This window comes from Metabacillus sp. GQ13 (assembly GCF_059758525.1).
Window position 1 is genome coordinate 1 of sequence record NZ_JCAXET010000005.1, and the last position, 230686, is coordinate 230686.

The 230686-nt window shown below is 35.3% G+C and carries 230 protein-coding genes, 1 other RNA gene, 1 pseudogene and 2 riboswitches (1 of these 234 cut by a window edge); of the genes and pseudogenes, 41 read left to right on the top strand and 191 right to left on the bottom strand.

Annotated features, from left to right (window positions below; translation table 11 throughout):
• Nucleotides 1–3: 3 nt before the first annotated feature.
• Both AC6CHR_RS07000 and AC6CHR_RS07005 read right to left on the bottom strand, forming a co-directional pair.
• Complete coding sequence (locus AC6CHR_RS07000) at nt 4–366, bottom strand: DUF1798 family protein (protein ID WP_498247847.1); 363 nt, start codon at nt 364–366, stop codon at nt 4–6.
• Nucleotides 367–496: 130 nt separating this feature from the next.
• A complete protein-coding gene (locus AC6CHR_RS07005) occupies nt 497–760 on the bottom strand; it encodes a hypothetical protein (protein ID WP_498247848.1) in 264 nt (87 codons plus the stop codon).
• A gap of 177 nt (nt 761–937) precedes the next feature.
• Between AC6CHR_RS07005 and AC6CHR_RS07010 the strand changes: the two genes are divergently transcribed.
• Nucleotides 938–1036, top strand: a complete 99-nt coding sequence (locus AC6CHR_RS07010; RefSeq protein ID WP_498247849.1) for an acid-soluble spore protein SspM — start codon at nt 938–940, stop codon at nt 1034–1036.
• A 69-nt stretch (nt 1037–1105) separates the two neighbouring features.
• On the opposite strand, the gene AC6CHR_RS07015 is transcribed toward AC6CHR_RS07010, so the two are convergent.
• Nucleotides 1106–2125 carry a DUF2515 family protein gene (locus AC6CHR_RS07015; protein ID WP_498247850.1) on the bottom strand — a complete coding sequence of 340 codons (1020 nt, stop codon included), beginning with the start codon at nt 2123–2125 and terminating at the stop codon, nt 1106–1108.
• A gap of 151 nt (nt 2126–2276) precedes the next feature.
• On the opposite strand from AC6CHR_RS07015, the gene recU reads away from it, so the two are divergent.
• Both recU and AC6CHR_RS07025 read left to right on the top strand, forming a co-directional pair.
• Nucleotides 2277–2873: a Holliday junction resolvase RecU gene (gene recU, locus AC6CHR_RS07020; protein WP_498247851.1), complete on the top strand. Its 597-nt coding sequence runs from the start codon at nt 2277–2279 to the stop codon at nt 2871–2873.
• 160 nt (nt 2874–3033) lie between these two features.
• Nucleotides 3034–5697, top strand: a complete 2664-nt coding sequence (locus AC6CHR_RS07025; protein ID WP_498247853.1) for a PBP1A family penicillin-binding protein — start codon at nt 3034–3036, stop codon at nt 5695–5697.
• A gap of 71 nt (nt 5698–5768) precedes the next feature.
• On the opposite strand, the gene AC6CHR_RS07030 is transcribed toward AC6CHR_RS07025, so the two are convergent.
• The 17 genes from AC6CHR_RS07030 to AC6CHR_RS07110 form a co-directional block, all read right to left on the bottom strand.
• Nucleotides 5769–6305: a YpoC family protein gene (locus AC6CHR_RS07030; protein WP_498247854.1), complete on the bottom strand. Its 537-nt coding sequence runs from the start codon at nt 6303–6305 to the stop codon at nt 5769–5771.
• A complete protein-coding gene (nth, locus tag AC6CHR_RS07035; RefSeq protein ID WP_498247855.1) occupies nt 6295–6960 on the bottom strand; it encodes an endonuclease III in 666 nt (221 codons plus the stop codon). Before nth ends, AC6CHR_RS07030 begins: the two co-directional genes overlap by 11 nt.
• 82 nt (nt 6961–7042) lie before the next feature.
• Nucleotides 7043–7747: a DnaD domain protein gene (locus AC6CHR_RS07040; protein WP_498247856.1), complete on the bottom strand. Its 705-nt coding sequence runs from the start codon at nt 7745–7747 to the stop codon at nt 7043–7045.
• 227 nt (nt 7748–7974) lie between these two features.
• On the bottom strand, nt 7975–9267 hold the full coding sequence (gene asnS, locus AC6CHR_RS07045) for an asparagine--tRNA ligase (protein ID WP_498247858.1): 1293 nt from the start codon (nt 9265–9267) through the stop codon (nt 7975–7977).
• Nucleotides 9268–9396: 129 nt separating this feature from the next.
• A complete protein-coding gene (locus tag AC6CHR_RS07050; protein WP_498247860.1) occupies nt 9397–9903 on the bottom strand; it encodes a cell wall elongation regulator TseB-like domain-containing protein in 507 nt (168 codons plus the stop codon).
• 15 nt (nt 9904–9918) lie between these two features.
• Nucleotides 9919–10089, bottom strand: coding sequence for a YpmA family protein (locus AC6CHR_RS07055; RefSeq protein WP_498247861.1), 171 nt, complete (start codon nt 10087–10089; stop codon nt 9919–9921).
• Nucleotides 10090–10281: 192 nt separating this feature from the next.
• The gene (gene dinG, locus AC6CHR_RS07060; RefSeq protein ID WP_498247863.1) at nt 10282–13104 is read right to left on the bottom strand and encodes an ATP-dependent DNA helicase DinG; all 2823 of its coding nucleotides are present in this window, start codon (nt 13102–13104) and stop codon (nt 10282–10284) included.
• 203 nt (nt 13105–13307) lie between these two features.
• A complete protein-coding gene (panD, locus tag AC6CHR_RS07065) occupies nt 13308–13709 on the bottom strand; it encodes an aspartate 1-decarboxylase (protein WP_498247864.1) in 402 nt (133 codons plus the stop codon).
• 57 nt (nt 13710–13766) lie between these two features.
• Complete coding sequence (panC, locus tag AC6CHR_RS07070) at nt 13767–14615, bottom strand: pantoate--beta-alanine ligase (RefSeq protein WP_498247865.1); 849 nt, start codon at nt 14613–14615, stop codon at nt 13767–13769.
• Nucleotides 14612–15451, bottom strand: coding sequence for a 3-methyl-2-oxobutanoate hydroxymethyltransferase (gene panB, locus AC6CHR_RS07075; RefSeq protein WP_498247866.1), 840 nt, complete (start codon nt 15449–15451; stop codon nt 14612–14614). Before panB ends, panC begins: the two co-directional genes overlap by 4 nt.
• 387 nt (nt 15452–15838) lie before the next feature.
• On the bottom strand, nt 15839–16819 hold the full coding sequence (locus AC6CHR_RS07080) for a biotin--[acetyl-CoA-carboxylase] ligase (protein WP_498247867.1): 981 nt from the start codon (nt 16817–16819) through the stop codon (nt 15839–15841).
• Nucleotides 16789–18003, bottom strand: coding sequence for a CCA tRNA nucleotidyltransferase (locus AC6CHR_RS07085; protein WP_498247868.1), 1215 nt, complete (start codon nt 18001–18003; stop codon nt 16789–16791). The genes AC6CHR_RS07080 and AC6CHR_RS07085 overlap by 31 nt, the downstream gene beginning before the upstream one ends.
• Nucleotides 18004–18105: 102 nt before the next feature.
• Nucleotides 18106–19239 (bottom strand): N-acetyl-alpha-D-glucosaminyl L-malate synthase BshA, encoded by a 1134-nt coding sequence (gene bshA, locus AC6CHR_RS07090; RefSeq protein WP_498247869.1) that lies wholly within the window; start codon nt 19237–19239, stop codon nt 18106–18108.
• Nucleotides 19239–19949, bottom strand: a complete 711-nt coding sequence (gene bshB1 / locus AC6CHR_RS07095; RefSeq protein ID WP_498247870.1) for a bacillithiol biosynthesis deacetylase BshB1 — start codon at nt 19947–19949, stop codon at nt 19239–19241. Before bshB1 ends, bshA begins: the two co-directional genes overlap by 1 nt.
• 119 nt (nt 19950–20068) lie before the next feature.
• Nucleotides 20069–20470: a methylglyoxal synthase gene (gene mgsA / locus AC6CHR_RS07100; RefSeq protein WP_498247871.1), complete on the bottom strand. Its 402-nt coding sequence runs from the start codon at nt 20468–20470 to the stop codon at nt 20069–20071.
• 14 nt (nt 20471–20484) lie between these two features.
• Nucleotides 20485–21282 (bottom strand): 4-hydroxy-tetrahydrodipicolinate reductase, encoded by a 798-nt coding sequence (gene dapB / locus AC6CHR_RS07105; RefSeq protein WP_498247872.1) that lies wholly within the window; start codon nt 21280–21282, stop codon nt 20485–20487.
• Between the two features lie 103 nt (nt 21283–21385).
• Nucleotides 21386–21712: a nucleotide pyrophosphohydrolase gene (locus AC6CHR_RS07110; protein ID WP_498247873.1), complete on the bottom strand. Its 327-nt coding sequence runs from the start codon at nt 21710–21712 to the stop codon at nt 21386–21388.
• A 151-nt stretch (nt 21713–21863) separates the two neighbouring features.
• Here AC6CHR_RS07110 and AC6CHR_RS07115 point away from each other — a divergent pair, with 151 nt between their 5' ends.
• Nucleotides 21864–22736, top strand: coding sequence for a YitT family protein (locus AC6CHR_RS07115; RefSeq protein ID WP_498247874.1), 873 nt, complete (start codon nt 21864–21866; stop codon nt 22734–22736).
• A gap of 184 nt (nt 22737–22920) precedes the next feature.
• On the opposite strand, the gene ypjB is transcribed toward AC6CHR_RS07115, so the two are convergent.
• The 37 genes from ypjB to AC6CHR_RS07300 form a co-directional block, all read right to left on the bottom strand.
• Nucleotides 22921–23715, bottom strand: a complete 795-nt coding sequence (gene ypjB, locus AC6CHR_RS07120; RefSeq protein ID WP_498247875.1) for a sporulation protein YpjB — start codon at nt 23713–23715, stop codon at nt 22921–22923.
• Nucleotides 23716–24165: 450 nt separating this feature from the next.
• Nucleotides 24166–24771 carry a lipoprotein heptaprenylglyceryl N-acetyltransferase LhaT gene (gene lhaT / locus AC6CHR_RS07125; RefSeq protein WP_498247877.1) on the bottom strand — a complete coding sequence of 202 codons (606 nt, stop codon included), beginning with the start codon at nt 24769–24771 and terminating at the stop codon, nt 24166–24168.
• Between the two features lie 167 nt (nt 24772–24938).
• The gene (locus AC6CHR_RS07130) at nt 24939–25706 is read right to left on the bottom strand and encodes a c-type cytochrome (RefSeq protein WP_498247878.1); all 768 of its coding nucleotides are present in this window, start codon (nt 25704–25706) and stop codon (nt 24939–24941) included.
• Between the two features lie 81 nt (nt 25707–25787).
• Nucleotides 25788–26462 (bottom strand): menaquinol-cytochrome c reductase cytochrome b subunit, encoded by a 675-nt coding sequence (gene qcrB / locus AC6CHR_RS07135; RefSeq protein WP_498247879.1) that lies wholly within the window; start codon nt 26460–26462, stop codon nt 25788–25790.
• Nucleotides 26463–26466: 4 nt separating this feature from the next.
• Entirely contained in the window at nt 26467–26973 is a 507-nt protein-coding gene (locus AC6CHR_RS07140; protein WP_498247880.1) for a Rieske (2Fe-2S) protein, read from the bottom strand.
• Between the two features lie 146 nt (nt 26974–27119).
• Nucleotides 27120–27572, bottom strand: coding sequence for a YpiF family protein (locus tag AC6CHR_RS07145; RefSeq protein WP_498247881.1), 453 nt, complete (start codon nt 27570–27572; stop codon nt 27120–27122).
• A 240-nt stretch (nt 27573–27812) separates the two neighbouring features.
• Nucleotides 27813–28367: a ReoY family proteolytic degradation factor gene (locus AC6CHR_RS07150; protein ID WP_498247882.1), complete on the bottom strand. Its 555-nt coding sequence runs from the start codon at nt 28365–28367 to the stop codon at nt 27813–27815.
• Nucleotides 28368–28592: 225 nt separating this feature from the next.
• Nucleotides 28593–29861, bottom strand: coding sequence for a tetratricopeptide repeat protein (locus tag AC6CHR_RS07155; protein ID WP_498247884.1), 1269 nt, complete (start codon nt 29859–29861; stop codon nt 28593–28595).
• A 157-nt stretch (nt 29862–30018) separates the two neighbouring features.
• Nucleotides 30019–30936: a hypothetical protein gene (locus tag AC6CHR_RS07160; protein WP_498247885.1), complete on the bottom strand. Its 918-nt coding sequence runs from the start codon at nt 30934–30936 to the stop codon at nt 30019–30021.
• A gap of 192 nt (nt 30937–31128) precedes the next feature.
• Nucleotides 31129–32415 carry a 3-phosphoshikimate 1-carboxyvinyltransferase gene (gene aroA, locus AC6CHR_RS07165; protein ID WP_498248195.1) on the bottom strand — a complete coding sequence of 429 codons (1287 nt, stop codon included), beginning with the start codon at nt 32413–32415 and terminating at the stop codon, nt 31129–31131.
• Nucleotides 32416–32558: 143 nt separating this feature from the next.
• The gene (locus AC6CHR_RS07170; RefSeq protein ID WP_498247886.1) at nt 32559–33662 is read right to left on the bottom strand and encodes a prephenate dehydrogenase; all 1104 of its coding nucleotides are present in this window, start codon (nt 33660–33662) and stop codon (nt 32559–32561) included.
• Between the two features lie 255 nt (nt 33663–33917).
• Nucleotides 33918–35000 (bottom strand): histidinol-phosphate transaminase, encoded by a 1083-nt coding sequence (gene hisC, locus AC6CHR_RS07175; RefSeq protein ID WP_498247888.1) that lies wholly within the window; start codon nt 34998–35000, stop codon nt 33918–33920.
• 87 nt (nt 35001–35087) lie between these two features.
• Nucleotides 35088–35894 (bottom strand): tryptophan synthase subunit alpha, encoded by an 807-nt coding sequence (gene trpA, locus AC6CHR_RS07180; RefSeq protein ID WP_498247889.1) that lies wholly within the window; start codon nt 35892–35894, stop codon nt 35088–35090.
• Entirely contained in the window at nt 35878–37086 is a 1209-nt protein-coding gene (trpB, locus tag AC6CHR_RS07185) for a tryptophan synthase subunit beta (protein WP_498247890.1), read from the bottom strand. Before trpB ends, trpA begins: the two co-directional genes overlap by 17 nt.
• Nucleotides 37070–37723, bottom strand: a complete 654-nt coding sequence (locus AC6CHR_RS07190; RefSeq protein ID WP_498247891.1) for a phosphoribosylanthranilate isomerase — start codon at nt 37721–37723, stop codon at nt 37070–37072. Before AC6CHR_RS07190 ends, trpB begins: the two co-directional genes overlap by 17 nt.
• Nucleotides 37716–38480, bottom strand: a complete 765-nt coding sequence (gene trpC, locus AC6CHR_RS07195) for an indole-3-glycerol phosphate synthase TrpC (RefSeq protein WP_498247892.1) — start codon at nt 38478–38480, stop codon at nt 37716–37718. Before trpC ends, AC6CHR_RS07190 begins: the two co-directional genes overlap by 8 nt.
• Nucleotides 38473–39492 (bottom strand): anthranilate phosphoribosyltransferase, encoded by a 1020-nt coding sequence (trpD, locus tag AC6CHR_RS07200; protein ID WP_498247893.1) that lies wholly within the window; start codon nt 39490–39492, stop codon nt 38473–38475. The genes trpC and trpD overlap by 8 nt, the downstream gene beginning before the upstream one ends.
• Complete coding sequence (gene trpE, locus AC6CHR_RS07205) at nt 39461–41002, bottom strand: anthranilate synthase component I (protein ID WP_498247894.1); 1542 nt, start codon at nt 41000–41002, stop codon at nt 39461–39463. The genes trpD and trpE overlap by 32 nt, the downstream gene beginning before the upstream one ends.
• Nucleotides 41003–41339: 337 nt before the next feature.
• Nucleotides 41340–41705 carry a chorismate mutase gene (gene aroH, locus AC6CHR_RS07210; RefSeq protein WP_498247895.1) on the bottom strand — a complete coding sequence of 122 codons (366 nt, stop codon included), beginning with the start codon at nt 41703–41705 and terminating at the stop codon, nt 41340–41342.
• Complete coding sequence (gene aroB / locus AC6CHR_RS07215; protein ID WP_498247896.1) at nt 41698–42795, bottom strand: 3-dehydroquinate synthase; 1098 nt, start codon at nt 42793–42795, stop codon at nt 41698–41700. Before aroB ends, aroH begins: the two co-directional genes overlap by 8 nt.
• Nucleotides 42795–43967 carry a chorismate synthase gene (aroC, locus tag AC6CHR_RS07220; RefSeq protein WP_498247897.1) on the bottom strand — a complete coding sequence of 391 codons (1173 nt, stop codon included), beginning with the start codon at nt 43965–43967 and terminating at the stop codon, nt 42795–42797. Before aroC ends, aroB begins: the two co-directional genes overlap by 1 nt.
• A 77-nt stretch (nt 43968–44044) precedes the next feature.
• Nucleotides 44045–44821 (bottom strand): CheR family methyltransferase, encoded by a 777-nt coding sequence (locus AC6CHR_RS07225; RefSeq protein WP_498247898.1) that lies wholly within the window; start codon nt 44819–44821, stop codon nt 44045–44047.
• A 530-nt stretch (nt 44822–45351) separates the two neighbouring features.
• Complete coding sequence (gene ndk / locus AC6CHR_RS07230) at nt 45352–45798, bottom strand: nucleoside-diphosphate kinase (protein WP_498247899.1); 447 nt, start codon at nt 45796–45798, stop codon at nt 45352–45354.
• A gap of 110 nt (nt 45799–45908) precedes the next feature.
• Complete coding sequence (gene hepT, locus AC6CHR_RS07235) at nt 45909–46871, bottom strand: heptaprenyl diphosphate synthase component II (protein WP_498247900.1); 963 nt, start codon at nt 46869–46871, stop codon at nt 45909–45911.
• Nucleotides 46872–47089: 218 nt separating this feature from the next.
• Complete coding sequence (locus tag AC6CHR_RS07240) at nt 47090–47800, bottom strand: demethylmenaquinone methyltransferase (RefSeq protein WP_498247901.1); 711 nt, start codon at nt 47798–47800, stop codon at nt 47090–47092.
• Nucleotides 47801–47802: 2 nt separating this feature from the next.
• Nucleotides 47803–48588 (bottom strand): heptaprenyl diphosphate synthase component 1, encoded by a 786-nt coding sequence (locus tag AC6CHR_RS07245; protein ID WP_498247902.1) that lies wholly within the window; start codon nt 48586–48588, stop codon nt 47803–47805.
• 637 nt (nt 48589–49225) lie between these two features.
• Complete coding sequence (mtrB, locus tag AC6CHR_RS07250; protein ID WP_498247904.1) at nt 49226–49450, bottom strand: trp RNA-binding attenuation protein MtrB; 225 nt, start codon at nt 49448–49450, stop codon at nt 49226–49228.
• A gap of 463 nt (nt 49451–49913) precedes the next feature.
• The gene (gene folE / locus AC6CHR_RS07255) at nt 49914–50480 is read right to left on the bottom strand and encodes a GTP cyclohydrolase I FolE (RefSeq protein ID WP_498247905.1); all 567 of its coding nucleotides are present in this window, start codon (nt 50478–50480) and stop codon (nt 49914–49916) included.
• Between the two features lie 193 nt (nt 50481–50673).
• Entirely contained in the window at nt 50674–50952 is a 279-nt protein-coding gene (gene hbs / locus AC6CHR_RS07260) for a non-specific DNA-binding protein Hbs (protein WP_498247906.1), read from the bottom strand.
• A 658-nt stretch (nt 50953–51610) separates the two neighbouring features.
• Nucleotides 51611–53089, bottom strand: a complete 1479-nt coding sequence (gene spoIVA / locus AC6CHR_RS07265) for a stage IV sporulation protein A (protein WP_498247907.1) — start codon at nt 53087–53089, stop codon at nt 51611–51613.
• 264 nt (nt 53090–53353) lie between these two features.
• Nucleotides 53354–54076: a YphF family lipoprotein gene (locus AC6CHR_RS07270; protein ID WP_498247908.1), complete on the bottom strand. Its 723-nt coding sequence runs from the start codon at nt 54074–54076 to the stop codon at nt 53354–53356.
• Between the two features lie 26 nt (nt 54077–54102).
• Nucleotides 54103–54303, bottom strand: a complete 201-nt coding sequence (locus tag AC6CHR_RS07275) for a DUF2768 domain-containing protein (RefSeq protein WP_498247909.1) — start codon at nt 54301–54303, stop codon at nt 54103–54105.
• 699 nt (nt 54304–55002) lie between these two features.
• Nucleotides 55003–56034 (bottom strand): NAD(P)H-dependent glycerol-3-phosphate dehydrogenase, encoded by a 1032-nt coding sequence (locus AC6CHR_RS07280; protein WP_498247910.1) that lies wholly within the window; start codon nt 56032–56034, stop codon nt 55003–55005.
• A gap of 165 nt (nt 56035–56199) precedes the next feature.
• Complete coding sequence (gene der / locus AC6CHR_RS07285; RefSeq protein ID WP_498247911.1) at nt 56200–57510, bottom strand: ribosome biogenesis GTPase Der; 1311 nt, start codon at nt 57508–57510, stop codon at nt 56200–56202.
• A 418-nt stretch (nt 57511–57928) separates the two neighbouring features.
• A complete protein-coding gene (locus AC6CHR_RS07290) occupies nt 57929–58120 on the bottom strand; it encodes a capping complex subunit for YIEGIA (protein ID WP_498247913.1) in 192 nt (63 codons plus the stop codon).
• Nucleotides 58117–59010 (bottom strand): YIEGIA family protein, encoded by an 894-nt coding sequence (locus tag AC6CHR_RS07295; RefSeq protein WP_498247915.1) that lies wholly within the window; start codon nt 59008–59010, stop codon nt 58117–58119. Before AC6CHR_RS07295 ends, AC6CHR_RS07290 begins: the two co-directional genes overlap by 4 nt.
• Before the next feature lies 1 nt (nt 59011).
• Nucleotides 59012–59611: a YphA family membrane protein gene (locus AC6CHR_RS07300; protein ID WP_498247916.1), complete on the bottom strand. Its 600-nt coding sequence runs from the start codon at nt 59609–59611 to the stop codon at nt 59012–59014.
• A 130-nt stretch (nt 59612–59741) separates the two neighbouring features.
• On the opposite strand from AC6CHR_RS07300, the gene AC6CHR_RS07305 reads away from it, so the two are divergent.
• Nucleotides 59742–59873 carry a YpzI family protein gene (locus tag AC6CHR_RS07305; RefSeq protein ID WP_498247917.1) on the top strand — a complete coding sequence of 44 codons (132 nt, stop codon included), beginning with the start codon at nt 59742–59744 and terminating at the stop codon, nt 59871–59873.
• A gap of 63 nt (nt 59874–59936) precedes the next feature.
• On the opposite strand, the gene fni is transcribed toward AC6CHR_RS07305, so the two are convergent.
• The 9 genes from fni to prsW form a co-directional block, all read right to left on the bottom strand.
• Nucleotides 59937–60995: a type 2 isopentenyl-diphosphate Delta-isomerase gene (gene fni / locus AC6CHR_RS07310; protein ID WP_498247918.1), complete on the bottom strand. Its 1059-nt coding sequence runs from the start codon at nt 60993–60995 to the stop codon at nt 59937–59939.
• An 11-nt stretch (nt 60996–61006) separates the two neighbouring features.
• Nucleotides 61007–62155 carry a 30S ribosomal protein S1 gene (gene rpsA, locus AC6CHR_RS07315; RefSeq protein ID WP_498247919.1) on the bottom strand — a complete coding sequence of 383 codons (1149 nt, stop codon included), beginning with the start codon at nt 62153–62155 and terminating at the stop codon, nt 61007–61009.
• A 338-nt stretch (nt 62156–62493) separates the two neighbouring features.
• On the bottom strand, nt 62494–63084 hold the full coding sequence (locus AC6CHR_RS07320; protein WP_498247920.1) for a lysophospholipid acyltransferase family protein: 591 nt from the start codon (nt 63082–63084) through the stop codon (nt 62494–62496).
• 4 nt (nt 63085–63088) lie between these two features.
• A complete protein-coding gene (gene cmk / locus AC6CHR_RS07325) occupies nt 63089–63763 on the bottom strand; it encodes a (d)CMP kinase (RefSeq protein ID WP_498247921.1) in 675 nt (224 codons plus the stop codon).
• 134 nt (nt 63764–63897) lie between these two features.
• Nucleotides 63898–64104, bottom strand: a complete 207-nt coding sequence (locus tag AC6CHR_RS07330) for a YpfB family protein (RefSeq protein ID WP_498247922.1) — start codon at nt 64102–64104, stop codon at nt 63898–63900.
• Nucleotides 64105–64170: 66 nt separating this feature from the next.
• Nucleotides 64171–64893 carry a flagellar brake protein gene (locus AC6CHR_RS07335; RefSeq protein WP_498247923.1) on the bottom strand — a complete coding sequence of 241 codons (723 nt, stop codon included), beginning with the start codon at nt 64891–64893 and terminating at the stop codon, nt 64171–64173.
• Nucleotides 64894–65190: 297 nt separating this feature from the next.
• Nucleotides 65191–66537, bottom strand: coding sequence for a germination protein YpeB (gene ypeB, locus AC6CHR_RS07340; protein ID WP_498247924.1), 1347 nt, complete (start codon nt 66535–66537; stop codon nt 65191–65193).
• A gap of 15 nt (nt 66538–66552) precedes the next feature.
• Nucleotides 66553–67734: a spore cortex-lytic enzyme gene (sleB, locus tag AC6CHR_RS07345; protein ID WP_498248196.1), complete on the bottom strand. Its 1182-nt coding sequence runs from the start codon at nt 67732–67734 to the stop codon at nt 66553–66555.
• Nucleotides 67735–68102: 368 nt separating this feature from the next.
• Nucleotides 68103–68765 carry a glutamic-type intramembrane protease PrsW gene (prsW, locus tag AC6CHR_RS07350; RefSeq protein WP_498247925.1) on the bottom strand — a complete coding sequence of 221 codons (663 nt, stop codon included), beginning with the start codon at nt 68763–68765 and terminating at the stop codon, nt 68103–68105.
• A 136-nt stretch (nt 68766–68901) separates the two neighbouring features.
• On the opposite strand from prsW, the gene AC6CHR_RS07355 reads away from it, so the two are divergent.
• On the top strand, nt 68902–69867 hold the full coding sequence (locus AC6CHR_RS07355) for an asparaginase (protein WP_498247926.1): 966 nt from the start codon (nt 68902–68904) through the stop codon (nt 69865–69867).
• A 122-nt stretch (nt 69868–69989) separates the two neighbouring features.
• On the opposite strand, the gene AC6CHR_RS07360 is transcribed toward AC6CHR_RS07355, so the two are convergent.
• The 10 genes from AC6CHR_RS07360 to AC6CHR_RS07405 form a co-directional block, all read right to left on the bottom strand.
• Nucleotides 69990–70946 (bottom strand): YpdA family putative bacillithiol disulfide reductase, encoded by a 957-nt coding sequence (locus AC6CHR_RS07360; RefSeq protein WP_498247927.1) that lies wholly within the window; start codon nt 70944–70946, stop codon nt 69990–69992.
• A gap of 123 nt (nt 70947–71069) precedes the next feature.
• Nucleotides 71070–72341, bottom strand: coding sequence for a Glu/Leu/Phe/Val family dehydrogenase (locus AC6CHR_RS07365; protein WP_498247928.1), 1272 nt, complete (start codon nt 72339–72341; stop codon nt 71070–71072).
• A 457-nt stretch (nt 72342–72798) separates the two neighbouring features.
• Nucleotides 72799–73401, bottom strand: coding sequence for a genetic competence negative regulator (locus AC6CHR_RS07370; RefSeq protein ID WP_498247929.1), 603 nt, complete (start codon nt 73399–73401; stop codon nt 72799–72801).
• Between the two features lie 124 nt (nt 73402–73525).
• Nucleotides 73526–74431, bottom strand: a complete 906-nt coding sequence (locus tag AC6CHR_RS07375) for a MerR family transcriptional regulator (protein WP_498247930.1) — start codon at nt 74429–74431, stop codon at nt 73526–73528.
• Between the two features lie 117 nt (nt 74432–74548).
• Entirely contained in the window at nt 74549–75331 is a 783-nt protein-coding gene (locus AC6CHR_RS07380) for a metallophosphoesterase (RefSeq protein WP_498248198.1), read from the bottom strand.
• Nucleotides 75332–75470: 139 nt separating this feature from the next.
• Nucleotides 75471–75938: a DUF2663 family protein gene (locus AC6CHR_RS07385; RefSeq protein WP_498247931.1), complete on the bottom strand. Its 468-nt coding sequence runs from the start codon at nt 75936–75938 to the stop codon at nt 75471–75473.
• 117 nt (nt 75939–76055) lie between these two features.
• Nucleotides 76056–76766, bottom strand: coding sequence for a LysM peptidoglycan-binding domain-containing protein (locus AC6CHR_RS07390; protein WP_498247932.1), 711 nt, complete (start codon nt 76764–76766; stop codon nt 76056–76058).
• Entirely contained in the window at nt 76750–77352 is a 603-nt protein-coding gene (locus AC6CHR_RS07395; RefSeq protein ID WP_498247933.1) for a CPBP family intramembrane glutamic endopeptidase, read from the bottom strand. Before AC6CHR_RS07395 ends, AC6CHR_RS07390 begins: the two co-directional genes overlap by 17 nt.
• A gap of 3 nt (nt 77353–77355) precedes the next feature.
• Entirely contained in the window at nt 77356–78861 is a 1506-nt protein-coding gene (locus AC6CHR_RS07400; RefSeq protein ID WP_498247934.1) for a RecQ family ATP-dependent DNA helicase, read from the bottom strand.
• Nucleotides 78858–79919, bottom strand: a complete 1062-nt coding sequence (locus AC6CHR_RS07405) for a YpbB family protein (protein WP_498247935.1) — start codon at nt 79917–79919, stop codon at nt 78858–78860. Before AC6CHR_RS07405 ends, AC6CHR_RS07400 begins: the two co-directional genes overlap by 4 nt.
• Before the next feature lie 308 nt (nt 79920–80227).
• On the opposite strand from AC6CHR_RS07405, the gene AC6CHR_RS07410 reads away from it, so the two are divergent.
• Complete coding sequence (locus AC6CHR_RS07410; RefSeq protein ID WP_498247936.1) at nt 80228–80476, top strand: ferredoxin; 249 nt, start codon at nt 80228–80230, stop codon at nt 80474–80476.
• Between the two features lie 544 nt (nt 80477–81020).
• On the opposite strand, the gene AC6CHR_RS07415 is transcribed toward AC6CHR_RS07410, so the two are convergent.
• The 15 genes from AC6CHR_RS07415 to AC6CHR_RS07485 form a co-directional block, all read right to left on the bottom strand.
• Nucleotides 81021–81977: a M23 family metallopeptidase gene (locus tag AC6CHR_RS07415; RefSeq protein ID WP_498247937.1), complete on the bottom strand. Its 957-nt coding sequence runs from the start codon at nt 81975–81977 to the stop codon at nt 81021–81023.
• Nucleotides 81978–82518: 541 nt separating this feature from the next.
• A complete protein-coding gene (locus tag AC6CHR_RS07420; protein ID WP_498247938.1) occupies nt 82519–83712 on the bottom strand; it encodes an RsiX family anti-sigma factor in 1194 nt (397 codons plus the stop codon).
• Nucleotides 83690–84238 (bottom strand): RNA polymerase sigma factor SigX, encoded by a 549-nt coding sequence (gene sigX / locus AC6CHR_RS07425; RefSeq protein ID WP_498247939.1) that lies wholly within the window; start codon nt 84236–84238, stop codon nt 83690–83692. The genes AC6CHR_RS07420 and sigX overlap by 23 nt, the downstream gene beginning before the upstream one ends.
• A 389-nt stretch (nt 84239–84627) precedes the next feature.
• Nucleotides 84628–85215 (bottom strand): cob(I)yrinic acid a,c-diamide adenosyltransferase, encoded by a 588-nt coding sequence (locus AC6CHR_RS07430; RefSeq protein ID WP_498247941.1) that lies wholly within the window; start codon nt 85213–85215, stop codon nt 84628–84630.
• 256 nt (nt 85216–85471) lie between these two features.
• The gene (locus tag AC6CHR_RS07435; protein ID WP_498247942.1) at nt 85472–87274 is read right to left on the bottom strand and encodes an ATP-binding protein; all 1803 of its coding nucleotides are present in this window, start codon (nt 87272–87274) and stop codon (nt 85472–85474) included.
• Complete coding sequence (locus AC6CHR_RS07440) at nt 87271–87993, bottom strand: response regulator transcription factor (RefSeq protein WP_498247943.1); 723 nt, start codon at nt 87991–87993, stop codon at nt 87271–87273. The genes AC6CHR_RS07435 and AC6CHR_RS07440 overlap by 4 nt, the downstream gene beginning before the upstream one ends.
• A 200-nt stretch (nt 87994–88193) precedes the next feature.
• Entirely contained in the window at nt 88194–89369 is a 1176-nt protein-coding gene (gene ccsB / locus AC6CHR_RS07445; protein ID WP_498247945.1) for a c-type cytochrome biogenesis protein CcsB, read from the bottom strand.
• Nucleotide 89370: 1 nt separating this feature from the next.
• Entirely contained in the window at nt 89371–91008 is a 1638-nt protein-coding gene (gene resB, locus AC6CHR_RS07450) for a cytochrome c biogenesis protein ResB (RefSeq protein ID WP_498247946.1), read from the bottom strand.
• 14 nt (nt 91009–91022) lie between these two features.
• Nucleotides 91023–91544 carry a thiol-disulfide oxidoreductase ResA gene (gene resA / locus AC6CHR_RS07455; protein ID WP_498247947.1) on the bottom strand — a complete coding sequence of 174 codons (522 nt, stop codon included), beginning with the start codon at nt 91542–91544 and terminating at the stop codon, nt 91023–91025.
• A gap of 186 nt (nt 91545–91730) precedes the next feature.
• Entirely contained in the window at nt 91731–92474 is a 744-nt protein-coding gene (gene rluB / locus AC6CHR_RS07460) for a 23S rRNA pseudouridine(2605) synthase RluB (protein ID WP_498247948.1), read from the bottom strand.
• Between the two features lie 253 nt (nt 92475–92727).
• Nucleotides 92728–93258 (bottom strand): spore maturation protein, encoded by a 531-nt coding sequence (locus AC6CHR_RS07465; protein ID WP_498247949.1) that lies wholly within the window; start codon nt 93256–93258, stop codon nt 92728–92730.
• A gap of 6 nt (nt 93259–93264) precedes the next feature.
• On the bottom strand, nt 93265–93852 hold the full coding sequence (locus AC6CHR_RS07470) for a nucleoside recognition domain-containing protein (protein WP_498247950.1): 588 nt from the start codon (nt 93850–93852) through the stop codon (nt 93265–93267).
• Nucleotides 93845–94996 (bottom strand): D-alanyl-D-alanine carboxypeptidase family protein, encoded by a 1152-nt coding sequence (locus AC6CHR_RS07475; protein ID WP_498247951.1) that lies wholly within the window; start codon nt 94994–94996, stop codon nt 93845–93847. The genes AC6CHR_RS07470 and AC6CHR_RS07475 overlap by 8 nt, the downstream gene beginning before the upstream one ends.
• 227 nt (nt 94997–95223) lie before the next feature.
• Nucleotides 95224–95817: an SMC-Scp complex subunit ScpB gene (scpB, locus tag AC6CHR_RS07480; protein WP_498247952.1), complete on the bottom strand. Its 594-nt coding sequence runs from the start codon at nt 95815–95817 to the stop codon at nt 95224–95226.
• 4 nt (nt 95818–95821) lie between these two features.
• Nucleotides 95822–96580 (bottom strand): segregation/condensation protein A, encoded by a 759-nt coding sequence (locus AC6CHR_RS07485; protein WP_498247953.1) that lies wholly within the window; start codon nt 96578–96580, stop codon nt 95822–95824.
• 335 nt (nt 96581–96915) lie between these two features.
• On the opposite strand from AC6CHR_RS07485, the gene AC6CHR_RS07490 reads away from it, so the two are divergent.
• Both AC6CHR_RS07490 and AC6CHR_RS07495 read left to right on the top strand, forming a co-directional pair.
• Nucleotides 96916–97008 (top strand): YjcZ family sporulation protein, encoded by a 93-nt coding sequence (locus AC6CHR_RS07490; protein WP_498247954.1) that lies wholly within the window; start codon nt 96916–96918, stop codon nt 97006–97008.
• Nucleotides 97009–97210: 202 nt separating this feature from the next.
• The gene (locus AC6CHR_RS07495) at nt 97211–97738 is read left to right on the top strand and encodes a DUF309 domain-containing protein (RefSeq protein ID WP_498247955.1); all 528 of its coding nucleotides are present in this window, start codon (nt 97211–97213) and stop codon (nt 97736–97738) included.
• Nucleotides 97739–97944: 206 nt separating this feature from the next.
• On the opposite strand, the gene AC6CHR_RS07500 is transcribed toward AC6CHR_RS07495, so the two are convergent.
• The 5 genes from AC6CHR_RS07500 to AC6CHR_RS07520 form a co-directional block, all read right to left on the bottom strand.
• Complete coding sequence (locus AC6CHR_RS07500; RefSeq protein WP_498247956.1) at nt 97945–98310, bottom strand: GNAT family N-acetyltransferase; 366 nt, start codon at nt 98308–98310, stop codon at nt 97945–97947.
• Between the two features lie 164 nt (nt 98311–98474).
• Nucleotides 98475–98939 carry a 6,7-dimethyl-8-ribityllumazine synthase gene (gene ribH, locus AC6CHR_RS07505; protein WP_498247958.1) on the bottom strand — a complete coding sequence of 155 codons (465 nt, stop codon included), beginning with the start codon at nt 98937–98939 and terminating at the stop codon, nt 98475–98477.
• Nucleotides 98940–99220: 281 nt separating this feature from the next.
• Nucleotides 99221–100414, bottom strand: coding sequence for a bifunctional 3,4-dihydroxy-2-butanone-4-phosphate synthase/GTP cyclohydrolase II (locus AC6CHR_RS07510; protein ID WP_498247959.1), 1194 nt, complete (start codon nt 100412–100414; stop codon nt 99221–99223).
• Nucleotides 100415–100455: 41 nt separating this feature from the next.
• Nucleotides 100456–101103, bottom strand: a complete 648-nt coding sequence (gene ribE, locus AC6CHR_RS07515) for a riboflavin synthase (RefSeq protein ID WP_498247960.1) — start codon at nt 101101–101103, stop codon at nt 100456–100458.
• A 302-nt stretch (nt 101104–101405) separates the two neighbouring features.
• A riboswitch (FMN riboswitch) is annotated at nt 101406–101551 on the bottom strand.
• A 228-nt stretch (nt 101552–101779) separates the two neighbouring features.
• Nucleotides 101780–102214: a peptidylprolyl isomerase gene (locus AC6CHR_RS07520; protein ID WP_498247961.1), complete on the bottom strand. Its 435-nt coding sequence runs from the start codon at nt 102212–102214 to the stop codon at nt 101780–101782.
• A gap of 350 nt (nt 102215–102564) precedes the next feature.
• Here AC6CHR_RS07520 and AC6CHR_RS07525 point away from each other — a divergent pair, with 350 nt between their 5' ends.
• Nucleotides 102565–103458: a DUF1002 domain-containing protein gene (locus tag AC6CHR_RS07525; protein WP_498247962.1), complete on the top strand. Its 894-nt coding sequence runs from the start codon at nt 102565–102567 to the stop codon at nt 103456–103458.
• A 101-nt stretch (nt 103459–103559) separates the two neighbouring features.
• Here AC6CHR_RS07525 and lysA read toward each other — a convergent pair whose 3' ends face one another.
• From lysA to spoIIM, 20 genes are all read right to left on the bottom strand, one after another.
• Nucleotides 103560–104879, bottom strand: a complete 1320-nt coding sequence (gene lysA / locus AC6CHR_RS07530) for a diaminopimelate decarboxylase (protein WP_498247963.1) — start codon at nt 104877–104879, stop codon at nt 103560–103562.
• Nucleotides 104880–105144: 265 nt separating this feature from the next.
• Entirely contained in the window at nt 105145–106617 is a 1473-nt protein-coding gene (locus AC6CHR_RS07535; protein WP_498247965.1) for a spore germination protein, read from the bottom strand.
• Nucleotides 106601–107176: a stage V sporulation protein SpoVABEA gene (spoVAEA, locus tag AC6CHR_RS07540; protein WP_498247966.1), complete on the bottom strand. Its 576-nt coding sequence runs from the start codon at nt 107174–107176 to the stop codon at nt 106601–106603. The genes AC6CHR_RS07535 and spoVAEA overlap by 17 nt, the downstream gene beginning before the upstream one ends.
• A gap of 9 nt (nt 107177–107185) precedes the next feature.
• A complete protein-coding gene (gene spoVAE / locus AC6CHR_RS07545; protein ID WP_498247967.1) occupies nt 107186–107536 on the bottom strand; it encodes a stage V sporulation protein AE in 351 nt (116 codons plus the stop codon).
• Nucleotides 107536–108558: a stage V sporulation protein AD gene (gene spoVAD / locus AC6CHR_RS07550; RefSeq protein ID WP_498247968.1), complete on the bottom strand. Its 1023-nt coding sequence runs from the start codon at nt 108556–108558 to the stop codon at nt 107536–107538. The genes spoVAE and spoVAD overlap by 1 nt, the downstream gene beginning before the upstream one ends.
• 15 nt (nt 108559–108573) lie before the next feature.
• Complete coding sequence (spoVAC, locus tag AC6CHR_RS07555) at nt 108574–109029, bottom strand: stage V sporulation protein AC (RefSeq protein WP_498247969.1); 456 nt, start codon at nt 109027–109029, stop codon at nt 108574–108576.
• A gap of 18 nt (nt 109030–109047) precedes the next feature.
• Complete coding sequence (locus AC6CHR_RS07560) at nt 109048–109470, bottom strand: stage V sporulation protein AB (protein ID WP_498247970.1); 423 nt, start codon at nt 109468–109470, stop codon at nt 109048–109050.
• The gene (locus tag AC6CHR_RS07565; RefSeq protein ID WP_498247971.1) at nt 109460–110086 is read right to left on the bottom strand and encodes a stage V sporulation protein AA; all 627 of its coding nucleotides are present in this window, start codon (nt 110084–110086) and stop codon (nt 109460–109462) included. The genes AC6CHR_RS07560 and AC6CHR_RS07565 overlap by 11 nt, the downstream gene beginning before the upstream one ends.
• A 197-nt stretch (nt 110087–110283) precedes the next feature.
• The gene (gene sigF / locus AC6CHR_RS07570; RefSeq protein WP_498247972.1) at nt 110284–111042 is read right to left on the bottom strand and encodes an RNA polymerase sporulation sigma factor SigF; all 759 of its coding nucleotides are present in this window, start codon (nt 111040–111042) and stop codon (nt 110284–110286) included.
• Between the two features lie 13 nt (nt 111043–111055).
• Nucleotides 111056–111496, bottom strand: a complete 441-nt coding sequence (spoIIAB, locus tag AC6CHR_RS07575; RefSeq protein ID WP_498247973.1) for an anti-sigma F factor — start codon at nt 111494–111496, stop codon at nt 111056–111058.
• Nucleotides 111493–111846 (bottom strand): anti-sigma F factor antagonist, encoded by a 354-nt coding sequence (gene spoIIAA, locus AC6CHR_RS07580; RefSeq protein WP_498247975.1) that lies wholly within the window; start codon nt 111844–111846, stop codon nt 111493–111495. The genes spoIIAB and spoIIAA overlap by 4 nt, the downstream gene beginning before the upstream one ends.
• A gap of 95 nt (nt 111847–111941) precedes the next feature.
• Nucleotides 111942–113105 carry a D-alanyl-D-alanine carboxypeptidase family protein gene (locus tag AC6CHR_RS07585; RefSeq protein WP_498247976.1) on the bottom strand — a complete coding sequence of 388 codons (1164 nt, stop codon included), beginning with the start codon at nt 113103–113105 and terminating at the stop codon, nt 111942–111944.
• Between the two features lie 19 nt (nt 113106–113124).
• Nucleotides 113125–113955: a nuclease-related domain-containing protein gene (locus tag AC6CHR_RS07590; protein WP_498247978.1), complete on the bottom strand. Its 831-nt coding sequence runs from the start codon at nt 113953–113955 to the stop codon at nt 113125–113127.
• Between the two features lie 136 nt (nt 113956–114091).
• Nucleotides 114092–115393, bottom strand: a complete 1302-nt coding sequence (locus AC6CHR_RS07595; RefSeq protein ID WP_498247979.1) for a pyrimidine-nucleoside phosphorylase — start codon at nt 115391–115393, stop codon at nt 114092–114094.
• Between the two features lie 20 nt (nt 115394–115413).
• Nucleotides 115414–116241, bottom strand: a complete 828-nt coding sequence (locus AC6CHR_RS07600; protein WP_498247980.1) for a purine-nucleoside phosphorylase — start codon at nt 116239–116241, stop codon at nt 115414–115416.
• Between the two features lie 11 nt (nt 116242–116252).
• Nucleotides 116253–117437 (bottom strand): phosphopentomutase, encoded by a 1185-nt coding sequence (gene deoB / locus AC6CHR_RS07605; RefSeq protein ID WP_498247981.1) that lies wholly within the window; start codon nt 117435–117437, stop codon nt 116253–116255.
• Between the two features lie 375 nt (nt 117438–117812).
• Nucleotides 117813–118706 carry a site-specific tyrosine recombinase XerD gene (xerD, locus tag AC6CHR_RS07610; protein WP_498247982.1) on the bottom strand — a complete coding sequence of 298 codons (894 nt, stop codon included), beginning with the start codon at nt 118704–118706 and terminating at the stop codon, nt 117813–117815.
• Nucleotides 118707–118712: 6 nt separating this feature from the next.
• Nucleotides 118713–118940 carry a YqzK family protein gene (locus AC6CHR_RS07615; RefSeq protein ID WP_498247983.1) on the bottom strand — a complete coding sequence of 76 codons (228 nt, stop codon included), beginning with the start codon at nt 118938–118940 and terminating at the stop codon, nt 118713–118715.
• A gap of 240 nt (nt 118941–119180) precedes the next feature.
• Complete coding sequence (gene fur, locus AC6CHR_RS07620) at nt 119181–119654, bottom strand: ferric iron uptake transcriptional regulator (RefSeq protein ID WP_498247984.1); 474 nt, start codon at nt 119652–119654, stop codon at nt 119181–119183.
• A gap of 118 nt (nt 119655–119772) precedes the next feature.
• The gene (gene spoIIM / locus AC6CHR_RS07625; RefSeq protein ID WP_498247985.1) at nt 119773–120426 is read right to left on the bottom strand and encodes a stage II sporulation protein M; all 654 of its coding nucleotides are present in this window, start codon (nt 120424–120426) and stop codon (nt 119773–119775) included.
• Nucleotides 120427–120554: 128 nt separating this feature from the next.
• Here spoIIM and AC6CHR_RS07630 point away from each other — a divergent pair, with 128 nt between their 5' ends.
• Complete coding sequence (locus AC6CHR_RS07630) at nt 120555–121133, top strand: GNAT family N-acetyltransferase (protein WP_498247986.1); 579 nt, start codon at nt 120555–120557, stop codon at nt 121131–121133.
• 184 nt (nt 121134–121317) lie between these two features.
• On the opposite strand, the gene AC6CHR_RS07635 is transcribed toward AC6CHR_RS07630, so the two are convergent.
• Together AC6CHR_RS07635 and AC6CHR_RS07640 are read right to left on the bottom strand one after the other, a co-directional pair.
• Nucleotides 121318–122484: a TIGR00375 family protein gene (locus tag AC6CHR_RS07635; protein ID WP_498247987.1), complete on the bottom strand. Its 1167-nt coding sequence runs from the start codon at nt 122482–122484 to the stop codon at nt 121318–121320.
• Between the two features lie 74 nt (nt 122485–122558).
• On the bottom strand, nt 122559–123110 hold the full coding sequence (locus AC6CHR_RS07640; RefSeq protein WP_498247988.1) for an NUDIX hydrolase: 552 nt from the start codon (nt 123108–123110) through the stop codon (nt 122559–122561).
• Nucleotides 123111–123194: 84 nt separating this feature from the next.
• Between AC6CHR_RS07640 and mciZ the strand changes: the two genes are divergently transcribed.
• Nucleotides 123195–123350, top strand: coding sequence for a Z-ring formation inhibitor MciZ (gene mciZ, locus AC6CHR_RS07645; protein ID WP_498247989.1), 156 nt, complete (start codon nt 123195–123197; stop codon nt 123348–123350).
• A 193-nt stretch (nt 123351–123543) separates the two neighbouring features.
• Nucleotides 123544–124452, top strand: coding sequence for an aldo/keto reductase (locus tag AC6CHR_RS07650; RefSeq protein ID WP_498247991.1), 909 nt, complete (start codon nt 123544–123546; stop codon nt 124450–124452).
• A gap of 57 nt (nt 124453–124509) precedes the next feature.
• Here the strand turns inward: AC6CHR_RS07650 and AC6CHR_RS07655 are convergent, their stop codons facing one another.
• Nucleotides 124510–124743: a YqkE family protein gene (locus tag AC6CHR_RS07655; protein ID WP_498247992.1), complete on the bottom strand. Its 234-nt coding sequence runs from the start codon at nt 124741–124743 to the stop codon at nt 124510–124512.
• 381 nt (nt 124744–125124) lie between these two features.
• Between AC6CHR_RS07655 and AC6CHR_RS07660 the strand changes: the two genes are divergently transcribed.
• Complete coding sequence (locus AC6CHR_RS07660) at nt 125125–126048, top strand: alpha/beta hydrolase (RefSeq protein ID WP_498247993.1); 924 nt, start codon at nt 125125–125127, stop codon at nt 126046–126048.
• 148 nt (nt 126049–126196) lie between these two features.
• Here AC6CHR_RS07660 and AC6CHR_RS07665 read toward each other — a convergent pair whose 3' ends face one another.
• From AC6CHR_RS07665 to AC6CHR_RS07680, 4 genes are all read right to left on the bottom strand, one after another.
• Nucleotides 126197–126439: a DUF2552 family protein gene (locus AC6CHR_RS07665; protein WP_498247994.1), complete on the bottom strand. Its 243-nt coding sequence runs from the start codon at nt 126437–126439 to the stop codon at nt 126197–126199.
• A gap of 10 nt (nt 126440–126449) precedes the next feature.
• Entirely contained in the window at nt 126450–126773 is a 324-nt protein-coding gene (locus AC6CHR_RS07670) for an iron-sulfur cluster biosynthesis family protein (protein WP_498247995.1), read from the bottom strand.
• Nucleotides 126774–126908: 135 nt separating this feature from the next.
• A complete protein-coding gene (locus tag AC6CHR_RS07675; RefSeq protein WP_498247996.1) occupies nt 126909–127241 on the bottom strand; it encodes a YolD-like family protein in 333 nt (110 codons plus the stop codon).
• A 304-nt stretch (nt 127242–127545) separates the two neighbouring features.
• Complete coding sequence (locus AC6CHR_RS07680; protein WP_498247997.1) at nt 127546–128808, bottom strand: Y-family DNA polymerase; 1263 nt, start codon at nt 128806–128808, stop codon at nt 127546–127548.
• Nucleotides 128809–129054: 246 nt separating this feature from the next.
• Between AC6CHR_RS07680 and AC6CHR_RS07685 the strand changes: the two genes are divergently transcribed.
• Nucleotides 129055–129249 carry a YqzH family protein gene (locus AC6CHR_RS07685; RefSeq protein ID WP_498247998.1) on the top strand — a complete coding sequence of 65 codons (195 nt, stop codon included), beginning with the start codon at nt 129055–129057 and terminating at the stop codon, nt 129247–129249.
• Nucleotides 129250–129339: 90 nt separating this feature from the next.
• On the opposite strand, the gene AC6CHR_RS07690 is transcribed toward AC6CHR_RS07685, so the two are convergent.
• A complete protein-coding gene (locus AC6CHR_RS07690) occupies nt 129340–130134 on the bottom strand; it encodes an SDR family NAD(P)-dependent oxidoreductase (protein ID WP_498247999.1) in 795 nt (264 codons plus the stop codon).
• A gap of 702 nt (nt 130135–130836) precedes the next feature.
• Here AC6CHR_RS07690 and proC point away from each other — a divergent pair.
• Nucleotides 130837–131673 (top strand): pyrroline-5-carboxylate reductase, encoded by an 837-nt coding sequence (gene proC, locus AC6CHR_RS07695; protein WP_498248000.1) that lies wholly within the window; start codon nt 130837–130839, stop codon nt 131671–131673.
• Nucleotides 131674–131952: 279 nt separating this feature from the next.
• Nucleotides 131953–132225: a hypothetical protein gene (locus AC6CHR_RS07700; protein WP_498248001.1), complete on the top strand. Its 273-nt coding sequence runs from the start codon at nt 131953–131955 to the stop codon at nt 132223–132225.
• A 10-nt stretch (nt 132226–132235) separates the two neighbouring features.
• Here the strand turns inward: AC6CHR_RS07700 and AC6CHR_RS07705 are convergent, their stop codons facing one another.
• Nucleotides 132236–133864: a M20/M25/M40 family metallo-hydrolase gene (locus tag AC6CHR_RS07705; protein ID WP_498248002.1), complete on the bottom strand. Its 1629-nt coding sequence runs from the start codon at nt 133862–133864 to the stop codon at nt 132236–132238.
• Nucleotides 133865–134024: 160 nt separating this feature from the next.
• Between AC6CHR_RS07705 and namA the strand changes: the two genes are divergently transcribed.
• A complete protein-coding gene (gene namA / locus AC6CHR_RS07710) occupies nt 134025–135041 on the top strand; it encodes an NADPH dehydrogenase NamA (RefSeq protein ID WP_498248003.1) in 1017 nt (338 codons plus the stop codon).
• Nucleotides 135042–135185: 144 nt separating this feature from the next.
• On the opposite strand, the gene rnz is transcribed toward namA, so the two are convergent.
• Nucleotides 135186–136118, bottom strand: coding sequence for a ribonuclease Z (rnz, locus tag AC6CHR_RS07715; RefSeq protein WP_498248004.1), 933 nt, complete (start codon nt 136116–136118; stop codon nt 135186–135188).
• A gap of 380 nt (nt 136119–136498) precedes the next feature.
• Here rnz and zwf point away from each other — a divergent pair, with 380 nt between their 5' ends.
• From zwf to AC6CHR_RS07730, 3 genes are all read left to right on the top strand, one after another.
• Complete coding sequence (gene zwf / locus AC6CHR_RS07720; protein ID WP_498248005.1) at nt 136499–137977, top strand: glucose-6-phosphate dehydrogenase; 1479 nt, start codon at nt 136499–136501, stop codon at nt 137975–137977.
• Nucleotides 137978–138713: 736 nt separating this feature from the next.
• Nucleotides 138714–138854: a hypothetical protein gene (locus AC6CHR_RS07725; RefSeq protein WP_498248006.1), complete on the top strand. Its 141-nt coding sequence runs from the start codon at nt 138714–138716 to the stop codon at nt 138852–138854.
• Between the two features lie 91 nt (nt 138855–138945).
• Nucleotides 138946–139398 carry a hypothetical protein gene (locus tag AC6CHR_RS07730; protein WP_498248007.1) on the top strand — a complete coding sequence of 151 codons (453 nt, stop codon included), beginning with the start codon at nt 138946–138948 and terminating at the stop codon, nt 139396–139398.
• 120 nt (nt 139399–139518) lie between these two features.
• Here the strand turns inward: AC6CHR_RS07730 and gnd are convergent, their stop codons facing one another.
• The 3 genes from gnd to AC6CHR_RS07745 all read right to left on the bottom strand — a co-directional run bounded on the left by gnd (nt 139519) and on the right by AC6CHR_RS07745 (nt 143051).
• Complete coding sequence (gnd, locus tag AC6CHR_RS07735; RefSeq protein ID WP_498248008.1) at nt 139519–140931, bottom strand: NADP-dependent phosphogluconate dehydrogenase; 1413 nt, start codon at nt 140929–140931, stop codon at nt 139519–139521.
• Nucleotides 140932–141100: 169 nt separating this feature from the next.
• Nucleotides 141101–142336, bottom strand: coding sequence for a DNA polymerase IV (locus tag AC6CHR_RS07740; RefSeq protein WP_498248009.1), 1236 nt, complete (start codon nt 142334–142336; stop codon nt 141101–141103).
• A gap of 250 nt (nt 142337–142586) precedes the next feature.
• Nucleotides 142587–143051, bottom strand: a complete 465-nt coding sequence (locus AC6CHR_RS07745; protein WP_498248010.1) for a chemotaxis protein CheW — start codon at nt 143049–143051, stop codon at nt 142587–142589.
• A 278-nt stretch (nt 143052–143329) separates the two neighbouring features.
• Nucleotides 143330–143430: riboswitch (purine riboswitch) on the top strand.
• Between the two features lie 247 nt (nt 143431–143677).
• Between AC6CHR_RS07745 and AC6CHR_RS07750 the strand changes: the two genes are divergently transcribed.
• Nucleotides 143678–144970, top strand: a complete 1293-nt coding sequence (locus AC6CHR_RS07750) for an NCS2 family permease (protein ID WP_498248011.1) — start codon at nt 143678–143680, stop codon at nt 144968–144970.
• A gap of 316 nt (nt 144971–145286) precedes the next feature.
• Complete coding sequence (locus AC6CHR_RS07755) at nt 145287–146972, top strand: hypothetical protein (protein ID WP_498248012.1); 1686 nt, start codon at nt 145287–145289, stop codon at nt 146970–146972.
• A gap of 214 nt (nt 146973–147186) precedes the next feature.
• On the opposite strand, the gene AC6CHR_RS07760 is transcribed toward AC6CHR_RS07755, so the two are convergent.
• From AC6CHR_RS07760 to mce, 5 genes are all read right to left on the bottom strand, one after another.
• Nucleotides 147187–148356: an FtsW/RodA/SpoVE family cell cycle protein gene (locus AC6CHR_RS07760; RefSeq protein WP_498248014.1), complete on the bottom strand. Its 1170-nt coding sequence runs from the start codon at nt 148354–148356 to the stop codon at nt 147187–147189.
• Nucleotides 148357–148771: 415 nt separating this feature from the next.
• A complete protein-coding gene (locus AC6CHR_RS07765) occupies nt 148772–149803 on the bottom strand; it encodes a CAP domain-containing protein (RefSeq protein ID WP_498248015.1) in 1032 nt (343 codons plus the stop codon).
• Nucleotides 149804–150035: 232 nt separating this feature from the next.
• Complete coding sequence (locus AC6CHR_RS07770) at nt 150036–151160, bottom strand: tripeptidase T (RefSeq protein ID WP_498248016.1); 1125 nt, start codon at nt 151158–151160, stop codon at nt 150036–150038.
• Nucleotides 151161–151180: 20 nt separating this feature from the next.
• Nucleotides 151181–152734, bottom strand: coding sequence for an acyl-CoA carboxylase subunit beta (locus AC6CHR_RS07775; RefSeq protein ID WP_498248017.1), 1554 nt, complete (start codon nt 152732–152734; stop codon nt 151181–151183).
• Nucleotides 152724–153152: a methylmalonyl-CoA epimerase gene (gene mce / locus AC6CHR_RS07780; RefSeq protein WP_498248018.1), complete on the bottom strand. Its 429-nt coding sequence runs from the start codon at nt 153150–153152 to the stop codon at nt 152724–152726. Before mce ends, AC6CHR_RS07775 begins: the two co-directional genes overlap by 11 nt.
• 168 nt (nt 153153–153320) lie before the next feature.
• Between mce and prli42 the strand changes: the two genes are divergently transcribed.
• The 5 genes and pseudogenes from prli42 to AC6CHR_RS07805 all read left to right on the top strand — a co-directional run bounded on the left by prli42 (nt 153321) and on the right by AC6CHR_RS07805 (nt 154964).
• Nucleotides 153321–153413: a stressosome-associated protein Prli42 gene (gene prli42, locus AC6CHR_RS07785; protein ID WP_498248019.1), complete on the top strand. Its 93-nt coding sequence runs from the start codon at nt 153321–153323 to the stop codon at nt 153411–153413.
• 169 nt (nt 153414–153582) lie between these two features.
• On the top strand, nt 153583–153741 hold the full coding sequence (locus AC6CHR_RS07790; protein WP_498248021.1) for a transposase: 159 nt from the start codon (nt 153583–153585) through the stop codon (nt 153739–153741).
• Nucleotides 153742–153799: 58 nt separating this feature from the next.
• Entirely contained in the window at nt 153800–154144 is a 345-nt protein-coding gene (locus tag AC6CHR_RS07795; RefSeq protein WP_498248022.1) for a helix-turn-helix domain-containing protein, read from the top strand.
• Nucleotides 154108–154617, top strand: coding sequence for an IS3 family transposase (locus tag AC6CHR_RS07800; protein ID WP_498248024.1), 510 nt, complete (start codon nt 154108–154110; stop codon nt 154615–154617). The genes AC6CHR_RS07795 and AC6CHR_RS07800 overlap by 37 nt, the downstream gene beginning before the upstream one ends.
• Before the next feature lie 161 nt (nt 154618–154778).
• Nucleotides 154779–154964, top strand: a pseudogene (locus AC6CHR_RS07805) (IS3 family transposase).
• Between the two features lie 458 nt (nt 154965–155422).
• On the opposite strand, the gene AC6CHR_RS07810 reads toward AC6CHR_RS07805, so the two are convergent.
• The 16 genes from AC6CHR_RS07810 to AC6CHR_RS07885 all read right to left on the bottom strand — a co-directional run bounded on the left by AC6CHR_RS07810 (nt 155423) and on the right by AC6CHR_RS07885 (nt 176112).
• Nucleotides 155423–156376 (bottom strand): aromatic acid exporter family protein, encoded by a 954-nt coding sequence (locus AC6CHR_RS07810; protein ID WP_498248025.1) that lies wholly within the window; start codon nt 156374–156376, stop codon nt 155423–155425.
• Nucleotides 156377–156619: 243 nt separating this feature from the next.
• Complete coding sequence (locus tag AC6CHR_RS07815) at nt 156620–157342, bottom strand: amino acid ABC transporter ATP-binding protein (RefSeq protein WP_498248027.1); 723 nt, start codon at nt 157340–157342, stop codon at nt 156620–156622.
• Nucleotides 157335–157997 (bottom strand): amino acid ABC transporter permease, encoded by a 663-nt coding sequence (locus tag AC6CHR_RS07820; protein WP_498248028.1) that lies wholly within the window; start codon nt 157995–157997, stop codon nt 157335–157337. The genes AC6CHR_RS07815 and AC6CHR_RS07820 overlap by 8 nt, the downstream gene beginning before the upstream one ends.
• A 313-nt stretch (nt 157998–158310) precedes the next feature.
• A complete protein-coding gene (locus AC6CHR_RS07825; RefSeq protein ID WP_498248029.1) occupies nt 158311–159105 on the bottom strand; it encodes a transporter substrate-binding domain-containing protein in 795 nt (264 codons plus the stop codon).
• A gap of 451 nt (nt 159106–159556) precedes the next feature.
• Entirely contained in the window at nt 159557–159994 is a 438-nt protein-coding gene (locus tag AC6CHR_RS07830; RefSeq protein ID WP_498248030.1) for a BrxA/BrxB family bacilliredoxin, read from the bottom strand.
• Between the two features lie 72 nt (nt 159995–160066).
• Nucleotides 160067–161077 (bottom strand): methylmalonyl Co-A mutase-associated GTPase MeaB, encoded by a 1011-nt coding sequence (gene meaB, locus AC6CHR_RS07835; protein WP_498248031.1) that lies wholly within the window; start codon nt 161075–161077, stop codon nt 160067–160069.
• Nucleotides 161077–163221 carry a methylmalonyl-CoA mutase gene (scpA, locus tag AC6CHR_RS07840; RefSeq protein ID WP_498248032.1) on the bottom strand — a complete coding sequence of 715 codons (2145 nt, stop codon included), beginning with the start codon at nt 163219–163221 and terminating at the stop codon, nt 161077–161079. The genes meaB and scpA overlap by 1 nt, the downstream gene beginning before the upstream one ends.
• Complete coding sequence (locus AC6CHR_RS07845) at nt 163218–165116, bottom strand: methylmalonyl-CoA mutase family protein (protein ID WP_498248033.1); 1899 nt, start codon at nt 165114–165116, stop codon at nt 163218–163220. The genes scpA and AC6CHR_RS07845 overlap by 4 nt, the downstream gene beginning before the upstream one ends.
• Before the next feature lie 311 nt (nt 165117–165427).
• Complete coding sequence (locus AC6CHR_RS07850; protein ID WP_498248034.1) at nt 165428–166726, bottom strand: dihydrolipoamide acetyltransferase family protein; 1299 nt, start codon at nt 166724–166726, stop codon at nt 165428–165430.
• A 211-nt stretch (nt 166727–166937) separates the two neighbouring features.
• A complete protein-coding gene (locus AC6CHR_RS07855) occupies nt 166938–167921 on the bottom strand; it encodes an alpha-ketoacid dehydrogenase subunit beta (protein WP_498248035.1) in 984 nt (327 codons plus the stop codon).
• A gap of 12 nt (nt 167922–167933) precedes the next feature.
• On the bottom strand, nt 167934–168926 hold the full coding sequence (locus AC6CHR_RS07860; protein ID WP_498248036.1) for a thiamine pyrophosphate-dependent dehydrogenase E1 component subunit alpha: 993 nt from the start codon (nt 168924–168926) through the stop codon (nt 167934–167936).
• 171 nt (nt 168927–169097) lie between these two features.
• Nucleotides 169098–170519, bottom strand: a complete 1422-nt coding sequence (gene lpdA / locus AC6CHR_RS07865; RefSeq protein ID WP_498248038.1) for a dihydrolipoyl dehydrogenase — start codon at nt 170517–170519, stop codon at nt 169098–169100.
• A 98-nt stretch (nt 170520–170617) separates the two neighbouring features.
• Nucleotides 170618–171730 (bottom strand): butyrate kinase, encoded by a 1113-nt coding sequence (buk, locus tag AC6CHR_RS07870; protein WP_498248039.1) that lies wholly within the window; start codon nt 171728–171730, stop codon nt 170618–170620.
• Nucleotides 171731–171796: 66 nt separating this feature from the next.
• Nucleotides 171797–172900 carry a branched-chain amino acid dehydrogenase gene (gene bcd, locus AC6CHR_RS07875; RefSeq protein ID WP_498248040.1) on the bottom strand — a complete coding sequence of 368 codons (1104 nt, stop codon included), beginning with the start codon at nt 172898–172900 and terminating at the stop codon, nt 171797–171799.
• Nucleotides 172901–172920: 20 nt separating this feature from the next.
• Nucleotides 172921–173817, bottom strand: a complete 897-nt coding sequence (gene yqiS, locus AC6CHR_RS07880) for a phosphate butyryltransferase (RefSeq protein ID WP_498248041.1) — start codon at nt 173815–173817, stop codon at nt 172921–172923.
• 225 nt (nt 173818–174042) lie between these two features.
• Complete coding sequence (locus tag AC6CHR_RS07885) at nt 174043–176112, bottom strand: sigma-54 interaction domain-containing protein (RefSeq protein WP_498248042.1); 2070 nt, start codon at nt 176110–176112, stop codon at nt 174043–174045.
• A gap of 202 nt (nt 176113–176314) precedes the next feature.
• Here AC6CHR_RS07885 and AC6CHR_RS07890 point away from each other — a divergent pair, with 202 nt between their 5' ends.
• Both AC6CHR_RS07890 and AC6CHR_RS07895 read left to right on the top strand, forming a co-directional pair.
• Nucleotides 176315–176551, top strand: coding sequence for a DUF2627 domain-containing protein (locus AC6CHR_RS07890; RefSeq protein WP_498248199.1), 237 nt, complete (start codon nt 176315–176317; stop codon nt 176549–176551).
• A gap of 201 nt (nt 176552–176752) precedes the next feature.
• Nucleotides 176753–176875, top strand: coding sequence for a biofilm-forming protein (locus AC6CHR_RS07895; protein ID WP_498248044.1), 123 nt, complete (start codon nt 176753–176755; stop codon nt 176873–176875).
• Nucleotides 176876–177093: 218 nt separating this feature from the next.
• Here AC6CHR_RS07895 and AC6CHR_RS07900 read toward each other — a convergent pair whose 3' ends face one another.
• Both AC6CHR_RS07900 and AC6CHR_RS07905 read right to left on the bottom strand, forming a co-directional pair.
• Nucleotides 177094–177519 (bottom strand): VOC family protein, encoded by a 426-nt coding sequence (locus AC6CHR_RS07900; RefSeq protein WP_498248045.1) that lies wholly within the window; start codon nt 177517–177519, stop codon nt 177094–177096.
• Between the two features lie 475 nt (nt 177520–177994).
• A complete protein-coding gene (locus tag AC6CHR_RS07905) occupies nt 177995–178720 on the bottom strand; it encodes a glycerophosphodiester phosphodiesterase (RefSeq protein ID WP_498248046.1) in 726 nt (241 codons plus the stop codon).
• A gap of 50 nt (nt 178721–178770) precedes the next feature.
• Here AC6CHR_RS07905 and AC6CHR_RS07910 point away from each other — a divergent pair, with 50 nt between their 5' ends.
• From AC6CHR_RS07910 to AC6CHR_RS07925, 4 genes are all read left to right on the top strand, one after another.
• Entirely contained in the window at nt 178771–178923 is a 153-nt protein-coding gene (locus tag AC6CHR_RS07910) for a YycC family protein (RefSeq protein ID WP_498248048.1), read from the top strand.
• A gap of 600 nt (nt 178924–179523) precedes the next feature.
• Complete coding sequence (locus tag AC6CHR_RS07915) at nt 179524–180498, top strand: ketoacyl-ACP synthase III (RefSeq protein ID WP_498248050.1); 975 nt, start codon at nt 179524–179526, stop codon at nt 180496–180498.
• A gap of 568 nt (nt 180499–181066) precedes the next feature.
• Nucleotides 181067–183298: an alpha-galactosidase gene (locus tag AC6CHR_RS07920; protein WP_498248051.1), complete on the top strand. Its 2232-nt coding sequence runs from the start codon at nt 181067–181069 to the stop codon at nt 183296–183298.
• Between the two features lie 374 nt (nt 183299–183672).
• Nucleotides 183673–184254 carry a YitT family protein gene (locus AC6CHR_RS07925; RefSeq protein WP_498248052.1) on the top strand — a complete coding sequence of 194 codons (582 nt, stop codon included), beginning with the start codon at nt 183673–183675 and terminating at the stop codon, nt 184252–184254.
• 142 nt (nt 184255–184396) lie between these two features.
• Here AC6CHR_RS07925 and AC6CHR_RS07930 read toward each other — a convergent pair whose 3' ends face one another.
• Nucleotides 184397–184561, bottom strand: coding sequence for a hypothetical protein (locus tag AC6CHR_RS07930; RefSeq protein ID WP_498248053.1), 165 nt, complete (start codon nt 184559–184561; stop codon nt 184397–184399).
• A 195-nt stretch (nt 184562–184756) separates the two neighbouring features.
• A non-coding RNA gene (gene ssrS, locus AC6CHR_RS07935) (6S RNA) lies at nt 184757–184945 on the bottom strand.
• A gap of 314 nt (nt 184946–185259) precedes the next feature.
• Between ssrS and AC6CHR_RS07940 the strand changes: the two genes are divergently transcribed.
• The gene (locus AC6CHR_RS07940) at nt 185260–185649 is read left to right on the top strand and encodes a hypothetical protein (RefSeq protein ID WP_498248054.1); all 390 of its coding nucleotides are present in this window, start codon (nt 185260–185262) and stop codon (nt 185647–185649) included.
• Nucleotides 185650–186277: 628 nt separating this feature from the next.
• Here the strand turns inward: AC6CHR_RS07940 and spo0A are convergent.
• From spo0A to AC6CHR_RS08075, 27 genes are all read right to left on the bottom strand, one after another.
• Nucleotides 186278–187069: a sporulation transcription factor Spo0A gene (spo0A, locus tag AC6CHR_RS07945; RefSeq protein ID WP_498248055.1), complete on the bottom strand. Its 792-nt coding sequence runs from the start codon at nt 187067–187069 to the stop codon at nt 186278–186280.
• 309 nt (nt 187070–187378) lie between these two features.
• The gene (gene spoIVB / locus AC6CHR_RS07950) at nt 187379–188617 is read right to left on the bottom strand and encodes a SpoIVB peptidase (protein WP_498248201.1); all 1239 of its coding nucleotides are present in this window, start codon (nt 188615–188617) and stop codon (nt 187379–187381) included.
• Nucleotides 188618–188993: 376 nt separating this feature from the next.
• The gene (recN, locus tag AC6CHR_RS07955) at nt 188994–190694 is read right to left on the bottom strand and encodes a DNA repair protein RecN (RefSeq protein ID WP_498248056.1); all 1701 of its coding nucleotides are present in this window, start codon (nt 190692–190694) and stop codon (nt 188994–188996) included.
• A 170-nt stretch (nt 190695–190864) separates the two neighbouring features.
• Nucleotides 190865–191314, bottom strand: a complete 450-nt coding sequence (gene ahrC / locus AC6CHR_RS07960) for a transcriptional regulator AhrC/ArgR (protein WP_498248057.1) — start codon at nt 191312–191314, stop codon at nt 190865–190867.
• A gap of 273 nt (nt 191315–191587) precedes the next feature.
• Nucleotides 191588–192439, bottom strand: a complete 852-nt coding sequence (locus AC6CHR_RS07965) for a TlyA family RNA methyltransferase (RefSeq protein ID WP_498248058.1) — start codon at nt 192437–192439, stop codon at nt 191588–191590.
• The gene (gene dxs / locus AC6CHR_RS07970) at nt 192436–194337 is read right to left on the bottom strand and encodes a 1-deoxy-D-xylulose-5-phosphate synthase (protein WP_498248059.1); all 1902 of its coding nucleotides are present in this window, start codon (nt 194335–194337) and stop codon (nt 192436–192438) included. The genes AC6CHR_RS07965 and dxs overlap by 4 nt, the downstream gene beginning before the upstream one ends.
• A 376-nt stretch (nt 194338–194713) precedes the next feature.
• Nucleotides 194714–195598 carry a polyprenyl synthetase family protein gene (locus AC6CHR_RS07975; protein ID WP_498248060.1) on the bottom strand — a complete coding sequence of 295 codons (885 nt, stop codon included), beginning with the start codon at nt 195596–195598 and terminating at the stop codon, nt 194714–194716.
• A complete protein-coding gene (locus AC6CHR_RS07980; RefSeq protein ID WP_498248062.1) occupies nt 195595–195840 on the bottom strand; it encodes an exodeoxyribonuclease VII small subunit in 246 nt (81 codons plus the stop codon). Before AC6CHR_RS07980 ends, AC6CHR_RS07975 begins: the two co-directional genes overlap by 4 nt.
• A complete protein-coding gene (xseA, locus tag AC6CHR_RS07985) occupies nt 195833–197185 on the bottom strand; it encodes an exodeoxyribonuclease VII large subunit (protein WP_498248063.1) in 1353 nt (450 codons plus the stop codon). Before xseA ends, AC6CHR_RS07980 begins: the two co-directional genes overlap by 8 nt.
• A 228-nt stretch (nt 197186–197413) precedes the next feature.
• Nucleotides 197414–198286 (bottom strand): bifunctional 5,10-methylenetetrahydrofolate dehydrogenase/5,10-methenyltetrahydrofolate cyclohydrolase, encoded by an 873-nt coding sequence (locus AC6CHR_RS07990; RefSeq protein ID WP_498248064.1) that lies wholly within the window; start codon nt 198284–198286, stop codon nt 197414–197416.
• 20 nt (nt 198287–198306) lie between these two features.
• Nucleotides 198307–198699: a transcription antitermination factor NusB gene (gene nusB, locus AC6CHR_RS07995; RefSeq protein ID WP_498248065.1), complete on the bottom strand. Its 393-nt coding sequence runs from the start codon at nt 198697–198699 to the stop codon at nt 198307–198309.
• Between the two features lie 543 nt (nt 198700–199242).
• Complete coding sequence (locus AC6CHR_RS08000; RefSeq protein ID WP_498248202.1) at nt 199243–199626, bottom strand: Asp23/Gls24 family envelope stress response protein; 384 nt, start codon at nt 199624–199626, stop codon at nt 199243–199245.
• A 49-nt stretch (nt 199627–199675) separates the two neighbouring features.
• Nucleotides 199676–201028: an acetyl-CoA carboxylase biotin carboxylase subunit gene (gene accC / locus AC6CHR_RS08005; RefSeq protein ID WP_498248066.1), complete on the bottom strand. Its 1353-nt coding sequence runs from the start codon at nt 201026–201028 to the stop codon at nt 199676–199678.
• A gap of 12 nt (nt 201029–201040) precedes the next feature.
• Nucleotides 201041–201520, bottom strand: coding sequence for an acetyl-CoA carboxylase biotin carboxyl carrier protein (accB, locus tag AC6CHR_RS08010; RefSeq protein WP_498248067.1), 480 nt, complete (start codon nt 201518–201520; stop codon nt 201041–201043).
• 287 nt (nt 201521–201807) lie between these two features.
• Complete coding sequence (locus AC6CHR_RS08015) at nt 201808–202518, bottom strand: SpoIIIAH-like family protein (RefSeq protein WP_498248203.1); 711 nt, start codon at nt 202516–202518, stop codon at nt 201808–201810.
• Nucleotides 202519–202521: 3 nt separating this feature from the next.
• Complete coding sequence (gene spoIIIAG, locus AC6CHR_RS08020; RefSeq protein WP_498248068.1) at nt 202522–203175, bottom strand: stage III sporulation protein AG; 654 nt, start codon at nt 203173–203175, stop codon at nt 202522–202524.
• Nucleotides 203168–203818 (bottom strand): stage III sporulation protein AF, encoded by a 651-nt coding sequence (spoIIIAF, locus tag AC6CHR_RS08025; protein WP_498248069.1) that lies wholly within the window; start codon nt 203816–203818, stop codon nt 203168–203170. Before spoIIIAF ends, spoIIIAG begins: the two co-directional genes overlap by 8 nt.
• Before the next feature lie 10 nt (nt 203819–203828).
• Nucleotides 203829–205031 (bottom strand): stage III sporulation protein AE, encoded by a 1203-nt coding sequence (spoIIIAE, locus tag AC6CHR_RS08030; protein WP_498248070.1) that lies wholly within the window; start codon nt 205029–205031, stop codon nt 203829–203831.
• 112 nt (nt 205032–205143) lie between these two features.
• Nucleotides 205144–205533, bottom strand: coding sequence for a stage III sporulation protein AD (gene spoIIIAD / locus AC6CHR_RS08035; RefSeq protein ID WP_498248204.1), 390 nt, complete (start codon nt 205531–205533; stop codon nt 205144–205146).
• Nucleotides 205534–205545: 12 nt separating this feature from the next.
• Entirely contained in the window at nt 205546–205752 is a 207-nt protein-coding gene (gene spoIIIAC / locus AC6CHR_RS08040; RefSeq protein ID WP_498248071.1) for a stage III sporulation protein AC, read from the bottom strand.
• 21 nt (nt 205753–205773) lie between these two features.
• Nucleotides 205774–206289, bottom strand: coding sequence for a stage III sporulation protein SpoIIIAB (spoIIIAB, locus tag AC6CHR_RS08045; RefSeq protein ID WP_498248072.1), 516 nt, complete (start codon nt 206287–206289; stop codon nt 205774–205776).
• The gene (gene spoIIIAA / locus AC6CHR_RS08050; RefSeq protein WP_498248073.1) at nt 206290–207207 is read right to left on the bottom strand and encodes a stage III sporulation protein AA; all 918 of its coding nucleotides are present in this window, start codon (nt 207205–207207) and stop codon (nt 206290–206292) included.
• Nucleotides 207208–207351: 144 nt separating this feature from the next.
• Nucleotides 207352–207633, bottom strand: a complete 282-nt coding sequence (locus AC6CHR_RS08055) for a YqhV family protein (RefSeq protein ID WP_498248074.1) — start codon at nt 207631–207633, stop codon at nt 207352–207354.
• Nucleotides 207634–207946: 313 nt separating this feature from the next.
• Nucleotides 207947–208504 carry an elongation factor P gene (gene efp, locus AC6CHR_RS08060; RefSeq protein WP_498248075.1) on the bottom strand — a complete coding sequence of 186 codons (558 nt, stop codon included), beginning with the start codon at nt 208502–208504 and terminating at the stop codon, nt 207947–207949.
• Between the two features lie 70 nt (nt 208505–208574).
• Nucleotides 208575–209639 (bottom strand): M24 family metallopeptidase, encoded by a 1065-nt coding sequence (locus tag AC6CHR_RS08065; RefSeq protein ID WP_498248076.1) that lies wholly within the window; start codon nt 209637–209639, stop codon nt 208575–208577.
• Entirely contained in the window at nt 209636–210076 is a 441-nt protein-coding gene (gene aroQ, locus AC6CHR_RS08070; RefSeq protein ID WP_498248077.1) for a type II 3-dehydroquinate dehydratase, read from the bottom strand. Before aroQ ends, AC6CHR_RS08065 begins: the two co-directional genes overlap by 4 nt.
• A 180-nt stretch (nt 210077–210256) precedes the next feature.
• Nucleotides 210257–210787 (bottom strand): YqhR family membrane protein, encoded by a 531-nt coding sequence (locus AC6CHR_RS08075; protein WP_498248078.1) that lies wholly within the window; start codon nt 210785–210787, stop codon nt 210257–210259.
• Nucleotides 210788–211362: 575 nt separating this feature from the next.
• Between AC6CHR_RS08075 and AC6CHR_RS08080 the strand changes: the two genes are divergently transcribed.
• Both AC6CHR_RS08080 and AC6CHR_RS08085 read left to right on the top strand, forming a co-directional pair.
• Nucleotides 211363–212313 carry a DUF1385 domain-containing protein gene (locus tag AC6CHR_RS08080; RefSeq protein WP_498248079.1) on the top strand — a complete coding sequence of 317 codons (951 nt, stop codon included), beginning with the start codon at nt 211363–211365 and terminating at the stop codon, nt 212311–212313.
• Between the two features lie 191 nt (nt 212314–212504).
• A complete protein-coding gene (locus AC6CHR_RS08085) occupies nt 212505–212888 on the top strand; it encodes an SA1362 family protein (protein WP_498248080.1) in 384 nt (127 codons plus the stop codon).
• A gap of 60 nt (nt 212889–212948) precedes the next feature.
• Here AC6CHR_RS08085 and AC6CHR_RS08090 read toward each other — a convergent pair whose 3' ends face one another.
• From AC6CHR_RS08090 to AC6CHR_RS08130, 9 genes are all read right to left on the bottom strand, one after another.
• On the bottom strand, nt 212949–213836 hold the full coding sequence (locus AC6CHR_RS08090; RefSeq protein ID WP_498248081.1) for a patatin-like phospholipase family protein: 888 nt from the start codon (nt 213834–213836) through the stop codon (nt 212949–212951).
• A 249-nt stretch (nt 213837–214085) separates the two neighbouring features.
• On the bottom strand, nt 214086–214982 hold the full coding sequence (gene nikC / locus AC6CHR_RS08095) for a nickel transporter permease (protein ID WP_498248082.1): 897 nt from the start codon (nt 214980–214982) through the stop codon (nt 214086–214088).
• Nucleotides 214983–215004: 22 nt separating this feature from the next.
• Nucleotides 215005–216012 carry an ABC transporter permease gene (locus AC6CHR_RS08100; protein WP_498248083.1) on the bottom strand — a complete coding sequence of 336 codons (1008 nt, stop codon included), beginning with the start codon at nt 216010–216012 and terminating at the stop codon, nt 215005–215007.
• Between the two features lie 138 nt (nt 216013–216150).
• Nucleotides 216151–217764, bottom strand: a complete 1614-nt coding sequence (locus AC6CHR_RS08105) for an ABC transporter substrate-binding protein (RefSeq protein ID WP_498248084.1) — start codon at nt 217762–217764, stop codon at nt 216151–216153.
• Nucleotides 217765–217809: 45 nt separating this feature from the next.
• Nucleotides 217810–218778: an ABC transporter ATP-binding protein gene (locus AC6CHR_RS08110; RefSeq protein ID WP_498248085.1), complete on the bottom strand. Its 969-nt coding sequence runs from the start codon at nt 218776–218778 to the stop codon at nt 217810–217812.
• Complete coding sequence (locus AC6CHR_RS08115; protein WP_498248086.1) at nt 218759–219769, bottom strand: ABC transporter ATP-binding protein; 1011 nt, start codon at nt 219767–219769, stop codon at nt 218759–218761. Before AC6CHR_RS08115 ends, AC6CHR_RS08110 begins: the two co-directional genes overlap by 20 nt.
• A 389-nt stretch (nt 219770–220158) precedes the next feature.
• Nucleotides 220159–220581, bottom strand: a complete 423-nt coding sequence (gene mntR / locus AC6CHR_RS08120; protein WP_498248087.1) for a transcriptional regulator MntR — start codon at nt 220579–220581, stop codon at nt 220159–220161.
• Between the two features lie 322 nt (nt 220582–220903).
• Nucleotides 220904–223465: a vitamin B12-dependent ribonucleotide reductase gene (locus AC6CHR_RS08125; RefSeq protein WP_498248088.1), complete on the bottom strand. Its 2562-nt coding sequence runs from the start codon at nt 223463–223465 to the stop codon at nt 220904–220906.
• A gap of 408 nt (nt 223466–223873) precedes the next feature.
• The gene (locus AC6CHR_RS08130; RefSeq protein WP_498248089.1) at nt 223874–224710 is read right to left on the bottom strand and encodes a lipoate--protein ligase family protein; all 837 of its coding nucleotides are present in this window, start codon (nt 224708–224710) and stop codon (nt 223874–223876) included.
• A 483-nt stretch (nt 224711–225193) separates the two neighbouring features.
• Here AC6CHR_RS08130 and AC6CHR_RS08135 point away from each other — a divergent pair, with 483 nt between their 5' ends.
• The gene (locus tag AC6CHR_RS08135) at nt 225194–225580 is read left to right on the top strand and encodes a rhodanese-like domain-containing protein (RefSeq protein ID WP_498248090.1); all 387 of its coding nucleotides are present in this window, start codon (nt 225194–225196) and stop codon (nt 225578–225580) included.
• A gap of 196 nt (nt 225581–225776) precedes the next feature.
• Complete coding sequence (locus AC6CHR_RS08140) at nt 225777–227021, top strand: hemolysin family protein (protein WP_498248091.1); 1245 nt, start codon at nt 225777–225779, stop codon at nt 227019–227021.
• 71 nt (nt 227022–227092) lie between these two features.
• Here AC6CHR_RS08140 and AC6CHR_RS08145 read toward each other — a convergent pair whose 3' ends face one another.
• Nucleotides 227093–227776 (bottom strand): helix-turn-helix domain-containing protein, encoded by a 684-nt coding sequence (locus AC6CHR_RS08145; RefSeq protein ID WP_498248092.1) that lies wholly within the window; start codon nt 227774–227776, stop codon nt 227093–227095.
• Nucleotides 227777–228523: 747 nt separating this feature from the next.
• On the opposite strand from AC6CHR_RS08145, the gene AC6CHR_RS08150 reads away from it, so the two are divergent.
• Nucleotides 228524–230209, top strand: coding sequence for a DEAD/DEAH box helicase (locus tag AC6CHR_RS08150; RefSeq protein ID WP_498248093.1), 1686 nt, complete (start codon nt 228524–228526; stop codon nt 230207–230209).
• A 43-nt stretch (nt 230210–230252) separates the two neighbouring features.
• Nucleotides 230253–230686, top strand: partial view of a YqhG family protein gene (locus tag AC6CHR_RS08155; RefSeq protein ID WP_498248094.1) — the 5' portion only. The gene runs 364 nt beyond the window's last position; 434 of the gene's 798 nt are visible here — the first part of the coding sequence; its start codon is at nt 230253–230255; the stop codon falls past the right edge of the window.

Sequence of the window (230686 nt, forward strand, 5' to 3'; positions counted from 1 at the left end):
AAGTCAGTCCCTTTCCTTTATCGCAACAAGAATACTTGTAATTATATATTCAATAGAGTGGTGTAAATTATGAAATCTTTGATTATTTACATCTTTATAAAAAGATTGCAAAACAACCTGTTCAATATTTTCGATGGTTGATTCTACTTGTGCCTTATGAATATACTTTGGATTATTTTCAACCAGCCAGGCTTCAGCTAAAGGTTGCCAAGACTTTGCAAGATTCATAACTGTTTCAAACGTAGGTCTTACTTCATTATAAAACAAACTTTCGGTCTTTTCAGGCTTCTCATTTCTGCCCTCAAACCTAACTTTACAATCATTCATTATCTCTAAGAGTTGTTTTGAAGATATGATTAATTCCATTAAAGGCTCACCTCTACAACTTATCATACCAAATTACTACCTAAACCGCTTGTAAAACCCCCTGGTTATTACTTAGAAATTTCCATTCCTTGATCATTAATTATAGTAAATGCTAAAAATCTACGCTATTCTATACATTTGATGCAATATAAGGGAAGCAAGAAGCATGGGACGTACGATAGCGATCATTCTGCAGATGAGTTTGTCTTTCTGTATCTAGACAAGACATAATTTCTGTTAATTGTTGTTCAATATGATTAGCATCATCAATTAATTGATATTTTATTTTATTAGGTGAAAGCTTCTCATTAAATGCATTCTCAAGTGCTAAGAGTTCTGATTCTAACTCCGCTAACTTTCCTTCGATTATAGTTTTATCAATGATATTTTTCATTCGTTCTCCCTCCTCTTTTAGCTATAATTCGTCTGAATCCATTGATCCTCCTTCACACTTGACAAAACTAGTTTCTATTCGCTAAAGAAAGTGAAAAGAAACACCCTTCGACATCTCTGTTCGACTTGTATGGAAATAAATAAGATTGTAAACAATAAAAAGTAGGAGGTGCTAACAATGGCAAAAAAACCTAAAGGAAACCAACAGACTACTGAAGAAAAAGCGCGTATTACAGGAGATAAAAAATTAGATGGACCAAATCGTCCTTCCACTTAATAATTTTATTAGTGATTGCTTTAATTGCTAATTTCGTACAAAAAAAGCAGGGACTTTTGTCCTTGCTTTTTAGCTATTTCTCCAATATTCATGAAGCAAATTCAGCATATGCATCTGATCTTCCTTATGTTTAAACCACTCTGTTATTTCATACTTTTTTGGGATTTTTGGATGTCTAAACCATCTTTTTGTATGTTGCCCTTGAAACCAATCTCCTCTTTTTACGTCTATTGTATGTGAAACAATAGGATAGATGGTTCGTAATAATGGTGTTTCTCTTCTTCTTTTTTCGGGAAAATACTGTTCATAATCATATCGTGATCCTGTATGTAGGACAGTATGTGAAAAAGTTAAGAATTGTTCGAAGAATCCAGAATAAAAAAGTAACCAAGCTAATTGCTTACCCAGCTCTATCCTATTTGTCAACTTAGTGAAATTTGATACTGAGAAACCATAAAGGTTCCCATTTAAATGAGGAAATACAACAGTACTAAAATGGAACATATCTTGAAATTTATATGGGAATGTATTAAACACATGACTGTTATACAGTTTATTTTTTATCACAGGTGTCTGGATAACATTCTGTTCATTAATAATCAGTGCTGTCATCAATCGATTTGTTTGTTTCTCATTCCAAAATTTATTCCATTCAATCTCCATAAAATGGGATACTCGGAAAAATTTAAGTAAATGAAATAATGGCCTGTTAACCCTTTTCGACCATTGATAAAGTAAGAGCTGTGGATAAGCATCATGAAAGATCAACCAATTTGCTCGTTCATATGTCATAAAGAGTAGACTTCTTTGTTCCGTTTTTAACGCTTTTCTATACCATTTACCTTGTAGATCTGTCATGCTCCATCCAGCATTTCTCGAAACCATGCTTGCAAGGTATGACCATTTAATTTCAGGATGAACAGCATAAAATTTCTCATAGGCAATTGTTCTTGAAATATTGTCATAATTTTTTAATCTTGTCGTATTAACTATAGATGTAATGATCTCTTTATCGGTTTTCCCAAGTTCCTGTTTAGTTTTAATCACTGTTTCACCTCTTAAAAGAGTAAGACGAATAGCCCAGAACATGATAAGAAAGCGCAGATCCAGCCATTCCTTATTATAATTATCGTATCCTAAACAGTTAAATTGTACACATTAACAAATTTGAAACTTTTTTATCATTTCTTTGATGATATTTTTGGTATGATAGGTAGTAGTTTTAATGAGGAGGTAGCATATGAATTTTCGTTATCCCAACGGAAAACCTTATCAACCAAAGGAACACAGACCAACACCAAAACAACAATCTTCCATTACATATAGTAATCGCGGTATGACATTAGAAGAAGATTTAAATGAAACGAATAAATATTATCTTGAGACCCAGCTAGCGGTAATTCATAAAAAGCCAACACCTATTCAAATAGTAAATGTCGATTATCCTAGGCGAAGTGGGGCTGTGATTAGGGAGGCATACTTTAAACAAAGCTCCACAACCGATTATAACGGGATATACAAAGGTAAATACATTGATTTTGAAGCAAAAGAAACAAAGAGTAAAACATCGTTTCCATTACAAAATTTTCATGCCCATCAAATTGAACATATGAAGAGTGTTTTAGATCAAGGTGGAGTTTGCTTTGTTATTTTATCAGCATTTAATCTTTTTTATTTTCTAGAAGCAGAACAACTTTTACTATTCTGGAATCGTCAAGAAACAGGTGGTAGGAAATCAATAACTATTGATGAACTCAATGAAAAGGGATATAATATTCCGTTAGGCTACCAAGCTAGGATTGACTATTTAAAAATTATCGATAAACTATATTTTTAAGAATCCTTTAAAATAGATATCCTATCTATATTGATGCTTATATCAATTAAATTGACATCACAGGAACCATTAGTTAATGACTCTAGTTAGAATTTTGCGAATACATGATACAAGTAAAGAAAGAACCTTAATAAGGTTTATTAGAAAGGTTGGTCTTACAATGTCTGAACAATATAAAAGTCGTGAAGAACGAAAACGACAACAGACTCAAAAAAAATCACCAAATACAAATAAGAAAAAACAGAAAAAATCTACATCTGTTTGGAAAAAAATTCTTTTAAGCATGCTAGTGATTGGAATTATTGGCATGGTTGCAGGAGGAATAACCTTTGCAGTTATTGTTGCTGGGGCCCCACCGCTAGATGATAAAAAACTGAAGGATTCTTTCTCCTCAATCATTTATGATATGGATGGGAAAGAAATCACAGAATTCGGACAAGTGAAGCGCACATACGTGCCTTACAAAGACATACCAAAACATCTTGAAGAAGCTGTTCTTGCAACGGAAGATGCTCGATTCTATGACCATAATGGAGTTGACGTTATTCGTTTAGGTGGAGCGTTAGTAGCTAATTTTCAAGAAGGCTTTGGTGCTGAAGGTGGTAGTACGATTACGCAACAGGTCATTAAAAATTCCCTGTTGACTCCTGATAAAACAATAACTAGAAAAGTACAAGAATTATGGCTAGCTTTCCAACTAGAGCAAAAGTATTCCAAACAAGAAATTATTGAAATGTACTTAAATAAAATATACTTCCCCGGGAATGTATATGGTGTAGCACAAGCAGCTGAATCTTTTTATGATAAGCCATTAAGCGAATTAGAGCTACATGAAGCTGCAATGATTGCTGGAATGCCACAAAGTCCTAATAATTATAACCCAAGGACGAATCCAGAAAGTGCAGAAAAACGTCGTAATATCGTACTAACTTTGATGGCAAAGCATGGATATATTACGGAAGCTGCAGCAGATGAAGCAAAGAAAATAGATGTTCAATCTACTGTAGTTGAACCAACAGAAAAGGCAAATCCTTATCACGCTTTTGTCGAAGAAGTGATTGAGGAAGTGAAAGAGAAAACGGATATTGATGCCGGATCCGCAGGATTAAAAATATATACTACTTTAGATTCAAAAGCTCAAGATACTGTTGAAAATGTATTAAATGGCGATGTTATGAATTTCCCTGACGACCAGTTGCAAGCTGGTATAACTTTGATTGATACAAAAACAGGAGAAATACGTGCAATTGGTGGTGGTCGTAATCAACCTGTTGGTGGTTTCAATTATGCAACAGATGCTAAACGTCAACCAGGTTCTACAATTAAACCTGTTTTGGATTATGGACCTGCAATTGAACATTTAAAATGGTCGACTAATAAACCAATTGTCGATGAGGCTTACACATATAGTGATGGTAAAACACCTATTAATAACTGGGACCGTAAATACAAGGGCCAAATGTCGATACGTCAAGCATTAGCTCAATCACGAAATGTTCCTGCATTAAAAGCATTACAAGAAGTCGGCTTAGAAAAAGCACAAGATTTTGCACAAGGTCTAGGTATTCCTCTTGAGGAAATTTATGAGCCTTATGCAATTGGCGGATTTAGTCATGGTGTTTCCCCTCTTCAAATGGCTGGTGCTTTTAGTGCTTTTGGTAATAATGGTATCTATATTGAGCCACATGCAGTAAAAAAGGTCGTTTTAAGTGACGGAACGGAAATTAGCTTAGAGCCTGAACCAGAAGCTGCAATGAGCGATTATACTGCCTTTATGGTGACTGATATGATGAAATCTGTTGTTCAATATGGAACAGGTACTGCGGCAAAAATAAGTAATGTTAATGTAGCAGGTAAAACAGGTACTACGAACTTCGATGAAGATGACAAAGCAAAATACAATGTTCCATCTGGTGCTGCCAAAGATGCTTGGTTTGTAGGTTATAATCCAAATTACACAGCTGCTGTCTGGACAGGATATAATATAAGTAAGGATCTCGACAAAGTTTACTTAAATCATGAAGACCAACAGCTAGCTAAAGCAATGTTTAAAGAAGTCTTTACCGCTGTTGCAAAAGGAGACACATCAGACTTTAAACAGCCAAATAGTGTCGTTAAAAAGGCAGTAGAAAAAGGCTCTATGGAGGAAGTTTTAGCAAGTGATTATACCCCATCTTCTAAGATTGCATATGAATACTATGTAAAAGGCACAGAACCTACTAAGGTATCAAAGAAATATGATAAGCTTGATAAACCATCTAATTTAACGATCAATTATGATCAAGAATCAAATTCAATAAGTATTGGTTGGGACTATAAAAAATCTGATGTATCCTTTGAAGTTAGTCAATCAGTTGATGAAGGCTCCTATCAAGTTGTTAATAATTCACAGGGTACTAGCTACCAGATCTCTAATGTTATTCCAGGTGCTATCTATTCCTTCCAGGTTGTCGCAGTAAGCAATAATGATAATAACAACCGCAGTAATGCTGCAGCGACCAAAATTCAAGTACCTGAGCCTGACATAGATGTCCCTGAACTTCCAGAAGAAACAGATGAAGTTCCTGATGATGAAAAGAATAAAGATAAAGATAAGGATAAAGAAAACGGAAATAACAACGGGAATGGTAACCAAAATGGAAATGATGGCAATGAGGACGGAAACGGAAATGTGAACACGGATCCTAAAGAGGATGAAAAAGAAACGGGTGACCCTGAAGATCAAGAAACAGATGAGGATACTGGTCAAACACCACCTTCAACTGAGGTCACTACCCCTCCTCAAGAAAATGCAACAAGAAAAAACGATGAGGATGAAGAATAAGCCAAATATATATAATCTTCTAACTAAAAACAGTAAAAAGGGATTACCTTATTGGTAATCCCTTTTTACTATTACAATCGTTTTAAAGCCACTGTTTTATAAAAGATCTTTTCATGTTCTTTAAACATTTGATCTAATTGAATAAATGAATGATACTGACTCGGTTTATTAATGATAAACAATAACCGTTCCACACAATTGATTGGCTTACATTTTAATTCAGCTATCATCATCTCTCTTACTTCTAAGCTCTTAACAGATTTTTCATTAGTCCAAAATAAACAGATAATAAATAATGATATTCCATGAATAGATAGTGCTTCGTTTTTGATACTGAACGTTTTTTTTGCAAAGTTTTCTTGTAGCTGTAACTTTGTTTTTTTCCAATGGCTAATCACCAGTGGTACTGATTGCACCCTATTATTCCATGGCCTTTCATTTCCTGTTATCTTTATGAGTTCAAGCATATCAAAATAAAATGGTTCTATCTTTAATATCTCATCTAATGGTACATGATTGAAAAACCTAATCCTTTTCTGTTCATTATAAAACGGCTCAATTAAGAATGACTCAGGGACTGAAAATACGCTTTTGTTGTTAAGTTGCATTTTTTACGATTTCCTTTTTCAAACGCTTTTGTCCTTCTCTACACAAATGTAATAGTGGACATACTTGGCATTTAGGTGACTGTGCCTTACAATGATAACGTCCAAAGAAGATCAACCTATGATGTGTATCTGACCATTCTTCTCTTGGTATTTTACGCATAAGTGTTTTTTCAACCTCTAAAACTGAATCCTTCCAACGACAAATACCTAGCCGCTTACTGACCCTTTCAACATGAGTATCAACAGCGATTGCAGGTACACCATATGCTACAGACATAACTACATTAGCTGTTTTACGACCTACACCTGCTAATGTAACTAGTTCTTCGTGTTTATCTGGAACGACACCACCATATTGTTCTAACAATGTTTTACAAAGGCTTTGGATATTTTTGGCCTTGTTTCTAAATAATCCAATTGATTTTATATCTAATTGCAGTTCCTCAATCGATACCGCTAAATAATCCTCTGGTGTTTTATACTTTTGAAACAAATTTTTTGTTACTTTATTTACTAATGCATCCGTACATTGTGCTGATAATGCTACAGCTATGACTAATTCAAATGGATTTTCATGTACGAGTTCACAATGCGCTTCAGGAAACATTGTTTCAAACGTGTCTAGACATTCTCGAATTTGGATTTTTGTTAACAACCTACTCACCTTCTTAGCTTGTACTTATTGAATGGTTTTTAATTACCTGATCTTATTTTAACACTAAAAAGAGAGCTATTTACTAGCTCTCAAGCCAATTATAAAATGGAACTTTTCGTTTATATTCTTCATTACTTTCTTGCTTTATCGGAGAGTTACTTTGATTTTGACGGAATTTTTTAGAATGATTACGTGCTTGATCAATTGTTCGGATACCATTCTTTTTCCATTCAAAGAGAATACGATCAATATAGCGAAAGTTTAACTTAGCTGACATGACCGCTTCCCTCAAAGCTGCTTTTATTATAACTGGATCATAATCCTCTTGGTCAATCCAAATTGCCAATGTTTCACACTCGAAAGGCGATAATGGTCTACCGAATTCATTTTCAAAAATCGTATATAAATTTTCATCAGCCTGTTTGTTTTCTTCTAGTTCCTTTTTACTCTTCTCTTGCATTAAATAAGAAAATAACTTGTCCCAAAGTGGCTTTAAGGAATAGTTTTCAAAAAGAATTGTATTCTCTTCACATTCTTCAATTGTTAAAAAACCTCTTTGAATTAAACTCCTAAGTATGGAGGTACATGATGAGGTTGTAATAGACATTTGTTCAGATAGTTCGTTAGGCGTTGGAAATTGATTGCCATTTTGTTTAAATTTTTTCACTTGTAAAATCATCATAAAGTCTTCTTCATTTAAACCTAAATTTGCGTAATTATTAAATAAAATCACAGGTATTGATATACTCCCTGACTCTTGCATATGGATAAATTGTTCTTTATTCATCAAACACACCTCACAACTAGTATAACATGACACCTACTATCCATCTATAAAATAAGTCCGGTTGTTATTGCCAATAAATCGCAAACCTACATTGTAAAAGTCTGATTTCGAGATGATTATTCTGTTAATACATAACGTTACCTTTCATAAAACAATTTCCTTCATTAACCTAATAAAAAACCGACTTCATTAGTTTTTAACACTAATAAAGTCAGTCAAAGATATTATTAAGGATATAATCGATTCAACAATCGAGGAAAAGGTATCGTTTCACGTACATGCTCAACCCCGCTGATCCATGCCACGGTTCGTTCAAGACCTAATCCAAAGCCGGAATGAGGGACAGAACCATACTCTCTAAGCTGTAAATACCATTTATAAGCTTCTTTATCTAGTTTATGTTCATCTAAACGCAGTTTGAGGAGCTCAGCATCATGGACACGTTCAGAACCTCCGATAATTTCACCGTAGCCTTCTGGTGCAATTAAGTCAGCACACAATACAACATCTTCTCTCTTGGCATCAGGCTGCATATAAAAAGGCTTAAGGCTAGTCGGATAATGAGTAATAAAAACTGGCTTTTCATATTCATCTGCAATAGCTGTTTCATGTGGAGCTCCGAAATCATCTCCCCATTTTAGATCTGTAAATCCTTTGTTATGCAGAAAATTAATGGCTTCATCATAAGTAATTCGTGGGAAAGGTGCTTTGATTTTCTCTAACTTAGATAGATCTCTTCCTAATGTATTTAATTCCAATGAACAATTTTCAATGACACTTTGTACAATGAACGATACATATGTCTCTTGGACAACTAAATTATCTTCGAATTCATAAAAAGCCATCTCTGGTTCAATCATCCAGAATTCAATGAGGTGACGGCGTGTTTTAGATTTCTCTGCTCTAAAGGTAGGGCCAAAAGAAAACACCTTACCTAATGCCATAGCTGCCGCCTCCATATAGAGCTGACCGCTCTGCGAGAGATATGCATCCTCATCAAAATATTTCGTATGGAAGAGCTCAGATGTTCCTTCAGGAGCACTACCAGTTAAAATCGGAGGGTCTACCTTTACAAATCCTTCTTTATTAAAAAATTCATATGTGGCACGAATAATTTCATTTCTAATTTTCATGACCGCATGCTGACGTTTCGAACGAAGCCATAAATGTCGATGGTCCATTAAAAACTCAGTACCGTGTTCTTTAGGTGTAATTGGGTAATCAATTGACTCAGCAATCACACGAACATTTGTAACTCCCAGTTCATATCCAATCGGTGATCGATTATCTTCACGCACGACCCCTGTTATATATAAAGACGTTTCCTGAGTAATCGATTTTGCTGCTTGAAAAACATCCTCAGCAACTTCAGCTTTTACTACAACGCCCTGGATAAATCCAGTTCCATCTCTCAATTGTAAAAATGCAATTTTTCCACTAGATCGCTTATTTGCAAGCCAAGCTCCAATTGTTACTTCTTGTCCAACATATTTCCCTACTTCTGCTATCGTTGTTTTCACTAAAATTCCCTCCAAAGAGCTACGATGTCTACTAACTATGTACTAACCTTATAACATTATACTTATTTTGATTCGTTGTCGCAATGAACACGAGTAAAAAGCTTTAATAATGGTCATTCGAATTTTTCATTACATACCCTTAATGTTTTTAATAGCCATATGTTTAACGATTGTTCCGTCAGAAAATCTCACATAATCAAATGTATAACGATTCGACTTATCCCGATACTTGACTTCCCAAATTGGAATACCTTCATCCATACCTAGATTTACAACAATTAGTTCTACAAGATCATTCTCTTTGCTTACTTTGTTTATAGCCTCTTCCTTAGTAATACCAGAAGATTGATTTTCAACAATGACTTCCTCACTTTTTTCCTTCTGTGGAACCCAGGCATAAACTTTTTCGTCCTTATTGTTTTTACCTGATAAGACATGATATTTCAATTGTCCATAGAATGTATCAATTGAATCAACTGAAGATAGTTTTCCTACCTCTAGAGCTAGTTCCTTCGATTTTTCATGGTTTTGACTGTATTGTTCTCTAGCACTACTATATGTCGTTGAAAAAACCCAAATGGAAAGACATAAAATAATACTTAGTATGCAAATTGTAATGATTGTTTTTTTTTCCATCACATATCAACTTCCTTAAGTACGATAAATTGTAAATATACACTTATTTTTACTTTCCTGGTCAAGTGCTAATCCAAACATTAAGTCTTCCCTTTTTAACGTCCTGTTTAGCAGATCAACTACTTTATATAAATCATCAGAATGATCCACCTTTACAGTTGATATTATTTCTATTTTGCTTTCCATGACATCTTCCTCCTAAGGCAAACAAATTTTGTTACTAATATGTCTTTATCGTCTGGACACAATAACATTACAACAATCAATGTTGTACCATGATTTCATTAACAATCTAATTACTTTAGCATGATAATAAATTATCTCCTAACTCACACCATTTAGGCTGATTCATCTAGATAGAATCAGCCGCTTTTTCAATTAGTTTATCCAATCTTCTATTGAGTGGGTTAACAAATGCATTGGCTTTCTTTCAATATCAATATCAGGAATAGAGGCAAGGAAATCTTTTCCGTACTTTGTTGAAACAATTCGGTTGTCTAACACAAATAAAATTCCACGATCCTCTTCCTTACGTATTAACCGTCCAAATCCTTGTTTAAATCGTAAAATTGCTTCTGGTAGTGAAAATTCATAAAATGCATTTTTACCTTCTTTTTCTAATTGATTACTAATTCCTGCTACCAGTGGTTCGTCAGGTGCTGCAAAAGGCAAACGGACAATCATTAAAGCGGTCAATTGATCTCCAGGGAAATCTACACCTTCCCAAAAACTATTTGTACCAAGTAGTATTGCTTTTTCAAATTGTCTGAAGTTTTTCGTTAACCTCGAACGACTACCACTACCAGTTCCTTGTCCAAGTATCATAAAATCTTCAAGTGTTTCATCCTCTTTTAACAATTGATACGTTTTTTTCAGCATTTCATACGATGTAAACAAAACCAATACCTTTCCATCAGTAATTTGTGCAACACTGCCAATATTGGCTGCAATGGCTTCTGAATATTCATCAAGAGAAACTTCATTAACTAATGGCATATCACTTGGAATAAACATTTTAACTTGATCTTTATAATTAAACGGTGATGCTAAAAGTTGTTGTTTCGGATAAAAATCCGTTAATCCTACAGCATCAATCATGTATGAAAAAGACTGTTTTATCGATAAAGTTGCCGAAGTTAATATAGCAGATTGTTTATTCGCAAAAAATTTATCTGCTAAGTACTCCGATACCTTTAATGGTTGAGCATAAATATAAACAGCATTTCTTGCTCCTTTTGCATCAATTTCAATCCAGGTAACAATCGAGTCGTCAACAGTAAAAAACAAATACTCTATTTTGTTTTTATACTCTTTAAACATAGAAAGAATATGTTTAAATTCCTCCAAAATAATTTTATGTTTAATGAGAAGACTTTCTTCCTTTATATCTTGTATATCATAAAGTGACTTCTCCATTAAGACAATTACATCAATCATTTCGAACATAACCCTTTGTGCTAGCTCTAAAAGTGCATCCCAGGCACGATTATTTTCTTCTTCTGTCTTATATTTATAGGATATACGATTTAAATGAGCTTCCTTCCTCCGCTTTAACACATAGGAATGAATACCCGAGAATAGCTGATGACATTCCTCCTGTAGATTCGGAAGAACATCACCCATTTCCTTTAGTTCTTCATGCTTTTTATTACCTGTTATTTCTCTTACTTGTATAAATTTACTAATTATCCCTTTTGTTTGAAAGGTACCTAAACGATTTATTAAGCTGTGAACGTCAAGATAGGATACCCTCACACCAAGCTGTTGACTAGCAACTCGATTAAAATGATGTGCTTCGTCAATAACTACTTCTTGATATGACGGTAATAGCTTCTCCTCACGGTTCATATCTGACAATAGCATTGCATGATTGGTAATGATAATATTTGCCTTTAATGCATTAACCTTTGCACGTTGATAGTAACAATATGGTAAAAACGGGTTTCCTTTTAATGATGATCCGTCTACATGTAGCTGGTTCCATAAGACACCCCCACCAGATGGAATATTTAATTCATCAACATCTCCTGATTCTGTTTCCGTTAACCAGATGAGTATCTGGGCCTTAGTTAAAATAAAATCATAATTGTCGTCTTGTTCTTTTAGCAACTGTTCGAATTTTTGCAAACATAAATAATGACGTTGCCCTTTTAAAATGGTTGTCGAAAAGTCAAATGGTACTATATTTTCGAGTAGAGGTATATCACGCTCAAGTATTTGTGATTGTAGGTTTGTTGTAAACGTACTTACTATTACTGGCCTATTTGTTTTCTTTGATTGATATAATGCAGGAACTAAATAGGCAATTGTTTTTCCACTTCCTGTTGCTGCCTCAAAGAAACCGTGCTGATGTGTGTCAAAAGCATCAAAAATTTCATTCATCATGAGTAATTGTTCTGTTCTTACTTTATAATCTGGTAAAATCTCACTTAGCAAGCCCTCTTTATTTTGAAAAATCTCAATAAGTTCGCCAGGGTTGATATGTTCTATATTTGTGCTTTGATTCTCCTCTTTTGAGGGAATAATATTTTTAATGGCCAATGACCTAATAATTAATAATTCCTTACGAATTTGCTGTTGCTTAATAGTGATTAATTTTTTTGAAATTAGCTCTTCAATTATTTCCTCAATATCACTTATAAAGGATCTTGTGAGTTTTGATAATTGTTGAAGAGTACTAATTGGTAATGCTTCTATTTTTTCAAATATCCGCAGTAAAAGAAGAGCTGTCACTTCAGCATCACTATCAGCACGATGCGGATTTACATGGAGTATCTCAAATTCAACACTTAAATCAGATAATTTATAACTTTTTTCTGTGGGAAACGCAACTCTTGCCAATTCAACTGTATCTAATATTGGACCAGAAAATTGAAATCCACAATTACTTAATTCCTCTTGTAAAAAGGATAAGTCAAAATAGACATTATGTGCGACAAAGGTAGCGTCCTTTAGCAACGATATCAGCTTTTCAGCTATATCTTCAAAGGTCGGGGCACCCACAACCATATCGTTTGTGATTCCCGTTAATTTTTCAATAAATACTGGGATTTTTTGCATAGGATTTAAAAAGCTCATATATCTATCTACGATCTGCCCTTGTTCGATAACAACAGCAGCAATTTGAATAATCCTATCACCCTTTTTAGGTGCATTACCCGTGGTTTCTAAGTCAATTACAACATATCGTTGCTCATTCATTCGTGACACCTCTATCATTGTACAAAGCTGTATCTTTACTATATCATATTTCAAATAAAAAAAAGGACTGACTCATTACAAAATCCTGAACTCATAAACAAACTTAGTCTGAAGGGGTCAGTATTTAATAATGGTTGTCCTATTTATTATCCTACTTTTAGTTAAAAGCTAGTATTTTAGTTGTTAAAGGTAGGGAAAGCTTATCAATATCCTCTGCCTTCACCAATAATGGTTGATTGGGGTTCATGACCAATTATATCTAAAATATTATTATTTTCATCCATGATTGCGATTTTAGGTTTATGATCTGATAGCATATCTTCTGATAGTAAGGTATAGGTAAGAATGATGATCACATCACCTTCCTGTACTAATCTTGCAGCTGCTCCATTTAAACAAACGACCCCACTACCTCTTTCCCCTGCTATAATATATGTTTCAAGTCTAGCGCCATTATTATTGTTAACGATTTGTACTTTTTCATTTGGAATCATACCTACAGCATCAATAATATTTTCATCTATTGTAATACTACCTATATAATTCAAATTAGCTTCTGTCACACGAGCACGATGTATCTTTGCGTTTAACATGGTACGAAACATATTGTTCTCCTCCGAATAGAAAATCTATTTATCAGCAAATACGAATAGTCTAGTTCTTTAGCCGAGATCAATCGTAATATTATCAATTAACCTTGCTTTAGTAAATTTGACCGCTATCGCGATAATGATTTTTCCTTTAATCATTTCCATATCTTCCAACTCAGGATAGGAAAGAATTTCGATATAATCTATTGCACCTATTGTCTTTTGTGAAATGATTGATGAGACAAGTGATCTAACTTTCTCAATGTCTTGTTCACCTTTTAACAATTCACTTTTTGCTGTTAGTAAACTATTGTATATAGATGGTGCCTGACTTCGTTCTTTTTCACTTAAATAAACATTTCTTGAGCTTTTAGCAAGTCCATCCTTTTCCCTAATTGTTTCAACTGCTATTAATTCAATCGGAAAATTAAATTCCTTTATTAATCCATCTATTACTGCAACCTGCTGAGCATCCTTCATGCCAAAATACGCACGATTCGGTTTTATTAAATTAAATAACTTTGTTACAATAGTCGCTACTCCATCAAAATGACCTTCTCTAGATCTACCACATAAAGCATCCACTCTCGACTTTACAGAAACAGTATATGAAGGACTAGTTGGATACATCTCGTTCACATTAGGTAAGAAAACTAAATCTACTCCTGCATGCTTGGCAGTTTCTTCATCTTTTAGAGTATCTCTAGGGTATGCATCGTAATCTTCGTTTGGACCAAATTGCAATGGGTTCACAAAGATACTTAATACGACCTTATCATTTGCCTTTTTAGCCTCAGTAAGTAGTTTAATATGACCTTCATGTAAATACCCCATCGTTGGGACAAATCCGATTGTATTATTTTCTGCTGTATATTGATTTACTATTTCTGTTAATTCCTTAATTGTCTTCACAACAATCATTTTTTGACACCGCCATATAAACCAACTAGTTCGTCTTGTTTAATATTAAACGAATGTTTTTCTTCTGGAAAAGATCTATCCTTTACTTCTTTAATATATTGACCAATTGCCGATTCAATTGTATCAGCTACCTGAGAAAATTGCTTAACGAATTTTGGTGTTTTCCCTGATCCATAACCAATTAAGTCATGATAGACCAAAACTTGACCATCCGTTTGATTACCTGCACCAATTCCTATCGTTGGTACCTTTAATTGATTTGTTAGATGGTCTGCAATTTGTTGTGGTACACACTCTAGGACAATTGCAATCGCACCAGCACTTTGACATTTATTAGCATCTTCAATTAATTTTTTAGCTGATTCAGTACTTTTGGCTTGAACTCTATAACCACCAAGTACATTTACAGTTTGGGGAGTTAGACCAAGGTGCGATATAACAGGGATCCCTCCAAGCGTTAACGCTTCGATTAGATCAATAATTCCATCAGCCCCTTCCACCTTTACAGCATCTGCACCACCCTCTTGCATTAACCTTGTAGCATTTTTTAATGACTCCTCTTTTGATAAATGATAAGACATAAAAGGCATATCAGTCACGACAAACGTATCTTTTACACCCCGTTTTACTGCCTTGGTATGATGAATCATATCATTAATTGTAACCGGGATCGTACTATCATAACCTAGCACTACCATACCTAAAGAATCACCAACAAGAATCATATCAACACCTGCTAGTTCAGCTTGTTGTGCACTTGGGTAATCATATGCTGTTATCATCGTAATCGGTTCTTTTGTTTGCTTCATCTTCATAAAATCATGTCTCGTCTTCATTTAATCCACTCCTAATTATAGAGATATGGATATAATCTACTTAAACTACCCTTCGGAATCCATTCGAAGCCATCCCTGTTATTCTATAAAAACTGTTGAATATCCCACATTTACGCCAATTTCATATTCCTCAGTAAAACAAATTAGGCAATTACTTTTATGGGGTAACCTAACAAAAAAATCCCTCTTTCGACAGTGAAAGAAGGATTTTTGAACATACTAAATATCATTTTTCATCCCTCTGTCCCAGTCCATATGGATCAAGGCAGAATTTGTTAACGTTATAAGTTTGGATTCACTTCTTAAGGTGTAGTTCTAAAAGATACTACCCAAGTCGAAGTATAGCAGAAATAGTAACTAATTACTATCGTAGCAAGAAGGACGATTTTAACTAATTTCAATATCTGCAGAGTATATCCGCTCTACCACGTTTGAATTTGTCTCTATTAATAAAGCTCCATCATCATCGATTCCAATGGCTTTCCCTTCGACAGTACCTTTAAGGGTTTTAGCCTTAATCAATTTATTGAAACTAATTGCATACCCTTCCCAAAGCAACTTAATTGGTTTGAACCCTTTTGATAGAAATAAACCGTAAAGACCCTCAAATTTCAATAAAATCATTTGAATAAATTTAGCCCTTTCCCATCTTTCTCCTGTTTCTATAAGAAAAGAAGTTGCAACTTCTTGCAGTTCCTCTGGAAAGTCATCTTTTTTCTGATTAACATTAATCCCTGTACCAATGATTACTGAATGAACTTGATCTGCCTCAGCTTGAAGCTCTGTTAGAATACCTACAATCTTTTTCCCATTAATCATAATGTCATTTGGCCATTTAATATCTGGTTTAAGGGGTGTTAGCTCCTCAATAGCTTGGACAATAGCAACAGCCGTAAGAAGAGTTAGTTGGGGAGTCGTATTTATTGGAATCTTTGGACGAACTATCATCGTCATCCAGATACCCGTTCCACTTGGAGAATACCACTCTCTTGACATACGCCCCCGTCCATTGGTTTGCTGATCAGCAACAACAATAGTTCCTTCGGGTACACCGTCACTCGCTAAATTTTGTGCTAATTTCTGTGTAGAGGTTACGATTTCTTCAAAGTGTATATTTCTTCCCATTATTTTGGTTGCTAAGCCAAGTTGAATTTCATTGCTACTTATCTTATCTGGTTTCTTAGTGATCCGATACCCTCGTCTTCGAACCGCTTCAAGTTCATAACCTTCTTTTCTTAATTCTTCAATATGCTTCCAAACCGCTGTCCTTGAACAACCTATATGCTCACTAATTTTTTGACCAGATATAAATTCACCATCTGCTTTTGAGAAGGTCTCTAGTAATTTTGCTCGAAGTCCCGTTTGCATCTTATGAGCCACTCCTTAATTGCAGAACTGTTATTTGCTAGCTTTTTCGTAACAACCTTTTTCTCAATTTCATTTAAAACCTCTGATACCCACGGACCTGGTGCTTTATCAATATACTGTATAATGTCGTGTCCTGTTATGGCAAGTTGATCTCTACTTTTTATAGGTAAGCACTGTATGGAATACTCTATCCCTCTTATGCGTTCATTAAGATTTTCGGAATCAGCTAAGATCAATCGAATTTTTTCAACGGATATAGCTGTTGAATACCCAGCTTCGTAGAGGTGAAGATCAGACCATGATTCCCTTTCTAGTATAGAAAGATAGTGAATATTCTTATTAACAGTTTTGATTAGTTTTACAGGTAACTTCCAATTCCTCAAGAAAGAGTTAATGGACGACGGGGCGATACAATATGTAAAGAACGTCCATAACTCTTCTCTTGAATTGAATATTTGTAAATGATAAGAAGCGAGCTTAATTAATTCATTTCTTTTATTCTCTAAACCCGGTAAAAATTGATGGATATTCGTTTCAACTACTACTTCTAAAGCTAATTTTTTATTTAAACCTTTTAACATTTTTTCGATTTCGACAGTTTTGCGCTCTACTGAAATAGCTTGTAATAGATGAGCATGCTCTTTTATAGCTTCCTTTGTTATAGGACAAAGTGAAAATTGCAATTGACTAACGAACCTAACCGCTCTTAACATTCTCAAGGCATCTTCCTTAAAACGATTTGCAGGCAGGCCAACTGTTTGAATAATTTTTTTGCTTAAATCTGTTTTTCCGTTAAAATAATCTAAGATTACTCCATGAACATCCATCGCCATCGCATTAATCGTAAAATCTCTTCGTTTTAAATCCTCTTTCAAGGATGATATATATGTAACCTTTTTTGGTCTACGATAATCTTCATAGTCAGATTCAGTACGATATGTTGTTACCTCATAAGGAATACGTTGGAGTAAAACGATGATTGTTCCATGTTCTGCTCCTACATCAATCGTATGATCAAAAAGATGTTGTACCTCATTTGGTTTTGCGGATGTTGCAATATCAACATCCCCTATCTCTCTATTTAAAAGGAAGTCACGGACTGCTCCGCCAACATAATAGGCTTCATAACCTACACGATGTAAACTTTCTAATATAGGTTTTGCATGATCAAATGGCGTACTCATGATTACACTCCTTCTTAATACGGGGATGTGATACATTCATTTCATGGATTAAGGTGCATAGAGATCCAATTTTTTAAACCTACTCTTCAGGACAAGGTTAGTCTATTTTGAGAGCAAATTATAATAGATTGACTCATATTGTGAAACAATCTTCTCTGAATGAAATTCATCTTTAGCTACAAAAATAGCTTGCTCTGAAAGTTTTTTATGAAGTGTATCATCAGACAATATTTGTATCGCCCGATGAGATATCGATTCAATATCTCCAACTTCACATATAAATCCGGTTTCACCTTCATAGATAACCTCAGGTATTCCCCCTGTATTTGTTCCAATACACGGTACTCCACATCCCATAGCTTCTAGTAAAACTAGCCCAAAGCTTTCTTTTTCTGATAGTAACAACATAAGGTCACTTAAGGAATATAATTCTTCTAGATTATCCTGTTTCCCCAGAAAGAGAACCTTATCTGTAAGGCCTAGTTCTCGAACAAGTTTACTTACAAAGGTCATTTCGGGGCCATCACCGACTAATAGAAGTTTCGCATTTATCTGTCTTTGGATTAATTGAAAAGCGTAAATTACATCTTGGACTCGTTTTACTTTTCGAAAATTAGAAACGTGGATGATTACTCGTTCCTTTTCTTTAATGCCATATTGGCTTTTCAGATGTGATGCATCCCTTTTTTGATATATACGATCATCAATAAAATTATAAACGGTTTCGATATCGCGATTTGGTTGAATCAACTCATGGGTTTGAGCCGCTAATGAATTTGATACAGCCGTTACTATATCTGAAGATTCAATGCCAAATCGAACTAAATCCGCCATTGATTGATCATATCCAAGTACAGTAATATCTGTGCCGTGAAGGGTTGTTACAATTTTAAGATCTTTATTCACCATGCTTTTTGCTAAATATGCACAAATTGCATGAGGGATCGCATAATGGACATGTAATAGATCCAAGTTCTCCCGTTTAGCTACCTCAGCCATTTTGCTTGCTAGTGCTAAATCATATGGTGGATACTTAAATACAGAGTATTGATTTACCTCAACTTCATGGAATGTTATATTACAATAAACCTTATTTAAGCGAAAAGGTAAACTAGAGGTTATAAAATGAATTTCATGTCCACGTTCGGCAAGGAGTTTCCCTAGTTCTGTTGCAACTACACCAGAACCTCCTACAGAAGGATAGCAAGTTATCCCAATTTTTAATTTTTCTCTCATTATGCTTCACCTAATAAATCATTTGATAGTAAAATTGGTTTACTTGTTTTGAAGCCTTCTGCAAACTTAACTCCTACTTCCCGTCCATACAATCTCTCTCTACTCTCAACTGCTTCAATATATCCATTCGTTAGTGGGGTATCTGTAGAAAGTGTCGATTTTACAAATTGACTTTCATATGCTTGTAAACTCTTTACCTTCTGCTTAATGTTATCTGATATGTCAATGACAAAATCAGGTTTATGAAACCCATTGATCATATAATAATAGCTAGACTGAACTCGATGAGGAGGCTGCTGCAAATGATCTTTATATTTACCTATACCAGCTGAGAATACCGCTTCTCCTACTAGTCTCGAGCAATGACCATGATCTGGATGTCGATCTTCATAATATGGAACAAACACGATTTTAGGACGATACTCTCTTATAATTGCTACGATTGAATTTATTCCTTCTTCGCTTATGTAAAGACCTCTATCGGGTAATGACAATTGAATTCTCTTTGTTATGCCAAGTATTTCCCCAGCATGCTTGGCTTCTTCCTGTCGAATAGAAACTGTACCGTTAGAGGATAACTCTGCCATTGTTAAATCGCAAATCGCTACTTGGTAGCCCATTTGGGCATACTTTGCTAATGATCCACCCATCCCAATTTCAACATCATCTGGATGAGCTCCAAATGCTAGAATATCTATAATTTTCCCCATTTTCCTCTCCTTGTTGAATTGAATGATAGATCGGAGATAACAAAACAGCTTATTACTCCGAACTTGAATTATCTATTAATCACTATTATTCTTCATTTCTGATGAGCTTTGTAGCCATCCTATTTTTTCTCAATTACGTCTCTCCAACGCAAATCCCCACGTTCAAGACCTCGAATTAATATTTCAGCTGTTCCCATATTCGTTGCTAGTGGTATGGAATAAACGTCACATAAACGAATAAGTGCTGTTATATCAGGCTCATGAGGTTGTGCTGTTAAAGGATCTCTAAAGAAAATAACCATATCCATATCATTTTTTGCTATACGAGCACCGATTTCCTGATCACCTCCAAGTGGACCTGATTGAAAACAGTGAATATTTAAACCAGTAGCTTCTTCAATACGTAAACCAGTTGTACCTGTTGCAAAAAGCTCATGTTCTTTAATTATTGGTTGGTAAGCCAATACAAACTGAACAAGATCAGCTTTTTTCTTATCGTGGGCTATTAATGCAATTTTCATTTAAAAATTCCCCTTTATTCAATAATATTTTCTAATCCATACACTAATAAATCAATATTCATCACATTTTCTACAGCTAATTTTACACCTGACATAAAAGATGCCCGATTATAAGAATCATGACGAATCTTTAATGTTTGGCCATCACCACCAAATAGGACCTCTTGGTGAGCAATTAAGCCTGGTAAACGTACACTATGTAGTCGAATACCATTAAAATCGGCACCACGTGCTCCAGCTACAATTTCTTTTTCATTTGGATGACCTTGTTTCTTTTCATCCCTAACAGCAGATATCATTTCAGCCGTTTTTAATCCTGTCCCAGAGGGCGCATCCAGCTTCTGATCATGATGTTGTTCAATAATCTCGACATCTTGAAAATACTTGGCAGCCATCTGTGAAAATTTCATCATTAAAATTGCTCCGATTGCGAAGTTTGGTGCAATTATTGCTCCAATTCCTTTCTCGGTTGTTAGTAGTGTAAGTTCATTTAAGTCCTCTTCAGAAAATCCAGTAGTACCTACTACTGGTCTTACTCCATTTAATAATGCCTTTTTAGTATGGATCTTTCCAATTTCAGGTGTTGTTAAGTCAATTAATACGTCTGGGCTTGTTTCAAAAAAACATTTATCAATATCATTATAAATGGGTACATCAACATCAAATCCATCAACCTCTTTTAAACTTTGTCCATCATATTTATGGTCAACAACAGCTACTAACGTAAAGTGTTGTGTGTCCTCAACTAACTTAACTGCCTCACTACCCATTCTGCCTCGTGCACCAGCAATAACAATTTTGATTTGATTCATATTTTCTATCTCCCTTTATATATAGTAATGTCTTTAGCATCGTATTTTCTTACTGCAAAACTTGAGGATTTATGTAAGAAAAGTCCACCTTTTAGACAGTGGCTTAATCATTAGTAGTCCATCGATCTTTATCTCTAGTTTTAAACTTATTTAAGACAAGATCATGTGATTTTTCTAAGTTTATTTCTAATGAATTGGCTAGGCATATTAGAACAAATAACACATCACCTAACTCCTCTTCTATTTCCTTATTTTGTTCTGAAGTCTTTTTAGGTTTTTCACCGTAATAATGATTTATTTCTCTAGCAAGTTCGCCAACTTCCTCAGTCATTCTAGCCATCATTGCCAAGGGAGAAAAGTAACCTTCTTTAAAACCGCTTATGTATTCATCTACTTCCGATTGAAGTTCATTCATTGTCTTTTTATCCATTTGCTCACCTCATTCACAACTTTTCTACTCAATGGTAGCTAATTCAATGGCGTTTTACAATTATAACGTCACCATTTTTTCAAAATTTGCACCTTGACATTCTATCTATTATAATGTTTAAGCTGTAACATTTACTTATCGGAGGTGTCAGATGTTAGGGGAATTACGCTTTAAAAACATACTATTTATCTTAATTGGATCAGCTATATTCGGATTTGGTCTTGTACATTTTAATATGCAAAACAATTTAGCAGAGGGTGGTTTTACCGGGATAACACTTATGCTATTCTTCCTTTTCAAATTTGACCCTTCAATATCCAATTTACTATTAAATATACCATTATTTTTTATTGGATGGCGCGTATTAGGAAGAACCTCATTTTATTATACATTGATAGGTACGATTAGTTTGTCTATATACTTATGGATTTTCCAACGTTACCAAATTAGCATGCCACTAAATGATGATTTAACGCTTGCAGCTCTCTTTGCTGGGGTATCTATTGGTATTGGGTTAGGAATTATCTTCAGGTATGGTGGCACAACAGGTGGCGTTGATATTATTGCAAGATTAGCCCATCGTTATATTGGCTGGAGTATGGGTAAAACAATGTTTTTATTTGACTTATGTGTTATTACATTGTCTTTGATCACATATTTATCCTATCGAGAAGCGATGTATACGCTTGTGGCTGTATTCGTAGGAGCACGAGTAATCGATTTTATGCAGGAAGGGGCATATTCTGCAAAAGGGGCAACTATTATCTCTGTGAAGTCTGAAGAGATTTCAAGTCGTATTATGAAAGAAATGGATCGAGGTGTGACAGTCTTGAAAGGTCAGGGGTCATTTTCTAAAGAAAATCGAGATGTATTATATTGCGTTGTTGGAAAAAATGAAATTGTTCGATTGAAAAGCGTCATCACCTCAATTGATCCTCATGCATTTGTAGCTGTTAGTGATGTCCACGACGTTTCAGGTGAAGGATTTACCTTAGATGAAAATAAAAAACCCATACAGCGATAATTTTAACCTTCATATTAGACGAACTTTGGATAAAACACCATATTCCTAGATTGAAATACTAGTTGGTTATTAAAAATAGTCAAGAAAAACCCTCCCCGTTCCGTATAGGCGGATGTGACCGTTCTCCACAGTATTAGAATTTTATATTTTTCTACACACAAAAAAAGAGGTCAACCCTCTTTTTTTATTGTTGCTCATGTTTTTCTCGTTTTGCTTTCTTTTCTTTTTCTCCACGGTATTTTCTCCACCCTGCGTATATTAGTGACATGATAATGACACTACCAGTTGAAATCATTACCCATAATAAAGAGGGATCTGCTTCATCTTCTTTGGCTCTTTCAAAAAGAGCCTTTAATTCTTCTTCCATCAAGGTAAGTTGTTTTACACGGCTTGTTACAGGTATTTCTTGAAATAATCGGTCCTCTACTACTGATATATATGTGTCCATTTGTTTGACACGTTGCATGTCTAAATCGACCTGAATACTAGGATAGATCATCTCATATAACGCGAGAAATTGATTCCAATCATGTTGGAAGGACTGCTTGTCATCATCTTTTACATCACTTTTCATTTGCGAAAAGGTTTCCATGATCGATGATTCCATTGAGCCCCACAATGGTTGATGCTCAGAAACCATTGCATCGACAACTAGACGGAATTTTATTAAGGAACGAACCTTTTCGTCGGAACTCAAACTTTCATTATTTAAGACATTCTGTGCATTTTTGTGATTATTAGTTATCATTCGAAAATGATCAAGTGAAATATACTCTCGGTCTATTGGTATTTCTTCAAATTTAGTAGCAAAGTAATCAAGTAATTGGGCAGACTCATTAAAACGTTCTTGCTTTGCTAATTGTAATGCTGTATCAGAAATTTCATTTAATAATTCCCAGTCATATGTTTCTTCAGCAAGGACTGGTTTAAAATAAATCAACACCAATCCGAAAATGAGTACGGCTATCCATTTCTTCATCCTTGTCCCCCCTAGAACTTCTACTAAGGCTTTCTTCATACTCATGTTGCTTTGTAACTAAAACTGATTCTATACACTTGATTGAAAAAGACAATAAAGTAGATAGAGAAATGTATATAAACAGTTTACTGTAAACAACATTAAATCCGAAAATCAACCTCTACTAAAAACGTATGAAGAATTGGACAAGGTTAGACCATCTTAATTGATAAAATTAACTACGCTATTTTTTCTTCCTATCTAATGATTATTAGTAGTTTATTCATAAGGCTATGTTCTAAAAAATGCACGACGACAATTTAGATAAGATAAATAAAGTAAGTTTACTAAAAAACAACAATCTTGAGATCCATTAACTGTCTATCGTTTCTAATAAATGATTCCATGGCATGGACCATACAAGTAAATGGATCATTAAGCTTTAGTTCCAAATATAAAAAAGCCTAGCTTTTAAGAGCTAGACTTCGTTAGGTTTAATTTATAAGCACCTTTATTTAGCACTAAGACATATGCTAATAAAAGAGATATGAGAGTAAGCCAAAATGTGAAGTAACCAATATGATTGATATATTCCATTAAGACACTATATCGTGGCATCATTCCATAGACATAATCAATCACATCATTATGGAAAGTCCAGAGGGCTGCAACTACTAAATGCCAAATCTTAAATCGATAGTATGGTGCATAAAGTAATCCTTGTACAGCCATTCCAAAATGAGATGCAATCAACATATAGCCTTCCCATGGTAAACCACCATTTACCATTAAAACAAGAATATTCATCACTACTGCCCATATTCCATATTTAAAAAGAGTGACAATTGCTAGTGCTTCAATAAGCGGGAAATTTCTTCTTAGTAGAAAGCCTATTAATACTAGGACAAAAAATAAACTCGCTGTTGGACTATCAGGAACAAAAAGAAAAAATTGCACAGGGGTATCAAATAATTGATATCTATACCAATAATACCCATATATTGTTCCAAATAAATTCACTAAAAACATAATCATTAGAGCCGGTCGCTGACCTAAGATATATTGAAACATTTTCATTCCCACTCACCAAACCTATCTTTTTTAAATGGGCGCATCCGAATTGTTTTTTGACACGTACTAATTAACCTTCTCGTATACTCATAAATGAAAAAAACAAACATTCTATGAGTACCTACGAAAACTACTAAAACCTATTTACAAAAAAAAGCTGACAATTGTCAGCTTTATTTTGACGTAACACCTGAAATAAATTCAGATAATACTTTTAGTTCTTCATCAGTACCTTTGAACACATTGGCCGGCATTGAGCCTTGACCATTTTTCGCCACATCGGCAATTTTGTCTGGTTCTAGTCCATTATCGACTAGAGCTTTACCTGCTGCTCCACCTTCTAAATTATCACCATGACAAGAGATACAGCCTTGCTCCTGATAAATTGCGTATCCCTCAGATTCTTTATCAATATCTGCTTCGGCTTGTATTTTCCCTTGTTCAGCCGCTGCTTCCCAATCATGTGTTGCAACTGATTCCCATGTTAAGTAGAAAGTTGCTGCTACACCTAGAATCATCATTCCAACTGCAACAGGTCTCTTAGCAGGACGACGTTCTGATCCGCGATCTAAGAACGGTGCTAACATTAAGCCTCCAAAAGCAAGTGATGGAATAACTATTGCACCAATTACTGTAAAGGGACCTGATGCATAAGAGTATTTCAACAATTGGTATAAGAATAAGAAGTACCAGTCTGGCAAAGGAATATAACCAGCATCAGTAGGGTCAGCCACACGCTCAAGCGGTGACGGATGAGCTACTGTTAAACATAAAAATCCAATTAAGAAAACAGCACCAACTAGCCATTCTTTTAATAAGAAGTTTGGCCAGAATGCTTCTGTCTTCCCAGGATATTCCGAATAATCCTTAGGAATATTCGGTTTTCTCTCTGCTGGAATACGAGAGTCACCTACAAATTTCATACCTTTTCCGCGATGCATGAATTCCCCTCCTTACTAAGGTGGTTTCCGATAACAAGTTCATTGTATCGTAATAAAAAATTTCAGTTCTACATATTCATTTTATAGTGGTCCAGAAATACCTTGCTTACGTATCATTACAAAGTGAGCTGCCATTAATCCGAAAAGTGCAGCTGGTAAGAAAAATACATGGATGGCAAAGAAACGTGTAAGTGTCTGAGCACCTACGATTTCTGGATGACCAGATAATAATGTTTTAACTGTCGGTCCAATAAGTGGTACCGATTCGGCAATTTGTAATGTAACCTTTGTAGCAAACAACGCCTTCATATCCCATGGTAATAAATAACCTGTTAAACCTAAACCAAGCATTACAAAGAAAATCAGTACGCCAACAACCCAGTTAAGTTCTCGTGGCTTTTTATAAGCTCCTTGGAAAAATACGCGTAGTGTATGTAGGAATAACATCACAATAACAAGACTGGCTCCCCAGTGATGCATACCACGGACAATTTGTCCGAATGCAACTTCGTTTTGTAAATAGAAAACTGATTCCCAAGCATTCTTAATATCCGGTACATAGTACATCGTTAAAAACATACCAGAAAGAACTTGTATAACCGTAACAAAGAATGTTAATCCACCAAAGCAATAAACAAAGGCAGAAAAGTGGTGTGCCGGGTTAACGTGTTCAGGAACTTCATGGTCAGCAATATCGCGCCACATCGGCGTAATATCTAAACGTTCATCAACCCAATCGTAAATTTTATTAAGCAATAGATTACGCCTCCTTCCGTGGTTTTGCTTTCCCTAAGAATAAATAGCCATCTTTAACTGCGTGATCGTAAACATCAAGCGGCGCAATAGGTGGAGTTCCTGCGATATTCTTACCATTTTTTTCATAACGACCATAATGACATGGACAGAAAAACTGGTTTGGATTCGATGGATCATTATTCCAACCGACTGTACAACCTAAATGCTTACAGACTGGTGACAAGGCTGTAATTTTGTCGCCTTCTTTAAACACCCAAGCAGATTTTGTTTCTTCCGATTCATACCAAGCATCTTTTTGTTTGATTTTAAAGTCAAAGCGTTGAGGTTCTTCCGTTATTTCATCAACACTAACTACAGACACTAAATCTGTTTCTTCAGCTGGTCTAAGCACAGGGTCAAGTGCGAAGCGAACCATAGGCATTAACATACCCGCAGCCATGAAACCGCCTACACCAGTAAGCGTGTAGTTTAAGAATTGACGTCTAGAAACTCGATGTTTTTTCTCGCTCATCATTTTCCCCCCTCTATCTTAAGCTCAGTCCAATTTTTGGACCTACGGAAATGACATATAAAACTAGGACATACTCATGATATATCAATCTTCCGATGAGGTCAATAAAATCATGATTTGGAATCTTCGAAAAGAATTTTTTTTTATTAATTATTCCAAGATTGTAATAAAATGTTCAAAATTTGTTCGACTTGATCTTGCAAAAGCTTTTTCATTAACCCTCCATCCATATGCTCAAATGGGACTGTTGGTAGCCAAATGATATTGCTTTTAAGTTGTTCGCTTTTATTTTCTTTTAACATTTCATCACTAGTCAAAAAGACAATATGTTTAAACTCCTGTTTAATTTCAGTTTTCCATTCTATAACATTTTCAATCACATTTTCCGAATTTTTAAGATATGTAAATGCAGGAAATAAAAATACCCTCCCTTTTAGCTGTCGCTCTAGCTCGCTTGTTACATATGTAATGAATTCACCTTTAGAAACAGTTCCTTTAAAATCATCATCAACTGATATAGGGATTAATGGAACAATCGCTGTATCAATATATTCCTTTGATTGTTTGTATACATCCACATCACTTAAAACCCACTTCACCAAATTCACTCCTTATTAATTTAGCATAGTTCCATTATATAGCTTGTCTACTAGTTTGTTAAATTAGACTTCCTTACTAAGTTGATTGCGTTACGTTTTAAAAACAATCTAATGAAAAAAAATATAATATATATAAATACCAAAAAAAACGTGTCCGACCTTGAACAACTATATGCTTTGTACATACCAAAACAATATAATTGATCTTGTTAAAGTGGTCAGACACGAATGGTTAGCCTCTTACTCAGTTATAGTTGTTTTTAAATTTATTAATTGTTGTGAAAGTCTCTTAAATTCCTCTTTGTCTTGTCGATCCAATGCTTCATCAATTAAAAGAAGTAGTTTTTCCCTTTGAAACGTTTGAATTGAATGTTCAAGGAATTCTTCTGCAACTTCTCGATCCTTATCATTCTCATGTAGATGCTTCGGCATAAATGGATTTGACTCTAGTACTGCAGCATATTGTGGTGATTGATATGCAGATCTAAAATTCAGTTGAATAAAAAGGGCTTCATCTTTATTTAATCGGATATCATGGAATGATTTCTCAGCATCTGTTGTCATTACGTTTTCTTTATAAAAACGAAAGGGGACCTCTTCGACACAATGCGTGGACATAATAATTCCTCTAGGACAATACTGTGCTTGTTCTACGAAGTGAACCTTTTCCATTAACGTATCATGGCTCATTAAATAATTTAGGATCCAGACACATTCTCTTCTTTTCAGTTGGTAATGGTTTAGAAACCACCTGATAAAATCTTTCTTCTCATGGACAGATACAGGGGCCACCATACTATTCCCTCCTCTGCATTTCATTTTATTTCCTAGGCTCTGTTCTAAAATGGTGTTCTCTAGATCCAGAACACTTTGTACCTAGATTAAATGCATTTAAAGACATACAATATAGAAAGTGAACAAGACATGATAAATACATAAAGTAGAGAAAAACGATAAACTACAATCATTTCTTATTATCTTAATTCAACATCATTTAATTAAAACCCTTCTTATTTCGGTTTAAAATTGTTCCTCTAATTGCAGTAATATCTCACCTATTTCGACATTTGACGGATCTTTTTCCAAGAGCCTTTCAAATATCTCTTTCGCTTCCATTCTACGACCTTCCTCCATTAAGAAGTAGCCATAATCATGTAAAAATTCTCTTTGATCCTTGAAAAAATTATATGCAAGTTGATAGTGATTTAATGCCTCTGTGTACTCTTCTTTTTTATGATATGCTCGTGCTAAGTTCCATTCAAATTGTGGATCCTCTTCACCATAGCGTTTACTTTCTGATATTAAATCAATGACATCATCATATCTTTCGTCTTGGATAAAAACATGTGATAAGGTAATAACTGCCTCAATGTGACCTGGATCAATTGCAAGTGTTTCCCGAAGAAGTTTTTCTGAATCTTGCACTTGTCCCATCTTTATAGCAAGCTTTCCGCCATACAAATACAGTTCCTTATTATATTCATCAACTTTTATTCCCTCTTGCACAGTCTCAAGACTTTCCATCATGAAGCCTTCGTTTTCATATGCCTTTGCTAAATATAAATAAAGGGAAGAATATTGAGGATCAGCTTCTTTAAGCTTGGAAAATTGTTGGATTGCCGTCTTAAAAAAACCACCTTGGAAAGCTGTGAAACCATATCCAAATAACGTATTTAAATCTTCATGCTCATTAATAGCTAGTTTATAATAATTTAGAGAATCCTCAAACTCTCCGATTGCGCTTAGACATTCAGCTAATCGATGTTCAATATAAATACCTGAAAAAGTAAATTGTTTTTCAACTACCATTTGATAATAAGGGATTGCATGTTTATACTTTCCTTGATGAAAATATAATTCCCCAAGTGCAAAATCTATTACAGGCTCATCTGGCATTAATTTTTTTGCTTCCTGAAGTTTATGTTCACTAACTTCTGTTAGCCCTTGCATTTGATAAAGATCAGCTAATAATAAAAGTGCTTGAGGATACGCTTCATGCTCAGGGGTAACTGTATTTAATAATTCTATAGCTTCTTCCTCTTTCTCAAGATCCAAATAAAGTTCAGCCAAAAATAATGTAATTTGTGCTTCTTCTGGATATAAAAAATGAAGTTCCTCAACAATTTCATTCGCTTTATCAACGATACCCCACTGATAATACTGATCTGCTAGATGCAGCTTTTCTTCATCATGGAGGGTAGGTACTATATTTTCTAATAAATTTAACCCTTCTTCAGTTTGACCATTATTTACAAGATTAATTGCTTCATTTAGTACTTCATTAAACATAATTTATCCTTTCTTCTAAAACCTGTGTTTGGTTTATCACTATTTTGAGATATAATTTTAATTGACAATCCACTAGTTTAAAATATCGGACCTTGTTTGACCATCCTTTTTAGTTGGAGGAATTTATTTAGTACCGTGTACATATCTTTATCATACATCAAATTGAAACTGATTGTGGCATAAAACGACCTGATATTGGAATAAAACATTCCTCACCAACTCCTGGAACAAAGGATATTATTCCATTTGCATTTACTATTTTCCCCTGATGAACTGTTATGGTGGGGTTGTTTGCATTATTCATATTGGGGTTACCATCAGTATAATAGCGGATCTCATTTAATTTGTACAAATTATAATTGACTTGTCCACCAACACGAATATCGCCTTTTTCAGGGTAAATCCCTAATTTCATTAATACATTCTTTGAAAGTGGTTTACCTTCCTCAGGTACTTCTGAAAGGGATGGTAGTCTATGTTCTTTCATTAATTGTTCCCATACTTGTATAAGTTTCTGATTTTTAATACTTTGGTTTATTTTCTCCTTTAGAAAAGGTATGAATGTAATTGGATTTGAAAACATTGCGTCTCTTATCCATGCCCAGGATTTTGATCTAAGATTGTCATCATTATCAAACTCAACAATAACGACAGCAATATTCTGTTGTTTACATCTTCTCAAAATTGAAGGGGTTAGTGATTTGAATGGTAGCTTAATTCCTACATAATAATCTATTGGAGAGTTTATCATAAGTTGTCTTCTTTGCTTAACCATCTCAACTAATTCATGTTCATTTTTAACGTTTGCAACTGTGAGTAATGACGTACAACCCTTTTTTAAATAGTGCTCGATTATATATTTTTTAAATTCTTTAAAATGAAGTCTTGTATGAAGTGAAAAGTCAATCATAACATATCCTGGTGTTAATAAATAAGAGCTCATGTCCATCCTCATAAAATGAATGTTATCCATTGTGTTCCTCATAAATTCAATCCTGTTATTATTGATTAGTAATGAAGCTTTCTGTATACCACCAGTTTTCATCAAACTAGCTCGATCAATGATATAACTCATTACACTCTCCCCACCTTCCATACTCTTAAAGACAAGCTATGATATATAACCGATAAATATGCTGATTAAACGATAAAAAGCCTCCATTTAATAAGTTTCACCGCGTTCTAGGTGAAACTTATTAAATGGAGGTAAATCAAAATCTGTTTTCTTTTTATTGAATTTTCTTACATAGCTCTCCGCCTATAAAAACTATTTAGTTGTTAACTGTGCTAAATGTTCAAAAAAGTTCGGATAAGATACATCTATTGCTTGAGCGTCTTCTAATTCAATTGCCTCTTCGGTGATGCAAGAAGCGATTGCGAGCATCATACCGACCCGGTGATCACCATGACTTGAAACAGTCGCATTACCGGTTAGCTGTGTTTTACCGGTGATGATCATTCCGTCATCTGTTGCTTTTATGGTTGCTCCGATTTTAGTTAACTCACCAACTACTGTATCAATACGGTTCGTCTCTTTCACTTTCAGTTCACTTGCATCCTGGATAATCGTTTCACCTTCAGCTTGTGTAGCTAACAATGCAATAACAGGAATTTCATCAATTAGCTTCGGAATTATATCTCCGCCTATTGTTGTTCCTTTTAATGAAGAGGTTTTTATAACAATGTCCGCAATTGGCTCAAAACCTTGTTCTTCATGCATGATGATTTCCATTGATGCACCCATCATTTTCAATACATCAAGTATCCCTGTTCTTGTAGGATTAACTCCAACATTTTTCAATACGATTTCACTTTTAGCAACTATTGCACCAGCAACAAGGAAGAAAGCTGCAGATGATATATCGCCTGGCACAAAAATATTTGTCGCTTTAAGACTTTGCCCGCCATTAATTGTAGCTGAATTATCATCCTCTTCTACCTCGACACCAAAAGCCCTTAACATCCGCTCAGTATGGTCTCTTGATTTATGTGGTTCAACTACAGTTGTAGCTTCATGATTTGTTTGCAAACCAGCCAAAAGGATTGCCGATTTAACCTGTGCACTTGCAACTGGTGATTCATATCTAATGCCTTGTAAATTACCACCACGTACAGAGATCGGGGTATATTGTCCATCTTCTCTACCATCAATTTTAGCGCCCATCTGTCTTAAGGGATTTGTTACTCGGGACATCGGTCTTTTCGCTATTGATTCATCCCCAATAATACATGAGTGAAAGGGTGTACCAGCCAAAATACCGAGCATTAATCTTGTTGTTGTACCCGAGTTACCTACATCTAAAATCTTGGATGGTTCAACTAAACCATATAATCCACTTCCGTCAACAAAGAGAGAACCGTCTCGTATGTCAATTGAGACACCCATTTCTTTAAAGCAAGAAACTGTACTTAAACAATCAGCTCCCATCAAGAAGTTTGAAATTTCTGTCTTTCCATTCGCAATAGACCCAAACATAACTGCTCGATGTGATATCGACTTATCTCCTGGTATCTTAACAGTTCCAACCAAGCTATTAACCTTTGTTAACTTCATTACATTCCTCATATAACTCACCTCTATTTTGAAATGGCTTCCTCAATATTTTTATTAGGGAATAGATCCTATTTTAAAAGCAATATGAACTGCTCGATTTAAGTAGAGCTATTTACGAATAACATCCAATTTGCGAAAACGGCCTAAATAATAAATGTATCATAGGTTGAATATTTACCTATACAATCAATCGCCATTTCACGATCCCGTTCCGTTTGGAAACTTAATCTTAATACACCATAGATCTCTTCTCTCGTTTCAATGATTCGGATATTGGTTAAGCTTATTTCTTCTTTCGCTAAGTAACCGGTAATTTCTGAAATGATACCAGGATAATCAGGTACATCGACAAATAAATCATAAAAAGAAGGAATGGCTCCCATTTGTTTTTCTGGCAATCCATCACGATATTGCTTTGCATTTTCAAAAAATGCATACAATTGATCAGCTTCTTCATTAGAAATTAAGCTTTTCACTCGTTCCATTTCTGCAATCCATTCGTCAAATAGATGTAGTAATGGTCCTTTATTATGTAATAAAATATCCCTCCACATTGAGGGGTTACTCGAAGCTATCCGTGTAATATCCCTAAATCCGCCTGCTGCAAGTCTCTTTACAAGTGGGAATTGTTCCTCATGACTTTCAGTTTGCGAGACTAAGCTGGCAGCAACAATATGCGGAAAATGACTAATAACTCCTGTCACCTTATCATGTTCCTCTGGTGTCATTTCAATAAAATTAGCCTTTGTTCCTTCAAGAACTCTTTTCAGCGTAGATAGATCCGCAGAGGTCACATGATCAGAGGGAGTTAATATGTAAAAAGCATTCTCAAATAAACGAGGCTTTGCTGCCAAAATTCCAGATTTATGTGAACCAGCCATTGGGTGCCCACCAATGAATTTAATTCTACCGTTTAAATATTTGTTTGCACATTCTACTATTTTCGACTTTGTACTGCCCACATCTGTGATGATAACACCTTGTTTTAACTCAACAACTTGTAATTGTTCGATAATTTGTTCAGTTTGTTGAACAGGTGTAGATAGGAAAATCATGTCTACATTCGTTAAATCAGGAAAGATCGTTGTTGATACTTCATCAATGGCACCAAGCTTTTTAGCAAGTAGAGCTTGGTCTTCATTAATATCAAATCCCTTGATGTTTAATGTAGGGTTGGTATGTTTTATTGATAATGCGATAGAACCTCCAATTAATCCAAGTCCTATTATATAAATATTCTTCAACATCAAATTCACCTTTTTCGGCCTATATCATAGAGGCTTTTCATAAATAACATCAGGATTTTTACTACTCGGAAAATTTTGTTAACTGTCGTTACTCTTTTTTAGTAGTCAACTTTCTTTAATTAACCGATTATAAATGATGATCCTCTCTTCTAATGAAAAGAGGACCATTTTTATGAATAACGTTTAAAAAAGTTTGCAGCTATTACACTCTCTTTGCTTCACGTACTATCAACATGAATGTTGGAGCCAGCTAAGTTAAAGGACGAAATCTTTTAATATTTTAATAATATCTGAATTTTGTTGTTCAGAACCAACAGTTATCCGTAAATGCGTTGGAAATCCCAAAGCCTTTCCAGAACGAACAATATACCCTTTTTTAAGTAAGGCTAAAAATACCTCGTCCGAATCTCTCTTAAAGTCAATTAAGACAAAATTTCCTTCTGATGGGTAAACGTCTAATTTAAGATCTTCACAAAATTGATAGAATTGTTGTAATCCCGTCTTATTCTTATCACGACAAACAGAAACAAATTCCTGATCATCTAGAGCAGCTAATGCTGCGGCCTGTGCTACACGACTTGTGTTAAAAGGTTCCCTTGCTGGTTCTACCTTACGAATCAATTCCGCATTTCCGATACCATATCCGATACGTAATGCGGCCAATCCATATGCCTTTGAAAATGTTCGAAGGATAATTAAATTCGAATATTCCTTTAACAGTGGGATTGTTTGCGGATAATCTGCTGCCACAACATATTCATAGTAGGCTTCATCAATTACTACCAGTACATGGCTAGGTACTTTATTTAAAAAGTTGATTAACGCTTGCTCTTTTACATATGTACCTGTAGGATTATTCGGTGTGCAAATCCAAAGCACTGTTGTATTTCTATCAACTTGTGAGAGCATAGCATCTAGATCATGGTCTCCATTTACAAGTGGTACTTCTCGTATTTCCGCTCCTTCAATAACTGCATTGTGTTTATATTGCGGAAAAGTATGTGAAGCCATTACAGTATTCGTTTGTGGACTTAATAGTGCACGACAGATAATTTGGACAATTTCATCAGAGCCATTCCCAAACATCAATTCTTCTTCCCTGACAGATAAATGATCTGCTAAATGTGTACGAAGAAGTGCACTGTACCCGTCAGGATAAATAGCCAACTGATCTAGTTCATCTATTACAGCTTGTTTCGCATTTTTAGAGCAACCATAAGGATTCTCATTTGAAGCGAGCTTAACAATACTCGTTAAATTATATTCCTTTTTTACCTCTTCTATCGGTTTACCTGGTTGATATGGTTTTAAATCTAGTAACTGCTCTTTTATTTGCAAAGCAATACACCTCTTTTACATGATGTGATACTATCTTTTAATCTGAGATGATTTCTCTCCTCAGTTATACGTAAATCTAACTAAAAATCAAATTTTGATTTCATTTGAACCAAAGGTTTCAGCGAATTTTCCAAATTCTGCAACAGCATGTCGTCGAGTATTTTCATTTAACAATGGTATTTGTAATCGTTCAATTTCTCGCACTAAGGCACTCCCTACGACAACACCATCACATAACCTCCCCAACTGCTCTACCTGTTCTCTTGAAGAAACACCAAATCCAACTACAACTGGTACATTGCTATATCGTTTTACCTCATCTAAAAAGCTGGTTATTGACTGATCAAAATCTTTTCTAACCCCTGTAACTCCTAAGGAAGAAACACAATAAATAAAACCTTCAGCGTTTTCAGCAATCATCTTAATTCTGCTTGTTGATGTAGGTGCAACTAATGATATGAATGAAATTGAATGTTCACGACATTTCAGACGAATCTCTTTACTTTCTTCGAATGGTATATCAGGAATCAATAGACCATCTACCGTATTTTGTCGCAGTAAAGCGAAAAAGGATTCTTGATCTAATTGTAACACAGGATTGTAATACGTAAATAGAATAACGGGAATATTTAGTCCTTTTTCTCTCATTTTAGGGACTAGCTTTATTGCTTTCACAATATTCATCCCATTTTTTAAAGCACGGCTTGATGCCTTCTGAATAACAGGGCCATCCGCTACTGGATCTGAGTATGGTATACCAATTTCTAATGCTGATGCACCAGCCTCTTGCAAAGCCATTGCCAATTCCACAGTTGTTTCGGAATCAGGATCACCAGCAGTAATAAATGGAATAAATAGTTTAGTTTCTAGTGGTTGCTTAAAGAGTGTTTTCATCCGTTTCACCCTTCTTATAATGTGACATCAAAGTGTGTACATCCTTATCTCCTCTACCGGATAAACAAATAAGTATGGTTTCATCTTTTTGCATTTGCTTTGCATGTTCAAATGCTGATGAAAGTGCATGTGCAGATTCAATCGCTGCTAATATTCCCTCTTCCTTCGCTAACATTTCCAAGGCGTGTAATGCCTCTTGATCTGTAACACTTTCATATTTCACTCGACCTGTGCTTGCTAAATGAGCGTGTTCGGGTCCAATTCCTGGATAATCAAGACCTGCTGAAATTGAATACGGTTCAGTAATTTGACCATATTCATCCTGTAATAAATAGGTTAATGATCCATGTAGTACTCCCTTTGTTCCTTTGGTAATTGTTGCTGCATGCATATCAGTATCTACACCAAGACCTGCTGCCTCTACAGCTACTAGGTCAACATCTTCATTTAAAAATGCTGCAAACATCCCAATAGCATTACTTCCTCCGCCTACACAAGCCATTACTTTTGAAGGAAGCGTTCCTTCAATATCGTGAAATTGCTTAATCGCTTCATCGCCAATTACACGCTGAAATTCTCTAACAATGTACGGGTATGGATGTGGACCAACTACTGAACCAATAATGTAAAAATGATCTTCACAATGCTGTACCCAATAACGCATGGCCTCATTTGTAGCATCCTTCAATGTTTTATTTCCGCTGGTAACAGGAATGACTTCGGCACCTAGAAGTTGCATACGAAATACGTTTAATTGTTGACGGCGTACATCCTCTTCTCCCATAAAGACTTTGCATTCCATACCAAATTTAGCTGCAACAGTTGCGGTGGCAACACCATGCTGTCCAGCACCGGTTTCAGCAATGACCTTTGTTTTCCCCATTCTTTTTGCAAGGAGTGCTTGACCTATCGCATTATTGATCTTATGGGCGCCAGTATGATTTAAATCTTCCCGCTTTAAATATATTTTAGCTCCACCTAATTTTTCAGTAACATTCCCAGCAAATGTAACCGTTGTCGGTCTGCCTGAGTATTCTTTTAATAAATAATGATATTCTTCTAAAAATGATGGATCCTGCATTGCTTCTTTATGTGCGAGTTCAATATCTGCTAACGGACTCATCAGTGTTTCTGGTACGAATCTACCACCAAAATCTCCATAACGCCCATTTATATCAGGATATATTGACATGCTGTAACACCCTTTCTTCTATTAATTGTATCTTTTCGATAGTCTTCTTATCGTTCATTTCAATGCCACTTGATAAGTCGATTCCTTTAGGTTCAAAAGTTAGTAGTTTTCCGATATTCCCTTCATTTACCCCACCTGCAATGAAGCATAGCTTTTCGTTTTGACTAGCAAATGAAAGATAGTTTGGTACTGCAGCCCAGTCAAAGCTAACTCCTGTACCTCCCCACTGCCCTTTAGATCTAGAATCAATCACAAAACCATCTACGCTCTTTAAATAAGATTTCATCTCATCAAGTGTTTGAGGATGGTGATGTAGGGCCTTCCAAATTGAAGCATTATATGTTTCTTTCACTTTATTAATCTCAGAAAAAGGCTCGTTTCCATGAAATTGAATGACATCAATAGGTAGAGTTGTTAAGACAGAATGTATCTCCTCCTCGCTTGGATTAACAAACACTGCAACAATCTTTTTATTAGAAAGATTTACTTCAGATAGCCAATCTTTTACAAGATTAGGATAAACTCTTCTCTTGCTCTTTGCAAAAATGAAACCTATATAGTCCGCTTGGGATCGTACAACTGTCTTCAGATCATCAATTGTTCGTATCCCACAATATTTCAATAATGGTTTAGACATTAATATTCTCTCCAAATAACTCTTTTATTGCAAGCTCTTGATTTTCTTTTCTCATAAGCGATTCACCAACTAATACTGCTTTTGCACCATATTGCTTAACAAGAATTAAATCCTCTTTTGTATAAATCCCACTTTCGCTAACCAATAATGTTTCTTTAGGTATATAAGGGATGATATCTTTTAACTGGTCGATATTCGTTTGAAATGTTTTGAGGTTACGATTATTAACTCCCAATATCTTCGGTGTTACAACCTTCAATACCTGTTCTAACGTTTGTAAATCATGCACCTCTACTAGTACATCTAGATTTGATACCAGCGCATACTGATAGAGTTCCTTTAATAGAGTTGGCTCAAGAGCCTCTCCAATTAATAGAATGGCATCTGCACCAATCAGCCTAGCCTCATCAATTTGTATAGGGTCAATAATAAAGTCTTTACGTAAAATTGGCAGGTTTACTGCTTTTTTTACCTCGGTCAAATATTCACGTTTCCCTTGAAAGAAAGGAGTATCGGTAAGCACTGATAAACAATCAGCACCACCTCTTTCATAGGCCATCGCAATTTCCACTGGATTGAAATTCTCCTTTATTAATCCTTTTGATGGTGAAGCCTTTTTAACTTCAGCTATAAGTGCTAACTCCCTATGCGGGTTCTTTAGCGCATCATAAAAGGAAATACGGGGGAGATTCTCATCATTTGGTAAAACTAAACTTTTCATTTCCTGTCTTTTTGTTTCAATAATTTTGTTAAGCATAATTTTCCTCCACCTGATTTTGAAGCATTCCTAATTGCTGTAAGGCCATGCCGTTTTGAATGGCCTCTTTAGCGAGCATAACTCCATCTGCTAAAGAGTGTACGTAGTTTGCAACGTATAAAGCAGCACCTGCATTAATCGCCACAATATTTTCTGCACTTTTTGGTGCCGTACCTCTAAATATACGTTCAATAAGTGCTGCACTTTCTTTTGGATCTGCTACCTTTATCTCTTCACTATCTCCAACTGATAGCCCCACATCAGTTGGATGTAGAACATATCTTGAAATCAAGCCATCTTTAAGTTCCACTACATCTGTTTCAGTAGTAATAGAAATTTCATCTAAGCCATCTCGACCAGTTACAAGCAGTACATGCTCTGCACCTAACCGTTTTAACGCCTCAGCCATTTTCTCTGCATAATTAGTCGAATAAACTCCAATCACTTGTCTTTTAGCATTTGCAGGATTAGCTAACGGACCTAATAAATTAAAAACGGTTCTAAATCCGATTTCTTTTCTAGGATTAACTGCATGCTTCATTGATGAATGAAACATCGGTGCAAATAAAAAGCTCATATTGTACTTATCTAGACTTTCTATCGCTTGTTCTTGCGTGGATTGAATTGTAATTCCTAATGTTTCGATTACATCTGCACTTCCACTTTTTGATGTAATGGCCCGATTACCATGTTTTGCAACTTTGACCTTTAGTGATGAAACAACAATTGCTGCTGCAGTTGATATATTAAAGGTAGAAGCTCCGTCACCGCCTGTTCCACATGTGTCAACAACATCACTAGTATAGGTTATAGAATTCATATGTTTTTTCATAGACTTAGCAAAACCAACTAATTCATCCACTGTTTCTCCTCTAAGTCTCATAATCGATATTAAACTTGCTATTTGACTAGAGGTTGCTTGACCAGTCATTACCAGATTCATCACTTGTTCTGCTTGTGACTCTGTCATTGTTTTCCCTTCAATGCATTCTGCTAGTTGCTCTTTCATCACTCTTACCTCCTTTAGTAAAAACCTTTTCCGCCATTTGGATTGCTTTAAGCATTGCGCTTGCTTTGTTGCATGTTTCTTTCCATTCTAGCTCAGGAACACTGTCAACTACTATTCCTGCTCCAGCTTGCACATAAGCTATGTTATTTTTCACAGTAATCGTACGAATTGTTATGCAAGAATCTATGTTTCCATCAAAACCAACGTATGCTACACAACCAGCATAACTTCCTCTTGCTGCTGGTTCTAGTTCTTGGATAATTTGCATGGCTCTTATTTTAGGTGCTCCTGATACAGTACCAGCTGGAAAAGAGGACAGTAGCGCATCTATCGGGTGAATTTCATTTCTTAGTTTTCCGGTAACCTTTGAAACTAGGTGCATGACATGTGAAAAGCGACCAATTTCCATCAATTGTGGAGTTGTTACAGATCCATACTCGGCAACTCTCCCAAGATCATTCCGAGCCAAATCTACTAACATATAATGTTCAGCTTTTTCCTTTTCATCATTTTTTAATTCCGTTTCTAGATAACAGTCTTCTTCAACTGATCTTCCACGTCTTCTCGTGCCTGCAATCGGATGAATTTCGAGATGCTTATTATGAATATAAATAAGTCGTTCAGGGGAACTCCCTACAAGTTCAGTATCATTAAACCGTATATAAAATAAGTAAGGTGATGGGTTAACAATGCGTAAAACTTGATAAAGGGAAAATCCATTTGTTTCGATTGGAATTTCAAATCTTTGCGATAGAACCCCTTGAAATATATCTCCAGCACGAATATACTCTTTTACTTTTTCTACATCTTCTAAAAACTTACTCTTTTTATAATTTGACTTTATCTCATCAAAGTTCACGTCATACTGCTCTGATACCGTTAAAGGTATATCTTCAGATTGACCCTTGTGTTGAAGCTTACTTACATATTTATTCATTTTCGCTTCAGCTAGTTGATAATTAGCACGTAGGTGAACTTCGTCTTCATTTCCATTGACACGTTCATAATGGATAAAATACAATTGTTTTTCTAAATGATCAAAGGCAATGATTGTTTCACAAACAAAAAACATACAATTTTGCTGATTAAGGTCATCTGTCTTATGTTTTTTTACTTTTTCTAAGATTGATACTGTATCATATCCAATGTAACCAACAGCGCCTCCGACAAATGGAAGGTCCAGATCAGGTAGCTTTATCGCTAGATGGTCTTGAAGGTTTTCAAATATTGTTGTCAAGGAGCTTGATTTAAAAAGTGTTTTTCGTTGTTCACTTAATATTGAAAACTCTCCAAGACTTTCTTCAACAAATAAAAATGGATTTAATCCAATAAAAGAATAACGTGACCAACTTGATTCGACATCATTACTCTCTAATAAGTAAACAGCCTCATCCTTATAAAGCTGAAATAATTGAATTGGTGTAATGTCATCCACGGTATACCGCTTCACAATGGGGATTGTTCGATAATGTGCACTTTCTTCACAAAAAGTACTATAAGAAGAAAAATTCAATGTGACTCACTCCTCCAAGTAAATAATTTGGAGAATGAGTATTTAGGAGGTTAAAAATAGAAAGATTGTGTTACGCACAAAATTCTTTGTCTGTGAACAACGATTTGCACTAAATATTTATAGTTATACATCGTTTATCAAAAAAACAAAAACCCAAAAACACATTGGTTTTTGGGTAGACTTGTGCTGTTTCAAATAAAACCTCGGCTAAACTCATTCTCAGCTACCCTATACTAAACTACTCTGCTCTTCTACTAAACAATCTTCTTTATTATCGTATTACATATATCTTATTAAAGTCAAGGCTGTTTTACCATTGTTCTGAATCTTTACAAAATTAACTATTTAATAAATCAGGTCTTAATTTAACAGCTTCATTTAAATAAACATGGTTTATATTCTCTTGCTGCTCTTCGGTTTCTACGGTCATTAAAACCCTAATACATTTTTTCAAACCATTAGGGACAGGTATTTCCTGCATACACATAACAGGTACGTACGTCCAACCTTCAATAGTTCTTAACGCTTTTGCTGGAAAAGTAGCAGTCAAGTCATTTGTGACAGTCATAATAACTTGTGCTACCTTTTCAGGTTTCACACTATTCGTTTGAATCATTTCATGTAACAAATCTTCAGTTGCTTGTAACATTAATGATTCACTGTTATCGATGATCGTTGTTGCTCCTCTAATTCCCCTAATCAACCTTTTCACCTCGTTCTATTGCTCTCCACTCGTTAAGTAAAGAGGTCAATTCCTCTTCTGTAAAAACTGCTGTAGTTGTCTCACCGATACCCTTTAATAAAATCATAGTCAATTGATTTGACTTTGTTTTTTTATCTTTTTTCATTTTATTTATCAAACGATCAGTTAACTGTGATTCCGGTATTACTACAGGAAAACCCAGATCTTTAAACCATGACTTTAGCTCTTGGTATGGCAGAGTCAATTTCAGCGTTTTATTGCTTAACCATGTTGCAAATAACATACCAATTGCTACACAATCTCCATGTGAGATCTTTCCATAACCAGCTTCAGCCTCAACTGCATGACCAAGTGTATGTCCAAAATTCAAAATTGCACGTAACCCTAATTCCTTTTCATCAACTGATACAACATCCGCTTTAATTTTGATTCCTTCTAGAATCATACGTTGTAAGTTTTCATTTGTTATATCGCACAAATAACGGATTTCAGTAGATAAATAAGTATATAACGTTTCACTTCGGATTAAGGAATGCTTAATTACCTCAGCAAGACCAGATCTCAATTCGTTTGAAGGCAAGCTTTGTAAAAATGAACTATCATAGATGACTGCTTTAGGTTGATAAAATGCACCAATCATATTCTTGCCTTCTGGATGATTAATTGCTACTTTACCACCTACTGCACTATCATGTGCTAATAAGGTAGTAGGTACTTGAATGAAGGGTACCCCTCTCATATAGGTAGCAGCAACAAATCCAGTTAAGTCACCGACTACACCACCGCCAAAGGCGATAATGACTGATTTACGATCTAATTCTTTTTTTAAAGCATACGTTTGAATTTCATAAAACAAATCGAATGATTTTGCAGCCTCACCGCTTTGGACGACAAACTTTAATGTTGTCCATTCTTCTCCAATTAAACTTACCAAATTATCTCCATATAAATTATCTACATTGGTATCCGTTACAATTAATACTTTTGATGGAGTAAGGGTTCTTAATAGTTTGGGTAATTCTTCCTTCGCATTTTCACCAATAAAAACAGGGTAAGTGTCTTCAGTCGTTTTGATAAAAATGGAATTCATTAAAAGTCCCTCGTGTATTCACGCATTTTTTGGACGTTTTCTTTAATAAGATCCATACGATCTAATCCAAACTGCTCCACAATTGCGTTTGCAACTTCCCATGCTACAACAGCTTCAGCTACAACACTTGCTGCAGGAACTGCACAACTATCAGAACGCTCAATACTTGCTGTAAAAGGTTCCTTTGTTTCAATGTCTACACTTTGTAATGGCTTATAAAGTGTTGGAATTGGTTTCATCACACCTCTAACAACAATAGGCATGCCAGTTGTCATACCGCCTTCAAATCCACCAAGACGATTTGTTTTTCGATGATACCCTTCTTCCTCATTCCAAACAATTTCATCATGTACTTGGCTGCCAAACTTTCGTGCCGCCTCAAAGCCTATGCCAAATTCTACACCTTTGAATGCATTTATACTCACTATAGCCCCAGCAATCTTACTATCTAGCTTACGGTCATAGTGGACATAGCTTCCAATTCCAGCTGGTAATCCTTCAACAACAACTTCTACGACTCCTCCGATAGAGTCACCATTTTCTTTTGCTTGATCAATAGCCTCCATCATTTTTGTTTCTGTATCACGGTCATAACATCTTACTTGCGATTCTTCTGTTACAGATAATAGATCATCAATATCTTTATATTCAGTATTTTCAGCTCTTACTCCACCTATTTCCAATACATGGCCTACCACTTTTATATTCAATTCAGCTAATATTTGTTTTGCTAATGATCCTACAGCTACTCGGACAGTTGTCTCACGAGCGGATGACCGTTCAAGGACATTCCTCATATCTCGATGACCATACTTCATAGCCCCGACTAAATCAGCATGTCCAGGACGAGGACGTGTAATTTGACGCTTTACCTCTAATTCTTCTTCAGGTGTGATTGGTTCTGCACCCATTATTTTAGTCCAATGCTTCCAGTCTTTGTTTTCAACTACAAGTGGAATTGGCGACCCTAATGCTTTACCATGTCTTACACCACCTACAATTTGCACCTGATCTTTTTCGATCTGCATTCTTCTACCGCGACCATAGCCCTTTTGTCTTCTAGCTAGATCTTTATTTATATCTTCTGCTCTTAAATTTAATCCAGACGGAACACCTTCAACAATTGCCGTTAATTGAGGTCCGTGAGATTCACCTGCTGTTAAATATCTCATTGTTCTCTCTCCCTTCAACGCACTAACGCTTTTAAGTACAAATATATCATAGAAATAATGAAAAAAATAGCGGGTTTTTACTTCTTTTGATAAAAAAATGTATCAACAGACGATAATTGATAACGTTCTGCATTGAATATTTGTTCGGTACTCCCTACAAAAAGTATACCTTGACTTTTAAGAGCACCACTAAACTTATTATATAATGTTTCTTTAGCCTCTTCGGTAAAATAGATTAAAACATTTCGGCAGACAATTAAATCAAATTGAGTATCAAATGTATCAGCTAAAAGGTTTTGCTTTTCAAATTGAACAACATTTTTTATTTTGTCATTAACCTTATAGATTGTCCCCTCTTGACTAAAATACTTAGACTTACTATCATCTGGAACTTCATTTAATGATCGCTCTGGATAGATCCCAAGTCTTGCTCTCGCTAAAACATTTTCATCAATATCAGTTGCTAAGATTTTCACTTTGGATTGTGGTGCAATTTTTGCCAAAATCATTGCAAGAGTATATGGTTCTTCTCCGGTGGAACATGCAGCACTCCATATTTTTAATTGATTATTCTTTTCTAACAGGGATGGTAAAATTTTTTCTTCTAGTACTTGCCATCGTTTATAATTCCGATAAAATTCTGAGACATTAATAGTCATTCTATCTAAAAAATCATAATATATCTGACTTTCCTTCGTTAATTCGCTATAAAAATCAGTAAAACTTTTAAAACCTTTTTTCTCATACAAGGAAGTTAACCTTCTTTTCATTTGTGCTTCCTTGTATAGGGATAAATCAATACCTGTTTTACTTTTTATCTTTTTGATAAACTGTTCATAATCTTGATCCAACATTGTCAACTCTCCTATGACTTTTCCTTCTACACAACTATCATTAGCATATTTACGCACTTTTCTAAAATATAGGAAATCATTCTTTAGAATACAAGTCAATTTAAATATGATAGAACATGTAAAGATTCTCCTATATGGCTTGTTACGAACTTGTCCTTAAATACATAAAAATATCCTAGTAAACAATAATTAATAGTATATCTTAAATAATTAGGAAATTGCGCAATTTTTTATGAAAATTCAAAAACATTTGCCTTCTTAGTCATATTAAAGTCATTTTGACGTCACTAAATCGAAAAAGTTTGTAGAAAATTTATCATCTGTGTTAGTAACGAACTGAGAACGAAGATAGGTTAAATACGTATAGAAGTGATTAAAACAAAAAACAGCAATCTTTGTGAAAAAAAATTCAACAAATAAAGTAATTATCGAACATCGATTTTAATATGTACTTAATTCCTACTTGTAAGTATCACTATTAAATAATTTTCTTAAAACCAAAATAAAAAAACTAGCAACCTGCTAGTTTTTTAGTAAATCCAATTATTAATTAATTTATCATAGTCTATAAGTTCATTTTCATTAAAAAACAAAGATATTTCACGGGTAGCACTTTCAGGTGAATCAGAACCGTGAATAATATTTTTACTAACATACATGCAGTAATCTCCACGTATCGTACCTGGTTCGGCATTTTTGGGGTCTGTCTTTCCCATCATCTTACGGCTAAGTTCGACTACATTCTCACCTTGCCATACCATTGCAAAAACTGGTCCAGAGGTAATAAAGCTTACTAGCTTATTATAGAAAGGTTTCCCTTTATGTTCTCCATAGTGCTGCTCAGCAAGCTCCAACGGTATCATCATAAATTTTGCGCCTACTAATTGTAAACCCTTTCTTTCAAATCTACTAACAATATCACCAATAACTTGACGTTGCACACCATCCGGTTTTACCATCAAAAAAGTTTTTTCCATATTTTATTCTCCACCCCATAAAATGTATGTATAGGCTTACATGATCCCATGAAAATAATACCATGTAAGAATAGTATTTTGCAAACATGGTATGGTGAAAACATGGGATTTTAAAATTTTCTTTTTCCGATATACTTTGCAATGCTATGTAAAGTGGATTTCGCGCGATTTTTCGGTAATGTTTCTAGCATTTCAAATGCTTTCTGAAGATATTGATCACTTACATTAGCTGACCTTTCAATTACGTCTGATTTAAGAATCTTCTCTAAAAGTGGTTGAATTTGATTTGGTGTCGTTTTATTTGATATTTTTTCTATTTCTTCTTTTAATAAAGGGTTCTCAAGAGCAAATAAAACTGGTAAGGTTATATTCCCTTGAAGTAGATCACTTCCCACTGGCTTTCCAAGTTCTTTTTCAGTTGATGTAAAATCGAGGATATCATCTGTAATTTGAAAGGACATTCCAACAAAATACCCAAACCAGTAAAGTTTTTTATGTATTTCTTCTGTAGCACCAGACGAAACAGCTCCTAATTGGCAGCTTGAAGCAATTAAAAGAGCAGTTTTTCTTTTAATTCTCTTTAAATAAGTACGTAAAGACTGATCAAATCGATATTTATCCTTAATTTGTTCTATTTCTCCCAATGATACCTCTACCATTGTCTTCGATAATAGTTTGTGAGCGACTGGATTATCTATATTTGACATAACTTCTAATGAGCGTGCTAACAGGTAATCTCCAGCATACACCGCTATCCGATTATCCCATTTGGCCTTTACAGTAGGTTTACCTCTCCGTAACTCAGCGTCATCAATTACATCATCATGTACGAGAGATGCCATATGAATTGTTTCAAGGGCAACAGCCACATACTTCACTCTATTTATATCGTAGTCCCCAAACATAGATGAAAGCAAAACAAAAACAGGACGAATTCGTTTACCCCCCGCTTTAATTAGCTCAATGTTTGCTTCTTTAAGTAATGGATACTCGGATATTGCTGTCTTTTCTAGTTCTTGTTCAATTATTGTAAGATCATTATTTAAAAACGAATACAATGCTTTATATTTCATACTATCACCTTATGACATCTTATTGTCGGACATAATATAACTAATTATCATTTCTTAATACTTGGCCGTTTGTGCAAAGATTGTTGCTTTTCCTAATAGCACTTCTGAACGTATTTAGCCTGTCTCCCTGCTCAAAAGACCCTAAATCATTAACACTAAACACTAATATGAATATCTGAGATACTTATCAGATTTAAGATTGAATTAGATTGGTCTATTCAGTCGGGGTGTTTTATGCCTAAATGCATTGCAGCCACTCCACCAGTAAATGGTTTTACCTGAACTTGTTCAAAACCAGCTTGCTTGAACATCTGCGCTAATTCTTTCATACCTGGAAAATCTCTTGCGGATTCTTGTAACCATGAATATTCTTGATAACTCTTTGCGAATAGTTTACCGAATAATGGCATGATAAAACGAAAATACAAATAATAACCTTGCTTAAATAATGGTGCTGTTGGTTGAGAGGTTTCTAAACATACTCCTTTACCACCAGGCTTTAATACTCGATTTATCTCTTTTAACACTTGCATATAGTCAGGTACATTGCGTAAGCCAAAGCCAATTGTGACAAAATCAAAGGTATGATCTGCAAACGGAAGCTCCATTGCGTTCCCATGAATTAATTTCACATTAGATAACCCTAGATTCTCCACTTTTTGTTGACCTATTTGAAGCATATTTTTACTGAAATCAAGTCCAATTACTTCACCTTCAGTCCCAACCTCATTCGCAAGTGCTATACTCCAATCAGCCGTGCCACAACACACGTCTAAAGCTTTTTGTCCCGGTTTGACTCGCATTTTCTTCATTGTTTCTTTACGCCATGCTATATGACGTTGAAAGCTTATAACTGAATTCATTTTATCGTAATTCTTGTAGATTTTTTCAAATACACCATGGACTTTTTCTTCTTTTGATTGCTCCATCATTACAAACCTTCTTCCACAGTCTTTTTATACTGTAATGTTTCATGAAAACGAATCGCTTGCAAACGTTTAATCAATACATTCGTAACAGAGGAAGACTTAAAAAAACTAGAATCTAAAAGAGAACTCGTCTCTTCGAAGTACGCATTACATGTTTTCTTAAGTAAATGAATCGAAAACGGATTTTGGTAGCTTAGATTTTCCTGATTAATCGACCCATTCTCATACTGAAATTTTTCATGAGATAGTCTTTTATAAGATAAAAACCTAAATGAGAGCACTTTCCACGATTCTACATTTAGATGCTCTGCCACTCGTTGGAATAATGATGTCTCAACGGTAAGAAGACTATCCATGCTCGACTGCAAATTAGAACTTTCATCGTGATAGAGTCTAATTTTATGTTCGTTAATCTCCCTTATTGCTACTGCTAACGCCCGTATCATCTTAATATCTTCTATTTCAGATAACATAAAATAATATAATCCACTAAAATAATCTCCTGCCAAAACTGTCAATTGTCTTTGAACAAATTCGGTAGAATTAATATTATTCTTAGTTGTGACATCATCATGAGTATCAAGAGCAACTTGCACTAGCATTGCAGTCAATATATAACTTTCTTTTAGTTCCTCTGAAAGATCTATCTCATCAAAAATTGCATAAAAAAGCAATAGCTTATCTTCATCAATTTTGGGTGAAGGTAAATACCTTTCCAAGTAAGGATGAGCAAGCTTCTTCTCTAGCATGATCTTTAGTTTTGCTAACTTACCATAGATGTCCCGCAAATAAATCACCCTTGTCCCCAAATTAACATTGTCTCTTTTTTAATTTAAATTAGTAATACGATCTATACGTCAACTCATTTTATGTAGTCATCGTGGCAAAGTATTCTTTTCATTTTGGTTTGCTATGTCTCTAACATTTCATATGCTTTAATTAAATATATTATACGCCTTAGTTAACCCTTCCAAAGATGTTTTAAAAGACGAATGATTATCCCTTTAGTATGCACGAAGGTTAAAGTACAATCCATTATAACATAATGTGTTAGATAAGTTCTTCTTAATGCCTTTTTTCTTTGATATATTCATTTGAATATTTTTTCTAATCCATACGCTTAGAGTGGAGTCAAACTTGTTTATCCTCATTATCATACCTTACACGATACTCGTTAAATCTCCTTTTAAACACGAACATAAGCCAAGCTCCTCGGTCAGCCCTGACAAGCATAAGATGCTCATGAATAGAGGAACGTTCTTTGTCTTCAAATCAATGGTACCTGATAGGCTATGACCCCCAAAAAGGATTTAGAACTTTCTCGAGGAGCTAGTTGTTAGTTGCTAGAGCTGGATTTCGAGAGTTTATCCACAGTACAAGTATTTTTATAGTTTTCTAAACAGAAATAAAAGCAGGAAGCCCTGCTTATTTTCGAGAATCACTTTCTAATTCCCCAATGCCAGTTTGTATTTGTGCTTTTCCTCTAATTTTTATTGCTGAAGTATGCTCAGTAAATTGTGCGATCATTACTTCACCCTTATCCAGTTTTTCTGAGTGATGGAATCGAGTATCTGTCCCTCTAGTAAGACCAATTACGTTTACACCATCTTCAATTGCTTTTATAACAACAAAGTCATTTTTTGGATTCATGTCTACACCTACCTATTTAAATTTTGTTTTAGAAGGGAGGAAATATACCCTTTTTCTATGTTTGATTCGAGAAGATTTTTTGTATAACTTTCTAGCTATTACTAATTATCGGGGCATCTAAATTTATTCATTTTCTTTAGCTCGAGAATAAAAAGAGCCACTAAAGTGTGTATGTCACTATCATACCATTTAATAAGGCTCTTTTCTAAATGATTCTTGCTTTTAGTTTTCAAGAGAAATGATTAATATAATGAAAAAAGCACATGAGGAAACCAACATTCATTACGAGGTAGAACTTATTAATACATATATGTATTAATACAATCATCATGGCAACAGATTTAAGTTAATAAATCGGCATACCTACTAAAATTGTTTCGAATTAGCTGAAAGTATAAAAAAACTGAAATCCTTGGGTATTGGCGTTTAAATGTAAATCAATATAGAAGTGAACATGTTAACATTATCCCTTTATTAAGGATAACACTTCTGCTCTTGCAGCCTCATCTTTTCGGAATATCCCTCTTACAGCAGATGTAACTGTTTGTGCACCAGGTTTTTTTATCCCTCGCATAGTCATACACATATGTTCGGCTTCAACTACTACCATCACTCCATGTGGATCAAGAGATTGATTAATACTATTAGCAATTGTCGAAGTAATTCTTTCTTGTAATTGTGGTCTTTTTGCGACTGCCTCAACAGCACGAGCAAGTTTACTTAGACCAGTTACCTTCCCGCCTTTAGGAATATAAGCTACGTGTGCTTTACCATAAAAGGGTACTAAATGATGTTCACACATTGAATAAAACGATATATCCTTTACGAGAACTAGCTCTTCATGGTCTTCACCAAAAATCGTTTTGAAATGTTCTGACGGATCTTCTTTGATACCACTAAAAACCTCATTGTACATTTTTGCCACTCGTTTAGGGGTATCTAGTAATCCTTCGCGGTTAGGATCTTCTCCGATTGCTTCAAGAATTAATTTAACCGCTTGTTCAATTTTCCCAAGGTCCATTTGTTCCATTTCAGTCCTCCTAGTCATTACTATCTTTTTATTGAGATTCTAGCATATGTAAATGATTAAAAGCAAAATACAAGTACCTCTAATTTCATATGAATGGATTCACATTCACAAAATTAAAAATGAAAAGCCCCTTAAAAAGGGGCTTTTGTGAAGATTGGTTGTATGTAATGGTTATTACATGACAAGGTCTAACTTATTTTCCAGCAACTGCGTCTTTCAATGCTTTACCTGGTTTGAATGCAGGCACCTTGCTTGCTGCAATTTCAATTTCTTCACCAGTTTGTGGATTACGACCTTTACGAGCCGCACGCTCACGAACTTCAAAGTTACCGAAACCGATAAGTTGTACTTTATCACCGTCTTTTAGTGCATCTAAAATTGTATCAAAAACAGCATCAACTGCTTTAGTTGCGTCCTTTTTAGATAATTCACTAGCTTCTGCTACTGAATTGATAAGTTCTGTTTTATTCATGCCTTTCACCTCCTCCCAAAGGGATGGAAATCTTATTAGTCTTCATTTCTTCACAGAATCGTTAATTTCTATACATATTTCATATGAAATTACTTCAACACGCTAATCTTATATGATTTTTTTACATATTTCAATGATTTTCATCATGAAAATAGGTGTTCAAGGAAGAATCGACCAATAGAGAAAATAATTTCTTTAAAAAGATTAACATACTACATTAACTAAAATCAAGTTTTAAACTAATAAAAAACCAATAGCACCAAGGAATTATCCAGATATTGAAAGAAAAGTTGATCTTTTTCTATAAAATTCATTATCTAAAAACTTTTAAATTAGAAACATTTATTCCAAGTAATCTGTATTATTTTTAGTTGAATTTTTTCGAATTGGCAGGAAGTTAGTTTAAGAGCAACAAACTTTTAGAAAAGATTCATAAAAAAGGCTATTTTCGCAACGATTGTTGTTTTTCGTACATAACTCTACTTCACGGAACTAGCCTATCTTCGTGCTCTTTTCGCTGATTTATATGGTCTTATTCTTTTGAAGTGACAGGAAGTAGTACAATAAAAATCCAAAAACCGATTTTTATAAATGTAAAAGCAACAAACTTTTAGAAAAGAGCCTAAAAAAAAGACCTCCTATTATAGAGGTCAACTTGTTAGAGAATAATCGCGATTAATCCACCGGATCCTTCATTGATAATCCTCTCCAATGTTTCTTTAAGCTTGTAGCGTGCGTTCTCTGGCATCAATGACAATTTCGCCTGAATACCTTCCCTAACAATTGAACTTAAGCTACGTCCAAAAATATCTGAGTTCCAGATTGACAACGGATTATCTTCGAAATCTTGCATGAGATAACGAACTAGCTCCTCAGATTGCTTCTCTGTGCCAATGATCGGTGCAAATTCTGACTCAACATCAACTTTGATCATATGGATGGAAGGCGCTACTGCCTTTAGCCGAACACCGAATCTCGATCCCTGGCGAATGATTTCTGGTTCATCAAGGCTCATGTCAGCTAAAGCTGGTGCTGCAATCCCATAACCCGTTTGTTTTACCATTTTTAATGCATCTGCAACCTGATCATATTCAGCTTTTGCATAGGCAAAGTCTTGCATTAATTGAAGTAAATGATCCTTGCCACGGATTTCAACGCCGACCACTTCTTTTAAAATTTGGTCATATAGGTCATCCGGTGCATATAAATCTATTTCTGCAATACCCTGACCCATTTCTATGCCAGCAAGACTCGCTTTATTTATAAAGTCATATTCACTAAATTGACCTACAACTCGATCCACATCTCTTAGTCTCTTAATATCTTTAACAGTGTCCTTTACAGCTTCCTGATAGCTTTCTCTAAGCCAATGATTTTCTCTTAATACCATAACCCAGCTTGGTAAGTTTACATTTACCTCTAATACTGGGAATTCATATAATGACTCTCTTAATACATTTAATACATCTGACTCCCTCATACTTTCTACACTCATTGCTAGTACTGGGATATCATATTTCTCATTTAGAGATTGACGAAGAGTCTCTGTTTCAGGATGATGGGGACGAACCGTATTTATTATCATAATAAAAGGTTTTCCCACTTCTTTTAGTTCTTCAATTACCCTTGCTTCAGCATCTAGGTAATCCTGACGTGGAATGTCTCCGATTGATCCGTCAGTAGTGATGACACATCCAAGTGTTGAATGTTCTTGAATAACCTTTCGTGTTCCAATTTCCGCCGCCTCATGAAATGGTATCGGCTCTTCATACCAAGGAGTGTTAATCATACGAGGACCATTTTCATCCTCATACCCTTTTGCGCCAGGTACAGTGTAACCTACACAGTCTACTAGTCTAATATTGACATCAAGTCCCTCATCTACATGAATAGAAACTGCTTGATTCGGGACAAATTTAGGCTCAGTTGTCATAATTGTTTTACCAGCTGCACTTTGTGGTAATTCATCTTGAGCTCTAGCTTTGTCTGATTCATTGTCAATGTTAGGTAGTACAACCAATTCCATAAATTTCTTAATAAAAGTAGATTTACCTGTTCTAACCGCACCAACGACTCCTAAATATATATCGCCACCAGTTCGTTCAGCGATATCCTTGAAAATATCTACTTTTTCCAAGTGATCCCCTCCCGATCATACAATTTGGGATAAAGCTTATCCGTCTTCTAATAGGACACTATATATGTATGACGTTGTCCTATTTATTTATGACTTCGAAGTAAACTTTTTTCCAATATCGCTATTTTATTTTTAGTCATCACTCAAAGAGAAAAATAAAAACCCTTCTTTTAGAGTTTATTACTCGAAAGAAGGGTTCATGACATATTTTTTTAAAAGTTTACACAAAAAGAAATTGTGACGTTTTATTGCATTTATAACTCTCTATTTTTCAACAGCTTTAAAGATAGGTTCGTTATTTTCATCAAAGGTATACGGTGTCGAATAGGCTGGAACAAAAGGTGAATTCTTATGTAAAAGATCTCGAATATCATCGCCATTTTTATACGAATGATTTACTTCTTTCAATGCATTGTATAGATCTATTCGATAATCCACATAAATATTAGCATTTTTATCAATTACAAAAGGTAGATATTCTCCAGAATACGGACTTTCGACAGTTGGTGATTCTTTGTATCCTAGTTTTTCATAGTCCAATGTATAAATATCATTGGTAATCAGTTCTTTTATAGGCGGATACCCGTTTGACTGTCGATAAACATCCAACCTCAAGGTCAGTTCATGTATAGCTTCGGAAATTCTTAAATCGATTAATTTAACTGTTGGATTTTCTTCTACATTCACAAGCACATATGAATATACCCCACCACTTTCATAAGCTGTGCCAGGGGGTTCTGACATATATTTTGGGGTGAGCGCAGCAAAATCCACAGGGTATTTTTGATAGATAGGTGTTGTCATATCCCTGGTCTTAATCGGTAGCAAGCCTCCGGTATCTGTCTGGAATTGGTCTACAGACTTTTGAACAGTAACAATTTGATCATCATATGGTATTGTGTTCTTTTGTAAGTTTTCTTCCGGATATAGACAACCCGATAAGAATAAACTACAAAATACAACTGCCATGATCTTAGAAATTTTCATCCGCAATAACTTCCTTTTACATTTAATTATTCACTTACAGGACCGCTTAAAACAACAAATAAAATAATAATTCCTGCTAGTATCATAAAAATATAGGCTAATATTGTAGTGATTACTTTTAAAAATCCTTTTAATTTAAATCGGCTTAAATAAATAAACAAAATAGCAATAAACATAAACCCCATAGATGCAAACGATATCCACATTTTCATAAGGGCTGGACTCATATAAGCTCCTGTTCACTAAAATCAAATGTTAGTAATTATCTCTGTTCGAGAATACTAAACATTTACTCTGACGGTTCTTATTCTTAAACCGCTATGATTTTAATTACAGGATCCACCTCCTAGATATGTATTAGTTCTCATTGGTTTTGTTGAAAAAAACACCAACTTAATTAAACGTTGTTTTTCACAAATATAATTGTTATCAGTATATCGTCGTGCTCTTTTCGGTAAATTACTCTGTTATTACACTGGTGATATCATCAATTTAATCATAAAAATCCAAAAGCTGATTTTTATAAGAACTAAAGCAACAAACTTTTAGAACAGAGCCTAATTAAAAATTGTAGGCATGTCCCACCGTTATAGAGACTATATATGATATGAATAACAAAAAACTGAAGTAAAGAGGGGACGAACTTTACTTCAGTCAGGTATACGACTAAATAGTACCCAACAATAAGAACAACTCTTATTTGACTACGTTGCATTTTATGCGGTACTGTATCGTTTTGTATCCTCTAATGCCTAGATAAGCCATGAAAACTTTACAAGTTAGGTTTAATGATCAGGCTACCCTAGAAAAATTGGAACATAAAGATTAGCGCATAGATTGCAAGTAACTATTCAACTTTTATAGAATTGTTCTTCTGTACTTTCACGTTATAATATGCTTAATATCCTCGTTTGTAACCTAACAAATTAACGATTCTCCATTATATTAACTAGGTCTTCCATCTCATGAGTTTTTACACGTGTCATCAATGAATCAACTGCAATCTTAGGGGATTGACCATTAAATAAAACTTCATATAAAGCTTCTGTTATAGGCATTTTCACTTCATATTTTCGTGCTAGCTGGTAGGCTGCTTTTGTTGTGCGAACACCTTCGACAACCATTCCCATGTTTTCTAGTACTTCTTCTAACTTCTGGCCTTTACCAAGTAAATTACCTGCTCTCCAGTTTCGGGAATGCACACTTGTACACGTAACAATTAAATCACCTATTCCAGTTAATCCTGAAAATGTCAATGGGTTTGCACCCATTTTACTACCAAGTCGTGCAATTTCGGCAAGTCCTCGTGTAATAAGAGCCGCTTTTGCATTATCTCCATACCCTAGTCCATCAGTAATCCCTGCAGCTAATGCAATAATATTTTTTAGAGCACCGCCAACTTCCACTCCGATTATATCTGGATTTGTATAAACTCGAAAATGCTGATTGATAAACAAATCTTGTATGTATTCGGCTGCTGCGATATTTTTTGATGAAGAGGTAACAGTTGTTATATGACGTTGACTTACTTCCTCCGCATGACTAGGGCCTGATAAAACGACAACATCTTTCAATAAATGGGCAGGTAATTCAGATTCGATAATTTCAGAAATTCGATATAATGTATCAGGTTCAATCCCCTTGCTCACATGGACAACTGTAACAGGCTTATTAATGAGGGTAGCTATATCATTCAATACACCTCTTATAGCCTTTGTAGGTATAGCTAGTACAATTGTAGCGACACTCTTTAAACTTTCTTCTAAATCTGAGAGTCCCATAATTCCATTTGGCAAAGTAATACCTGGAAGATATTTTTCATTTCTCTTAGTATGATTAATTTCATTAATTAAATCCAGACGATGCCCCCACAGCTTCACTTTGTGTCCATTATCTGCAAGTACAATCGCTAAAGCCGTTCCCCAACTTCCGGCACCTAACACTGTAATTTGTTCCAATTTAACACGTCCTTTTCTGTGAAAAAGAAGGTAAAACTATGCTAGTAGTCTTACCTTTTAGTTACTTTTACATCATATAATTTGCATATTTTAAACCATTTTCATCACACAGGTTTAGCATTTCTCTTTACATTATAGCCAATAAGGCAGAAAATGCTGAACCTTTTATTTTCTTTCCCGAGCGAATATCTTGATAGGTGTGCCTTCAAAATCAAAAGCTGCTCGTATCCGATTCTCTAAGAATCGTTCATAGGAAAAATGCATAAGTTCTGGATCATTAACGAAAACCACAAATGTAGGTGGCTTAACTGCAACTTGTGCAGTATAGAATATTTTTAATCGCTTGCCCTTATGTGTAGGAGTTGGATTCATTGCAACTGCATCCATCACTACATCATTTAAGACATTCGTCTGAACTCTTTTAGAATGGTTTTCACTTGCAACAATTATTTTCGGCATTAACGTATGAATTCGTTTTTTTGTAATAGCAGATAAGTAAACAATTTGAGCATAATCTAAGAACTTAAAATGAGCTCGTATATTATCTTCAAACTCCTTCATCGTTTTTTCATCTTTTTCAACAGCATCCCATTTATTAACGACAACAACTACTGACTTCCCTGCTTCAATTGCATAGCCAGCAATATGCTTGTCCTGCTCTATAATTCCTTCCTCACCATCAATGACAACTAATATGACGTCAGATCGATCAATTGCTTTAAGGGCGCGAAGGACACTGTATTTTTCAGTTGTTTCATATACTTTCCCTTTTTTCCTCATTCCTGCTGTATCAATTATAACAAATTCTTGGCCTTCATATTTGTACACAGTATCAATTGCATCACGCGTTGTACCAGCTATATCACTTACAATAACACGTTCTTCACCTAAGATCGCATTTACAAGTGATGATTTTCCGACATTTGGTCTACCGATCAACGAGAACTTAATTGTTGTTTCATCATAATCATCGTTTCCTAAATTTTTAAAGTGTTTAGCTACTTCATCTAATAAATCACCAAGTCCTAAACCATGCGATCCTGATATCGGGAAAGGTTCACCAAAACCTAGAGAATAAAAATCATAGATAGATGTACGCATTTCAGGATTATCTATCTTGTTTACAGCAAGGACTATTGGTTTATTTGAACGATATAGTATCTTTGCTACCTCTTCATCTGCTGAAGTTACTCCTTCTCGACCGTTTGTTAAAAAGATGATCACATCTGCTTCATCGATTGCTATTTCTGCTTGTTGACGAATCTGTGTCAAAAATGGTTCATCTCCAATATCAATACCACCTGTATCTATCATATTGAATTGATAATTCAACCATTCTCCCGAGCTATAAATCCGATCTCTTGTTATTCCTGGAGTATCCTCTACAATTGAGACACGCTCTCCTATGATACGATTAAAAATTGTAGACTTCCCTACATTTGGCCGTCCGACAATTGCTACTATTGGTTTTGCCATTGTTTACACCCTTTCAATTCAGTTCAAAATTAACTTTCATTTTTAAAATTTTATTTCTATGCACTTTTGGCAAATACACATACATTTAAGTATCGTGATTAAGTTACTTTTCTTAGATTTATCATAAATTAGTGTTTATATTGAAATCGTTTTAAGAAAAGATTTTTTACATGGTAAATACGAATTTCTATAAAAAAGAAGGATCCTCTTATATCTTTATAAAATTGCTATACTAACATTTCAAGGTGTATGAATAATTCATCAAACTTCTTTAAAGAAAGGCAATAGCTTTCGTTATATCTTTTTATGTAAAGAGTCAGCATACAATATATCCAGCTAACAATCTCTATAAAAGAAACCCTTCCACTAAGAAGGGCTTAACTTTTATATATTAGCAAACTTTTCATAAATACTCAACTTAGTGTTTCACAATAACATACATATCATCACCAATACCGTGTGCAATACCATCGAGTATAGCTTCGAGATTTTTTGCGAAAACATCCATTTCTTCTTTAGTTTTACATATAAAAATCGCGGTTCCTCCCGCAACTTTCGTTTGATCTGTAGTTATGATTGCCAGTATATATTTTTCAATTACTGTACTCACTTTGATCCTCCTTGTCGGTTTGCCTTCGCCTCAGATGGCATTCTTATGGCATTTTCAAGAGTAGGAACCTCACTAATCACTCGAATCGCTTTTTCAATATTATGATCTTGTGGAAGAACAAACACACCTAGACGACCATCGTCCAAATCTCTTTTTGCTAATGGAACTAAAGCTGGTTCTCCTGAATCGCGAACAACACCTAGTGCTGTTGATACATCATGAAGAATCGCTTGTCGTTGCCCCAAATTGGCAATTGTTGTTTTAGAATTATCATTTTTAGGTGTTAACACAAACCCCATGCCATACTTTAAAATAGCCTTCTGTTTATCTGGTAACCCAATGTTCATAATATATATATTATCTACATATAGTCCTGCTCCCTCAAAATGTAGTTCTGCATGCCTAATATTAACTAAATCTTTTATTCGACTCCCTGCCATTAGCTTTCTACAAACGATAAAACAAATTGCCCCAACAATAATTGCAGCATAAATATTTACCACTAAATAAGCAAATGTAGTTAATAAAGATGTAAAGATGACCAAATAATTTCTACTTTCAAACGCAATCGCAATCCCCTCAATATATGTACTTCCTCGAGGGACAAGTTCAAAACCATCTAAGACAGTTAATGTATTTCTTTCCATATTGCGTACATCACGGAATTGAGATGCTGCCAGAGTAAGAAATGTAATCGCAGTAAAATCCTCTTCCATAATGGATGGTACCGCAACTGTTCCTAACCCCGCTGCTATAAAACCAAGAGCGATATGAATAATTTTCCCGTGTAAATAGGTAGGATATTGTCTATAATCTGTTCTAAGCATATGAAGCCTCGTAATGACTCCAACTATTACTCCAAAAAGTACTGGCATTGTATATTCATTCATATTAGCCCTGTTTCTCCTTTGCCGGTTTTTGTAAGGCTTGTTCAAAATATAAAATGATCTTTTGAGTCAATGTCTTAAGATAGATAATTACACAACCAGTAACCAGCATATCTAAACAGGCAGCAGTTCCAATTGTTAGACCGTCATGAAACTCACCTAATATAAACCAGTACAAGAATTCTCCGTGGCATACGGATATGATGTAAAGAGCATACATTTGCACAGGCTGTTTCCCCAAATAAATGGCTAATACACTAACAACGACACTTACGATCATACGATAATCAAATAAAAACCAAACTGGATCATATATTCGGAAAAGTAAAATCCCTGAATAAGCAAAGGTCAATGTTAATGTCATCACATAAAAGGCAATTGATTTGCGCTTCGTTTGTTTAATTGCTAGGTAATAGCCCAAAAATAAAAACAATAGCAATGAAACCCTTATATTAAAATCTCCTACAACTATATAAAATCCACTTATTCCTATACTGACTAATATAAAAATTGTTAACTTTATTCTTATTTTGTCTTTTTTCATCAAAAAGGTCGTTACAATCCATGTGATCCACATAAACCAATAAAAATAAATTCCATCCACTCTCAACCCCTCCTACTATTCCCATTATGTCTTTTTCCAATAACCTTTAATCGAAAATTAACAAAAAATAGAAAGAATGATTAAAGAAAAAAGGACAAAAATAACATTACCTAGATAGGAGGTTTATAACATGGGCAAAGATCGCCAAGAAAAAAAGCTTAAAGAAAGCAGAAAAGTTGAATCAGATCGTGACCAATCACTAAATTATCCTGGGGCAACTACATTAGAAGGACCTGAGGCTGCTAGAAAACGAAATAAATGAAAATATAACAAAAATGGCTAGTTGGTATATAACCAACTAGCCACTTTTGTAAAATTGCAATACTCAAATACTTCTCATACTATATTTCTTCGTATCAATACCTCTTTCAGTTAGCCAGTGGTGTGTATTTCCACTGATAACTAGTGATGCATGTTGAAGTTCTGGTATCGTTCCCGCTCCTAGTGCTGTCATTATCATTGTTAAATCTTCCGTAATATGGAGTATTTCTCGAACTAAAAAGTCAAAACCTTCTTCTATAAATATCTTCAGAAGATAACCAGCCATACCTACAGCTGATGCTCCTAATGCAATTGACTTAGCGATATCAAGCGCTCCTTGAATTCCACCAGTTCCAATTATAGGTATGTCCGCTTCCAAACTGCTTACTTCTGCAATTGCAGCTGAAGTAGAAATCCCCCATTTATCGAAAAACTCAAGGCTATTTTGGCGTCTCATATTTTCCACTTTCGAAAAATTTGTTCCACCCAAACCTCCAACATCAAGTGCAGTTACACCTACTTCTTTTAATTTAACCGCTACCTCACGATTCATACCGAAGCCAACTTCTTTTACAATTACCGGTACGTCAACACTTTTAACAATTTGTTCAATTCTCATTAAGGCATTTGTAAAATCACGATCGCCTTCTGGCATAACCAGCTCTTGGACAACATTTAAATGAATTTGAAGAGCATTTGCCTCAATCATATCGATCGCCACTTTTGCTTGTTCTACTGTGGCCTCACTACCTAAATTTCCAAAGATTATCCCGTTCTTATTAACATTTCTCATAATCTCATAGGAACGACGTTCACTCTTGTCTTTAATAGCAGCCATTTGTGAACCTACAGCAACAGCTATGTTCGCTTCCTTAGCTGCCATAGATAATGCTTCATTAATAATTACTGTATCTTCACCGCCACCACCGGTCATAGCGTTTATAAAAAGAGGCGAACTTAAAGTAAGTTCGCCAACTTTTGTTGATAAATCTATTTTTGCTACAGACAGGTTCGGTAAGCTTTGATGAACAAAAGTTATATCATCTAATCCATTATTGCGTTGTTGACCTGTTGATAGTGCATGTTGGATATGCTCTATTTTCCTCTGTGCTCTTTTGCTCACTTATATCACCATTATTTGAGTTTTTTTAATTGATCGCCAATCATTTCTCCTAATTGGAAACCAGATGTAGACTCTTCTTTCGCCTGATAATTACGAAAATCCTCATCAGTTGCTTTCGGAGAATCTTCAAGATCACGAATACTTAACGATATGCGTTGATTAGATTCGTTAACGTCTAAAACTTTTACTTTCACTGTTTGATTTTGATCTAACACTTCTTGAGGTGTTCCAATATGTTTATTAGATATCTGAGAAATATGAACAAGACCTTCTACACCAGGTAGTATCTCAACGAAGGCACCAAATGATACAAGTCGTCTCACTTTACCTTCGAGGATGTCTCCAACCTTTACAGTTTCCGAGATATTTTCCCATGGTCCAGGTAATGTTTCCTTAATAGATAAAGAGATCCTTTCGTTATCAAGATCTACTGAGAGAACTTTTACATTCACTACTTGACCTTCATGTACAACATCTGATGGTTTATCAATATGTTTATGAGAAAGTTGCGAAATATGAACTAACCCGTCTATGCCACCAATATCAACAAAAGCACCGAAATTAGTAAGACGTTGAACAGTTCCTTCAATTGTAGATCCTACTTCAATAGATTCTAATACATTTGATTTTTTTTCAATTTGTTCCTTTTCTATGACAGCACGATGTGAGAGGATGACTCTGTTTTTATCACGGTCTAACTCTACGACAATTAAAGTAAGCATTTTTCCCATATATTCAGAGAAATCTTCAACAAAATGAGCTTCTACTAATGAGGCTGGAATAAATCCTCTAACTCCTAAATCAACGACAAGGCCACCTTTAACAACATCTTTTACTTCTGCTTCGAAGATTTCTTTTCCTTCAAACTTTTTCTCTAAGGAGGCCCAGGCCTTCTCAGCTTCAACTGCTCTTTTTGAAAGAACAAGTACCTCTTCTTCAACTTTTAAAACTTTTAATTCTATTTCATCATTTAGATTCGTCACATCGGAAGCTTTTTCTACATGAAGGCTTGAAAGCTCACTAATTGGGATAATACCTGTATGCTTACAGTTTTCTATTTCGGCTATTACCTGTTTCTCTTCTACTTTAGTAACAATACCTTTAACAATATCTCCAACCTCAGGTGTTACAACATGTACGCTATTCATTTCTTCTACCATTTTCAATTACCTCCTTGGTCAAAACCTGCGCGACTTTTGATTAAATATATGTAAGAATTCATTTTATTAAAAGTGAGTTCAACCCTTTATAAATAAAATGATTAATACCTCTTTTATTAAACTTCTAATAAATGCTACTTTTTGTCAAGTAGTAAGTCTTAATCTTAGTTTATTTTTTTATTGTCTATAAGATTATCAAACTCTTAGACTGTAAAATAGATCACGCCATCCAGCTCTAACACCTAGTGAACTTCACTCTCCTTTTAAAACAAGTCAACATCGAATTGCTGTCGATCTTCGTGTTACCTTTAACTCAAAAGGAGTGCTCTTAGTTCGTGCTAAACGGGCGCTTGCGCTTTTGTTTTTAGTTTACCAATTTCGTTCATGATAATATTAGACATCTCATCTGTAGCGATCTTTTGCTCACGATATTTAGTCATATTAATTGGTTCACCGTATATAACTCTCAATGTTTTAAAAGGTTTATATGGACCTATAATTGCACAGGGAACAACCTTAGCAGTTGAGCGAAGAGCAAAAAATCCAGCACCTGCTTGCCCTTTACCTAATTCTCCATCCTTGCTTCTCGTGCCTTCTGGAAAAAAACCTAAAACATTTCCTTCTTTTAATATTTTTAGTCCAACACGTAATGCTTCTCGGTCACTACCACCTCGATTTACAGGAAACGTACCAAAGTTCTTTAGTAGATCCTTTAAAATTGGCACTTTAAACAGCTCAGCTTTTGCCATAAAGAATACCTTTCTAGGAGCCGTTACTCCAACTACTGGTGGATCAAAATTACTAATATGATTTGTACAAAGAAGGACTCCTCCTTCTTTGGGGAAATTCTCTAAACCTTCGACTTTAATTCGATACGTTGGTTTTAATATACCTGCTACTATTGATCTTGCAAATGGATATATTGACACAATATCAAAGCCTTTCTTCAATATATTCTTCTATTTTTTTTACGACATCATTAATAGACATAGATGTCGTATCAAGCTCAATTGCATCCTCTGCTTTCTTTAACGGAGCAACTTCTCTTTCAGAATCAAGCTTATCTCGATTAGCAATTTCTTGTTTAAGTTGTTCATAATCTGAGGAATAACCCTTTTTCAAATTTTCTTCATGACGTCGTTTTGCTCTTTCATCAACAGAAGCTCTTAAGAAAATTTTCAATTCTGCGTTAGGTAAAACATGTGTCCCAATGTCACGACCGTCCATTACAACGCCCCCATCTATGGCTAGTTGGCGTTGACGCTTTAACAATTCCTCTCTCACCGTTGCATGCATCGCAACAATTGATACATTGTTTGTTACTTTATTAGAACGGATAACATCCGTTACGTTATCCTCATTTATTCTGACAATTTGACCTTCCTCTGAAGGTTCTAAATCAATCTTAATATTAGTAAGGATATCTGCAACTTGAGCTTCATTATTTATGTCTATGTTTTCTTGTAGCGCTTTATATGTTAAAGCTCGATACATTGCACCTGTATCGATGTAGATATAAGAGTAATGTTCTGCAATGATTTTCGCAACCGTACTTTTCCCGGCAGCAGCTGGACCATCGATTGCTATTGATAGTTTTTGTTGTTTCATATTTCCTCCAAATAGGTTTTTAGTCTAGTAGTTTTAATTGATCCAAGGTGATTCGGGACGTTTAACAATGATTCCCTTTTGGACGGATCTGTTTAATAGCTATCTCATAGGATGAAAGGGATTATTACCCCTATTCATCTTTTAGAAGGAAGATCGCCATTTTCTTCCTTACTAAATGTTTCTAACCATTCTGTAATGGTTAATTTATTTACCCCCTCGTATTGTACAACCCGTGAGAGGTATGGTTGGATGGTAGATTGCTGAATTAAAACTTGAGCACATATTAAGGCTATAAATTGAATGGTAATTAATTTGATAATGATTAATTCAATTCTTTTCATAGTTTCAACTCCAGGTATTTTTTACTAGATCATACATTGTTCTAGTATAGGTAAAAATACCAAAAATTATTCTACAGGAAGACCCTTTCTATGCATTTGTATTTGTTGTTGAAAAGAAAAACGGATTAATGTTTGTTGGGTCGCTTCGTCCATGTTTAAAAACTGCAATGGTGCCTTTAAAAACAAGTCATTTTCAGCTGGGATAAACCGAATGATTTTCGCATGTATTTTTATGTATTCTATCGTTTCATTTTGAAAAGGAAGTGTAAACCAGATGGTTAACTCTTGTCCTTCTTTCAATTTGGTCGTTTTTTGGATTAAAAGTGCTGCTCCACCTGCACTTATATCAGTTGTCACAGCTGTAAATGGTTGAAATTCGTTGTTCTTAGGATGTATTGCTACGTCTAAGCTTGTATCAATTCTAACAAATTCTCTTCTCTGTATGCGTATTAATTGCGCATCACCAGGATATGTTAGAGAAATCATTGGAATATTTTCCTTGACACGTCCAGTAACTTCGGTATGAAAAAGAAAGGCATGTTGACTTTTATCTATAAAAGAAGCCGTTAGTTCAGTTCCAATCATTAAAAAGGCCGAACGCCCGGTACTTTCATTAATTGGATAATCAATATATAATTGATTTCCCCTTCTTTCAACAAGTTTGCATTTTAATTTTTCGGAATTTTGGTCCTTGGTTTCTAATCGAAGTACATCACCAATATTTAGCATAAAATCACTCTTTCCTATCGCTCTCTTTTTAATTAAAGCATGGACGATAACGTAGCGCAAGAGGACAAAATGTATAAACAAAAGTGCAAGCGTCTCGGATAGCCTCGACAAACATAAGTCCCTCAGGAATAAAAGGTTTTTTTATCTTCAATTCCAGCTTAACTAATGAGCTAGGAAAATAGGATTTAGTTATTTCTCTAGGTAGCCAACTATTTCAAACTAGGACTGCTGAAGTTGAATATGACCGCTCATTCACTTTTTTCATTCTCTAGACGAAAACAAGGATATCCCTTAAACTAGATTGGGATATCCTCTCCATTTAATCAAGTTTTGAGTTTTAATTTACCTTCATAGATCTTATACTTCTTGGAATATTGGTTCAGGATTCTTTAATTTTTCAACCTTTTCTTCTGTCCCGTTTTCAGTATCAATAAATATACGATATGTGTCATCATCAATTGTTCCTAAGAATTCATAACATAAAACTTCTTCCCCGATATCATTGGTTATGATAGCTAACCTGTCCTGTTGCACTTCTAAACTTGGATTTAACATCTTTCTTGCCTCTTCTTTAGAGATTTTAGGCTTTGGTATTTCTCTTTTTTTATGGGAAGCTAAATAATCTCTAGCTGATAAACCAATTACTTGTCCGTCGTCCAACGCAACCTTTGCTCTAATTGCATCCGGATATATTCTCACATCATTTTCTATGGATACAAATGAAAAGACACCAATATTATCATATTGAGCACTCTCATATAGATCAAGGTTTTCAAATCCATGCTTTTTTAAAAAATCTATCGCATTATTTGAAGCTTCATTCAAACTGATTTTATTTTCTTTAATCTCCCGATTTTGTACAAGAAAAATTGGATAACCGCCTTTTTTGGTTAAATCAATGTTCATATCTACATTTTTCTTCTTATCGTGCATGGTAACACTATAAAAGCCAAATTCCGATCCTTTTCCACTTTTAGCTACCTTCACATCTTTAACACTATTTCCGATAAATTTCTTTGCGATTTGTTTCGCTTCTTCCTCGGTAATATCCTTACCTTCTAATTTGCTATATCCTTCTTCAACGTTTTTCTTCTTAGTGGTAAAAGTGGTATCAAAGCTTGTTTCAGAGTAGGCCTCAACGTTATCCTCTACAGTCTTAAATCCATCTATAATCGTATTATCCGTTTGTTTTTGTCCTGACGCTAACGCTAATTCAACATCCATCCATCGTAGATTGTTTTCGATAACTAGATGTTGAACATTTCTAAGTTCATTTTGTATGTCAGCTGACTTGGTATACATTGATTTTAGTGTTTTGTAATCTTCATCAGATAAGGGATCATTATCTAAGTCACGTATTGAAGTACGATAACTGAAATCACTTATAGCTGCTAAAAATTCTTCAGTTTTATTAAAAGGTAAAAGTGTTAATGGTAGTTGTCCCACATCAGATTGCGCCTCCGATGTAATTCTCCATACATCTACTAAAGCAGGTGAAAGGGACTTTTTTGAATTCATTGCTAGTGTAGATCCAATATGATCATGGAGCTGGTCAACTCGATATGTTAAATCGTGAAATGCTCTTTGGTAATTATTCTCTGCTTGCATAAGTACAGCATCTTTTTCTTGATGCTCCTTATACCCCCAGTAGCCTGTACCTATTAAAGCAACTGATAAAAGTCCGATTAAAATTCCACGTATCATTTGTCATCACCCTTTCTAATCACAGAAGATATGCTTTCCGATACGTTTTATTTGCGGTCTGCCCCATATCCAAGAGCTTGTAGCTGTATCAGGGTTAAAGTAATAAAGTGCTTCCTCACTGGGGTCAAACCCATTTAGAGCATCTAAAACAGCCTTCTTAGCAGTATCATTTGGAGTTAACCAAATCTGCCCATCCGCTACTGCAGTAAAAGCACCTGGTTCAAAAATGACTCCTGACACTGTATTAGGAAACGTAGGGCTGTTAACCCGATTTAAAATGACAGCTGCTACAGCGATTTGTCCTGTGAATGGTTCACCTCGTGCCTCCCCATATACTGCATTGGCCATTAATTGAATATCATTTTGAGAATAGCCATTTGGAAGGTTTACTGCTGTAGAGTCTTTCTGCTCGGCATCAGCTTGCTCTGGTTTTGCTTGTTTAGCATCTTGTTGTTTTTTCTCTGCATTCTTAGGTTGTTGTACTTGTTGCTCTGCATTTTGCTTTTGCTGTGCTTGTTGCTGCTCTGCATTTTGCTTTTGTTGTGCTTGTTGCTGATCTGCATTTTGCTTTTGCTGTGCTTGTTGCTGCTCTGCATTTTGCTTTTGCTGTGCTTGTTTCTGCTCTGCATTTTGTTTTTGTTGTGCTTGTTGCTGATCTGCATTTTGCTTTTGTTGTGCTTGTTGTTTCTTCTGTTTTTTCTGAGTAGGTTGTTGTTCATTAACTTGTGCTTTATACTGTTGCTCTTGTTGCTTCTTTCTTTGTTCTGCTAATTGTTTTGCTTGTTGAATTTGTTGTTGACTTGGTGCCGTTTGTTTTGCTAATGGTACTCCTCCATAATGAGTGAACTTTTTCCCATTATTAATTTGCTCATAAACAAATTCTTTGTAAAATTTAGTTGATCTCGATAACATATCCTTTGTCTTTTGCCCGACCAACCCATCTACATTCTCTAATTGAAACATTTCTTGAAAATTACGTACTGCCCAATACGTACTCCAACCGTATACTCCGTCAATTGTTCCATTGTAGTAACCGTTATATTGTAGTCTAGCTTGCAGTTCAATAACATCACTACCCGTAGCTCCTCTTTGAATAGTCTGTTCTGAAAAAGCATGTGCTTCAGGAACTATCATCGAAAAGAATTGAAATGTGATGGTAGTTATCGTCAATACAGCAACCATCAACATTATGCGCATGTTTTTCATCTTGCTGCCTCCTCAAGTAGATGTATTTGCATAAACGTATTTTTTGTAGTCTTTGGTATTTTATTCATACTAAATAATAATCTATCCAATTTAGACAACACGTGGCACAAATAACAGCATATTATTGTGTGGATTTTTAGCGTATAAGAACCCGATCTGGAGCAATCTGTAATAATTGGAAATGAAAAACACGGAGAGCATAGCGATTCGTTGTTGACTTATCTTATGAACGAGGGTGATGGTCACTAGGTGCAAGGCATAAGACTTTTTCAAAGTCATACTCCTGGAACTGGACGTTGTAGCACTAATCTACAGTACCAGAACATTTATATTTTTATAGACAATTTAAAAAAGCTACCCTAAGGCAACTTTGTATCAAATATCTTCAATCTTGCTTTTTTAGCTTTACGTAATGCAAACCACCAAAGGAACAGCATGAAAGGTATTATAATATACCGCCAATTTAAGTAACTGATTATTATAGAATCATAAACTGAGTGAAGCAAAATTGGAATGATACAAGAAAATAAAACCCACTTAACACGCTTGTCACCGTTAGAAAACTTTCCTTTACCTAAATAATACCCCATAATCACACCAAATAAAGCATGACTAGAAACAGGTAAAATTGCACGGCCTAATGCATATTCTAATCCATTGGCAAATAGATAAACAATGTTCTCCAATGTGGCAAAACCAAGAGAAACCGAGACACTATAAACAATTCCATCGTAGTGTTCATTAAAATGCACATGCTGATAAATGGTAAAATAAAGTATAAACCACTTAAAAAACTCTTCAAGAAATCCTACTGCAACAAACGTATATAATGTATCAGAGGTAAAAACCGCCTCAACTTCCAATACATATTGAATAAACATAATCGGAAAAACTAGCAGAGCCCCAAAAATAAACGACCGTAGCACCATATAAAAAGGCTCTGATTCGTATTGATCCTTCAAATAAAAATAGCACAATAAAGCAAGACCTGGGGCAATGCCCGCAGAAATAATTGCAATCATTCTCAGGCCTCATTTCAATAATTATCGTAATTGGAAATAAAGATTTTACTTTATCAATCGTACCATGTTATCGTAAAATTGAAAATGTCTTACCATCATTTAAACAACATAATAATTCTTAAACACGGAGGAACAAATGAAAAATATTCTTTTAATACATACAGGTGGTACAATATCAATGAAAGAAGACGAAAAAACAGGTGAAGTAAAACCATCTGAAAGAAATCCTCTAACTGAACACTTTAAAGAGGTTCCAAATATTAACCTTTTAACAACTGAACTCTTTCATTTACCTTCTCCACACATCTCGCCTGATAATATGTTACAAATAAATAGATATATAGTAGAACAAATGGATATAAATAACCTTGATGGTGTTGTCATCACTCATGGTACAGATACCCTTGAGGAAACGGCATACTTTCTTGACTTGACCCTATCATTACAAATACCAATTGTCTTAACTGGTGCAATGCGGTCTAGTAATGAATTAGGTTCAGATGGCCTTTACAACCTCTTGTCCGCTTTGAAAGTAGCTACAGCAGATTATGCGAATGATTTCGGTGTACTAGTTGTGATGAATGATGAAATTCACACTGCCAAAAATGTCACAAAAACACATACAAGTAATGTAGCAACCTTTCAAAGTCCACAATATGGACCAATAGGTATCGTTAATAAAGCTGGTGTATCCTTCCACCACACCCCTGTTTTAAATGATTCTTTTCATGTTTCAAAGCTAGATAAAAACGTTCTTTTACTGAAGGCGTTCGCTGGCATGGATGATCGACTTTTACAGATCAATAATCTCCAACTAGATGGATTAGTTATTGAAGCACTAGGTCAAGGGAATTTACCACCTTTGATGCTCCCTTCTCTAAAGAAACTTTTAGAAAAAGGAGTTCCAATTGTTCTCGTATCTCGTTGTTTTAATGGAATCGTCCAAGACGTCTATGGATACGAAGGCGGTGGGAGACATTTGAAAGAATTAGGTATGATATTTAGCAATGGATTAAATGGTCAAAAGGCTAGGCTCAAATTGATGATCGCATTAGAAACAACTACTGACCATAAAAGACTTGAAGAGATTTTCTCTTTATAATTGACTTTTTTGCATTGATTGTTGTTTTTCGTGAATTTTTCTACTTAAAAATTCAGCTTACAATAACATATAGTTTCAAAAGGTAGGGCTGACTAGACTAGTTTGCCAGCCTTACCTACATTTTAACTTCTAAGTTGTAATGCTTTATAAATAAGTTGTCCATGAAAACGGCCATTTTCGATAAAGATTTCATTTGCATTATTCCCTGCTGCTATTACACCCGCTATAAATATCCCCTCTACATTCGTCTCCATTGTATCCGGATTAAAGATAGGTCGTCCTGATTGAGCATCAATATTGACACCCATTTTTTCAAGAAATTTATGATCGGGATGGTAACCAGTCATAGCAAACACAAAATCATTTTTTATTTCTCTTACTACATCGTTTACTTGATATGTAACAGTATGCTCATCTATTTTAAGTATACTAGCTTGAAATTCCATCGTAATAGTCCCATTTAGAACAAGCGCTTCAAATTCAGGTAAAATCCATGGCTTAATACTTGGAGAATACTCTGTACCCCGGTATATCACTGACACTCTTGCACCAGCATGAACAAGTTCTAATGCCGCATCAACACTTGAATTTTTCCCGCCGATAACAACAACATCCTTATTGAAATATGGATGCCCCTCTTTAAAATAATGGAATACTTTTGGTAGACTCTCACCAGGTATATCCATGTAATTTGGATTATCATAGTACCCAGTCGCTATGACAACTTGTTTAGCTTCATACACTTGTTTATTTGTATAAACGAGAAATAAATCACTTTTTTTCTCGACCCTTTCTACAGTTTCATATGAATGAACTCGAATCTTCTTTCTCCGAACAACATCCCGATAATACGCTAAAGCCTGATTTCGATAAGGTTTACGATTTTCAGTGATAAAAGGTACATCTCCAATTTCGAGCTTTTCACTTGTACTAAAAAACGTTTGATGTGTTGGGTAATGATAAATAGCATTTACGACATTTCCTTTTTCAATAACTAAAGGTCTTTGTTCTTCTAATGCAATTGCAGCAGATAGACCACAAGGACCCCCACCAATAATAATTGTACGTTCTTTCATCACAAATTTTTCACTCCTGTGTTTCAATCTTAGTCTAATTCAATAACCTTTGGAAAAGAGTCTATATATAAAAAATCTCCTATCATCATGATAGGAGATTTTTTATCTTGTTGCAAATAGATGGGCTTAAATCCAACCTCTAAACCTAGAAGCCTCAGCCATTTTTCGAACACCTACCATATAGGCGGCTAGACGCATATCGACCCGTCGGTTTTGGCTAGTATCATAAATATTATTAAATGATTTAACCATTACATGTTCGAGCTTTTCTTCTACTTCTTCCTCCGCCCAATAATAGCCTTGATTATTTTGAACCCATTCGAAATAAGAAACAGTTACACCGCCAGCACTAGCCAGAACATCGGGAACTAACAAAATACCACGATCAGATAAAATTTTAGTCCCTTCAATTGTTGTCGGACCATTAGCAGCTTCAACAACGATACTTGCTCTAATATTAGCGGCATTATCTTCCGTAATCTGATTTTCAATTGCTGCCGGTACGAGTATATCGCAATCAAGTTCCAGTAATTCTTGATTGGAAATTGTATCATTAAAAAGTTTTGTTACTGTACCAAAACTATCACGACGATCTAATAAATAATCAATATCTAAACCATTTGGATCGTGTAACCCACCATAAGCATCCGAAATACCAACGATTTTAGCTCCAGCATCATGCATGAACTTAGATAAATAACTCCCAGCATTCCCAAAGCCTTGGACAACAACTCTAGCTCCAACAAGGTTTATACCTTTTTTCTTTGCTGCTTCACGAATACAGATTGTTACCCCTTTTGCTGTGGCAGACTCGCGTCCATGTGAACCACCCAAGACTAGAGGCTTACCTGTAATAAAACCTGGTGAGTTAAATTCATCTATACGACTATACTCATCCATCATCCATGCCATAATTTGTGAATTAGTAAATACATCAGGTGCAGGAATATCCTTTGTAGGACCGACAATCTGACTTATAGCGCGAACATACCCACGACTAAGCCTTTCTAATTCCCGAAATGACATATCTCGCGGGTCACAAACGATTCCGCCTTTACCCCCGCCATATGGTAAATCGACTATTCCACACTTTAAGCTCATCCAAATAGATAGTGCCTTCACTTCATTTTCTGTAACATTTGGATGAAATCTAATTCCACCCTTTGTTGGCCCTACTGCATCATTATGTTGAGCACGATAGCCAGTAAATATTTTAACTGAACCATCATCCATCCGAATAGGGATCTTAACAGTCAATAACCTCAAAGGTTCTTTTAATAGTTCGTAAACTTCTTCAGGATACCCAAGTTTTTCAAGTGCATTATGTATCACCGTTTGTGTAGATTTCAACACATTTAGTTTGTCATTTTTAGCACCGTTGTTTTTATCGGCTACCATTTAAGCTAACCTCCTAAATCTATTCAGTAAATGAAAGAATGTCCACCTTTCAGACATTAGTATACACTTTAAAAATGTATATGCAAAGGAGAAAAATCATTATTGTCAGAATTTCATCTTTTGTCGTAATCGGTTACAAAATTGTATGGCAAAAACAAAATATCTGCTTGATTATCATGTGTATTTTCCCATATGGTAAATATGACACCCTCTTCAATTTTGCCCTAATATTTGGTAAGTAGCCGTTTTTTATATCTCAAGTTATCATGTCATTTTATTCTAATAAATTCAGAGATGTTCCATTTTTTCGAGATTACCTAATACAAACAGATCCTTTTATAAAATCCAATGTTATACACAAAGAAACGACATATAAAAATATGTCGCTTGAATTTTAAGTCAGTTTAATTCTAAAAACGCAACTAAATTGAGAATTTTCCTGTTAATATCTCTCATTTCATTTTGCTTTTTCTTTTTTCCAAAAATGAGTATTGATTTCTTGGATTGCCTTTTCACCCATAATAATCTTACCATACTCTTTTAATCTATGGACTGTTAATGTGGAAGGACTACCATATTCAGCTAAAATCGCTACTATATCGTCGAGATCTATTGGCTGATCGTCACTTAAAAGTAAGTAATATCGTTCTTTATAGAAAATAACCATTCCCTCGATAACATTTAGTTGATACAAACAATTAGAAAGTTGAATAATGTCCTCAAATGAATCATATTCATAGATAACATCAAAACTCTCATCTAATTTTACTTGCATCTCAATATAATCATCAGAAAAATCGTCATCTATTTCATCTACTTCTTGGCTATTCGTGACAATTACAACCATCCCTTGAGCGTGTAGAGAATATACTTCGACAGCAATAGGTCCTTGCGCCTTAAAGCCCAATTCAACGTTAGCTTCGTTCATCATATCTCTAAATAATTGGTGAACCTTTAATGAATCTTTCCAGAGATCTTCTTTTGTAAGTCCTCTGTCCTTTAAATCATCTGTTGTTAAAAAGATCTTTATTTTATCGTAATTCAGTCGCTCTAGCCGCATCCTATACCCTCCTGCCGTCAGAACGCTCTATATAAAATCATCATATGAAATTTATACGAGATGGTTCTAATATTTTTAACAGTTTACACTCTATCTATTGTTTAGACAAGTAAACACTCTTCGTTTATTGTTCTAAATTCCCCTTTAACCATTCTTCCCATTGTTGTTCTGTTACACCTATTAAGTACTTATTGTATTTTGAAGGAATTAGAGCATTTGCGGAATTTATCCTTCCTCCTAATCCAATTTGTAACTGTCGATAACTTAAAGATAATTGATCAATTAAATTACATGTCCTTTTTATATTCCCTAGAAGATTACTTGACAAAAATAAAAAAGTTGGCATCACTTCTTCGATTACTTTATTGTAGTCTTCTTCACTTACTCCTACACCTAAATAAATAACCTCATATCCCTTACTCCGTAAAAAATACGTAAAAATAAGTAAGCCCATATCGTCTATTTCGCCTGGGCCACTAACAGTAATAACCTTAGGCAAATAATTTAATTCCGGTAGGCTCTGTATAATTACACCGATTCTTATTCGTAAAATCGAATAAGCAAACTGTTCGTGTGCAGTGGTTATTTCCCTTGCATCTCTTTGTTTTACTATGTCTCTAATTAGAGTACCAAAAACTTCGATGACAACTTTATTGACAGTATAAAGGCTAAACAATTGATTTATCTGCTCTTCAGCCTTGTTCTTTTGAAAATTCACTAATGACTGTAAAAGCTCGTCCTTAAGTTTATCAAGTGGGGTCGTTTCCTTCGTTTTCTGTTTATTAAAAGAGGTATCCTTATATTCCTCTAATAAATTTACTGCTTGGCTAATCGTAAAACCCCTATTAACCTTCTCAAGTAGCCATTCTAAAATCTTAATATGTTCTTCTGAATATAAACGATGCCCTGATTCGTTTCTTTTAGGTTCAATCATTTTATATCTACGTTCCCACGCTCTTAATGTACCAGATTGAATACCCAGCAATTTAGAAACCGCTTTTATATTGTACTTTCCTTCTTGATCAGACATTAAAATCCCCCATTACCATACACGTGAAACCTTCTCCTTCAACTATATAGCTAAAATGGTAAACTGTACATACTGTCAAGTGGCTCTGTGCTTAGAGTAAGGCTCTTTAAATGAATACTAGCTGTCATCTTTCTGTTCAGATGTAAATTGTATCATATGAGCCTCTGCAGGTGCTCCTAATCTAAGTGGAATTCCAGATGTACCATACCCATTACTTATTAAGATAGTTGTATTTTTCAGATAGTGGATTTTTCCTTTTTCATACAACCCAAAACCAAATAAACGAATTTGACCACCATGGGTATGTCCACTTAGGATTAACGAAATACCATCCTTCTTTAAAACTTTTTGATGAATATCAGGATTATGACTAATCAAAATTTTAAAGGAATTCTTAGTAGAACTCTTCAAAGCTAAATCTAAGCGATCTCGCTCCTCACTCATATCTTCCACTCCCAATAATTCTAGCACTTCACCCGTTTGAGAAGACAAAGTAGCAGAGGTATTATTAAGCAATTTAACACCATTTTTCAAAAGAATCTGTTCAAGCTCATTCTTACCTACCTCATAATCGTTATTACCGAACACAAAATAAACGGGAGCAACTTTTTTCAAGCGTTGTATATTGGATTCAACACGATGGAAAGGTACACCCTTCTCGGTTAAATCCCCTCCAATAACAACAAAATCTATTTTAGTTGATACCTGCTCTAATAATCTATCCGATACGATTCTTCTATGGATATCCGAAATAAACAACATATTTATCGTTCCAAAACTTTTCGGGAAGGAATCAAATTGTAGTTTATGTATTGATAAATGATTTTCCTTTGATTTAATAAACATAAAAATAACCATAATGATACAAAATAATATAGAAGAAACAAGAAAAATAAGCATCAAGAAAAACACCTCTTAATTAGAATAAAGGCAGTGAACCTAAATTGTAGAGAATTGGATTATAACATATATTACCAACAACAAAAAACCCTGCTCCTCGTTCTAAAAAGAAGGGTTTCTCTATATAGAGTAGGTTTATTCATTTACTTTCGTGAAATAAATTTATATCAAATTCTTTTTTCATCATTGTAAATACTTCATGACGATTCTGCCATTGTGATGGTTTTTGCCATAATTCAGTACTTTTTCTTATTAGTTCACATCTTAGATTATGAAATTCAGTTTCAGCCTTTTCCTCTTTTTTTTTAAAATATTGTGCAGTAGCGTATCCACCTACGATAGACAATACAATAAAAATGTGAAATGGCCCATCAAATATCTTATGAAAGATTTGCCCTACTTGATCGCCTGATGGTTTAATAATAAATGTATATAAATAAACAATAAACCCCATTAACAATACAAAGGAAACAAATTGCGCCCTGAAGCATTTCATTTTATATAACTCGAATTTGTTTTTGCGTTCAACCAAGTTATCGAGTATTTTTTTTGTAGGCTCATCAGTATGATCCTTCAGCAGTTGAATTTGTATTTCAATAACATCCACTTCCCCTCATACTATTAGTACATAGTATGAAGTCGTCCATCTTTATATGAGTGGTTTTGTTAAAAGATTATTAGAATAAATTCGAACTAGCAACACTCCTGATATAAAATTCGAACATTACCTCAAAGGTATTTTTATCTTTTGACCTACGTAAATATCATTCGATTTTATCCCATTATATTTCCGGATAATTTCCTCGCCTTCGCGGCTATTATAATACATTATTGCTATTTTAAATAGCGTTTCACCTGTTTTTACTGTATGTGTCTTTATTTCTCGATATTCTGGCTCATTCTCTGTCGTATTATCAGTTTCTGTTTCTGTACCTACTGATTCTTTCTTATTTTGTTCTAATGTTTCTTTCTCTTTTGTATCTACATCGTTTGAATTAGTAACAACCTCATTTGTATCATCAACTTCTTCTGTTTTTTCATTTTTTTCTTCAACTATTTCTTTATCTATATCATTAGTTTCTTCTTCCACAGGTGATTCACTACCATCAACCGGATTCGAGTCAGAATTCTCATCTGATTGGTGTACTTTCGGGATATACACTGTGTAATCTCCATCTGGGTCTTGATTACTTGGTTTTTCATTACCATTTATGCCGTAAAGCAAATAAATTAAAATCGGTACCAAGAAAAAAAACACTGCTAGGATACTAATAATTGGGTATTTTAATTTCGCAGTTTTCTTTTCAACTTTATCTTTATGCACTTCTCCTCGTGGTGGAAAATTCCCGTGTAGCTCTTTATAGTCATCAATCATCTTTGTTCGTAAGTTTTCAGCTTGGTCAGGGCGCTTATCCATTTCACTCATTTTCTTCATTCACCCCTTTTTTATAATTCAATCTGATTTGGATAGCAAACACTAAATCAATCAGAAAGTGAGCTATGATTGTTGTATATATAGACTCTGTTAATTCATAAACGATTCCTAATAAAAAGCTAATGGATATCACCATAATAAAAAGAATCCATTTTGATAAATAGCGAAAGTGTAATATCGCAAAAATAAGACTTGCTACCCAAATTCCTAAATGGGATTGTAAAACCCCGCGAAATAGCAATTCTTCTGAAATAGCAATTAGGGCTGTTAGTAGGATGATATGTGGTATTGATCTCTTTTCAAATAGTTTTTTATTAATTCCACCATCATCAACTAAATGAGGTGGTGCTAATTTTGTGATAATTATATCAACAACAATAACAATAAATGCAACTGCTATTCCATATCCGATAATACGAGCATCTGTTATGATGATCCACAGCTCTAAAAATTCCTCAACATTATTAAATAATAAAATGGCTAAAACACTTGATAGAATAAGTAAGATAAGTTGTGTAAAATATAAATTTTGAACAATCTGTTTGTCCGTTAGTTGTTTTATTACTTCATTTTGCTTTCTAAACAAATGTTAATCACTCGCCTTATGAAATATCGCATACAGTTGATCTTGCCAACTTTTTTCCGAGACTTGTATGAATCGATCCTCTTTCCCTACAAAACTAAATAATGATTCATCAATACCACAGTTATCACAACAATTCATTACGGTTTGATTGTGGTAATCTTCATCAAAATAAGCTAATAATGTTCGCCGTCTACATTCTTTTGAATTTAGCCATATTTCCATTTTCCTTAATTTATCATGTTTAAACATCAATCTTTTTTCAATCTTTTTCCAAATTATTGAAATTAGACTTTCTGGCTCCAAATTTAAGCTATCTAATGCATCTAATTGACTTTCTATATATCTCCATTGAACTTCTGTTACATCACATTCTGCATTTATTTTATCAAAGGTCATTGATTCGACTGTATGCTCTTGTAAAAAATAAATAGTACGGTAAAGCTTCTCAAAAGAAGGGAACTCAGATTCTACTAATAATTTTGGTACTTCATAATCACTTTCTGTTAGCAACGTTACAGCAAGACTTGGAAGACCATCCCTACCAGCCCTCCCAATTTCTTGCATATAGGATTCTATTTGTGAAGGAAAGTGAAAATGAATGACAAAGCGAATATTTTGCTTATTTATCCCCATACCAAATGCATTTGTACAACAAACAACCTGAAGTTGATCATATAAAAATTGTTGTTGGATAAGTATTCTCTGTTCTTGCTCCATTCCTCCATGATAATACCCAACACCTTCTATACCTGCATCTGTTAACATACCTGCTATACGTTCAGTCCATACTCTACTTGAACAATATATGATACTAGGCCCTTTTAATGTACGAACAAAATGGAGAATCCGGTCTATTTTTTTTTCGATTGTTTTGTGTTTTTCAATTTTGATTGCAATATTAGGTCGATCAATCGAATAAATAAAGGTTTTATTTTGTGAACCAAAATTTAGTATTGTTTTAATATCTTCAAGTACTTCTTTTGTAGCTGTAGCTGTCAAAGCTAAACAAGGTGGCTGTCCCAGCTCACTTCTAATTTTTCCTAGTCGTGAATAATCCGGTCTAAAATCATGTCCCCATTGAGATATACAGTGTGCCTCATCGACAACAAATAATGAGATTCCTGCATTTTTTATTGCACTCAAAACATAATTATATTGGAGAATTTCCGGAGAAACATAAATATAACGGTAAGACTTAAGATTTTGAAGATACGTTTTTCTTTTCATAAATGGTAATGTACTATTCAAAGCAATTACTTTTTTATCGCCTCTTAATTTAATTTGCTCAACTTGGTCCTCCATTAAAGAAAGAAGCGGGGAAACAATTAAAACTGGTCCAGGTAAAAGATAACCAGGTAGCTGGTAACAAAGTGATTTTCCTCCACCTGTTGGAAGCATAGCAATAACATCATGAGCTTCTAAGACCGCATTTATTATCTCCTTCTGGCCTGTTCGGAAATGTTCGAGACGAAAGTGTTCGTGTAATACAGCTTCAATCTGTTTGTTCATCCGTTCCTCCCATTCAGTGCATAGGCAAGTCTAATTTGAAAATATGTAAATTGGTGATGTAAATAATCTTTAACCTGTTTCAACTGATGTGTTTGAAGAATGTCAATTGCATGGTTAATTTGGATTGATTCTGCTAACGATAAAAAGGCATCTGGAGAATAACTTTTATCATGTAAAGTAATTTCAACAATATGATCTTCGATTGTGCTTTCCTTCAAATTTCTAATTGTTGCGATTTCAGATAGACTAAATCCCTGTAACAAATAGGAATGTGTCAGTGCAGTTGAAGTAGTTAATACATTTTTTTGGCGTTTATCCTTAATTAAATCATTAAAGATGGTAGATTGGTCCTCTTTGGTCATTAGTTGATTGATAACAGTATGAATAACATTCCAAAAAAGTAAATAAGTATAGATTGGATCCTCTTTGCCATTGATGGCAATTTGTTCAAATGTTTGTCCAATTTTTTGACTTGAAGTTAGTCTTTGAACAAAGATTAGTGCATCTTTATTTGTTTGAAACTGTAAAGTATCTTTTATTTCCACATACAGATTTTCGACAAGATCCTTTTTATGGTAATGAGTCTGCTTTAAAAATCGTTTTACCCATTGTAAATCCTCCTGGTTTTTAGTTACAGGTAGATATGTCGATCTCTCAATGACGAAATTAGACAATACTTGAACAAGTAACGATAATCTTTGCCAAAAGACTCTTCCTATATCACCATATAACCACCCATTAAGATTAGCAGGTATCGGTTTAATATTTAGCTCTTCATATAAGCTTAACTTCCCCTTGGGTGTTAATAAGTAATGCTTTTCGGAAATTGATTCGATTAAACCCTCTTGCAAAAGTAATTCACATGAATCACTTACTTGTTGACGCGAAACCCGTGGAAATAAGCTAAACAAGTGTGAAAGGTTAAAAAGTTTACCATCTTGAATTGTTTGTGAAGATTTTTTTCCTTTAAGCAAATGATATATAGCAGAGACTGTTCTCTCTCCATTAAGTTGCTTAAAACAAAATAGTATTACTAAATGAAAATAAGTACTATTCATTATATCACCCTACAATGTTTGACAAAATTCGATTCCACTTTCTATTTTAACAAATTTGTGGACTTTAGTTACCATATATACTGATTTTATTGCTCACGAATGAATTATTTTGGACATAAAATAGTGTAAAAAGTCGGTAGTGTTTACCATATTAAAGAGTTTTTTATTGAAATGTCCATAAAACCGATTTACAATACAAATAGGCACTGAAAATGCCAAAGCATTTATATAAATAGAAATAAGTACAATTATTTAAGTTCTACCATATGAGAGTATGGTATTTATCTTATCAGGAGGTTTGTTTTTATATGGCAAAATATACAATTGTTGACAAGGATACTTGCATAGCTTGTGGTGCCTGTGGGGCAGCAGCACCCGACATTTATGATTATGATGATGAAGGTATTGCCTTTGTTACTTTAGACGAAAATAAAGGCATTGTCGAAGTTCCAGAGGTTCTTGAAGAAGATATGATGGATGCTTTCGAAGGCTGTCCAACAGATTCAATTAAGATCGCTGACGAAAAGTTCGATGGAGATGCTTTGAAGTTTGAATAGTTTTCTAAAACCCTCTGCAAGTTTGCAAAGGGTTTTTTTAGACATTTTTTTAATAGTTTCTTTTCCCAGTTCAAAAATCCATTTTAGCAAATTGGTCATTTTGTGTACCCTTGAGTATAGATTCATTATCACCAATAACTTTCTCTTCTAAAAGTTTTCATGTTAGTAAATGGAACTTTTCACTAACCATAAATCCTCTTTCCTTTACAATCATACCAGCATTCTCGTCTTTACTTTTACATAAGTTTCTCCCGTAAAAGAATTGTCTGAATCAATGATTATTTCAGTAGTAATTTTCATCCTAAAGGACATACCTTTATATCATTGATATACACGATGTAATTTGGACGTGTCAGTAAAGTAATAAGTGACACGATGTTAACATTGCAGCAATCAGGTTGGACGTAAGCATTAAAGGAGAAAAACAATGTTAATGCTATATTTTGTACGTCCATTTTGAGTTAAAAAATATTGAATGTAATAATTTGGATTAATTAATAAAGCTATGTAAAAACAAACATACCCTTATCAGGTGCACATTTCACTATTTACTAATTGATAAAACTTGCATTGGAAAGATCATTTCATTTTCTAATTGATTTGCTTCTTTTACAGCTTCTGGAGCAACTCTGAATTCTTTTGCTATTGATTGAATTGTGTCACCAGCTTGAACGACGTAGCTTTTTTCTTTGTTTAAATAAACTGTGATCTCTTGTCCAGGGTAAATCGTGTCAGAGTTTAACTTATTCCATTCCTTAAGTGATTTTATTGTAACCTTAAAGGTTTGTGAAATTCCCCAAAGTGTATCACCTTTTGTTACTTTCACCACTTTCTGCTGTTCTTTTCCAACTTGATTATTTTCGGCCTTCTCAACAGAACTAGATTGAACCTCGGTCTTGATAGTCTGCTTTTTCTCTTCACTAACTCGAGAAGATTGCTCACTAATTACTGATTCTGTTGGATCAACACCATGAGTATGATCTGTTGTAACATTCGAGTCAGGTAAACCAAACACGAATAAAGGATCTAAGGCATGTGTCTTATCATATGTCCATTCGCCTTTATGTAATTCAAAGTGTAAATGAGTTCCTGTTGATATTCCAGTATTTCCAATAATCCCAACAGTTTCACCTTTTTTAATCGTCTCACCCTCGCTTACATTTCTCTTGCTCAAATGAGCATAAACTGTTTCATACCCTTCCGGATGTTCAATAAAAACGACATGGCCATATGAATCAGAGTAGTAGGATTTAGTCACTTTCCCATCTGAAACGGATACAATTTCTTCACCCTTAGGAGCAGCAATATCAACACCCTTATGATTTCCATTTCGCGTACCAAAAGTATCTGTAATTTCCCCATTAACGGGTTGTACCCAATGATCTTCTAATTCATCTATGTAAGAATTTGCTAATGCATCATGATTTAACTCTTCTACAAACATCCCTAAAAAAAAGCCTATCATTGTTAATATACTAATACGTTTTAATAAAACTAGCATTTTTCTCCCCCTACATTTTTTTGCTATTTTCGTACCAATCCTGTTATTCATTAACTGGATTTTTCGATACTACACAAGCATGTGCGAAAATCACACTTTGTATGCCCAGGCTTGAATTATTGTAAAAATTTCGAACTTAAGATTGTTGTTTCTAACAACCTATAAATTTTGAAGTAGATGCATCTTTTCTTTTATTTTTGATTGCAACAAATTTTTAGAAAAGTGCCAATTAAAAGCCAAAAGAAACTAAGGTATTATGCATGTCTCATTTTATCTATACGGTCATTCTATGTATGCCTGTCTAAAAAAAGAACAACTGTAGTATTTAACAACATTTCCCTTAATATACATACATCATTACTACAACCTTAAATCTTGTACATATGAAAAGCGCAAAAGACTTGAACATATTACAAGATTTTCAGATACTTTTTCACTTTTAAATGTAATCTATCTTCAAAGTAATTACACTGTCGTCATCAATCTTTGCAATGATGACGTCTTGAAACTAAAAGAAAAAGAGACTCAAAATGTGAGCCTCTTAACTTGCCTTAATTGGATTAGGTGAGTAAGGTACATCTACTGGATTTGTTAAATCCATTACTCCGATTTGGTCAATATCAATGCCTTTAAATTGAACCTTATTATATCCAAATTCCTTTGCGGTTAATAAAATTGCTTCAAGCATAATAATGGTATCTTCATTATTTTTAAATTCTGTATCATGAATAAATTCAATTTCTAGCAACTCACCAATTTCTATTGTAGTAATCTTTGTAATATTTTCCATAATTGTTGGTTTTAAACCACTTTTCTCTATCCCTATTTTCATCGAATTAAATGCATTCTCAAGGGTCTCATAAGAACCCGGTGATGGCGCCAACAGTTTTGACGTTTGTTCGTCAAATTGATATAGAAAGTAAGCCCTTTTACTAGCCTGATTCAAATTTAACTCAGTTTTATTCCCGTAAGTACTAAATTCTATCCCTTCATCATCATTCGTATAGAGTTTTGCCTTTTTATAATCAAGCCAACGAAATGTTTCCTCAATCGCTTCATGATAGAGCACTTCAGTTTTACTGGTCAATACTGGTTTTCCATGGTATTCTATACCGATTTCTTGAGGATTTTTCTCTTCTATTAACGTAGAATAAATTAGTTCAGACCCTATCAAACCAAGTTCCTCTGTATTCACTTTTGAAATGATTTCACCAATATTTTTTATATTATTTTGTTTAGTGTTAGTATCAACACTTACTGGAATAATATTTTGAGAATTTCCGTCTGTAAATCCCACCGTTATTATTTCTTCAGCCTCAGATGGATTTGTAACAAATGTTTCAATATTATCATCATTGTTTTTATCGAATGTATAGAGTTCCTGATCTATCGGGACTTCATCAACTAATTTTGCTTCTGCCATATTTCCTTCAGTGTCATCCTTTTCATATTCTTCTGCTTCTTTCGATTCATCCTGTGAAATTGCCATATCCTTTGAACTCGAACTTTCTTGATTAAATATAAAACTTTGGAAAATGTAAGGAGTGATGATCGATAGGAGTAGAAGCGCTGTAACTGTTGCAAACGTGGGAGCAATCCATACACTGATCTTCTTTTTTTGCTGTTTTTTTACTATTCTGTTATAGATGCCTTCAGGAGTTTGTGTATCTTTCACAAGGGGTAACTGTTGTAAAAGCTGTTCGAGTTGCTCTTCACTCCACTCTTTTCTTTTCAAAAGATAACCCCTCCTTATTAGAAATATCTAGCATTTGTTTTTGAAGTTGTTTTAGCGCTCGATGCTGTGTTGTTTTAACTTTACTAGATGACCAACCTAGTGCTTCAGCTGTTTCTGTGATTGAAAGTTCCTGTAGATAACGTAATATCAGAACGGAACGCTGGTCGATTGAACATATGTCAAGGGAGCGGTACATCCATTGAATTTGTTCATTCTGCAAGGTAACCTCATCAGGCATAGGCTGATTATCCTCAATTTGTTGTTTGTCCCAATCGAATTTTTCTAATAATCGATGTCGAATCTTTTTTTGTTTACGAAACCAATCGATTGCAACATGCCTGGCAATCGAAAAAAGCCATGTTTTTTCACTACTCCTACCTTCAAACTTATCGTAGGACTTTAAGACTCGAATATATACTTCTTGAACTAAATCCTCTGCTTGTTCACGATTCTTCACCATATAAAATAAAAACTGAAAAAGGTCATGATGATATTTTTCATATATCTTCTGAAAGGTATCCTCCATGAATGCCCCTCCACTCTATTATTTAGTCGCAACAAAATAAAAAAAGTTGCACATTTCACAATGTAATATATCTGAAATATTCTCGTAATATTTGACATTATGTAATATATACTTTAGCACAGTTGCTAGTATTCTTGGAGGATTATACAAAATGTTAATAAATTATTAATAATTAATGCTGTTTTCGTTAAGATAATTCACTCTAATCTCAACTATTTGAATGATTGATTTCAGAGTTTTCTTTCTAACTAACTGCATAAAAAATTTGATTGCATTAGAGGTAATTAAGGTAGGGTAAAACAGAATGCTAAACATTTTCAAAGCGCCTGTTTAGCATTTTATCCATGCGATGTTAATTTAAGGGTTCTTCTATTAAGAAAACTAGAGCACTATTTATCCTGTTTATTTTTTTTTGATGTCGTTTTGAAAACGAGTGCACTTCTTTCATACTCTACATCTTTTACACCTAAACGATAGTTAATGACTCTGCTGATTGCAAAAAGGTAATCCGACAAGCGATTCAAGTAGCGTAAGACGATGATATTAATGTCCATTTCCTTCTCTAAGGACACTGTACGTCTTTCTGCTCTTCTTATTATCGTTCTTGCAAGATGAATAATGGCAGCTGCTTGGCTACCTCCTGGTAAGATAAATTTCTCCAAATCAGGTGCTTCCTCAACATAATGATCAATTCTACCTTCTAAAAAATCAACCATATCAGCAGTAGTTTTAAAAGGGTATTTTTCTTTACTAACTGCCAAGTCTCCACCGCAGTCGAATAATTCATGTTGTATTTTCTCTAACTCCTTATATATATCATTGAATTTCGGATCATTTAGCAAGGTCATTGCTTGCCCAATGAAAGAATTTGCTTCATCGATTGTTCCGTACGCTTCAACGCGTAAATGGTCTTTATCAACTCTCCCACCAATAATGCTTGTTTTACCACTGTCACCTGTTCTTGTGTATAAATTCACTACTTACACTCTCCATTCTTAAAAATTGATGGTTAATCAATTACGGAATAATCATACTATGTATTTTTATAACTTATTAAACCGGTAACTCCGCTTCCTATTATACTCTTAGCCCAGTTCTCTTTGATAGCCTTTATATAAATTCAAGTGACTAACAGGCAAAATAACCTATTCATATGAATAGGTTATTTTAACTATTTTGCAAAGAAAGCAGAAAGAAATATTGTTTCTTATGGAACAAGATTGTTCGTCAACTTCAATCAAAATCTACGTTTATTCGGGGTAAAAGGATAGTAAATGTCGTACCTTCTCCAACCTTGCTATGAACTTGAATTTTCCCTTTATGTGCTTCGATAATATTTTTCGCAATTGCGAGTCCGAGACCGGTTCCAGCTCTTCCTCGAGTTCGAGCCTTATCAGCTTTATAAAATCGTTCAAATACAAACGGTAAGTCTTCTTCTGGAATTCCACTACCTGAATCCTGAACGTGAATTTTTAAATCATTATGACTATTGACAACAGATAGGGTAACCTTTCCATTTTCAGAAGTATGTCGAATAGCATTATCAATTAAATTTGTTAATACCTGTTCAATTCGGTCAGGGTCAAACCTAAATAATGGCTCTGTTAACGAAACTTCAGCATTAAGATCCATCTTTTTCTCTTTAGCAAGCCCTTGAAATTTACGATTAATTTTATCGATAAATTCTGGGACCGAATTCTCCTCTATATTTAGGGAAATGTGGCCAGCTTCCATTCTAGCTAAATCTAATAAATCATTAACTAATCTTCCCATTCGTAACGATTCATCATGAATTACCTGTGCTATTTCCTTTTTTTCCTCATCAGTGCTTGCAATATCATCAACAATTGCTTCACTATATCCTTGAAGCATTGAGATAGGCGTTCTTAATTCATGACTTACATTGGCAATGAAGTCCTTGCGAAACTTATCTAAGCGGCGTTCTTCAGTCATATCCCTTAAGACTGCAACCGCTCCTCTGACATAGGATTGATTGTATAAAGGACTCATTAAAATGACCCAGCTTCTACCTTGAAGTGATATTTCGAGTAATTGCTCCGCTTCAGTAGAGACAACTAGTTTAAAAAGTTCATCTGCCTCTGGAGGTAACTCCTGAACAACCGGTTGAATGTCCATTCCTTGCTCATAGTACCACGCATGTAAAAAACGTTCTGCTGGTGGGTTAGTGATTAATATCGTTCCATCAATATTTAATGTAATAACACCATCCGCCATACTACTCAAAATATTTGTTAAATGCTCCTTTTCTTGACTTAGTGCATTTATATGAAATTTTAATTGTTTACCCATTTGATTAAAGGCAATTCCTAGCTCACCAATTTCATCTTGAGACATGATTGGCACTTTTGTATCGAATTTTCCTTTAGCTAACTCTTGGGCTACCTCTCTCATTTTCCTTAATGGGTATGTAATTCTTGTAGACAAAAAGAATGCAAATACGGTTGTTAAAATGATCGCTATACCTGCAGCCAATAAGATGAATTTGGTGGTATGTTTTGTTGTTTCATGAACAGCTGAAAGTGATTGTGAGATATACACCGCACCATTTTTCTTATCTGAAACCTTATAAGGTACCCCGACAATTAAAACCTCATCTTCAGCATTTGCTGCATAATCATTCGTTTGCTCCAAGTTTTGCCGTTTACTTATTTCTTGTTGTTTAGTTAAGGTCACTGCAAGATCAGAATCAGCTTCAATATCTTCTATATCTAAATGTGGTATATCTTCAAAATCGTTAGGTGAATGCCAATACGTTTTAGCATCTTCAACAATGAGAATATGTGTTAATTCATCTGTAAGTTCCCATGTTATTGATCTAGCAAGAGACTGGTCCTCATTACCTTCTATAATAGCTGAAACCTTAGTAGCAAGTTGTGTAAGGTCATCTTTGGCTTCACCTACATGATAATTTTCAATGAACTCTAACATTAATATCGTTAAAATAAATAAAACAAATGAAACGAGTAATAAAATCGTTATCCAAAGTTTACCTACAACACTTTTCCAAAGTATCATGCATTGTTAACCTCAAATTTATAACCCACACCCCATACAGTAACAATCATTTTTGCTGCTTCAGGAGATACTTTGCTTAGTTTCTCTCGAAGGCGTTTTACATGAGTATCAACTGTACGTAAATCACCAAAGAATTCATATTGCCATACTTCTTTCAATAATTTTTCTCGATCATATACTTTATCAGGTGTTTTAGCTAAAAAGTATAACAACTCATATTCTTTTGGAGTTAAACTTACTTCAGTACTATCTGCAGTTACACGGTGTGCATCATGATCAATTGAAAGATGAGGAAATACAATCACATTTTTTGTTTTTGTGTCCGTTTTCAAATAAGATGTTTGCGATGATCTTCTTAATAATGCTTTTACACGCAAAACAACTTCTCTTGGACTAAATGGTTTAACAATATAGTCGTCTGTTCCTACCTCAAAGCCTTGAACTCTATTAGCCTCTTCCCCCTTTGCCGTAAGCATAATTATCGGAGTGGCCTTTTTTTCACGTATTTGCTTACAAACTTCAATTCCATCCATCCCAGGCATCATAATATCTAACATAATCAAATCATATTCATTATTCAAAGCTAACTCTAATGCTTCGTCACCATTTTCTGCTTCATCAATCAGATAATTTTCTCTTTCTAAATACATCCGTAGAAGTCGTCTTATTCTTTCTTCGTCATCCACAACTAAAATTTTTAAATTTTGATTCTCTTCCATTAATAGCCCTCCCTATAAAAGAAATGTACGTGTCATATAATTCCTGACTAATTTTTTAAATATATTTGTTCAATAAAAAACCTTTTAATAAAAGCCTTCACTGCATAGGAGTGAAGGCTTTTTATAGCAGCATTGCACTTTTCATCATACTACATAGCATTTTTATAGAATATGAAATAGTATTTTGCTTCTACTTTTATTTATGCATATGAATGTAGTCCGGCAATAACTAGGTTTACAAAGATTAAATTAAACATAATAATTGCAAATCCGATGACAGCTAGCCATGCTGATTTTTCACCATGCCAGCCCTTTGACAGACGTAAATGTAAGTATGCAGCATAGAATAAAAATGTAATCAGAGCCCACACTTCTTTTGGATCCCAACCCCAAAATCGTGTCCAAGCGATTTGAGCCCAAATCATTGCAAATATTAACGCTCCAAGTGTAAATACTGGAAAGCCAATTGCAACTGAGCGATAGCCAATTTCATCGACTATATCTAAATTAACATTTTTAGTAAGAGGTTGGATTAATGCAGCTATTCGTTTACGGAAGAGTAGTCTAAACAAACCATAAAGTATAGTTCCAACCAGTACTGACCAAATGACCGTGTTTGCTTTGTCAGCAGCAAACAATGCTGGCAGTTCCATAAATGGTTCAAACTTTCCTTCAGTTAACAATTCACTTTCATTAGGACCTATTAAAGCTGGTAAGTTGAAAGTCATAGTTACTGCTTGGTCGTTTTTATCAATCCAATTAAAGTCAGCTTGATAATCAAGACCTTTAAATGTCATTGTAATAACAATAAAACCAAGAGTAACAACCAAAATATACATAATCGACTCTAACCAAAATGTTTTTTTAGTCGATTTCGATTGATCAACTACTTTTATAAGGTGGATAATACCTGCAATTGCACTTATTGATAAAATAGCTTGTCCCAATGCTGCTGTTGTCACGTGAATGTATAACCAGTGACTTTGTAGGGACGGAATTAATGGACTAATATCTGATGGGAACATACTGCCGTACGCGATAATCAGAATGACTATAGGTAACGTAAATAAACCAAGAACTGCTACCTTGTATATAAAAAATAGAATAATAAAAGCAAGCACGAGCATCATACCAAATGCAGTTGTAAACTCAAAGAGATTACTTACAGGTGCATGTCCTGATGCAATCCATCTTGTAATAAAATAAGCAAATTGTGAAGCAAAGCCAAGAATAGTCACACTTATTGCTAGAATGGTCCATTTACTCATCTTATTCGTTTTGCTTCGTTTGTCTCTTATTGAACCTCCAAAGAGAAAAATAGCAATCAAATACAAAACGAATGCAATCTCTAAAAATGTACTACTAATTGCCGCCACATTAACCCTCCTTTTCTACATTCTTTTCCAATTGATCTATTGGGTCTGTCAAAGAAGTACCTTCTACTATTGTTTTTATCTCATTGCCCAAACCATACCAATTTTTATTTGTATGTCCAGCGATTAAGATCTCATCACCACTTCGTCTAATCCAAATACGACGATGGTTCCAATACATTCCTTGAATAACACCGATCATAAAGATTGCACCACCGAGTCCTAATATACCAAGAGTCAAATCTTTTCTAACTGTTAAGGCTGTTAGATTTTTCGTTTCTACACCTTCAAATTTCATTTTGTATTTATTATCTTCTGAAGGCTCAATTGTTTGTTGAATAGCAACAAAACTTGTTTCACCTTTTGGCTTATCGGGAGTGATCATTTTAAACACAAATGCCGGATTGTTCGGTATTCGAGTTTTCGTATTTGGAACACCTTTATCGTCAAAGTAAAAATCAGGAAGATAAGTTGAAATTTCCACCTTATAACCGTTTCCTAGATCATAAATTTTTTCAGGATCTATAAGGTCCACGGTTAACTGACCAAAACTTTTTTCTGAGGTTTTGTCTATTAAACTAAATGTCATTTTGTTTAATTCATCTAGTTTATAATCCACTTGATAAAGTGAAAAAGAATCAACTTTGAGTGGTTCATTCACGCGAATTTCTTGTTGTTTAATTTCTTTAAGATCCGGATTTGCACCATGTACAATTTCTCCTTCTCTTTCATATAAGACAACATTCGATTGAAAGTTTTTAACAACACTACCGTCGCCTACACGTGATATTGCATCACCAAAGACTTCATTTTCCTTTTCTTTTTCGTAAACTTCCATAATAAATTCTTTGTTTTCAAGGTAGTACTTTCCTTCTGTCCCTGGTATAACGGCAGTTTCCCCATCTCTAAGCCAGAGAACTTCATCCACATACATCCCAGGTACAGTTCGGAGCATAGCCCCTATTAAGAAAATAATTAATCCACAATGGTTTACATATGGACCCCACCTAGAAAAGCGACCTTTTTCTGCTAATAGATTACCATTTTCTTCTCTAACTTTATAACGACGAGAAGAAAGTCGTTCTTTGATCGTTTCTACATTAAAATCCTTTGTTTTCGTAGCACCAAATAATCTTTGACGTTTCATAAACGATTCGTGTCTCGTTACACCTTGTTTTTTTAGGGCACGATTCAATGGCACAAAACGATCTAAGCTCGCGATAACAAGTGATATACCTAGTGAAGCTACTAAGGTCATATACCACCATGAACCATATAAATTATGAAAACCTAAATCATAATACAATTGACCCAAAATCCCATACTCGTCTTTGTAAAATTCACTTGCTGTTACTGTTGGTGGAATATACAATTCCTGCGGGAATACTGTTCCTAATGCTGAGGCAATTAAAAGTAAGACAATAATCCAAATTCCTACTTTTACTGATGAAAAAAAATTCCAAACTTTATCAACCATTGTTTTTTTATACGTTTGAGAGCGTCTTGCAGTTCCATCATATTTCATATCCAATAGTTTTTTAGGTTCTAACTTTTCATCTTCTCCTATTGGATTTCCACAAGATTCACATATATGTGTACCTTGTGGATTTGCATGACCACACTCACAATGTACCTTTTTCATGCTAAAACTCCCCATTAAGGTTTAATCTGTTCCATAAAATCCTTTACCATTCTTTCTGTTAAAGAGCCTGAAGTAATATGTATAACCTTGCCTTCAGGATTAATTAAAAACGTTGTTGGTAGTGGCCCTACTCCATATGCATTTAATACTTGGCGATCTTTATCAAGTACTATAGGAAATGTTAAATCTAATTTATTGGCAAAGCTTTGAACAGCAATATTAGATTCAGCAATATTAACAGCTAATACTTCAACACCTTTTGTTTTGTAGTATTCATATTGATTGTCCATAAAAGGCATTTCACGTTCACATGGCTCACACCAAGTCCCCCAAAAGTTTAAAAATACACCTTTGCCTCGATATTCTGATAGCTGATGTTCATTTCCCTCTAAATCCGTTAATACAAAATCAGGTGCTACGCTCCCAACCTTTACTTTCTCTTTACTGACAAAGAAATTCGAATATAACGTATAACCAACTGCACCAATTAATAAAATTAGGATAATAGAGCGCATGAGTAAACGTTTTTTCTTCATTTACAAACTCCCCTACTCTTTAAACATAGATAGTTCCGCAAAGATTGTTGTTCTTCGTATCAAGCACTACTTTACGTATTTACCCCTGTCTTCGTACTCTTTTCGAAAAAGGCTTTTAACATTCAACGTATATTATATCATTTTCTAAATAGATGGTTTACTGCACTTTTTGAAGTTTATGTGAAATTATTTCCCTTGTTTTCCTTGTTTTCCGTGTAGAGCAAGAGAGCGAAGTTGCTTAACTTCATGTGGTGATAGTTCTCTTGAATCACCTGTGACAAGACCTCTTAAATCTAAAAATGCATATTGTTCTCGTTTAAGTTTTTGAACTGGATGTCCAATTGCTTCAAACATTCGTCTAACTTGACGATTTCGACCTTCATGTATTTTCAGCTCTATTATAGCCATTTGCTTTCTCTTATCAATTGATAGTACCTTAACAATTGCTGGAGCTGTTTTTCCATCTTCAAGTTGAACACCTTTTTCTAGTCTTCTTATCATTTCGCGAGAAGGAATTCCTTTTACCTTTGCAACATATGTTTTTTCAACCTCATATCGAGGATGCATAAGACTATTGGCAAAATCTCCGTCATTGGTAAGTAACAAGACTCCAGATGTATCATAATCTAGTCTTCCTATTGGATAGATACGTTGTTTTATATATGGGAAAAAGTCGGTAACAACCTTTCTTCCTTTATCATCTTTAGCAGCTGAAATAACTCCTGTCGGCTTATACAAAATCAAATATATTGGTTCCTCACGTTCTAGAGGAACCCCCTCAACTTCTACACGGTCTTGTTCGTTAACCTTGATACCGAGTTCCTTTACTACTTTTCCATTCACTTTTACTTTTCCTTCTGCAATTAATTGTTCAGCTTTTCTTCTAGATGCTACACCTGCATGTGCAATTACTTTTTGTAAGCGTTCCATTCCGTTCACCTCGTTAATATATTAATGCTTTCCTATTTTTTTCACAAGTTTAGGTATTATACGACAAATTGTGCTTTACCATCATACCATACTTTCCCTCCTGTTTTTTATCCTAGAATTATCAAATATTCCCCATTACCTAATCTCTGTATTCAAAGGGATTATAGCTCTTTTACACAAAAATTTTATAGTTTCCTAAACAAAAAAACTACCCCGTGTGAGTAGTTTTAAAAAGAATATCATTTATTCACAATTATCCAAACAACAGTGTAACGATAACTAATGATGCGATAATCCCGACTAGATCAGCAAGCAAACCTACTTTTAGCGCATCGCCCATTTTTTTTATACCCACTGCCCCAAAATAAACTGTTAATACATACAACGTTGTATCAGTACTTCCTTGCATTGTCGCTGCCAGCATTCCAATAAAGGAATCAGGACCGTATGTAGCAATTATATCTGAAGTGATCCCAAGCGCTGCATTACCTGATATCGGGCGTATAAACGCGAGCGGAACAATTTCAGCAGGAATATGAAGAGCCACCAATAAAGGTTTCATTAAATTCATTAAGAATTCTAGAGCTCCTGAGGCACGAAATATCGAAATAGCAACTAGCATTCCTACTAAATAAGGAATGATTGAAAAAGCGATGGTAATTCCTTCTTTTCCGCCTTCAACAAATATTTCATAAGTAGGGACCTTCTTTAAGGTACCATATAGTAAAATAAAACCGATAATTACTGGTATTAGCCATAATGATATAACACTAATGATTCCCATTCTTGATCACCCTTTTCTCTTTCTCCTAAAATAAAAGAATCGATCTATTATAATTGCCCCGAGAGTCGATATAAATGTCGCTAGTAAAGTTGGTCCTACTATACTTGTTGGTGATGAAGAACCATAGGTCATCATAATCGCAATTACAGTTGTCGGAATCAAGGTTAAACTAGATGTGTTAATTGCTAAGAATGTAATCATAGATCTGCTGGCTTTATCAGAATTTCCATTTAGCACTTTTAACTGTTCCATCGCTTTAATCCCTAGAGGTGTTGCAGCATTTCCTAAGCCGAATAGATTAGCCATCATATTTGAAAGCATATAACCCATAGCTGGATGTTCCGGAGGTACCTCAGGGAAAAGTCTTGTCACAATAGGCTTAAATAAACGACCAAGTTTCTCTAATAACCCTGCTTTTTCCGCGATCTTCATTAAACCAAGCCAGAAGACTAGTACACTAATTAATCCAAGGGATATCGTTACTGCTTCCTTTCCTCCTTTAAAGATAGCTGCATTTACTTCATCCATTGTTCCGTTAAACATGGCAAAAACAATACCAATTAACGTCAATAGAACCCATATAATATTAACCATTTTGAGTTACCCCGGATATTGAAGAAAATATCCCTTTAAATAAATTCCAAAAAGAATCTTTTGGTTTTTCATTCTCACCATTTTCATAGAAGATTGGCACGCTAGTAATTTCTTTCTTATCAAGCTTCACCGTCATTTCACCGACAACATTAGGAACATCTTCGGAATCATCCCAATCCTTATCAGGAGTTTTCAGGAAAACATTAATCTTCACCTTTTTTTGTTCCTCTGCTGTCAATGGGTAAAGAACATTGCGATCAATAAATACGTTATTTTTATAAAATTCATTATCTATTTTATCAAGTGTCCCTTGTTTCTTTATGTTCACAAGTTCATAATGCTCGAACGCATAGTTGTGTAAATTCTGATGATCTCTCCAATCATCAGAATCATTTAAAGTTACTGCAATTGTATTAAATCCATCCTTCGATGCTGTTGACACGAGAGTACGTTTAGCACGTACCGTATACCCAGTTTTCCCACCTGTACTATATTCGTAAAGACTAGTTAGTAATTTATTTTTGTTATGCCATACTCTGTCCCATTTTTCATTTGGATTGGGTGCTCTATGTGTTTCAGTACTTGTTACTTTTCGATAAATCTCGTTCCCCATAGTATATTGGGTTAATAAAGCCATATCATAGGCGGTAGATAAATGATCTTCGTGATCATCAAGACCGTGTGGGTTAGCGAAATGTGTATTAGTCATCCCAATTTCTTCTGCCTTTTGATTCATCATGACAACAAATCCTTCAAGACTCCCTCCAACATATTCTGCAATTGCCACGGCAGCATCATTTCCTGACCTAAGCATTAACCCATATACTAAATCCTCTAATTTTATTTTTTCCCCCTTTTGTAAATAAATGGCCGATCCTTCTGCTTTTAGAGCATTTTCACTTACGGTAACCTTTTCATCTAGTTTCCCTGATTCAATAGCAAGAATGGCTGTCATGATCTTTGTTATGCTAGCAATTCTCATTTTTTTATTTGCTTCTTTTTCAAAGAGGACTCTTCCAGATTCTTGCTCTATTAATATCGCAGTTTGGGCACTTACGCCAATTGCAGATGAATGATGTGGAAAGAGTGTAAAAAGCAAAATGGTAATAATAAAACCAGATAAAACAATCTTGATGTACGGCATAATGCATCCACGTCCCCTTACTTGTTTTGTACAAGTTTATGCACGTGGACAAAGCTTATGATTGTAAATTTCAAAAACCCTGAATGATTCACTGATATTTTTCTTCCATATCTATTAAAAACTTTCTTAACATAATTAATCTATACTAGTAATTCGAATAATTTTTCTAAATAAAAAACTGATCAAAAAAACTACAATTTGTAGTTCATTTGATCAGTCACTGATTCTTATATATCCTCAAACGTTTCATTAAACTTTTCAAAAAACAGGTCAGCTTCTTCCTGCTCATATTCATCACTTGCTTTATTTGGTAAGGGCGGAAGTTCCTTAATGGATTTTAATCCAAAGTATTCAAGAAATTCCTTTGTTGTACCGTATAAAATAGCGCGCCCAGTCCCTTCTACCCTTCCAAGCTCTTTAATAAGCACCTTTGAAACAAGTGTCTGGATTGGTCTTTCTGTTTTCACTCCACGAATTTCCTCAATTTCTATCCTAGTAATCGGTTGTTGGTAGGCAATAATCGCTAATGTTTCCAGAGCTGCTTGTGATAAGGAAGTATTTACTGGTGCTTCCACTAATTTTTTCAAAAAATTTGCATGTTCCTTTTTCGTAGTCAGTTGGTAATGACCAGCAACTTCTACTAAGTCAATGCCTCTTTCCTTTGCTTGATAGCTATCTGACAGCTCTGCTAATATGCCAATGACTTCATGTTCTTCGAGCTCTAAAACAATAATTAACTGTTTTAATGAGAGACCCTCATCTCCTGAAGCAAATAAAAGAGCTTCAACAATTGATTTCCATTCAATTAGACCTAAGGACATGATGCTACTCACTCCCCATTATAAAAATATCTGAAAAATTATTTTCTTGTTCAATTAAAATCAAATGTGATTTCATTAATTCCAATATCGCTAAAAATGTAACAACTAAGTGATCTTTACTGTTTGACGGAAACAAATCAACAAACCGCCTTCTGCCAGGATGTTCGTGTAAATCCTTTAGGATCTCATCCATCCTTTTATCAATAGGAATTTCCTGTCTAGCTATTTTTGTTTGCATTGGTTTTTGAATTTTTTTCCTTCTTAGCATCTTTTGAAAGGCGCCAAGCATGTCATATAACGTAATATCCAAAGAATTCGTTTGGTTGACTACTTGTGTTCCATATTCACTTAAATCACTTGGTGCTTTCGTATAGACCTGTGACCTGTCCTCTTCAAGCTCACGAAGATCATCTGCAGCTTCTTTATAAACTCGATATTCAATTAGCCTCCGCATTAATTCTTCACGAGGATCCTCTTCTGGTTCTTCTCCGAATTCTTCGTCAAATAGTTCCTCTTCTTGTTTAGGTAAAAGCATTCCACTTTTAATTGATAGCAATGTAGCCGCCATGACTAAATATTCAGAAGCAATATCAAGCTCTAGCTCCTGCATTGTGTGGATATATAGCATGTATTGCTCCGTGATTTCCTTAACCGGAATATCATATATATCAATTTCTAAACGATTAATTAAATGAAGTAATAGGTCTAATGGACCTTCGAATGCATCAATTTTTACATGATATTGCAATTTATTTCCCACCATTCCTTACAACTAGCCACAATTTAGTATAGAGGAAATTTTCTTCATGTCCAATATTTTTTAGGTTTATCGATAAATTCCATATAAAATTAACAGTTTTATCCTAATTATCTTTTCTTTTAATGAAAGAGTAATAGAACATTCATCACATAACTAGGATGTTCTTGTATTTATTAATATTTTATGTACATAGCTTTTTACTACGTCTAAAAATCACATACTATTTAGAAAGTAACCCCATACAGTGAAATGAGCAAAAAATAGGTATCCGCCTATACACACACGGCTCTTTACTCATATATTACAAATGTAAGAGCAATATAAAGGAGGAAATAAAAATGGGCGAACAAGGTTTTAACTACGGTGGAGGATTTGCGTTAATTGTTGTATTGTTTATCTTATTAATCATTGTCGGTGCTGCTTGGTTATAATAATCATATAGAGGCTGCACATAGCAGCCTTTTATTTCTCAAATCATTTTAATTGACTATCTACCAAGCAAATCAAATACCTATCAAAAACAAATAGCCTATTATATAATAATAACCTCTATTCCAACAAAAAGGTTCGTGTCAATTGGTAGCTTTTTGTGAAAAATTAAATTAGTAATGTATGAAAGAGGTGAAAATTAGTATGTATGATCAAGCTTATATAAATTATCTTATCTACTTTCATTGTGAACGGGATTATTTCGAGTGTCATGAGGTGTTAGAGGAACATTGGAAAAGTGACCCACCCAATCAACGTAAACCATACTGGGTTGGACTTATACAAGTTGCTGTAGGTTTATACCACCATCGTCGAGGCAACTTTCCAGGAGCACTGAAAATGATATCGAATGCGTTAACTTTGTTAGAGAACGATCGTAATGCCTTATTGACGCTAGGTATACATAGTGAAGAGTTGTTAGATATATTGAATAAACGAAAAAAGGAAATTGCAGATAAACAAGCTTATTACAGTATAAACCTCCCCATAAACGATAAAAAATTATTACAAATATGCCAGCGGCATTGTGAAACTTCACAGTTAAATTGGGGACAAGAAAGCGACCTATCAAATGAATTTCTCATTCATAAACACAAGAAACGAAATCGGTCTACTGTTATAGCCGAAAGAAACCAACAGCTGGAACTTAGAAAAAACGCTAAGAACTCTTAAAAAAGCGAAAGCGCATAAGCCCGTTCAGTGATGTATGAACTGAAGCACACTGCAATGAGATATAGGAAACACGAAAAGTGATAACGATTCGATATTAACTATTTGTCAGAGCACTTAACTACAGTACAAGAATTTTATAATTGCGCTAAACTATAAAGAAGGCTGTCTAAAAAGTATATACTTTTTAGACAGCCTTTTTGACTTCACTAACAATCTAAATCTTTATTGTCTTTACACTTTTCAAAAAATGCTTCTGTTTCGTCATTTGGTACAACAGATTTGGTTTTGTAGAGACCTTGCACGGCGGTCATCATACTTTTACCAATACCCTGTTGGCGATGAGAAGGATTCACAGTGACATGTTGTATTTCGACAAAGTCTTCCCCTTTGAAAATAACACCAATAGCCCCGATTATGTCTTCTCCTTGTTTCCAAAGAAACAATTGCCAATCGTCTGCAGTTTCATATTGTTTAATTGTTTGTTGTAATTGCTTTAGATCTTTTTCAGCTGGCATAAATGACAGTAGACCCATGGCAATTTTTTCAAAACTTTTTTTAAAGCGTATTAACATATATACCCCTCATTAACGAAATATCTTTCTTAAAAAGCGAAAGCAATAATCTGCATGTTGAATCTATAGTTGATAAAATTTTAATATATCTAACTTATTATTATCTCTTCTCAACACATTCATTATAAACAGTTTTCATGTTATTTTAAACACATTTAATTGAATTATTGTATAGTTCTTAGTAAATTTGCCATTTCAATCGCAGTAACTGCAGCCTCATAGCCTTTATTTCCTGCTTTCGTGCCAGCTCTTTCAATTGCTTGCTCAATTGTTTCAGTCGTTAACAGACCAAAAATTACTGGAATTCCTGTTGTTAAAGATGCTTGGGAAACACCTTTAGCAGTCTCATTACATACATAGTCATAATGCGTTGTTGCCCCTCGAATAACTGTACCCAAAGTAATAACTGCATCATATTTACCCGATTCAGCTAATTTTTTGGCAACCAAAGGTAATTCAAATGCTCCTGGGACCCAAGCAATTGTAATACTTTCTTCATCCAAACCATGTCTTCTTAAACCATCCTCTGCTCCACCAAGAAGTTTAGATGTAATAAATTCATTAAAACGCGCAACTACGATTGCTACCTTTAAACCACTACCTATTAAATGTCCTTCAAATGTTTTCATAAGTAATTCCTCCTGAAATAATTATATAGTATATCTTTCTTCGGCTAATAAATTTTAATAATTCCAAATGATAAATACTAGTGTCAAAACGACTAGATTTAGATTTGAAGTATTTATGAAAAATTTCGATTAAAATTATTTAGTTATTTATTATTCTAAACGATTATTCAAACATATCAATATTGGCTAAAAGTAAGAAATCTAAGAAACCAATATTAATATGTGTTTAGATAGTTTAAAAGCAATTCTTTGCAAAGTTTTTTCCCTTCTATTGGAGAATTTTATAAATGAAGGAAATGACCTAGTTTTTCAAACTTTGTTTTTAAGTATTGTTCGTTTTCTTTTCTTGCAGGCATTTCAATCGGTATTCGGTCAACAACTTTTAAATCATAACCTTCTAATCCTGCAATTTTTCTAGGGTTATTCGTTAAGAGTTTCATGCTATCAATTCCTAAATCTTTTAATATTTGCGCACCAATACCATAATCTCTTAGATCAGGTGCAAATCCCAACTTTTCATTTGCTGCTACAGTATCTAATCCTTGCTCTTGAAGCTTATAGGCTCTCATTTTATTTAGAAGTCCTATGCCTCTACCTTCTTGGCGCATATATAACAGAACACCCTTACCTTCTTTCTCAATTTGAGCTAGTGCAGCATGTAATTGTGGTCCACAATCACATCTATATGATCCAAAGACATCTCCCGTTAAACATTCAGAGTGGACTCTAACTAAAATCGGTTCATTCATGCTGATTTCACCTTTAACAAGAGCAATATGTTCCTTGTCATCAAGTGAGTTTGAATAACCTATTGCTTTAAAAGATCCAAATTCAGTCGGCAATTCAATTTCAATTTCCCTATTTACCAGCTTTTCGCTACGGTTTCGATATTGAATTAAATCCTTAATGGTAATAATCTTCAACTCAAGTTGTTCTGCCATTTTTAATAGATCAGGCACCCTAGCCATTGTCCCATCTTCTTTTATGATTTCACAGATGACACCACCTGGCTTTGCACCGCTTAAAATCGATAAATCTACTGCCGCTTCCGTGTGTCCAGCTCTTCTCAACACTCCACCTTCTTTTGCAACTAAAGGGAAGGTATGGCCTGGTCGTTTAAAATCTGTTGCTTTAGATTCATCAGAAAGGAGAGCCTTTACTGTATCTGCACGTTCAAACGCACTAATTCCAGTTTTATTCGTCTTATAATCAACACTTATTGTAAACGCTGTGCCATGTGGATCTGTATTCTTATTCACCATAGGTGTAAGGTCCAATTTCTTTGCTTGCTTCTCAGTAATTGGAACGCAAACAAGTCCTCGCCCATGTTTAATCATAAAATTAATAACATCTGGTGTTACTTGATCAGCTAATGCAATAAAATCCCCTTCATTTTCACGATCTTCATCATCAACTACAATAACGACCTTACCTTCTTTTAGGTCACCAATCGCTTCTTCAATTGTATGAAACATTGAGTTTGCCCCCTTCATGTCTTTTCCTTTTTAAGCTTATACTACATAAATCCATTATCTTCTAAGAAAGATTTACTTAATGAAGAGTTACTTGGCTGAATTTGCTGATTAATAAACTTTTTGATATATTTACCAATCATATCGCATTCTATATTTACAATATCCCCCGCTCCCTTTGAACCGAGAATGGTTTCGGTAATGGTATGAGGAATAATTGAAATAACAACCTTATTTTTCTCCAATCCGAAAATCGTTAAACTTATCCCATCAATCGTAATTGAACCTTTATGGATAAGAGAATCGGTTAATTCTTCTGTTACTTGCAACTCATAATAGACAGCATTAGAAACTTGCTGTTTTTTTATTATTTTGGCAACTCCGTCAACATGACCAGACACAAAATGTCCCCCGAAACGACCATTAGCTGCCATAGCTCTCTCTAGATTAACTTTCGATCCTTTATTCAACTGTACTAACGATGTACTTTTAACTGTCTCTGGCATAACATCTACTGAAAATTGAGAAGTATTAAAGTTCGTTACAGTTAAGCACACACCATTTACTGAGATACTATCGCCTAGAGACATATCAGTTATTATTTTATTAGCTCCAATTGTAAATACAATTGCATCCTTGGAGTTTTGAACACTAGTAATGGTCCCAATTTCTTCAATAATTCCTGTAAACATGAAATACCCTCACTTTGCTCTAAACTTTATATGCTATTTCTACCAACTATTCTGTGATAAGATTAATTCTTTCTTTTACATGCAGGTATTTCACAATAAATGAATGATTTGATAATAAAATAGCCCCCTTCATTAATACAGATGGCCATATTTACGTTTACTTGAATTGTTTTCATTCGAAAAAAGCCCATAGTCAATAGACTAAGGGCTTTTTATATGGAAAATTGATATTTGAATATGTCAAATAAGAGTATTAAATGTCTAATTTAAAAACAGAAATTTAATACACCGCAAAAATTCGCGCAATTCTTCTCCCATCCAGACTTTAACTGTCGGCCCTAGAATTTCACTAGATCCACCGCTAACAATGTTAACGGGTCACGGACTTAGAAGCCATGTTTGCTTCATCACCGCCGGTAGGGAATTCCACCCTGCCCCGAAGAATGTAAAACGAAATATGAAGTTATAAATTTATTTTATCTCTATAATGAGTTAGATGCAATCTTTAAGCAACTTTTATATTGAAAAGCATGATAATCAAGTTGGACATAAGAATCTACTTCACTAAAAAATGGTCAATTAATAGGAAGAGACAATCCGCACTTTAACTAATTACTTATTCCTGTAGAAATCAAAAAAAAGAGGCTGACTCTTTTAAAGTCAACCTCTTTGTTACTTATTCTTCGTAAACTTTAACTTCCTTCATTACATCATTTGGCTTGATTTTGTAAACAGCCTCAAGATTTTCAGTTACTTTACCAAAGACAGTATGGACACCATTTAAATGTGGTTGTGGTTCATGTACAAGGAAAAATTGACTGCCGCCAGTATCTTTTCCAGCATGAGCCATTGAAAGTGAACCCGCTTCATGTTTATGAGGATTACCTTCTGTCTCACATTTAATAGTATAACCAGGTCCACCTGTACCAGTTCCACTTGGACATCCACCTTGTGCAACAAAGCCAGGAATCACTCGGTGAAATGTTAAACCATTGTAAAAACCTTCATTTGCTAACTTTTCGAAGTTAGCAACAGTTCCTGGTGCTTCATTAGGATATAAATCAATTAAAAGAGTATCCCCATTCTCCATTGTAATTTGAGCCTTTTTCATATGTATGTAACCTCCATTAAGTATAATACGTCTAATAGAAATGAACGCTTCTCTATTCTACTATAACCTAGGAATGAACCGCAAACAGATCGCGCTAAGAATTAAGCTATTTTCTAAATGATTTTTGTCTAGACTAATAAAAATCAACTTTTGGATTTTATCGTACTACTTATGTAAGTTCAAAAAAAGAATTGAATTAATCTTTTAGCAGAAAGGACAAAGTTTTATTTCTAGTAACTAGAGTTAGCTCATTACTAGATGACAAATCAAAAAGCTTTTGACATTCAATAAAAAAATCTATAATAAGTATGTTGGTAGTCAATTGCTTTAAAATTAAGGAGGATTCACCTTTGAAAAAATATCTTTTAAGTATAGTTGCATGTTTACTATTTGCTTTTCCAACTCTAAGTTATGCTGATGCAGTGGTAGGCGATCTTATTATAACACTTGGAGAGGACTTAACTGCGCAACAAAAACAAGACCTTTTAAAGGAAATGAATGCAACCGAAGACAATCAAATTATCACCGTATCTAACGCAGAAGAGCATAAATATTTAGGTGATTATATACCGAAAGCAACAATTGGTTCAAAGGCACTTTCTTCATCTAGCATTACAATCGAAAAATCTGGTTCAGGACTTGAAGTAAAAACAAAAAATATTGATTGGGTAACAGACGAAATGTATTTAAATGCACTTATGACTGCGGGTGTTAAGGATGCAACAATTTATGTAACCGCCCCTTTTGAAGTCTCCGGTACCGCTGCACTAACAGGATTAATTAAAGCTTACGAACTATCTTCAGATGAAGTTATTCCTGAAGATGTTAAACAAGTTGCGAATGAAGAACTTGTAACTACTGCTAAACTCGGAGATGAAGTTGGTGCTGAAAATGCTGCTGCACTTATGGCGAAAATAAAAGATGAAATTGCTAAAAACGGAGTACCGGAATCTGATGCTGACCTTCGTGCACTCATAGAAAATGCTGCAAAAGAACTTGGAATTACCTTATCAGAGGCAGATATTAACAGCTTGATTGAGTTATTTAATAAAATGAAAAATATTAATATTGACTGGAATCAAGTAGGACAACAACTTGATAAAGCAAAAGATAAAATATCTAACTTTTTAAATTCTGAAGAAGGTCAAACTTTTTTACAGCAAGTAAAGGAATTCTTTATTGCTCTTTGGAACGCGATCATTTCGATTTTTACAAACGATGAACAAGCAGCGATGTCTTCATAGAAATAGTTAAGGTGAAATCAAATGATTCCACCTTTTTAAAATAATAAATAGTTTTATAGAAATAAAAAAGGACTTGAGAGTCCTTTTTTATTTACAGATTATTAATGTGTTACTTTCGATTTTAATGGCAAATCATTCACTATTAGATCTTTAAAACTTTCTCTTTTTATTACAAGCTGTGCTTCTCCATTTTCGACAAAGACTACAGCAGGGCGTGGAATTCTATTATAGTTATTTGCCATTGAATACCCATATGCACCAGTGCAGAACACCGCTAAAACATCATCTGATTTCACCTCAGGTAACGGTAAATCCCAGATTAGCATATCACCACTTTCACAGCATTTCCCTGCGATTGAAACTAGTTTATTATGCTTTTCATTCACTCTGTTGGCTAATACTGCTTCATATTTTGCCTGATAAAGTGCAGGACGAATATTGTCACTCATTCCTCCATCAATTGCTACATAGTCTCTGATGTTAGGAACATTTTTTTGGGAGCCGGTCGTATAAAGCGTCGTCCCTGCGTCACCCACAAGTGAACGACCTGGTTCAATCCAAATTTCTGGCATTTGAATGCCCATTTCTTTCACTTGTCGTTTCACTGCTTCTACTATTTGTTCAACATAATATGTTGGAGGAAGTGGTTCATCTTCTTTTGTATAGCGAATTCCAAAGCCTCCACCTAAGTTAACTACATCAGGAACAAATGCAAATAGATCTTTCCAGACATTAATTTTTTCAAAAATTCTTTCTGCTGCGAGAACGAATCCGGCAGTATCGAAGATTTGTGATCCGATATGACAGTGGATACCTAATAAATGAACCCCATCATGGCCAAGGACGTTTTCAATCGCTTGTTCAATTTGCCCATTTAATAACCCAAATCCAAACTTGGAATCCTCTTGGCCTGTAGTTATATAATCATGTGTATGTGCCTCAACACCTGGTGTAACACGTAAAAGTACTGGCACCTTTGAATGATACTCTTTTGAAAGCTCTTGGAGAAGCTCGATTTCATAGAAGTTATCGACAACAATACAGCCAACTCCATGTTCTAAAGCCATCTTTAACTCTTCACGACTTTTATTATTTCCGTGTAAATGTATTCTTGAAGCAGGAAAACCCGAGGAAATAGCTGTGAAAAGCTCACCTCCAGAAACAACATCTAATGATAATCCTTCTTCATCGATTAACTGAAACATTGCAATTGATGAAAAGGCTTTACTTGCATAAGCTACTTGTGCTTTTACACCCATATTTTCAAAGGCTTCCTTAAAACTTCTAGCTCGTTCTCTAATTAATGCAACATCATAAATATATAGAGGTGTTCCGTATTCCTTCGCTAATTTTAACGTATCAACTCCGCCTATTTCTAAATGCCCTGCTTCATTCACTTTACTAGTACCATGTAAGAACAAAATGATCCCCTCTTTCTATATCTAGGCTGTTAATTAGAAATGTTCTTTACGACGCATTAAAGTATCTAAAATATAGTCCCCATAGATATTTATGCTACCTATTGTGCCGAATAAACTACATCTATTTTTAAAAGCCATCTGCTTAAATCTAAAGGTAATTAGGACAGTAGTAATACAGTTGTTATTACTGTCACTGTTAACGAAACATTCACTAAATTAAACATACAATATCATAAAAGAGGGGTTCTTACAATGTCACTTTCACCTATTCTGGCTGTTTTTTTACGTTTTGAGGATGAACAATGCTTGGTCTTATTTTTGCACCTGGCACAGCTGTTCGAATAATGATTTGCCATAGTGCTTTGGCATTAAACGGAATAAATGGCCATAGATATGGTGTGTTCAACGAACGAATACTCGCGAGAAGTAAAACAAACACAGTACAACCTATAACAAAGCCTTCTGTCTTAAAGATTGCTACAGCAATTAATAAGATCAAACGTGATATTTTATTAGCAACACTCAGTTCATAACTTGGAGTTGCAAACGTTCCAATTCCAGCGACAGCTACATAAAGGATAACTTCTGGTACAAATAAACCAACATCAATTGCAATTTGACCAATTAATGCAGCAGCGATAAGACCCATTGCGGTGGACAATGAGGTTGGCGTGTGAATGGCCGCCATTCTTAAAAACTCAAGTCCAAAGTCCGCGAGAAATATTTGCACAATAATGTGAATGTTAGATGACTCGTTAGGGCCAATATACGCTATTTCCTTCGGTAATAACGATGGTTCAATTGCAAACAAAAACCACAGTGGCAACAAGAAAACCGAGGCCATAATCCCTAAAAAGCGGACCCATCTAAGAAAAGTACCAACTGCTGGTGCTTGTCGATATTCCTCAGCGTGCTGTACATGATGAAACAGTGTTGTTGGAGTAATGATAACACTTGGAGATGTATCTACAATAATTATTACGTGGCCTTCTAATAAGTGATTTGCAGCTACATCTGGCCTTTCTGTATATCTTACGAGAGGATAAGGATTATATCCTTGTTTAACGATAAACTCTTCAACGGATTTATCAGCCATTGTTAGACCGTCTATTTTAATTGCTTTTAATTCTTTTTCTACTTTATTTACATGTCCAGGGTCTGCAACGTCTTCTATAAAGGCTAGACATACATCAGTTTTTGAACGTTCACCTATTTTCATTAACTTATATCGTAATCGTTCATCTCTAATTCTTCTTCTAATCAATCCTGTATTGACAATGATGTTTTCAACGAAGCCATCTCTAGCTCCTCGAACAATTTTTTCAGTGTCAGGCTCTTGCGGATCACGGCCAGGATAACTACGAACGTCGACAACAAATCCATAGTCACTACCTTCGATCAAAAATACAATTAGTCCTGAGAGTACTTGAGTTACAACTTCATCAAGAGTATTTATTTTATCTACTGACTGGTTCACAATACGATTTTCTAGGATATCTCTAAATTTATTATGATCTACTTCTTTGTCACTTAAAGATGTAACATTTTTTAAAATTTGAGTAATATAATTTGTATCACATAGACCATTTAAATAATATAAATTAACATGGTGGTTTAAGATAAACAGTTTCCGAATCCCTAAATCGAAGCTCGTATTTAAACCAACATGTTCTTCAAAATATTTCTCATTTTCTGAAAGTTTTCGTGAAATCGGGTGTTTTTCAGTCTTTGTTGCCATGATATCCGTTCCTTTCTAATATAAGGTTGACAGCCTTCATCGTAATAGGACATCCATTTTTCACGCTATCCTTACGCGCCATCTTGCCAATATCACCAATTCCAACAATTACCGGAACGTCCAATTCGTCAAGGCAATAAACCGTATCACCATTTATCCTCCCTACCTCTAGATCCTTTAATCCACTTTTATCTACTCCATATTCTGTTAATTCTCCAAACCGGTCAATACTGACATCAACCTTCGCCCATTCAGTTTGATGCGACTTTGAAGCAACTGCGATAACCCCAAGTACTTTGATCTTCTGATGCGTCGCTACATATTTTAAGGCGGTTTCACCTGCACCCTCACCTAATAAACCACAATCATCAAACATGACAAAAACAGGATCATTTTTAGCTTGAAGAATCAGTTGAACAATATCATGTCCACTTAGAGTAGTTGGATTTCCTTGTGTATCAGAAATTGCTCTACCTCCTATCCTAGCCGCTATATATTCAATTGTTCTAGCAGCATACTCATCTCCATCAGTAACTAAAATCACCTGTCTTTTTGTCAACGTATCATCCTATCCTTTCGGTTTAAAAATAAGTGCCATAATAAATGCAAACAGGATTGCAGCTGATATTCCTGCTGATGTTAATTCGAAAATCCCCATACCAATCCCGATAAACCCGTGTTCCTTCGCCTGGTGCATCGCACCATGTAATAATGCATGCCCGAAGCTTGTTATTGGTACTGTGGCACCAGCACCAGCAAACTCAATCAATTTATCATATAGACCAAATCCATCTAAAACTGCACCTGCTACAACAAATGAGCTCATCACATGTGCTGGTGTTAATTTTGCAATATCTAAGAGTAATTGACCAACTACACAGATGGCACCGCCAACAGCAAAAGCTAATATGTACTCCATTAGCTATTCACACCCCTATCGGTTCTTTCAAAAACAACTGCATGCGCAATGGTAGGAATTGATTCCTTTTGTTGAATCATTACCGGGCTTAATAAAGCGCCTGTAGCAACGACCAAGACACGATTAAGGTGACCATTTTCAAGTTCATTAAAAATGTGACCGAATGTTACAACGGCTGAGCATCCACACCCACTGCCACCAGCAAAAACCTTTTGATCAGGTGTATATACCATTAGCCCACAATCATTATGTTTATCATGGATATCATACCCTTCTTCTTTGAGCATTTCTTTGAGAATTGGACTTCCTACACCTGACAAATCACCTGTATAAAACATATCGTAATCATCTACAGTCCTGTTAAGATCCTTTAGGTGTTGAGCAATTGTTTCTGCAGCTGCTGGTGCCATTGCGGATCCCATATCAAATGGGTTTGTAATACCAAGATCAGCTACCGTACCTATCGTTGCTGAAGTAATCTGAATATTGCTTTTATCCGTATCTATTAACACTGCACCTGCTCCTGTTACAGTCATAGTTGCTGTATCAGGCTTTTGACCTCCATACTCAGTAGGGTAACGAAATTGTCTTTCTGCAGTAGCATTATGACTACTTGTTGCAGCTATTACATTTCTTGCAAAACCACCATCTATTAACGCCGATCCGACTGCTATTGTTTCCATAGATGTTGAACAAGCCCCAAACATACATAAAAATGGAACTCTTACTTGCCTTGCCACGTAATTAGCTGTTACATTCTGATTTAATAAATCTCCTGCTAATAAAAGATCGATATCCTCCGTTGTCTTGCTTGCTTTATTTAAGCAATGGTCAATTGCTTGAGTCATCAACCTTCGTTCTGCTAACTCCCAGTTGTCCTCACCACAATGAAGTTCTTTATGTGTCACATCAAAAGTCTGACCTAATGGACCAGCAGCTTCTTTTGGGCCTACTGCTGTTCCAGTCGAATGAACAAATAATGGATTTTCAAATTGCCAAGTTTGTTTTCCAATTAATTTCATAATTTCCACCTCATCTTAAAATACTAGCCCATAAAAGTAACGTATCATTCCAACTATATAGGCTGAAACGACACCGAAGACGATTACGCTACCAGCCAGCTTAAACATGTTTGTAGCAACACCTAAGACAATTCCTTCACTACGATGTTCAATTGCTGCACTTGCCATTGAGTTGGCAAAACCAGTTATAGGAACAGCTGAACCTGCCCCAGCAAATTGACCTAACCTATCATATAGCCCAAAACCTGTTAAAATCGCTGCCAAAAGTATTAAAGTACCTGCAGTTGGATTGGCTGCATCTTTTTCAGAGAAATTTAATACATTGATATAAAAATTTGTTATTACTTGCCCAAATGTACAGATAAGACCACCGATAATGAATGCCTTAATGCAATTTAGAAAATATGATGGTTTAGGTTGAAATTCCTTAATTTGATTTTTATAATCATCTTTTATTTTAGACTTCGCCATCTCGAGACCTCCATTTATTTATTGGTTAACAAAATAAATCCAGTGAAAAAGTGAACCTGCAATTTTACCTAACACAATCGCCATTAATAACATAAGGATTTTTTCACCAAAACCAATGCGTTTCACAAGAATTGGAAAGACATTTAATACCTCCGTTAATGCAGCTGCTAGCATTCCAATGAATACTCCACAAAAAAGGCCAATTGGAATTAACCATAGCTTGGACTGAAAAAGCATCGTGTTTCTTAGACTCATCCAACCTATAATGACAGTTCCTAGAATGATTGCCAGTTCATATACATGAATGAATTTATTTGTTTTAGTTAACTGTGTTAATCTTGGAATAACGCCCAGTACAGCTAAAAATGCTACATAACCAGAACCGACGACAAGTCCACCCGACAGACCAACAATGACCAAAATGGCACTGTTAACGATCATCATGACCAAGGTCGTTCAACTTCTCCTTACTCTCATTCATTGCTACATAATGGTCCAAATCTAATTGATAATTAAACATTTCAACTTCTAGGGGACTAGGCTCCTCATTAATTCTTTTCTTAAATAAATGATTAAAAAATAAAATCATGCCTAAACCTAATCCTATTGAATATGGAATTTGCAATAAGAGGGGCTGTGCATTTTCTTTCCCAGTCACAATCTTATGAATTCGTTGATGTACTTGCAGCATACTCACGTCCTCGTGGAAGTTCATAATTGCAAGACCTGCACCAATAAATAGCAATAACCATACAACACAAAAAAGAAATGGCGAAACCTTTTTCTTTTCACTAACAACCTCGACGATTGTTTGTGACGCTCCTATAGTTTGAACATCAATAAGGTGGTCATATTTATGTATTGCCCTTAGTAGATGCATAACGTCTATTACCACCATATTTTTATCGCTCTTTGTAACTTTGTGGATTATTATTTCTTTTAATTTTTCTACCAACTCCTTATGTCCGACAACAATTGCTATTTCATCAATTGTAATGACATCAAGAGGATGTACTTGAATTCGATGTCGAAGTCTTATATATACTGTCTTTCCCATCAAAATTCACTTCCTAATGATTTGTTTTGGTTGTATATGTAGTATGCATTGGCAGATTTTTAATCATGCAAGATTAGGAAGTCCAATAATTACCATGCTGGGGAAAGTTATGTAAGGAATGAAGGTTTCATATACAGCAAAAAAGACCCCCATATTTTTAAATGAGGGTCTTTCTAATCTACTTAGCTAAATGGTTTCTATTGATTCATTTTATCCTTCATTTGCAGTAAGATCTTTTTTTCAAGACGGGAAACTTGTACTTGGGAAATCCCAAGTCGATCAGCAACCTCTGATTGTGTTTGATCTTTATAGTACCTTAAGTAAACAATCAATCTTTCTCTTTCATCAAGATCACGGATCGCATCCTTTAGTACAATTTTATCAAACCATTTTGTTTCGGTACTATCCGCTATTTGATCTAGTAGGGTGATTGGATCACCATCATTTTCATACACCGTCTCATGGATCGAGGAAGGTGCTCTTACTGCTTCTTGAGCCAGAACCACATCTTCGGGAGAAATGTCTAGGTAGTTTGCGATTTCTGTTACAGTGGGTACCTTACCCATTGTTTTAGAAAGTTCATCTCGAGCACGTCTGATTTTATTTCCTAGTTCTTTTAATGACCGACTAACTTTTACAGTCCCATCATCGCGGATAAATCGTTGGATTTCTCCTATGATCATCGGAACAGCATAAGTTGAAAATCGAACGTCATATGATAAATCAAATTTATCAACAGATTTAAGTAACCCAATACTTCCTATTTGAAATAAATCATCAGGTTCATAACCGCGGTTTAAAAAGCGTTGAACAACAGACCAAACGAGACGCATATTTCTCTGAATAATGAGATCTCGAGCGCTCTGATCGCCTTCTTGACTACGGCGTATTAATTCCTTGACTTCATGATCCTTTAACTGTGTTTTCGAGTTATCGTTCTTGACCTCCACATCCATAGCAAGTCTCCCTTTAATTGCATAAAGCTTTACTTTTCGATAAGTGTTTTGTCAATCTTACTGTTGTTCCTCTTGTTTCATATGACTCTACATTAATCTCGTCCATGAAATTCTCCATGATCGTAAAACCCATTCCCGATCTTTCTAACTCGGGTTTCGTCGTATAGAGCGGTTGTCTAGCTTCGTCGATATCTAAAATTCCTATCCCTTCATCGCGAATCGTCAAATGAATGATGCCATCCTCCAATGTAGCTGTTATATAGACGATCCCATTCGGATCATTTTCATATCCATGAATAATGGAATTAGTCACCGCCTCGGATACTACTGTTTTTATCTCAGTCAATTCATCCATTGTAGGGTCTAATTGCGCAATAAAAGCAGCAACTGTCACTCTAGCAAACGATTCATTTTGGCTAAGTGCTGAAAATTGGAGGTTCATTTCATTTTTCATGAAGCCACCCCCAACTTAAGCAACGCTTTTTGCTCATTTTCTTCTAAACGAATAATTTTAAATAATCCAGACATATCAAATAATCGTTGTACAGCAGGGGAAATTGCACAAACAACCATTTCTCCTCCTGCTGCTTTTATTTGTTTGTACCTACCTAAAATTACACCCAAACCAGAACTATCCATAAAAGCTAAATTTTCAAGATTTAACAAAATATGCTTAATAGGGTTTGCTGCTAGTATTTCGGTAACTTTTGTTCGCAAGTCTTCAGCTGCATGATGATCTAGCTCACCAGACAACCGAATACATAAAACAGTTTCTCTTACATCAAGTTCAATCGCTAAACTCAAGGTTTTACCCCTCCTTAATTTCTGGATAAAGAGAGATTCTTGATTGAACCTTTGTTTTCCTGCTCAATGACAAAACTAGTGGTTATTCGTCAACATTAGCTAGATTTTGTAAATTGACCTGTTACTCTCTGAAAAAGCTTCCACCAACTGGCTTCCACAATATCCTTCTCTGCTATTAATTTACTTTCAGAAATTATCTTATTATCTTTCATAAGTCTGAGAGATCCTAACTCATCCCCCATTTTAATAGGTGCTTGAACATCTTTCTTCATCACAATTTCTTGTGTAACATCGTCAACACTCTCACCCTTTTTAGTAAGAACGGAAATAGATTCAGAAGTTATTAAATTCGCTTCTGTTTCATTACCTTTATTTATTTTTAACTGTGTTAATACATGGTCCTTCTCAAATAGAGGATGTGTTTGATATTGACTAAATGCGTAGTCTAGCATCTTTGTCACTTGAGAATTACGTTCTTTTGGTGTATCTGCTCCAAAAACAACTGCTATTACCCTCATATCACCTTTCTTAGCTGTAGCTGTTAAGCAGTATTTTGCTTCATTTGTAAAACCAGTTTTTACTCCATCTACTCCTGGATAAAACTTTACAAGTCGATTTGTATTAACAAGCCAAAACTTTTTGTCCGTATCTTCTCGTAAATAATCTTCGTATTTTCCTGTGAAATTTGTAATTTCCTCATATTTCAATAACTCTTTCGCCATTATAGCCATATCATGTGCTGAGCTATAGTGATCCGATTCCGGTAAGCCAGTCGGGTTTTTAAAATGTGTATTCTTCAAACCTAATTCTTTTACTTTTTTATTCATCATACTGACAAACTCTTCATTAGATCCTGCAATTTTTTCAGCCATTGCAACTGAGGCATCATTCCCTGAGCCAATCGCGATCCCTTTTAGCATTTGCTCCACAGTCATCTCTTCACCAGGCTCTAAGAAAATTTGTGAACCACCCATAGAAGCCGCATATTCACTAGTACGAACCATTTCATCGATTTTGATTTGGTTTTTTTCAAGAGCTTCCATTATCAATAGCATTGTCATGATTTTAGTCATACTTGCTGGAGGCAACTTTTCTTCACTATTTTTATCGTACAAAATCGTCCCCGTATCTCGTTCGATCAAAACAGCTGATTTCGCTTTATCTGCAAGTTCGACAGTAGTAGACTCTTTAGCAAATGCAACAGGTGTGACAGAAATGAGTATTGCTATAAGCGTTAAGCAAGAAAGTATCCGTTTCATTTCATAAGCCCTCCATTCTTTATACATCACATTTTTTCCATTTGGAGGGAAAATATACTAGGCTTTCAGGAAAGTTTTTTAATCGGTTAAGGGAAAGATGATAGCGCTTATCACAAGTACTACCGGATACTCTGAAGTTACATGCAGAAAGAAGCTTATAAGAGGTGGTTCTTGAGGTAAGATGTGTAAGGATTCTGAATTGCTTATTTGTTATAGAATGATCTATTAATAGATAGTAATCTTTTAGTGCACTAAGATGAGCTTGTTTTGATATAAATTGACAAGCAGGACATTCCCATTTCCCTCTACTTCTTTCCATGGATATATTGGTGCATCTTTTACATAATACTCTAATGACTAGATCACTCCTAGAAATTGTAAATTCGTCCAGAATGTCAGAATGATATGCTGTATGTAACGTAACTAACCGTTTAGATAGTTTATTTATGTCTTTCTTAAACGCTTTATTATCGATTTGATCGGTATGATTTAATTTTTCTATTTCTGGTAGTATATTTGTACTTTTAAAGACATTTAGTTTAGTTTTTTGGTTTGGGTTTCCACCTGTTACTTTAATAATTGTATTTGGATTTGTTATTATAACAAACGATTCAACAGGTATATCAGGGAAATTTTGAGCCTTTAACCATCTCTTCAATTGAAATTCTTGATGCTTTACCTGTTTTATTGGATCTGGAAATCCTTCCTCTTCTCCGTTTAATACCCTTATAAGCTGATTGTATGTCTGGTCCAAAATAAGAGTACCTGTGATATTCTTCACTTCAAAAATAATCATATAATCGGAAGTTAGAATTAGTATATCAATCTGGAAAGTATCTGAAAATTTCATTTTGTGTAGTCTATTTATTTACTTATTAGATTGTTTTTTTACTTTGTTGCATCTTTTCCCCTTGAGGTTGCGTCTATTACTACATCTAAATGTAAAAAACCACAGCACTTTGGCTGTGGTCCTTACTTATATACAACTATTCGATCGTAGCGTAAATTAACTTCGGTGCTTTAACTTCTTTTTCTGTAGTGGTTATACTGTTATATAACTTATTTTTCACTTCGTCTACATTTTCTTGATTACTATGGATTGTAACAAGTGATTCACCTTTTTTTACTCTATCTCCGATTTTTTTGTTTAATACAAGTCCAACTGCTAGGTCGATTTTAGAATCCTTTGTTGCACGACCTGCTCCTAATAGCATGGCAGCTGTACCTACTGTATCGGCAATGATCTCTGAGATGTAGCCATCTTCTTTTGCCTCTAACTCAATGATGTATTTTGCTGCTGGTAAAGTATCAGGTTGATCGACAACTGAACCATCTCCACCTTGTGCTTCGAGAAATGTCTTTAGTGTCTCCAATGCTTTTCCGTTATTTATAACTTCAACAAGCATCGTTCTAGCTTCTTCTAGAGAGTCGGATTTTTTAGCTAATAGAACCATGTAGCTACCTAAAGTTAAGCAAAGTTCTTCTAAATCTTTGGGACCCTTTCCACTTAAGGTATCAATTGCCTCTTTAACCTCTAACGCGTTCCCGATTGCGTAACCTAATGGCTGACTCATATCAGAAATAACAGCCATCGTACTACGACCAACCAAATTACCTATGTCAACCATAGCCTTTGCAAGTGCTTTGGAGTCATCTAAACTCTTCATAAATGCTCCTGCACCTGTTTTTACGTCAAGGACGATTGCATCAGCGCCTGCTGCAATTTTTTTACTCATGATCGAGCTTGCAATAAGTGGGATACTGTTAACCGTTGCGGTTACATCTCTTAATGCATAGAGACTTTTATCTGCTGGCGTAAGATTTCCACTTTGTCCAATGACTGCAATTTTGTTTTTATTCACTAACTCAATAAACTGTTTATTTTCGATTTCAACATGAAAGCCTGGAACAGATTCGAGTTTGTCAATTGTTCCCCCTGTGTGACCTAAACCACGGCCGGACATTTTTGCAACAGGAACTCCAACTGCAGCTACTAGTGGCCCTAATACAAGTGTTGTCGTATCTCCAACACCACCTGTACTATGTTTATCAACTTTTATTCCTTTAATTTCACTTAAGTCAATTGTATCTCCTGAATGAACCATAGCTAGTGTAAGCTCTGCACGCTCATTATCTGTCATACCTTGAAAGTAAACAGCCATTATAAAAGCACTCATCTGGTAATCGGGAATATCTCCGGTAGTAAAACCCTCAATAATAAACTGAATTTCTTTTTTTGTAAGTTCCAGACCATCTCTTTTTTTCTCTATTAAATCAACCATTCTCATCAATAATCTCACCTTTGTTTTTAGTTTGAAGTATGAATTTTCTCAACAATGCCTTTTACTAGATTTAGGAAGTTGACCCGAACGATTTCTGTTGTTTCAATTACTTCGTCATGTGATAAAGGCTGATTTAAAATTCCAGCTGCCATATTTGAGATACAGGAAATCCCTAGTACACTTAAACCTGCATGTCTCGCTATTATTACTTCCGGAACTGTTGACATTCCAACTGCGTCTCCACCTATTATGCGAAGGGCACGAACTTCAGCAGGGGTTTCATAGGATGGCCCTGTGTTTCCTACGTAAACACCTTCTTGCAACTTTATATTAAGATCATTTGCCGTTTTCTTTGCCATATTTCTTAGGTTTTCATCATAGCTTTGGGACATATCAGGAAATCGGACTCCTATATTTGAATCATTTGCGCCGATAAGCGGATTTGTTCCCATATTATTTATATGATCGGTAATTAACATTAAATCTCCCGCTTCAAAAGACTCATTTATCCCACCTGCTGCATTAGTAACGATTAATGTTTCTACACCTAATTCCTTCATTACTCGGACAGGCGCTGTTACTTTGTCAAGGCTATATCCCTCATAAAAATGAAAGCGTCCCTGCATTGCGACTACCTTTGCACCTTTTAATGTTCCAAAAACAAGCTGTCCTGCATGTCCTTCCACTGTTGATACTGGAAAATTCGGAATCTCATTGTATGGTATTTTCACTGGGTTTTCGATTTCATCCGCTAATACACCCAAGCCTGAACCAAGAATTAGCCCTATTTTCGGTATATCTTCAAATTTTGATTTTACATAACTTGCTGCTTCTTTAATATTTTGATAATTCATTATGTACCCTCCTATTTCAAATCAGATAAGAAACTGTTGCCATATGACGGCATTTCCACCTTAAAATTCTCGGCAATGGTTGCGCCTACATCTGCAAACGTCTCTCTAATTGGTAGTTCCTTCCCAACACTAAATTTTGGATTATAAACAAGCAATGGTACATATTCACGAGTATGATCTGTTCCAGGGTGAATAGGGTCATTACCATGATCTGCTGTTATGAGCAAAAGATCTTGATCTGTTAACTTCTCGATTACTTCTGCTAGCCTATTGTCATATTCTTCAAGTGCCTTTCCATAGCCAGCTGGATCACGGCGATGACCAAATAAGGCATCAAAATCTACTAGGTTTAAAAAGCTAATTCCGGTAAAATTCATATCAATCGTGTCATTTAATTTATCCATACCATCCATATTGGATTTCGTTCTTAGTGATTTAGTAATACCTTCACCGTCAAAAATATCGGATATTTTCCCGATCGATATAACATCATACCCACTGTCTTTAAGCTCATTCATGACAGTGCGGTCAAATGGCTTGAGTGCATAGTCATGTCGATTCGCGGTTCTCGCAAAATTCCCCGGCTCTCCTAAGAAAGGGCGTGCAATAATACGACCTACCATGTATTTTTCATCCAACGTCAATTCTCTAGCAATTTCACAAATTTTATATAACTCATCTAAGGGGACCAGCTCTTCATGTGCAGCAATTTGCAGGACGGAATCGGCCGAGGTATAGACAATTAATGCCCCTGTTTCCATATGTTCCTCGCCAAGTTCAACTAAAATTTCTGTTCCCGATGCTGGTTTATTACCAATAATTTTTCGGCCAGTTCTTTCCTCTAATTCATTGATTAGTTCTGGTGGGAAACCCTCCGGAAAAACTCTAAATGGATTCTCAATATTCAAACCCATTATCTCCCAATGGCCCGTCATTGTATCTTTTCCGTTTGATGACTCTTGCATTTTTGTATAGTAAGCCATTGGCTGATCTTGGATAGGTATTCCCTTAATTTCTCTGATATTGCTTAAGCCCAACTTCGCCATATTTGGCATGTTGAGACCACCCATATAATCAGCTATATGACCTATTGTGTCAGAACCAAGATCATTAAATTCATCAGCATCCGGCGCTTCACCGATACCAACCGAATCCATTACAACTAAGAAAATGCGTTTATATGTATACTCTGACATACAATTCCTCCTTTTATGTACTGTCCTCTTCTTACTGTACCTAATATCATTCGTTTCCATTCCCAAAAGTACCGGACTAGGGGTCTATTCACACTTGTCGGAAGTCTGACAACTATACTTCTTCATTATAAACCCCTAATATTGCCAATGACAACCATAAATGATAGATACGACTTTCTTCATAACAAAGCATAAGATATTTATATTCTTTTATTCCTAATAGCCTCTTCTCATTGTTTATACCCTCTAAACAAATCTATTTAGCCTAAAAACTAACTTTTCATCATAACTTTCTTTGAGATGAACTAAATCACGTGTTTATTAAAGAAGTGAACCTTATAAAAAAGCATCTCCACAAAATGTGTGATGCTTCCGTTAAGCACGAGGATGAAATTGATTATATACATCTTTTAATCTAGCTTTTGTTACATGTGTGTAAATTTGCGTTGTTGAAATATCTGCATGTCCAAGCATCTCCTGCACAGCTCTTAAATCCGCGCCATTTTCAAGTAAGTGAGTCGCAAATGAATGTCTTAATGTATGTGGTGTGAGTTCTTTGTTTACATTTGCCTCGAAGGCTATTTTCTTTAAATTTTTCCAAAATCCCTGCCTTGATATGCGCTTTCCGTGATGGTTTACGAACAATGCTTCAGTTGGTTGTTTTGAATTTATTAATTTTGGTCTTCCTTTTTCAATATAACTCAAAATAACATCTGTTGCTGTTCTTCCAATTGGGACTATTCGTTCTTTATTCCCTTTTCCATAACAACGAATAAATCCCATTGTTAAATGAACATCTGTTAAGTTCAAGTTAATCATTTCACTTACTCGTATTCCTGTTGCATATAATAGCTCGAGCATCGCCTTGTCACGGTAGCCAAATGGTGTTGTTAATTTCGGTGAATCAAGAAGTTTTTCTACTTCTTGTAAGGACATGACCTTAGGCAAGCTTCTTTCCAATTGAGGAGACTCAATAAGTACGGATGGATCTTGATCAGCTTGTTTCTCTCTTAATAAAAATTGGTGAAATGAGCGAATTGAAGCCGTATGTCTTGCTATTGTTTTACTAGACTTTCCAGCTTCCTTTAGGGACTTTAAAAACTGTATGATATGAAGACGAGTTACCTTATTAAAGGTATCTAGTTGTTGCATCTCTGTTAAATGTTTATGGTAACTTTTCAAATCTCTTTCATATGAAACGATGGTGTTGTTTGATAAACCACGTTCTACTATTAAATAATGAATAAAATCTTTTATTTGATCCTTCAAAGTCGTCTACTCCCCATTGTCTAAAAAGAAAATCAATCTGTTAAACCAGCTTTCTTCTTCATTATTCATCATGTTGGTTACCTTTAATGCAGCACCCTCAGGTTGATCATATCGATGTAGTTCTTGGTACTCCAAGTTAACCCAAATGATAGCATAATAGAATAAAACCGTAAATCCAGTAAATAAAATAAAGACTTTCAGCATATCTCCTACTGTTTTGAACCAACGGACCATAATGTTACCTCCAAAAAATTCATATGTATTTTTCTAAATTTGAATGATCATACTAAAGGTTGGCACAGGTCCTTGGGCTACTAATTTTAACAAGAACCTTAATAAACCGTCATTAATAAAAGATATGCCAAAAAGGACAAACTTTATACATAAAATAAAAAAGGATTCCGATTTTTTCTATTTATTTTTCAGCCTTCAAAATAAAAAAATAAAAAGCCTAACTATGTATGTTAGACTCCATCAACTTTCATTATTGGGTTCTTGTATGTTTTCTTCACTTTCCTGACATTTCAAACAAATCCCATGAAATGTAAGGCGGTGATCTTTGATTTTAAATTTCCAATTACGTTCAACGATTTCTTCAACATCTTCAAGTAGATCCTCTTCAATTTCAGCAACTGATCCACATTCCATACATACAAGATGATGGTGGAAATGAGCAGCGCCTTCCTTTCGAAGATCATATCTGGAAACACCGTCACCGAAGTTTATTTTATCGACAACTTTTAATTCTGTTAATAATTCTAAAGTTCGATAAACTGTTGCTAATCCTATTTCAGGTGCTTTTTCTTTTACGAGAAGGTATACATCTTCAGCACTTAAATGGTCTTCTTCATTTTCTAGTAATACCCGAACTGTTGCTTCACGCTGCGGTGTTAATTTATAACTAGCAGAATGTAGCTGTTTTTTGATCCGATCAATGCGGTTTTCCATAGCTTCTCTTCCTCCCTCGCCGCGTACCCAAAACTATTATATATCAAATGGAAGGAGAGTGTCCAATTAAAGTCATTACAATCTAATAAAGAGAATGAGTATTACATAATATTTATTATTACTTACTGACGAATTCCACTATATTCTTCATTAAAAAGGGTGATGCATATGCCTCAAATCCAGATGCCACAACAGCAAGAACTCCGATAAATAGAAAAACTGTTGCATATCTCATAAACAAAGAAAAAGGCGCCTCTATATTACTAGTTTTCTTAACAAACAACTGTTTAATAATCTTTAATGTAAAGGCAATCGCAACTGAACACATGATAATAAAAGCTGGTATAAGCAAAATATTTTGCGGCAGCACTGTGACAAATGAAAGTAAAAAACCCTTTAGACCTAATTGGTTTACTAAAAAGCCCACTGTGAAGCCAACAACCATCCCTTTAATGAAAAGCATAACCAATATGACTGGAAGACCAATAATAGAAATACCTAGTATCCACATCAAGCCTAAGTATTTTAAATTATGAAAAAAGCTTTGTTGGAACATGTCTGCTGAACTTGCTATTTCCCCTTCAGAAACTTGTCCAAAAAATCGATTTAAATAGTAATATAAGTCTTCTTTTTGGCTTAAGTTCATACTGTTTACAATAATTGCCCCAAATATTACACCCATTAAAAATAGCACAAATACAAACAGATATATGGATGAATGCTCCTTAAGATGCTGCTTCATCATTGCACTGATTGGCAGTTGTCTTCGCATGATTAGTTCCTCCCGTCTTTCACTTACTAGAGTATATGAGAGGAACACTAATCTATGACTTAAAAAACGGTTTTCTTTTCTAGTTTTCTATTATATACTACTAAAAAATATTGAGGATGTGATGAAGAGTGAATCCACTATTACTAGATTTCCCTTCTGAGTTTAAAACGAAACGTCTTCTCCTACGAGCTCCAATGGTTGGTGATGGACAGGTGGTCAATTCGGCAATTCGTGCGTCTATTAACGAACTTAGACCTTGGATGCCCTTTGCACAACAAATCCCAACTGCTGAAGAAACAGAAATAAATATTAGAGAAGCTATTGCCAAGTTTATTCTAAGAGAAGATTTACGGTTTCATATTTATGATCAGTTCGATGGACACTTTATTGGTAGCACAGGTCTGCACCGAATAAACTGGGATGTTCGTCGATTTGAAATTGGTTATTGGGTCGATACAAAATACAGTGGCAAGGGCTATATTACAGAGACTGTCGAAGGTTTAATTCATTTTGCCGTAGCAGAACTCGATGCAAGACGAATTGAAATTAGATGTGATACGAAAAACGATAAAAGCAGGAAAATTCCTGAAAAGCTGGGATTCACATTAGAAGGCACGTTTCTTCAAGATGACATGTCAGCAGATGGTAAATCGCTTAGAGATACTTATGTATTCGCAAAAGTTATAGACAACCCGCTCCCGCTATGATGAAAAGAAGCAAACATCTAAACTAAAAAATCTAAGTTCCTTTGTAAATAACCACTTTAATTAGTGGCCCCTTCAAGTTCTAAAGTTGAGAAAAGATAGGCGGGGACTCTCAAAGGATCTCCAAAAGAGAAAACGAATACTATGTTTTCTTTTTTGGCTCTTTTCTGAGTCACTTACTCTTTTACTAAATTCCAGTAACCTTCCCATACGTTCCACCACCACCAGAGGTAACTTGAAGACGCCCTTCTCTCGCTGCGGCTATGTATCCTGCTATTTTTCCGGTAACTACCTTTTCAAGTTCATCCTTTGGCACTTCATGCAAAATGTTCATTTCTGTCCCAAAGATGTCTTTTAATTTTTCTAATGTTTTCGGTCCGATACCGGGAATAAATTGAAGTGGTACTTGGTGGATATATGGGGGTCGAGTATGTTTATTTTCTACTCCGTTTGCCAGTTCAATAAGTCGCTTTGAAACTCCTTTGACAAAACGCGTACTTCCGCAATTTACACATTCAACTTGGTTTTCTTCGGGTTTTAACCCACATTTTTCACAAGTTGTTTCATAATACTTTCCTAGATATGGATTCAATCCATAATTTGCTTCAACCCTTCTACCATCCTCATTAGAAAGTGCCTTTTTTAACTCTAAAAAGCTTGGGGTTTGTAATACTAGCTTTAAATACTCTCTGCCAATTTTAGGTAGTGAGTGAGCATCTGAATTCGTAAGAAATGTGTAGTTATGGAGTTCTGCAATTTGGTCTGCCATACTTGTATCTGAACTTAACCCTAGTTCTACTGCATCAATCAATGCCGGATCGAATACCTCTTCTAACGAAAGCGTAACGCCACTTCCATACATGCTTTTATGTGGGGTGAAAATATGCGCTGGAATAAACAACCCATCTAGTTTTTTAACTATTTGTTGGAGTGCTTTTCCTTCCTCATATATTCGTTGAGAACTAAGTGTTATATTCGTTAACCTTGAAGATAACCAATTAGAAAATTCCTGCATCTTTTCAAGGGTAGGCATAAACGCCAACACATGGATCGGTCCTTTGCAATTCTCATCATAAATTTCCAATTCACTTCCTAGTATTAACGTTGTGTTTTTAAACCGAATACCACCATCCTCCAATTCAAGACAATCACCGTTTTCTATAAGCTTCCTAAGTGTTAAGATGACTTCAGGCACGTGACAATCGATGACGCCAACAATATCAATCCCCTTGTGCTCACTTGCCTCAACTAATATATTTTCTAGAGTCAGCATTCTTGAAGCCGTTATTTTCACGGGCTTACCAGAAGATGTTTGGCCAATATGAATATGTAAATCCGCAAAATAACTATTCATGATGAAAAATCCACCTCCTGCTACTGTTCTTTACACACTCTAACGAAAAATAAACATTATTCTTAAAATAGTTATTACTTGCTAAGTGTTTGTTTTAATTGCAAATATTGAACGGCAAATGCGGTTTTTGCATCATATATCTGCTTATTTCGAATCATTTCTTGTGCTTCTTCTAATGTAACCTCGATCACATCTAAAAATTCATCCTCATCTAATTCTGCAGCTACTTTTAGTTTTTCTAAATCCTCTGCAATAAACAAATGAACGAGTTCATCAGCAAAACCCGGTGACGTATAAAAAGAGATTAATAATTGTAGGTTCGAACATGTATAACCAGTTTCTTCCTCTAATTCTCTTTTAGCGGTACCCTCTGGTTTCTCACCTTTTTCAAGCTTTCCAGCAGGAATTTCTACAATTGTTCGACCAAGTGGCTTACGGAATTGCTCAACCATTACAATCTTATTTTCTGGAGTGATGGCAATTATCGCAACAGCTCCTGGATGTTTTACAATTTCACGGGTACTCGTTTTTCCATTTGGTAATTTAACTTCCTCTACATATAAATCAATGACTCTTCCCTTAAAAATTTCCTTTGAAGAAAGTGTCGTTTCTTTTAAATGATCCATTCTCTCAACTCCTGATTTGTTCTATTTGCTTACCTTGTCTCATACATTCTACCATAACATTTTGGAAGGGATTGGTTCCTCAGAGTGAAAATCTACCGGCTCGAAAAAGGAATTGTCCTTGTTGGTAAAGCATGGGAAATTCGGACAAAACTAAAAGAATATAGTCGAATCTATCCAACTGTTCATGAATGGATTAAAGATGAAAAAATGCCCGCTCCACCTTATTCCAAAAACAATTAACATTATCGAATTCGTTATTTGTACATTCCCGTGGTAATGGTAGAGAGTGTAATAACCCGAACAACTTTACTCAAAAGGCATCATTATTATCGATGCTTTTTTGCATTTCCTAAAGTGCTTTCAGTTGCTTTTTGACATTCATTATACTAGTCTCAATCCATAGGATAATCTATTAAAATAAGGAGTGAAAAAGATGAAAAAAAGGCAACTGGGACAATCCGATTTGTATGTTAGCGAGGTAGGACTTGGCTGTATGTCACTTGGTGCAGACGAAAAGCAGGCACTCTCACTTATAGATGCAGCAATAGACCAAGGTATAAATTACTTAGACACAGCAGATTTATATGACTTCGGATTAAATGAAGAACTAGTTGGAAAAGCAATTAAACAACGCCGCCAAGATATCATTTTAGCTACAAAAGTAGGAAATCGTTGGAAGGATGACAAAACAAGCTGGGATTGGGATCCTTCAAAACAGCACATAAAAGAGGCGGTAAAACAGAGTCTTCTTCGTCTTCAAACAGATTATATCGACCTTTATCAACTTCACGGTGGAACCATTGAAGACAACATTGATGAAACAATTGAGGCATTTGAAGATTTAAAACAAGAAGGTATTATCCGCCATTACGGTATTTCTTCTATACGACCTAATGTGATTAAGGAATATCTCGAGAAATCTAACATTATCTCAATTATGATGCAATACAGCCTTTTGGATCGACGTCCTGAGGAGTGGTTTTCTTTGTTAAACGATAAAAATGTAAGCATTATTGCTCGTGGACCACTCGCAAAGGGCCTATTAACAAAAAAACCTATATCCTCCAAATCGCTAGATAAAGGCTATCTTTCATATACAAAGGAAGAGCTTGCAACATTATTACCTAAGCTTGAGAATATTGATCCCTCACACACAATGACTGAGCTTGCTTTGCAATATTGTCTTTATCAAGATGTTGTCGGTGCAGTTATTCCTGGAGCAAGCAAGATATCCCAATTAACTGAAAATACTACAGCATCAAAAGCCGAGCGAATATCTACTAGTACATACGAGTTGCTTCAGAAACTTTCAAAACAGGAAATCTATCAACAACACCGGTAAAAAACGGGATCTCTTTTTGATCCCGTTTTTTAACCATTAACACTTCGATTACAGCCTTTATTTAAAATCCTTCCACGATAAAGAACTTTCACCTAAAAGTTCCCCAAAACTCTTATTCTTTTCACGTTGCTTTCTTTCTGCTATTTTTTGTCGCTCACTAGCAGCTTCTCTATCCTCTTGCTCCTTAGCTAACCCTTTTTTTACTGCCTTTAATTGCTCTACTAAATCACTATTTAAATGATCGGAAACGATTACTGATTGATCATTCTTTTTCTTGTTTAATTTCTTCAATTTAATCTCCTCCTACGTGCACCAGGATTATTTGCTGTTTTCAACTAAGATTATTATTTTTCGTACAAAGCATAGTTTGATTAGTTACTATTCGACAATAAACTTTTTAAAAAGAACTTAGTTTAAAGTATAAGAAAGTTTTTTTAATTTGAAAAGGAATTCACATTAGGAAATTCTTCTCAGAGAGTGAATCATGATCGTTAATTGAAGATGCCAAAAGATACTTGCATTTTTAGTTTCAAATATTGGAAGTACCTTAACATTCGTGTAAAATAAGATTGAAAATTAAGGTATTCAACTGTATTTTTGAAAAAATTGATTCATGTAAGGGATACGCTTACTATTATTTCAACAATCAACACAACTTAAAGGAGATTGCATATGAAAAAAACATTGATTGGATTTCTGATTTTCCTTTCTTATATCTTTATTATTGGTTTTTTCTTTACTAATAAAATGATGTACATAAAGAAAAAAACGGATGAAGAGATTATTGATCGAGAAACAAAGCTTGGACTTTATAACCAAAGCGATTTTGACTTACTTGAGAAAAGACATTTTTCAATTCCTTCTCAGTTTGGTTATTCGATAAAAGGTACGCTTATCGAGCCATTTGCGACAGATCGGTATATGATCATTTGTCACGGTGTTACGGTAAATCGACTTAATTCCGTTAAGTATATGAACTTATTTTTACAAAAAGGTTGGAACGTATTAATTTATGATCATCGTAGACATGGTGAAAGTGGCGGAAAAACGACGAGTTATGGCCATTATGAAAAATTCGATCTACAATCCGTTGTTGATTGGCTAAAGAAGGAAGTAGGAGAATCGATCACTTTAGGGATACATGGTGAGTCGATGGGTGCGGTGACGACATTGCTTTATGCTGGGATGGTGGAAGATGGAGCAGATTATTATATAGCTGATTGCCCCTTTTCAGAGCTTGAGGCACAGCTGTTGTACCGGCTTAAAGCAGAATTTAAGTTACCTAGTTTGCTTGTCATGCCAATTGCTAAGCCTTTTGTTCAGTTACGCGATCGTTATGCTATTAAAGGTGTTTCACCACTCAATGCAATTGTTAATATTAAGAAGCCTGTATTATTTATTCATAGTCAAACTGATGATTATATCCCTGCCGAAATGTCACGGCAGCTCTATGAAAAAAAGCAAGGATCAAAAATGTTATATATTGCTGAAAAAGGATCCCATGCGATGTCTTATTCAGAAAATCGTGAGAAATACTCCCTCGTTATTGACGAGTTTTTTGCTGAAATTGGTTTACAAACCACAACAGAAAATTAGGCTACTTGCCATTCCATTTGGATAATCTAACTTGCTTGTACAATCGAATTGGTCCGAGTAGTAATTTCAATGACTATCCCTATAAAACTCAAGTATTCCATCACAAAAAAAGAGCAAGCACACTACACAGCTGGTGCTTGCTCTTTTTCTAATTTAACACATCTGAAATTTGTTCCATATTTTCTTCCATCCATTTGATTGCCTCATCAATTGTCTGAAATTCCTGTGCCTCAAATGTCATTTCATCCTGTAGCAACCATACATCCTTTGTATCATCATGTGGCCCCCCGATTGACCAATGAAGAAGACTATATGGATGATTATTATTTAAAAAGGACACCCACGTTTTATTTAATGCGACATTTTTTATTGAATTCAATCGATTTTTCACCTGATTTTCCTCACTTTACAAGTAAGCTCATGCGCGGATTTAAAATTTGTGAAGGACTTTTTAGCATAAAGCAATTTGCTGTTTTATTATGGGAAATGGTGAGTTGCTCATCCAAAAACACCATTTTGGTTTTCTCAACATAAATGGGCACATGATTTGTTTCAAGCTTGATATCATCCTCTTCGTGCTTTTCGACTAACCAGAGTGCTGTGACACCACTCATTACACATCCGCAGCCTTCTGTATCATATTTTAGTTTTAAGATCCTTTGTTTATTTTCTTCAAGTTTGGGTGTTAATTGCTCAATTGCCTCATTTGTAAATGTTAAATGCATATTATTCTCCCTCTTATTTGCTTTAACACCATTTTAACATAGGTATATCATGTTCTCATCTCTAAGTGCTTCTGAAAGTCCCAATCAAAGAAACAGATCAATAAGATAGCACCTATTGGTCCATCTTCTAATTTGTTACTTTTGTTTCACATCAACAATTGCTTGAAGTGGTAGCTGAAAATGTTGGCCACTTTGCTCATTAACTATACGAAGTACATGCTTAATCGGATCAACAAAATGGATGTAACCAGAGCATGTGTGATGAAAGTGGTCTTTATAATACGTAAAAATGAGTTCCGTATGTTCTTCCATTGCCATACAAATCGCCTCGTTAAACTGTTCAAGCTGTTGCTCATCAAGCTCAGGTTTTTCTTGATAGGTATCCGTCTCTGACCAGTCTCTTAGTAGTTTCACATGCTCAGGTAACATCATCGATGTCCATTTTATATTGCCTCTATCTCGTATCATGTCTTACCCACCATCCTAAAAGCATTAAGTATATCTAATGAAAATCCCTTGGGTATCCTAACTGAATCAGGGTCTGCGCAATTTCATGATACCCTCTCCTAAAGCTACATACGTTATACTCCGTTGCTTACCTACTTCCACGCTACGTTCCTCCTAAAAAATAAATAAAGTTCTAATACCGTATTCTTTAGGTGCATGATCGAAAGCTTTTCCATTTTAAAATAGGCTTTTAAGGAATGGGATAACGCTGATGCAGGTGCCCCTATTGATCCGTTTCAGTACTTCCTCAAATTCTGAGTTTACGTTATGCCTTATGACCGCCCACAAGCTTAGCACGATGTTTCGCTGTTCCTGCCGGCGTGTATGACACGGCGCGTAAAATCGCGTCTGATCCATATTTATAGCGAATTGAATCCATTACATAGCCTAGTGTTCGTTGTTTAGATCGATTTGGTTGAAACAAGTCCAATTGCATTTCACAATCGTCTTCAATATTTGACAACGTAATCGATAGTTGTCGCACTGTTTTATTTGTATAAAACGTTTCAAATAACTGCAAGCATGTGTCATAAATGTCCATTGTAATGTTTGTAGGCTGATCAATCGTTTTGGAACGGTGGAACCCTCCTCCAAATTCATCACGGCTATATCCTACTCCCAGACTAATCGTTCTTCCAACCTTTTTGTGTTGGCGTGCTCTACTGGCAACTTCCTCACTGATTTCTAACATAACATGCTTTACTTCTTCTGAATCTGAATAATCGCGAAGTAAAATTTGACTTTTTCCAAAGCTAACCTGCCCCTGCATAATTGGTGCACCAATTTCTGATAAGTCAGCTCCCCATGCATGGTAATAAAGTTGATTGCCCATGACACCAAACTTTTTCTCGAGTAGTTCAAGTGGATAGTGTGCAAGCTGTCCAACGTTGAAAATCCCCATTCGATTTAATGTTTTTTGCACTTTGGAGCCAATCCCCCACATTTGATTTAATGGTTCAAGCTTCCAAAGTTTTTCCTTTACGTCGTCATATGTCCATTCTGCAACACCAGTTTTCTTTGCATCAATATCTAAGCATACTTTTGCCAAAAGTAGATTAGGTCCAATACCAACTGCACTAGGAAGAGCAAACTCACGCTCCATGTCATCACGGATTTTATCGGCAATTGTCCACGCATCTCCCCAGATATCCTCAACGCCATCGACCTCTATAAAACTTTCGTCAACACTGTAAGTATGAATCGCTTCTTTTGGTACATAGCGGTGAAATAATTTTGTTATTTCCGTAGACATCCGAATATATGCCCCCATCTTTGGATTGACAATGTTGATCCGTGGATCATTTGGAACCTCAAAAAGCCTCGCTCCAGTTTTTATGCCGAATTCCTGTTTCATAAGCGGAGAAGTTGCTAGTACGATACTTCCTTGACGGTTTGTATCACCAACAACAACTAAATAGCAGGTCAGTGGGTCCAAGCCAAGTAAAACAGCCGCACAACTTGCATAAAAGCTTTTCATATCGATACAAAGAATTTTTCGCTTTGGCAATTGATCATAGTTTTCAATCATAGCTGGTTCCTCCCAAAAACAGAATGTACGTTCGCTATTATTATATTCTTATAATAAGAGAATATACGTTCGAATTCAATGGAAGTTTTCACCATACCTACGATTGTATTAGCCGTCTTGATGCTCGTTTCAATTACTTTGTAAAATAGTAACTAATAAAGTATCTATAGGGAGCAACAACTTTTTAATTACGCAATCTTCAAAAGTGACCTAAAAAACAGGTATACTAACATAGAGAGGTGTTATATGGAGGAAAAATTCATTTTGAAGATGCTTAGAAATAACTTTTTACAGTACGGCAGAAGTCTTATTGAAAATCCACTTTCTGAAGATGATTACAAGTTTATCATTGAAAAAATAGTAGCTGAAAAAGATGAAGATACAGAGTGGTACGAAGTTATTGAAGATGTAGTATATGCCTATTTTACAAATCAGGAGTAGAACATTCATTAGACAATCTCAAACACAGGTTGTTAAAAAGCAGGCAAGAGGCTCGACGTAAACACTGAGCCTATAACTAGGAGCCCACAATTATTTCTTAAAAAGAGCCTTCCCTGCTATCCGTTCAAAGAGCCTTGGCATAACTTGGTAAAGGGTACTTCCTGCATTCATCCAACCCGGTAGATTAATTTCACGTCTTGAAGTTAGCATAGAGTTAACAATAATCCGGGCTACCTTATTTGGGTCAAGCATCCAGCGTTCAACACTTTTTACATAGTCACCTTGTTTGTCGGCAATCTCAAAAAAATTAGTTTTAATTGGACCTGGATTAACAGAAGTCACATATATCTTACTTGGCTTGACTTCCATTCGTAGACTGTTTGTAAAACCAATCACAGCATGCTTAGAAGCTGCATAGAGACTAGACTTTGGCGTTGCAATTTTCCCAGCCTGGGATGCGATATTAATAATATGTCCCTTGTTTCTTTTCATCATAGTTGGTAGCACCATTTTTGTTGTTGCTATTAACCCATAGACATTTACCTCAAACATATTTTTCATTTCATCAAGTGTAGCGTCAATGACATCATTAAAGATGCCGAACCCAGCGTTATTGACAAGAATGTCGATTTGACCAACTTCCTGCTCAATCTGCGAAAATATCCGCTGAGTTAACTCAATATTCTGAACGTCCAGCACATAATAATGACAAGACACATCATAGTCTTGTTTTAATCGTTTAGCTAGCTGAACAAGCATTTCTTCTCTCCTTGCGAGCAGAATAAGGGTAGCTCCTTGCATTGCACACTCAACTGCGATTTTCTCCCCTAAACCACTTGATGCACCAGTTATTACTATATTGCATCCTTTTATACGCGGATTCACTTAAATCACCTCAAACGTTTTAGCAGTATTTGACTAGTCATGTTACATGTAAGTATCACCTTTAATTTGACCGATTTCCTTAGAATAGTCAAGTATCTTATATAAGGCATTGCTGTAACATAATATGGAATAAAGGAGGAAATCTGAAGTTTGTCCTTCATAAAATAACTTGACAAGAAACTGTCCACCACTGCATAATAAATAAAAATTCAGGCAATTGGCACGATAATCTCTTTGGCTAAGGCCCTCTTCTAAAAGTTTGTTGCTCTAGTACTAATAAAAATCGGCTTTTGGATTTTTATTATGTAAATTGAAGCAATCTATGGAGGGATATCAGAGTAATTTAGCGAAAAGAGCACGAAGATTACTTAAAACGTGTAACATTAGTACTTTTTACGGAAAACAACAATCTTTGCGAAAAAGCCTTGACTAAAAACGTATCATTTTCTATGACGAATTCAGGGACTATGACAAGTATACTAAATAAGAAGCAGTAAAGAGATGGGCCGCATAGTGAGATGCTTCATGGCACCATTTTTTATTAAACCTACCCTATGAACTGTTAGGAAAACCTAACCGTATTTCAGCGATAAGGACAGTATGGGAAAATCCCAATCCAACTAAGTTGGTACAGTGGAGCCATTCCATCCTTTTATAAGGATGGAATGGCTTTTTATATTGTAAACAAAGGAGGAGTTCCATTTGGATAAAATTGGATTTATTGGCGCTGGATCAATGGCAGAAGCATTGATTGCAGGACTTTTAAATGGTGGAGTTTTCAAATCAGAACAAATAATCGTTGCCAATCGCTCTAACTCAAAACGATTACTGGAGCTTACAAAAAGGTACGGTATTGAAACAACACATAATAAAGAAGAGTTAGCGCAGAAATCATCGATAATCGTTTTAGCAATGAAACCTAAGGATGTAAAGGCCGGGATCGATGGTATTCAATCTTCTATTTCAGATCAACTAATAGTTTCAGTTTTAGCAGGGATTTCAATTAAAACAATTACTAGTATTCTCGGTAAACAAGCTGCCATTATTCGAGCTATGCCTAATACATCAGCTACGATTGCTAGATCAGCTACAGCAATCGCAGCAAGTCATAACGTCACAATGGCACAAATTAAGAAATGCCAATCTTTGTTTGAAGCAATTGGAATTTGCAAGCAAGTTGAAGAGAATCAGCTCGATGCGGTTACAGGTCTATCTGGTAGTGGGCCCGCATATGTTTATTTTTTAGTAGAGGCTATGGAAAAGGCTGCTGTTGAGGTTGGTCTCGATTCAATTGTAGCAAGAGAACTAATTGTTCAAACTTTACTAGGGGCATCTGAAATGATAGCGAGCTCTGATAAACATCCATCACAACTAAGAAAAGAAGTGACAAGTCCTAACGGAACAACCGAAGCGGGTATTCAAATCCTTCAGGACAAAGGATTTGAGGATGCGCTAATCTCTTGTGTAAAACGAGCTACAGAACGATCACAGGAACTAAAAAACATGTTTGCAGAGGCGCTCATTACGACGGATAAGTGAAATAATGTAGAGACAAGTAAGAAGATCCAATATTAAACTGATGAGAGCGTTTGGAGAAAACGGTGCACTTTTTCTATTGTTTGAAATAATACAAGAAACTAGAGGCTCCTCATAGTTATTCCCTCTTACCAAGGCTAAGCTTACAAATGAAATATGGTGGTACAATACTAGAAGTTATAAACTTATACGGGTCGTGTATACCCATTCATATCAGATAATTGTCCGCATTTACATTACTACGCTAATTTGATAATTCTTGTTCTAAGTAGGTGATTATTAGTGAAAGTTTCAATAACCGAGCTACCTGATCGAGAAAAAGTAATTTATCAGAAAATAACACAAATGCCAAAGCAAGAAAAACAAATGCTTTGGCATCTTATTAAACATACGAATATTGAAGGATTTGCGCTTCACCCAAAAATTGAAAAAGAAATGCTTTCTCTTATAAGACAAGAATTTATTGCGATCAATGAAATCTATCAAGGCGAGGGCTTTAGTTTTTTCATTTTACAAAAAGCTCCGTACTTACTCAGACAGTTAAAAAGGCGATAATTCAATTTATTTATTCGTTTTGTTCAAAGATCATGTTAATTGAAAGGTGTAATAACTCAGGTAAAATAGTAAACGAGTATGGAATATGCAAGCGTTCTGTCCATTTATGTGGATCTCTTCCTAATGGTCCTATATTTAAAACAGGAATGTTTAAGCTATGCATTTCTTTCAATGGTAAATTAAAGTGCTTTCCGTAAAGAGGCATATTTGTCGTCAATTGGGAAACTGATTGTACATTGTCATTTAATTGTAGAAAACTCAAATCGCATAGACCTGGAAAGTAATTCTGCTGTTTCATTGTGATCTCATATTCCTTTTTCATATAAGTGATTACATGTTCTACGGTTCTTTGAATTTGCTTATTTTCTTTAGAGGATACAGCAGGATAAAACGGTGGGCTGTAAAAAACAACAATCATTGGAGCGTATTCTTTACACATCCCCACGAGTTCTGCAACCAATCTCGTAGAATAGTCCTGATCTCCTTCATCTCCCCGATTTGCTGTTAAATCATTTAATCTTCTTGTTATTTCTTTTTCACCATATTTGTTTATTGCTTTCTGTAACAGTTCGCTATACGAAAAAACACTTACTTTCCATTCAGGTGCTGTAAACTGAACAAACAGATTAAACCGACTAACCCGATCTACATAAAACTCCTCTACATTCAAGGCTGCATTCTTTGCAAGTTGAATTAGCTGTTCATGGAGATCACTAAATTGTCGATTCATCATAAAAAGGTTATACATAGATACAGATGCGTGCGGAATTTGAACTGAGTATTTTCGTTTTAAATCTCTCATCATTAGGCTCGTTGGTGGCGGTGTTACTTCATCATCAACTTGTTCACAGAATGATTCGTTTAATTCAATTAATTGATTAAGTTCAGAAAGTAAGAGATTAGCGTTTAATCCCGAAAATGGTTCACCCACATGTGTTTCAATACCACAGCAATATAAGCCAGCCAGTACCTTACCAATTGAACCAGAATAGATATAATGGTGTTGGTCATTTGGATATTTGGCAAACATAGGTTCAGAATTTATACATGCTTTAAACGTCAATCGATAACGTTTCTTCATATCATTTAAGATAGGGACCGCATGTAACATACCGGCAGAGTCAACCTCTTCGTCTGGGACTGTTACTAATAAAAGATTACCTCTATACTCTCCACTCATCGCCCTCTCAAGCAGGGATAATTGAACAGAAAGTCCAGCTTTCATATCCATGGTCCCTCTACCAAACAACCACTCATCACTTTCGAGATCCTCTCGTGCAGATAATGGCAGTTTTGAACTTATTGATTTTAACTCTTTGGTTAGCTGTTCAGGTAGAAAAGCTAAATGAGCTAAATCACCATAATCTGTGACATCCACTACATCAAAATGACTCAATAAAACAATGGTTTCTTCATTATCGCCTTGCCTTACCAATCCTGTTACAATCGACCTTCCATCTTTCAGCGGATGATGATTTAAGTATTCAGGATGTTTTTTAAAATAATCTTGTTCATTAAGTAAATGATAAATAGTGTCTCCTAAAGCAATTTCACCCGGTGAACCTGTAATACTAGCCTGTTCGACCAAAATAGATAAAAGCTTTACCAGTTGCTCGTTCGTTTGCCATTTCCCATGCAATAGGACTCACCTACCTTATAAAGGTTTCTACTAATTGTATATAAGATTTAGCTTATTTAAAAGTGTAATAAATTCTTTTCAAGCAGGAAACATGACGGCAGGAAAAATATATTGTTATACTTTCTCAGGACACACATTAAAAGTTAACGGAGGAGAAACGATGCGTTCGAAACTATTACAACCATATAAAATCAACAATATAACTCTGAAAAATCGTATTGTTATGTCACCCATGTGTATGTATTCATCTACTGGTCAACAAGGTTTTATAGAAGATTTTCATATGACACACTACATTAGCCGAGCAGTCGGTCAAGTAGGATTGATTATGATAGAAGCGACTGCTGTTACACCACAAGGTCGTATTTCAGCACAAGACTTGGGAATTTGGAGTGATAACCATCTGCCACAGCTAAAAAAATTAGTTGAAGGAATAAAACAGAATGGTTCTGCAACAGCCATACAGCTTGCACACGCTGGGCGTAAAGCCACTGTTGATGGAGAGATCTTCGCCCCTTCTGCCATCGCCTTTGACGAAAATTCAAAGACACCTATAGAAATGTCGAAAACACATATAGCTGAAACCATTCAAGCATTTAAGGATGCAGCTATAAGAGCAAAAGACGCTGGAATTGATATCATAGAAATTCATGGCGCACATGGCTATTTAATCAATGAGTTTTTATCACCACTTTCGAATAAAAGGAAGGATGAATATGGTGGTTCCGCAGATAATCGATATCGTTTTTTAAGAGAGGTTATTGATGCAATCAAGGAAGTATGGGAGGGTCCTTTATTTGTTCGTATTTCCGCATCAGATTACACCTCAGATGGATTGGCTGTAGAGGATTATATTCCATATGTAAAAGCCATGAAAGATCAAGGCGTCGATCTTGTTGATGTCAGTTCAGGAGCTGTAGTTCCAGCTAAGATTCACGTTTATCCTGGTTATCAAGTTCGTTTTGCAGAAACACTTAGAGAGCATGCTAGTATTGCTACAGGAGCTGTAGGTCTTATTACAAACGGAATACAAGCAGAAGAAATACTGCAAAATGAGCGTGCCGATTTAATTTTCTTAGCAAGAGAGCTTCTCCGTGATCCATATTGGCCAAGAACAGCAGCTATCCAACTCCGTGATAATATCGATGCCCCAGTACAATACGAACGTGGTTGGTAAGTGCTTGACAGCATTGACATGACAGGTGAAGGAGGATACCCCAAAACCAAAGGGTATCCTCCTTCATTTCAATTTAAGGGTGTTTGTTGGAGAGATCAGACTCTTTTCCTCTTGAGTCAAACAACCTTTTTAAAAAAAACACAATCAGCCTCGCCATTTAGGAATTTCTATTTGCATAAAATCTGAAGCTATACAACTTTCTGGAAAAAGTGTTTGTGCCTCATTTTCTAGTTGTTTTAAAGCCTCTTCTGTTTGATATCGGGAACTTAGGTGTGTTAATAACAGTTTTTTAACATTTGCTGACAAAGCAACTTGTGCAGCTTGCTTTGTTGTCGAATGAAAATAATCATATGCTAGTTGCTCATCAGCTTCATCAAAAGTTGCCTCATGTATGAGTATATCAGCATCCTTAGACAGCTCAATACTTGCTTCAGTATACCGGGTATCTCCAAGAATTGTAACAACTCTCCCCTTCTGTAAAGGCCCCAAGAAATCGTTACCATCCAGGATGGAGCCATCCTCTAATTGAACTTGTTCACCATTTTTAATTTTTTGATAGATCGGACCAGGTTTAATTGACATTGCTGTTAATTTATCTACAAGTAAGCTACCTGGTTGGTCCTTTTCAATAACACGATAACCATAGGAATCAATGCCATGCTCAAGTTTTTTAGCAATAACGATAAATTGATCATCTTCAAAGACTACCCCTTCCAAGAGCTCCACAAATTCGATTGGGTAGGATAAATGAGACTTGCTAATTGTTAAAGCCGATCGAAGAAATTCCTCGATACCTTTAGGTCCATAGATGGTTAGTCGATCTTCGCCACCTTGGAAAGATCGACTACTGATTAAACCTGGTAACCCATAAATATGGTCACCATGCAGGTGAGTAATAAAAATCTTTTCAATTTTTCTAGGTTTAATCGGAGTATGTAAAATTTGATGCTGTGTCGCTTCACCACAATCAAATAGCCAAATAGCTTGTCTTTCTTCTAATAATTGAAGGGCTATACTCGTAACGTTCCGAGCCTTTGCTGGCATTCCTGCACCAGTCCCTAGAAACATAATATTCACGTGCATTTTCCTCCTATATATCACTTTCTATTAGCATACATGAAAAGAGACAATTGTTAAACTTCAAACTTAAGACTTGACCAATTCCTATCTATTTGTCTAAAATAGACTGAATAATAAAAAGATTTTAAAAAAGTTCAGTGCTTTTTGAACGATATTTTTCCGTTTATCGTTTATACTAGTATTTGAAGAATCATTTATGTTTGATTTAACGTACAATTACATTTAAAATTAAGTATTTGTATAGAGTGTTTTCCCTATCAGTGTGCTAAGATTCGATCCACCTTCATTTGATCATTTATAAGGTATCGTTTTCATAGATGAATTTCTTCACTGATGAATGAATAAATAAAATGCATTTGACAAAGTGAGGTACGAACGTGAATACACAAGAACAACCTAAATCAATTATTGTTATTTTTGGAGCAACTGGTGATCTAGCAAAGAGAAAGTTGTTTCCCTCTATTTACAGACTAATACAGAACGAAAAAATCGGTAAAGAATTTGCCGTTGTGGGTGTTGGTAGACGACCTTGGTCAAACGATGAGTTTCGTCTTAATGTAGCAGATTCTATTCAAACTGCAACGAAAGAACCAACTGAATTAGACGATTTCACATCTCATTTTTACTATCATCCATTTGATGTGACAAATCCGTCTTCCTATTTAGAATTAAACGATTTATTAGACTCATTAGATGGTACATATCAAACGGAAGGCAATCGTATTTTCTATTTAGCAATGGCACCAGAATTCTTTGGAATTATTGCCCAAAACCTTAAAAAAGAAGGTTTGACAGCTACAAATGGTTGGAGTCGACTAGTTATTGAAAAACCATTTGGACACGATCTACCGTCTGCCGAAACATTAAATCAAGAAATTCGCGAAGCATTTAATGAAGATCAAATTTATCGTATCGATCATTATTTAGGAAAAGAAATGGTTCAAAATATTGAGGTTATTCGTTTCGCTAACGCATTATTTGAACCACTATGGAACAACAGGTACATATCAAACATTCAAGTTACATCCAGTGAAGTGTTAGGTGTAGAAGATCGTGGACGTTATTATGAAAAATCAGGCGCTTTGCGAGATATGGTACAAAATCATATGCTACAAATGGTTGCATTGCTTGCAATGGAGCCACCAATTAAACTAACCACTAACGAAATTAGAAGTGAAAAAGTTAAGGTACTCCGTGCTCTCCGCGAAGTGAAAGAAGACGAAGTAACTGAATATTTCATTCGAGGCCAATACACTAGCGGTCAATTAGGTGAGAATAAAGTAGTTGGTTACCTGGAAGAAAATAACGTCGAAGATCATTCACAAACAGAAACATATGTGGCAGGTAAGCTTCTTATCGATAATTTCAGATGGGCTGGTGTACCATTTTACATCAGAACAGGAAAGCGATTGGCAGCAAAATCAACAAAAATTGTTGTGCAATTTAAAGATATACCAATGAACTTATATTATAAAAAAGGTGAGACTGTCGCTCCTAATTTACTCGTTATTCACATTCAACCTGATGAAGGTATCACATTGCAATTGAATGCGAAAAAGGATGGAGATGCTGGCGATTCTAAACCAGTTAAGTTAGATCTATCAAACAATTTCCTAGATGGTATTAATACACCTGAAGCATATGAAAAACTCCTTTTTGATTGTATGAGAGGCGATGCAACAAATTTCACCCACTGGGATGAAGTTGCCTTATCATGGAGCTTTGTTGATCCAATTTCAAAAGCTTGGAAAAAAGGAAAAGCCCCTGTTGCAGAATACACTTCTGGATCAATGGGTCCTAAGGAAGCAGATGACATGCTCAACGAAGATGGCAACCAATGGTGGCCAGTTAATTAAATCATTCTTTATAGCCGATAAGACTTATTTTTGTCCTATCGGCTTTTTTTGCATAGAAAAAAGGAGAATAAATCAATAGCCATTTCAAACAAGGATAAATCATTATACTCTCTAAGAGAATTTCAATATCCCTCCTCCTACTGATTTTTGTTCCACTAGATCACATTTGATTTTAATTTATCCAATTTCAGCTTTATATTGACCGTTTTAAGCAGTTTAAATAACAATATATATGTGAGTACTCTTTTGCCAGTCCTAACTAAAACCTCGTCCTTCTAAAGCATCTTATATTTATAGTAATGCCTTTAGAAGAAATAAGATGAAATCTTACCAATTTAGATCCTTTGTTTTCCGGCCAATCTCAAAAAGTTTACCAAAACAATATAGGCTAAAATGTGCGAATGAGCTCGTCTATTTGCCTCATACAAGACATTGATTGCAGCATAAAATAAAGTATGCAAGTTGCAACCCTTGCAATCTCCTTGTTTATATATATAAGCTGTTACGATCGGTCGTAACAGCTCCTTTTTATTCCTACACAACCCCTTGCCTTAACAAAAAAGTGGAGACTAGAGCGATATAGAGTATTTACGTAATTAGTCTATGTATAAAAAGCAACAATTTCTACGAAAAAAGCAATTATTTTAAAGTTTCATGTTTAAAACCATTCTACATAGGCTAAATATCCTATATACTATTAATAAGGTAGTCCAAATATATTATTCAGGTGATAGGTATGATACAAAATGAAGAAATACTCATTTTTATACATCAATTAGGTCTACTTTTTGATGAATATAAACGATGCAAAGATACAGTTATTCAGGAGAAAATATATGATGATATCCTCCTATTAAGTGATGTTATTAAGTCATAAACTGATCATTTTCGTCATTACAAATAAAGAAATAGAATAAAATAAAGACTAATGCTAATAATGATGTAAACAATTAATAGGAGCTATCCAGATGTTTAATCAAATTTTGTTATGGTTTTTATTTATTCCACCTTATCTTTTGCTGTTTTTCCTTAATAGGAAGAAAATGAAAAGATTTATCCCAGCAGGCCTTTTTGGTGCACTAGCTCTCACAATTATTTTCCAAATTGCAGAAAAACTAAATTGGTGGGAAATTAAAGAAACCATCTTCCCCTTTACCAATGTCACATCATTTGTATACGGTATTTTTCTCGTTGGTACGGTGTTCATACTTTATTTTAGTTTTGGAAATTTCATTTTCTACATGATTATTAATGCTATTGTAGATGCAGTTTTAGCTTTTGGCATTAATAACTTATATGAGCACTTGGGTATATATAAGTTAATCAAGATTACGTCAATAGGTGTTTATGCAATAACATTAATTCTTGCTATACTTATTTACCTCTTTCAAAAATGGCTTGATGAGGCTTACTGTGATTAAAATCTTAGTCGTCTCTTAAGTATATACCGAGTAATAAGTGCTGATGGAATAATTAAGTAATTAAAAAAGCGGACAGAACTCTTATTTACAAAGAGTTCTGTCCGTTTTTAAAAGTCACTTTTATTTTTCCATCCATTCAGTGTGAAAAATACCTTCTTTATCAACACGTTGGTATGTGTGAGCACCGAAATAATCACGTTGTGCTTGTAGAAGATTTGCTGGTAATGTTTCAGTACGATAGCTATCATAATAAGATAATGCTGATGAGAAGCATGGTACTGGAACACCATTTTCGATTGCTACAGTCAAGATTTGACGAAGGGCACCTTGGTAGCTTTCAACAATTTCCTTAAAGTAAGAATCCAGTAATAGGTTCGCAATTTGTGGATCGTTATCGTAAGCATCCTTAATTTTTTGCAGGAATGCAGCACGGATAATACAGCCACCACGGAAAATCATTGCAATGTCACCGTATTTTAGATCCCAATTGTATTCTTCTGATGCAGCTCTCATTTGTGCGAAGCCTTGAGCATAAGAACAAATTTTACTCATGTATAGAGCTTTACGAACTGCCTCAATAAGCTCTTCTTTATTTCCTTCAAAAGCTTTTGTAGTAGGACCTGAAAGAATTTTACTAGCTTTTTGACGTTCATCTTTCATTGCTGAAATAAAACGAGCAAATACTGATTCTGTAATAATTGGAAGTGGTACACCTAAATCAAGAGCACTCTTGCTTGTCCATTTACCAGTTCCTTTTTGTCCTGCAGTATCTAAAATAAGGTCAACTAGTGGTTTACCAGTTTCTTCATCCTTTTTCGTGAAGATGTCTGCTGTGATTTCAATTAGGTAACTATCTAGCTCCCCTTTATTCCATTCAGCAAATACTTCATGAAGCTCATCAGCAGTTAATCCTAGTACATTTTTCATTAAGAAATATGCTTCAGAAATTAATTGCATATCACCATATTCTATTCCGTTATGCACCATTTTCACATAGTGACCAGCACCATCAGGGCCGATATATGTACAACAAGCATCTCCATCAACCTTTGCAGAAATAGCTTCTAAAATAGGTTGTACAAGATCAAATGCTTCTTTTTGTCCACCAGGCATAATCGAAGGACCTTTTAAAGCTCCTTCCTCTCCACCTGATACACCTGTACCGATGAAATGGATTCCACTTTCAGCAAGATCTTTGTTACGTCTTTGTGTATCAGTATACAATGTGTTTCCACCATCGATTAAGATATCACCTTTATCAAGATGTGGTAAAAGTTGTTCAATTGTTGCATCAGTTGGAACACCAGCTTTAACCATTAATAAAATCTTACGGGGTGTTTCTAATGATTGTACAAATTCTTCAATGCTGTATGTACCGACAACATTTTTACCTTTAGCTTCTGATAGGAATTCTTCTGTTTTTTCTGATGAACGATTAAATACAGATACAGAAAATCCACGACTTTCAATATTTAACGCTAAGTTTTTTCCCATTACTGCTAAACCAATTACACCAATTTGTTGTTTCGACATTTACTTACGTCCCTTCTAGTCCTTAGAGTATGTAAGGGTCAGATTTTATGTCTGCCCTTTCTGACAAAACCTGTGAAATTGACACATAATTCGAATTATTTATTATGACTACAATTGAAAATACCACAAGTATCGGCTATATTTCAAGTAACATAACTCGTGTAATCGCTTACTCCCGTAAAAAATCTTTATTGAAGCTCGTACCAGGTGATTGATCATCTTCTCGTTTGCCTTTTACACCTCGTTTTATTAGCTGATTCCCATATTTTTTGTTGATTTTCTCGATGACAGAAAGAATCGGCTCATCCTTTGCATCTTTTTCAAATGTGAACAAGTCTAATTGTTTTATTACATCCTCTTTTTCAACTAAATCTTGCCCAGTAATACCTAAAAGTCGGATTGGTTCTTCATTCCAATGTAAATAAAAAAGCTGTTTTGCTATCGAAAAAATGTCATCTTCAGCACCAATGGGGTTTGATAACTTTTTACTACGAGTAATGGTTTTTAAATTCCCATACCTAATTGTGATAAAGATCTTTGTAGCTAGAACCTCTTTACGCTTCATTCTGACCATGACAGAATGTGCTAGTTGTCTTAATACATTGTTGATTTCAGTTTCGTTTGTTGTATTTTTAGATAATGTTGATGAATTGCCTATGCTTTTAAAATCATAGATTGAATCTGGATCAACTTCTCGGTCGTCAATCCCATTAGCGCGTTGTCTTAAACGTTCACCATTGATACCAAGTAATTGTTTAAGCTGTACTTGATTACCATGAGCTAAATCATATATAGTCACAATGCCTATCGTTTCGAGCTTAGCTGCCGTTTTTTCTCCAACACCGTGCATATCGGAAACAGGAAGCGTCCAGAGATTTTCTGCAAGTTCTCTCTTCCTTAACACGGTTATCCCTAGGGGCTTTTTCATATTTGAAGCCATCTTAGCTAAAAATTTATTTGGTGCCACTCCAATACTACACGGAAGTAACAATTCATCTAAAAGCCGTTCCTGAATACGCTTTGGTATACCTAATGGATTTGAACCAATATGCATAGTAATATCCATATATCCCTCATCAATTGAAACTGGTTCAACAAGATCAGTAAACTCCCTAAGTAGCTCAAACATGGCACTGGACGCTTTCCGATAACGTTCAAAATTAGGTTTTTTAACAATAAGTTCTGGGCAAAGCTTTCGAGCTTGCCATAGCGGCATCGTTGTTTTTACTCCTTTTGCACGTGCTTCATAGCTACATGTAACAATAATGCCTTTTCTCTCTTCGACATTTCCGGCAATCGCCAAAGGTCTCCCCTTGAGAGAAGGATCATAAGCGATCTCTACAGAAGCATAGAAACTATTCATATCTACGTGGAGAATGATTCGTCCACTTGTTGGACTATCCATTATGCGACACCACTCACTATTCATTTAAAGATCGTTTGAATGATAAATAACTATCCTCTTTATTTTATCACGAAGTAAAAAAAAAGTTATTTTTCCAATAGCTCTTTTCTAAAAATTTATTGTGTTCAGACAGAAAAAATCGACTTTGGGATTTAATCGGAAGGTAATTTAAAAGAAAATGGAAGAGTAATTAAGCGAAGAGAGCGGCAATAAGCATAAAACCAACCATTCAATAAAAAAATCACCAAAATTAATGGTGACTAAGAATCTCTTCTTTGACAAGGGCTATACCATCTAAACTAGATACAAGAAGGTTTGGATCAATTATTGTAATTAAACGTTCATCCAAGCTTGCTACTCCAATGAAATACCTAGTTGCTTGAAAGGCACCAATAGATATTGATTTCAAATGCTCTTCTTGAATATCTAAAATTTCTTTGGCTTCTTTTACAATAAGAGCAGCAGACAATTCATTCGATTGTACAACAATAAGTTTCGTATTTTCATCAAGTTTTGCATCATCCTGATATAAAATACGGTTCGTATCTAATACAGGAATTAACTCGCCTCTAACCTTAACAACGCCTTTCATATAAACGGGCATATTCGGTATGACATTTACAGCTTCAAGCTTTTCGATTGATGTTACGTGTTCGATTGGTAAACCATACTCTTCATTACCCGCACGAAAAACAACTACTTTTGAAATATCCATGCCAAGCTCCTCTCATAATTTATCCATTTATCCTATTGATTTCTGCTTTTTATAAGACTATCATACTATGAATTAAGAGTTTTTGGAAGAAACTATCTCTCTTAAAAACCCTCTTTTTTTCGGATAAAACTAATTATCCGTTTTTTTATTCTCGATTTACTATTAATTACTCTCTTTCTCCCTTGTCTGCTAATTTATAGAAAATATAAACAATTCAATATGCCATTGACGAATTTTGTTGAACTTGATAAGATATCGTTTATTCAATTTAAATACTATACTAAAATAATAGAAACCCTTGTATAAGTTCAAGAATACGGCTTGAACGTTTCTACTAGCTACCTTAAATAGCTTGTCTACAAGGATTAGAGATGAAAATCCCTTCTCCTTTTATGTAGATATTGATAAAACTTTGGCAGCTTATTCATAGCCAAAGTTTTTTTTGCGTACCTTAATGGTATAAATGTTATCAAACATACCATCATACTAACAATAAGGTTTAATGGACCTTCCTTTGTTACTAAGAAAGATTTCGATTCTAATTCTATGATGAGTCTGTAGCTAAAAACTAGTATTGTGATACAAAATGAAAATATTGAAGAGTGTAACAGAAGGAGAAACTAAACATGAAAAACTTTTTTCGTTTTGATGAACGAGATACATCTTATAAGAAAGAAACACTAGCAGGTATAACAACTTTTCTTTCAATGGCTTATATATTGGTTGTCAATCCAATCATACTAAGCCAGGCAGGAATGGATAAGGGAGCACTCTTTACAGCAACCGCTTTATCAGCAATTGTCGGTTCTCTATTAATTGGACTATTAGCAAACTTTCCAATTGGTATTGCTCCTAGTATGGGTCTCAACTCATTTTTCACCTTTTCAGTTTGCATTGGAATGGGTGTCGATTGGCAAATCGCATTAACTGGAGTGTTTGTTGCTGGTATTATTTTTATGATCTTAAGTCTATTAAAAATTCGCGAAAAAATCATAAATGTTATTCCTTCTGATTTAAAGCATGCAATTGCAGCAGGGATCGGTTTTTTCATCGCCTTTGTCGGATTAAAAAATGCTGGTATTATTGTTGCGAATACAGATACGATTGTTGCAATAGGCGACTTAGCTTCTCCACTAACACTACTTGCTATTTTTGGCTTTATTGTTACCTTAATGCTGCTAGTACGTGGAATAAATGGCGCGATATTTTATGGAATGGTTATCTCAACTGCCATTGGAATGATACTTAAATTGGTTGAGATACCTAGTACAATTGTAGGTAAAGTACCGAGCTTGGAGCCAACATTTGGTGTTGTATTCTCTCACTTAGGTGACATTTTCAGCCCTGAAATTCTTGCTGTCATATTTACATTTCTATTTGTCGCATTTTTTGATACAGCTGGAGCCCTAATTGCTGTTGCTAGTCAAGCAGGGTTAATGAAAGACAACAAAATCCCGAATGCTGGTCGTGCATTACTTGCTGACTCTGCCTCTGGAGTTGCAGGTGCTATTTTTGGAACATCGACAACTGCATCATTTGTCGAATCAACAGCTGGTATCGCTGTTGGAGGGAGAACCGGGTTCACATCTGTCATAATCGCAGGGTGTTTTACGATCGCATTATTCTTCTCACCGATTCTTTCAGTTATTACGCCAGAGGTTACAGCTCCAGCGTTAATTATAGTCGGTGCATTAATGGCGATGGAAATTAGCAAAATTAATTGGAGCAAATTAGAAATTGTGATTCCGTCTTTCGTGACAATACTAATGATGCCACTAACTTCTAGTGTGGCAACTGGTATAGCTCTTGGTTTTATATTATACCCTTGTGCAATGATCGCACAGAAACGCTATAAGGAAGTTCACCCTATTATGTACGTTCTCAGCTTCTTCTTTATTTTGTACTTTATCTTCATCTAGAATCAAGATGAAAGTAATCTCTAAAACTATCTAGGTAAAAGAAATAATTTTATTTCTTTTACCTTTTTTGCCTTCTAGCAAAGATTGTTGTTTTTCGTAAAAATTCAGTTTGACGAATCTAGATTGGCGTCGTTCCGATTTCACTTAATACTTAGTCTATCCCATTGGAAAATAGTATCAATTCTCTATTTTCATGTTCTTGAGCAACAGACTTTTAGAAAAGATCCTTATCAAAAGATTAAATTGAAACCTTTTTATTAGTTAGTCGTAATAGAAGTATACCGTAGTAAAAAAGCAACTTTGAAGGGAGAATTTTATGGGTAACATTTTTTTATTTTCACTCATTATTGGGTTAGTATCAGTACTTGTGACCATACCGTTTACTAAAAATAATCCGTCAGGTAAAAAGGAAAACCAAGTTAAAAAGCCACGATTAGGTGTACCAATCGCACTATTAGTCATAATCATGCCTACTATGTTTGCTTTTTATTATTTTAGTAACTTAGATCGTAATATATCTTCATTATGGCTGTTTATCATCCTAATTACAGCTATTGGTACTCTAATTGCTTCTGGAAAGGAACGAATGATAAAGGGTATTCTTTTCATCGGAAGCCTTCTATTCGCAGTCTACCTCCTGTCAGCACCAATATTTAATGCAGATGAAAAATTTGAATATGCGAAAATGGCAGAAAAAGTTGAAATTAAAGCCTTTGATGAAAATGAGACGCCCGCAAGTGTTCCACCCGAATTTGCACGAAACAAGATGAAAAAGGCATTTGGTCAAGTACCAAACACAAGTTATTATGAGCTGGGTAATTTACAAATTCAAAAGGTAAATGGTGAATTTGTCTATATTGCTCCAGTTGAATTTTCAGGATTTTTCAAATGGTGGAATGGTGATGAAATACCTGGATACTTTACGCTAAGTGCTACAGACTCTTCTGAGAATCCAAAATTTATTAAGTCAGAAATGGTTTATACTCCATCCTCTTACTTTAATAAAAAAGTAGAACGACATATACGAATGAACTATCCAAAACATATTTTTCACGGTGATGTTCAGTTAGAAATTGATGATGAAGGCAAGCCACAATACATTCGCACTTTTGGACAATTTGTTAGCGCACGAAATGGATTTACTGTCGAAGGGATTGTTATAGTTGATCCTAAAAATGGAAATACGAAAGCTTATAAATTGACTGATATTCCAGAATATATTGATGGAGCTGTTTCCCCTGAAACAGTAAGTTTACAAAATAGTTACTATGGAAATTATATAAGAGGATTTTGGAATAGTAAGTTTGGGAAATCTGATGTTAAGTTACCTTCTGACGAAGGAACTGAGGCTAATGTAAGTCCTATTTTTGATAAAAATGGTGACATGTATTATTTCACGGACTTCACTAGTCCCAAAGAAGGCGTCGACTCAATGCTCGGTTACTCTCTAACTAATTCAAGGACAGGAAAAGCAACCTACTATACAGGAAACCTTGAAGAATCCTATATGGACTCCCAAGGCGCTTTGCAAATTATTGAAAAGAAATTCATCGAAAAGAAATGGCATGGTGAAATGCCGGTTCTATATAACTTTTATGGAGAAGCTAGTTGGTTAACACCTGTATTAGATTCAAATGGCTTCCTACAAAATTATTTTATCGTATCGGCAGCCAACCCTGAGATTTCAGTATATGGAAGTACACCAAACGAAGCTTTAAAACAATATAAAACAGCGTTACAAAAAGGTGGAAGCAGAGTTGATGGCACTTCTGAAGCAGTGGAAAAGTCAGTAACAGGAACAGTTGTAAGAGTTTATAAAGAAAAAACCGGTGACTTCACGATTGTTTCGTTCCTATTAAACAACCGTAAAAGTTATGTCATATCATCTGAAAACAATCCACTAGCTATTTATTTGCAAGAAGCGGATAAAGTAAAACTGACTTATTTAGAAACTGGAGAAAACTTCTTACCCGTTAAAGACATGGTCATTGAAGGGTTATAGTAAAAAAACCTTCCAATGCATAATTTCTTTTTGAAGATAGTTTTGATTCATGTACCTTACCTTTTAAAAGTGACAGGATCCTTTTGATTTGAATACAATAGAAAAACACGCTGAGAAACTCGAAATGAGTTACTCAGCGTGTTTTCTTTACCTTTATCATTATCGCTAAATACAATTCAAACGCACGTTTACCACAGATACTTCCTATCTTTATCTACTTGTCAGAGGAAAACATATAATCCCTTTTCCTTAATGATATATTTAAGACTAATCCAATCCCCATCATACTAGCCATTACTGAACTACCTCCGTAACTCATAAGTAGTAATGGAATTCCTGTAATTGGTATTAACCCAATAACCATCCCAATATTTTGAAAGGTATGAAATGTAAACAAAGCAACCATCCCAATGCAGATAAAAAATTCAAATAAATTATTTCTAGCATACATTCCAATCCCAAGCATTCGATAGATAATTAAAAAGTATAACGAGATAACAAAGGATGCTCCTATAAATCCATATTCTTCTGCAACGATAGTAAAAATAAAATCAGAGTGTGCCTCTGGTGTATAAACATTGCTTTGATGAAATCCTTTTCCATCTATCATTCCTGATCCAATTGCAAGAATTGATTGCTTTAACTGATAACCAATCCCTTCACCATGTTCAAAAGGATTTAACCACGAATAAATCCGATTTAATTGATAGTTCCCAAAAATATTTAATAAAAGTTCAGCATTATATAAGAAAATAGTGACCAGGGTAGCAACTACAATTGTAGCAATAAGTAAAATAATCGTAATTATTTTCCAGTTAATTCCTGATAGAAACACTACAGCTAAAGTAATAACTACCATAACTAATGAAGAACCAAAATCATTTTGTAAAAGGATTAAAATGATAGGTGCTAGTGATATGCCTGCAATTTTCACTAGTAGAAACAAATCTTGTGAAATACTATCCCGATCTCCTTTTTCATAATGTTTATGGATGGTATTTGCTAACATCAAGATTAGTAGTATTTTCATAAATTCTGAAGGTTGAATAGAACCTACCCCTGGGAATTTATACCAAGATTTTGCACCATTTATTTCTGGCGCAATCGATTCCGGGGCAATTAAGATTCCTATCAGTAAAAGGATACCAATTCCGTAAAAGTATGGTGTAAATTTACTGATTTGTTCGAAATCAAATAGAAAAATAACTGTGGCAATGATAATCCCTAAAATAAACCAAACGATTTGTTTCATAAAAAAGTTTTCATCGTATTGGGCATATTTTTGGGCACTTAAAATAGTTACACAACTACTGATCATTAATAAAAATAAGAAAAAAATTAAAGAAAAGTCAAAATAATTATATCGTTTTGTGGACAAATTCATCACCGTTTTTTATGTATTTAGAAGAGAATTCAAATATGCTTAAAAATAGATTTTTCTTGAATCTAGTTTATCAAAAAGGTTTTATACGTTTTAATTAGAAGTAGTTACCAGCTGTTAAGAATTGTATGGAGTAATATTTTAGAATAGAATCTATATTAAAAAGAGTACCATTTCTAATTAAAAAAATATACAGGAGATAACATATATTTCTAAATAATTCTTTTTATTTAAACAATTGACAATAAAATGAATCATTCCATACCTATTAGACGTTTGAACTGTAATTTAGTTACACATTAGTAACGGTCTTTTTACTATTTCTAAATTTGAATAACGTATTAAAAAACTATGATTCTCCATCATTTTAGACATTACAAAAAAGCAGTTCATAAAGATCTGCTTTTTTGTATTAGTATTATTTACCGATAAACATCTGTGTCCAATGATGACCATTTTGATCGTAGCCTATTCCAATGTGAGTAAAGTCTTTACTTAATATATTTTTACGATGCCCTTCGCTATTCATCCACGCTTCAACAACCTGTTGTGGAGATTGTTGACCCTGAGCAATATTTTCTCCGGCTGTTTTATACGTTACGCCGAAATCCCTCATCATATCAAAAGGTGACCCGTAAGTAGGACTAGTATGTGAGAAATAATTATTTGCTCTCATATCCTCTGATTTTTTTTGAGCTACTTCGTTGAGCTTTGTATCAGCTTTTAGATCAGATAGCCCATTTTTTCGTCTTTGCTCATTTGTTAAATCAATTACCTGCTGAACCTCTTGACCACTTGGCTGTTTCGCCTCAGTTTGATTTGCTTGTTTTTGTTCTTTAGCTGTAGGTGCTTTTGCTTGCTGTTGTTGCTCCTGTTGTTGTTGCTGTTGTTGTTGCTGTTGTTGTTCCTGTTGTTGTTCCTGTTGTCCTTGTCCTTGATACTGCTGTTCGTTTGGTGTTTGCCTTTTTTGTTGTTGCTCCTGTGCATGTGCTTGAGCTTTGTTTTGTTCTTTGGTATGGTTTTGACTCTTTTGATTATGATTCGTCTCATTTACAAACTTATATTTAGCCTCTTGTACTACTATTGCTTTCGTATGTGGATACTTACCACTCGATATATCTGTTTTGGAGCTTGATATATCCGATCCACCTCGACTTGCGTCTTCATTAAAGGTATCAGGAACAAAATCGAAATCATTATCATTGTTCGTGATACCATTTTGAGGATCTCGATGGGCTGTCCTTAACTCATTTGCACCATCATTTGATCTATTGTTTATATTACGTGAGTTAGTCCCATATCCACGTCCATTTTGCTGTGTGTTATCTGAAACATCCACTGTACCCACCGGAGACATATCATTATTTTCCATCGCTCCGTTATTGTTACAGGCAACTAGTCCCGCTACTAGAGCCCCTGTAATGAATAATCCAAGCTTCTTTTTTATCATACGAAATTCCTCCTTTTTACGATCCTTCTTATTTTCTTTCTTTCCTTCGATTTTATAGGTGGAAATAATGATGCAAAATGGAGAAAAATGCATTTCGTTGATATTCCATCATGTATGCTGGATGTTTTAGATAACTTAAACTTTTGACATAAATGGCATTTTATTTGTAGCAATGTAAATAATGGCGAAAAAAAGAACGCTTAGGGAATTCTAACCCTAGCGTTCACAATTATTATTTATTTTCAGCAACTTCTTGAATCACCGCTATTACTAACTCTGCAGTTTTTTCCAATTCTTCAATCGGCATTTTTTCATTAGTTGTATGAATATCTTCGTAGCCAACAGCAAGGTTAACAGTTGGAATACCATTTCCGGCAATAACATTGGCATCACTTCCGCCACCGCTTGTTTGAAGCTCACTAGCACGGCCTATTCTAGCTGATGCACGCTTCGCTACTTCAACAACATGGTCACCATCACCAAATTTAAATCCTGGATACATCACTTCGACTTCTACTTCTGCACGCCCGCCCATATCTTTAGCTGCACTTTCAAAAGCTTCCTTCATTTTTTGGACTTGTTTTTCCATTTTTTCTGGAATTAATGAGCGCGCCTCAGCAAGAATATGTACTAAATCACAAACAATATTTGTTTGGGTTCCACCTTCAAAACGACCAATATTTGCCGTTGTTTCATGGTCTATACGACCTAACGGCATTTTAGATATCGCTTTTGAAGCAATCGTTATAGCAGAAATACCTTTTTCAGGTGCAACCCCTGCATGAGCAGTTTTCCCGTATATTGTCGCATTCACTTTTGCTTGTGTTGGGGCAGCAACGATGATCGTTCCAACTTTGCCATCACTGTCTAATGCATAGCCATATTCTGCTGTCATTAGGACTGGATCAAGAGCTTTAGCACCAACTAACCCTGACTCTTCTCCTGCAGTAATAACAAATTCAATTTTACCATGTGGAATATCCTGTTCATTCAATGTTCTAATTGCTTCTAACATTGCTGCAAGTCCTGCTTTATCATCAGCTCCAAGAATAGTTGTACCATCTGTTACAACGTAGCCATCCTTTACACTAGGCTTAATTCCATTACCTGGGACAACTGTATCCATATGAGAAGTGAAATAAATCGTATCAACATTATCTATTGTCGCATCTAACGTACAGATTAGATTACCTGCTCCATGTCCTGTTACATTTGTTGTGTCATCCTCTACAACATGTAATCCAAGTCTTGAAAATTTGTCCTTTAATACTTTTGCAATCTCTGTTTCGTGCTTTGTTTCAGAATCGATCTGAACTAGCTCTAAAAACTCCACTAATAATCGTTGTTTATTAATCATAAAACATATACCTCCTAATTTTATAAGGGAATATTCCCATGTTTTTTCATTGGTCTAGTTTCTTTTTTTGTTTGTAGCATCTCAAGTGCCTGAATAAGCTTAATTCGTGTCTCTCTTGGATCAATAACATCATCAACCATACCATAACTTGCGGCTACATAAGGATTGGCGAATTTTTCACGATACTCTTCGATTTTTTCAGCTCTTGTTTGTTCTGGGCAATCGCTTGCTTGAATATCCTTTGAAAAAATAATATTTGCCGCTCCTTGTGGACCCATTACAGCAATTTCCGCATTAGGCCAAGCATATACAAGATCAGCTCCTATAGATTTACTATTAAGTGCAACATAGGCCCCACCATAGGCTTTCCGCAAAATAACAGTCAATTTAGGGACAGTTGCTTCTGAATAGGCATACAAAATTTTTGCTCCATGTCGAATAATTCCCCCATGCTCCTGTTTTACACCAGGGAAAAATCCAGTTACATCCTCAAATGTGATAATTGGGATCTGAAATGAATCACAAAAGCGTATAAAGCGGGCTGCTTTATCTGCTGAATCAATATCTAATCCTCCAGCTAAATACTTTGGTTGGTTACAGACTAACCCAATCACTTCTCCCTTTATTCGGCCAAGTCCAATCACTATATTCTTGGCAAAGCTTTTTTGTACCTCAAAAAAGGAGCCCTCATCTACCACTTGATTAATGACAAGACGGATATCATATGGTCGAATCGCATCAAACGGAATTGTATCTGTTAATTCCGGACGGTAGTCATCTCTTTCTTCGTATGAAACAATCGGTGGCTTTTCTTGATTATTTTGTGGTAAATAACTTAACAACTTACGAACCTGAAGTAAGACTTTTTCTTCAGTTGCACCAGAAAAATGGGCATTGCCGCTAATAGTATTGTGTACATATGCTCCACCTAAATCCTCAGAACTGATTTTTTCACCTGTTACCGTTTCAATTACCTTTGGTCCTGTAATAAACATTTGGCTTGTATTTTCAACCATAAACACGAAATCTGTAATTGCTGGTGAATAGACAGCTCCTCCTGCACAGGGGCCAAGAATCACTGACAATTGTGGGATCACACCTGAATAAATCGTATTGCGATAAAAAATTTGTCCGTAACCATCTAATGATACCACACCTTCTTGAATTCTCGCACCGCCCGAGTCTTTAAGGCCAATAAAAGGAGTACCATTTTTAGCTGCTAAGTCCATTACAGCCGCAATTTTTTTTGCATGCATTTCACCAAGCGCACCGCCAAATACAGTAAAATCCTGTGAAAATAAATAAATCGGGCGACCATTTACTTTTCCGAAACCTGTTACAACGCCGTCTCCAGGTCCCGATTTGTTATCTAAGCCAAAATCATTACAGCGATGCTCTATAAAAGAATTTAATTCGACAAATGTACCATCGTCCACTAGAAGATTAATCCTTTCTCTTGCCGTAAGCTTTCCTTTTTCATGTTGCTTAGCTATTTTTTCATCGCCGCCTCCAAGTTCAACTTTACGTCTTTTTTCATATAATTCATTTATTTTTTTATAAATATCATATGACATCATGCTCACCCCTCTGTTTCTCACACAATTCAACTAACACTTTATTTGCTGACTTTGGATGTAGAAACGCGATAGATGCATTTGCTGCACCTAGTCGAGGAATTTCATCGATTAAAGGTAATCCTTTTTCCTTTAATTCAACCAAGCGGGTAGCTAAATTAGAAACACCAAATGCAATATGATGTATTCCTTCTCCATGCTTCATTAGGTACTTTGCAATTGCGCTTTCACTTGACATTGGTTCTATTAATTCAATCTTTGTTTCAGATTCATTTATTTGTAAGAAAGCTACTTTTACCTGCTGTGTAGGAACTTCTTCACACCCCACGAAGCTTAACTGTAATACATCTCTATAAAAGGGTAATGCCGAATCGATTGAATGGACTGCGACTCCAATATGATCAACTTTTTTAATCACTCATTTCTCCTCCTAACATTTGTAAGCGTTATCATGTTCTGAATAGCTTCTGTATATCTATGTGAAATCCCTGCTGATTAGTCGAAATCCTTTCAAATTTTAACAAGGATTAGGTGTTGTCCAAAAGAGCGATTCACGGTAAAATAAAAGGACAAGGAGTGAAAAATTATGTCTCGTAAAACACAAAAGATTGTCGTTTATTTAATGATTGGGGTCATGCTTGTTACAACTCTACTAGCGGGTGTTTCAGTTTGGTTTTAATTTAGGCTCTAAGTTTGTTGCTTTTGACTTAACTAATGATCTTATTTGCTTCATTTATAAATAGTAAAATACCCATAATATTATTGTAGAACTTCACGTAAAAAAGCATGAGAAAGGTACCGCCCCTCGAAAGTTAGAGTGAAAAATCTAATTTTCGGGGGTGTTTTTTATGGCTAAATATAGTGAAAAATTTAAAATAAAGCTTGTCACCGAGTATTTAGATGGCAACATTGGATATGAATCACTGGCAAAAAATTATAATATGGGCAGCCATACACCAATAGTTGCGTGGGTGAGAGCTTATAAATCTCAAGGAATGATGGGTTAAAACGAAGAAAGATGCAGAGGGAGTATTCTGTTCAATTTAAATTAGATACGAACAATTCATGTTAAACACAGGTGCTTCCTATTTAGATATGGCTGTTCACTTCAAGTTGAACAACCCATCCTTAATCGTACGCTGGAAAAAGGAATTTAATGAACAAGGAGTAGAAGGCCTGAATCCAAAATTAAAGGAGCGACCTTCTATGTCTAATAAATCCAATAAACAAAAGAAAAAGGAAGAAAAAAAGCTAACACGAGAGGAAGAGTTGGAACGCGAGATTGAATTACTAAGACTCGAAAATGCTTACTTAAAAAAGCTGCGAGCTTTCCGAGAAAATCCAAATGTCTTTCTCGAAAAGCACAAGCAAAATTGGCATTCGAACTCAAAGAAAAAGGGTTCCGATTAAAAGATATTTTCCTTGTTGTAGGTATTCCTGAAGCAACCTACCACTATCATGTTAAAAACTTTGGAAAAGAAGATTTAGAGATGGAACTAAAAGAACTCATTACTCACCTATTTAAGAGGTTTCATGAACGCTATGGTTATAAACGCATCACAAAGGAATTAGAGAAATTAGGGCATTGTGTTAATCATAAAAAAGTGTATCGACTCATGCGAGAGCTAGGATTGAAATGTGTAAAATTCATGCGAAAATCCCGTAAATACACTTCCTATAAGGGAAAGGTTGCGAAAAACCGAATATCACGCCGTTTTAGCACACCTATTCCTCTTCAAAAATTAGTAACCGATATTACAAAATTTAAATGTCTTGGGGAAGAGAAGTTATATTTAAGCCCAATTCTTGATCTATACAACGGAGAAGTTATAGCGTTTGGAATTAGGAAACGTCCAACACTAGATCTTGTCTGGAACCCTTAAAAGAATCAATTGGGATAATTAAAAATCATGCAACCTATCGCACTACTATCCATTCTGATCAAGGCTGGCATTACCAACACAACCAATGGGTGAAAACATTAAAGAACAATAACATATTCCAAAGCATGTCACGTAAAGCAACCTGTGCAGACAATGCCTCGATGGAGAATTTCTTTGGCATTTCAAAGCAAGAAATGTATTATGGGGAAAAACTAGTAAGTTATGAAGAATTAAAAAGAAGAATAGAAGAATATATCAACTAGTATAACAATGAACGATCAAAAGAAAAATTGACTGGACTGAGCCCTGTTGAATACCGAACTCAATCCAGCCAATCAGCTGCATAATAAAACTCTAACTTTTGGGGATGAGCAACAAATCTCTCATGCTTTTTTAGATAGTTACCTAATACTTAATCCTCATTTTTTAGTTTAGATCTATCTCCATTCCTGTAATGATTCATCTTCTTTAGTGTTGCGTTAATATTATTTAAACTTATTAAAATAAACCCAAGCATTACAAAAGTCACAATCTCCCCAGTGAAAAATGAGACAATCCCTAAAATTAAGAAATAAATGGTGTTCCACGCATTACTCAATAACCTTACCTCGATTCACTTTTCGAAAAAATAAGCTTCTTTAACTATCAACTTATAAAATAATGTATAGTACATATTGACCCATGACCTCAATTAAATCCTACCATATATTCCTAATAACTAGTTAACATTTCTACAATGGGATTTTTCTGTGTGTTAAGGTAAAGGTAAGTGTTGATTAATATTTAACCCAAACTTTTAAGGTTACTATGTTTCCATCCCTTTAAATTGACTCTTAATAAGTAAATATCTTTCCATTTCATTATTAAATAATAGCAGCGCAGCCCTTACTTCAAACTCTTCTCTCGTTTTAGGCAATTCCATATCTTCAAATGTCTGTTTCATTTCTAAAAGTTGAACAAGAAACTTATGAGCCGTATTTCCAGGGTGGATATTCTCACTTAGGTCATGAACAAAGCTTGCTATCATTTTACTTTGATCGGTTGAGATGTGGATAGATGTTATCAACGGGATAATCCGTTCTATTATATCGAATTGTTTTTCTCTCATTTTAAAATAATGATAATAGGTATTTTCATGACGTAAAAAGTGATTTTCGACATCTCGAAAAGCCATCGTTTTCGCTTCATTTATTAATTCTGCTGTTTTTATGATTTCATGACCATCCCATTTCTGATCACTTTCTAACAGATAGCCTTCAATTTCACGGAATATCGTGGCAAAGTTATCCTCAATCTGATTTTGGAAACTTTTTAATTTTCGCTCTACACTAGGCATGTAGAAGTTCATAATGAGAGCAACACCAATTCCGATTAATATGATTGATAACTCATTAGCTATTAGTTTCAATGTAATTTCCTCTGAATTATACAAATGGAAGATTATGACTGTACTTGTTACAATTCCCTCCGTAGCCTTCACAAGAACTGTTGTTGGTATGAATACTAATAGCATTAAGCCAATAATAATTGGATGATACATTAGGCCTTCAAAAAATATGTATGAAAAGATAATAGCAATTGAACAAGCTAGCAACCGATCCCATGAGCTTTTAAGTGACTTCTTTTTTGTCACTTTTATACAGAGAACTGTAATGATTCCGGCAGAAATATAATTATCAAGCTGGAGGTACTGTGCCAACATAACTGCAATTGTTGTACCTAATGCCGTTTTGACTGTCCGATAACCAATTTTAAACATAATTGATCTCCTCATTTATATTACTCATTATGTAGTTTACTTTTGTAGAAAAAGCTAGACAATCACAAGTAAATTATTTATAAAAACATCCTACACCATAAGCGAATACTACAAAATATTTAGTGTAAGAGCATGAGCCTGTGCTAGCAGGATTACGTTATGTGTACTGATTTTATATGTCATTGGAGTTAATAATAGTAACACGATAAAAAAAGATGATCAACTGACCACCTTTTTCACCTATTATAGCATTTTTTCTAAGAAATCTTGAGCACGCTGTGTTTTTGGTTTTGTAAAGAATTCATCAGGAGTAGCATCTTCAACAAGCATCCCACCGTCTAGAAAAAGAACTCGATCTGCTACTTCTTTCGCAAAGCCCATTTCATGGGTGACGATCGCCATTGTCATACCTGTTTGTGCTAAATCCTTCATTACTTCAAGAACTTCTTTTACCATCTCAGGGTCAAGTGCTGATGTAGGCTCATCAAACAACATCACGTCAGGATTCATTGCCAATGCACGAGCAATCGCTACCCGTTGTTTTTGGCCACCTGATAACCGATTTGGGTATTCTGAAGACTTTTCAAGTAATCCTACTTTTTTTAACAAATTCGTCGCTTGCTCATCTGCTTCAGGCTTTGTTAGCCCTCTAACTGTCATCGGTGCATAGGTTAAATTATCAAGGACAGATTTATGCGGGAATAGATGAAAATGCTGAAATACCATTCCGACATTTTGCCGAATCTTTGCAATATCTGTTTTCGGATCTGTAATCTCTTCGTTGTTAATCCATACTCTACCATCCGTTGGCTTTTCAAGTAAATTCAAACAACGTAAGAAGGTTGACTTCCCCGATCCAGAGGGACCGATTATAGCAATAACTTCACCAGCAGAAAGTGTGGTTGATATTCCTTTTAAAACATCTAATTTCCCAAAAGATTTATGCAAATTTTCAATTTTAATCACTTCGTTTCATTCTCCCTTCAATACCTTTACCGAGGAGTGTTAAAACCATCACTAAAATATAATAGATTAGACCTGCAAATAGCAATGGAGCAAAATAATTATAGGTATCTGCGCCTACTTGATAAGCACGTCTCATAATGTCCTGTACTCCGATAACTGTAACTATTGCTGATTCCTTTGTTAAGGTTATAAATTCGTTCATCAATGCAGGCAAGATATTTTTAAATGCTTGCGGTAATATGATATCCTTCATCATTTTCGAATAAGGAATTCCTAATGCCATTGAAGCTTCTTTTTGTCCCTTATCAATAGCATTAATACCAGCACGAATAATTTCTGATATATATGCCGCAGAATTTAACGAAAATGCAGCCACTGCTGCTGGATAAGGATCAATCGGGAAACCTAGTATCTGTGGAAGTCCAAAATATATAATCAATAATTGTAGCACTAAAGGAGTTCCTCTAAATACAGATGTATACGCATCTGCTAGCCACATTAACGGCTTAATTCTACTAATTTTAAACAAAGCAAGGATGACTCCCCAGGTAAAACCAAGTAACAATGATAATACCACAATCTGCAATGTTACCCATATCCCTTGCAGAATAAACGGCAAGGATGGGACGATTGAAGAAAAAAAGTTTATCTCCATTTCTTTTTCCAAATCCTTTCAAACAATTAATTATCGTTTACGTATTTTTCAGAACAAGAGCGCAAGCGCCTTGTTCAGCCCTGACAAGCATAAGACGCTCAGGAATTGAAGGTGTTCTTTACCTTCAATTCCTGAGTGACTTATGACCTAGGAAAAAGTAGTTTTCTTTTCCCCTCGAGGGGCAAGGCGGAGGAGCTCGATGTCGAGGTGCTTATCTACAGTACAAAAACTTTATCATTTCCTATACTATAAAAAAGATGCTGACCGAATAAATTAGTCAGCATTCATCTTTTATGCAAAAAAGATTACGTACTTATTCTCCATCACCAAACCATTTTGTTACTAGCTCTTCAAGTTCACCGTTTTCTTTCATTTCATTCAATGCATCATCGAATTCTTTAGTAAGATCACTACCCTTTTGGAAAGCAACAGCCGAACCAGCTTCCTCTTCATCACTAAGCGTGAACCCCGCTAAATCTGGATCATTTTCAAAATAACCATTCGCCACTAAATCTTCTATAATTGCGGCATCAATACGACCAGACTTTAATTCTTGTACTAAATCTGAAATTTTATTACGATTTTCTATTTTCAGATCAACCTTTTCTGCTATTTCAGAGGCTTTTCCTTCTTGAATTGAACCTAATTGAACACCAATTATTTTTCCATCAAGTTCTTCAAGGCTTTTTATTTCATTATCCTTTAGAGAAACAATCATATGGTTGGCAGTATAGTAAATCCCTGAAAAATCAACATTCTTTTCACGGTCGGGTGTAGGTGTCATTCCTGATAATACGATATCGACCTGTTTTGCTTGAAGGGCTGGAATTAAACTATTAAAATCCATATCTTGTACTTCGAGTTCATATCCAGCTTTTTCAGCTAGAGCTTTTGCAAGATCAATATCAAAACCGATAATATCGCTACCCTTTGCTGTATCAATATACTCAAATGGTGGATAATCAGCTGATGTAGCCATTTTCAAAACTTTCTTTTCCTCAGTGTCAGAACCGGTAGCTGAATCATTTCCTTCTTCAGTACTTGTCCCACAAGCTGTTAGTATCCCTATGATTAAAAAGCTGATAATGAATAATGAAAATTTCCTCACAATATTTTCCTCCTATAATTTATTACTATTTCGATATTTTAACAAATGAAATTCTTTTCTTATGTTTATTTCGATATTTTGTATTTTAACACACACTTATAATTATGCAATAATTATTCATAAAAATGTAATTATTAAATTATTTCGTTAATTCATTATCCAAATATTATGTTTTTGGAATCTTTATATAATATCCTAGTTAAATAATTTCCGAGATTACATACATCAATAACATCCTAGTTATACTGTAGCTTGTCTCACATGTATAATTCACATATTTCCTTGTATATTTCCATTTCTCAACTTATAAAATTATTGAATCAGTTAGCCAGATGTGTAGAGCTTTCTTATTCACTGTATAGGAATTATCTAATTAAGCTAAACAATAAAAAAAGACCCTTCCAAAGATTAAATTAATAATCTTTGGAAGAGCCTTTTAATTTGCTAGGTATTATACTTCTTCACAATACTCGTCAAATGCCGTTTGGAGATTTGCAACAACTGACATTGGATCATGTCCTTCAATCTCATGGCGTTCGACCATTTTTACTAACTTCCCATCTTTAAGTAACGCAAATGATGGTGATGATGGTGGATAACCAGTAAACATATCACGTGCTCGAGCCGTTGCTTCCTTATCCTGACCTGCGAATACCGTTACAAGATTATCTGGGCGCTTATCATAATGTAGTGAATGTGCTGCAGCAGGTCTTGCAATTCCTCCTGCACATCCACAAACACTATTTACCATTACTAGAGTAGTACCTTTACTTGTTAGTGTTTCTTCTACCTCTTCAGGGGTTTTAAGCTCTGTATATCCAGCTGCAACAATTTCTTTACGTGCTTGTTGCACAACATCATTCATAAATAAGTTAAAATCCATACTCAATGAAAACCTCTCCTTTTTGTTTCAATACATTCATTTTACCAATATTTCTATGTGTTGAGCAAATAGATCGGCTTATTTTTTATTTCTCATAAATAAATCTACTAAATCACTTGCACTTGCTGCAACACTTTTCTCGTGATTTATCACCGCATTCTCATAGAAAGAAAGTTTGCGACGTATGGTTGGATGCCGATAAAAATGAAGATATAACTCATATTTTACTAGTTCATGGAGCCAATTTCGTTGTTGATCTTTTCTTCTTTCATAAAAAACATGACTATCTTTTGTCAGTTTTTCAAATTCAACAATAACTTGCCATATCTCCTTAATTCCTGTTTCCTTATGTGCAGATGCTGTTACAGCTTTTGTTACCCATCCTTTAGTATATGGCCTTAAATAGTGAAGAATCGTATTGTAATCACGCATTGCCATTTTTGACAATGGCCGGTTTTCACCATCTGCCTTATTCACAACAACTAAATCAGGTAATTCCATAATTCCCTTTTTCATTGTTTGTAGTTCATCACCTGCACCGGTCAACACAAGCAACAGAAAAAAATCAACCATATCTCGAACGATAAATTCACCTTGTCCTACACCTACTGTCTCAACTAGAATAATATCATACCCAGCGGCTTCACATAAAACAATCGTTTCTCTTGTCTTTCTCGTGACCCCTCCAAGATTTCCATCTGCAGGTGATGGTCTAATAAATGCAGACGGATTCTTAGATAACCTCTCCATTCTAGTTTTATCCCCCATTATGCTCCCTTTAGAAACTTTACTACTAGGATCGATGGCAAGAACGGCCACTTTATAGCCAATCCCGCATAAATATGTACCAAAAGAGTCAATAAATGTACTTTTTCCTGCGCCAGGAACACCAGTAATGCCAATTCTAATCGTTTTTCTATTCATTAGTAACAATTCTTCGATGATTTGTTGTGCTTTCTCAAAGTGGTTCATTGCGTTGCTTTCAACCAGGGTAATGGCTTGTGCTAAAATAACACGATCACCTTTTTTAACACCTTCAACATAATCATGAATTGCTCTCTCGTTACGTTTCCGATTATAATTAGTCATCACTCAGTTTCCTTATAGCCTAATTGATTACATAAGTTATCGAGCAACTTCAAAGCAGCAACAGGGATAACAGTCCCTGGTCCGAAGATTTCTGCAGCTCCCATTTCCAACAGTTCTTGATAATCTTGATAGGGAATAACACCACCAACTACGACTAGAATATCCTCTCTTCCAACACTTTTTAATTCATTTAATAGCTGAGGAAGAAGAGTCTTATGACCTGCAGCCAATGAACTCATACCTATTACATGGACATCATTTTCTACTGCTTGTGCTGCTGTTTCAGAAGGTGTTTGAAAGAGTGGACCTATATCAACATCAAAACCTAAATCAGCAAATGCAGTGGCAACAACCTTTGCTCCACGGTCATGGCCGTCCTGTCCCATTTTCGCAACAAGAATCCGCGGACGTCTTCCTTCAAGTTCATAAAATTGATCCGTTTTTTCCTTTACTTTATTTATTTGCTCATCATTAGAATATTCTGAACTATAAACACCACTTATCGATCGAATCACAGCTTGGTGTCGTTTACTACTCTTTTCAATTGCATATGAAATCTCTCCCAATGTAGCACGGTTGCGCGCAGCTTCTACAGCTAATGCTAATAGATTTCCATTTCCATCTGCTGTCGCCTTTGTTAGGGCATGTAACGCTATTTTCATATGTTCTTCATTACGATTACCCTTTAGTTGTTTTAACTTTTCTAATTGTTTATTTCTTACCTGAGTATTATCAATCATTAATATATCGAGCGAATCCTCTTGTTCAAGTCTAAAATTATTTACTCCAATAATCGTTTCTGATCCTGAGTCAATTTTCGCTTGTCTTCTTGCAGCAGCTTCTTCAATTTTCATTTTAGGTAGTCCTGTTTCGATCGCCTTTGTCATACCACCAAGATCTGCAATCTCATTCATATGCTCTGTAGCACGTTCTATTAGTGAATTTGTTAAAGACTCCAGGTAATAAGAACCACCCCATGGATCAATAACATGGCAAATACTTGTTTCATGTTGCAAGTAAAGTTGTGTATTACGGGCAATTCTTGCGGAAAAATCGGTTGGAAGAGCAATTGCTTCATCCAATGCATTTGTATGGAGTGATTGTGTATGTCCCATCGCAGCGGCATGGGCCTCCATACATGTCCGAACAACATTATTATATGGATCTTGCTCAGTTAAGCTCCACCCTGATGTTTGAGAGTGAGTTCGTAACATGAGCGATTTTGAATTTTTCGGATTAAATTGCTTTACAACTGAAGACCATATATATCTAGCAGCACGCATCTTTGCAACTTCCATAAAGTAATTCATCCCAACAGCCCAGAAAAAGGACAGTCTTGGGGCAAATTGGTCAATTCCAAGCCCTGCCTTTAATCCTGTTCGAATATATTCCAGACCGTCTGCAAGAGTATAAGCTAGTTCAAGATCTGCAGTCGCACCTGCTTCCTGCATATGGTAGCCAGAAATACTAATACTATTAAATTTAGGCATATACTTTGCAGTATATTTAAAAATATCACCTATAATTCTCATTGATGTTTCTGGAGGATAAATATACGTATTACGAACCATATATTCTTTTAAAATATCATTTTGAATGGTTCCTGAAAGCTTTTCCTTAGCTATTCCCTGCTCCTCTGCTGCAACAATATAGAACGCCATAATTGGAAGAACAGCACCGTTCATCGTCATTGATACCGACATTTCATCTAATGGTATTCCATCAAATAATTGCTTCATATCGAGGATTGAATCAATGGCTACTCCAGCCTTTCCAACATCCCCTTCTACACGTGGATGATCTGAATCATATCCACGATGTGTAGCTAAATCAAAGGCAACAGAGAGACCTTTTTGTCCCATCTCTAAGTTTCTTCGATAAAAAGAATTACTCTCCTCTGCAGTAGAAAAGCCTGCATATTGCCTTATTGTCCATGGTTTATTTACATACATCGTTGCATAGGGACCACGTAAGTAAGGGTCCAACCCAGGATAAGTGTCTAAATGATTGACTAAATTTAAATCTTTGAAAGAATAGAGCGATTTTACTTGGATTCGTTCGTTGGTATTGAAATATGAAGGTGGAATTTCTTGAGTAGGAATAGATTTTTTAAGCGGTGCTCCAGTAATTTTGCGGCGTTTCATTCCGATCTAACCCCCATTATGTGCTGCAGCTTTTTTAAAAATTCATATGCATTCATGGTAGTTGTTAGTGAGCTAGTAACTCCAAGCTCTCGAAACTTCTTTTCGTCTTTCTTGTATCCTTCTACTATCATTAGATGAACTTGCCCTTTTGCACATATTTCCCTTATCAAGGTTGCATCAATGAGATGATAATCATCGTTTTTTCCGCAAAGAATCACAGAATTGACAGAAGAGAATGGTTCACGATCATGATAATGTACAACCTCCAAGCCAATTCCCCCTATAGCAAGTAAACTTGAAACAAAATCAAGTCTTGGTTTATAGTCGTTTCGCTTTCCATAAACAATCACTCCGACCTTTGGTTCTTGACCAGTTCGTTTATGGTATTCTCCTGAGTTCATTCTTAGCTTTTCAAAATGTTCAGCCAAACGTTGTTGTCTAATTGGCTGTATTCCAATTTGTTCTACTCCATTTTTAAATTTTACGATCGGTACAGTATTATTTTCTCTAACAACCTGCAATGCCTTTTGAAAAGAACTAACTTGAATTTTTTCATCTCTATGATTGTTCACTTGTTTTTTTAATTTGATGTGTTCAGTAGGACTTACAAAAGCGTTTATTCCAACTAGTATGGATTTTCTCATGTTAACGTCATTTAACTTTCTTTCTAATAAACTAGCAAGTTCCTTTTGTGGTGTTCCTTCCATTAAAAGCTGTAGGAATCCATCTTTATTATCAATCTCCTGTATGGTCTTCCAAGCCTTTTCAGCCAGTTCATCAGTTAATGATTCTATATAATAGGAGCCCGCCGCTGGGTCTATCACTCTAGCAATCAAGCTTTCCTCTTTCAGAATCAATTGTGAATTTCTAGCTATCCTCTTCCCTAAAAAATCACCCTCTGCTAGAAAAGAATTAAAGGGACTAATCGTTAGCTCGTTAACACCTGCCGCGGCAGCTGAAAATCCTTCAGTTGTTGTCCTGAGGAGGTTGACATGGACATCAGAATTCGTTTTATTAAAATCTGATGTAATTGCATGAAGATATAGTTTCTGCGCATCTTTATTTCCTCCTAAAGCATGAATAATCGAAGCCCATATTAATCTGGCTGCTCTAAATTTTGCTAGTTCCATAAAGAAATTTGATCCAATTGCAAAAGATACCGTTGTATAACGAGCAATACAATTAATCGAAACACCACGATTTAGTAGCTCATTTACGATGTCCAACGCTTGAGAAAAAGTGAAAATAAGCTCGTGAAGAGAGCTACCTCCAGCTTCATGATATAAACCTCCTTTTATTAATAAACAACGTATTTCAGAATTGTGCTTTTCATTCGATTTCATCATATCCGCGAGAAAATCATACTGTTTTTGAAGGGATCGACTACTTTTCCCCTTTAGTAAGATTTCTTCAAAGGGATCAAATCCTATTGTTCCTATCTGTTGTTGCTCACATCTATTTCTAGTTTCTTCGAGAATTAGTGGTAACACCCCCAAATCCTCACCCACATCAAAATAAAACGTATCACTTCTCCAGTCTATATTTTGAAATGCATAAGAGAAATCTTCCCTTGTCTTCAAGAATGTAAAAGTTGTCAGATAGAATGAGTTTTGACCTCTATTTTTTGCATGTTTTATTTCCTTGTTTATACTTTTAGCATCGTCACCGGACAACCATTGACTGATTTTCCAATCATTACTATTAACGGCATCCTTTTTGGATAGTGGCTGTCTATTTGTGCTATCTTCTCTTGTATATAAAGGCTTAACACGAATCCCCTCATATGTATTTGAATTGAGACTTTCGAACGGCATACCACTTAATGATTCTATAGCTTTTGCCTTCCATTCTTTAAATAGTTCCTTTGTTTCAATCATGTCTTTTTCATTCTCCATATCATGCTTCCTAAGCGGAAGCCCACCCCCCCTTGCAGAAAAATTCATGATCATTTCTTATCAATTTATGCAAACTTGATTATATTCATGTTTAGAGAATAAGAATGCGCTTACATTTTAGAAGTAAACATTACCTGCATGCACTTCTATTTTATTATAATTTATTAGCTACAGCAATGTATAAATTGACACCTAAATAACCTTAACCATCAGTATTTGAATCATTTCATTACAAAAAAACAGTTTGGTTCTAATAAACCCACTGCTTTTTTGTAAATATTCTTAAATGATCGTCACTCATTCTAAAGGTACTAATAAATTGAAGTTGTTTCTTTTGATATCTCTTCTAAAATCTCTTTTACACGTGATAAGAAACGTCCACAAATTAATCCATCTAAAATACGATGATCAAGTGACATACATAAATTCACCATATCTCTAATAGCAATCATGTCATTGTTCATGACCACCGGTCGCTTTACAATTGACTCAACTTGCAATATTGCCGCCTGTGGATGATTTATGATCCCTACAGATTGTACACTGCCAAATGTCCCAGTATTGTTTATTGTAAAGGTACCACCTTGCATATCATTCTGTGTTAATTTTCCACTACGAACTTTTATTGCTAAATCAGTAATCTCCCTTGCAATACCCTTTATTGTTTTTTCATCCGCACCCTTAATTACAGGGACAAATAATGAATCATCTGTTGCGACTGCTATTGAGATATTAATCTCCTTCTTTTGGATAATTTTATCTCCAGCCCACATTGAATTAATTTGTGGAAATTCCTTCAACGCTTGGGCAACTGCTTTAACAAAAAATGCAAAAAAGGTTAAGTTAAAACCTTCCTTTTTCTTGAACTCATTTTTCAACTCATTGCGAAACTTCACAAGATTTGTCACATCGACTTCCATCATCATCCATGCATGTGGAATTTCTTGTTTACTCTTCACCATTTTTGTTGCAATTGATCTCCGTACACTTGTTACAGGTATTTCAATATCTCCTGGAGCAGCAACTATTGATTCCTGTGTCTTGAGATGATCATTAGACTCTACCGGTTGCGCGATGGATTCTACTTTATCTTTACCAGGAGCTGTTGTTACAGCTGTATCTTGTTGTGGAATAGATCCACTATTCACTACTTGTAGAATGTCCTTTCTAGTAATCCGACCACCAGCACCTGTTCCATATACTTGCTCTAAATTAATATTATTTTCCTGAGCGAGACGGAGAACAGCTGGTGAATAACGTCTTTTATTTGGTTGGTCATCTTGTGTAATAGTTTGTTTTTCATTTTGTTCCTTCGAATCACTCTTTTTATCGTCCACTGGTGCTTTTGAATCTATCACTGCTTCTCCACCTTCTATTTCAATCATACAGATAACTTCCCCAACAGCTAATGTTGTTCCTTCTTCTGCAATGATCTCATTGATTATACCGCTAAAAGACGATGGAATTTCAGCATTTACTTTATCAGTCATTACTTCCGCTAATGGGTCGTATTTATTTACGTGATCACCAACTGAAATAAGCCAATTACTAATCGTACCCTCTGTTACGCTTTCACCTAACTGAGGCATTTTAATTTGTTCAATTGCCACTGTAAAACCTCCTTGGTTAAAAGGCTATTCATACTAACTTGTATAAATGGGAAGGCCTTGTGTTTCCACCTGCTCTATCTATTCGTGAAGTTCTACTTGAAAGAAATGATCGCCCGCAAGTCACGGAATAGTTCTATAAATGATTATTCTTCTTTGCTATTTACGTTTATTTGGTCATACCCATCACTACTTAATGGCGCGTGTTAATGAACTAAAATTCAGCTAGCTTTCTCATCGCTACTTCGACCTTATCAGGATTCATCATAAAGAACTTTTCCATTGGTGGTGCATATGGCATTGACGGGACATCAGGGCCTGCAAGTCTCATTATAGGAGCATCTAAATCAAACAAACAATTTTCTGCGATAATAGCAGATACTTCTCCAATAATACTTCCTTCTTTATTATCTTCAGTGATAAGTAAAACTTTTCCTGTTTTCGAAGCAGCTTCAATGATTGCTTCTTTATCAAGCGGATAAATGGTCCGTAAATCTAAGACATGCACAGATATTCCATCGTTTGCTAACCGTTCTGCAGCTTGAAGGGCAAAATGGACACAAAGACCATATGTAATCACAGTTATGTCTTCTCCTTCACGCTTTACATCTGCCTTCCCAATCGGGACAATATAGTCATCATCTGGAACCTCACCTTTTATTAAACGATATGCCCGCTTATGTTCAAAATACAAGACTGGATCTTCATCGCGAATTGCTGCTTTTAATAATCCTTTTGCATCATAGGGTGTCGATGGGATGACGATCTTCAATCCTGGTTGGTTAGCAAAAATAGCCTCAACTGATTGTGAATGATAAAGAGCACCATGAATACCACCGCCAAATGGCGCCCTTATTGTAATTGGACAAGTCCAATCGTTATTTGAGCGGTAGCGAATTTTCGCAGCTTCAGAAATAATTTGATTCACCGCAGGAAGAATAAAGTCCGCAAACTGCATTTCAGCAACTGGTTTCATTCCATACATCGCAGCACCAATTCCTACTCCAGCAATTGCTGACTCAGCTAGAGGTGTATCAATTACTCTCTCTTCACCAAACCGATCATATAATCCAGAAGTTGCTTTAAAGACACCACCCTTTTTCCCTACATCCTCACCTAGTATAAAAACCTTCTCATCTCTCTCCATCTCTTCGCGCATTGCCATTGTAATGGCATCTATATATGAAATAACCGCCATATTATTCTCCCCTTACTCTGCATATACGTATTTTAACGCTGATTCTGGAGCAGCAAATGGGGCCGCTTCAGCATATTCAGTTGCTTCATTTACACTATCAGAAATTTTGTTTACAATCGTTTCTTGCTTTTCATCTGTTAACACACCAACGTCTTTCAGATAATCAGCAAAAGTAAAGATCGGATCTCTTTTCTTCGCAGCTGATACTTCATCTGGATGACGATAAACACTATCATCGTCATCACTTGAATGGGGTGTCAAACGATAAGACAATGTCTCAATTAAGGTTGGACCTCCACCACTACGTCCCAGGTCAGCTGCCTCTTTAACAGCTGCATATACAGCTAGAGGATCATTCCCGTCAATCGTCACACCTGGCATACCATAGCCAATTGCACGATCGGATATTTTCCCACAAGCAACTTGCTTGTCATATGGAACAGAAATAGCATATTGATTATTTTCACACATTAGAATAACCGGTAATTTATGAACAGCTGCAAAATTTGCTCCTTCATGGAAGTCACCTTGATTGGATGATCCTTCTCCAAATGTTACAAATGTCACTAAGTTTTTCTTCTGCATTTTCCCTGCTAACGCTACACCAACAGCATGTGGCACTTGAGTTGTAACAGGTGATGAACCTGTTGCAATTCGGTTTTTCTTTTGTCCAAAATGGCCTGGCATTTGTCGACCACCTGAATTTGGATCTTCTGCTTTGGCAAATCCGGAAAGCATTAAATCCTTTGCCGTCATACCAAACGTTAAGACAACACCCATGTCCCGGTAATATGGAAAAACATAATCCTCTTCGATATTTAATGCAAAAGCGGCTCCTACTTGAGTTGCTTCCTGACCTTGGCAAGATACAACAAAAGGTATTTTGCCTGATCGGTTTAATAACCACATCCGTTCATCTATCTTTCTAGCCATTAACATCGTTTCATACATGTTTAAGACATCTTCATCGGTTAAACCCAATAATTTGTGACGATTTTCAGTCATTTTATAACCTCCTTATAAGAAATATGGATGATTCTTCGTATTACCTTTTGAACAATTGTCTTCTGACATTAGTTGATTACACTTGAAACTAAGTACGAAGTTCTAAATCTAGACTTAAAAGTTATCATTCTAGAATTCCCCTAATTATCCTTGTATACTGCCATTTATTATTTACATATGAATTGCTTTCCCATATACGTCTAGGGCTGCTTCCCCTATTGCTTCTGATAGAGTTGGATGGGGATGGATTGTATGTGAAATCTCCCAAGGAGTAGCATCCAATACTCGCGCTAGACCAGCTTCTGAAATCATGTCAGTGACGTGTGGTCCAATCATATGTATACCTAATAAATCATCTGTTGCTTCATCTACTATTAGCTTGACAAAACCATCTGTTTCACCAAAAACCAGTGCTTTACCAATTGCTTTGAAGGGAAATTTACCGATTTTTATTTTAAAACCTTTATCAATTGCCTGCTCCTCTGTGTAGCCAACACTTGCAACTTCAGGAGAACTATAAATACATTTCGAGATCATAGCTTCATCAATTGGCATTGTTTTTTCATTTGCAATATGTTCAACAGCCACAATTCCTTCATGTGAAGCGACATGTGCTAATTGAAGTCCGCCAATAACATCACCAATCGCGTAAATATGAGCTTCTTTCGTTTGATAATATTGATTTGTATCGATAAAATTCTTTTCTATTTTAATTTCTGTATTCTCTAAACCAATACCTTCTATGTTTGCCTGTCTACCAATTGATAAGAGGACTTTTTCCGCCGTGTATGTTTTTATACCGTCTTCGCACTCAACATTAATCGAAGTTTGTTTTCCTTTTTTTAGAGATTCTGGGATAACCTTAGCACTGGTAACAATAGAAATGCCTCTTTTCGATAGTAGTTTCTCCATCTCCTTAGCAATTTCCTTGTCTTCTGTCGGTAAAATACGATCAGCGTATTCTACTACAGTCACTTCGACACCAAAGTCTGTTAACATCGAAGCCCACTCGATTCCAATTACTCCGCCTCCGACAATAATGATTGATTCTGGTAAACTCTTTAATTCCATTGCTTCATCTGATGTTAATACCATTTCATTATCAATTTCTAATCCTGTCAAAGAACGTGGTCTCGATCCTGTTGCGATTATCACATTTTCAGGGATTAACATTTCATTTTCTTCTCCATTGTTCATTTCAACCGAGATCGTCCCAGGCATTGGCGAAAAAATTGATGGCCCTAAAATCCTCCCCATTCCCTCGTATATGTCGATTTTACCCTTCTTCATCAGCTGTTGGACACCACTATGCAATTGATCGATAATCTTCTGTTTTCTTTCTTGAACTTTCAGAAAGTTTAACTTAACATTTGAGGTTTCTATACCAAACTCTTCACTTCTTTTAGTTGTTGCATAAACTTCAGCACTTCTTAATAGCGCCTTACTAGGAATACAACCTTTATGTAAACACGTTCCTCCTAGCTTACCCTTTTCCACGACTGCAGTTTTGAGGCCAAGCTGTGCTGCACGTATTGCAGCAACATATCCACCTGTCCCTCCACCAAGTATGACCAGATCATATTCAGTTGCCAACTTAACGCCTCCTCTTTCATCTAACTCCATCGCCTAATTCCCAGAATAATATCCTCTTTATAAAAATTAGCCCGTTGAAAAAATCGCTTTACCTAGTATCAAAGGATCTCTTCTGTGACCTTCGATGTCAATTTTACATATAGCTTAGCTTCTTCCTCACCAGCTAAAACACGGAGAGCACCTTCTGCAAGTGCTTGTAATTCATTTTCCCCAGGAAAAACTAAAACATCAGCTATCCAATCGACATAAGCTGAAATTTCTTTGGTTAAATTCTTTCCGTATGCTAAATCTCCTGTTAAGACGATCGCATCAACTTTCCCTTTCAGTACGGCACTTGCAGAACCTATTTCTTTTGCTATTTGATAAGCCATAGCTGAAAAAATCAGTTTTGCCTTTTCATCTCCGGCCTCTACCATCTTTTCTACCTTCACAGCCTCTTTAGTGCCTAAGTAACCATAAAGACCACCTTGTCCGATAAGCTTCATTATTATTTCTTCGCGATTATACTCCCCTGAGTAGCACATTGTTACAAGGTCCCCTGCTGGTAAGGATCCTGCACGCTCAGGGCCAAAGGGACCGTCTCCATGTAAACCGTTGTTTACATCGATTACTCTCCCCATTTCATGAACACCGACAGTTATTCCACCGCCCATATGTGTAACAATCAAATTCATTTCTTCGTATTTCTTTTGGAAATCAGATGCTACACGTCTAGCAACAGCTTTTTGATTTAATGCATGAAAGATACTTCTTCTTTCAATATCAGGTGCTCCAGAAATCTTGGCAATTTCAGCCATTTCATCAACTACCACTGGGTCTACAATATATGATGGGATATTTAACCCACTAGCTATATCATAAGCAATAATCCCGCCAAGATTTGAGACGTGTTGACCAGCAAATCCTTCACGTAAATCCGTAAGCATCAACTGATTTACGATGTATGTTCCACCTTCAATCGGGCGAAGTAATCCACCCCTTCCACAAACAGCATTAAGCTTTGAGAGATTTATGCCATTTTCATGAAGGGTTTCTAAAATGCTTTCACTCCGAAACTTGTGTTGATTAGTGATGCTATTAAATGAGTAAAGCTTAGTTGAAGGGTGACTGATTGTTTTTTCAAAAATTGAGCGTTCATTGTCAAAAATACCAATTTTCGTTGATGTTGATCCAGGGTTTAAAACTAGAATTCGATATTCCTTCTCTAGCAACGGTTAAACCTCCAACAGTTTATAAATTATGATTGTTAAACAAAACGATTATTACACTACTAACACTTACTTTTCTGACCTACGACTTAAAATATGATGGCCATTTCGTAAAAATTGACTACGTGAATTCTTCATCCGCTCAATTCTCTCTTCTGCCAAACGATCTGCAGCCATATAGGTTGGGATTCCATCACGTTTCGCTATTTCAAGAACGCGAGCTATATTCTGATAGATGCCTTCTACCTTCTTCATGGCACGTTCACTGTCATACCCATATAATTCATCTGCTACATTAATAACTCCTCCAGCATTGATTACATAATCGGGTGCATAAACGATACCTAATTGATTTAAAATATCGCCGTGCTTTGTATCTTTTAACTGATTGTTAGCAGCACCAGCAATGACCTTTGCTTTTAACTGTGGAATTGTAACATCATTTATCGTGGCTCCAAGTGCACATGGCGCATAAATGTCGCACTCAACACTATAAATATCATTCGGTTCTACTGCTCTTGCATTAAAAACTTCCACGGCTTTACGTACTGCGTCTTTATTAATGTCGGTAACAATAAGCAGCGCACCTTCTGCGTGAAGATGTCTACAAAGATTATAAGCAACATTTCCGACACCCTGGACAGCGATTACTTTACCTTCAAGGGAGTCCGTTCCAAACGCTTCCATAGCAGCTGCCTTCATCCCTCGATAAACGCCATAGGCTGTAACTGGTGATGGATTACCAGATGAACCAAATGCAGGAGATATTCCTGTAACAAAATCTGTTTCTTCATGAATTAAATCCATGTCAGCCACAGTAGTTCCGACATCTTCTGCAGTAATATATCTTCCATTTAGACCTTGTATATATCTACCAAACGCACGAAACATCTCTTCATTTTTGTCTTTTCTCGGATCACCTATAATGACGGTTTTACCTCCGCCCAGATTTAACCCTGCGGCTGCATTCTTATACGTCATTCCCTTTGCTAAACGGAGTGCGTCTTCGATCGCTTCATCCTCTGATTTGTAAGTCCACATACGAGTTCCACCTAAAGCTGGTCCTAGGGTTGTATCATGGATGGCGATGATTGCCTTCAATCCTGATTGTTTATCCTGGCAAAAAACTAACTGCTCATAATCGTACTGCTCCATATATGTGAAAATTTCCATGATGTCATTTCCTCCTAGAGTTACTTTTCAGATGAACAAATCGCTAAAGCTAAAGAAAAAAGCTTACTTTCAGAAGAATCTGATCGACTGGTTAATACAATTGGTGCTTTGGCTCCAGCAATAACAGCTCCTACCTCGGCATTTGCAAAATAAATCAATGACTTATATAGAACATTCCCAACTTCAATTGTCGGTACAAGCAAAATATCTGCTTTTCCTGCAACATCACTTTTAATCCCTTTACGAGAAGCCGATACCAATGAAATCGCATTATCTAGGGCCAGTGGTCCATCTATATGGCAATTCTTGATTTGTCCCCGTTTATTCATTAATGTTAATGAAGCTGCATCGATTGTTGCTTGCATCGAGTGGTTTACAACCTCTACAGCTGCCAGAGCAGCAACATTAGGGTACTCAATACCTATAGACTTAGCAATACCCACTGCATTTACTACAATTTGTTGTTTTTGCTGCAGATCTGGTTCAAGGTTCATTGCCGCATCAGTTACCATCACAAACTTAGAAAAACCAGGAATCTCAAAAATTGCTACATGTGATAACACGTTCTCTGTTCTAAGCCCATATTCCTTATTTAACACAGCTTTTAAAAGTGTTGAGGTTGGGAGATTTCCCTTCATAAGTACAGACGCTTCATTTTGACTAACGGCTCTAACCGCTAATTCAGCCGCTTGTTCTTTAGTTCTAGCTTGAATGATTTTGACTTTATTTATGTCAATATCCTTAACAATTAATAATTCTTCAATTTCCTCTTTTTTACCAAACAGCAAAAAATTGGCCAAGTTATATCTAATTGCTTGTGAGATCGCATCCATAACTTTTTCATCCTCTGCTGAAGCAACTGCCACAACCATGGAATCTAATTTTGCTGCTTTGACCAGAAGACTTTCTAACTTCATTTGATCTCATATCCTCTCAGAAATAATGCATCTGCTGTTAACAATATATAAGCAAAAAGTGTGCCAACATATAATCACATGATTGAATTTCCGACTTTTTCTGTAAATTATTTTTTATACACCAATAAAACTAAATATTTATCTTATCATTAACTATTTATTCAAAATCGTTAAATCACTTTTTCATCATATAATGAACATGCACTATTTTGCAAACCATGAATGTTATTGCATGCTATTATTTGCAAGATTATATTTTTCCATCTTATAGTACAAGCTTCTTAAGGATATCCCTAATGCTTTTGCAGTATTCGTTCGATTATACTCATGAGTCTCTAACGATTTTTTTATTACCGCTGTTTCAACTCTCTCTACAGCATCAGCTAACAACTCTTCATTATTATGGACAAAGGCTATTCTATCTTGAGTTTTTCTCTCCTTTGATTGTTGAAGTGTTGGAATATGTTTTGCTTCGATTTCATTTTCGTAATGTTGCATAAAGATCATGGCTCTTCCTAATACGTTCTCAAGTTCACGGACATTACCGGGCCAATCATATCGAAAAAGAAGTTCTGTCGCTTCAATTGTTACACGTTCAATATTTCTACCATAATCCTGATTCAATTTACTAATCAATCTTTCACATAATAATGGGATATCTTCTTTCCGGTCCCTTAATGGTGGTATTGATATTGGATAACGATTTAGTCGGTAGTACAAATCCTCACGAAAACCGCCATCTGCCATTGCTTTCTCAATATTTATATTGGTTGCTGCAATGACTCTAACGTTTACTGGAATAGGCGTAGTTCCTCCAACTCTTACGAATTCACTTTCCTGTAAAACACGAAGGAGCTTAGCTTGCATGTTTGCTGACAGTTCTCCGATTTCATCTAAAAAAATACTTCCATTATTCGCCTCTTCAAAATATCCCTTTTTACCTCCACGTTTCGCACCAGAAAATGCACCTTCTTCATAACCAAATAGTTCGCTTTCTAGAAGATTTTCCGCAATTGCTGCACAATTCACCCTAATAAACTTGTTGTATTTTCGGTCACTCGCATTATGGATAGCATGTGCAAAAAGTTCCTTACCAGTACCAGATTCACCTCTTAAAAGTACAGTAGCTGGTGTTTTCGCACCTAATTTTGCTTGTTCAATCGCCATTTTCATCTCGTCACTTACACCGATTATGTCCTGAAAAGAATATTTCGCTTCCAACGTTCGGATAATTTGTCTAGCTCTGTTTAACTCAGTTGTCAGCTTTTGAATTTCTGACATATCCTGAATAACACCAACACTACCTTTCAACTTGCCATCCACAATGACTGGAGCTACATTTACGATAACATCTCGTTTAGCAGGCCCTACTTTCATTCTAACGCCACGAACAGCTCTTCTTGTCTTAAGTACTTTCATATGCATGCTGTCTCCTTCTGAGATGTCAGCTGTTGCCGGTTTACCTATTACTTGCTCCTCTGATAACCCTGTCATCTTTGTATAGGCACGATTAATTAAAAGACCTCGACCTTCTTCGTCCACAACCGATATGGCTTCTTCAGAAGACTGAATGATTGCTTCTAGCATAACTTGAATCTCTTTTAAATTCGTTACCTCTTCTGCTAAATTAACAACCTCAGTTATATCTTTAAAAAGGGCTAATGCTCCTAATAAATTTCCCGATTTATCGATTATTGGTATTCTTGTTGTAATAATCTTGATATCGTTTTCAAGAACCTGCTCTTGATTTGATTCAATTTCGCGTGTATTTAACGTCCTCGGTAACTTGCTTGATGGAATTACCTCATTAATTCTAAGACCAACAGCCTTTTCCTTAGGAAATTTAGTAATCTCCGCTGCTGTTTTATTAAATAAGATAATTTTTTCGTTTATGTCAATGACAATCACACCGTCGTTCATCGAATTGAAAATGGTATGTTGTTTATATGTTTCTTCCTTGAGTCTTGAAATGAGCACTTCTTTTTCTTCTACCAGTTCTGAAATAAGATGAGCAACCGCACCAGGAATGATAACCATTCCAGACGGTTTCTCCTGTAACAATTGTTGTATCACCTCATCATTGCCTGTTGCTTCAATGATAAAGTTAATATTTTCATTGCTTTCAAGCTTCCAATTCTTACTTGTCTTAATCCCCAGTTTCCTCGCGACTTCCATCCCTGGGGCTTGTACATTCTTATCCACAACGATTGCAACCTTCATTACGTTGGTTTCAACTATTTTTTTTAATAAAGCAGTCCCGCTTTTTCCTGCTCCAATTATCATTACACGCTGCATAAGCTTTCCCCCTCTTGTTATCGAAACTTAAGCAACCACTATTTCCATCAAAATATAATTCCATAATTAGAAAGTGAATTCGACTACATATATTTTTTATTGCAAAAAATTGCACACCTTTATAATAGCCTATATAATACCTCTTGACAAACAGTCGGGAGAGACAGACAATTAATTTTAGAACATGAAAGGAACGTTAAATATGTCTAGAATTATTGCACTTTTCATTATGGTTATACCTGGTATTCTAGCCGCACTAGGTATTAAGCTCATGCGGGATATGACTTTTGGCACTCTACAAGCTCCAATACCTTTTTTATGGCTCCAATTCATTATTGGCCTCGTCTTTTTTATAGGTGGTCTTAGTTTTATTGCTGGATTTGTTTTTTACAGAGATAGGAAAAGAAATAAAGTACAAAATAGATTCAATAAAAAGTAATAGTAAAAGAGAATCAGTAAAAAGCAGTTCTTTTGAGCTGCTTTTTACTGATTTTTTTAGAAAAACTAATTAACCGATCCTTTGTAGAATATTCTAGAAAGTTGGACACTATATCCTGAATGAATAATTGCTTTCTAGAGACAATAATGGAGGACGGGTGTTTTGTATTACAAATCCTAACCTCAGAAAGTGGTGAATCATTTGACTAAAAAAGGCATCCAAAATTCAAGTATTGAGCAATTAAAAAATGACCATGAATCCGAAACTGCTTTTAAAGTAGATGACCCAAAGAAACATGGTACTGATCGAAAGAAAAACAAATAGTTTATGGGAACCTTTTTTGGTTCCCGATTTTAAATGTTCATAATTCTACTAACATCCTTTCTTAATTAATAATCCGATAGCTCCCCTACAAAATAAAATCTCACAAAAAAATCGCTCCCTTTATAGGAAGCGACTTTTTATTTCTATCACAGATCTTACCTTCTAAAATATCTAAGAAAACATTAGATTTAATTAATACTGAAAAACTGACTTATTAGCTATTTATTATCCTGAGTAGAGACTTGCCACGTTATACCAAACTTATCTGTTACTTGACCGTATGATGGGCTCCAAAAAGTTTCTTGAAGCGGCATCACAATCTGGCCATCTTCACTTAGTTTCTCAAATACTTCTTTCGACTTTTCTACAGTGTCAATAGTAATCGCTATCGTTACTTGTGAGCCAATTTGATATGGTTGACCCGGAAATGTATCAGAAACCATCAAATCTGTATGACCAACTTGCAAATGCCCATTTAATACACGGTCTTTTGCCTCAATAGGTGTTGGATACTCTGGATTTTCAGGCATATCACCAAACGTTTGAACACCCAATACTTTTGCATCCAATGCACGTTCATAAAATTTAATAGCTTCTTGTCCATTACCGTCCAAAACTAAATACGGATACATTCCTAGAATCATATAGACACCTCTTTTTAAATTTTTGTTTGCTAATTATATCTCAACTGATAAAACAATTGCTTGCAAATTAATCTTACGATATTTTCCACAATTATGTAAATGAATAGAATGTCCTACTGATCTTTATTATGGTACTATGTAACGTAACGTCCTATACTTACAGATCTTTAGAAAAAAACCAAACTTCCATCAAATATTGTTATTAAGCAACTATAAAAATTTACGATAAACATTATGGAGAAGGCTCGAAACCTTTATTACTAAGGCTCTTTTCTAAAAATTTGTTGCTCTAGTACGAATGAAAATCGGTTTTTGGATTTTTATGACGTAATTGAAGTTATCTCCAAAGGGATATTAGAGTATTTTAGCGAAAAGAGCACGATGAAATAGTTAAAACGTGTACATTAGTACTTTGTACGGAAAACAACAATCTTTGCGAAAACAGCCATTACTAAAGTAAAGATAGTTGATAAAATTAATCTCTTAGTAAATCAATTGCCATCTTCGGAAAATCAGTAATTATCGCTGCGCATTTTTCACTTATCAGCTGTTCCATAAGAACTTTATCATTTACTGTAAACGGACGAACATCTATTCCAAATTGTTGAGATTGAAAAATTATCTCGCTTTTTGCTGCATGAAAATACGGATGTAAACCTTGTGCACCTATTCTTGACGCATATTCCCATGGTTTATATAAGCCTTCCATATAGAGTATAGCTGTTTCTACTTCAGGAGATATATTTCTACATTCAACTAAAGAATAATGATTAAATGAAGATAAGATTACTTGTCCTTTTAAGCCATAGTAATGGATAAGCTCAATTGTCTTTTCTTCTAATTTAGGGTAATCGATAATCGTATTTTTCAATTCTATATTTACAATAAAAGATTGCTGGCTACTCACCCATTCAAGTACCTCCTTTAGACTAGGGATACAAGCTCTATTTTTATATTGAGGAAATTTATAGTTCGCTTCCATTCTAGTAAGCTCTTGATAAGATAGATCCTTTACTAACCCAGATCCGTTAGTCGTACGGTCTACCGTTTCATCATGAATGACGACAAGTTCCCCGTCCTTCGTCATCTGAACATCTAATTCAATTCCATCAGCTCCTGCATCAATAGCGGCTTTAAAAGCTAGCATCGTATTTTCAGGATAGTTGCCAGCTGCACCTCGGTGCCCTAAAATCAATGTCATCTTGTATGCACCTTCATTTCGTGTAAAATAGTAAATTAGGAGGAATGATTATGAGACCATTACAGATTTCTGCTGATACAGCTCAAAAACTTGCAAAATCATTAAATGTTCCACTCGAGCAGATTATGCATATGCCTCAACATATTCTACTCGCAAAACTCGCAGAACTTAATAGCCAAGATGCTCCAGAAAAGAAAGACTAAATCACTAGTCTTTTTTTACTTTTTATTAAGGCTGCTTTCGTAAAGATTGTTGTTTTTACGTACAAAGTACTAATGTACACGTTTTAAGTATATCTTCGTGCTCTTTTCGCTAAATGACTCTGATATCCCTTTGGATATTGCTTGCTTCAATTTAGATCATAAAAATCCAAAAGTCGATATTCATTCGTACTTGACCAACAAACTTTTAGGAAAGAGCCTTATTAAAAGTCTCTCTCTCTAACTCAAGTAAATGTCATAATTTTTATATTCTTAAGATCTTTGATAAGATTGGTTTGAGGTATACGGGCGAATACGTATACATGATATGCTTTTTTATCTATTCTTAAATATTCCTCATGGTTACTTTCTCTCTTTTATTATTCTACTTTATATCCCGCTTTCCTTTTTTAACCCCTTGATATATTTTAAATTACATCTATATTTTTCACTAATTGCTCGACTTTCCTTTATTTTCGTTTACAGCATATTCCAACCTTTACGATAGCTTCTATGAATGATAATAAATTTCTAAATAAATTAGTACCAAGTATAATATGCAGATGTTACTATTAGCTTATAAAATAAAACGAGGTGACTACCATGATTTCAAATACTCGCATAACTGCAATTGGCTCTTATGTACCTGATTTAATTGTGACAAATAATGATCTTGAAAAAATGGTTGATACTAATGACGAATGGATATTGAGGCGAACTGGAATAAAAGAAAGAAGATTTGCTTCAGAAGATGAATTTACTAGTGACCTAGCGTTAAAGGCTATTGAAAATTTAGTTGAGCGTTATGATAAAGATTTAAGTGATGTTGATATGATTATCGTTTGTACATTAACACCAGATTATTTAACCCCTAGTGTCGCTTCTTATATTCAAGGTAAATTAGGATTAAAACAAGCCGGAGCTATTGATATTGGTGCAGCTTGTGCTGGCTTTACATATGGATTACATTTAGCAAATGGCCTAATAACATCTGGTTTACACAAAAAAATACTTTTAGTGGGGGCAGAAACGTTATCCAAGATTACAGACCTCAAAGACCGTACTACATGTATTTTATTTGGTGATGGAGCTGGGGTTGTTCTTGTTGAGTATGAAGAGAAAGGAAGTTTCCTTTCCTCTTATATCGCTTCTGAGGGTGAAAAAGCAGGCCATTTATACGGAACCAATTTATCAGACAAAATGTATGGTAAAGAATTACAACACAAAAAGCAACTTGTCCAAAATGGACGCGAAGTGTATAAATGGGCTGTAACAACGGTTCCTGTTGGGATGAAAAAGGTAATGACAAATAGTAATCTTTCTTTACAAGATGTTAACTGGTTTATCCCTCATAGTGCAAACCTAAGAATGATTGAATCTATTTGTGATAAAAGTGACTTTCCCCTTGAAAAAACACTTATTAGTTTAGACCAGTATGGAAATACTTCCGCTGCTTCAATTCCTCTGGCCTTAGATATTGGAATAAGAGATGGAAGGGTTAAACAAGGAGATCATTTGTTACTGTATGGATTTGGTGGAGGTCTTTCCCATTCAGGTCACTTAATTAAATGGGGTTAGAGTCCCAATTACCTTAATTTTCATGGCATGATCAATAAAACTTGCTATGAAAGTTAGGGTACGTTTTTTGAACGTTTTTTGAAATGGAATGGAATTTGACTCTCCTTCTCCTTCGTTCAGTTCACAATTTTTCTGACTCTGATCTATTAAAAGCTATATCAAAAAGCAAACCTAAATCAAAACCAAAATGCTTAATATTCATTATAACTTCTTTATTTAGATACAAGTCATGCCCTTCATTACAATTTATATGAATTAATATTAGTAATTAAGTCTTACAAGTCCACCTTTAAAGCCATGATTAATTGAAATGATTAATATTAACTTATCGATTACCTTATTTCACTTTATTTATTGTTGTAAAATCTCTGTATGATTGATACAATTCAATTGTATATGATAACCTTCATAATAAACTAACTAGATTATAAGCTAAATCCATTGATTCTTTACTTAACTGAACCTAATAAATGTAAGGGATTACTTATTTGGATTTGGCAAGTTATTACTAACATATCTATTATGAAAAAAGGTATAAATAATGAGATAGATGGGGTGTAATTTAATAATGTCTATTAAAGTAAACTTAGAAACAAAAGAATTCCACTTATTTAACAACAATGTGAGCTATATATTTAGAGTGCTTGAAAAAAGCAATCAACTTGAACATCTATATTATGGGAAAAAGATTACACATCGTGATTCCTTTATTCATTTATTAGAACGTGAAATCCGACCATCTTGTAATATGTTTGAAGAGGATCATACCTCTACTCTTGAACATATAAAACAAGAATATCCAAGCTATGGTTCAACAGATTACCGTTATCCTGCACATATGATTACAAATAACATCGGAAGTCATATATCAAATTATCAATATCAAAGTTATAAGATTTTCGCAGGTAAAAAAGCACTTCACCAATTGCCAGCAACCTATGTTGAGAATGAAAATGAAGCAGACACCCTAGAAATCACACTTTGGGACGATGTATTAAAAAGCAAATTAATTTTAAGCTACACCATCTATGAGAATAGAAACGTCATTTGTCGTCATACACGTTTTATAAATGAAGGCGAAGAATCTTTTTATATAAATAATGCAATGAGTGCTAGTGTAGATCTTCCTGATGATCAATACGAAATGGTTCATCTAAATGGTGCTTGGGCACGAGAAGCTCATGTAGACTCACAAAAATTATTTAAAGGAATTCAATCCGTTTATAGTACTCGAGGCGCAAGTAGTCATGCACATAATCCTTTCTTAGCTTTAAAGCACCTTGAAGCAACCGAACATAACGGTGAGGTTTATGGATTTAGTTTGGTGTACAGCGGCAATTTTCTAGCACAAGTTGAGGTCGATACGTACAGCGTAAGCCGTGTTTTAATGGGTATTAATCCTCTACAATTTAAATGGAAGTTAAACCCCAATGAAGCCTTCCAAACACCTGAATGTGTGATGGTCTATTCTGAAAATGGTTTAAATGGCATGAGTCAAACATATCATGAGTTATACAGAGAACGCTTAGCACGTGGCTATTGGAGAGATAAGGTGCGACCTATCCTAATCAATAACTGGGAAGCAACCTATTTTGATTTTAATGAAGAAAAGGTTTTAGAAATTGCATCAACAGCAAATGATTTAGGAATTGAACTTTTTGTCCTAGATGATGGTTGGTTTGGCGAACGTCATGATGACACAAGTTCATTAGGTGACTGGTTTGAAAATACAGACAAGCTACCTAACGGGATTAAAGGTTTATCTGAAAAGGTTGACGCACTTGGAATGAAATTTGGCCTTTGGTTTGAACCAGAAATGGTATCAAAAGGAACAAAGTTGTATGAGGAACACCCCGATTGGATCATTACAACTCCTGATCGACGCGCCTCACATGGTCGTAATCAATTTGTATTAGATTTCTCTCGTCCTGAAGTTGTCGATCATATTTTTACTTTGATGGATAACATTATAGCTGATTCAAAAATCTCATACATTAAATGGGACATGAACCGGTATATTACAGAAGCCTACTCAACTAGTTTAGAGGCTGACCAACAGGGTGAATTATTTCATCGCTATATTCTAGGTGTTTATGATCTTTATGAGCGTTTGATTACGAAATATCCTGAAATTTTATTTGAGTCATGTGCTGGTGGTGGTGCACGTTTTGATCCAGGTTTACTCTATTACGCACCACAGGCATGGGCAAGTGATGACACTGATGCAGTTGAACGATTAAAAATCCAATATGGTACATCGATGGTCTATCCATTAAGTTCAATCGGTAGCCATATATCTGCTATACCGAATCATCAAGTAGGACGTATGACTCCTATTGAGACACGTGCTAATGTTGCATACTTTGGTACATTCGGTTACGAACTTGATATAACGAAATTAACGGATGAAGAAAAATCAAAAGTTAAGGATCAGGTTTCCTTCTTCAAAGAAAAACGAAACTTAATTCGTTCAGGGGATTTCCATCGTTTGTTGAGCCCATTTGAGTCAAATGAAGTTTCATGGATGGTCGTTTCAAAGGATCAAAGTGAAGCAATAGTCGGTTATTACAAAGTCCTTGCAAAACCAAATGATAAATACTATCGCCTAAAATTAAAAGGTTTAGATCCTGATAAGCTATACGCAATTGAAGGAATCAAAACAACACATTTTGGTGATGAATTAATGAATCTTGGTATTGTTCTTGGAGAAGACTACACAGATCGCGCTTCCGAATATTGGTCTAGAGAACATCCTCATGATTATGATTCAAAACTATTTGTCTTGAATGAGATAAAATAAATAAATTTGATAAATAGATTAAGTACTTTTAAAAAATAAGAATAAATCACAGAAAAAAGCTTGGGTATAACTAAGCTTTTTTCTGTGATCATTTTACACTGTTAGTTATTACTAAAAAGTACGGGTGTCTGTTGATTGTTCAGTGTTTGATGACTTTCTAATTGAATGCAACGAAAAAAGCCCGTCTTCCGTTAATACTGCACTGCGCTCTAAGATTAAAAGCAGGTATATGGTTTTCCATATGGTAGAACTACGGATGACAATAATGTCACTATTATATGTAAACTGCTTGATTGAGTGTGTATTCAAGTAATATCTTAGTCACCTTCTCATATAGTTTAAGATACACAATTGAGACAAGGGGACTGTTTATATTGAAAAGGTTACTTGTATTACTGTTTTCAAGTATTTGTATCGGAGTTGGCATCAACATGTTCATCCTACCGATTCATCTGATTAATGGCGGTATTTTTGGCATAAGCTTATTAATTAAATATATTTGGGGCGTTAAGATTGGACATGTTATGATAATACTCAATACCCCCATTTATCTGGCTGCTCTTAAATACGATAAAACTTTATTTATCAATGCCATCATTGGGTTGGCTTTCACTTCAACGATGATCGATTTATTGGTTCCTCTAAATGGAATCATCCATCTACCTATAGTATCTAGTGCAATACTGGGAGGTATTATTATTGGCATTGGAATTGGTTTCATGCTTCGATACCATATCAGTCCAGGTGGAGTTGATTTAATAGCACTTTTAATCTCAAAATCGAGAAATATTAATCCTGGTATTGTTATTTTCTTAATCGATTCTTTAATTATTATCATAGGAATAATTATTTTAAAAGATTTAAAGCTAATTTATTCTTTTATAACCATTTCATGTGTAAGCATATGTGTTATACTGCTTAATACTTTTAGATCAGTGAACCTTTTTTTAAAATAAGATCGTCTTTCAAAGTAAGATACAATTATGTAAGGTGCAGTTTGCATCAGGATCATGCCTTTACTATGATCTAACGCTTACCTTACCTCTTCTACCTCACTCTTTTGAAGAAAAGACCCAGATTCATTATAGTAACAAGCTCTTATTCAGTCACTTTATTACTCGGATCGGAATCAACCTCCGAGTCTGTTGATTCTATTTCATCGGTTACTTCTTCATCATTATCAGTTGGAATATCTTTATTGTTTTGATTACAACCAGCAATCAATAAAATGATTAGCAAAAAACTCAATTTCAACCACTTCACGTATTCTCACTCCTGAACATTTATAGGTATATTACCAAAATGGTCAAAAATGGTGGAATCTAAACACATTCGTGTTATAATCATTGAGTTTTACTTCAAACATTTCTCATTCATACTACTCCTGTTTAATTTTTTTGAATTCAATAGAAAAAACCAGACTTCTAATAGAAGACTGGTTGTTAGTTATTAGTTATAAGCAAAGCCACGTTTGCCGTAATTTGGATAAGAAAGTTTTAAACCACCACTCCTACAAGTGGGTGTTCGCAATAACCATCCTGTCTTCCCCTTCTCACATTAGGCCTGACATTTAAGTTACAATGTAAAACTCCCTATTTCAGCATAAAGGTTAAAACTTAATTAATATTACGTACATCGTAGCTGTTAATTTTAATCATACACGTAAGAATTAACTTGATCAAATGTAATATTTGGAAAACTAACTGTTCATATTAATTAGGTGAGATGAGTTCCTCTAAAAAAGTTGTTTCTCAAAAAGACACCCCCTTTACTAATAGATTTTATTCCATTATAAATGATGACTTTCGGTAAATAATACAACCCTAAATAATCCCTTGAACTCTCTATCTACTACACTCATTTTTCACTATACGCAACTAATAATATCCATAATTCTACCTATTTTCCCATATAATGCGTTATCATTATTCTATTAATTGACATTTTTAGGAGGAGCTTTATTGAAAAAGCAGTACTTATTTATGATTTTACTCGTAATGATCTTTATTACTTCAAATCTATTCCCAACTTTAACCTCAGCACATTCTGATGGTGATGCTGAACATTTATCAACTGAAGTTGTCGAAGAAAAAACTGAGGGAAATGGGGATCAAGCTACTTTCATTTTTTTCGTTGTTATTGCCTTTTACATACTACCGCTGTTAAATTCTAATTTCGGAGTGAGACCTTTAATTATTCATAAATTTAGAACAAAGCAATTATGGAGTAATATTGTTTTAGCTATATTTTTTATAGCAGTATGGCCCATCACTTTTATGATCGTCGTCATTGAATTAATCCACTTCTTATTTGCCAAGAAACAAAAGAACGGAAATGGGCCCTCATTGTGAGAGCTCTTTTTAATTTGCTAACCAATAGTTGAGTTGACTAGCTATTACATCCTCATGACTTTCTACTAGTCAATTTGAGAAAAGCTGGATACTGATACTACCCAATTATGTAATCCTGCTAAATTAGAGAACTTACTATTTTATCTAGGCTCTTTTCTAAAAATTTGTTGCTCTAGTACTAATAAAAATCGACTTTTGGATTTTTATGATTTATATTGAAGCTATATTCAAGTGGAAATCAGAGTAATTTAGCGAAAAGAGCACGAAGGTATACCTACTACGTGTACATTAGTACTCTGTACGGAAAACAACTATCTTTGCGAAAACAGTCTTTATCTATGAGTATTTTTACAGAATTCCTAATCAAATGTTTCCATGTCTTGTCCTTCTATATACGATGCTCCAGAATTCGGCCCACAATAAAGCATAAAATCACCGGTATTCAATATTAGGCAAAAAAAAGCCCCCTTATTTATTAGTGTTATCCAATAAAATAGGAAAGCATGATATTATCCGATATTCCATTAAAACAAATGAGTCAATAAAATGTATTCTTTGGAAAGTAGTGTCACGTTGAAAATTATACTAATTAGTTTCAATTCCTTGATACGACAAAATTATGATTATTTTAAGAGGCCCTATGTTCCAGTCTTAATTTATCTGCTACCATCGCAATAAATTCACTATTCGTTGGCTTCGCTTTTGTCATACTCACTGTGTATCCAAATAATGAAGAAATGGATTCGATATTTCCACGGCTCCAAGCAACTTCGATTGCATGGCGAATAGCTCTTTCAACGCGTGAAGCAGTTGTATTAAATTTTTTCGCAATGTCTGGATATAACACTTTTGTGATTGATCCTAATAATTCAATATCATTATAAACCATTGAAATTGCCTCGCGTAAGTATAAATACCCTTTTATATGTGCTGGAACCCCAATTTCATGGATAATACTTGTGATGTTTGCATCAAGATTTCTCCCTTTACCTTGTGGTTCATTTGAAGATCTCATGGATGAGTTAGCACGTTTGATAAGTGGCGCAGCATTTCCGCTTACTTGGCGAATATGACTAGCTAGACCTTCCATATCAAACGGTTTTAATATAAAGTATGCAGCACCTAGATCAACTGCTTTTTTTGTCACGTCCTCTTGTCCGAATGCTGTCAGCATAATGACGTTTGGCTGTGGTCGGTCCATTTGTCTTAACTTCTCTAATACACCAAGCCCATCTAAATGCGGCATAATAATGTCTAAAACTAAAACATCTGGGTCTTTATCTTTAAGCATATCTAAACATTCTTGGCCATTATATGCTACACCAAGAACCTCAATATCATTTTGACTTGAAAGATACTCTTCTAATAAACCTACAAGTTCTCGATTATCGTCAACAATACACACCTTTATTTTATTCATATACATCCTCCTCAGTCTCGTTTTACAATATGTCTTATATCTATACAAGATTATACCTAACAATTTCGACAAAGTGGAAGAAATCCCTCTATTTTTTTAAAAAAACTTAAAAAAACTAGTTTTCCTTAACAATTCTCCAAATCCCTCTTAATTTCGACTAAATACGTCATTTGACATTTTTCAAGCAAGTAGTTTTGTCGAATAATCTTTCTCTTCTATATTTTACATGGAAATATGGGATAATAAAAGGAGAAATAAATCAAAACAGAAAAAACTGTCAGAAAACAATGTTTTCCTGACAGTTTCAAATTAACTAGCTTTTTGCTTTTCTTTAGAATAGATATCTATACCTGCTTCATTAAGCATCCATTCAATATGAACACCATAGCCGCTTGTCGGATCATTAACAAACACATGGGTGACTGCACCAATTACCTTTCCATTTTGAATAATTGGACTACCACTCATACCTTGGACGATTCCACCAGTCTTTTCTAATAATGTTTCATCGGTAATTTTGATAACCATTCCTTTTGTTGCAGGGAATTTTTGTGGAATTGAGCTGACAACTTCTACATCAAACTCTTCAACTTTGTCATTGTCTACTACAGTTAATATTTTTGCTGGCCCTTCCTTAACTTCTGTTGAAAGTGCGATAGGTAATGCTTTATCCAAAACACCGTTGTTGATACCTTGATTTAACTCACCAAAGATACCAAATGGACTGTTTCGTGTTATATTTCCAATTACTTTATGATCACCTGAGAAGCGTGCCAACTTTTCTCCAGGATTACCGTTGCTTCCCTTCTCAATTGATGTAACTGTCGATCGAACTATTTGTCCATCCTCAACTACTATTGGTTTTTTCGTATCCATATCAGAAATAACATGTCCTAATGCACCATATTTTTTTGAGTTAGGATCATAAAATGTCATTGTTCCAATTCCAGCTGCTGAATCACGAATATATAATCCAATCCGAAATGATCGATCGTTCTCATCCTTAAGTGGGAACAGTTTTGTTTTTATTTCCACTTCATCTCTTGTAAGGACTAAATCAAGTGGCTCACCCGTTTTTCCAGCATCCTGAATAAAAGGGGTAACATCACTCATTTGTTCGATCTTAGTTCCATTTATAGCTGTAATGATGTCTCCAATTTGCACATTTGCTATTTCACCTGGTGACTTTTTTCCTTCAGGTGTATTGATTTGATGATGACCTACAACCAAAACACCCAGCGTATTAAGTTTTACACCGATTGATTGACCCCCTGGAATAACTTTAAAATCAGGTAGGACATTGACACCAATCTTTTTAACTGGAAAACCTGCGAGATTAAATACTACTGAGCCTTCTCCGGCCTTTTTCCCATGAACATCAAGGGTTTTGCCATCACTATTTTTCTGAACTGTAAAAGCCTCTTTAGCCTCTTCTATACCATTTACAGGAATCGAACTTTGCACACTCATATGTTGAGACTCAAAAACCGATATGTTTGTTGGTATATTAACATATTCCTTAACATCTTTAAATAATCCTAAACTCATGAATGAAACAAGGAGAATTACACCAATTATTTTTCTAATTTTATTTGTCTGCAAAAACCTTCACTCTCCTCGCACCTAACCCACACCATAAACTATATATGGCTACAGTTTTAATTTAGCCTTTTTAGCGCTCATTTATAACTTGAATTAGTAGAAAAATGAAGGTTTAGTTGTAAGATTTAAGCATAATTGAAAAATTGCTGATAAAGACTAACATATATATAACAATATAAGAAGAAGATCTAATTAGTTTCTTGAATGAATTCCCTATTGTTGCAAGGATTTAGTATTCATTTTTAAATAGTATGTGCAGAATTTTTGATGAAAGTTGAATTTAACTGCATAAAAAAAACTACCTAAAAGGTAGCTTATCATTTCATCCTTTTGATGTATGAGCAAGTGCAAGAAGCTCTTTTGCATGTTCCTTCGAAAGCTCGGTCACTTCGACACCAGCAATCATACGACCAATTTCACTAATTTTTTCTGTTTCTTCAAGCGGTCTCACGTTTGTTTTTGTTCTTCCTGATTTTGTTTCCTTTGCAATATATAGATGGGTATCCGCCATTGCAGCAACCTGTGGAAGATGTGTGATGCAAAGTACTTGTGATCCAATTGATACTCGATAGATTTTCTCGGCAATTGCTTGAGCAACACGACCACTAACACCTGTGTCTACCTCATCAAAGATAATAGATGTAATTCCTTGGTGTTGCGAAAAAATACTCTTCATAGCAAGCATAATCCTTGATAGTTCACCACCTGAAGCTGTTTTACTTAGTGGCTTTACAGGTTCTCCAGGATTTGTTGACAAATAAAATTCCACATCATCAATACCTGTAGATGAATATTTAAGTTCTTTTGAAGATGTTAATTTTGTTGAAAACTTAACATCAAAAGTTGTTCTCTCCATATAGAGTTCTTTGAGCTCTCGATGTATTTCATCGGTCAACACATCTGCAAAACCTTTTCGAATACTTGTTACATTCTCCGCTTCAACAGATAGGTCCTGCAGCAATGAATTAAGTTCTTTTTGAAGGTTATGCAGGTGACTATCTCGATTTTTAATCGTATCAATCTCGTCTGCAATTTTTGCTGAGTATGTTAGTATTTCTTCAACTGATTGTCCATATTTTCTTTTTAAATGATTAATTTCATTTAAACGACTTTCAACTGAGTTTAAGCGCTCGGGATCAAACTCAAGTGATTCTAATTCATTTCGTACTTGATACGAAAGGTCTTCAAGTAAATAATATGCATTTGAAATAGACTCCGACAAATCCTTTAATGACGGATTGATTGAGCCAATGTCATCTAAGTTACTCATAGCGTGTCCTACCCAATCTAATCCACGATGCTCACCATGGAGAGAACTATAGCTATTTTGTAGGGAATCATAAATCTTCTCATAATTAGAAATTTGATTTTTTTCTTCTTGTAACCGTTCATCCTCATTCGGTTGAAGTTCAGCTGTTTCAATTTCTTCTAATTGAAATTGTAGCAAATCAAGTCGATGGGCCATTTCTTGTTCATTTTCTGAAAGCTGAGCCATTTTTTTCCGTAGCATCTCAAAGCTTTTATAAAGTTCAGCATATACATCAATAGCTTGTATTACCTTTTTACCACCATATTGATCAAGTAAATTTATATGATTTTCTTCATTCATAAGCTCCTGATTATCATGCTGACCATGAATATCAACTAAATACTGACCAACTTCTCTAAGAATAGCAATTGTTACAAGTTTTCCATTTATTCTACAAACGCTTTTTCCTGCAGATGACAAATCTCTTCTCAAGATAATCATACCGTCACTTACATCAATCCCATTTTCTTCACATTTAGCATAAACAGGATGTTTGTTATTATCGATGAGGAAAAGACCTTCAAGCTCCGCACGCTTTTCACCATAGCGAACAAACTCAGATGAACCTCTTGCTCCCGCTAATAAATGGACAGCATCAATGATAATTGATTTACCTGCTCCGGTCTCTCCTGTAAGTACAGTTAGACCTTTTTCAAAGGAAACAGACAAAGATTCAATAATGGCAAAGTTTTTAATAGATAATTCCGCTAACAAACAGAATCACACCTCTTATTTATTTAATTTAGCATCAAGCTAATTGTACCGATTCAATGCAAGGATAATTGTAGAGATTAATCTATTCAGTATAATTACACTAATTTATTCTTGTGACTACTCCCTCACATTGTACATTCAGTTTTCTAATTAAGATTATCCATACGTTATTAAAGCATATCTAAGAATCGTTTTGCAATGATATCAGTATCTTGTGATGTTCGACAAATGATTAAAATTGTATCATCACCACAAATCGTACCTAATACCTCTTCCCAATCAAGATTATCAATTAACGCTCCAATTGCGTTTGCGTTACCTGGTAGTGTCTTCATGACAAGCATATGTCCTGCAGAATCAATTTTCACAAAGGCATCCATTAGTGACCGTTTTAGCTTTTGTAAAGGATTAAAGCGCTGGTCAGCTGGTAAGCTGTACTTGTAACGTCCATCCATCATTGGTACCTTTACTAAGTGAAGTTCTTTTATGTCCCGTGAAACCGTTGCTTGTGTAACATTAAAGCCCATTTCTTTTAATAAATCAACTAATTCATCTTGTGTCTCAATATCGTTGTTTGAAATTATTTCACGAATTTTTATGTGTCTTTGTCCTTTATTCATAAAAGCACCCCTTTTGCAATGCTGCATAACCATTCATTTTTTGTATTTTTATACTTTTCATCTTATATTAACAACCTTAAAATGTACAGTTATAAATGAAATAGTCACAGATATATTGCATAAAATATTGTTTGCTTATCCTAAAGGAAATAGCTTTTGTTATCAGTGAATTGTATGAATATCCAGAAAATTTATACAACACCCAATTGGAAACAATCTTCCAAAAATATTAATTTTCCTTTTCTCATAAAAAAAACAGGATAATAGCAATCGCTATTTTTCCTGCTTTCCAGATAATTTATTCTGTTTTAGCTTTTCATGTGCGTCAGTAACAATTTCATTCGCAGATTTTGTAAGGTGATTCGTTCCTTGTTCTTTTGGTCCTTCCCATCTTAGATGGATGAGAAATTCGATATTTCCGTCCCCTCCTGTAATAGGTGAATAGGACAAATTATAAATATCATAACCCTCTTTTAAAACAAAGCTAATCATACCCGTCAATACCAATTCATGAACACTTGGATCACGAATAATACCTTTTTTGCCAACTAGTTCTCTTCCTGCCTCAAACTGTGGTTTTACTAATGCAATCGTGTCACTATGTGGCACTAAAATCGTTTTTAGTACGGGTAAAATGAGTTTTAACGAGATAAAGGATACATCAATCGATGCAAATTCTGGTAATCCCTTTTCAAATTCATCAGGAGTTGAATAGCGAAAGTTCTTCCTCTCCATCACCTCAACTCGGTCATCTTGGCGAAGTTTCCATGCTAATTGATTATATCCTACATCTACTGCATAGGAGAGCCTTGCACCATTTTGCAGTGCACAGTCTGTAAACCCACCTGTTGAAGATCCTATATCAATCATGATTTTATCTTTAACATTAATATCAAACTCATTAATCGCTTTTTCTAGCTTTAAACCACCCCGACTAACATAAGGCAAAGTGTTTCCTTTTATCGTTAATATTTGATCACGAGATACCTTTTCACCAGGTTTATCTAAACGTACTTCATTACCGTATACAATGCCCGCCATAATTGCTCGCTTTGCTTTTTCCCTTGTTTCAAACAACCCATTCTCAACAAGGAGAACATCCAATCTTTCTTTGTTACTGCTCATGATCTTAAAACCTTTTTCTCTATTACCGGAATTATTGACTTTAATTCGGCCACTACATGATCAGCCGTCATTCCTATTTCTTCTAGTAATTTTGAAACACTTCCATGTTCAATAAACTGATCAGGAATTCCGATTCGAGAAATGATGCTTTGAGTATAACGATTACTTTGGGCAAACTCTAGAACTGCACTTCCAAAACCACCTTGTAATATCGCTTCTTCAATAGTAAGGATTGGTATCTCTTCTACAAAAATTTCATGAAGCATACTTTCATCTAAAGGCTTTATAAAGCGTGCATTTACTACACGAATCGATTTCCCCTGTGTGGCTAGACTTTCTGCTGCTTCCATTGCCATTTCAATTGTGGTTCCAAAAGTAAGGATGACTGCATCATTACCTTCTCTTAGCACTTCCCAAGAACCAATTGGTATTTCTTTTAGGTCTTTATCCATTTTAACTCCAAGTCCATTTCCTCGTGCATATCGGAGGGCAATAGGACCATCGTTATATTTAAGAGCTGTATTTACTAGATGTTGACCTTCATTCTCATCTTTGGCCATCATTATCACCATATTCGGTAAATGTCTAAGGAAGGCAATATCAAAGACTCCTTGATGTGTTTCACCATCTGCACCTACAAGTCCAGATCTGTCAATCCCAATAAAAACATTTAAATTTTGACGGCAAATATCATGAAGAACTTGATCGTAAGCTCTTTGTAAAAATGTAGAATAAATAGCAAGAAAGGGTTTCATATTCTGAGTAGCCAATCCCGCCGATAAAGTAGTAGCATGTTGTTCAGCAATTCCTACATCAAACATTCGATCTGGAAATTCGTCGGCAAAACCTTCAAGCTTTGACCCAACAGGCATAGCAGGCGTTACAGCAACTATGCGATCGTCTTCACGAGCAAGTTTACGAACTGTCTCACTCACAAGTGCACTCCATGCAGGTCCGACTACTTTTGGCTTAACAAAATCGCCAGTATCTATTTTGTATGGCCCAGTACCATGCCATGTACCAATTGTATCTGATTCAGCTGGGTGATACCCTTTACCTTTTTTTGTAATGACATGAAGAAGAACAGGTCCAGATGTTTTTTTCGCATATTGAAGGTTTTCAAATAACGCTTCATAATTATGACCGTCTACTGGTCCTAAATAAGTAAAACCAAGTTCTTCAAAGAACACCCCTGAAACAAGTAAATATTTCAAGCTATCCTTTACTCGTTCAGCCGTTGAGGCAAGTTTCCCACCTACTGCAGGTATCTTCTTCAAAAGGTATTCTAATTCTTCTTTTACCCACTGATACTTTCCAGCTGTACGTAATCTTCCCAATACATTATGAAGGGCACCAACATTTGGAGCGATTGACATTTCATTGTCATTTAAAATAACAATCATATCCTTTTTTTCCGCTCCGATATGGTTTAAAGCTTCGAGAGCCATTCCTCCCGTTAAGGCCCCATCACCTATAATCGGAATAACATGGTCTTTAGACTTTTTTAAGTCTCTAGCAATTGCCATTCCCATAGCTGCAGATAATGAAGTTGAGCTATGGCCTGTTTCCCAAACATCATGCTGACTTTCGTTGCGCTTAGGAAATCCACATAAACCTTTGTATTGACGCAATGTATCAAATTCATTGGCTCTACCTGTTAAAATTTTATGAACATATGATTGATGCCCTACATCCCATATAAACTTATCCTTTGGACTGTTGAAGACTTTATGGAGGGCAATTGTAAGCTCAACAACACCTAAGTTTGGTCCTATATGACCTCCAGTTTCAGAAAGCTTTTCAATTAAAAATTTTCTGATATCTGCACTAAGCAATTCTAGTTCGTCAATAGATAATTTTTTTAAAAAGCGCGGGTCTTTAATGGATAGAAGATCCAAATGGATCACTCACTTTCAATTCAGTTTGTTTCTATATAAAGAATAGTTGTTTTTACTAATCATCAAATTCTATATAGTATCCTTTTATTTTAACGCAAATTTCGTTTATATAGGATCTTTTCTAACATTTTATTGTTTTTATTGTAAAATCTCAATACTAATTTGATGGTCTAAGTCCAATAACACGATCGGATACTACATTTTGTGCAAACGGTTTAGTTGTTTCCTTATTTTTGATCGTGCAAGCAAAAACTTACCACAAAACAGCTATGATTACAATGATAAGGACAATAATAATGGATGATAGTATAAAAACCGCTACCTATTGGAAACGGTTTTTAACCCATTATTTACTTCTGCACAAATACTTATTCTTTTAATGATCACGCCGGGCGATTAAATCACAGAATTCCACCAACAAGGTAGAGGGTACAGATAATCGATTGATTACATTCTTTGCTTTCATTATGTGATCATTAAGTTTTTCCTTAGCACCGTTGACCGTCAAAATTGAAGGATATGTGGTCTTCTCATTTAACGTATCAGATCCTACTGGTTTTCCTATTAACTCCTGTTTACCTTCAACATCTAATATATCATCGCGTATTTGAAAGGCAATACCAAGATGATAAGCAAATTGTCTTAACTTTTCTATATCTTCTTCTGGTGCACTTGCTAATATTGCACCGGAAATAATACTGAAGCTAAGAAGTTTCGCTGTTTTGTTTTCGTGGATAAATTGAAGTTCATTAAGCGTTAAACTTTTAGCTTCTCCTTCCATATCAGCGACCTGACCACCGACCATCCCTTCTGCCCCTGCTGCTTTAACTAATTCAGAAATAATTCGCAACCTATTTTCAATAGAAATAGTTTGATCATTGACAATTAATGAGAAGCTTTCTGTTAATAGTCCGTCCCCTGCTAACACAGCCATTGCTTCACCATAGACTTTATGGTTTGTCGGTTTTCCGCGTCTTATATCATCATCATCCATACATGGAAGATCATCATGAATAAGGGAATACGTATGAATCATTTCAACAGCACATGCTGTAGCTATACCTAAATCTTCTGACTGGTTGTATGTATGTAACATAGATAACACAAAAATTGGTCGTAGTCGTTTACCACCTGCTTCTAATGAATAGATCATTGCGTCTATTAGTGACTTGGGTGCTTGGAGGTCATGAATATAAGAAGGCATTGCTTCTTCTATTATTTGTTTCCGTTGTACTAAAAAATCGTCTAACAACTTGGTCACGATTTTTCTTCCTCCTGTAGCTCAAACGGCTTTAATTCTCCGTCTTCTCGTAAAATAAAGTCCATTTGTTTTTCAACATGTTGAAGCTTATCATGACAAAGCTTTGATAGCTCCATTCCATTTTGAAAATATTCAATAGCCTTCTCAAGAGGTACGTCTCCTTCTTCAAGCTTACCGACGATTTCTTCCAATTGCTGCATTGCTTTTTCAAAGGATACTTCTTTTTGTTCTTCTTTAGTCATTGATCACTCTCTCCTCTATTCCCTCTACTTGACAATTTAACTGTCCGTCCTTTAATTCTACCTTAAGCCTATGACCTGCTTCAATTTGTTTAACACTTTTAATGAGCTTATCTTCATGATAAACAAGACTATACCCTCGATCCATCACTCTTAACGGACTTAAAGCATTTAGTTTGGCAATCATTTCATTAAATTGTGAATGCTTATAAGATAGTACTGAACTCATCTCGCGATTAAGCTTTTTAGTTAACGAACTATGTTGATCTTTTGAACGCTTAACTTGGTCCTTGGGATGAACATTGGCGAGACGATTTTGCAAATATGTAAAGGAGTCTTTTTTATGGATAATAGACCTTTTACCTTCTTTATGAAGTCGTTCAACTAATAAATCTAGCTGTTGCTCCTTCTGTAAATATAACTGTTTTGGATATCTAAATGCATAAGATGTTTGAAATTGATTCAATCGGTCTTTTTTAGAGGTGAGTTTCTCTTGCATGGATCGCTTTAGTCTATTCTTCCGATCTAATAATCGATCCAACAGCTCTGAAAAATGTGGTACGGCTAGTTCAGCGGCACCTGTAGGGGTCGGTGCACGTAAATCTGCTACAAAGTCAGCTATAGTAAAATCTGTTTCATGCCCGACAGCAGAAATGATTGGTATTGCTGATGAAAAAATTGCTCGTGCTACTACTTCTTCATTAAACGCCCATAACTCTTCAATAGAGCCACCTCCACGACCAACAATAAGAACGTCTAATTGTCCTAATTGATTCGCTTTGTTAATTGCACTAACAATCGAGGTCCCTGCTTGAACACCTTGAACAAGAGCAGGTATTAAAATAACCTTTGCTTGTGGATAACGACGGTTTATAGTCGAGATAATATCTCGTATTGCTGCACCTGTTGGAGAAGTAATAACTCCAATTTGGCTTGGGAATTTTGGAATTGACTTTTTATGTTTAGGATCAAAGAGACCTTCCTTTTGTAAATTCCTTTTCAATTCCTCGTATGCCAAATAAAGACTACCTATTCCATCGGGCTGCATTTCTTTCACATAAATCTGATAGCCTCCACTCTGCTCATAAACAGAGATTTCTCCCCGCAACAGCACCTTCATGCCATTCTCAGGTTTGAATTTCAACGATTTATTTGCTCCGGCAAACATGACTGCTTGAATCCTTGCTTTATCATCTTTAAGAGTAAAATACATATGACCTCTGCTATGTAAGTTAAAGTTGGAAATTTCACCCTTTACCCAGATGTCTGTTAAATGCGGATCAACGTCAAATTTTCGCTTTATGTATTTTGTCAAGGCAGTAACCGTTACATGTTTTATTTCGTTCATAGCAAACTCTCCTTATGCCAAACATCGCACCTCTTATACCAATAACTAGTAAAAGCCATGTTGTCCTAGAAGTTTATTAGAAACGTTCCTCTAGACAACATAGCTAAACGCCAAATTTAATACGCCCGTAGTAGATAACCACAAGGATTATATATGGTCATCAGTAGGTCCAACACCACTTTCACTACTAAAGGGTAGTTTCCTATTCATTCAAATCTGATTGGCCTATTAAGATCTGATAGCCGGATTGTTTGCAAGAAACTGTTTAGCTGATTGAACTGTATTAGTCGCTAACATCGTAATAGTCATTGGTCCGACCCCACCAGGAACTGGTGTTATGAAGCTCGCAATTTCCTTCGCTTCATCAAAAGCAACATCGCCACATAATTTTCCACTATCTAGTCTGTTTACACCGACATCAATAACAACTGCTCCTGGTTTAACATCCTCACCTTTAATAAAATTAGCTCGACCAACAGCTGCCACCAAAATATCAGCCTCTTTAGTAAAAGAAGAAAGGTTCTTTGTTCTTGAATGGCAGTAAGTGACCGTTGCATGTTCATTTAAAAGAAGTTGTCCTACTGGTTTACCGACAATATTACTTCTACCTACCACAACTACATTTTTACCAGAGATTTCAACCCCAACTGATTTAATCATTTCAATAATTCCAGCAGGTGTACAAGGTAGGAAAGTTTCTTGACCTGTCATCATCCTTCCTATATTAACTGGATGGAAACCATCAACATCTTTAAGAGGTGAAATTTTTTCAACTATAGCTGTTTCATTAATATGCACTGGAAGTGGAAGCTGAACCAATATCCCATGATATTCATCATTGTTATTATAATGTTCAATGACATCTAGTAATTCTTGTTCAGTAAATGACTCAGGGAAATGTTCTAGTTTAAAGCCAACACCGATTTCTTCGGCTGCTTTCTTTTTGCCTTTAATATAAGACAATGATGCAGGACTATCCCCTACTAGAATGACAACTAACTTAGGAAGTAAACCTTTTGCGATAATTTGTTCTACTTCTATTGCAAGTTCATTTCTCTTTGTCTTAGATAATTGTTTTCCATCAATAATCGTTGCAGTCATACCAAATTCCTCCTCGAAATTTAACCCTCTAGGTCTTTTTTTATTTTAGAGAGGACACCGTTTACGAATTTACTAGAACTGTCATCACCAAATGCTTTAGCTAATTCGACAGCTTCATCTATCGTTACATTTACTGGAACATCTTGCTCAAATTTAAGCTCATAAGCCGCCATACGTAAAATCGTTTTATCAATATATGCTAGGCGTCCTAATGTCCAATTAACGAGATGAGGTTTGATTAACTCGTCTAGTTCCTCTTCATGTTCAATTGTACCAAACACGAGCTTGTTCATAAATTCATTCATGGTTTCCTCATCAAGTGCATGCTCAATTGCTTCATTTGGATCTGTATTGCTCACATTTACTTGAAATAAAGCCTGTAATGCCTTCTCTCTTGCTGTTCTACGTTTCATTCTTTACTTGCTCCTTTAATGAATAAAAATAATGTCGAATGTCTTAATGCGATCATACCATAATTGACTGTTAGAATCCTATTGAAAATAGGTTTTAATGGCCGAGTGTTTTTTTCAGAAGAAGACTTCTTATATACGTTTTTTAGCCTTATCTCAGATTCCTGATTAGAATATTAGTGTTTACGACCAAAAATTCATAGAATTAGAATCAAAAGTATCATGAGACACTTTTCATTTATCTTTGTCTATTCATAACAAAAATAACCAATCAACAGAAAAATTAATACACTAAAACGTTCTTTCTTTTCATAAGACTCTTTTCTAAAAGTGTGTTGCTCTAGTACTTATAAAAATCGACTTTCGGATTTTATTATGTAAATTGAAGCGATCTCCAAAGGGACATCTGAGTCATTTAACGAAAAGAGCACGAAGGAGGCTGAATTCGTAAAGATTTACATTACGAAAAACAACAATCTTTGTGAAAACAGCCTTTCATAAAAAGAAACCAAAGGGAACGTCCCTCTGGTTTTCATTACTATAGCATTACATTTCTTGATCTACTTCTACTTCTTGAGATTTTGATTCGAACTGAATACCTACTACATGGATATTCACTTCATTGACCTCTAAAGCAGTCATATTTAGTAATGCTTGACGTATGTTATCTTGAATCTTTTGAGCAACAGTCGGAATAGAAACACCGAAGATCATGACACAATAAACCTCGATAATGATACCTTCTTCTGTGAGATCTACTTTTACACCTTTGCCGTGATTCTTCTTTCCTAGTCGTTCAACGACACCTGCGGCAAAGTTGCCGCGCATGGATGCAACACCTTCAATTTCTGATGCTGCTATACCAGCAATAACTTCGATAACCTCTGGAGCTATTTCTACTTTACCTAAACCGTTGTACTCTGAATGCATTTCCAAAACATTATTAGTTTCTTTCAAGGGTCAGCACCTCCGAATAAATTTACGAATCCATGACCTTATACAGTTCTAAAAACTTCGTATTAAAATCACCTGAAACAAATTTTTCATGTTCTAGAAGTCTTAAATGGAATGGAATAGTTGTTGAAATTCCTTCGATAACAAATTCACTTAAAGCACGCTTCATACGTGCAATCGCTTCTTCTCTCGTTGCTCCGTATGTAATGAGCTTTGCGATCATTGAATCATAAAATGGTGGTATTGAGTAGCCCGGATATACAGCTGAATCTACTCTAACACCTAGACCACCTGGCGGCAAGTACATCTCAATTTTACCTGGAGATGGCATGAAATTCTTTTCAGGATTTTCTGCATTAATTCGGCATTCAATTGACCAACCATTAAAGGTGACTTCTTCTTGGGAAACAGGTAATTTTTCCCCGGATGCTACTTTAATTTGCTGTTTAATTAAATCAATTCCAGTTACCATTTCTGTGACCGGATGTTCTACTTGAATACGAGTATTCATTTCCATAAAGTAAAACTTCTTATTGATATGATCGAAAATAAATTCAACAGTCCCTGCACCAGTATAAGCTACAGCTGCAGCTGCTTTTACTGCTGCATCACCCATTTGTGTGCGCATTGTTTCATCTATTGCAGGCGATGGTGTTTCTTCTAGGAGCTTTTGTAACCTACGTTGAATCGAACAATCACGTTCACCCAAGTGAATGACATTTCCATGTGAATCAGCTAACACTTGAATTTCGACATGGCGGAAATCCTCAATATACTTTTCAATATATACTCCAGGGTTACCAAAAGCTGTCGCGGCCTCTTGTTGAGTAATTTCAATTCCATTAACTAAAGCTTGCTCATCTTTGGCAACACGGATACCTTTCCCACCGCCACCGGCAGTTGCTTTTATTATAACAGGATATCCTATCGTATCTGCTAATTTTTTAGCATCATCTGTGTTTTCAATAATACCTTTTGAACCCGGTACAATTGGTACACCTGCTTTTCGCATTGTTTCTCTAGCAATATCCTTTGTCCCCATTTTAGTAATGGCTTCAGCGCTAGGCCCTACAAAGATTATATTGCATTCTTTACAAAGCTCCGCAAAATCAGCGTTTTCTGCTAAGAATCCATATCCAGGATGGATTGCATCACAACCTGTTAATTTTGCTACACTTATAATGTTCGTAAAGTTTAGATAACTGTCTTTTGAAGCCGTGGGTCCTATACAATAAGCTTCATCTGCAAGCTGAACATGTAATCCCTCACGATCCGCTTCTGAGTAAACCGCGACTGTTTCGATCTCTAGTTCTTTGCATGCTCTGATAATTCGAACAGCAATTTCCCCTCGATTAGCAATTAACAATTTCTTTATCATCATTTTAGCTCCTTACTCAGGCTTAACAAGGAATAAAGGTTGACCATACTCGACAAGCTGACCATTTTTAGCGAGTATTTCGACGATCTCACCTTTTACTTCTGCTTCTATTTCATTAAATAGTTTCATTGCTTCAACAATACAAACAACAGATTCTGTAGTTACCTTTGAACCTACTTCTACATAGTCACCTTGTTCAGGTGAAGAAGCTGCGTAAAAAGTACCGACCATTGGCGATGTAATCTTATGTAAATTAGATGTTTCTACTATTGTTTCCTCAATTGATTCTTGCTTTGGAAGCTCAATATTTTGAGAAGATTGCGCATGTATCTGGTTTGAAGCAGGCAATGCTGTATTATGTACGATGGTTTCAACTACTTGTGATTGCTTTTTCAATTTTAATTTTGAGCCTTCGTGCTCAAATGAAAATTCATTAATAGATGATTGATCAATTAAATTAATGATTTCTCTGATTTCCTGTATTTTTAGCATGCTCAGGCACCCCTTTAATCGTTGATAATGGTAGAAAACATGATCTTCCCATTTATAGTCTAGTACTAAAACTTAGTCCCATAAATACATCTTACGATAGATTAAGCAATAAATTCAACTAAAACAATAACCAATTAGCGTCGTTTACTATTTTTTCTTAGTACTTTTTAGTTGAATCTCATCTATTATACCATTTCTATCACTTAAATTTTCTTACCCTAACAAAAAGAAGTCAATCCATTAAGTAGGATTGACCGTAATGCTAGCTTTTGTTTTTAAAAACTTCGTTATTCTTTAAATGTAACGATAACATCACCCATATTTTCCATTTCTTCTGTTACAAGTGCCATAATTTTATTTGCAGACGATTTATCATGTTCTTTTGCCTTCACTGTAATTTTTACATTATTTCCATCCGCTCGAACAAGAGCATCATCATAGCCATGAGATCTAATTAATGTTTCCAGAAATGCTTCCTTTTGAGCCGCTTTATTTAAAGCTTCCATTTCGTCTTTAGCTTCACTTTTTTCATTCGCAGATGCCTCACTATTAGCAACGATTGAACCCAATTCTTCTTTTACTTTACTGCGGTGATCGTCTAATTCCAAACGTAATTCAGCGAATAACTCATCACTTGAAATACTTGAAATGACAGTCCCATCTTCTAGCTCTTCCGTTTGTACCTGACCTTCTTGTGCGTCAGTTCCTGTATCATCCTTGCTTTCATCACCCTTACCTTTATCTGCATCTTTATCTGTATCCTTTTCTGCATCTTTATCTTCTTCTACTGGTTGTTCTTCTTCAACTGGGGTCTCTTCTTCGGCAGGTTGTTCTTCTTTGGCTATAGGATTTTCACTTACCTCTTTTTCACTTACTTCCTTGTCATCTGTCATGACTAAATCGCTTGCTCCACCTTCAGGGGATGTTACGTAATATACCGATAACACCACCACTAAACTTAGCATTGTTAATAACCAGACTGTTTGTTTTTTTAACATCATCTATTCATCCTCCTTCATTTTTTTCGATGCTACAGCTACTCGATGACTTGGGACATCCAATACTCGTGTAACTGATTCAATAATGGTTTTCTTTATATGAATGTTGTCAGCACCACCGGCAACTATTAAGACTCCACGTATCTCAGGTTTTTTTGTTTGAATGATAATTGGAGTCTCTTTTTCACCATCTTGAATGATAACAACTTGGTTCTCGGTAGATTGATCTTCAACTTCTCTTTTGCCACCTTCACGGTCAGTTTCTTTCGTTACCTGACTTTGTGTGCCACTGTTTTTTTCAACAACCTTCTCTGCAGTGGCATCAACGTTCACAACTACAGATACACCACCAACACCAGAGATTGTTTCTAAAACTTCCTTTAATTGATTTTCATATTCCTCTTCATAATCAGAGATGGAGCCTGTTGTTTCTCCTTTTGTCTGTTTAAACACTTCTGTGCTATCTTCTTTCGGAGTAGAAGATACTGGTAAGCCATTTTTCAATTGTTCTTCATTTGTAAAAAGATTGCTAATGAGCATAAATGCTATGCCTAATATGAAAACAAGAATAAAATAATGATATTTTGACGGTTTCTTAGAGTCTGACTGGCTAAACAAAGACTTTAGCTTATGCAAAAACCCTTCTTTATTACTCATCTAATGACTCCTCCCCCCCTTCCAATTGTAGTGTGATTTTTTCTTCTTCTACTTCCCAAATTTCCGCAAGGTATATAATCATTTTCTCTTTATTTAGTTTCACTACTGGTTCTTCATTTAGTGATTCTTTTGCTGGATCAATTGATACAGGTTGAATGGCTTTAATTGCTTCATCACTTGCATCATGTTCTACTAGATTTCTTGTTAGGAATACCTCGATATGTTGGAGATCTTTTTGAGAGTTGATGTCATCTACATCTTCTGATTCGGAAAGAAGGATCTTATCAATAGTTACATCATAGTTTTGCACCAGCTCCTCTTTTGCCATCGATTTCATTTGGACAGCCATTTGTTCTAAAATATATGCACGTTGTGAAGCTTGTATTTCTTTTTTCTGAAATTCTATTAAATTTTTTGTTTCATGTCCCTCCGAATTTGCTCCAACTTTAAATTCCCTTAGTATTTCATTCATGTCTGTTGAGAATAATTTAAAAATTGGATTGATAATCACAATAATAAGTAGGAGGCTTATGACCATTTTTGCATACTTCTGCATCGATGAATTTGGAAGTAATAGATCAATGATCACTGCAAGTAAGATAAAAATGATTATATTAGTTATCCATTCTGTTAAAAATGACATTTTAGCCCCCCTATCTCATCATGATCGTTAGATTCCCTGCAGCTATAATGACTGTTATGCTTAAAAAGAACATGAGGGATACAATAGCCAGTGCAGCGAAAATATAGATGACACTCTTACTTATAATATCTAAGCAAGCAATTACAGGACCTCCCCCCAAAGGCTGTAAGATGGATGCAGCAAATTTATATATAAACGCAAGTGACAATACTTTTATTGCGGGAAATGCAGCAATACACAACAAGACAGCAACGCCAATTACACCAACTGTATTTTTTAGTAATATCGAAGCACTAATCACTGTATCTGTTGCATCGGTAAACATCCTACCTAGAACAGGAATAAAATTCCCTGTAATAAATTTAGCCGTTCGAATGGTTATCCCATCAGTTACTGCCGCAGAAGCTCCTTGAACTGAGATAACACCTAAAAAGATTGTCAAAAATGAAGCTAAAAGTCCAATGCTAATATTTCTTAGGAGTCCAGCTAATTGTGTCACTTTATATTGATCAGTTAAGGTGCTCACGATATTTAGTAATGCTGAAAGAAACAGAAGGGGCAACACGACATTTTGAATTAACAATCCACTCGTATTCATTAAGAAAATGATCACTGGGTGAAAAAACGCTGCTGAAACTAATCCACCTGAAGAAGCCATTAAAGCCAATAGAAGAGGGATTAACGCAAGGATGAAGTTGGTCATTGATTGAATAGCATCATTTGTATATTGAATAGCTACATGAAAACTATTTAGAGCGATGATAATTAACACCATATACACGAGTGCATAGGCAACCTTACTAACTGCACTTTGGTTAAACGCATTTTGTAATAATTGCAGAAGCATACTAAAGACAGTAAGTAAGATTAATGTCCCTAATAGTTTCCCATTTGCAATTAGTTCATGAAATAAGTATTTCAGAAACGCTTTCATCCATTCCTGAACACTTAATTCCTTTTCACCACTTAAAAATTGATAGAGGCTTCCTTTTTGACTTTCAGGTAGAAATCCTCCATATTCCGTCATAACAGCATCCCAATAACTCTTAACTTCATTAATATCAAGTCTCTCAACTTGATCTTCGACAATCGTAGCAGGGTCAGGGCTCTTCGTTTCTGTTTCTTCCGTTTGTTGAGGTGACGAAACAGCTTGTACATTTATTGGGATTATTAGGGCAATAGAAATAAGAATAAGAATGAGATATGTTCGCATTCATTCACCTCCAACTTTGTGAAGAACCCCTTATGAGTCCACTTCTTTACTCAAATAGAGTTATTTTACGAGTTTTCGTTTTATTCTTGCTAACTAACTTCCTACTTTTATTTTAACCTGGAATCATTTCTAGAACGGTTTCAATAATAACTGTTAGAATCGGAATTGCCATTGTTAAAATTAAAATTTTTCCTCCCATTTCAATCTTTGAAGCGATGGCGCCTTGTCCAGCATCTTTCGTGATTTGTGCACCAAATTCAGCGATATAAGCTATACCGATTATTTTTAAAATGGTTTCAACATAGATAAGATTCACGCTCGCATTTAAGGCGATCCGTTCAACCATTCGAATAATTTCATATACTTGATCGATTAAAAACAAAAAAATAACACAACCTACAAATACAACGAGCATAAAAGCAAAGGTGGGCTTTTGCTCCTTTACGATAAGGGCAAGAAAGGTAGTAATCAATCCAAGCCCAACGATTTGAATGATTTCGATAAGTAGCCCCCCTTACCCTTGAAAAAGAAATACAGATTTGATCTTTTTAAATAAATCGTCAACAATTGTTGCTACCATGAACAAAATATATATAAACCCAATTAGTGTGACCCACTGTGCATATTCTTTTTTTCCCATTTGATCTAAAATTGTGTGAAGGAATGCAACGACGATTCCTATACCGGCAATTTGAAAGATCATGTTTATATCCACGCCCATTGCGACTTCTCCCTTCGACTACTACATCAATAAAATGACTAAAAGCAATCCTGAAAGCACACCTAAACTTTTCATCATTCGTTCATATCGATTTTGCCGGTCAATCGCATCTGCTTCTTCCCTTTCTAAATGCGATAGTGCTAACTTTATATGCTTTTGCTGGGAGATTCGATCATGTTGGCCAAGTGTTTCTCCAAATTGTTTGAGTACTTCATATTCACCTTGTTTAAATGCTGTGAAGCGCCAAACATCTTTCAAACTTTCCTCCCAAGCTCCCTTTACACTTGTATGGCCCTTCACTAGCTTGTTTGAAAATTGCTCAAAAAACCATGATAGGGGCTTTGGTAATTGTGTTGAAATATTTTTCGCGGCAATTATTAATGATGTATGTCCATACATAATTTCAGCTTCTAATGATTGAAGCGCTACCTTCAACTGTCTAAGCTGCCTTGTTCTTTCACTTAAATGCTTGGCGGCTTCAAAGCCCGCCCAGGTTGTAGCGAGAATAATAAGTAACGCTCCCATCCACTTAATCATTTAGGTCACGCTTCCTTCTATACGGATATGTTCACCACATTTATCAAGAATTTGTTGTACTGTTCCCGGTCCATCTTTTCTAGATAATTCCATATAGCGGTCGAACACATTTGATTCAAATAGCAACTTCAAGGTAGGACGAGCGATAAGTTCACTGGTACGGTACCCGTGCACAGTAACAAATAATTGAACTCCGGCATGAACAGCCTCCATGACTGCTTCTGCGTCTTCTCTGGTACCAATCTCATCGACAACCAATACATCCGGACTCATAGAACGGATCATCATCATCATACCCTCTGCTTTTGGACACGCATCAAGGACATCAATTCGTTCACCGAGTTGATGTTGAGGGACACCATTTACACAACCTGCTATCTCTGAACGTTCATCTACTATCCCTACTTTATTTGATTGAATCTGCTGGTGACCACTGCTGATGACTCTAGCAAAATCTCGAAGCAATGTTGTTTTCCCCGTTTGTGGTGGTCCGATAATTAATGTATTTAACCATTTTTCTTTATATAGATAAGGAATGTACTGTTCAGCTATTCCTAGTTTCTCTTTAGCAATTCGAATATTGAAAGATGTCACATCACGAATCGCTTTGACTCGTCCATTTTCTGTAATCACTCTACCAGAAAGACCTACACGATGACCGCCACGAACAGTTATATAGCCCTTTTTCAGCTCTTCCTCTAAGGTATAAATAGAATAATGACTAAGTTCATTCAATAGATTAATAGCATCTTCATACGTCGCAACATATGAAAGAAACACAGGCTTGCCCAATATGATTACTTCAACTCGTTTCATCACCCGAATACGAATCTCTTCCATTCGGGCCAAACTAGCAGGATGAATCGTTTCTATTTGATTCCTAATTGATTCTGGAAGCATTTCAATTATTTCCTTCATACCGCTTCCTCCTCGTTATCATTTCGTTACTTTCAATGTATGCAGGCTTGACCATGATCATGACTAATTGTCAGGTAGTATTGTCCTTGGCTAATATCTAATGCCACTATTAACTCTCAGCACTTCTATCTTTTATGCTAACGATCATTTATAAATACCAAATAAAATAAAAAACACGCCAAGACCAATAAAAAGTAATTTAGCATATGATAATTGATCTGCAATATGGAAAATACCTATCGTCATCGTAATAATAAAAATAACAGGCCCGATAATTGCTAGTAATGAGTTAATCGTTACGGCCTTTTTAACATCATTGAACATGAGCATTAAAATTGCAGCAGTTAATTCGATTGATGCTGAAAAAAATCGTAAACCTGCCATTGCTAAAACTGTAGAATCAAAATGGGAAAAAAAACGTCTCATGTGTACCTCCTATAATACGGTTTGTACAACATATGCTAGAAGAAGGAGATTTAGACAACTCATGAATGAAATCATTTGTATTCTTAAACATTTTTTCTAGAAAAATTGGTAAGTGAAAGTAGTTGGAATAGGAAAGCAGTAGAGGTTGGATTTACGGATTGTCATTTTGTTCTGGAGAAGAGTTCAATTAGTGATTTCCTCAATATATCTAATAAACCTTTTTGAGTTATCACTCTAAAAAAGATGAACTTACATAATCAAAAAATCCAATAAAAAAAGCAGCACCAGAGTGGCACCACTTTTTTTCCTTATATTATGCACGTGAAACGTAAGATGCTTCATTTGTATTAATAATAAGTCGATCTCCTTGATTAACGAAGAATGGAACTTGGACAGATAATCCAGTTTCCAATACAGCTGTTTTTGTACCACCGGATGAAGTATCACCTTTAATTCCAGGTTCTGTTTCAGCAACCTCTAATATAACGGTATTTGGTAATTCAATACCTAATGTTTCTGTACCGAACATCATAATTTGAATTTCCATGTTTTCGGTTAAGAATTTTAATTCATACTCAATTTGAGATGATTGTATTTCAATTTGATCATATGATTCAGTATCCATGAATGCATGTTGATCTCCACTTGCATAAAGGTATTGCATTTTTCGTGTTTCAATTTGAGCCTTTGCGACTTTTTCGCCTGCACGGAAAGTTTTCTCTTGTACTGCTCCTGTGCGAAGGTTACGAAGTTTTGATCGAACAAAAGCTGCACCTTTACCAGGTTTTACATGTTGGAAATCCATTACTCTCCATATTCCATTATCAACCTCAATTGTAAGCCCTGTTTTAAAATCGTTTACTGAAATCATGAAATGTCCTCCTAAATTAACTAACTAACACTCAAGAACATTAATAGTTCTTGGTAGTATGTTTTACCGTTTACAAAATAATAAGGTTCTTTGGTGAATGAGAAAGTGATTCATTGCCGATTTCTGTCACAACAGTGTCATCTTCTATTCTAACGCCACCTAGGTCCGCTATGTAAATACCAGGTTCAACTGTCACAACCATTCCAGGTTTAAGGATTGTCTCAGATCTGAATGATAGTGCAGGACTTTCATGCACTTCCATCCCTAGACCATGACCTGTTGAATGGCCAAAATACTCCCCAAATCCTTGCTCTGTTATATAATCCCGTGTAAGAGCATCCGCCTCTTTACCCGTCATTCCTGGTTTTATACCATTCATACCGCGTAATTGTGCCTCCAAGACGGTTGCATAAATTTTCTTTAACTCATCACTCGGTTCTCCAACAGCAAATGTTCTGGTAATGTCGGAGCAGTAACCCTTATAGTATGCACCAAAATCAAGTGTAACAAAATCACCGTTTTCAATCACTTTATCACTAGCTACTCCATGAGGTAAGGCAGATCGATACCCTGAAGCTACAATAATATCAAATGATGAAGAAACTGCACCATTTTTCCTCATAAAAAATTCAAGCTCATTTGCCACTTCGATTTCTTTTAATCCTGGTCTAACATAGGTTAGAATATGTTTATACGCAGCATCAGCAATCTCCGTAGCTTCCTTTAATATCTTAATCTCTGCTGGAGACTTAATCAAGCGTAACTTTTCTACTGCACCTGATACAGGGACAAACTCAGCAGTTCTTATTGATTTTTTGTATGAAGAATAAGCCTGATATGTAAGATGGTCTTGCTCAAAACCTAGCTTTTTAATACCTAGTTTTTTAACGATAGTCGCAACTTCTTCTATTATAGTACCGGTATGTTGAACAATATCATACTCTTTAATTTGTTTAGCTGCCTGCTCGGTATATCGAAAATCTGTAATGAACACAGCTTGATCCTCAGAAATAACGGCAACCCCTGCAGTTCCAGTAAAGCCTGTCATGTATCTACGATTAAATTCACTTGTAATTAACAGTCCATCAATAGACAAGTCCTTAAAGCGATTGCGGATAAGATCTAATTTCATCATTTAGTTCCTCCTATTCTATCCTTTAGTGCTAACAGTGCGAGTTCATACCCCTTAAAACCTAAGCCGATAATTTGTCCTACTGTTACAGGAGCTGTTATAGATGTGTGACGAAACTCTTCTCTTGCATGCACATTTGATATATGCACCTCAACTACTGGAAGTGTAACGCTTGCAATAGCATCACGAATCGCATAACTGTAATGTGTAAACGCACCAGGATTTAAGACAATTCCATCATATTGCCCTTCTGCCTCATGAATGGCATCGATAATATCACCTTCATGATTCGATTGGAAACATGTAATATCAATTTGTTCAATCTCTCCAAGAGCTAACAAATCCTTTTCTAGATCTGTTAATGTTTTGGATCCATAAATTTCTGGTTCACGCAACCCTAGCCTATTTAAATTCGGTCCATTTATCACTAATGTCTTCATATAATTACTACACCTCTTTTCAATTGTTATACGATTAAGAATAAAAGGCTGTTTTCTTTTAGATTAATGTCCTTCTGATACAATACAGCACAAGAAACTTAGCATTTCCTGGACAAATAAAAAAGAATGTCCAACTAATGAACATTCTATCATATCTAAACATACTCACACTATTTTTTATTAACTGTTACTTACATTTAGCTCATTATAGTCAAACGAAATTGAGTACCCAACAAAAACACCGTATAAAATATAAAGACAAATAGTCGTTACAAGAGTACTCCTTGGTAATTCAAAAACAGATTGCAAATCTGGGAACATTGGGTTTAATAGAAAAAAGACAAGTCCCCATAACGCTGCACCATAAATCATTCCGACATACATCGATTTGAATTTCTTAAATACGCCATAATATATTAATGCAACACCGATCGATAATACACCAATAAGGGCAATCCCGATGAATTCCCCGAGAGTACCACTTTTCCAATTCCCAACTGCAATAGGCTGGAGAATCAGATTTGGACTAATTTTTGTGAAATTTAATATTGAAGCCAAGTATGCTAACAAACTCCAAAACACTCCGCCAATAAAACCTATTACAATCACTTTACCAATTTGAGAAGTAGGTTTTTCTTTTTTATTTTGCTCCAACTCCGGATTTTCATTACCCTCATTTTCATCACCTATATTTTCTTTATATTCCGCCATAATTACACCTCCATTACTACTATGTCCACTTTTTCATCAGACATGTTTTCAACCGATTTTTTTATAAATGTTGCTCTAAAGTTTATTTGTATATGTAGGTATTTGTACTTAGTATTGTGTCTTGATCCATGTGCCATCGGCTCGAGAGAAATAATTAAACCCATATCATAAGACATTCCATCCAGACCTTTAACCAGCGCAACCTTCCAACTGGCATGTCTTATACTTGTCGCCGATAAACGTGCTTCTTTCTTTACTTATATCAAGAAACAAAATTACATGTCTAGTAATGAAAAGCATGGGTATAATGTAAATAAAGGGATAATTCCCAGAAAAATTATCATTTACGGATGAAGCCAATTTGCACGACATTCCCTATAATAACGCAAACATGAAGGGAATTTTATTCTTAAAAATAAGATCCGTTCAAAAAGTGCACATAATTTTAATCTTAACCACTCTATTCTGAACATCACTCTAGAGGTTTCGCTATAAATTCTGTATTATAGAGATAATAGTTAAACACTGTTTTATGTTGTTGACTGAAATAATCAGAATAGATAGGTTGGTGTCACATGTCAAATCAAAAAAAGCCCGCATATGGTGGGCAAGCTGTTATTGAGGGAGTTATGTTTGGCGGCAAACATCATTATGTAACAGCTATTCGAAGAAATGATCAATCCATTGATTATTATCATTTACCCAGAAAAAAACAGCCTGTCCTATCAAAATTGAAAAAGATTCCATTCGTTAGAGGCATTATTGCGATTATAGAATCAAGCGCCAACGGTTCAAAACATTTGAATTTTGCTACAGAACGTTATGAAGTTGATCCTAAAGATGACGCAAAGTTAAATGAAGATAAAAGTCAACAAGATTCTAAACTAACAATGTGGCTTGGGATCGCTGCAATTGGGGTACTTTCCTTTTTCCTTGGAAAAGTTATCTTCACGCTTCTTCCTGTCTTTTTGGCAACCTTTATGCGACCTTTGGTTCCATCGGATTTCGGGCAAATTCTTGTAGAAGGCGCTTTCAAACTTTTGCTTCTATTAGCATATATATATGCTATATCGTTTACACCGCTAATTAAACGTGTGTTTCAATATCACGGTGCAGAACATAAAGTAATCAATGCCTACGAAAACAATTTACCACTTACAGTTGCTAACGTACAAGACAGCTCTCGATTACACTTTAGATGTGGAAGCAGCTTTATTATATTTACAGTAATTGTTGGGGTTTTTGTTTATACCCTTGTTCCCTTAGATCCATTATGGTTACGAGTTGCCAACCGTTTGGCATTAATACCAGTTGTTCTAGGAATCTCTTTTGAGGTACTACAATTAACCAATAAACTCCGTGATGTTCCTATTTTACGTTATTTAGGTTACCCTGGTCTTTGGCTACAGTTATTAACAACGAAAGAACCCTCTGATGATCAGGTCGATGTAGCAATTGCAAGCTTTAATGAGCTAATGCGTATGGAAAAGGAAACTGAATCAGCATTAGCTGAAAAAATCGTTTAAGTTGGCATATTTTTACCGTTACGCTGAAGAATATCATCTTATCGTTTATCATATGAAGGAAAACGGACGAAGCAAAACGAATGGGTAGCTCTGAAATTGGATATACCCCTTATTGCTCCATCCCCTTCATTTTTGATATAGCATTACTTGTAAATAAACTATGATTGGTATCTTTTCTTGGAGGTGGTTTAATGAATCGTCGTGTGATAAATGGAATCGTCTTTGCAATTATTTTATTAGGTGCTGTTGGACTGATTACAATACTAGTATCTAATCCAATGTGGTTAATAAAACAGATCGCCATATACGCTGCAATAGCTGGTATAATTTATCTTATTTATCGACTATATATCAGAAAGCGAATGGGTGGCAAAGAATATTCTTCCTATGCCAAAGCGGCCAAAAAATCAAAAAGACGTTTTAACGACAATCGCGCCTTTACTTCAAACGTTAAAAATATTTCGCAGGCAAAAAGATCAATAAAAACCTCTGCTATAAAAAAGAAAAAACAACCATCACATTTAACAGTGATAGAAGGGAAAAAAGGCAAAAAGAAAAACCGAGCGTTATTTTAATTACACAGAATCGTTTTAATAATTGAAATATAGTAAATTGTTTGCATTTCAGGTATTACTCTAATAGGACCAACTTTTTAAAAATTCCTTGGTTTTACTTCTTCCTAGCTCAATTAGAGCTAGTTTTTTTTGTTCATTTAGTTCAAACTCAGTAGAAATAATGTGGTCTACAGGTAAAAATACAATGTCTTTCTCATGTCTACTAGAAATATGTCTACTGTCGTGTGCATCCTTCATGGTCTCAAATAACGCCCCATACATATCAAAGGCATTATTAATCTTTCTTTTTGGTCGTTCCTGTTCGTCCGAACTAAGCTTGATACCAAGAACTGGCCTTGTTTTAAAAGGCTCTTTATTTTGGTAAAATAACCATATTGGGAAATTACTTAGTACACCACCATCAACAATAATATTAACACCAGTTGAAGATGCAAGCCTTACAGGCTCAAAAAAGTAAGGTATGCTGCTGCTCATTCGGACAGCTCTCGCTACTGAAAATGATTCAGGGTTTATCCCATATCTATGAAGATCATCTGGTAAAACAATTAAACGTCCATTCGTTAAGTCAGAAGCAACAACTCTCAATGAATTAGCTGGAATATCTGCAAAAGTTGAAATCCCCTTTTGTTTTAGTTTTGCAATAAGCCATTCTTCAAGTTTATTTCCTCTATATAAGCCAAGCTTCCAGTATAACGAAATCCATTTTGTTAAGAGAAATGGTAGGAAAGATTTTCGTTCATCAAGAAACATCTTTAAATCAACTTCATCCATCATTTCTAAAATTTCTTCACCTTTATATCCAGCGACAATAAAGGCAGCGATAATTGAACCTGCACTCGTTCCCGCTAAACACTTGAATTCCAGACCTTTTTCTTCAACTGCTTGATAAGCACCGATCAGTGCGAAACCTTTAATACCACCACCTGAGAAAACACCATCAATGTACATTGTCTTCCCCTCCTACTTTATAGTGTAAGAACAAAGAAGATAAAATAGACCAATCTAAATACCAAAGTTGGCAAATCACAAGGCCATTTCAACTGGACATTCTGGAATGTTTTATTAAGAGAGAAACCGTCTCATTACTCTTAACTCCTGTTAAGTAACCCACTGATAAAACATGATCTAATTAATTTCCTTTAACACGATCAACCTGATATCTATAGCTGTTAATTCGGGGTTGATCGTGCCTATTCGTTACTTCATTTTAGGATCTAATACATCTCTTAACCCATCCCCCATTAAATTAAATCCTAACACTGTTAACATAATCGCAAGTCCCGGAAAAAAAAGTGTCCATGGTGCTTGGACTAAATATTGTTTTGAATCAGCCAACATTTTCCCCCATTCTGGCGCCGGTGCCTGAGCACCTAACCCTAGAAAACCTAATGCTGCTGCTTCAATTATTGCTGTTGCGATTGCAAGTGTTCCTTGTACAATAATAGGTGTCATACTATTAGGCAGGATATGTCGAAGTAATATTCTGGCATCCTTCATTCCAACTGCTCTGGCAGCCATTATATATTCTTCATGTTTCACGCTAAGCACTTTTGACCTAACAAGTCTTCCAAAATTCGGAATGTTTATAATCGCTATAGCTATTAATGCATTTTGTAAGGATGGACCCAGGATCGCTACCACTGCAATTGCTAATAAAATACTTGGGAAAGCTAACAAAATATCAAATATCCGTGAGATAACAGTATCTACCCACTTACCATAATAACCCGCGATAACCCCTAGCATTGTACCGACTATAGCGGAACCTAAGACTGAAATGAAACCAATCCATAATGAAATTCTTGCTCCGTAAACAATTCTCGAAAAAATATCTCTGCCAAAGTCATCTGTGCCAAAAAAATGTTCACTTGATGGTGCTAGCAACCGTTTTGATAGTTCCTGCTCCCTAAATCCATATGGTGCTATTAAAGGGGCAAGGATCGCTAGGATGACAAAAAAGATAACAATCCCTAATCCGAAGACTGCTAATTTATTGTTACAAAAGGATTGCCAAGCTTCTTTCCATGGAGATGTTACATCGTCTTCTACATTTGATATCCTCAACCTTGAAGTGTTATTCGATAGCTCTGCCATCGTTTAATCACCCCTCTTTCTGTTATTTTTGGTACTTTATACGTGGGTCTATTACTGCATATAATAAATCTACTATAAGGTTAATTACCACAAAAATGGTAGCAATAATAAGAATTCCAGACTGTATAACCGGATAATCTCGATATCCAATGGCATCATAGAGATACCTCCCGATACCTGGCCAGCCAAAAATCGTTTCGGTTAAAATCGCTCCCCCTAACAACAAACCTGTTTGTAATCCAATAACCGTTAAAACAGGGATAATTGCATTTCTCAGAGCATGCTTATACACCACCCAGAACATAGATACACCCTTTGCTCTTGCTGTACGAATATAATCTGATTTCATTACCTCGAGCATTGAAGATCGAGTCATTCTTGCAATGATTGCCATAGGTATTGTTGCTAACGCCAAGCTTGGCAAAATTAAATGCTGAACTACCTGACCAAATTGATCAAATCTCCAGTGAAGTAATGTGTCAATTAAATAAATATTGGTTATCGCCATAACTGGGTCACGAACATTTTCCCTCCCTGTAGTCGGGAGCCAACCTAATTCAATAGAAAATGCCCATTGCTCCATTAAACCCAACCAGAATATCGGCATTGAAACACCTACAAGCGCTAATATCATAGCAAGATAATCAAACCATGATTTTGAAAACCACGCACTGATAATTCCTGCATTCACACCAATAAAAATAGCGATAATCATTGCTACAAATGCCAATTCAATCGTTGCTGCTAAATAAGGCCATATCTCTTCATTAATAGGGCCTCTCGTTCTAAGTGATGTCCCCAAGTCTCCCGTAAATAGCTCTTTAATGTAATCAACATATTGGGTATACCAAGGTTTATCTAGACCTAATTCACTTGTTAGGGTAGCAATAGCCTCCTTCGTTGCCTTTTGACCTAGAATGACCTGTGCAGGATTACCAGGTATCGCCCGTATAATAGCAAAAACAATAAATGTCATACCTAGTAAAACAGGTAGCAATGAGCATATACGACGTACAGTATATGTAAACATGTAATCACCTCTCATTTAACAAAGTATTAATATTTACACCTCTGCTGTTTTACATATCTAAAACAATTGATTAACATTGGTCATAGAAAAAAACGTGGCTACAAAAGGAGAGCCCAAAAGCTCCCCTCTCCTTGAACATTATTTAAACTCAACTTTTGTAAATGCTTCTGAACCTGTAGGATGTGGTAAATAGTTGACAATATCACTCGTTCCAGCAAGTAATGGAGTTGAATGAACGAGTGGAACCCAAGGAGCATCCTCATGAATTATTTCTTGAGCTTGTTTGTATAAGTCATTACGATTATTTTGGTCTATCTCTGTTTGGGCTTTAATAAGTACCTCATGCAAGTCATCATTACTATAAAAAGAATAATTGTTACTTCCTATACTATCTTTATCTAGTAATGTATATAGGAAGTTATCTGGATCACCGTTATCACCTGTCCAACCTAACATATAGGCATCAAACTCACCTTTTACTGCCTTATCTAGATACGTCGCCCAATCTACTGATTGAATTTCTGCTTTGACTCCTATTTCAGCAAAAGATGCCTGGATCACCTCAGCCACTTTCATCCCCTCTGGCATATAAGGACGTGCAACAGGCATTGCCCATAGATCCATTTCAAAACCATCTGGATAACCAGCTTCCGTTAATAGCTGTTTTGCTTTATCAAGATCAAAGGGATAATCCTTGATCGAATCATTATATCCTTCAACCGATGGTGGGAGCGGATTTTTAGCAACCTCTGCTTTTCCACCATAGAACGCGTCGATAATTGATTGTTTGTCAATTGCATGACTCAAAGCCTGGCGAACAAGTTTATTATCAAATGGTGGTCGGTTCGTGGTAAACCCAATATAACCCACGTTCATTGAAGGACGCTCAATTAATTGGAGATTATCATTACTTGTGACCATAGTTTCATCGGCATTGTTCACACCATCTATCAGATCGATTTCACCATTTACTAACGCGTTAAGACGTGCGGTGTTTTCCGGAATAACTCGGAAAATAACTTGGTTCAGTTTCGGGTAGTCTGGTAACCAATAATCTTCATTTTTTTCAAGAACAATTCGATCATTCTGTTTCCATTCAACAAACTTAAATGGGCCAGTTCCAACAGGATTCTCTCTATATTTATCTCCAAATTTCTCTATAGCAGCAGGACTAGAAATTCCAAATGGAGACATTGCTAGATTTTTTAAAAAAGGAGCCTGTGGTCTATTTAGAACAAATTGGACAGTATATTCATCTGTTGCATTTACTTCTTTAATCACGTGACCATCCTCACCTTGGTAGCCACCAAACATTGTATAATAAGGAAAATCGTCCTCATTTCCCTGCATCCAACGATTAAAATTAAATAGGACTGCCTCAGCATTAAAGTCTGTACCATCATGAAATTTCACCCCTTGACGAAGGGTTAATGTATAGGTGAGTGCATCATCAGATACTTCCCACTTTTCAGCAAGACCTGGATGTAACGTCGTATCTTGGTCTCCATACTCTAGCAAGGTCTCAAAGATATTCTCCGTTACCTTGAATGTTTCCCCTTCTGTCGTGCTTATTGGATCAAGTGAAGTTGAATCCCCTCCACGACCAAATACCAGTGTATCTTTCTTTTTGTCGTTATTTGCAGGTGTTGCTTCCTTGCCATCTGTTTCTTGATTTGAATTACTACAGCCGACGAGTAGTAGGGTTAAGGCCAAAAACGATACAAGGAACACTTTACATAACTTCTTTGTCATTCACGCATACCCCCAGATTTATTTTTTTATCATAATTGTTGCAAGTCAATCATTGTATAAGTGACAGGCAACATAATGACCATCTAAACTACGGTATTCTGGTCTTGACGTTTTACAAATTTCGATACTTTCTGAACACCTAGTGTGGAAAGCACAACCTGAAGGTGGATTTGAAGGACTTGGGATTTCACCTTCGATCTTAATGACATCTCGTTTTCTATCCGGATCAAGGATAGGGACTGAAGCGAGAAGTGCTTTTGTATATGGATGCATTGCATTTTCATAAAGTTCCTCACTATCCGCTAATTCAATTAATCTTCCTAGATACATCACACCAACACGGTCACTTATATGCCGTACAACACCTAGGTCATGGGCAATAAATAGTATGGTAAGCTGGAACTCTTTTTGAATATCTTTCAGTAAGTTTAGAATCTGTGCTTGAATGGAAACATCTAAAGCAGATACAGGTTCATCAGCAATGACTAATTTAGGTCTTGTCATCAATGCTTTTGCAATCCCTATCCGTTGCCTTTGTCCGCCACTGAATTGATGTGGGTATCTTCTCTTATGAAAACTACCTAGCCCAACAATCTCCAACATTTCTTCCACTTTCTTTTTCCGTTCATCTTTTCCACATATTCCATGAACAATTAGCGGTTCTTCTAGTATTTTTTCAATGGTGTCTCTCGGATTTAATGAAGCATATGGGTCTTGAAAAACCATTTGAATATCTCTACGAATTTTCCTAAGTTCTTTTTTTGACATACTCGTAATCTCTTGATTTTCAAAAAGAACCTGTCCACCACTAGCATCTAATAGACGTAAAAGCAGCCGCCCTGTCGTTGATTTACCACACCCACTTTCCCCAACGATTCCCAATGTTTCGCCTTTCTTCACAAAAAACGAAACGTCATCGACTGCCTTTACTTCACCTATTTTTTTATCAAAAATCCCACCTGTTATAGGAAAATATTTCTTCAAACCATTTACCTCAAGAAGTAGTTCCGACAAATTCATTCTCCTCCTCAGCAGTTGAATGTAGGAAGCATCGAACATCGTGGCCTTGATTTGCCATTTTGTATAACTTTGGTGCTTCTTCATGACAACGCTTAAACATTTCCTCACATCTAGCTGCAAATTGACAACCCTGTTTAACGCTTCCAGGTCTAGGTACATTACCAGGAATGCTATATAAGCGATCTGACCTTTTTCTTAAATCTGGAACCGATTTTAATAAACCCTTTGTATAAGGATGCTTCGGTTCCTTTAAAATAGTACGGACGTCCCCTTGTTCGACAATTTGACCAGCATACAGAACGATCACCCGGTCACAAATTTCCGCAACAACACCTAAATCATGCGTAATGAGAAGAATTGATGTATTAGTTTGTTTGTTAAGGTCCTTCATAAGAGTTAATATTTGCGCTTGAATGGTTACATCAAGTGCTGTTGTTGGTTCATCTGCTATCAAAAGTTCAGGATTACAGGCCATCGCCATTGCAATCATTACCCTTTGTCGCATTCCACCTGAGAGCTGGTGTGGGTATTCTTTAATAATTTGTTCAGCTCTTGGAATCCCTACTAATGTAATCAAATCAATAGATCGCTTATGGGCTTCTACTTTTGATAGATTCGTATGTAATCGGAGTGCTTCTATCAATTGATTCCCAACTGAAAATAAAGGATTTAATGATGTCATAGGCTCTTGAAAAATCATCGATATTTGATTACCTCTAATTTTCCTCATTTCCTGTTCGTTTAACTTAGTTAAATCTCTTCCTTCAAATACAATTTCACCCTGTACAATTTCTCCGGGAGGACATGGAATAAGCCCCATAATTGATAGTGATGTAACGCTTTTTCCACTACCTGATTCACCTACAATTCCTACTATCTCTCCTTTAACTAAATCAATACTAATCCCGTTTACTGCAGGTATTAATTTTTTATCCGTAAGAAAAGACACTTTCAAATTCTTTATTTGCAGAATTGGTCTATTCACACCATCACCTCCTCCTATATTGAAAAACTTATCATTATTAAAATATAACAAATTGGAATATGGACAATTATGACACATTCTTTTTTCCTTCATTGCCAAAACTTGTCGGATAGGTTCAATAACTTTTCGACAATCGATTTAGTCCTATTTATTGCTTTAAAGCACTTTCACTTTAAAGAGTTAGTTCACAGGAGTCTCCTTTGTTCAATAAAAGATCTGCAATTATCCTCTTAATTAAGCTCCGTCAAAAAGTTTTTTCAGAAAAATAATTACAATAGTATTTTTCTCCCGGATCTATTATGTGAAAATCGTCTCTAATCAGAATTTCAACAAAAAAATGCCGTACTAGTAGTTTCACCTACAAGTACGGCATTTTCATTTATACTATTTTATTGTTCTTCATTATTTTTTTGGATGTTTCGTAATGTATCCACTCTTTGTTCATTATCTTCAAAGTATTGAACAAGGTCACCTATGCGGTCGATTGCATTCCAACTCAAATGATGCTCAATTCCTTCAACATCATTATAGATCTTATCTTCATCAACGCCAATAATTTTTAAGAATTGTTCAAGCAATTCATGGCGATAGACAAGACGTTTCCCTGTCTTTTTCCCTTTTACAGTTAAAACAAGTCCACGATACTTCTCATAGATTAAATATTCATCTTTATCTAATTTTTGAACCATCTTTGTGACTGAGGAGGGATGAACAGCCAATGCTTCTGCAATGTCTGAAACACGAGCATATCCTTTATCTTCTATTAATAAATATATTTGTTCTATATAATCTTCCATGCTGGGTGTTGGCATGCGGTCCCCTCCAAATTGCCGTTCTTTTGATAACGAAATCATATTAATTTTACATGAGAATAACTTCCTTTACAAGGGATACAAACAGTAATAAGCAAAAGCTCAAGCTCCTGTTCAGTCCCGATAATCATAAGACACTTATAAATAGAAATGTTCTTTTATCTTCAATTCATTAGTGGCTTATGCGAGGGACTGGCACCGTCTCTTTCAAAGTCAGACCACTGGATCTGGATGTCGAAAGCGCTTATCCACAGTATAAAAAATTTTAATTTCATATACTTTAAAAAGAGCCTGACATAGTCAGACCCTTTTTACGAAAAAATTATAAACCACATTTCAGCTGAGCACCACAGCTAGTACATGTATTACATCCGCCTAGATCCTCTACAGTGCCTTCACGACAAACAGGACATTTATCGCCAACTTCATTGCCGATTGTTACATCTGTCGAGCGTAAGGCATTGATTGTATCGACAAGAACGACTTTTCCTTTTTCTTTAGGTTCAACTGATTCCTCAGTCTCGTCAAATGTGTTTTCTTCTGCTTTCAATGTTAGCACTTGAGTGTCACGACTTCCATCTACATAAACTGTACCACCTTTGGCACCACCATTATATAAACGCTCGTAAACTTTCTCAACTTGTTCTACTGTATAACCTTTTGGAGCATTAACTGTTTTACTTATTGAACTATCAATCCAACGTTGGATCACACATTGTACATCTGCATGTGCTTCTGGCGCTAGTTCCATTGCAGATACGAACCATGATGGTAGGTTGTTAGTGTCTGCTTCTGGATGTTGATCTAAATATTCTTGAACGATATCTGCTTTTACCTCTATAAACTTCCCAAGACGACCACTACGGAAGTAAGAGAACGAGAAATAAGGCTCTAAACCTGTTGAAACGCCAACCATTGTTCCTGTGGATCCAGTTGGAGCAACAGTTAATAGATGTGAATTTCGAATTCCGTACTCTTTGACACCTTCTAATATATCAGAAGGCATTTTACTCATAAATCCAGTTTGTGTAAATGCTTCACGTAGACTATTCGTGTCAGTATTTTCTTTGCCAACTAAGAAAGGAAAACTTCCCTTTTCTTTCGCAAGGTCAATTGAAGTTCGATAAGCTGACGTTGCAATTGTTTCAAATACTTGATCAACTAATTGATTGCCTTCTTCAGACCCATACTCAGTTTCACAATAAATAAGCAGATCATGTAAGCCCATTACACCAAGTCCAACACGACGCTCACCAAGTGCTTGATGTTTGTTTTCCGCTAAGAAATATGGTGTAGCATCAATGACATTATCCTGCATTCTTACACCGACTTCTACTGTGTTACGCAGTTTCTCAAAATCAACCGTTTTTGTTTCTTTGTTTACCATTTCTGCTAGGTTTACAGCAGCTAAGTTACAAACTGAATATGGTGCGAGAGGTTGTTCTCCACATGGATTCGTTGCAACAACTTGTTGTCCGTATGCTTTCGCATTTGTCATTTCATTCGCATTATCAATAAAGAAGATACCAGGCTCTGCTGAGTATGTTGCACAAATATTGATTAAATTCCAAAGTTCTTTCGCTTTAATTTTGCGATACGTACGAATTTTATACCCTTGCTTTTCCCATTCACGTACATCTCCAACCTTATACCAATTTTCATTGTACTCGTTCATGGTTTCTTTATTATAGCTCTCGACATCTGGAAAGCGTAAATCATAGTCCTCATCATTTTCAACAGCATCCATAAAGTCCTTAGTTAAGGTAATAGATATGTTTGCTCCTGTTAAAAACTCTGAATTATGAACACTGTAAGTACCACCTGTACGGAGCTTAACTTCTGCATCTTTAATAACTTTTTCACTAAATCCACCTGTACCTGGTATTTGTTTATAATTGATAATTCCTTGATACATATCAATTTCATGTTGTGTTAGAGGAGTGAATTTAAGTCGATCCTGTGCATATTTTTTTATTGCTTCATCTTTCGTGTTTTCAATTAGAAAACGAAGAATTCTTGGGTTTTGCATCTTTGAAATAATAAATTCAATAATGTCTGGATGCCAGTCAGCGAGCATGATCATTTGTGCTCCTCTGCGGCTTCCTCCTTGTTCGACTAGATGTGTTAATTTCGCAATATCATCTAACCAAGAAACCGAACCACTTGACTTACCATTTACTCCACGAGCTAGGGTGTTACGAGGTCGTAAAGTTGACCCATTTGTTCCAACACCACCACCGCGACTCATGATTTCCATGACTTGCTTACGATGCTCTGAAATCCCTTCGCGTGAATCCTTAACAAATGGCATCACATAACAATTAAAATAGGTAACATCTGTTCCAGCACCAGCTCCGTATAAAACACGCCCTGCTGGAATAAAGTTCAAGTTTACTAACTCTTGATAAAACTTTTCAAACCACTCTTTCCGTTTTTCCTCAGTTGTTTCCACCGATGCTAATCCCGTTGCATTACGTTTTGCAATTTGTTCGTAAAAGATTTCAAGTGGTTTCTCAATGACGTCTAACGAGCGATTAACAATACCTGTTTCCATTTCCTCAGGTTTGTCTAAAGAATGGCGATACTCTTCATCAATTAGTACATTTGCTGTTTTAGCTTGCCAATCTATATCTTTAATGTAGCCAAGTCCTCTAGCTGGGAACTTAGGATCCTCTTTAATTGTGAGAACAACAAAGTCACCTTCAGATAGTGTGATTTTCTCGGTATCCTTAAACGTGTAACGATCAAGCATAACAAGTCTTGAAACACCTTGGTGGGTTAATTTCATATCATTTGTAATTGGATGGACCTGTGAAAATGCAGAAATATCATTATTTAATTTCTGTACATTTAAAACCATCTTCTGCTCAGTAACAACAGTCATTAAAACAACTCCTCTATATCTCTCTCTATTAAATCTTCTGTTAATTTATCATAACGCCCTACAAAAATCAATATATAGTATCTCTTTTTTTACCCTTAATACTATATATAGTTTTTAGGTCAACTTATACCTAGTTTGTCAAATCACTAACTTATTAAAAAGCAAAGGAAAAACGCATTTGAACAAGATTTCGACCTGAAAATAACGATTTTTGAAGGATTTTGTCACTTGCATTGATTTTTTAATGACAAAATGTTGATTCATATAGGATTAGCTAACATATTTGTCGAAAAAAATTCTTCGTCACTAGTACTTTACCTTTACTTTATAATCTCAAACTAAAAATAACCAAATGATTTAAAAGTACATAAGATAAGTGCAACCACCAAGGTTGCACCTTTTTTCTTCTTATCTTTTAAAATTCCATTCATCACTTTGATACTTGTCTTTCGCGATCTTTTCAACCTTTTCATTCTCTTCTTTTGTCAATTGATAGAGTTCTAATTCGATATTGAGGCCCTCTTCAAAACCTTTTTTGAAAGCGAGCTTTGCTTCATCTACTTTTACTGGTTTTTCACGGAGCTTATTCGTTGCAACGGCTTTATTTTTAAAGGCACGCTGCATTCTCTCTCTAACTCTGTCATTAGGATACTTGAATAAATCAAATAACATATTTTCATCAAGATCTAACAAGATCGATCCATGTTGTAAAATAACACCTTTTTGCCGAGTTTGAGCGCTTCCGGCTACCTTACGACCTTCGACGACAAGCTCGTACCATGAAGGTGCATCAAAGCATACAGCTGATCGAGGAGATTTCAATCCTTGCTTTTCCTCATCTGTACGTGGAATCGAGAAGTAGGCATCCAAACCTAGATTTTTAAAGCCAGCTAATATTCCCTCTGAAATAACACGATATGCCTCTGTCACCGTTTTTGGCATATCAGGATGCTCCTCTGAAACAATTACACTATAAGTAAGTTCTTGGTCATGGAGAACACCACGACCACCTGTAGGTCTCCTTACAAAACCTAAACCATATTTTTTCACAGCATCTAAATTGATTTCTTTTTCGACTTTCTGAAAATAGCCAACCGATAGTGTCGCTGGGTTCCATCCGTAAAACCTAATGGTTGGTGGAATCTTCCCCTCACTATGCCACTCTAATAATGCTTCATCTAGTGCCATGTTATATGCTGGCGAGCAATTACCAGAATCAATATATCGCCAAATTTCCTTTGCCATATCGTAGCCCTTCTTTGTTTAAGTAATTTTACTTTTTTAGTCTAACAGAACAAGACATAGAAGAAAATATTATTGCGTTGTTTCTAATGACTTTTGAGACAAGCTCTTATATAATAATAGAAGTCCACAAAAGAGATCTTATCCATTATCAACCTATAGTAATTTTAGCATTCTTAGACAATCATCAATATGAAGAAATGATTAGATTTCACTATGAACACACTTAAATTAGGAGTGTATCGATCTATTCTATACACTTATTTATTAAGGCTCTTTTCTAAAAGTTTGTTGCTCTAATACTAATAAAAATCGGCTTTTGGATTTTTATTATCTAAATTGAAGCGATCTCCAGTGGGATATCAGAGTCATTTAACGAAAAGAGCACGAAGATAGGCTGAATACGTAAAGATTTACTTATTACGAAAACAACAATCTTTGCAAAAACAGCCTTTATTAAACAACATATAAAAGGGGTCGAGGTTTTTGACAACATCAACATGGTTACTCATTATATTAGCAGCAGCAATTATTGGTTACTCTGCTTTTACATTTCTCTATCAACGAAAAATCATGAAACATCTGACAGAAGAAGAATTTCGAGCTGGTTACCGGAAGGCTCAACTGATTGATGTTCGTGAACCTAATGAATACGAAGGTGGACATATATTAGGAGCAAGAAACATACCTTTATCTCAAATGCGCCAACGTTACAAAGAGATTCGTCAAGATCAAGCTGTTTATTTCTATTGCCAAAATACTGTTCGTAGTGGTCGTGCAGCACAAATGTTAAAAAGAAAAGGATATAGTAATATAAACTGCCTTAAAGGTGGATTTAAAGGTTGGACAGGTAAGGTTAAAAGAAAAAAATAAAATTACGCGATTATCTTTACCAAGTACTTTCCTTCTTGGTAAAGAAATATTATACTTTTATATAATCAGGTTAGCTACTGTAAACTAGCTAACCTTTTTTCTGCATGTTACTTTTCGTTTTTTTTGCTACATAACGCTACCATAGGGTATATAGAGAAAATACTAGCAGGAAAAAAATAATTGGAGGAGTCTCAAATTGTTCATTGCCATACTGTTTTTTCTATTGATGTCTTTTTTCTTATCTGGAAGTGAGACAGCATTAACTGCTGTTAATAAGATGAAGATAAAAACAAATGCAGAAAACGACGACATTAAGTCAAAGAAATTACTAAAGCTTATCTCAAAACCGGATGAATTGATTACCGGTATCTTAATTGGTAACAACATATCAAACATTATGCTACCTACATTAGTAACAATTGTTGCAATTGAGTATGACTATAATGTTGGGATAGCAACAGGAATCTTAACAGTAGTCTTAATTGTATTTGCTGAAGTATTACCGAAATCGATTGCAGCATCATTTGCTGATAAGATTTCTTATATTGTGTTTCCAATAATCAATGTGCTTTTATTTATTTTCAAGCCGTTAATATTTTTACTTTCTAGATTTACTAGGTTTGTGATCAGAATGCTCTCAAAAAACGAACCAGAATCCGTATCGGTCTCGAGAGAAGAATTAATCACGATGGTAAACATTGCAACCTCTGAAGGCACTCTACAAAATGAAGAAACCCAACTTATTAAAGGAGCAATTGATTTTTATGATTTAGACGTTCGTGATGCACTTAAAACACCTCGAACCGAAATTCAAGGGATTGCTTATGATTCTAGCTTTCATGAAGCTCGTGAATCTGTTTTAAATGGAAGTCATACACGTTTCCCTGTTTATAAGGAAAATATGGATCATATAGTTGGTGTATTACATTCAAAATCTTTACTAACATGGTCACTAGAACCAATGAAAAAACTCGAAGACTTCATTGATAATGATCCACTTTTTGTATTCGAATTCCACTCGATCGAGAAAGTATTTAAATTAATGCTTAAAAAGCGCAGGCACTTAGCTATCGTCTTAGATGAGTATGGTGGGACAAAAGGAATTATTAGTCATGAAGATATTATTGAGGCAATGATTGGGCAGGATATTAATGATGAGACAGACGAAGACGAAGAAATTTTAATTGATGAATTAACCGATTCCCATATCATTTGTAATGGTAAATTAGCGTTGCGAAGATTAAATGAAGTATTCAAAACTAAAATCCCAGAGGAAGAAGATATTCTGAGCGGCTTTCTACTGAAAGAGATGGGACGATTCCCATTAAAGGGTGAGACCTATGAATATCATCATCTTCATTTTGAAATTCTCTCTGTCGAAGAAACGAAATTAAAAAAAATAAAGATCATTAAGAAAACAGCACCAGGAGATAATTTATAAGCTAACTTTAAACGAACCTATCAATTGGACTATTTATCATATTCAATTGATAGGTTCTTTAGTTGGAGAGTTTACTTTGCTGCTATTCCGATAAATTGTTTGATAAATGATAATCCGGATTTTTGCCCTTGTTTCATTCGCTCTTGTCTATCTTGGTGTTGTTTGATAAATGCCAGAAATCTTTCCTCACGATCATCCGTTTGTTTTTGAACCAGTTCGCGTTCCTCACGTATTTCTTCCTTATACATTGCTCTTTCTATTTCAGAAGTACTTGATAATGTTCCAATCATTTCTTGTACATCAGAAAATTCAATTCTTGCAACCTCAGTTTGCAATTTAGCAGTATCCGCTACTTTCTTTGTAATAGTTTGTACCACATTTCTCTCTAATTGATTCAAACGAGCATCAAACTTTAAAAGTTCTTGTACGTCTGTTGACTCGATAAAAGCTGTAATTTTCGCTAATGACTCTTTTATATCTGTAACAGATTCTTCATTAATTGTAGATTTCAATATGTTTGGACGCTGTTGATTTTGTAATATCTGATTAATTGTATCAGTATCCATATTGTTATCCTTTAGCGATTTAATTTTTCGAAGCATTTCAATATTTTCAGCGGTTACTAATCTTGCGTTTCGCTCGTCCCTTTTAATCGAAACAAACTCTGAGAATTCCTCTTCCCATTTCTTTATTATATAAACTTTCTCCCCCACTATTGATGCAGCCTTTGAAATGGTTACAAACATATTTGACATTAAATCCACCAACCCTTTTCATCTTTTTGTTAAACCTGTGAATACTTAAGAAAGAATCATCGTGACATCAACAAAAGACAACATACCTGAATACTTTATAACTTAGTCATTCTTCATTGACCATACTCTTTACCTTCAAGTCGACAAAGCTTCTAAAAACTAGTCATAATGTTAGTTGTTCTTCATGTATTCGGCAAAAACGGCAAAAAAAACTGACTTGTAACAGGAATTAATCCTTTTACAGTCAGTTTGATTTGACATAGGCTCTTTTCTAAAAGTTTGTTGCTCTACTGCTCAGAGAGATATTCGAGTATTTGGTGAAAGAGCACGAAAATACACTTAAAACATGTACGTTAGTACTTTGTACGGAAAACAGCCAACATTAATACTTAAAGTACGTTTTCTAGTGGGGTGTGTTTCATCAAGGCACCATTCAACAGTTCTCTAGGTCGCCTGAATAATCTGAGGAATTCCTTCATAGCCATGCACGTACATATTTTGTTTTCATTATGGTTATACTTTAAAGAAAAATATGATCGACATCAAGACATAATCGACATTTTCAGATTACAAAAGATAAGATATAAAATTCGCTTGGTATTTTCAGAAAGATAAACATAGTTTGAACCTTCAAACTTACTTATTCAACCCATGGGTTAAAAACGTTATTTTATTTTCATATATATCATTATTCCTCAACAACGTTATATACCTTACAAAATAGTAAACGAAAGGATTGTCATGTATATGAGCGTAAAGACAAACTTTGATTCTTCTTGGCAGCAAGGTTTTTTTGAAAAACTTGAAAATGATGGACCCTGGTCAAACTGGGAGTTATTTAAACTTAGCTATGAGGTCCAAAAACATACTGCTATTTCTTCTTTTGAGGGGTTACAAGCACCTAATCATCTTCCTCATTTCACACCGCTCCCTCATCAATTAGAGGTGGCACAAAGAGTAGTAGAAAAGATGAATGGAAAAGCAATATTAGCCGATGAAGTTGGATTAGGTAAAACAATTGAAGCAGGTCTGATTTTAAAAGAATACATGATTCGTGGACTGGTGAAAAAAGTATTAATTTTAGTCCCAGCTTCCCTTGTTTCCCAATGGGCAAGCGAATTAACCCAGAAGTTCTTTATTCCCGCAGTCGAGCAAAAAAAAAGCTATGTCTGGGAATCATGTGATGTTGTCGTTTCTTCCATAGACACAGCGAAGCGAAGTCCTCACCGTGAGATCGTCTATGATCAATCCTATGATCTAGTCATTATCGATGAAGCTCATAAACTCAAAAATAATAAAACAAAAAACTATGAATTTGTGCAAAATCTAAAGAAAAAATACTGCCTTCTCTTAACAGCAACACCAGTTCAAAACAAAATCGAAGAAATTTTCAATCTCGTATCCTTGCTCAAACCTGGGCACTTAGGCAATGAGTCCTATTTTACTGAAGCATTCTCAGCAAAAGATCGTTCTCTAGAAGAGCATGATCACTTACGTGAGCTCGTTAACAAGGTAATGATCCGAAATCGCCGCGGTGATACAGGGATTGATTGGCCGAAAAGGCATGTTGAATCAGTTGCCATTGACTTTTCAGAAAGTGAACAACATTTATATGATACAATCTCTGAATTAAAAACTTCTTCTACATTTGCCGCCAACACATTTGCAATCATGACACTTCAACGAGAAGCATGTAGTAGTCGTGAAGCTGTCTATATGACATTAAAGAAAATGCTTGACCGTCCTGAAGAAGAAGAAACGACCTTACCAAAGGATGTTATTAAAAAGCTCATCATGGCGATTGACGGTGTTACCCAAAATACAAAGGCACAAAAAGTAGTTGAACTCATTAAAGAACTCGATGATAAAGTCATTATCTTTACTGAGTACCGTGCTACGCAATTTTACTTACAGTGGTTTTTACAGCAAAACGGGATTACATCTGTTCCCTTTCGCGGTGGCTTCAAGCGTGGAAAAAAGGATTGGATGAAGGATCTCTTTAAGAACCGTGTACAAGTACTCATCGCAACAGAAGCTGGTGGTGAAGGGATAAATCTTCAATTTTGCCACAACATTATTAATTATGATTTACCTTGGAATCCGATGAGACTTGAACAACGAATTGGTCGAATTCATCGCTTAGGACAAGAAAATGATGTTCATATCTATAATATGGCTACTAGAAACACGGTTGAGGAACATATATTAAAACTATTATATGAAAAAATTGATTTATTTGAAAAAGTCATTGGGAAACTTGATGAAATATTAACACGCCTAGAAATTAAGAATTTTGATGAACATATTAAGGATATTATGTATCACTCAAAAACTGATGGCGAGATAAAAATAAAAATGGAAAACCTAACATCAATCCTAGATTATGCCCAAGCATCCCAAGAGCAAAGAAAAGCAGTTAGCGGAAATCAATAATTGCCAAATCTTATACCTACCTATCATGAAAGGCGGCTATTTCATGCAACAAGAAAAAATCCATAGCTATTTAGAAAGCTTTTTTACAGCAAATTCTTGCAATTTCATCGAAAATAAACCTGGCTATATGACTGTTCAATTAACGATCGACATGGATAAAGAACTCATGAATCGACCTTTCTATTGGCACTATCTTGAAAAAACAAATGGTGTCCCAAATCCCATGACCTTAACGCTCATAACGGACCAACAAAAGGCTCCAACAGATTTAAAGGGCGAGGTCATGCACTTTGGTGCACCTCGACTCCATCAAATCTTTCAGTCCACCACACGACTAGGAAGTATGATCCGTTTATTTGAAAAAGTCGATTCAAACGGTACAAATGTACCCTTACATCCCTGGCTAGGTGTAAATATTATTGTTTCTTATCAATGTGACATGAAAAAGGATCAACTCTTTTCCATTGGACTACATTT

Bases quoted from the DNA above. Each gene is read 5' to 3' on its own strand.
- rluB (WP_498247948.1), bottom strand. From the start codon at position 92,474: ATGGAACGCTTACAAAAAGTAATTGCACATGCAGGTGTAGCATCTAGA.
- AC6CHR_RS07500 (WP_498247956.1), bottom strand. From the start codon at position 98,310: ATGTTAATACGCTTTAAAAAAAGTTTTGAAAAAATTGCCATGGGTCTA.
- bshB1 (WP_498247870.1), bottom strand. From the start codon at position 19,949: ATGGGGAAAATTATAGATATTCTAGCATTTGGAGCTCATCCAGATGAT.
- mntR (WP_498248087.1), bottom strand. From the start codon at position 220,581: ATGCCAACACCCAGCATGGAAGATTATATAGAACAAATATATTTATTA.
- AC6CHR_RS07900 (WP_498248045.1), bottom strand. From the start codon at position 177,519: ATGATTCTAGGAATGTATCCGTATTTAGTTTTGGACGGTAATGGACAA.
- AC6CHR_RS07565 (WP_498247971.1), bottom strand. From the start codon at position 110,086: ATGGGAAAGACAGTATATATAAGACTTCGACATCGAATTCAAGTACAT.
- AC6CHR_RS07155 (WP_498247884.1), bottom strand. From the start codon at position 29,861: ATGTTTAATGAAGTACTAAATGAAGCAATTAATCTTGTAAATAATGGT.
- panB (WP_498247866.1), bottom strand. From the start codon at position 15,451: ATGAAGACGAGACATGATTTTATGAAGATGAAGCAAACAAAAGAACCG.
- AC6CHR_RS07365 (WP_498247928.1), bottom strand. From the start codon at position 72,341: ATGGTAGCCGATAAAAACAACGGTGCTAAAAATGACAAACTAAATGTG.
- AC6CHR_RS08130 (WP_498248089.1), bottom strand. From the start codon at position 224,710: ATGGCAAAGGAAATTTGGCGATATATTGATTCTGGTAATTGCTCGCCA.
- AC6CHR_RS07400 (WP_498247934.1), bottom strand. From the start codon at position 78,861: ATGAACAAACAGATTGAAGCTGTATTACACGAACACTTTCGTCTCGAA.
- AC6CHR_RS07845 (WP_498248033.1), bottom strand. From the start codon at position 165,116: ATGGAGAATGAAAAAGACATGATTGAAACAAAGGAACTATTTAAAGAA.
- AC6CHR_RS07775 (WP_498248017.1), bottom strand. From the start codon at position 152,734: ATGTCATATGATATTTATAAAAAAATAAATGAATTATATGAAAAAAGA.
- AC6CHR_RS07980 (WP_498248062.1), bottom strand. From the start codon at position 195,840: ATGACTAAAGAAGAACAAAAAGAAGTATCCTTTGAAAAAGCAATGCAG.
- spoIIIAA (WP_498248073.1), bottom strand. From the start codon at position 207,207: ATGAAGGAAATAATTGAAATGCTTCCAGAATCAATTAGGAATCAAATA.
- AC6CHR_RS07010 (WP_498247849.1), top strand. From the start codon at position 938: ATGGCAAAAAAACCTAAAGGAAACCAACAGACTACTGAAGAAAAAGCG.
- AC6CHR_RS07650 (WP_498247991.1), top strand. From the start codon at position 123,544: ATGAAAAAAAGGCAACTGGGACAATCCGATTTGTATGTTAGCGAGGTA.
- ribE (WP_498247960.1), bottom strand. From the start codon at position 101,103: ATGTTTACAGGAATTATTGAAGAAATTGGGACCATTACTAGTGTTCAA.
- AC6CHR_RS08150 (WP_498248093.1), top strand. From the start codon at position 228,524: ATGAGCGTAAAGACAAACTTTGATTCTTCTTGGCAGCAAGGTTTTTTT.
- AC6CHR_RS07635 (WP_498247987.1), bottom strand. From the start codon at position 122,484: ATGAATAGTTATTTTGCGGATTTACATATTCATATTGGCCAAACATCT.
- AC6CHR_RS07890 (WP_498248199.1), top strand. From the start codon at position 176,315: ATGTCTAGAATTATTGCACTTTTCATTATGGTTATACCTGGTATTCTA.
- AC6CHR_RS07965 (WP_498248058.1), bottom strand. From the start codon at position 192,439: ATGAGCAGTAACAAAGAAAGATTGGATGTTCTCCTTGTTGAGAATGGG.
- prli42 (WP_498248019.1), top strand. From the start codon at position 153,321: ATGTCTCGTAAAACACAAAAGATTGTCGTTTATTTAATGATTGGGGTC.
- AC6CHR_RS07050 (WP_498247860.1), bottom strand. From the start codon at position 9,903: ATGGAAAAAAAAACAATCATTACAATTTGCATACTAAGTATTATTTTA.
- AC6CHR_RS07670 (WP_498247995.1), bottom strand. From the start codon at position 126,773: ATGCATTTAACATTTACAAATGAGGCAATTGAGCAATTAACACCCAAA.
- AC6CHR_RS07370 (WP_498247929.1), bottom strand. From the start codon at position 73,401: ATGCGGCTAGAGCGACTGAATTACGATAAAATAAAGATCTTTTTAACA.
- folE (WP_498247905.1), bottom strand. From the start codon at position 50,480: ATGGAACAAATGGACCTTGGGAAAATTGAACAAGCGGTTAAATTAATT.
- AC6CHR_RS08085 (WP_498248080.1), top strand. From the start codon at position 212,505: ATGAATCGTCGTGTGATAAATGGAATCGTCTTTGCAATTATTTTATTA.
- spoIIIAB (WP_498248072.1), bottom strand. From the start codon at position 206,289: ATGATTAAGTGGATGGGAGCGTTACTTATTATTCTCGCTACAACCTGG.
- sigF (WP_498247972.1), bottom strand. From the start codon at position 111,042: ATGGATGTGGAGGTCAAGAACGATAACTCGAAAACACAGTTAAAGGAT.
- AC6CHR_RS08090 (WP_498248081.1), bottom strand. From the start codon at position 213,836: ATGTACATTGATGGTGTTTTCTCAGGTGGTGGTATTAAAGGTTTCGCA.
- AC6CHR_RS07745 (WP_498248010.1), bottom strand. From the start codon at position 143,051: ATGGATATTTCAAAAGTAGTTGTTTTTCGTGCGGGTAATGAAGAGTAT.
- trpA (WP_498247889.1), bottom strand. From the start codon at position 35,894: ATGAAAACACTCTTTAAGCAACCACTAGAAACTAAACTATTTATTCCA.
- aroB (WP_498247896.1), bottom strand. From the start codon at position 42,795: ATGAATTCCATTTTTATCAAAACGACTGAAGACACTTACCCTGTTTTT.
- AC6CHR_RS08065 (WP_498248076.1), bottom strand. From the start codon at position 209,639: ATGATGAAATTAGATCTTATCCGCAATCGCTTTAAGGACTTGTCTATT.
- AC6CHR_RS07770 (WP_498248016.1), bottom strand. From the start codon at position 151,160: ATGATTAATAAACAACGATTATTAGTGGAGTTTTTAGAGCTAGTTCAG.
- ypjB (WP_498247875.1), bottom strand. From the start codon at position 23,715: ATGAAGAAATGGATAGCCGTACTCATTTTCGGATTGGTGTTGATTTAT.
- yqiS (WP_498248041.1), bottom strand. From the start codon at position 173,817: ATGAAGTTAGAAAGTCTTCTGGTCAAAGCAGCAAAATTAGATTCCATG.
- spoIIIAG (WP_498248068.1), bottom strand. From the start codon at position 203,175: ATGAGTAATAAAGAAGGGTTTTTGCATAAGCTAAAGTCTTTGTTTAGC.
- AC6CHR_RS07860 (WP_498248036.1), bottom strand. From the start codon at position 168,926: ATGACTGAAAATCGTCACAAATTATTGGGTTTAACCGATGAAGATGTC.
- AC6CHR_RS07640 (WP_498247988.1), bottom strand. From the start codon at position 123,110: ATGGATCATTTAAAAGAAACGACACTTTCTTCAAAGGAAATTTTTAAG.
- AC6CHR_RS08075 (WP_498248078.1), bottom strand. From the start codon at position 210,787: ATGGCGGAATATAAAGAAAATATAGGTGATGAAAATGAGGGTAATGAA.
- AC6CHR_RS07910 (WP_498248048.1), top strand. From the start codon at position 178,771: ATGAGACCATTACAGATTTCTGCTGATACAGCTCAAAAACTTGCAAAA.
- spoIIIAF (WP_498248069.1), bottom strand. From the start codon at position 203,818: ATGTCATTTTTAACAGAATGGATAACTAATATAATCATTTTTATCTTA.
- dinG (WP_498247863.1), bottom strand. From the start codon at position 13,104: ATGAATGAGCAACGATATGTTGTAATTGACTTAGAAACCACGGGTAAT.
- AC6CHR_RS07405 (WP_498247935.1), bottom strand. From the start codon at position 79,919: ATGAATAGTACTTATTTTCATTTAGTAATACTATTTTGTTTTAAGCAA.
- AC6CHR_RS07520 (WP_498247961.1), bottom strand. From the start codon at position 102,214: ATGAAAAAGGCTCAAATTACAATGGAGAATGGGGATACTCTTTTAATT.
- AC6CHR_RS07810 (WP_498248025.1), bottom strand. From the start codon at position 156,376: ATGTTTAAAATTGGTTATCGGACAGTCAAAACGGCATTAGGTACAACA.
- namA (WP_498248003.1), top strand. From the start codon at position 134,025: ATGCGTTCGAAACTATTACAACCATATAAAATCAACAATATAACTCTG.
- der (WP_498247911.1), bottom strand. From the start codon at position 57,510: ATGGCAAAACCAATAGTAGCAATTGTCGGACGGCCAAATGTAGGGAAG.
- ndk (WP_498247899.1), bottom strand. From the start codon at position 45,798: ATGGAAAAAACTTTTTTGATGGTAAAACCGGATGGTGTGCAACGTCAA.
- hepT (WP_498247900.1), bottom strand. From the start codon at position 46,871: ATGAAATATAAAGCATTGTATTCGTTTTTAAATAATGATCTTACAATA.
- AC6CHR_RS07685 (WP_498247998.1), top strand. From the start codon at position 129,055: ATGGAGGAAAAATTCATTTTGAAGATGCTTAGAAATAACTTTTTACAG.
- sigX (WP_498247939.1), bottom strand. From the start codon at position 84,238: ATGGAGGATACCTTTCAGAAGATATATGAAAAATATCATCATGACCTT.
- spoVAD (WP_498247968.1), bottom strand. From the start codon at position 108,558: ATGAAATTAATTGGAAAACAAACTTGGCAATTTGAAAATCCATTATTT.
- accB (WP_498248067.1), bottom strand. From the start codon at position 201,520: ATGCTAAAAATACAGGAAATCAGAGAAATCATTAATTTAATTGATCAA.
- bshA (WP_498247869.1), bottom strand. From the start codon at position 19,239: ATGAGAGAAAAATTAAAAATTGGGATAACTTGCTATCCTTCTGTAGGA.
- ahrC (WP_498248057.1), bottom strand. From the start codon at position 191,314: ATGAATAAAGGACAAAGACACATAAAAATTCGTGAAATAATTTCAAAC.
- scpA (WP_498248032.1), bottom strand. From the start codon at position 163,221: ATGAAACGCCGCAAAATTACTGGAGCACCGCTTAAAAAATCTATTCCT.
- AC6CHR_RS08015 (WP_498248203.1), bottom strand. From the start codon at position 202,518: ATGTTAAAAAAACAAACAGTCTGGTTATTAACAATGCTAAGTTTAGTG.
- AC6CHR_RS07725 (WP_498248006.1), top strand. From the start codon at position 138,714: ATGATACAAAATGAAGAAATACTCATTTTTATACATCAATTAGGTCTA.
- resA (WP_498247947.1), bottom strand. From the start codon at position 91,544: ATGAAGAAAAAACGTTTACTCATGCGCTCTATTATCCTAATTTTATTA.
- AC6CHR_RS07375 (WP_498247930.1), bottom strand. From the start codon at position 74,431: ATGTCTGATCAAGAAGGAAAGTACAATATAAAAGCGGTTTCTAAATTG.
- AC6CHR_RS07470 (WP_498247950.1), bottom strand. From the start codon at position 93,852: ATGGTTAATATTATATGGGTTCTATTGACGTTAATTGGTATTGTTTTT.
- ribH (WP_498247958.1), bottom strand. From the start codon at position 98,939: ATGAAAACATTTGAAGGACATTTAATAGGTAGTGGTTTAAAGGTAGCA.
- spoIIIAC (WP_498248071.1), bottom strand. From the start codon at position 205,752: ATGGGCGTGGATATAAACATGATCTTTCAAATTGCCGGTATAGGAATC.
- AC6CHR_RS08125 (WP_498248088.1), bottom strand. From the start codon at position 223,465: ATGACTGTTGTTACTGAGCAGAAGATGGTTTTAAATGTACAGAAATTA.
- AC6CHR_RS07490 (WP_498247954.1), top strand. From the start codon at position 96,916: ATGGGCGAACAAGGTTTTAACTACGGTGGAGGATTTGCGTTAATTGTT.
- AC6CHR_RS07410 (WP_498247936.1), top strand. From the start codon at position 80,228: ATGGCAAAATATACAATTGTTGACAAGGATACTTGCATAGCTTGTGGT.
- AC6CHR_RS07170 (WP_498247886.1), bottom strand. From the start codon at position 33,662: ATGTTGAAGAATATTTATATAATAGGACTTGGATTAATTGGAGGTTCT.
- AC6CHR_RS07495 (WP_498247955.1), top strand. From the start codon at position 97,211: ATGTATGATCAAGCTTATATAAATTATCTTATCTACTTTCATTGTGAA.
- AC6CHR_RS07675 (WP_498247996.1), bottom strand. From the start codon at position 127,241: ATGATACGAGATAGAGGCAATATAAAATGGACATCGATGATGTTACCT.
- nikC (WP_498248082.1), bottom strand. From the start codon at position 214,982: ATGGCAGAGCTATCGAATAACACTTCAAGGTTGAGGATATCAAATGTA.
- prsW (WP_498247925.1), bottom strand. From the start codon at position 68,765: ATGATTGCAATTATTTCTGCGGGCATTGCCCCAGGTCTTGCTTTATTG.
- AC6CHR_RS07435 (WP_498247942.1), bottom strand. From the start codon at position 87,274: ATGATACTTTGGAAAAGTGTTGTAGGTAAACTTTGGATAACGATTTTA.
- AC6CHR_RS07110 (WP_498247873.1), bottom strand. From the start codon at position 21,712: ATGGATAAAAAGACAATGAATGAACTTCAATCGGAAGTAGATGAATAC.
- AC6CHR_RS07535 (WP_498247965.1), bottom strand. From the start codon at position 106,617: ATGGCAACAAAGACTGAAAAACACCCGATTTCACGAAAACTTTCAGAA.
- AC6CHR_RS07920 (WP_498248051.1), top strand. From the start codon at position 181,067: ATGTCTATTAAAGTAAACTTAGAAACAAAAGAATTCCACTTATTTAAC.
- AC6CHR_RS07380 (WP_498248198.1), bottom strand. From the start codon at position 75,331: ATGCTTATTTTTCTTGTTTCTTCTATATTATTTTGTATCATTATGGTT.
- AC6CHR_RS07740 (WP_498248009.1), bottom strand. From the start codon at position 142,336: ATGGATAGTCCAACAAGTGGACGAATCATTCTCCACGTAGATATGAAT.
- AC6CHR_RS07115 (WP_498247874.1), top strand. From the start codon at position 21,864: ATGTTAGGGGAATTACGCTTTAAAAACATACTATTTATCTTAATTGGA.
- AC6CHR_RS07275 (WP_498247909.1), bottom strand. From the start codon at position 54,303: ATGAGTCCAGCCCTTATGAAAATGTGGATATCGTTTGCATCTATGGGG.
- aroQ (WP_498248077.1), bottom strand. From the start codon at position 210,076: ATGAAGACATTAGTGATAAATGGACCGAATTTAAATAGGCTAGGGTTG.
- spoIVB (WP_498248201.1), bottom strand. From the start codon at position 188,617: ATGAGTTTAGGATTATTTAAAGATGTTAAGGAATATGTTAATATACCA.
- AC6CHR_RS07055 (WP_498247861.1), bottom strand. From the start codon at position 10,089: ATGGAAAGCAAAATAGAAATAATATCAACTGTAAAGGTGGATCATTCT.
- efp (WP_498248075.1), bottom strand. From the start codon at position 208,504: ATGATTTCAGTAAACGATTTTAAAACAGGGCTTACAATTGAGGTTGAT.
- AC6CHR_RS07150 (WP_498247882.1), bottom strand. From the start codon at position 28,367: ATGGTGGCCCCTGTATCTGTCCATGAGAAGAAAGATTTTATCAGGTGG.
- AC6CHR_RS08000 (WP_498248202.1), bottom strand. From the start codon at position 199,626: ATGCATTCAGAGTACAACGGTTTAGGTAAAGTAGAAATAGCTCCAGAG.
- AC6CHR_RS07355 (WP_498247926.1), top strand. From the start codon at position 68,902: ATGAAAAATATTCTTTTAATACATACAGGTGGTACAATATCAATGAAA.
- mtrB (WP_498247904.1), bottom strand. From the start codon at position 49,450: ATGAATCCAAAAAATGACTTTGTTGTTATAAAAGCAATTGAAGATGGT.
- AC6CHR_RS07160 (WP_498247885.1), bottom strand. From the start codon at position 30,936: ATGAGTTATATCATTGATCGAGCTAGTTTGATGAAAACTGGTGGTATA.
- AC6CHR_RS07510 (WP_498247959.1), bottom strand. From the start codon at position 100,414: ATGTTTCATACAATTGAAGAAGCGATTGGTGACCTAAAAGAAGGTAAG.
- AC6CHR_RS07990 (WP_498248064.1), bottom strand. From the start codon at position 198,286: ATGACTGCAACGATTATTGATGGAAAACAATTATCTAAGACAAAGAGA.
- spo0A (WP_498248055.1), bottom strand. From the start codon at position 187,069: ATGAATAAAATAAAGGTGTGTATTGTTGACGATAATCGAGAACTTGTA.
- spoVAE (WP_498247967.1), bottom strand. From the start codon at position 107,536: ATGGAGTACATATTAGCTTTTGCTGTTGGCGGTGCCATCTGTGTAGTT.
- AC6CHR_RS07595 (WP_498247979.1), bottom strand. From the start codon at position 115,393: ATGAGAATGGTTGATTTAATAGAGAAAAAAAGAGATGGTCTGGAACTT.
- panC (WP_498247865.1), bottom strand. From the start codon at position 14,615: ATGATTGTTGTGAAGACAATTAAGGAATTAACAGAAATAGTAAATCAA.
- AC6CHR_RS07585 (WP_498247976.1), bottom strand. From the start codon at position 113,105: ATGAAACGGATACTTTCTTGCTTAACGCTTATAGCAATACTCATTTCT.
- AC6CHR_RS07025 (WP_498247853.1), top strand. From the start codon at position 3,034: ATGTCTGAACAATATAAAAGTCGTGAAGAACGAAAACGACAACAGACT.
- AC6CHR_RS07190 (WP_498247891.1), bottom strand. From the start codon at position 37,723: ATGTCTAAACCATTATTGAAATATTGTGGGATACGAACAATTGATGAT.
- aroC (WP_498247897.1), bottom strand. From the start codon at position 43,967: ATGAGATATTTAACAGCAGGTGAATCTCACGGACCTCAATTAACGGCA.
- AC6CHR_RS08105 (WP_498248084.1), bottom strand. From the start codon at position 217,764: ATGACAAAGAAGTTATGTAAAGTGTTCCTTGTATCGTTTTTGGCCTTA.
- AC6CHR_RS08055 (WP_498248074.1), bottom strand. From the start codon at position 207,633: ATGAGACGTTTTTTTTCCCATTTTGATTCTACAGTTTTAGCAATGGCA.
- AC6CHR_RS07240 (WP_498247901.1), bottom strand. From the start codon at position 47,800: ATGGAGCAATCAAAAGAAGAAAAAGTCCATGGTGTATTTGAAAAAATC.
- AC6CHR_RS07600 (WP_498247980.1), bottom strand. From the start codon at position 116,241: ATGAATTATCAAAATATTAAAGAAGCAGCAAGTTATGTAAAATCAAAA.
- mgsA (WP_498247871.1), bottom strand. From the start codon at position 20,470: ATGAAAATTGCATTAATAGCCCACGATAAGAAAAAAGCTGATCTTGTT.
- lhaT (WP_498247877.1), bottom strand. From the start codon at position 24,771: ATGAAAATGTTTCAATATATCTTAGGTCAGCGACCGGCTCTAATGATT.
- sleB (WP_498248196.1), bottom strand. From the start codon at position 67,734: ATGCGCATAATGTTGATGGTTGCTGTATTGACGATAACTACCATCACA.
- AC6CHR_RS07080 (WP_498247867.1), bottom strand. From the start codon at position 16,819: ATGCAAACGGGACTTCGAGCAAAATTACTAGAGACCTTCTCAAAAGCA.
- AC6CHR_RS07085 (WP_498247868.1), bottom strand. From the start codon at position 18,003: ATGAGTACGCCATTTGATCATGCAAAACCTATATTAGAAAGTTTACAT.
- AC6CHR_RS07270 (WP_498247908.1), bottom strand. From the start codon at position 54,076: ATGAAAATTTCTAAGATCATGGCAGTTGTATTTTGTAGTTTATTCTTA.
- AC6CHR_RS07795 (WP_498248022.1), top strand. From the start codon at position 153,800: ATGTTAAACACAGGTGCTTCCTATTTAGATATGGCTGTTCACTTCAAG.
- AC6CHR_RS08100 (WP_498248083.1), bottom strand. From the start codon at position 216,012: ATGTTTACATATACTGTACGTCGTATATGCTCATTGCTACCTGTTTTA.
- accC (WP_498248066.1), bottom strand. From the start codon at position 201,028: ATGATAAAGAAATTGTTAATTGCTAATCGAGGGGAAATTGCTGTTCGA.
- AC6CHR_RS07765 (WP_498248015.1), bottom strand. From the start codon at position 149,803: ATGATAAAAAAGAAGCTTGGATTATTCATTACAGGGGCTCTAGTAGCG.
- spoIIM (WP_498247985.1), bottom strand. From the start codon at position 120,426: ATGCGAAGACAACTGCCAATCAGTGCAATGATGAAGCAGCATCTTAAG.
- AC6CHR_RS07015 (WP_498247850.1), bottom strand. From the start codon at position 2,125: ATGTTCTGGGCTATTCGTCTTACTCTTTTAAGAGGTGAAACAGTGATT.
- AC6CHR_RS07915 (WP_498248050.1), top strand. From the start codon at position 179,524: ATGATTTCAAATACTCGCATAACTGCAATTGGCTCTTATGTACCTGAT.
- deoB (WP_498247981.1), bottom strand. From the start codon at position 117,437: ATGTCAGAGTATACATATAAACGCATTTTCTTAGTTGTAATGGATTCG.
- AC6CHR_RS07680 (WP_498247997.1), bottom strand. From the start codon at position 128,808: ATGATTGAAAACTATGATCAATTGCCAAAGCGAAAAATTCTTTGTATC.
- AC6CHR_RS07485 (WP_498247953.1), bottom strand. From the start codon at position 96,580: ATGGTGGGAAATAAATTGCAATATCATGTAAAAATTGATGCATTCGAA.
- AC6CHR_RS07040 (WP_498247856.1), bottom strand. From the start codon at position 7,747: ATGAATAAAGAACAATTTATCCATATGCAAGAGTCAGGGAGTATATCA.
- spoIIAB (WP_498247973.1), bottom strand. From the start codon at position 111,496: ATGAAAAATGAAATGAACCTCCAATTTTCAGCACTTAGCCAAAATGAA.
- nusB (WP_498248065.1), bottom strand. From the start codon at position 198,699: ATGAAACGTAGAACAGCAAGAGAGAAGGCATTACAGGCTTTATTTCAA.
- aroA (WP_498248195.1), bottom strand. From the start codon at position 32,415: ATGAAGTTAACAAAGGTTAATAGCTTGGTTGGAACTGTTAAGATACCA.
- spoIIIAE (WP_498248070.1), bottom strand. From the start codon at position 205,031: ATGCGAACATATCTCATTCTTATTCTTATTTCTATTGCCCTAATAATC.
- rpsA (WP_498247919.1), bottom strand. From the start codon at position 62,155: ATGGTAGAAGAAATGAATAGCGTACATGTTGTAACACCTGAGGTTGGA.
- AC6CHR_RS07000 (WP_498247847.1), bottom strand. From the start codon at position 366: ATGGAATTAATCATATCTTCAAAACAACTCTTAGAGATAATGAATGAT.
- xseA (WP_498248063.1), bottom strand. From the start codon at position 197,185: ATGAACGAAATAAAACATGTAACGGTTACTGCCTTGACAAAATACATA.
- dapB (WP_498247872.1), bottom strand. From the start codon at position 21,282: ATGAATCAAATCAAAATTGTTATTGCTGGTGCACGAGGCAGAATGGGT.
- trpC (WP_498247892.1), bottom strand. From the start codon at position 38,480: ATGCTTAACAAAATTATTGAAACAAAAAGACAGGAAATGAAAAGTTTA.
- AC6CHR_RS07140 (WP_498247880.1), bottom strand. From the start codon at position 26,973: ATGAGCGAGAAAAAACATCGAGTTTCTAGACGTCAATTCTTAAACTAC.
- AC6CHR_RS07330 (WP_498247922.1), bottom strand. From the start codon at position 64,104: ATGAAAAGAATTGAATTAATCATTATCAAATTAATTACCATTCAATTT.
- bcd (WP_498248040.1), bottom strand. From the start codon at position 172,900: ATGGAAATTTTCACATATATGGAGCAGTACGATTATGAGCAGTTAGTT.
- hbs (WP_498247906.1), bottom strand. From the start codon at position 50,952: ATGAATAAAACAGAACTTATCAATTCAGTAGCAGAAGCTAGTGAATTA.
- AC6CHR_RS07905 (WP_498248046.1), bottom strand. From the start codon at position 178,720: ATGACATTGATTTTAGGGCACCGAGGTGCAGCTGGCAACTATCCTGAA.
- gnd (WP_498248008.1), bottom strand. From the start codon at position 140,931: ATGTCGAAACAACAAATTGGTGTAATTGGTTTAGCAGTAATGGGAAAA.
- AC6CHR_RS07030 (WP_498247854.1), bottom strand. From the start codon at position 6,305: ATGCAACTTAACAACAAAAGCGTATTTTCAGTCCCTGAGTCATTCTTA.
- AC6CHR_RS08080 (WP_498248079.1), top strand. From the start codon at position 211,363: ATGTCAAATCAAAAAAAGCCCGCATATGGTGGGCAAGCTGTTATTGAG.
- AC6CHR_RS07730 (WP_498248007.1), top strand. From the start codon at position 138,946: ATGTTTAATCAAATTTTGTTATGGTTTTTATTTATTCCACCTTATCTT.
- AC6CHR_RS07750 (WP_498248011.1), top strand. From the start codon at position 143,678: ATGAAAAACTTTTTTCGTTTTGATGAACGAGATACATCTTATAAGAAA.
- AC6CHR_RS07755 (WP_498248012.1), top strand. From the start codon at position 145,287: ATGGGTAACATTTTTTTATTTTCACTCATTATTGGGTTAGTATCAGTA.
- AC6CHR_RS07615 (WP_498247983.1), bottom strand. From the start codon at position 118,940: ATGGTCCGTTGGTTCAAAACAGTAGGAGATATGCTGAAAGTCTTTATT.
- AC6CHR_RS07855 (WP_498248035.1), bottom strand. From the start codon at position 167,921: ATGGCGGTTATTTCATATATAGATGCCATTACAATGGCAATGCGCGAA.
- AC6CHR_RS07660 (WP_498247993.1), top strand. From the start codon at position 125,125: ATGAAAAAAACATTGATTGGATTTCTGATTTTCCTTTCTTATATCTTT.
- spoVAC (WP_498247969.1), bottom strand. From the start codon at position 109,029: ATGGCGAAGTCTAAAATAAAAGATGATTATAAAAATCAAATTAAGGAA.
- scpB (WP_498247952.1), bottom strand. From the start codon at position 95,817: ATGTCCTTAGGTCTAATTGAATGGAAATCAATTGTTGAAGCTCTTTTA.
- AC6CHR_RS08145 (WP_498248092.1), bottom strand. From the start codon at position 227,776: ATGTCAAATATGTTTGTAACCATTTCAAAGGCTGCATCAATAGTGGGG.
- AC6CHR_RS07885 (WP_498248042.1), bottom strand. From the start codon at position 176,112: ATGCAGCGTGTAATGATAATTGGAGCAGGAAAAAGCGGGACTGCTTTA.
- AC6CHR_RS07415 (WP_498247937.1), bottom strand. From the start codon at position 81,977: ATGCTAGTTTTATTAAAACGTATTAGTATATTAACAATGATAGGCTTT.
- AC6CHR_RS07295 (WP_498247915.1), bottom strand. From the start codon at position 59,010: ATGAATGAATATACAATGCCAGTACTTTTTGGAGTAATAGTTGGAGTC.
- AC6CHR_RS07590 (WP_498247978.1), bottom strand. From the start codon at position 113,955: ATGAAATTTTCAGATACTTTCCAGATTGATATACTAATTCTAACTTCC.
- meaB (WP_498248031.1), bottom strand. From the start codon at position 161,077: ATGACTAATTATAATCGGAAACGTAACGAGAGAGCAATTCATGATTAT.
- AC6CHR_RS07790 (WP_498248021.1), top strand. From the start codon at position 153,583: ATGGCTAAATATAGTGAAAAATTTAAAATAAAGCTTGTCACCGAGTAT.
- AC6CHR_RS07305 (WP_498247917.1), top strand. From the start codon at position 59,742: ATGGGCAAAGATCGCCAAGAAAAAAAGCTTAAAGAAAGCAGAAAAGTT.
- AC6CHR_RS07130 (WP_498247878.1), bottom strand. From the start codon at position 25,706: ATGCATCGCGGAAAAGGTATGAAATTTGTAGGTGACTCTCGTATTCCA.
- ypeB (WP_498247924.1), bottom strand. From the start codon at position 66,537: ATGATACGTGGAATTTTAATCGGACTTTTATCAGTTGCTTTAATAGGT.
- AC6CHR_RS07390 (WP_498247932.1), bottom strand. From the start codon at position 76,766: ATGAAGAAAATGAGTGAAATGGATAAGCGCCCTGACCAAGCTGAAAAC.
- panD (WP_498247864.1), bottom strand. From the start codon at position 13,709: ATGTTTCGTACCATGTTAAACGCAAAGATACATCGTGCTCGTGTGACA.
- AC6CHR_RS07440 (WP_498247943.1), bottom strand. From the start codon at position 87,993: ATGGAAGAGAATCAAAATTTAAAAATTTTAGTTGTGGATGACGAAGAA.
- AC6CHR_RS07475 (WP_498247951.1), bottom strand. From the start codon at position 94,996: ATGCCGTACATCAAGATTGTTTTATCTGGTTTTATTATTACCATTTTG.
- resB (WP_498247946.1), bottom strand. From the start codon at position 91,008: ATGAAAAAGGTACATTGTGAGTGTGGTCATGCAAATCCACAAGGTACA.
- recU (WP_498247851.1), top strand. From the start codon at position 2,277: ATGAATTTTCGTTATCCCAACGGAAAACCTTATCAACCAAAGGAACAC.
- AC6CHR_RS07820 (WP_498248028.1), bottom strand. From the start codon at position 157,997: ATGGAGATAAACTTTTTTTCTTCAATCGTCCCATCCTTGCCGTTTATT.
- fur (WP_498247984.1), bottom strand. From the start codon at position 119,654: ATGGAAAACCGCATTGATCGGATCAAAAAACAGCTACATTCTGCTAGT.
- AC6CHR_RS07465 (WP_498247949.1), bottom strand. From the start codon at position 93,258: ATGGGAATCATTAGTGTTATATCATTATGGCTAATACCAGTAATTATC.
- AC6CHR_RS07560 (WP_498247970.1), bottom strand. From the start codon at position 109,470: ATGATCGTTAACAGTGCCATTTTGGTCATTGTTGGTCTGTCGGGTGGA.
- AC6CHR_RS07225 (WP_498247898.1), bottom strand. From the start codon at position 44,821: ATGTTGGATCAAGATTATGAACAGTTTATCAAAAAGATAAAAAGTAAA.
- AC6CHR_RS07005 (WP_498247848.1), bottom strand. From the start codon at position 760: ATGAAAAATATCATTGATAAAACTATAATCGAAGGAAAGTTAGCGGAG.
- AC6CHR_RS07760 (WP_498248014.1), bottom strand. From the start codon at position 148,356: ATGAATTTGTCCACAAAACGATATAATTATTTTGACTTTTCTTTAATT.
- trpB (WP_498247890.1), bottom strand. From the start codon at position 37,086: ATGTCAATATATCCTGATATAAATGGGCGTTATGGAGATTTTGGTGGT.
- cmk (WP_498247921.1), bottom strand. From the start codon at position 63,763: ATGAAACAACAAAAACTATCAATAGCAATCGATGGTCCAGCTGCTGCC.